This is a genomic window from Geodermatophilus sp. SYSU D01106, from assembly GCF_054049995.1.
Genome location: NZ_JBJGYM010000001.1, coordinates 111,751 through 334,656 on the forward strand (window position 1 = coordinate 111,751; position 222,906 = coordinate 334,656).

The 222,906-nt window shown below is 75.4% G+C and carries 222 protein-coding genes, 4 tRNA genes and 1 riboswitch (2 of these 227 cut by a window edge); of the genes, 87 read left to right on the plus strand and 139 right to left on the minus strand.

Features of this window, described 5'->3' with window-relative positions; all coding sequences use genetic code 11:
• From ACI78R_RS00620 to ACI78R_RS00635, 4 genes are all read right to left on the minus strand, one after another.
• Positions 1-903: the 5' portion of a geranylgeranyl reductase family protein gene (locus ACI78R_RS00620; RefSeq protein WP_457039311.1), read on the minus strand. Its footprint begins 387 nt before the window's first position; only the first 903 of its 1,290 coding nucleotides appear in the window; it begins with the start codon at positions 901-903; its stop codon lies beyond the left edge, outside the window.
• Between the two features lie 53 nt (positions 904-956).
• On the minus strand, positions 957-1,631 hold the full coding sequence (locus tag ACI78R_RS00625) for a phosphoribosyltransferase (RefSeq protein WP_457039312.1): 675 nt from the start codon (positions 1,629-1,631) through the stop codon (positions 957-959).
• Between the two features lie 13 nt (positions 1,632-1,644).
• The gene (locus ACI78R_RS00630; RefSeq protein WP_175562904.1) at positions 1,645-1,791 is read right to left on the minus strand and encodes a hypothetical protein; all 147 of its coding nucleotides are present in this window, start codon (positions 1,789-1,791) and stop codon (positions 1,645-1,647) included.
• Between the two features lie 84 nt (positions 1,792-1,875).
• A complete protein-coding gene (locus ACI78R_RS00635) occupies positions 1,876-2,595 on the minus strand; it encodes a demethylmenaquinone methyltransferase (RefSeq protein WP_073421282.1) in 720 nt (239 codons plus the stop codon).
• A 36-nt stretch (positions 2,596-2,631) separates the two neighbouring features.
• Between ACI78R_RS00635 and ACI78R_RS00640 the strand changes: the two genes are divergently transcribed.
• The 4 genes from ACI78R_RS00640 to ACI78R_RS00655 all read left to right on the plus strand — a co-directional run bounded on the left by ACI78R_RS00640 (position 2,632) and on the right by ACI78R_RS00655 (position 6,892).
• Positions 2,632-3,900 carry an isochorismate synthase gene (locus tag ACI78R_RS00640; protein WP_457039313.1) on the plus strand — a complete coding sequence of 423 codons (1,269 nt, stop codon included), beginning with the start codon at positions 2,632-2,634 and terminating at the stop codon, positions 3,898-3,900.
• On the plus strand, positions 3,900-4,520 hold the full coding sequence (locus tag ACI78R_RS00645; protein WP_073421280.1) for a class I SAM-dependent methyltransferase: 621 nt from the start codon (positions 3,900-3,902) through the stop codon (positions 4,518-4,520). The genes ACI78R_RS00640 and ACI78R_RS00645 overlap by 1 nt, the downstream gene beginning before the upstream one ends.
• A gap of 49 nt (positions 4,521-4,569) precedes the next feature.
• Positions 4,570-5,439: a DNA polymerase beta superfamily protein gene (locus ACI78R_RS00650; RefSeq protein ID WP_457039314.1), complete on the plus strand. Its 870-nt coding sequence runs from the start codon at positions 4,570-4,572 to the stop codon at positions 5,437-5,439.
• Positions 5,440-5,536: 97 nt separating this feature from the next.
• Positions 5,537-6,892: a DUF222 domain-containing protein gene (locus ACI78R_RS00655; RefSeq protein WP_457039315.1), complete on the plus strand. Its 1,356-nt coding sequence runs from the start codon at positions 5,537-5,539 to the stop codon at positions 6,890-6,892.
• Positions 6,893-6,944: 52 nt separating this feature from the next.
• On the opposite strand, the gene ACI78R_RS00660 is transcribed toward ACI78R_RS00655, so the two are convergent.
• The 3 genes from ACI78R_RS00660 to ACI78R_RS00670 all read right to left on the minus strand — a co-directional run bounded on the left by ACI78R_RS00660 (position 6,945) and on the right by ACI78R_RS00670 (position 11,256).
• On the minus strand, positions 6,945-8,171 hold the full coding sequence (locus tag ACI78R_RS00660; RefSeq protein WP_457039316.1) for a transglycosylase family protein: 1,227 nt from the start codon (positions 8,169-8,171) through the stop codon (positions 6,945-6,947).
• Positions 8,172-8,175: 4 nt separating this feature from the next.
• Positions 8,176-8,346, minus strand: a riboswitch (cyclic di-AMP (ydaO/yuaA leader).
• Between the two features lie 274 nt (positions 8,347-8,620).
• Positions 8,621-10,300: a 2-succinyl-5-enolpyruvyl-6-hydroxy-3-cyclohexene-1-carboxylic-acid synthase gene (gene menD / locus ACI78R_RS00665; protein WP_457039317.1), complete on the minus strand. Its 1,680-nt coding sequence runs from the start codon at positions 10,298-10,300 to the stop codon at positions 8,621-8,623.
• Complete coding sequence (locus tag ACI78R_RS00670) at positions 10,297-11,256, minus strand: o-succinylbenzoate synthase (RefSeq protein ID WP_457039318.1); 960 nt, start codon at positions 11,254-11,256, stop codon at positions 10,297-10,299. Before ACI78R_RS00670 ends, menD begins: the two co-directional genes overlap by 4 nt.
• 41 nt (positions 11,257-11,297) lie before the next feature.
• On the opposite strand from ACI78R_RS00670, the gene menE reads away from it, so the two are divergent.
• Positions 11,298-12,434, plus strand: a complete 1,137-nt coding sequence (menE, locus tag ACI78R_RS00675) for an o-succinylbenzoate--CoA ligase (RefSeq protein ID WP_457039319.1) — start codon at positions 11,298-11,300, stop codon at positions 12,432-12,434.
• Positions 12,434-13,306 (plus strand): 1,4-dihydroxy-2-naphthoate polyprenyltransferase, encoded by an 873-nt coding sequence (locus tag ACI78R_RS00680; RefSeq protein WP_457039320.1) that lies wholly within the window; start codon positions 12,434-12,436, stop codon positions 13,304-13,306. The genes menE and ACI78R_RS00680 overlap by 1 nt, the downstream gene beginning before the upstream one ends.
• A gap of 6 nt (positions 13,307-13,312) precedes the next feature.
• On the opposite strand, the gene ACI78R_RS00685 is transcribed toward ACI78R_RS00680, so the two are convergent.
• The 17 genes from ACI78R_RS00685 to ACI78R_RS00765 form a co-directional block, all read right to left on the minus strand.
• A complete protein-coding gene (locus ACI78R_RS00685; RefSeq protein WP_073421274.1) occupies positions 13,313-13,627 on the minus strand; it encodes a DUF4229 domain-containing protein in 315 nt (104 codons plus the stop codon).
• Entirely contained in the window at positions 13,620-14,294 is a 675-nt protein-coding gene (locus ACI78R_RS00690; protein WP_457039321.1) for an Lrp/AsnC family transcriptional regulator, read from the minus strand. The genes ACI78R_RS00685 and ACI78R_RS00690 overlap by 8 nt, the downstream gene beginning before the upstream one ends.
• A gap of 107 nt (positions 14,295-14,401) precedes the next feature.
• A complete protein-coding gene (locus ACI78R_RS00695; protein ID WP_457039322.1) occupies positions 14,402-14,899 on the minus strand; it encodes a hypothetical protein in 498 nt (165 codons plus the stop codon).
• Positions 14,900-15,016: 117 nt separating this feature from the next.
• A complete protein-coding gene (gene ccsB / locus ACI78R_RS00700; protein ID WP_457039323.1) occupies positions 15,017-15,988 on the minus strand; it encodes a c-type cytochrome biogenesis protein CcsB in 972 nt (323 codons plus the stop codon).
• Positions 15,985-17,634: a cytochrome c biogenesis protein ResB gene (resB, locus tag ACI78R_RS00705; RefSeq protein ID WP_457039324.1), complete on the minus strand. Its 1,650-nt coding sequence runs from the start codon at positions 17,632-17,634 to the stop codon at positions 15,985-15,987. The genes ccsB and resB overlap by 4 nt, the downstream gene beginning before the upstream one ends.
• Positions 17,631-18,467 carry a cytochrome c biogenesis CcdA family protein gene (locus tag ACI78R_RS00710; RefSeq protein ID WP_083628755.1) on the minus strand — a complete coding sequence of 279 codons (837 nt, stop codon included), beginning with the start codon at positions 18,465-18,467 and terminating at the stop codon, positions 17,631-17,633. The genes resB and ACI78R_RS00710 overlap by 4 nt, the downstream gene beginning before the upstream one ends.
• A gap of 1 nt (position 18,468) precedes the next feature.
• A complete protein-coding gene (locus ACI78R_RS00715) occupies positions 18,469-19,098 on the minus strand; it encodes a TlpA family protein disulfide reductase (protein WP_457039325.1) in 630 nt (209 codons plus the stop codon).
• Entirely contained in the window at positions 19,095-19,727 is a 633-nt protein-coding gene (locus ACI78R_RS00720; protein WP_457039326.1) for a histidine phosphatase family protein, read from the minus strand. The genes ACI78R_RS00715 and ACI78R_RS00720 overlap by 4 nt, the downstream gene beginning before the upstream one ends.
• Positions 19,727-21,109, minus strand: coding sequence for a glutamate-1-semialdehyde 2,1-aminomutase (hemL, locus tag ACI78R_RS00725; RefSeq protein ID WP_457039327.1), 1,383 nt, complete (start codon positions 21,107-21,109; stop codon positions 19,727-19,729). Before hemL ends, ACI78R_RS00720 begins: the two co-directional genes overlap by 1 nt.
• The gene (locus ACI78R_RS00730) at positions 21,106-21,636 is read right to left on the minus strand and encodes a hypothetical protein (protein WP_245794650.1); all 531 of its coding nucleotides are present in this window, start codon (positions 21,634-21,636) and stop codon (positions 21,106-21,108) included. The genes hemL and ACI78R_RS00730 overlap by 4 nt, the downstream gene beginning before the upstream one ends.
• A 2-nt stretch (positions 21,637-21,638) precedes the next feature.
• Positions 21,639-22,640, minus strand: coding sequence for a porphobilinogen synthase (gene hemB, locus ACI78R_RS00735; RefSeq protein WP_073421267.1), 1,002 nt, complete (start codon positions 22,638-22,640; stop codon positions 21,639-21,641).
• Positions 22,637-24,166: a uroporphyrinogen-III synthase gene (locus ACI78R_RS00740; protein WP_457039328.1), complete on the minus strand. Its 1,530-nt coding sequence runs from the start codon at positions 24,164-24,166 to the stop codon at positions 22,637-22,639. Before ACI78R_RS00740 ends, hemB begins: the two co-directional genes overlap by 4 nt.
• 79 nt (positions 24,167-24,245) lie before the next feature.
• The gene (hemC, locus tag ACI78R_RS00745) at positions 24,246-25,184 is read right to left on the minus strand and encodes a hydroxymethylbilane synthase (protein WP_073421265.1); all 939 of its coding nucleotides are present in this window, start codon (positions 25,182-25,184) and stop codon (positions 24,246-24,248) included.
• Positions 25,181-26,542: a glutamyl-tRNA reductase gene (locus ACI78R_RS00750; protein WP_457039329.1), complete on the minus strand. Its 1,362-nt coding sequence runs from the start codon at positions 26,540-26,542 to the stop codon at positions 25,181-25,183. Before ACI78R_RS00750 ends, hemC begins: the two co-directional genes overlap by 4 nt.
• A complete protein-coding gene (locus ACI78R_RS00755) occupies positions 26,539-27,222 on the minus strand; it encodes a redox-sensing transcriptional repressor Rex (RefSeq protein WP_083628895.1) in 684 nt (227 codons plus the stop codon). Before ACI78R_RS00755 ends, ACI78R_RS00750 begins: the two co-directional genes overlap by 4 nt.
• A gap of 219 nt (positions 27,223-27,441) precedes the next feature.
• The gene (locus ACI78R_RS00760; RefSeq protein WP_336028322.1) at positions 27,442-27,693 is read right to left on the minus strand and encodes a glutaredoxin family protein; all 252 of its coding nucleotides are present in this window, start codon (positions 27,691-27,693) and stop codon (positions 27,442-27,444) included.
• Positions 27,690-29,222 carry a class I adenylate-forming enzyme family protein gene (locus tag ACI78R_RS00765; protein ID WP_457039330.1) on the minus strand — a complete coding sequence of 511 codons (1,533 nt, stop codon included), beginning with the start codon at positions 29,220-29,222 and terminating at the stop codon, positions 27,690-27,692. Before ACI78R_RS00765 ends, ACI78R_RS00760 begins: the two co-directional genes overlap by 4 nt.
• 199 nt (positions 29,223-29,421) lie before the next feature.
• On the opposite strand from ACI78R_RS00765, the gene ACI78R_RS00770 reads away from it, so the two are divergent.
• The 3 genes from ACI78R_RS00770 (at position 29,422) to ACI78R_RS00780 (ending at position 32,509) form a co-directional block, all read left to right on the plus strand.
• Positions 29,422-30,210, plus strand: coding sequence for a sigma-70 family RNA polymerase sigma factor (locus tag ACI78R_RS00770; RefSeq protein WP_457039331.1), 789 nt, complete (start codon positions 29,422-29,424; stop codon positions 30,208-30,210).
• Positions 30,211-30,328: 118 nt separating this feature from the next.
• Positions 30,329-31,480, plus strand: a complete 1,152-nt coding sequence (locus tag ACI78R_RS00775) for a DUF5667 domain-containing protein (RefSeq protein ID WP_457039332.1) — start codon at positions 30,329-30,331, stop codon at positions 31,478-31,480.
• Between the two features lie 120 nt (positions 31,481-31,600).
• Complete coding sequence (locus ACI78R_RS00780) at positions 31,601-32,509, plus strand: HAD family hydrolase (RefSeq protein WP_454554383.1); 909 nt, start codon at positions 31,601-31,603, stop codon at positions 32,507-32,509.
• A gap of 397 nt (positions 32,510-32,906) precedes the next feature.
• Here ACI78R_RS00780 and ACI78R_RS00785 read toward each other — a convergent pair whose 3' ends face one another.
• The 5 genes from ACI78R_RS00785 to proC form a co-directional block, all read right to left on the minus strand.
• Positions 32,907-33,815, minus strand: a complete 909-nt coding sequence (locus tag ACI78R_RS00785; RefSeq protein ID WP_073421259.1) for a lysophospholipid acyltransferase family protein — start codon at positions 33,813-33,815, stop codon at positions 32,907-32,909.
• Positions 33,808-34,938 (minus strand): NAD-dependent epimerase/dehydratase family protein, encoded by a 1,131-nt coding sequence (locus tag ACI78R_RS00790; protein WP_073421258.1) that lies wholly within the window; start codon positions 34,936-34,938, stop codon positions 33,808-33,810. Before ACI78R_RS00790 ends, ACI78R_RS00785 begins: the two co-directional genes overlap by 8 nt.
• A gap of 10 nt (positions 34,939-34,948) precedes the next feature.
• Positions 34,949-35,047 (minus strand): 30S ribosomal protein bS22, encoded by a 99-nt coding sequence (locus ACI78R_RS00795; RefSeq protein WP_012854759.1) that lies wholly within the window; start codon positions 35,045-35,047, stop codon positions 34,949-34,951.
• A gap of 318 nt (positions 35,048-35,365) precedes the next feature.
• Positions 35,366-35,707, minus strand: a complete 342-nt coding sequence (locus ACI78R_RS00800) for a helix-turn-helix domain-containing protein (protein ID WP_245794646.1) — start codon at positions 35,705-35,707, stop codon at positions 35,366-35,368.
• Positions 35,708-35,959: 252 nt separating this feature from the next.
• Complete coding sequence (gene proC / locus ACI78R_RS00805) at positions 35,960-36,778, minus strand: pyrroline-5-carboxylate reductase (RefSeq protein ID WP_073421257.1); 819 nt, start codon at positions 36,776-36,778, stop codon at positions 35,960-35,962.
• 85 nt (positions 36,779-36,863) lie between these two features.
• On the opposite strand from proC, the gene ACI78R_RS00810 reads away from it, so the two are divergent.
• Complete coding sequence (locus ACI78R_RS00810; protein WP_073421256.1) at positions 36,864-37,430, plus strand: type 1 glutamine amidotransferase domain-containing protein; 567 nt, start codon at positions 36,864-36,866, stop codon at positions 37,428-37,430.
• Positions 37,431-37,454: 24 nt separating this feature from the next.
• Here the strand turns inward: ACI78R_RS00810 and ACI78R_RS00815 are convergent, their stop codons facing one another.
• Both ACI78R_RS00815 and ACI78R_RS00820 read right to left on the minus strand, forming a co-directional pair.
• Positions 37,455-38,249 carry a chromosomal replication initiator protein DnaA gene (locus ACI78R_RS00815; RefSeq protein WP_073421919.1) on the minus strand — a complete coding sequence of 265 codons (795 nt, stop codon included), beginning with the start codon at positions 38,247-38,249 and terminating at the stop codon, positions 37,455-37,457.
• Complete coding sequence (locus ACI78R_RS00820) at positions 38,249-39,193, minus strand: Ppx/GppA phosphatase family protein (RefSeq protein ID WP_073421255.1); 945 nt, start codon at positions 39,191-39,193, stop codon at positions 38,249-38,251. Before ACI78R_RS00820 ends, ACI78R_RS00815 begins: the two co-directional genes overlap by 1 nt.
• 75 nt (positions 39,194-39,268) lie before the next feature.
• On the opposite strand from ACI78R_RS00820, the gene ACI78R_RS00825 reads away from it, so the two are divergent.
• From ACI78R_RS00825 to ACI78R_RS00835, 3 genes are all read left to right on the plus strand, one after another.
• The gene (locus tag ACI78R_RS00825) at positions 39,269-40,099 is read left to right on the plus strand and encodes a hypothetical protein (RefSeq protein ID WP_457039333.1); all 831 of its coding nucleotides are present in this window, start codon (positions 39,269-39,271) and stop codon (positions 40,097-40,099) included.
• Between the two features lie 93 nt (positions 40,100-40,192).
• Positions 40,193-42,409, plus strand: coding sequence for a bifunctional MFS transporter/dTMP kinase (locus ACI78R_RS00830; protein WP_073421253.1), 2,217 nt, complete (start codon positions 40,193-40,195; stop codon positions 42,407-42,409).
• A gap of 5 nt (positions 42,410-42,414) precedes the next feature.
• On the plus strand, positions 42,415-43,278 hold the full coding sequence (locus ACI78R_RS00835; protein WP_245794645.1) for a class I SAM-dependent methyltransferase: 864 nt from the start codon (positions 42,415-42,417) through the stop codon (positions 43,276-43,278).
• 13 nt (positions 43,279-43,291) lie between these two features.
• Here ACI78R_RS00835 and ACI78R_RS00840 read toward each other — a convergent pair whose 3' ends face one another.
• Complete coding sequence (locus ACI78R_RS00840) at positions 43,292-44,293, minus strand: helix-turn-helix domain-containing protein (RefSeq protein WP_336028362.1); 1,002 nt, start codon at positions 44,291-44,293, stop codon at positions 43,292-43,294.
• An 81-nt stretch (positions 44,294-44,374) separates the two neighbouring features.
• Here ACI78R_RS00840 and ACI78R_RS00845 point away from each other — a divergent pair, with 81 nt between their 5' ends.
• On the plus strand, positions 44,375-44,593 hold the full coding sequence (locus ACI78R_RS00845; protein ID WP_457039334.1) for a hypothetical protein: 219 nt from the start codon (positions 44,375-44,377) through the stop codon (positions 44,591-44,593).
• A 10-nt stretch (positions 44,594-44,603) separates the two neighbouring features.
• Entirely contained in the window at positions 44,604-44,825 is a 222-nt protein-coding gene (locus tag ACI78R_RS00850) for a DUF3072 domain-containing protein (protein WP_073421249.1), read from the plus strand.
• 275 nt (positions 44,826-45,100) lie between these two features.
• Here ACI78R_RS00850 and ACI78R_RS00855 read toward each other — a convergent pair whose 3' ends face one another.
• Together ACI78R_RS00855 and ACI78R_RS00860 are read right to left on the minus strand one after the other, a co-directional pair.
• On the minus strand, positions 45,101-45,781 hold the full coding sequence (locus ACI78R_RS00855) for a response regulator transcription factor (protein WP_073421248.1): 681 nt from the start codon (positions 45,779-45,781) through the stop codon (positions 45,101-45,103).
• On the minus strand, positions 45,778-46,998 hold the full coding sequence (locus ACI78R_RS00860) for a sensor histidine kinase (protein WP_336028372.1): 1,221 nt from the start codon (positions 46,996-46,998) through the stop codon (positions 45,778-45,780). The genes ACI78R_RS00855 and ACI78R_RS00860 overlap by 4 nt, the downstream gene beginning before the upstream one ends.
• Positions 46,999-47,215: 217 nt before the next feature.
• Between ACI78R_RS00860 and phoU the strand changes: the two genes are divergently transcribed.
• A complete protein-coding gene (gene phoU / locus ACI78R_RS00865) occupies positions 47,216-47,875 on the plus strand; it encodes a phosphate signaling complex protein PhoU (protein ID WP_073421246.1) in 660 nt (219 codons plus the stop codon).
• A 57-nt stretch (positions 47,876-47,932) separates the two neighbouring features.
• Here phoU and ACI78R_RS00870 read toward each other — a convergent pair whose 3' ends face one another.
• Genes ACI78R_RS00870 through mshA form a run of 5 tightly spaced genes read right to left on the minus strand, consistent with a single transcriptional unit; the run spans position 47,933 to position 52,539 of the window.
• Positions 47,933-48,697, minus strand: coding sequence for a phosphoglyceromutase (locus tag ACI78R_RS00870; protein WP_073421918.1), 765 nt, complete (start codon positions 48,695-48,697; stop codon positions 47,933-47,935).
• A 31-nt stretch (positions 48,698-48,728) separates the two neighbouring features.
• Positions 48,729-49,031, minus strand: a complete 303-nt coding sequence (locus ACI78R_RS00875) for a hypothetical protein (protein ID WP_073421245.1) — start codon at positions 49,029-49,031, stop codon at positions 48,729-48,731.
• 9 nt (positions 49,032-49,040) lie between these two features.
• Positions 49,041-50,642 carry an MFS transporter gene (locus ACI78R_RS00880; RefSeq protein ID WP_457039335.1) on the minus strand — a complete coding sequence of 534 codons (1,602 nt, stop codon included), beginning with the start codon at positions 50,640-50,642 and terminating at the stop codon, positions 49,041-49,043.
• Positions 50,639-51,217: a YbjN domain-containing protein gene (locus tag ACI78R_RS00885; RefSeq protein WP_336028381.1), complete on the minus strand. Its 579-nt coding sequence runs from the start codon at positions 51,215-51,217 to the stop codon at positions 50,639-50,641. Before ACI78R_RS00885 ends, ACI78R_RS00880 begins: the two co-directional genes overlap by 4 nt.
• Positions 51,214-52,539, minus strand: a complete 1,326-nt coding sequence (gene mshA, locus ACI78R_RS00890) for a D-inositol-3-phosphate glycosyltransferase (RefSeq protein WP_457039336.1) — start codon at positions 52,537-52,539, stop codon at positions 51,214-51,216. The genes ACI78R_RS00885 and mshA overlap by 4 nt, the downstream gene beginning before the upstream one ends.
• A gap of 86 nt (positions 52,540-52,625) precedes the next feature.
• Between mshA and ACI78R_RS00895 the strand changes: the two genes are divergently transcribed.
• Both ACI78R_RS00895 and ACI78R_RS00900 read left to right on the plus strand, forming a co-directional pair.
• Positions 52,626-53,411, plus strand: a complete 786-nt coding sequence (locus ACI78R_RS00895; RefSeq protein ID WP_073421242.1) for an SDR family oxidoreductase — start codon at positions 52,626-52,628, stop codon at positions 53,409-53,411.
• Positions 53,412-53,413: 2 nt separating this feature from the next.
• Positions 53,414-53,908 (plus strand): GNAT family N-acetyltransferase, encoded by a 495-nt coding sequence (locus ACI78R_RS00900; protein ID WP_073421241.1) that lies wholly within the window; start codon positions 53,414-53,416, stop codon positions 53,906-53,908.
• Between the two features lie 119 nt (positions 53,909-54,027).
• On the opposite strand, the gene ACI78R_RS00905 is transcribed toward ACI78R_RS00900, so the two are convergent.
• Positions 54,028-55,029 (minus strand): UDP-N-acetylmuramate dehydrogenase, encoded by a 1,002-nt coding sequence (locus ACI78R_RS00905; protein WP_336028385.1) that lies wholly within the window; start codon positions 55,027-55,029, stop codon positions 54,028-54,030.
• A gap of 59 nt (positions 55,030-55,088) precedes the next feature.
• On the opposite strand from ACI78R_RS00905, the gene ACI78R_RS00910 reads away from it, so the two are divergent.
• From ACI78R_RS00910 to ACI78R_RS00920, 3 genes are read left to right on the plus strand one after another with little or no spacing between them, the layout of a single operon-like run.
• Complete coding sequence (locus tag ACI78R_RS00910; protein WP_457039337.1) at positions 55,089-55,946, plus strand: class I SAM-dependent methyltransferase; 858 nt, start codon at positions 55,089-55,091, stop codon at positions 55,944-55,946.
• 20 nt (positions 55,947-55,966) lie between these two features.
• Positions 55,967-56,803, plus strand: a complete 837-nt coding sequence (locus ACI78R_RS00915) for a spermidine synthase (RefSeq protein WP_457039338.1) — start codon at positions 55,967-55,969, stop codon at positions 56,801-56,803.
• Positions 56,804-56,854: 51 nt separating this feature from the next.
• Positions 56,855-57,064 carry a PspC domain-containing protein gene (locus tag ACI78R_RS00920; RefSeq protein WP_073421237.1) on the plus strand — a complete coding sequence of 70 codons (210 nt, stop codon included), beginning with the start codon at positions 56,855-56,857 and terminating at the stop codon, positions 57,062-57,064.
• 15 nt (positions 57,065-57,079) lie between these two features.
• Here the strand turns inward: ACI78R_RS00920 and ACI78R_RS00925 are convergent, their stop codons facing one another.
• From ACI78R_RS00925 to murD, 9 genes are all read right to left on the minus strand, one after another.
• Positions 57,080-57,364, minus strand: a complete 285-nt coding sequence (locus ACI78R_RS00925; RefSeq protein WP_073421236.1) for a DUF2516 family protein — start codon at positions 57,362-57,364, stop codon at positions 57,080-57,082.
• Positions 57,365-57,485: 121 nt separating this feature from the next.
• On the minus strand, positions 57,486-58,205 hold the full coding sequence (locus ACI78R_RS00930) for a hypothetical protein (protein WP_073421235.1): 720 nt from the start codon (positions 58,203-58,205) through the stop codon (positions 57,486-57,488).
• Complete coding sequence (locus ACI78R_RS00935; RefSeq protein ID WP_083628746.1) at positions 58,202-58,747, minus strand: helix-turn-helix domain-containing protein; 546 nt, start codon at positions 58,745-58,747, stop codon at positions 58,202-58,204. The genes ACI78R_RS00930 and ACI78R_RS00935 overlap by 4 nt, the downstream gene beginning before the upstream one ends.
• A gap of 100 nt (positions 58,748-58,847) precedes the next feature.
• Entirely contained in the window at positions 58,848-59,819 is a 972-nt protein-coding gene (locus ACI78R_RS00940; protein ID WP_457039490.1) for an asparaginase, read from the minus strand.
• On the minus strand, positions 59,816-60,385 hold the full coding sequence (locus ACI78R_RS00945; protein ID WP_457039339.1) for an RsiG family protein: 570 nt from the start codon (positions 60,383-60,385) through the stop codon (positions 59,816-59,818). The genes ACI78R_RS00940 and ACI78R_RS00945 overlap by 4 nt, the downstream gene beginning before the upstream one ends.
• Positions 60,382-61,488 carry a CAF17-like 4Fe-4S cluster assembly/insertion protein YgfZ gene (ygfZ, locus tag ACI78R_RS00950; protein ID WP_457039340.1) on the minus strand — a complete coding sequence of 369 codons (1,107 nt, stop codon included), beginning with the start codon at positions 61,486-61,488 and terminating at the stop codon, positions 60,382-60,384. The genes ACI78R_RS00945 and ygfZ overlap by 4 nt, the downstream gene beginning before the upstream one ends.
• Before the next feature lie 4 nt (positions 61,489-61,492).
• Positions 61,493-61,942 carry a Fur family transcriptional regulator gene (locus ACI78R_RS00955; RefSeq protein ID WP_073421231.1) on the minus strand — a complete coding sequence of 150 codons (450 nt, stop codon included), beginning with the start codon at positions 61,940-61,942 and terminating at the stop codon, positions 61,493-61,495.
• Positions 61,943-61,969: 27 nt separating this feature from the next.
• Complete coding sequence (locus ACI78R_RS00960; protein WP_073421230.1) at positions 61,970-63,298, minus strand: hypothetical protein; 1,329 nt, start codon at positions 63,296-63,298, stop codon at positions 61,970-61,972.
• Positions 63,291-64,661: a UDP-N-acetylmuramoyl-L-alanine--D-glutamate ligase gene (gene murD, locus ACI78R_RS00965; RefSeq protein ID WP_457039341.1), complete on the minus strand. Its 1,371-nt coding sequence runs from the start codon at positions 64,659-64,661 to the stop codon at positions 63,291-63,293. Before murD ends, ACI78R_RS00960 begins: the two co-directional genes overlap by 8 nt.
• Positions 64,662-64,811: 150 nt before the next feature.
• On the opposite strand from murD, the gene nhaA reads away from it, so the two are divergent.
• Positions 64,812-66,155, plus strand: a complete 1,344-nt coding sequence (nhaA, locus tag ACI78R_RS00970; protein WP_073421229.1) for a Na+/H+ antiporter NhaA — start codon at positions 64,812-64,814, stop codon at positions 66,153-66,155.
• Positions 66,156-66,474: 319 nt separating this feature from the next.
• A complete protein-coding gene (locus tag ACI78R_RS00975) occupies positions 66,475-67,173 on the plus strand; it encodes a hypothetical protein (RefSeq protein WP_073421228.1) in 699 nt (232 codons plus the stop codon).
• A 4-nt stretch (positions 67,174-67,177) separates the two neighbouring features.
• Here the strand turns inward: ACI78R_RS00975 and ACI78R_RS00980 are convergent, their stop codons facing one another.
• The gene (locus ACI78R_RS00980) at positions 67,178-68,110 is read right to left on the minus strand and encodes an NAD-dependent epimerase/dehydratase family protein (RefSeq protein WP_457039342.1); all 933 of its coding nucleotides are present in this window, start codon (positions 68,108-68,110) and stop codon (positions 67,178-67,180) included.
• A 128-nt stretch (positions 68,111-68,238) separates the two neighbouring features.
• Here ACI78R_RS00980 and ACI78R_RS00985 point away from each other — a divergent pair, with 128 nt between their 5' ends.
• On the plus strand, positions 68,239-68,940 hold the full coding sequence (locus tag ACI78R_RS00985; RefSeq protein ID WP_457039343.1) for a TetR/AcrR family transcriptional regulator: 702 nt from the start codon (positions 68,239-68,241) through the stop codon (positions 68,938-68,940).
• Here the strand turns inward: ACI78R_RS00985 and ACI78R_RS00990 are convergent.
• The 3 genes from ACI78R_RS00990 to ACI78R_RS01000 are packed head-to-tail and all read right to left on the minus strand — an operon-like array spanning position 68,937 to position 71,444.
• The gene (locus ACI78R_RS00990; protein WP_457039344.1) at positions 68,937-70,637 is read right to left on the minus strand and encodes a DUF885 domain-containing protein; all 1,701 of its coding nucleotides are present in this window, start codon (positions 70,635-70,637) and stop codon (positions 68,937-68,939) included. The two genes, ACI78R_RS00985 and ACI78R_RS00990, sit on opposite strands and share 4 nt — an antisense overlap.
• Complete coding sequence (locus ACI78R_RS00995; protein WP_457039345.1) at positions 70,634-71,170, minus strand: FABP family protein; 537 nt, start codon at positions 71,168-71,170, stop codon at positions 70,634-70,636. The genes ACI78R_RS00990 and ACI78R_RS00995 overlap by 4 nt, the downstream gene beginning before the upstream one ends.
• Before the next feature lie 37 nt (positions 71,171-71,207).
• Complete coding sequence (locus tag ACI78R_RS01000) at positions 71,208-71,444, minus strand: hypothetical protein (protein WP_457039346.1); 237 nt, start codon at positions 71,442-71,444, stop codon at positions 71,208-71,210.
• Positions 71,445-71,512: 68 nt separating this feature from the next.
• Here ACI78R_RS01000 and ACI78R_RS01005 point away from each other — a divergent pair, with 68 nt between their 5' ends.
• Both ACI78R_RS01005 and ACI78R_RS01010 read left to right on the plus strand, forming a co-directional pair.
• A complete protein-coding gene (locus ACI78R_RS01005) occupies positions 71,513-72,238 on the plus strand; it encodes a DUF4184 family protein (protein WP_457039347.1) in 726 nt (241 codons plus the stop codon).
• A gap of 93 nt (positions 72,239-72,331) precedes the next feature.
• Positions 72,332-73,570 (plus strand): PP2C family protein-serine/threonine phosphatase, encoded by a 1,239-nt coding sequence (locus ACI78R_RS01010; RefSeq protein ID WP_457039348.1) that lies wholly within the window; start codon positions 72,332-72,334, stop codon positions 73,568-73,570.
• A 57-nt stretch (positions 73,571-73,627) separates the two neighbouring features.
• Here the strand turns inward: ACI78R_RS01010 and ACI78R_RS01015 are convergent, their stop codons facing one another.
• The 6 genes from ACI78R_RS01015 to ACI78R_RS01040 all read right to left on the minus strand — a co-directional run bounded on the left by ACI78R_RS01015 (position 73,628) and on the right by ACI78R_RS01040 (position 77,401).
• On the minus strand, positions 73,628-73,921 hold the full coding sequence (locus ACI78R_RS01015; protein ID WP_073421221.1) for a DUF1416 domain-containing protein: 294 nt from the start codon (positions 73,919-73,921) through the stop codon (positions 73,628-73,630).
• Positions 73,922-73,927: 6 nt separating this feature from the next.
• A complete protein-coding gene (locus ACI78R_RS01020) occupies positions 73,928-74,755 on the minus strand; it encodes a sulfurtransferase (protein ID WP_073421220.1) in 828 nt (275 codons plus the stop codon).
• Between the two features lie 37 nt (positions 74,756-74,792).
• Positions 74,793-75,230 carry a DUF4395 domain-containing protein gene (locus tag ACI78R_RS01025; RefSeq protein WP_073421219.1) on the minus strand — a complete coding sequence of 146 codons (438 nt, stop codon included), beginning with the start codon at positions 75,228-75,230 and terminating at the stop codon, positions 74,793-74,795.
• Positions 75,231-75,377: 147 nt separating this feature from the next.
• The gene (locus tag ACI78R_RS01030; RefSeq protein ID WP_457039349.1) at positions 75,378-75,827 is read right to left on the minus strand and encodes a thioredoxin family protein; all 450 of its coding nucleotides are present in this window, start codon (positions 75,825-75,827) and stop codon (positions 75,378-75,380) included.
• Between the two features lie 37 nt (positions 75,828-75,864).
• The gene (locus tag ACI78R_RS01035) at positions 75,865-76,566 is read right to left on the minus strand and encodes an LmeA family phospholipid-binding protein (protein ID WP_457039350.1); all 702 of its coding nucleotides are present in this window, start codon (positions 76,564-76,566) and stop codon (positions 75,865-75,867) included.
• Between the two features lie 4 nt (positions 76,567-76,570).
• Positions 76,571-77,401 carry a hypothetical protein gene (locus tag ACI78R_RS01040; RefSeq protein ID WP_457039351.1) on the minus strand — a complete coding sequence of 277 codons (831 nt, stop codon included), beginning with the start codon at positions 77,399-77,401 and terminating at the stop codon, positions 76,571-76,573.
• Between the two features lie 197 nt (positions 77,402-77,598).
• Here ACI78R_RS01040 and ACI78R_RS01045 point away from each other — a divergent pair, with 197 nt between their 5' ends.
• The 6 genes from ACI78R_RS01045 to pstB all read left to right on the plus strand — a co-directional run bounded on the left by ACI78R_RS01045 (position 77,599) and on the right by pstB (position 83,620).
• Positions 77,599-78,351, plus strand: coding sequence for a winged helix-turn-helix transcriptional regulator (locus tag ACI78R_RS01045; RefSeq protein ID WP_073421216.1), 753 nt, complete (start codon positions 77,599-77,601; stop codon positions 78,349-78,351).
• Complete coding sequence (gene mshD / locus ACI78R_RS01050; RefSeq protein ID WP_457039491.1) at positions 78,348-79,292, plus strand: mycothiol synthase; 945 nt, start codon at positions 78,348-78,350, stop codon at positions 79,290-79,292. Before ACI78R_RS01045 ends, mshD begins: the two co-directional genes overlap by 4 nt.
• Positions 79,293-79,544: 252 nt before the next feature.
• On the plus strand, positions 79,545-80,669 hold the full coding sequence (pstS, locus tag ACI78R_RS01055; protein WP_073421215.1) for a phosphate ABC transporter substrate-binding protein PstS: 1,125 nt from the start codon (positions 79,545-79,547) through the stop codon (positions 80,667-80,669).
• A gap of 112 nt (positions 80,670-80,781) precedes the next feature.
• Entirely contained in the window at positions 80,782-81,735 is a 954-nt protein-coding gene (gene pstC / locus ACI78R_RS01060) for a phosphate ABC transporter permease subunit PstC (protein WP_083628740.1), read from the plus strand.
• The gene (gene pstA, locus ACI78R_RS01065; protein WP_073421214.1) at positions 81,735-82,814 is read left to right on the plus strand and encodes a phosphate ABC transporter permease PstA; all 1,080 of its coding nucleotides are present in this window, start codon (positions 81,735-81,737) and stop codon (positions 82,812-82,814) included. Before pstC ends, pstA begins: the two co-directional genes overlap by 1 nt.
• A gap of 26 nt (positions 82,815-82,840) precedes the next feature.
• Positions 82,841-83,620, plus strand: a complete 780-nt coding sequence (pstB, locus tag ACI78R_RS01070) for a phosphate ABC transporter ATP-binding protein PstB (protein ID WP_073421213.1) — start codon at positions 82,841-82,843, stop codon at positions 83,618-83,620.
• 117 nt (positions 83,621-83,737) lie between these two features.
• On the opposite strand, the gene ACI78R_RS01075 is transcribed toward pstB, so the two are convergent.
• Positions 83,738-85,897 (minus strand): LCP family glycopolymer transferase, encoded by a 2,160-nt coding sequence (locus tag ACI78R_RS01075; RefSeq protein WP_457039352.1) that lies wholly within the window; start codon positions 85,895-85,897, stop codon positions 83,738-83,740.
• A gap of 199 nt (positions 85,898-86,096) precedes the next feature.
• Here ACI78R_RS01075 and ACI78R_RS01080 point away from each other — a divergent pair, with 199 nt between their 5' ends.
• Positions 86,097-87,239: a hypothetical protein gene (locus ACI78R_RS01080; protein WP_457039353.1), complete on the plus strand. Its 1,143-nt coding sequence runs from the start codon at positions 86,097-86,099 to the stop codon at positions 87,237-87,239.
• Positions 87,240-87,275: 36 nt separating this feature from the next.
• On the opposite strand, the gene ACI78R_RS01085 is transcribed toward ACI78R_RS01080, so the two are convergent.
• Together ACI78R_RS01085 and ACI78R_RS01090 are read right to left on the minus strand one after the other, a co-directional pair.
• A complete protein-coding gene (locus ACI78R_RS01085; protein ID WP_073421910.1) occupies positions 87,276-87,698 on the minus strand; it encodes a DUF2795 domain-containing protein in 423 nt (140 codons plus the stop codon).
• 17 nt (positions 87,699-87,715) lie between these two features.
• Positions 87,716-87,925 carry a hypervirulence associated TUDOR domain-containing protein gene (locus tag ACI78R_RS01090; RefSeq protein ID WP_336028440.1) on the minus strand — a complete coding sequence of 70 codons (210 nt, stop codon included), beginning with the start codon at positions 87,923-87,925 and terminating at the stop codon, positions 87,716-87,718.
• 320 nt (positions 87,926-88,245) lie between these two features.
• On the opposite strand from ACI78R_RS01090, the gene ACI78R_RS01095 reads away from it, so the two are divergent.
• The 5 genes from ACI78R_RS01095 (at position 88,246) to cysD (ending at position 93,204) form a co-directional block, all read left to right on the plus strand.
• The gene (locus tag ACI78R_RS01095; RefSeq protein WP_457039354.1) at positions 88,246-89,022 is read left to right on the plus strand and encodes a siderophore-interacting protein; all 777 of its coding nucleotides are present in this window, start codon (positions 88,246-88,248) and stop codon (positions 89,020-89,022) included.
• Positions 89,023-89,159: 137 nt separating this feature from the next.
• Positions 89,160-89,888 carry a response regulator transcription factor gene (locus ACI78R_RS01100; RefSeq protein WP_175562903.1) on the plus strand — a complete coding sequence of 243 codons (729 nt, stop codon included), beginning with the start codon at positions 89,160-89,162 and terminating at the stop codon, positions 89,886-89,888.
• The gene (locus ACI78R_RS01105; RefSeq protein WP_457039355.1) at positions 89,885-91,465 is read left to right on the plus strand and encodes a sensor histidine kinase; all 1,581 of its coding nucleotides are present in this window, start codon (positions 89,885-89,887) and stop codon (positions 91,463-91,465) included. The genes ACI78R_RS01100 and ACI78R_RS01105 overlap by 4 nt, the downstream gene beginning before the upstream one ends.
• Positions 91,466-91,546: 81 nt before the next feature.
• Complete coding sequence (locus ACI78R_RS01110) at positions 91,547-92,281, plus strand: inositol monophosphatase family protein (RefSeq protein WP_457039356.1); 735 nt, start codon at positions 91,547-91,549, stop codon at positions 92,279-92,281.
• 14 nt (positions 92,282-92,295) lie between these two features.
• Positions 92,296-93,204: a sulfate adenylyltransferase subunit CysD gene (gene cysD, locus ACI78R_RS01115; RefSeq protein ID WP_457039357.1), complete on the plus strand. Its 909-nt coding sequence runs from the start codon at positions 92,296-92,298 to the stop codon at positions 93,202-93,204.
• Here the strand turns inward: cysD and ACI78R_RS01120 are convergent.
• Positions 93,158-93,388 (minus strand): hypothetical protein, encoded by a 231-nt coding sequence (locus ACI78R_RS01120; protein ID WP_073421202.1) that lies wholly within the window; start codon positions 93,386-93,388, stop codon positions 93,158-93,160. The two genes, cysD and ACI78R_RS01120, sit on opposite strands and share 47 nt — an antisense overlap.
• A gap of 91 nt (positions 93,389-93,479) precedes the next feature.
• On the opposite strand from ACI78R_RS01120, the gene ACI78R_RS01125 reads away from it, so the two are divergent.
• Positions 93,480-94,790 carry a sulfate adenylyltransferase subunit 1 gene (locus tag ACI78R_RS01125; RefSeq protein ID WP_457039358.1) on the plus strand — a complete coding sequence of 437 codons (1,311 nt, stop codon included), beginning with the start codon at positions 93,480-93,482 and terminating at the stop codon, positions 94,788-94,790.
• Positions 94,791-94,797: 7 nt separating this feature from the next.
• On the opposite strand, the gene ACI78R_RS01130 is transcribed toward ACI78R_RS01125, so the two are convergent.
• From ACI78R_RS01130 to ACI78R_RS01140, 3 genes are all read right to left on the minus strand, one after another.
• A complete protein-coding gene (locus ACI78R_RS01130; RefSeq protein WP_457039359.1) occupies positions 94,798-96,153 on the minus strand; it encodes a cytochrome P450 in 1,356 nt (451 codons plus the stop codon).
• 49 nt (positions 96,154-96,202) lie between these two features.
• Positions 96,203-96,376: a hypothetical protein gene (locus ACI78R_RS01135; protein WP_336028452.1), complete on the minus strand. Its 174-nt coding sequence runs from the start codon at positions 96,374-96,376 to the stop codon at positions 96,203-96,205.
• Between the two features lie 76 nt (positions 96,377-96,452).
• The gene (locus tag ACI78R_RS01140) at positions 96,453-96,845 is read right to left on the minus strand and encodes an ATP-binding protein (protein ID WP_457039360.1); all 393 of its coding nucleotides are present in this window, start codon (positions 96,843-96,845) and stop codon (positions 96,453-96,455) included.
• A gap of 203 nt (positions 96,846-97,048) precedes the next feature.
• Here ACI78R_RS01140 and ACI78R_RS01145 point away from each other — a divergent pair, with 203 nt between their 5' ends.
• The gene (locus ACI78R_RS01145) at positions 97,049-97,483 is read left to right on the plus strand and encodes a hypothetical protein (RefSeq protein ID WP_457039361.1); all 435 of its coding nucleotides are present in this window, start codon (positions 97,049-97,051) and stop codon (positions 97,481-97,483) included.
• A 13-nt stretch (positions 97,484-97,496) separates the two neighbouring features.
• Here the strand turns inward: ACI78R_RS01145 and hrpA are convergent, their stop codons facing one another.
• A complete protein-coding gene (gene hrpA, locus ACI78R_RS01150; protein WP_457039362.1) occupies positions 97,497-101,450 on the minus strand; it encodes an ATP-dependent RNA helicase HrpA in 3,954 nt (1,317 codons plus the stop codon).
• 257 nt (positions 101,451-101,707) lie between these two features.
• On the opposite strand from hrpA, the gene ACI78R_RS01155 reads away from it, so the two are divergent.
• Positions 101,708-102,211: a MarR family winged helix-turn-helix transcriptional regulator gene (locus ACI78R_RS01155; RefSeq protein ID WP_336028458.1), complete on the plus strand. Its 504-nt coding sequence runs from the start codon at positions 101,708-101,710 to the stop codon at positions 102,209-102,211.
• Complete coding sequence (locus ACI78R_RS01160; protein WP_073421191.1) at positions 102,208-103,995, plus strand: MDR family MFS transporter; 1,788 nt, start codon at positions 102,208-102,210, stop codon at positions 103,993-103,995. Before ACI78R_RS01155 ends, ACI78R_RS01160 begins: the two co-directional genes overlap by 4 nt.
• Before the next feature lie 167 nt (positions 103,996-104,162).
• Here the strand turns inward: ACI78R_RS01160 and ACI78R_RS01165 are convergent, their stop codons facing one another.
• Complete coding sequence (locus ACI78R_RS01165) at positions 104,163-105,338, minus strand: zinc-dependent alcohol dehydrogenase (protein WP_457039363.1); 1,176 nt, start codon at positions 105,336-105,338, stop codon at positions 104,163-104,165.
• Positions 105,335-105,802 carry a hypothetical protein gene (locus tag ACI78R_RS01170; RefSeq protein WP_457039364.1) on the minus strand — a complete coding sequence of 156 codons (468 nt, stop codon included), beginning with the start codon at positions 105,800-105,802 and terminating at the stop codon, positions 105,335-105,337. Before ACI78R_RS01170 ends, ACI78R_RS01165 begins: the two co-directional genes overlap by 4 nt.
• Positions 105,803-105,896: 94 nt before the next feature.
• Between ACI78R_RS01170 and ACI78R_RS01175 the strand changes: the two genes are divergently transcribed.
• Positions 105,897-107,687, plus strand: a complete 1,791-nt coding sequence (locus ACI78R_RS01175) for an acyl-CoA dehydrogenase (protein ID WP_457039365.1) — start codon at positions 105,897-105,899, stop codon at positions 107,685-107,687.
• A 78-nt stretch (positions 107,688-107,765) separates the two neighbouring features.
• On the opposite strand, the gene ACI78R_RS01180 is transcribed toward ACI78R_RS01175, so the two are convergent.
• Positions 107,766-107,936, minus strand: coding sequence for a hypothetical protein (locus ACI78R_RS01180; protein ID WP_175562901.1), 171 nt, complete (start codon positions 107,934-107,936; stop codon positions 107,766-107,768).
• A gap of 201 nt (positions 107,937-108,137) precedes the next feature.
• Between ACI78R_RS01180 and ACI78R_RS01185 the strand changes: the two genes are divergently transcribed.
• Complete coding sequence (locus tag ACI78R_RS01185; RefSeq protein WP_457039366.1) at positions 108,138-109,655, plus strand: MFS transporter; 1,518 nt, start codon at positions 108,138-108,140, stop codon at positions 109,653-109,655.
• 95 nt (positions 109,656-109,750) lie between these two features.
• A complete protein-coding gene (locus ACI78R_RS01190; RefSeq protein ID WP_073421188.1) occupies positions 109,751-110,797 on the plus strand; it encodes a YihY/virulence factor BrkB family protein in 1,047 nt (348 codons plus the stop codon).
• 118 nt (positions 110,798-110,915) lie between these two features.
• Here the strand turns inward: ACI78R_RS01190 and ACI78R_RS01195 are convergent, their stop codons facing one another.
• Complete coding sequence (locus ACI78R_RS01195; RefSeq protein WP_457039367.1) at positions 110,916-111,620, minus strand: hemerythrin domain-containing protein; 705 nt, start codon at positions 111,618-111,620, stop codon at positions 110,916-110,918.
• Positions 111,621-111,760: 140 nt separating this feature from the next.
• Between ACI78R_RS01195 and ACI78R_RS01200 the strand changes: the two genes are divergently transcribed.
• The 3 genes from ACI78R_RS01200 (at position 111,761) to phaZ (ending at position 115,591) form a co-directional block, all read left to right on the plus strand.
• Entirely contained in the window at positions 111,761-112,942 is a 1,182-nt protein-coding gene (locus tag ACI78R_RS01200; protein ID WP_073421184.1) for an acyl-CoA dehydrogenase family protein, read from the plus strand.
• A 74-nt stretch (positions 112,943-113,016) separates the two neighbouring features.
• Complete coding sequence (locus ACI78R_RS01205; protein ID WP_457039368.1) at positions 113,017-114,786, plus strand: PHA/PHB synthase family protein; 1,770 nt, start codon at positions 113,017-113,019, stop codon at positions 114,784-114,786.
• 4 nt (positions 114,787-114,790) lie between these two features.
• Positions 114,791-115,591, plus strand: coding sequence for a poly(3-hydroxyalkanoate) depolymerase (phaZ, locus tag ACI78R_RS01210; protein ID WP_457039369.1), 801 nt, complete (start codon positions 114,791-114,793; stop codon positions 115,589-115,591).
• A 7-nt stretch (positions 115,592-115,598) separates the two neighbouring features.
• Here the strand turns inward: phaZ and ACI78R_RS01215 are convergent, their stop codons facing one another.
• The 6 genes from ACI78R_RS01215 to ACI78R_RS01240 form a co-directional block, all read right to left on the minus strand.
• Complete coding sequence (locus tag ACI78R_RS01215; RefSeq protein WP_457039370.1) at positions 115,599-116,999, minus strand: neutral zinc metallopeptidase; 1,401 nt, start codon at positions 116,997-116,999, stop codon at positions 115,599-115,601.
• A 102-nt stretch (positions 117,000-117,101) separates the two neighbouring features.
• Positions 117,102-119,774, minus strand: coding sequence for a putative bifunctional diguanylate cyclase/phosphodiesterase (locus tag ACI78R_RS01220; protein ID WP_457039371.1), 2,673 nt, complete (start codon positions 119,772-119,774; stop codon positions 117,102-117,104).
• 49 nt (positions 119,775-119,823) lie between these two features.
• Positions 119,824-120,798 (minus strand): hypothetical protein, encoded by a 975-nt coding sequence (locus ACI78R_RS01225; protein WP_457039372.1) that lies wholly within the window; start codon positions 120,796-120,798, stop codon positions 119,824-119,826.
• Positions 120,795-121,076 carry a hypothetical protein gene (locus ACI78R_RS01230; RefSeq protein ID WP_336028481.1) on the minus strand — a complete coding sequence of 94 codons (282 nt, stop codon included), beginning with the start codon at positions 121,074-121,076 and terminating at the stop codon, positions 120,795-120,797. Before ACI78R_RS01230 ends, ACI78R_RS01225 begins: the two co-directional genes overlap by 4 nt.
• 267 nt (positions 121,077-121,343) lie before the next feature.
• A complete protein-coding gene (locus ACI78R_RS01235; RefSeq protein ID WP_073421168.1) occupies positions 121,344-121,574 on the minus strand; it encodes a toxin-antitoxin system YwqK family antitoxin in 231 nt (76 codons plus the stop codon).
• Positions 121,575-121,677: 103 nt separating this feature from the next.
• Positions 121,678-122,310 carry a hypothetical protein gene (locus ACI78R_RS01240; RefSeq protein WP_073421167.1) on the minus strand — a complete coding sequence of 211 codons (633 nt, stop codon included), beginning with the start codon at positions 122,308-122,310 and terminating at the stop codon, positions 121,678-121,680.
• Positions 122,311-122,682: 372 nt separating this feature from the next.
• On the opposite strand from ACI78R_RS01240, the gene ACI78R_RS01245 reads away from it, so the two are divergent.
• Positions 122,683-124,050, plus strand: coding sequence for a cytochrome P450 (locus tag ACI78R_RS01245; RefSeq protein ID WP_457039373.1), 1,368 nt, complete (start codon positions 122,683-122,685; stop codon positions 124,048-124,050).
• A gap of 26 nt (positions 124,051-124,076) precedes the next feature.
• The gene (locus ACI78R_RS01250) at positions 124,077-124,400 is read left to right on the plus strand and encodes a GNAT family N-acetyltransferase (RefSeq protein WP_457039374.1); all 324 of its coding nucleotides are present in this window, start codon (positions 124,077-124,079) and stop codon (positions 124,398-124,400) included.
• A 5-nt stretch (positions 124,401-124,405) separates the two neighbouring features.
• Here the strand turns inward: ACI78R_RS01250 and ACI78R_RS01255 are convergent, their stop codons facing one another.
• Complete coding sequence (locus ACI78R_RS01255; RefSeq protein ID WP_457039375.1) at positions 124,406-125,293, minus strand: SDR family oxidoreductase; 888 nt, start codon at positions 125,291-125,293, stop codon at positions 124,406-124,408.
• 63 nt (positions 125,294-125,356) lie between these two features.
• Between ACI78R_RS01255 and ACI78R_RS01260 the strand changes: the two genes are divergently transcribed.
• Complete coding sequence (locus ACI78R_RS01260; protein ID WP_457039376.1) at positions 125,357-125,956, plus strand: TetR family transcriptional regulator; 600 nt, start codon at positions 125,357-125,359, stop codon at positions 125,954-125,956.
• Between the two features lie 4 nt (positions 125,957-125,960).
• Here the strand turns inward: ACI78R_RS01260 and ACI78R_RS01265 are convergent, their stop codons facing one another.
• From ACI78R_RS01265 to ACI78R_RS01275, 3 genes are read right to left on the minus strand one after another with little or no spacing between them, the layout of a single operon-like run.
• Positions 125,961-127,130: an FAD-dependent monooxygenase gene (locus tag ACI78R_RS01265; RefSeq protein ID WP_457039377.1), complete on the minus strand. Its 1,170-nt coding sequence runs from the start codon at positions 127,128-127,130 to the stop codon at positions 125,961-125,963.
• Positions 127,127-127,372: a helix-turn-helix domain-containing protein gene (locus tag ACI78R_RS01270; protein WP_073421161.1), complete on the minus strand. Its 246-nt coding sequence runs from the start codon at positions 127,370-127,372 to the stop codon at positions 127,127-127,129. The genes ACI78R_RS01265 and ACI78R_RS01270 overlap by 4 nt, the downstream gene beginning before the upstream one ends.
• Complete coding sequence (locus ACI78R_RS01275) at positions 127,372-127,836, minus strand: DUF2975 domain-containing protein (RefSeq protein ID WP_457039378.1); 465 nt, start codon at positions 127,834-127,836, stop codon at positions 127,372-127,374. Before ACI78R_RS01275 ends, ACI78R_RS01270 begins: the two co-directional genes overlap by 1 nt.
• Before the next feature lie 111 nt (positions 127,837-127,947).
• Here ACI78R_RS01275 and ACI78R_RS01280 point away from each other — a divergent pair, with 111 nt between their 5' ends.
• From ACI78R_RS01280 to ACI78R_RS01305, 6 genes are all read left to right on the plus strand, one after another.
• Complete coding sequence (locus tag ACI78R_RS01280; protein WP_073421157.1) at positions 127,948-128,394, plus strand: helix-turn-helix transcriptional regulator; 447 nt, start codon at positions 127,948-127,950, stop codon at positions 128,392-128,394.
• Positions 128,395-128,399: 5 nt separating this feature from the next.
• Positions 128,400-128,825 (plus strand): VOC family protein, encoded by a 426-nt coding sequence (locus tag ACI78R_RS01285; protein ID WP_457039379.1) that lies wholly within the window; start codon positions 128,400-128,402, stop codon positions 128,823-128,825.
• Positions 128,826-128,955: 130 nt separating this feature from the next.
• Entirely contained in the window at positions 128,956-131,340 is a 2,385-nt protein-coding gene (locus tag ACI78R_RS01290) for an ATP-binding cassette domain-containing protein (protein WP_457039380.1), read from the plus strand.
• 4 nt (positions 131,341-131,344) lie between these two features.
• The gene (locus ACI78R_RS01295; protein ID WP_457039381.1) at positions 131,345-132,103 is read left to right on the plus strand and encodes a DUF2332 domain-containing protein; all 759 of its coding nucleotides are present in this window, start codon (positions 131,345-131,347) and stop codon (positions 132,101-132,103) included.
• A gap of 34 nt (positions 132,104-132,137) precedes the next feature.
• Positions 132,138-133,166, plus strand: a complete 1,029-nt coding sequence (locus tag ACI78R_RS01300) for an iron-siderophore ABC transporter substrate-binding protein (RefSeq protein ID WP_457039382.1) — start codon at positions 132,138-132,140, stop codon at positions 133,164-133,166.
• 202 nt (positions 133,167-133,368) lie between these two features.
• Positions 133,369-133,593: a hypothetical protein gene (locus tag ACI78R_RS01305; protein ID WP_457039383.1), complete on the plus strand. Its 225-nt coding sequence runs from the start codon at positions 133,369-133,371 to the stop codon at positions 133,591-133,593.
• A 418-nt stretch (positions 133,594-134,011) separates the two neighbouring features.
• On the opposite strand, the gene ACI78R_RS01310 is transcribed toward ACI78R_RS01305, so the two are convergent.
• The 5 genes from ACI78R_RS01310 to ACI78R_RS01330 are packed head-to-tail and all read right to left on the minus strand — an operon-like array spanning position 134,012 to position 141,057.
• Positions 134,012-135,454 carry a glycosyltransferase family 2 protein gene (locus ACI78R_RS01310; protein ID WP_457039492.1) on the minus strand — a complete coding sequence of 481 codons (1,443 nt, stop codon included), beginning with the start codon at positions 135,452-135,454 and terminating at the stop codon, positions 134,012-134,014.
• Entirely contained in the window at positions 135,454-136,527 is a 1,074-nt protein-coding gene (locus ACI78R_RS01315; RefSeq protein WP_457039384.1) for a HEAT repeat domain-containing protein, read from the minus strand. Before ACI78R_RS01315 ends, ACI78R_RS01310 begins: the two co-directional genes overlap by 1 nt.
• On the minus strand, positions 136,524-136,910 hold the full coding sequence (locus ACI78R_RS01320) for a response regulator transcription factor (RefSeq protein WP_457039385.1): 387 nt from the start codon (positions 136,908-136,910) through the stop codon (positions 136,524-136,526). Before ACI78R_RS01320 ends, ACI78R_RS01315 begins: the two co-directional genes overlap by 4 nt.
• Positions 136,907-138,487, minus strand: a complete 1,581-nt coding sequence (locus ACI78R_RS01325) for an ATP-binding protein (RefSeq protein WP_457039386.1) — start codon at positions 138,485-138,487, stop codon at positions 136,907-136,909. The genes ACI78R_RS01320 and ACI78R_RS01325 overlap by 4 nt, the downstream gene beginning before the upstream one ends.
• Positions 138,484-141,057 (minus strand): ATP-binding protein, encoded by a 2,574-nt coding sequence (locus ACI78R_RS01330; protein WP_457039387.1) that lies wholly within the window; start codon positions 141,055-141,057, stop codon positions 138,484-138,486. Before ACI78R_RS01330 ends, ACI78R_RS01325 begins: the two co-directional genes overlap by 4 nt.
• A 1,687-nt stretch (positions 141,058-142,744) precedes the next feature.
• On the opposite strand from ACI78R_RS01330, the gene ACI78R_RS01335 reads away from it, so the two are divergent.
• Positions 142,745-143,341 (plus strand): TetR/AcrR family transcriptional regulator, encoded by a 597-nt coding sequence (locus ACI78R_RS01335; RefSeq protein WP_457039388.1) that lies wholly within the window; start codon positions 142,745-142,747, stop codon positions 143,339-143,341.
• 1,026 nt (positions 143,342-144,367) lie between these two features.
• On the opposite strand, the gene ACI78R_RS01340 is transcribed toward ACI78R_RS01335, so the two are convergent.
• Complete coding sequence (locus ACI78R_RS01340) at positions 144,368-144,994, minus strand: hypothetical protein (RefSeq protein ID WP_457039389.1); 627 nt, start codon at positions 144,992-144,994, stop codon at positions 144,368-144,370.
• Positions 144,995-146,192: 1,198 nt separating this feature from the next.
• Positions 146,193-146,549: a DUF4352 domain-containing protein gene (locus tag ACI78R_RS01345; protein ID WP_457039390.1), complete on the minus strand. Its 357-nt coding sequence runs from the start codon at positions 146,547-146,549 to the stop codon at positions 146,193-146,195.
• Positions 146,550-147,123: 574 nt separating this feature from the next.
• On the opposite strand from ACI78R_RS01345, the gene ACI78R_RS01350 reads away from it, so the two are divergent.
• Both ACI78R_RS01350 and ACI78R_RS01355 read left to right on the plus strand, forming a co-directional pair.
• Positions 147,124-147,939 carry a site-specific integrase gene (locus tag ACI78R_RS01350; protein ID WP_457039391.1) on the plus strand — a complete coding sequence of 272 codons (816 nt, stop codon included), beginning with the start codon at positions 147,124-147,126 and terminating at the stop codon, positions 147,937-147,939.
• A 362-nt stretch (positions 147,940-148,301) separates the two neighbouring features.
• Positions 148,302-148,433 (plus strand): hypothetical protein, encoded by a 132-nt coding sequence (locus ACI78R_RS01355; RefSeq protein WP_457039392.1) that lies wholly within the window; start codon positions 148,302-148,304, stop codon positions 148,431-148,433.
• A 72-nt stretch (positions 148,434-148,505) separates the two neighbouring features.
• On the opposite strand, the gene ACI78R_RS01360 is transcribed toward ACI78R_RS01355, so the two are convergent.
• The 8 genes from ACI78R_RS01360 to ACI78R_RS01395 form a co-directional block, all read right to left on the minus strand.
• Positions 148,506-148,578, minus strand: a tRNA-Lys gene (locus tag ACI78R_RS01360).
• A 138-nt stretch (positions 148,579-148,716) separates the two neighbouring features.
• Positions 148,717-149,250 carry a hypothetical protein gene (locus tag ACI78R_RS01365; RefSeq protein WP_457039393.1) on the minus strand — a complete coding sequence of 178 codons (534 nt, stop codon included), beginning with the start codon at positions 149,248-149,250 and terminating at the stop codon, positions 148,717-148,719.
• Positions 149,247-149,768, minus strand: a complete 522-nt coding sequence (locus ACI78R_RS01370) for a hypothetical protein (RefSeq protein ID WP_457039394.1) — start codon at positions 149,766-149,768, stop codon at positions 149,247-149,249. The genes ACI78R_RS01365 and ACI78R_RS01370 overlap by 4 nt, the downstream gene beginning before the upstream one ends.
• Positions 149,744-150,613, minus strand: a complete 870-nt coding sequence (locus ACI78R_RS01375; protein ID WP_457039395.1) for a DNA-methyltransferase — start codon at positions 150,611-150,613, stop codon at positions 149,744-149,746. The genes ACI78R_RS01370 and ACI78R_RS01375 overlap by 25 nt, the downstream gene beginning before the upstream one ends.
• A 136-nt stretch (positions 150,614-150,749) precedes the next feature.
• On the minus strand, positions 150,750-151,868 hold the full coding sequence (locus tag ACI78R_RS01380) for a hypothetical protein (RefSeq protein WP_457039396.1): 1,119 nt from the start codon (positions 151,866-151,868) through the stop codon (positions 150,750-150,752).
• A gap of 143 nt (positions 151,869-152,011) precedes the next feature.
• On the minus strand, positions 152,012-153,598 hold the full coding sequence (locus tag ACI78R_RS01385) for a hypothetical protein (protein ID WP_457039397.1): 1,587 nt from the start codon (positions 153,596-153,598) through the stop codon (positions 152,012-152,014).
• Between the two features lie 140 nt (positions 153,599-153,738).
• Positions 153,739-155,223, minus strand: coding sequence for a hypothetical protein (locus ACI78R_RS01390; protein ID WP_457039398.1), 1,485 nt, complete (start codon positions 155,221-155,223; stop codon positions 153,739-153,741).
• Complete coding sequence (locus ACI78R_RS01395) at positions 155,220-156,038, minus strand: tyrosine-type recombinase/integrase (protein WP_457039399.1); 819 nt, start codon at positions 156,036-156,038, stop codon at positions 155,220-155,222. Before ACI78R_RS01395 ends, ACI78R_RS01390 begins: the two co-directional genes overlap by 4 nt.
• 361 nt (positions 156,039-156,399) lie before the next feature.
• Here ACI78R_RS01395 and ACI78R_RS01400 point away from each other — a divergent pair, with 361 nt between their 5' ends.
• Complete coding sequence (locus ACI78R_RS01400; protein ID WP_457039400.1) at positions 156,400-157,227, plus strand: PIN domain-containing protein; 828 nt, start codon at positions 156,400-156,402, stop codon at positions 157,225-157,227.
• 106 nt (positions 157,228-157,333) lie between these two features.
• Here ACI78R_RS01400 and ACI78R_RS01405 read toward each other — a convergent pair whose 3' ends face one another.
• On the minus strand, positions 157,334-157,993 hold the full coding sequence (locus ACI78R_RS01405; protein ID WP_457039401.1) for a DUF6308 family protein: 660 nt from the start codon (positions 157,991-157,993) through the stop codon (positions 157,334-157,336).
• Positions 157,994-158,656: 663 nt separating this feature from the next.
• Here ACI78R_RS01405 and ACI78R_RS01410 point away from each other — a divergent pair.
• The 4 genes from ACI78R_RS01410 to ACI78R_RS01425 all read left to right on the plus strand — a co-directional run bounded on the left by ACI78R_RS01410 (position 158,657) and on the right by ACI78R_RS01425 (position 161,820).
• Positions 158,657-159,022, plus strand: a complete 366-nt coding sequence (locus ACI78R_RS01410) for a hypothetical protein (RefSeq protein WP_457039402.1) — start codon at positions 158,657-158,659, stop codon at positions 159,020-159,022.
• Positions 159,023-159,217: 195 nt separating this feature from the next.
• Positions 159,218-159,586: a hypothetical protein gene (locus ACI78R_RS01415; protein WP_457039403.1), complete on the plus strand. Its 369-nt coding sequence runs from the start codon at positions 159,218-159,220 to the stop codon at positions 159,584-159,586.
• An 88-nt stretch (positions 159,587-159,674) separates the two neighbouring features.
• Positions 159,675-160,016: a hypothetical protein gene (locus ACI78R_RS01420; protein ID WP_457039404.1), complete on the plus strand. Its 342-nt coding sequence runs from the start codon at positions 159,675-159,677 to the stop codon at positions 160,014-160,016.
• 181 nt (positions 160,017-160,197) lie between these two features.
• Positions 160,198-161,820 (plus strand): DUF6119 family protein, encoded by a 1,623-nt coding sequence (locus ACI78R_RS01425; protein ID WP_457039405.1) that lies wholly within the window; start codon positions 160,198-160,200, stop codon positions 161,818-161,820.
• A gap of 181 nt (positions 161,821-162,001) precedes the next feature.
• Here ACI78R_RS01425 and ACI78R_RS01430 read toward each other — a convergent pair whose 3' ends face one another.
• From ACI78R_RS01430 to ACI78R_RS01445, 4 genes are all read right to left on the minus strand, one after another.
• Complete coding sequence (locus tag ACI78R_RS01430; RefSeq protein WP_457039406.1) at positions 162,002-162,433, minus strand: DUF6508 domain-containing protein; 432 nt, start codon at positions 162,431-162,433, stop codon at positions 162,002-162,004.
• Positions 162,434-162,742: 309 nt separating this feature from the next.
• A complete protein-coding gene (locus ACI78R_RS01435; RefSeq protein WP_457039407.1) occupies positions 162,743-163,591 on the minus strand; it encodes a hypothetical protein in 849 nt (282 codons plus the stop codon).
• Between the two features lie 27 nt (positions 163,592-163,618).
• Positions 163,619-164,500 carry a Rieske (2Fe-2S) protein gene (locus tag ACI78R_RS01440; RefSeq protein WP_073421119.1) on the minus strand — a complete coding sequence of 294 codons (882 nt, stop codon included), beginning with the start codon at positions 164,498-164,500 and terminating at the stop codon, positions 163,619-163,621.
• Positions 164,497-164,940, minus strand: a complete 444-nt coding sequence (locus ACI78R_RS01445) for a VanZ family protein (protein ID WP_457039408.1) — start codon at positions 164,938-164,940, stop codon at positions 164,497-164,499. The genes ACI78R_RS01440 and ACI78R_RS01445 overlap by 4 nt, the downstream gene beginning before the upstream one ends.
• Before the next feature lie 173 nt (positions 164,941-165,113).
• Between ACI78R_RS01445 and ACI78R_RS01450 the strand changes: the two genes are divergently transcribed.
• The 4 genes from ACI78R_RS01450 to ACI78R_RS01465 all read left to right on the plus strand — a co-directional run bounded on the left by ACI78R_RS01450 (position 165,114) and on the right by ACI78R_RS01465 (position 168,248).
• Positions 165,114-165,584: a GtrA family protein gene (locus ACI78R_RS01450; protein ID WP_457039409.1), complete on the plus strand. Its 471-nt coding sequence runs from the start codon at positions 165,114-165,116 to the stop codon at positions 165,582-165,584.
• A 112-nt stretch (positions 165,585-165,696) separates the two neighbouring features.
• Positions 165,697-166,299, plus strand: a complete 603-nt coding sequence (gene wrbA, locus ACI78R_RS01455) for an NAD(P)H:quinone oxidoreductase (RefSeq protein ID WP_073421115.1) — start codon at positions 165,697-165,699, stop codon at positions 166,297-166,299.
• A 68-nt stretch (positions 166,300-166,367) separates the two neighbouring features.
• Positions 166,368-167,894 carry a metallophosphoesterase family protein gene (locus ACI78R_RS01460; RefSeq protein ID WP_457039410.1) on the plus strand — a complete coding sequence of 509 codons (1,527 nt, stop codon included), beginning with the start codon at positions 166,368-166,370 and terminating at the stop codon, positions 167,892-167,894.
• Between the two features lie 24 nt (positions 167,895-167,918).
• A complete protein-coding gene (locus tag ACI78R_RS01465) occupies positions 167,919-168,248 on the plus strand; it encodes a hypothetical protein (RefSeq protein WP_073421113.1) in 330 nt (109 codons plus the stop codon).
• 2 nt (positions 168,249-168,250) lie between these two features.
• On the opposite strand, the gene ACI78R_RS01470 is transcribed toward ACI78R_RS01465, so the two are convergent.
• Positions 168,251-168,931 carry an AMIN-like domain-containing (lipo)protein gene (locus ACI78R_RS01470; protein ID WP_457039411.1) on the minus strand — a complete coding sequence of 227 codons (681 nt, stop codon included), beginning with the start codon at positions 168,929-168,931 and terminating at the stop codon, positions 168,251-168,253.
• Between the two features lie 122 nt (positions 168,932-169,053).
• On the opposite strand from ACI78R_RS01470, the gene ACI78R_RS01475 reads away from it, so the two are divergent.
• From ACI78R_RS01475 to ACI78R_RS01490, 4 genes are all read left to right on the plus strand, one after another.
• Positions 169,054-169,126, plus strand: a tRNA-Glu gene (locus ACI78R_RS01475).
• A 31-nt stretch (positions 169,127-169,157) separates the two neighbouring features.
• Positions 169,158-169,231: transfer RNA gene (locus ACI78R_RS01480), tRNA-Asp, on the plus strand.
• A 26-nt stretch (positions 169,232-169,257) separates the two neighbouring features.
• A tRNA-Phe gene (locus ACI78R_RS01485) sits at positions 169,258-169,331 on the plus strand.
• Between the two features lie 18 nt (positions 169,332-169,349).
• On the plus strand, positions 169,350-169,829 hold the full coding sequence (locus ACI78R_RS01490; RefSeq protein ID WP_457039412.1) for a GNAT family N-acetyltransferase: 480 nt from the start codon (positions 169,350-169,352) through the stop codon (positions 169,827-169,829).
• On the opposite strand, the gene ACI78R_RS01495 is transcribed toward ACI78R_RS01490, so the two are convergent.
• Together ACI78R_RS01495 and ACI78R_RS01500 are read right to left on the minus strand one after the other, a co-directional pair.
• Entirely contained in the window at positions 169,826-170,842 is a 1,017-nt protein-coding gene (locus ACI78R_RS01495) for a glycosyltransferase (protein WP_457039413.1), read from the minus strand. The genes ACI78R_RS01490 and ACI78R_RS01495 overlap by 4 nt on opposite strands.
• Positions 170,843-170,969: 127 nt before the next feature.
• A complete protein-coding gene (locus tag ACI78R_RS01500; RefSeq protein WP_454552826.1) occupies positions 170,970-171,656 on the minus strand; it encodes a phosphodiesterase in 687 nt (228 codons plus the stop codon).
• Positions 171,657-171,796: 140 nt separating this feature from the next.
• Here ACI78R_RS01500 and ACI78R_RS01505 point away from each other — a divergent pair, with 140 nt between their 5' ends.
• Positions 171,797-172,000, plus strand: coding sequence for a hypothetical protein (locus ACI78R_RS01505; RefSeq protein WP_073421110.1), 204 nt, complete (start codon positions 171,797-171,799; stop codon positions 171,998-172,000).
• Between the two features lie 58 nt (positions 172,001-172,058).
• Here the strand turns inward: ACI78R_RS01505 and ACI78R_RS01510 are convergent, their stop codons facing one another.
• The 5 genes from ACI78R_RS01510 to ACI78R_RS01530 all read right to left on the minus strand — a co-directional run bounded on the left by ACI78R_RS01510 (position 172,059) and on the right by ACI78R_RS01530 (position 178,329).
• Complete coding sequence (locus ACI78R_RS01510; RefSeq protein WP_457039414.1) at positions 172,059-173,573, minus strand: class I adenylate-forming enzyme family protein; 1,515 nt, start codon at positions 173,571-173,573, stop codon at positions 172,059-172,061.
• 1 nt (position 173,574) lies between these two features.
• Positions 173,575-174,561, minus strand: a complete 987-nt coding sequence (locus ACI78R_RS01515; protein WP_336030980.1) for a phosphotriesterase family protein — start codon at positions 174,559-174,561, stop codon at positions 173,575-173,577.
• Between the two features lie 86 nt (positions 174,562-174,647).
• The gene (mftG, locus tag ACI78R_RS01520; protein ID WP_457039415.1) at positions 174,648-176,171 is read right to left on the minus strand and encodes a mycofactocin dehydrogenase MftG; all 1,524 of its coding nucleotides are present in this window, start codon (positions 176,169-176,171) and stop codon (positions 174,648-174,650) included.
• The gene (locus tag ACI78R_RS01525) at positions 176,168-177,466 is read right to left on the minus strand and encodes a class I adenylate-forming enzyme family protein (protein WP_457039416.1); all 1,299 of its coding nucleotides are present in this window, start codon (positions 177,464-177,466) and stop codon (positions 176,168-176,170) included. Before ACI78R_RS01525 ends, mftG begins: the two co-directional genes overlap by 4 nt.
• Positions 177,463-178,329 carry an MBL fold metallo-hydrolase gene (locus ACI78R_RS01530; RefSeq protein ID WP_457039417.1) on the minus strand — a complete coding sequence of 289 codons (867 nt, stop codon included), beginning with the start codon at positions 178,327-178,329 and terminating at the stop codon, positions 177,463-177,465. Before ACI78R_RS01530 ends, ACI78R_RS01525 begins: the two co-directional genes overlap by 4 nt.
• A 59-nt stretch (positions 178,330-178,388) precedes the next feature.
• Between ACI78R_RS01530 and ACI78R_RS01535 the strand changes: the two genes are divergently transcribed.
• Positions 178,389-178,916 carry a hypothetical protein gene (locus ACI78R_RS01535; protein WP_073421100.1) on the plus strand — a complete coding sequence of 176 codons (528 nt, stop codon included), beginning with the start codon at positions 178,389-178,391 and terminating at the stop codon, positions 178,914-178,916.
• Positions 178,917-178,999: 83 nt separating this feature from the next.
• Here the strand turns inward: ACI78R_RS01535 and ACI78R_RS01540 are convergent, their stop codons facing one another.
• Positions 179,000-180,322: a M23 family metallopeptidase gene (locus tag ACI78R_RS01540; RefSeq protein ID WP_457039418.1), complete on the minus strand. Its 1,323-nt coding sequence runs from the start codon at positions 180,320-180,322 to the stop codon at positions 179,000-179,002.
• A 213-nt stretch (positions 180,323-180,535) separates the two neighbouring features.
• Here ACI78R_RS01540 and ACI78R_RS01545 point away from each other — a divergent pair, with 213 nt between their 5' ends.
• Together ACI78R_RS01545 and ACI78R_RS01550 are read left to right on the plus strand one after the other, a co-directional pair.
• Positions 180,536-181,600: a Glu/Leu/Phe/Val family dehydrogenase gene (locus ACI78R_RS01545; RefSeq protein WP_457039419.1), complete on the plus strand. Its 1,065-nt coding sequence runs from the start codon at positions 180,536-180,538 to the stop codon at positions 181,598-181,600.
• A gap of 182 nt (positions 181,601-181,782) precedes the next feature.
• Positions 181,783-182,004: a DUF3073 domain-containing protein gene (locus ACI78R_RS01550; RefSeq protein WP_073421094.1), complete on the plus strand. Its 222-nt coding sequence runs from the start codon at positions 181,783-181,785 to the stop codon at positions 182,002-182,004.
• A gap of 84 nt (positions 182,005-182,088) precedes the next feature.
• Here the strand turns inward: ACI78R_RS01550 and purM are convergent, their stop codons facing one another.
• Entirely contained in the window at positions 182,089-183,147 is a 1,059-nt protein-coding gene (purM, locus tag ACI78R_RS01555) for a phosphoribosylformylglycinamidine cyclo-ligase (protein ID WP_457039420.1), read from the minus strand.
• Positions 183,144-184,712, minus strand: coding sequence for an amidophosphoribosyltransferase (gene purF / locus ACI78R_RS01560; RefSeq protein ID WP_073421090.1), 1,569 nt, complete (start codon positions 184,710-184,712; stop codon positions 183,144-183,146). Before purF ends, purM begins: the two co-directional genes overlap by 4 nt.
• A gap of 123 nt (positions 184,713-184,835) precedes the next feature.
• Between purF and ACI78R_RS01565 the strand changes: the two genes are divergently transcribed.
• Positions 184,836-185,183, plus strand: coding sequence for a hypothetical protein (locus tag ACI78R_RS01565; RefSeq protein ID WP_457039421.1), 348 nt, complete (start codon positions 184,836-184,838; stop codon positions 185,181-185,183).
• Positions 185,184-185,221: 38 nt separating this feature from the next.
• Here ACI78R_RS01565 and ACI78R_RS01570 read toward each other — a convergent pair whose 3' ends face one another.
• Complete coding sequence (locus ACI78R_RS01570) at positions 185,222-185,830, minus strand: MBL fold metallo-hydrolase (protein WP_457039422.1); 609 nt, start codon at positions 185,828-185,830, stop codon at positions 185,222-185,224.
• Entirely contained in the window at positions 185,830-186,915 is a 1,086-nt protein-coding gene (locus tag ACI78R_RS01575) for an S-(hydroxymethyl)mycothiol dehydrogenase (protein ID WP_073421084.1), read from the minus strand. Before ACI78R_RS01575 ends, ACI78R_RS01570 begins: the two co-directional genes overlap by 1 nt.
• Positions 186,916-187,082: 167 nt before the next feature.
• Here ACI78R_RS01575 and ACI78R_RS01580 point away from each other — a divergent pair, with 167 nt between their 5' ends.
• On the plus strand, positions 187,083-188,498 hold the full coding sequence (locus ACI78R_RS01580; protein WP_073421082.1) for an L-lactate MFS transporter: 1,416 nt from the start codon (positions 187,083-187,085) through the stop codon (positions 188,496-188,498).
• On the plus strand, positions 188,495-188,653 hold the full coding sequence (locus tag ACI78R_RS01585; RefSeq protein ID WP_175562888.1) for an MFS transporter small subunit: 159 nt from the start codon (positions 188,495-188,497) through the stop codon (positions 188,651-188,653). Before ACI78R_RS01580 ends, ACI78R_RS01585 begins: the two co-directional genes overlap by 4 nt.
• Here the strand turns inward: ACI78R_RS01585 and ACI78R_RS01590 are convergent.
• The 8 genes from ACI78R_RS01590 to purB all read right to left on the minus strand — a co-directional run bounded on the left by ACI78R_RS01590 (position 188,643) and on the right by purB (position 196,552).
• The gene (locus ACI78R_RS01590) at positions 188,643-189,542 is read right to left on the minus strand and encodes an ATP-grasp domain-containing protein (protein WP_457039423.1); all 900 of its coding nucleotides are present in this window, start codon (positions 189,540-189,542) and stop codon (positions 188,643-188,645) included. The two genes, ACI78R_RS01585 and ACI78R_RS01590, sit on opposite strands and share 11 nt — an antisense overlap.
• Before the next feature lie 83 nt (positions 189,543-189,625).
• Positions 189,626-190,012 carry a sterol carrier family protein gene (locus ACI78R_RS01595; protein WP_457039424.1) on the minus strand — a complete coding sequence of 129 codons (387 nt, stop codon included), beginning with the start codon at positions 190,010-190,012 and terminating at the stop codon, positions 189,626-189,628.
• Positions 190,012-192,357 (minus strand): phosphoribosylformylglycinamidine synthase subunit PurL, encoded by a 2,346-nt coding sequence (purL, locus tag ACI78R_RS01600; RefSeq protein WP_457039425.1) that lies wholly within the window; start codon positions 192,355-192,357, stop codon positions 190,012-190,014. The genes ACI78R_RS01595 and purL overlap by 1 nt, the downstream gene beginning before the upstream one ends.
• The gene (gene purQ / locus ACI78R_RS01605) at positions 192,354-193,025 is read right to left on the minus strand and encodes a phosphoribosylformylglycinamidine synthase subunit PurQ (RefSeq protein ID WP_457039426.1); all 672 of its coding nucleotides are present in this window, start codon (positions 193,023-193,025) and stop codon (positions 192,354-192,356) included. The genes purL and purQ overlap by 4 nt, the downstream gene beginning before the upstream one ends.
• Before the next feature lie 11 nt (positions 193,026-193,036).
• Positions 193,037-193,276, minus strand: coding sequence for a phosphoribosylformylglycinamidine synthase subunit PurS (gene purS / locus ACI78R_RS01610; protein WP_457039427.1), 240 nt, complete (start codon positions 193,274-193,276; stop codon positions 193,037-193,039).
• A 114-nt stretch (positions 193,277-193,390) separates the two neighbouring features.
• Complete coding sequence (locus ACI78R_RS01615) at positions 193,391-194,263, minus strand: DUF559 domain-containing protein (protein WP_457039428.1); 873 nt, start codon at positions 194,261-194,263, stop codon at positions 193,391-193,393.
• A 121-nt stretch (positions 194,264-194,384) separates the two neighbouring features.
• On the minus strand, positions 194,385-195,248 hold the full coding sequence (locus ACI78R_RS01620) for a phosphoribosylaminoimidazolesuccinocarboxamide synthase (protein ID WP_073421070.1): 864 nt from the start codon (positions 195,246-195,248) through the stop codon (positions 194,385-194,387).
• A complete protein-coding gene (purB, locus tag ACI78R_RS01625; protein WP_457039429.1) occupies positions 195,245-196,552 on the minus strand; it encodes an adenylosuccinate lyase in 1,308 nt (435 codons plus the stop codon). The genes ACI78R_RS01620 and purB overlap by 4 nt, the downstream gene beginning before the upstream one ends.
• A gap of 102 nt (positions 196,553-196,654) precedes the next feature.
• On the opposite strand from purB, the gene ACI78R_RS01630 reads away from it, so the two are divergent.
• On the plus strand, positions 196,655-198,085 hold the full coding sequence (locus tag ACI78R_RS01630) for an AI-2E family transporter (protein ID WP_457039430.1): 1,431 nt from the start codon (positions 196,655-196,657) through the stop codon (positions 198,083-198,085).
• Here ACI78R_RS01630 and ACI78R_RS01635 read toward each other — a convergent pair.
• From ACI78R_RS01635 to rsgA, 3 genes are read right to left on the minus strand one after another with little or no spacing between them, the layout of a single operon-like run.
• On the minus strand, positions 198,082-198,489 hold the full coding sequence (locus ACI78R_RS01635; RefSeq protein WP_457039431.1) for a hypothetical protein: 408 nt from the start codon (positions 198,487-198,489) through the stop codon (positions 198,082-198,084). The genes ACI78R_RS01630 and ACI78R_RS01635 overlap by 4 nt on opposite strands.
• Positions 198,482-199,738, minus strand: a complete 1,257-nt coding sequence (gene purD, locus ACI78R_RS01640) for a phosphoribosylamine--glycine ligase (protein WP_457039432.1) — start codon at positions 199,736-199,738, stop codon at positions 198,482-198,484. The genes ACI78R_RS01635 and purD overlap by 8 nt, the downstream gene beginning before the upstream one ends.
• A gap of 22 nt (positions 199,739-199,760) precedes the next feature.
• A complete protein-coding gene (gene rsgA, locus ACI78R_RS01645; RefSeq protein WP_457039493.1) occupies positions 199,761-200,789 on the minus strand; it encodes a ribosome small subunit-dependent GTPase A in 1,029 nt (342 codons plus the stop codon).
• 108 nt (positions 200,790-200,897) lie between these two features.
• On the opposite strand from rsgA, the gene ACI78R_RS01650 reads away from it, so the two are divergent.
• Positions 200,898-201,941 carry a glycerophosphodiester phosphodiesterase family protein gene (locus ACI78R_RS01650; protein ID WP_073421061.1) on the plus strand — a complete coding sequence of 348 codons (1,044 nt, stop codon included), beginning with the start codon at positions 200,898-200,900 and terminating at the stop codon, positions 201,939-201,941.
• Positions 201,942-202,102: 161 nt separating this feature from the next.
• Here ACI78R_RS01650 and ACI78R_RS01655 read toward each other — a convergent pair whose 3' ends face one another.
• Entirely contained in the window at positions 202,103-203,392 is a 1,290-nt protein-coding gene (locus tag ACI78R_RS01655) for an adenylosuccinate synthase (RefSeq protein WP_457039433.1), read from the minus strand.
• A gap of 66 nt (positions 203,393-203,458) precedes the next feature.
• Between ACI78R_RS01655 and ACI78R_RS01660 the strand changes: the two genes are divergently transcribed.
• From ACI78R_RS01660 to ACI78R_RS01670, 3 genes are all read left to right on the plus strand, one after another.
• Entirely contained in the window at positions 203,459-204,073 is a 615-nt protein-coding gene (locus ACI78R_RS01660; RefSeq protein ID WP_457039434.1) for a hypothetical protein, read from the plus strand.
• 112 nt (positions 204,074-204,185) lie between these two features.
• Entirely contained in the window at positions 204,186-205,232 is a 1,047-nt protein-coding gene (locus ACI78R_RS01665; protein ID WP_457039435.1) for an ABC transporter permease, read from the plus strand.
• A complete protein-coding gene (locus tag ACI78R_RS01670; RefSeq protein WP_457039436.1) occupies positions 205,229-206,065 on the plus strand; it encodes an ATP-binding cassette domain-containing protein in 837 nt (278 codons plus the stop codon). Before ACI78R_RS01665 ends, ACI78R_RS01670 begins: the two co-directional genes overlap by 4 nt.
• A gap of 26 nt (positions 206,066-206,091) precedes the next feature.
• Here the strand turns inward: ACI78R_RS01670 and ppsA are convergent, their stop codons facing one another.
• The 11 genes from ppsA to clpB all read right to left on the minus strand — a co-directional run bounded on the left by ppsA (position 206,092) and on the right by clpB (position 219,764).
• A complete protein-coding gene (gene ppsA, locus ACI78R_RS01675; RefSeq protein WP_457039437.1) occupies positions 206,092-208,500 on the minus strand; it encodes a phosphoenolpyruvate synthase in 2,409 nt (802 codons plus the stop codon).
• Entirely contained in the window at positions 208,497-209,396 is a 900-nt protein-coding gene (locus ACI78R_RS01680; RefSeq protein WP_073421053.1) for a pyruvate, water dikinase regulatory protein, read from the minus strand. Before ACI78R_RS01680 ends, ppsA begins: the two co-directional genes overlap by 4 nt.
• Before the next feature lie 91 nt (positions 209,397-209,487).
• A complete protein-coding gene (locus tag ACI78R_RS01685) occupies positions 209,488-209,631 on the minus strand; it encodes a GPGG-motif small membrane protein (RefSeq protein WP_457039438.1) in 144 nt (47 codons plus the stop codon).
• 207 nt (positions 209,632-209,838) lie between these two features.
• Positions 209,839-210,243 (minus strand): DUF3151 domain-containing protein, encoded by a 405-nt coding sequence (locus tag ACI78R_RS01690; RefSeq protein WP_073421051.1) that lies wholly within the window; start codon positions 210,241-210,243, stop codon positions 209,839-209,841.
• A 3-nt stretch (positions 210,244-210,246) separates the two neighbouring features.
• Entirely contained in the window at positions 210,247-211,281 is a 1,035-nt protein-coding gene (gene fbaA, locus ACI78R_RS01695) for a class II fructose-bisphosphate aldolase (RefSeq protein WP_073421049.1), read from the minus strand.
• A 74-nt stretch (positions 211,282-211,355) separates the two neighbouring features.
• Positions 211,356-212,750 carry an FAD-binding oxidoreductase gene (locus tag ACI78R_RS01700; RefSeq protein ID WP_454553303.1) on the minus strand — a complete coding sequence of 465 codons (1,395 nt, stop codon included), beginning with the start codon at positions 212,748-212,750 and terminating at the stop codon, positions 211,356-211,358.
• Positions 212,751-212,864: 114 nt separating this feature from the next.
• Positions 212,865-213,419, minus strand: a complete 555-nt coding sequence (gene pyrE, locus ACI78R_RS01705) for an orotate phosphoribosyltransferase (RefSeq protein WP_457039439.1) — start codon at positions 213,417-213,419, stop codon at positions 212,865-212,867.
• A 138-nt stretch (positions 213,420-213,557) separates the two neighbouring features.
• Positions 213,558-214,244, minus strand: coding sequence for a fasciclin domain-containing protein (locus ACI78R_RS01710; RefSeq protein WP_073421048.1), 687 nt, complete (start codon positions 214,242-214,244; stop codon positions 213,558-213,560).
• A 174-nt stretch (positions 214,245-214,418) separates the two neighbouring features.
• Positions 214,419-216,101 carry a molybdopterin-dependent oxidoreductase gene (locus ACI78R_RS01715; RefSeq protein WP_457039440.1) on the minus strand — a complete coding sequence of 561 codons (1,683 nt, stop codon included), beginning with the start codon at positions 216,099-216,101 and terminating at the stop codon, positions 214,419-214,421.
• Positions 216,102-216,310: 209 nt separating this feature from the next.
• Positions 216,311-217,024 carry a hypothetical protein gene (locus ACI78R_RS01720; protein ID WP_457039441.1) on the minus strand — a complete coding sequence of 238 codons (714 nt, stop codon included), beginning with the start codon at positions 217,022-217,024 and terminating at the stop codon, positions 216,311-216,313.
• 145 nt (positions 217,025-217,169) lie between these two features.
• Complete coding sequence (gene clpB, locus ACI78R_RS01725) at positions 217,170-219,764, minus strand: ATP-dependent chaperone ClpB (RefSeq protein WP_457039442.1); 2,595 nt, start codon at positions 219,762-219,764, stop codon at positions 217,170-217,172.
• A gap of 189 nt (positions 219,765-219,953) precedes the next feature.
• Between clpB and ACI78R_RS01730 the strand changes: the two genes are divergently transcribed.
• Positions 219,954-220,427 carry a MarR family winged helix-turn-helix transcriptional regulator gene (locus tag ACI78R_RS01730; protein ID WP_336030907.1) on the plus strand — a complete coding sequence of 158 codons (474 nt, stop codon included), beginning with the start codon at positions 219,954-219,956 and terminating at the stop codon, positions 220,425-220,427.
• A 91-nt stretch (positions 220,428-220,518) separates the two neighbouring features.
• Positions 220,519-220,962: an OsmC family peroxiredoxin gene (locus ACI78R_RS01735; protein ID WP_073421041.1), complete on the plus strand. Its 444-nt coding sequence runs from the start codon at positions 220,519-220,521 to the stop codon at positions 220,960-220,962.
• Positions 220,963-221,028: 66 nt separating this feature from the next.
• On the opposite strand, the gene ACI78R_RS01740 is transcribed toward ACI78R_RS01735, so the two are convergent.
• A complete protein-coding gene (locus tag ACI78R_RS01740) occupies positions 221,029-222,660 on the minus strand; it encodes an MFS transporter (RefSeq protein WP_457039443.1) in 1,632 nt (543 codons plus the stop codon).
• A gap of 62 nt (positions 222,661-222,722) precedes the next feature.
• Positions 222,723-222,906, minus strand: the final stretch of a protein-coding gene (locus ACI78R_RS01745; protein ID WP_336030901.1) for a MarR family winged helix-turn-helix transcriptional regulator. Its footprint extends 293 nt past the window's final position; the window shows 184 of its 477 coding nt (coding positions 294-477); its start codon lies beyond the right edge, outside the window; its stop codon occupies positions 222,723-222,725.

A 222,906-nucleotide genomic window follows, 5' to 3' on the forward strand; every position in this document is an offset into this window, starting at 1 on the left:
GCGGGTGTAGGCGGGGCCGCGGTTGAGCGCCATGGGCAGGCCGGCGCCGCGCAGCGGGGTGACCGCGTGCTCCTCGCCCAGCTGCCACTCCGGCGGGAGCGTCGCCAGCCAGCGGCGCAGCACGGTCCGCGCGTCGGTCTCCCCGCCGCGGCGGGTGTCGAGCAGGCCGAAGCCGACGTTGGCGGTGCCGTCGCCCATGCCGAACGACCAGCCGTAGCCGGGCATGGAGTCGGCGGTCGGGCCCTCGGCGGACAGGTCGAAGGAGATGTCGAGGTAGTCGTCCTCGCCGCGCGGCGTCCGCACGTAGCGGCGGACGGCGACGCCGAGCGGGCGGTCCTCGCGGCGGGTCAGCCCGATGGCCTTGGCCAGCCGGCCCGACAGGCCCTCCGCGGACACCACCAGCGGCGCCCGCCAGGTGACCCGCTCCTTCCCGGGCCCGGCCTGCGCGTGCACGCCCGCGACCCGGCCGGCGTCGTCGAGCAGCGGGTCGGTGACGGTGACCTCCTGCTCGAGCCGGGCGCCGGCGGCCACGGCGTGCTCGGCGAGCATCGGGTCGAGGTCCCGGCGCTGCCGGATGAGGCCGTAGGACGGCCAGGAGTCCAGCGACGGCCAGTCGACCTCGACGACCTGCCCGCCGCCGAAGACCCGCAGTCCCTTGTGCCGGACCCAGCCGGCGGCCGGGGAGACGTCGACGCCCATCTCGTCGAGCGCCTTGACCGCGCGCGGCGTGAGGCCGTCGCCGCAGACCTTCTCCCGGGGGAACCGGGCCTTCTCCAGCACGACGACGTCGAGCCCGGCGGTGGCCAGCGCCCAGGCGGCCGCCGACCCCGCGGGGCCGGCACCCACCACGACGACGTCGGCACTGCCCCCGGCGGTACCGCCTCCGGCGGTCGGAGTCGTCACGCGCTGGCCCCCTCGGTGCTCGGTCGCGGCCCGGGCGGACCGACCGTCCGAGCCTAGGCGGGGCCCCGGCGGGCGGCGGAGGCGAGCGCGGCGACCACCTCGTCGTCGCCGGTCTGGCCGAAGTCGTCGTACCAGCGGCCCACCGCGCCGAACGGCCGCGGGGCGAGCAGGCAGACGACGGCGTCGGCGTCGAGGGCCACGCCGGGCGCGGCGACCGGGACCGCGACGACGACCGCCGCCGGGCCGGTGCGGCGCACGGCCGCGAGGGCGGCGCGCATGGTCGCGCCGGTGGCGAGGCCGTCGTCGACGAGGACGACGGTGCGGCCGGCCGGGTCCGGCGGCGGGCGGTCGCCGCGGTAGGCCGCGCGGCGTCGGTGCAGCTCGGCGAGCTCGGCGCGGCGGACGTCGGCGGCGGCCGCCTCGTCGAGGTCGACCCGGGCCAGCACCTCCTCGACGGCGACGCTCGCGACCGCCTCCCCCACCGCGGCGAGGGCGCCGGTTGCCAGCTCCGGCCGGCCGGGCAGGCCGAGCTTGCGGACGGCGACGACGTCGAGCTCCGCGCCCAGGGCCGCCGCGACCTCGGCGGCGACGAGCACCCCACCGCGGGGCAGGCCGAGGACCAGCGCGCCGGCGTCGAGCGGGACGGCGGGCGCGGTGGCGGGGTCGGTCAGGCGCGCGGCGAGCTGCCGACCGGCGTCGCGCCGGTCGGCGAACGGCGGCGGGCCCACCGCGGCCGCCGGGTCAGACCGGCTGCGGCCCCGCCGGCGGCGGCGCGGTCGGGTCGGTCGGGCTCGGCTGCGGCAGCGGGGCCGGCGACGGCGGGGAGATCGGGTCCACCGGGGACGGCGACGGGCCGGGCGGCTCGGGTGCCGGGAACGGATCGGTCATGGACCGACGCTAGTGGAAGGACCCCCTCGCCCCCACCACTCGCAAGCTCGCGGCGGGCCCCTGCGAAGGGGCCGACCGCCGGGCCTACGGGCGGCGGGCTCGGTGCAGCGCCACGATCCCGCCGGTGAGGTCGCGCCACTCGACGTCGGCCCAGCCCGCCGCCTGGATGCGGGTGGCGAGCGCCGGCTGGTCGGGCCAGGCCCGGATCGACTCGGCGAGGTAGACGTAGGCGTCGGGGTTGCTGCTCACCGCGGTCGCGATCCGCGGCAGCGCCCGCATCAGGTACTCGGTGTAGACGGTGCGGAACGGCGCCCACGTGGGGCTGGAGAACTCGCAGACGACGAGCGTGCCGCCGGGCCGGACGACGCGGGCGAACTCGCGCAGGGCGGCGTCGGGGTCGGCCACGTTGCGCAGGCCGAAGGAGATGACCAGCCCGTCGACGCTCGCGTCGGCCAGCGGCAGCGCCATCGCGTCGCCGGCCACCATCGGCACCGGCCGCCACGCGCCGGCACGCAGCATCCCCTGCGAGAAGTCGCAGGCCACCGCCCGGACGCCGCCCGCGGCGAGCTCGACCGTGGAGACGCCGGTGCCGGCGGCGACGTCGAGCACGACGTCCCCCGGCCGGGCGCCCAGCGCCTCGCGCGTGGCCCGCCGCCAGGACACGTCACGGCCGGCGGACAGGACGGTGTTGGTGAGGTCGTAGCGCCGCGCGACGCCGTCGAACATGGCCGCGACCTCGTGCGGCTGCTTGTCCAGACCGGCCCGCCGACCGGCGGTGTGTGCGCTGTCTCGCCGGTCCGTCACGGCGCCGACGCTACCGGCCTGCCTACGCTGGGGAGCGTGACAGCCGCGGCGGTGACCTCCCCGGACGCCGTCGCGCCCGCGGTCACCACGGTCGCGCTGCCCGACGCCCCCGACCTGCTGTCGCTGCTGCCACGCGAGGGCGCCCTGTCCTGGGTGCGCCGCGGCGAGGGGATGGTCGGCTGGGGCGAGGCCGACCGCCTCGAGGTCTCCGGCCCCGGCGCCCTGGCCGAGGCGGCCGCCTGGTGGGCCGACCGCAGCGCCGCACTCGCCGTCGACGACGCCGTCGGGGTCCCCGGCTCCGGCCCGGTCGTGTTCGCCAGCATCGCGTTCGACCCGGCCGCGGGGACGTCGGTGTTCGTGGTCCCGGAGGTCGTCGTCGGCCGGCGTGGCGGGCTGGCGTGGATGACCACCACCGGCGACGCCGACCCGCGCGACCTGCCCGCCCCCGCTCCCCTGCCGCCGTCGCCCGCCCGGCTGCGCTACGCCGACGGGGCGCTCGACCCCGCGTCCTGGTGCGGCGCGGTGTCCGCGGCGGTCGCCCGCATCGGCGACGGCGAGCTCGCCAAGGTGGTCCTCGCCCGCGACCTGCTGGTCACCGCCGACGTGCCGCTCGACGCCCGCCGGCTGCTCGACCGCCTGGCCGCCCGCTTCCCCGACTGCTGGACCTTCGCCGTCGACGGGCTGCTCGGCGCCACCCCCGAGCTGCTGCTGCGCCGCACCGGCCGGCAGCTGTCCGCGCGGGTGCTCGCCGGCACCGCCCCGCGCGGCGCGGGTGCCGACGACGAGCGGCTCGCGGCGGGCCTGCTCGCCAGCCCGAAGGACCGCGCGGAGCACGCCCTCGCCGTCGACTCCCTGGTGCGGGCGCTCGACCCCTTCTGCACCGCGCTGTCGGTGCCGGAGGAGCCCGCGCTGCTGACGCTGCCCAACGTGCGGCACCTGGCCACCGACGTCGTCGGCACGCAGCGCCGGTCCGGGGAGCGCGGGCGCGCGGGACTGCTCGACCTGGTCGACGCCGTGCACCCGACGGCGGCCGTCTGCGGCACCCCGCCCGACGTCGCCCGCGCGGTCATCGCCGAGCTCGAGGGGATGGACCGCGGCCGCTACGCGGGGCCCGTCGGCTGGCTCGACGCCCGCGGCGACGGCGAGTTCGGCCTGGCGCTGCGGTGCGCGCAGCTGTGCGACGACGACCCCGCCTCGGCCCGGCTGTTCGCCGGGTGCGGCATCGTGGCCGGCTCCGACCCGGCCGCCGAGCTCGCCGAGACGCAGTCGAAGTTCGCCGCCTTCCAGGCCGCGCTGGAGAGCTGATGCGGCTGGTCCCGGACCTGCGCTGGGACCACAACGCGCACTACCGGCACCTGTTGCTGCGCGCCGTGCCACCCGGGGCCGCGCGGGTGCTCGAGGTCGGCTGCGGTGCCGGCGACCTCGCCGCCGAGCTCGCCGGGCGGGCGGCGCGGGTGGACGCCGTGGACCGCTCGGCGGAGATGGTCGCGCTGGCCCGCGCGCGGGTGCCGGCGACCGTGCGGGTGGACCGGGCCGACGTGCTGGACCTCGCCCTGCCGGCGGGCGGGTACGACGCCGTCGTCGGCATGAGCGTCCTGCACCACCTGCCCCTGGAGGAGGCGCTGCGGGCCCTGGCCGCGGCCCTGCGCCCGGGCGGCGTGCTGGCGATGGTCGCCCTGCCGCGCACCGACCTGCCCCGCGAGCTGCCGCTGGAGCTCACCGCGGCGGTCGCGGACCGTGCCGTCGGGCTGCGGCGGGCCGTGCGCGGGCTCGCCGCCGGAGCCCCCGTGCCGGGCATGCCGATGCGCGACCCGGAGCTCACCGTGCGGGAGGTGCGGGCGCGGGCCCGGGCGGTGCTGCCGGGCGTGCGCGTCCGCCGGCTGCTGTTCTGGCGCTACCTGCTGGTGTGGCAGCGGCCGGCCTGACCGTGGGGAACGGGTCGGCAGGCGACGACGGCGCTGGTTGGCTGGCGCGGTGCGCCCCGTCCCCACCGTCGCCGGTGACCGCTCGCTGCCGCCGCCGTTCGACCACCCGCACGCCTCCGCGGAGGCCCGCGCGGTCGCCGAGCGGGGGACGGTCCTGCGCGCCCAGGTCGGGTCCGGCGTCCACGGCACCTCCGTGGCCGGCCAGGACGACCGCGACGAGATGGGCATCTGCCTCGAGCCGCCGGAGTTCGTGACCGGCACCGCGCGGGTGCCGGCGGGCCTGTCGACGACGGCGACCGTGCCGTTCGAGCAGTACCACCGGCACACCGCCTGGGACCGGCCCGGTGGGCTGGCCAACCGCTCCGGCGCCGGCGACCTCGACGTCGTCGTCTACTCGGCACGCAAGTGGGCGCGGCTCGCGCTCGGCGGCAACCCGACGGTCCTCCTCCTGCTGTTCGTGCCGGACGAGGAGGTCGTGGTCCGCACCGAGGCCGGTGCGGAGCTGGTCGCACACGCCGACCGGTTCGTCTCGCGCCTGGCTGCCGACCGCTTCCTCGGCTACCTGCGCGCCCAGCGGGCGGCGATGACCGGCGCCCGCCCCGGCCGCGCGGAGCTGGTCGATGCACACGGGTTCGACGTCAAGTTCGCGATGCACGCGCTGCGGCTCGGGGTGCAGGGCGCCGAGCTGCTCGGTACCGGCCGGATCACCCTGCCGGTGCCGGAGCCGGACCGGGCGTACCTGCGCCGGGTGCGCCGCGGCGAGGTACCGCTCGCCGAGGTGGTCGAGGCGGTCGAGGACGCCGAGGCGCGCCTGCTGGCGCTGCGCGACAGCCCGGCGGTGCCGCCGCTTCCCGACCGCGCCTGGGTGGACGGCTGGCTGCACCGTGCCCACCTCGCGTACTGGGCGTCGCTGCCCTGAGATCGCGGGGTGTCAAGACCTGTCCGGCATCTGTGGACAGGCTCCTGACCTGCGGATTCGCCTCGCGGAGCGGCGCTGGACGGGCTAGACTCCGTACATGTGTTCGAGCGAGATCGGCGGTGGGGACGTGTTGGATGACGTCGCCGCGCTGGTCGCCGAGCGCAACCGGATCGACGCCCGCCTCGCCCGCGCGGTCCGGGCGGCGGAGCTGTCCTCCGCTCCCGAACGCGACGGCTTGAAGAGCATGGCGTCGTGGTTGCGCGGGCACTGCCGGCTGTCCGGGCGCGAGGCGTCCCGGCTGGTCGGCAACGGCCGCGCGCTGGAGCACCTGCCGGTGCTGGCCGAGGCGCACGACGCCGGGCTGGTGACCGCCGCGCAGGTGGCCGTGGCCGCGGAGGTGACCACCCCGGACCGGCTCGCCGCCGCCGCGGCGCAGGGTGTGGACCTGGGCGAGATCGACTCGGTGCTCACCGCCGTGGCGATCGAGCAGGACCACGACGCCCTGGTCGTCGTGGTGAAGCGGTACTGCAACGCCCTGGATCCCGACGGCCCGGAGCCGGACCCGACCGAGGGGCGGCGCATGTCGGTGGTCCGCCACGCCGACGGCACCGTCAGCTTCCACCTGCACCTCGACCCCGTGGGCGCCGAACGCTTCGCCACCGCGGTGGAGGCGCACGTGCAGGCCGACCGGCCCGCCGGCGACGACCGCACCCGCGCCCAGCGGCTCGCCGACGGCGCCGTGCAACTCGCCGACACCGCCCTCGCTTCGGGCAGCACCCCGCGGCTGCGCGGGGTCAAGCCGCAGGTCGTGGTCAAGGTCGACGCCGAGGACCTGCACGACCCCGCCTGCCCGGCCGACCACGCCCCGACCGGCTCCGACGCCGAGACCGACGGTGACGGCGACACCACGACCGACAGCGACGCCGACTTCTCCGCGGCCGAGACAGGCGGTGCCGGCGAGGCGACCAGGAGCATCCGCCAGGCCCGCGCCGGGTCGAGCAGGACGCCCCCTCTGCCGCGGTGGCGGGGCAGCGCGACCCTCGGGTCCGGCGCCGTGGTCCCCGCGGCCACCGCCCGCTGGCTGGCCTGCGACGGCGCGATCACCCGCGTGGTGCTCGGCCCCGACGGCGTCCCGCTCGACCTGGGCCGGGAGCAGCGGCTGGCCGACCGGCACGTCCGCCGCGCCGCGGAGGTCCGCGACGGTGGCTGCGTGTTCGCCGGCTGCGGCGCCCCCACCTGGTGGTGCGACGTCCACCACCTCGTGCACTGGCTCGACGGCGGACCCACCTCGCTGCAGAACTCGGCGCTGCTGTGCGAACGCCACCACACCAAGGTCCACGCCGGCTTCCGCGTGCAACGACAACCGGACGGGCGATGGCACACCTGGCGGCCCGACGGCACCGAGATCCGCACACCCGCGGCGCTGCGGTCGCCGCCCCTCGTCCCCGCCTGAGACGACGAGGACCCCGGCCGCGGGCGGCCGGGGTCCTCGTGTCGGGCGGTGGTCAGCCGACGTAGTTCACGTGCACGTGGTCGAAGTGGTTCGCGGTGACGCCACCGCGGTCCTCCATGGCGCGCCACGCGCCGTCGGGCGAGGTGAGGATGCGCTGCTCCCAGATCACGTACTCGACACCGAGCTCGTCCCAGTGGTCCACGTGGTACTGCGCGATGGCGTCGCCGAGGCCGGCGTCGCTCATGACCATGTAGTCCAGGGCCTTGCCCGAGGGGTGCCCGTCGGGGTCGACGGCGCTGGGCCGGGTGCCGCCGAGGGTGATGTCACCGGCGCCGGGCACCGCGCTCACGACGGCGTTCGCAGCCGCCTGCACCGCGGCGTGGATCGGCCCGGAGCTGTTGGTGATGGTGGCGACGGCGGCCGGCGCGGGCGCCGCGGCGACCTCGGGGGCGGCCTCGGCGAGCGGGGCGACCTCGCCGACCGGCGCGGACTCCCCGGCGTTCGAGCCACCGGCGGGCGCCTCGGCAGGGGCTGCGGCGGGCGCGGGGGCCGGAGCCTCGGCGGGGGCCGCGGCAGGCGCGGGGGCCGGCGCCTCGGCGGGCGCGGCGGCCGGGGCCGCCCCGCTCACCGCGAACACCTGACCCGGGAAGATCAGGTTCGGGTTGCTGCCGATGACGTCGACGTTGCGCTCGTAGAGCTCCCGCCAGCTCTGGGCGTGGGCGGCGGCGATCTTGGCGACGGTGTCGCCCCAGCGGACGGTGTAGTCCTCGGCGTCGGCAGCGGTCGGCGCAGGCGCGGCCGGAGCGGCCTCGACCGGCGCGGGCGCGGCCGGGGCGGCCGGGGCGGCCTCCGGCGCGGGGGCCTCGGCGGCGGGTGCGGCCGGGGCGGGCGCCTCGGCGGCGGCCGCGGTGGTGCCCTCGGCCAGGTACTTGCCGCAGGACGGCCAGGCGCCGACGCCCTGGCCGGCGAGGACCGCCTCGGCGATCTCGACCTGCTGGGCGGGGGTGGCGAGATCGGCGCGCGGGGCGAGCTCGGTGCCGCCGAACGCGGCCCAGGTGGACTGGCTGAACTGCAGGCCGCCGTAGTAGCCGTTGCCGGTGTTGATCGACCAGTTGCCGCTCGACTCGCACTGGGCGACGCCGGACCAGTCGTGGCTGGTCGAGGCGGAGGCGGGCGAGCTGAGGACGCCGATCCCGACGACGGTGGCGCCGGCGGCGACAGGGGCCTTGGCGATGACCTTCTTGGTGCGGACGTAACGGGGTGCGCGGTGCTTGGGCATGGTGATGATCTCCCGATCACCGCCGGCGAGGTGAGCTGTCGGGTTCGGGCGATCGGTGCCCGGCCGCGGGACGCGGCTTCACCCCGGAGACGCGTTCAGGTCAGGCCCCCGTAGGCCGTCACGCGCCGGAAGTGGGTCCCCCACCCCTGCCCTTGGGAGTTGACGTGAGCGACCGGTGGGCAGGGTTTGGCGGACCGGCGCCGCGCTCCGGTGTGCTGAGCGCAGCCAAAACGTTACATATCGTCATGGCAACTGTCGTCGTGTCGCCGGTCACAAGGGGGTTGTGGTGTGCTCCAGCGGGGTATCGACGTCCCTCGGTCGAGGGCCCGGCGAACCCGCTGTCCGGACGATCCACCCTGGTCGCACCCGGTGTCGCGGAGACGGCCCCCGCCCTCCCTCGACGGCCGGGACCAGCGGCGGCCGGTGACGCAGCACACCGGCCGCGCGGGTCAGGTCAGGGCACGGGCGGCGGTCTCCCGCAGCGCGACGGCGAGGTCCGCCTCCGCGCGCTGGTCGGTGCGGACGACGACCACCCGCGGCCCGCCGAGCGCCAGCGCCGCCGGCAGCTCGTCCGCGGCGGTCACCGCGGTGGCTTCCCAGCCCAGCGTCCGGGCGACGGCGACCAGGTCGCGGCCGTGCGGCGTGCCGAACACCCGCCGGTAGTCGCGCTCGTGCGCGGGCCGACCCGGCTCGAGCTGGGCGAAGATCCCGCCGCCGTCGTTGTCCGGGACGACGACGGTGAGGTCCGGCCGGGCCTCGCCCTCGCCGGTCAGCAGCCCCTGCAGGTCGTGCAGGAACGTCAGGTCGCCCATGAGCGCGACCGCCGGGCCACCGTGCACCAGCGCGGCCCCGATCGCCGTGGAGATCGTCCCGTCGATGCCCGCGACGCCGCGGTTGGCCAGCACGTGCACGTCGCCGCGCGGCACGGCGAGCCGGTCGACGTCGCGCACGGGCGTCGAGGAGCCGAGCACCAACAGCGCGCCGGCGGGCAGCGCGGCGACGACGTCGCGGGCTAGCCGGGCGGCGGTCAGGCCGGGAGCGCCGTCGAGCAGCGCGTCCACGGCCGTGCCCACCCGCGCGGCGGCGTCGCGCCAGGCGGCCGCCCACGCCGCGTCCGCGGGCGGCCCGGACGGCGGCGCGGCGCGGGTGACCGACGTGCTGGAGCGGGCGGGGTCGGGCCAGCGCGGGCCGGACACCACCGTCTCCACCCGCACCCGGGGGTCGGCCAGCAGCGCCGAGACCGGCCGCGACAGCGTCGGCCGCCCGAGCACGACCACCCGCGCCGGCCGGTGCTCCTCCAGCCAGTCCGGCGCGCCGAGCAGCAGCGCCCCGCCGCGCACGGCGTCGCCGGTCCACGCCCCGCCGCTGGGCTCGGCGACCACGGGCCAGCCCGCGGCCGCGGCGCCCTCGGCCCAGGCCCGGCCGGCCGCCGACGGCCCGTCACCGGCGACCATCAGCGTCCGCGGGGCGTCGGGCAGCGGGTCGGCCGGGGCGAGGGTGGCCCCGCCCGCGGTCCACGCGCCGCCGTCGTCGCGCCCGGCCCACGGGCCGGTGAGCGGGCCCGGCTCCTCCTCCGGCAGCAGCGGGTCGCGCAGCGGCAGGTCGAGCTGCACCGGCCCGGGGTCGCCCGACAGCGCGCCGGTGGCGGCGAGCAGCGCGCGGGAGACCACGGAGCGCCAGTAGCGGTTCTGCGCGGCCTCGCGGCCGGCCTCGGGCACGCCGACGTCGGCCGCCCAGCGCACCGCGCCGCCGTAGAGCCCGGGCTGCTCGATGGTCTGGTTGGCGCCGGTCGAGCGCAGCTCCGGCGGCCGGTCGGCGGTCAGCGCGAGCAGCGGCACGCCGGTGACGTCGGCCTCGAGGACCGCGGCGTGCAGGTGCGCGGTCGCCGTCCCGGAGGTGGTGAGCACCGGCACCGGCCGGCCGGAGGCGCGGGCCAGGCCGAGCGCGAGGAAGGACGCCGTCCGCTCGTCGATGCGCACGTGGAGCCGCAGCGAGCCCGCGCGCTCCGCGGCGGCGAACGCGAGTGCGACGGGCGCCGAGCGCGACCCCGGGGCGACGACGGCGTCGCGGACCCCGCCGCGGACGAGCTCGTCGACCAGCACGCGGGCGAACGCGGTGGAGGGGTTCACGCGGCCAGCACCGCCGCGAGCCGCCGGCCCCACCGGTCGGTGACGTCGTCGGGCGCCGTCACCTCGGCCAGCCGGTCGGGCTCCACCGCGCGGACGGGCAGCGCGCCGTCGACCGGTAGCAGCGGGTCGGCCGTCACGTCGCCGCCGAGCAGCGCGACGGTCGCCAGGCCGCACGCGAAGGGCAGCTCCGGCAGCGCGGCGGCCAGTGCCACCCCGGCGGCGATGCCGACCGAGGACTCCAGCGCCGAGGACACCACGCAGGGCAGGCCGTGCGCCTCGGCCACCCGCAGCGCCGCGCGCACCCCGCCGAGCGGCTGCACCTTGAGGACGACGACGTCGGCGGCCTCGCGCAGGTCGACCGCGAGCGGGTCGCCGGCCCGGCGCACGCCCTCGTCGACGGCGACCCGCACGTCGACCCGGCGGCGCAGCGCGGCCAGCCCTTCCAGCGTGGCGCAGGGCTGCTCGACGTACTCCAGGCCGACCCGGTCCAGCTCCCGGACCCGGGCGACGGCCGTGTCGACGTCCCACGCGGCGTTGGCGTCGACCCGCACCGCGCCCGCGGGGCCGAGCGCGTCGCGGACGGCCTCCACGCGGGCGACGTCGTCGGCCGGCGTCTGCCCCGGTTCGGCCACCTTCACCTTCGCCGTCCGGCAGCCCGAGGCGGCCACGATCGCGTGCGCCCGCTCCGCGTCCACCGCCGGCACCGTCACGTTGACGGGAACGGAGTCGCGCACCGGCGCGGGCCAGCCCTCCAGCGCCGCCTCGGCCGCGGCGGCCCACCAGCGGCGGCTCTCCGCCACGCCGTAGTCCCAGAACGGGGAGAACTCGCCCCAGCCGGCCGGCCCGCGCACCAGCACGCCGTCGCGGACGTCGATGCCGCGGAACCGGGTGCGCATCGGCACCGACCACGCCGCCGTCGCCGTCGTCCCGGGCGGGAGCGGCACGGAGGTGATCACGGCGGCAAGCGTATGCCGGGCGGGTCGTACCCTCGGGGATCGTGCCCCGGCAGCTCACCGTCCTCCCCGCGCCGGAGGCCCCCGCAGACGTTCTGGGCTCCGTGCTGCCCGCCGTCCGCGCCGCGCTCGAGGGGTCCGCGCCGCTCGCCGTGCTGCCCGCCGGCCCCGCCGCCACGGCCGCCCGGGAGGTGCTCGCCCCGGAGGAGCCGCTCGAGGACGGCGCCGACCTCGTCGTCGTCACCTCCGGGTCCACCGGCGGCGGGCGCGGCGTGCTGCTGCCCGCGGCGGCGCTGCGCGCGTCGGCGACCGCCACCCTCGACCGGCTCGGCGGCCCGGGCACCTGGCTGCTGGCGCTGCCGGTGTCGGCGATCGCCGGGCTGCAGGTGCTCGTGCGCTCGGCGCTGGCCGGCACGCTCCCGGCCGTCCTCGCGCCCGGGGAGGGACTGGCCGCGGCCGCCGCCCGGATGCCCGGCGGCCGCCGGTACACCGCGCTGGTGCCCACGCAACTGCGCCGGTACCTGGACCGCGAGCCGGAGGTGCTGCGCACCTTCGACGCCGTCCTGGTCGGCGGCGCGGCCACCGACCCCGCGCTGCTGGCCCGCGCCCGCGCCGAGGGCGTGGCCGCGGTGACCACCTACGGGATGAGCGAGACGGCCGGCGGCTGCGTGTACGACGGGGTCCCGCTCGACGGCGTCCGCGTGCGGGTGGACGACGACGGGATCGCGATCGCCGGGCCGGTGCTCGCCCTCGGCTACCGCCGCGACCCGGGGGGCACCGCGGCCGCCTTCACCGGCGGGGAGTTCCGCACCCGCGACGCCGGGACGATCGGCGCCGACGGGCGGCTGACGGTCACCGGCCGGCTCGACGACGTCGTGGTCACCGGAGGGGTGAACGTCGCGCCGCAGGCCGTCGAGGGCGCACTGCGCGAGCACCCCGACGTCGCCGACGCCGTCGTCTTCGGCCGGCCCGACGACGAGTGGGGCCAGCGCGTGGTGGCCGCCGTCGTGCCCGCGCCCGGCGCGGCCCCCGAGCTGGCCGCGCTGCGGGCCTGGGTGAGCGGGCGGTTGGGCGGGCCGAGCGCTCCGCGGGAGCTGCACCTGCTCGACGCCGTCCCCACGCTGCACACCGGCAAGCCCGACCGCCGCGGCGTCGCGGCGACCCTGGCGGGGGCACGTTGATGGCGACGCCCGCGCAGTGGGTCGCCGGCGCCCGCCCCCGCACGCTGCCCGCCGCGCTCGCGCCCGTCCTGGTGGGCACCGGCGCGGCCGCCGCGCTCGACGGCTTCCGGCTCGTCCCGGCGCTGCTGGCGCTGCTGGTCGCCCTCGCGCTGCAGGTGGCGGTCAACTACGCCAACGACTACTCCGACGGGAAGCGCGGCACCGACGCCGACCGGGTCGGGCCGATGCGGCTCGTCGGCTCCGGCGCGGCGCCCGCCCGGCAGGTGCTCACCGCGGCGCTGCTGTCGTTCGCCGTCGCGGCGGGCGCGGGGCTCGCGCTGGCGGCGCTGTCGAGCTGGTGGCTGGTCGCCGTCGGCGCGGTGTGCATCGCCGCGGCCTGGACCTACACCGGCGGCCCGCTCCCCTACGGCTACCGGGCGCTGGGCGAGGTCTTCGTCTTCGTGTTCTTCGGCCTGGTCGCCGTCGCGGGGACGACGTTCGCCCAGACCGGCCGGGTCGAGGGCCTGGCCCTGGCCGCCGCGGTGCCGGTCGGGCTGCTGTCGGTGGCGCTGCTGGTGGTCAACAACCTGCGCGACGTCGAGGGCGACGCCCAGGTGGGCAAGCGCACGCTGGCGGTGCTGCTCGGAGCCCCGCGGACCCGGCTGTTCTACGTCGGGCTGCTGGCGGTCGCCTTCGCCGTCGTCGTCGCCATCGGGGTGGTCCGGCCCTGGGCGCTGCTCGCGCTGGCCGCCGCGCCGCTGGCCGTCCCGCCGTCGCGGGTGGTGCTCTCCGGCGGGCGCGGCCCGGCGCTGATCGCCGCGCTGCAGGCCACGGGCCTGCTCACCCTCGCCACCGGCGTGCTGCTGGCGGCGGGGCTCGCCCTCAGCGGCTGATCGCGCTCAGGCGGGCTGGTCGCCCGACAGCCGGGTGCGGAACTCCTCCTTGGCCCGGCGCTTCTCCTCCGCACGCAGGACCAGGGCGACGCTCAGCTGCTCGCGGGAGCGGCGGAGCAGGAAGTAGGCCACCGGCATCGACGCCACGAGGCCGAACAGCAGGCCGGACCAGAAGTCGAGGCCGACCATCCACAGCACGACGGTCAGCAGCGCGAAGACGGCCAGCCGGCCGACGGTGTGCATCACCAGCCAGGGCAGCACCCTCGGCCGCGGCAGCGGCTTGCCGTCGGGGCCCACCGGGGTGCGCGCCTGCTCAGTCATGTCGTCCCTCCCACTTGGTCGAGAGCACCACGGTCGTGCGGGTGCGCGCGACGCCCTCGATCCTGTTCAACGCGTTGATGGCGGCCTCCAGTGCCGGGATGTCGGTCACCCGCACCTTGAGCACGTAGCCCTCGCTGCCGGCCACCCGCCAGCAGTCCTCGACCTCGGGCATCGCCCGCAGCGCCGCCTCGACGCCGGTGTCGTCGACCGAGTCGCTCTCGATGACGCCCACCAGCGCGGTGACGTCGAGGCCGAGGGCGGCGGGGTCGACGACGGCGCGGTAGCCGGTGATCACCCCGGCGGTCTCCAGCTTGCCCACCCGCTCGTGCACGGCCGGCGCGGAGAGGCCGACCTGCCGGGCGAGCTCGGCGTAGCTGGCCCGTCCGTTGGCGCGCAGCAGGTCGACGAGCTGTCGGTCGACGGCGTCGATGGGGCACTCCGTCCGGGAGGGGGCGAGGGACCGGAGGCGGCGAGCCGCGCTCCGCCCTCCGAGTATCCCCGCGGTCGTACAGTGGCGGGGAGACGAGGAGGTGGGCCCGGTGGCTCCGTTGTTCCTGCTGGTGGTCGCCGTGGTCGTGGTCCTGCTCGTGATGCGGGCGACCGCCGCGGCCGGCCGGGGGGTGCGCCCCCAGCGCCCGGCCCGCCGTCCGCGCCCGCCGCGCGCCACGCGGCCGGTCGCGCCCGACGACGACCCGGAGTTCCTGCGCGAGCTCGGCCGCCGCGCCCGCCGCGACGACGGGTCACCCGCCTAGTCGCCAGGTGGCAGGCGGCCGCTCAGGCCGCGGTGCCGCCGAAGATCCGGCGCCAGCCGCGTCGCGTGGGCGGCTCGGCGTCGTCCCCGAGGCCGTCCGCGGGGTCGTCCCCGAGGACGTCCCGCGGGTCCGGGACGGCCGGGACGGCGTCCATGCGCGTGGTCTCCCGCAGCACGTCCTCCGCGGCCTCGACGACGGCCCGCTCGGCGTCCGCGTCGACGGCCCCGACGGTCTCGACGACCTGGGCGGGCTCGCCGGCCGGCCGGGCGTCCTGGGCCGCCGCGCGGTCGATGCCGCCGGGCCAGCCGAGGCCCCCACCGGTGGTGGTGTCCCCGGGCCAGCCCAGGCCGCTCTCCGTGCCGCCGTCCGTGCCGTTGTCCGTGCTGCTGCCGGTGCCGCCGTCGGGCGAGCCGTCGGCGGTGGCGTGCCGGGTGCCGGAGGCGGCGCCGTCCTGCGACGCGAGCGCTGCGGCGACGATCGGGTCGGTGCCTGCTCCGTCGGCGGCGGCGTGCCTACCCACGGTCAGCCCCCGTGCGTGCGGTCATGGCGACAAGTGGAGCACGCAGCGGGAGCGACGGGCGTCCGGACCCCGAACGGGAGGGGCGGGACGCGTGTGCTGGGACCCGTGGGGCGGAAGTCAGTTGACCCCGCCGTAACTGTGCAGCCCGGTGGACACCATGTTCACGTAGAGCAGGTTGAAGACCATGACCCCGAGGCCGACCACGTTGACCCACGCCGCGGGCCGGCCGCGCCAGCCGGCGGTCGTGCGGGCGTGCAGGTAGGCGGCGTAGACCACCCACGCGATGAAGGCCCAGGTCTCCTTGGGGTCCCAGCCCCAGAACCGGCCCCAGGCGCTCTCGGCCCAGATGGCGCCGGCGATGACGGCGAAGGTCCAGATCGGGAAGCCGAAGACGGCGGTGCGGTGCGCGACGCGGTCGAGCGTGGCCGCCGACGGCATCCGGGCCACCAGCCGCGAGGACGACGGGTCGCCGCCGCGGGCCTCGTACCGCGACCGGACCAGGTAGAGCACGCTCGCGATGCCGCTGACGAAGAAGACGCCGAAGCCGAGGATCGCCGTCGACACGTGCACGGCCAGCCAGCTCGAGCGCAGGGCCGCTACCAGCGGGCCGCCCTCGACGTAGAGGAACAGGCCGATCGCGACCATGCTGACCACGACCGGGGCGAGCACGAACAGGCCCAGGTGGCGCAGGCCCGGCGAGCGCAGCGCCAGCACCAGGAAGGCCACCACGGCGACGAGCACGACCGCCGTGGCGAACTCGTACATGTTGCCCCAGGGCAGCCGGTCGGTGGCCATCCCGCGGGTGACCAGCACGCCGGCGTGGGTGAGCGCCCCGACGGTGGCCAGCAGCATCGCCACCCGGCCCCAGCGGCGCACCGACGGCGCGTCCTCGGGCAGCGCGCCCGGGTCCGCCGGGGACTCGGGCGGCAGCTCCGCGGCGCCCCCGCCGGCGGTCACCAGCGCCCGCTCCCGGGCCGGGCGGCGGCCGAACGCCAGCTGCGCGCAGAACGCGACGGTGGCCAGCGAGTAGAGGCCCACGCTGGTGGAGAACAGGGTGTCCGACAGGCCGGACAGCTGGTCGGGGGTCACGCGGATGTTCCTCCGGTCGAGGATGCGCTCCCGGACGGGGCGCGGTCGGCACGGGCGGGGTCTCGGCTGACGAGGACCGCCCGCAGGTCGTCGGTGAGGGCCGCGAAGCGCGGCGCGCCGTCGCCGCTGCCGCGGGTCAGCGCACCGACGTCGAGCACCGTACCGCCGGTGGCGGGGTCGGTGTCGGCGCGGGCGAAGACCCGCTCGCGGCGCAGCAGGAGCATCCCGAGCAGGCCGGCGAGCACCGCGATCGCGGCGCCGAGCACCCACACCTGGCCGGGGTCGTGCGAGAACTGCAGGGCGGCGAACTCCGAGTACCCGTCGAAGGTCACCGTGGTGCCGTCGGGCAGGTCGAGCGACTCCCCCACCGACAGGTTGCCGCGGGCCACCTCGGTGAGCCGGCCGCGCTCGATCTGCGACTGGTCGAGGGAGTAGACCGACTGCGGCAGCCCGGAGTCCAGGCCGAGGTAGCCCTGGAAGGCCACGACCGCCACCTGCGGCGCCAGCGGCCGCGGGTCGATCGAGGTCAGGATGTCGTCCTGCACCAGCCCGGTGGGGGCGAAGAAGCCCTGCAGCGCGAGCTGGTCGTCGGAGCCGGCGCCGAGGTCGGGCAGCTTGAGGGCGCCCTCGCTGGACATCGTCGACTGCTCGACGGGCAGGAACGGCGCGGAGACGTCGGCGAAGGTGCGCCCGTCGGGCAGCGTCACGGTGAACCGCGGGCTGAAGCCGTGGCCGGTCACGTAGACGCGGTCGCCGTCGACCCGCAGCGGGTCGTTCACGCCGATCACCTCGGGGCTGCCCTCCTCGCCGGGGGCGCCGTAGGTGATGTCGGCGGTGAAGGAGGCCGCCGTCAGGTTCTCCTCGTACTCCGCGCGGAAGTCCTCGAGGCCGACGCAGACCGGCGAGAGGTCGCCGCTGTCGACCAGGGCACCTGCGGAGTAGGTGTCGTACTGCTGGAACGAGTTGCAGAACCGGTCGCCCTCGGTGACCAGGATGCTGCCCTCGTAGCCCCACAGCTTGCCGCCGGCGAGGCCCAGCAGCAGCGCCACCAGCGCGAGGTGGAAGACCAGGTTGCCGGTCTCCTTCAGCAGCCCCTTCTCCGCCGACAGCTCGGCCACGCCCCCGCGCTCGCGGCGCACGACGCGGTAGCGGCGGACCCGCAGCTCCTCCTCGACGGCGTCCAGGGCGGCGCCGGCCGGCAGCGTCGTGTCCAGCCGGGCGGAGTCGGGCAGCCGGGTCAGCCGGCGCGGGGCCGGGGGCGGCGGGGTGCGCAGGGCGCGGGCGTGCTCGAGGGCGCGCGGCAGCACGCAGCCGATCAGCGAGACGAACAGCAGCAGGTAGACCGCGGCGAACCACGGGGAGCTGAAGACGTCGAACAGGAAGAGGTCGTCGAGGACCGGCGCGAGCGTCGGGTGGTCGGCGAAGTACTGCTGGACGTTGGCCTGCGACAGCGAGCGCTGCGGCAGCAGCGAGCCGGGGATGGCGGCGAGCGCGAGCAGGAACAGCAGCACGATCGCCGTGCGCATGGCGGTCAGCCGGCGCCACTGGCGCAGCAGGAACCCGCCGAGACGGCGGACCGCGGAGGGGCGCGCGGGCGAGGACGGCGGGGGCGCGGCGGCCGGCCGGGGCGGGGCGACGGTGCTCACAGCGCCGACTCCCCCAGGCCGGTGGCGGCGAGCCAGGCGCGCAGCCAGGCCATCATCTCGGTCCACGCGCCGGTGACCAGCAGCAGACCGACCAGCACGAGCACCGCACCGCCGAACCGGGTGACCGCGCGGGCGTGCCGGCGCAGGAACGTCGTCGCCCCGACCGCCCAGCGGGCGCCGAGGGCGACCAGCACGAAGGGCACCCCGAGGCCGACGCAGTAGGCGACCGACAGCAGCGCGCCGCGACCGGCGGTGGCCTCGGTGTAGGCCAGCGAGTAGACCGCCGACAGCGTCGGGCCCAGGCACGGCGTCCAGCCCAGGCCGAACACGACGCCGAGCAGCGGCGCCCCGGCGAGGCCCGCCGCCGGGCGCACCGACAGCCGGGCGGTGCGCTGCAGCAGCGGCAGCCACCCGAGGAAGGCCAGGCCGACGACGATGACGACGACGCCCATCACGCGGGTGATCACGTCGTCGTACTGCACGAGCAGCCGGCCCAGCCCGCCGAACGCCGTGCCCACGGCGACGAAGACGGCGGTGAAGCCCAGCACGAACAGCAGCGCGCCGAGCACCATCCGCCCGCGCGGGGAGCGCTCGTCGGTGCGGACGGCGGTGGCCGTCGCCCCGGGCGCCGCGCCGTCGCCGGCGGGCGCGGGGGCCGTGCGGGCGCCGCTCGCCGCCCCGCTGCCCACGAGGCCGGTGACGTAGGAGAGGTAGCCGGGCACCAGCGGCAGGACGCAGGGTGAGGCGAAGCTGACCAGCCCGACGAGGGCGGCGACGGCGGCGGCGACCAGCAGCGGCCCGTCGGTGACCAGCGCGGCGAACTCCTGTCCCACGTCAGCCCTCCCCGAGCAGCAGGTCCAGCACGGCTCGCAGGTCGTCCTGCGACACCTCGCCGGTGTAGACGGCCGCGACCCGGCCCTCCCGGTCCAGCACGATCGTGGACGGGATCGCGTTGGCCGGGTAGTCCCGGAACGTCAGCGCGACCTCGCCCGCGGGGTCGTAGAGGGAGGGGAACTCGATGCCCTGGGTGTCGACGAACGCCTGGCCGAACTGCTCGTCGGCCTCCTTGACGTTGAGCCCGAGGAACTCCACGCCCTCGTCGCGGACCTCGGCGTAGACCTCCTGGAACTGCGGCGTCTCCACCCGGCAGGGCGCGCACCACGAGCCCCAGAAGTTCAGGACGGCGATCTGCCCGTCGAGCTCGTCGGACGTCCAGTCGCCGCCGCCGAGCAGCGTCCCGCCGAAGTCGGGGGCCGACTGGCGCTCGCCCTCCGGGATCACCTCGCCGGCGGGGGTGCCGGCGACGAAGCGGAACTGCCCGCCGTTGGTGACGTCGACCTGGTCGTCGCCGGTGGAGCAGCCGGTGAGGACGGCGAGCCCGGCCGCGGCGGCCAGCAGGGCGCGTCTCCCGGGGCCCCGGCGGGAGCGTGGAGCGCCAGCGGAGCGCTCTCGTGGGGTGGTCATGCGCCGGGGACGGCGTCGGGGTCGGTGGCCCCCGCCGGCTCGGCGTAGTCGATCCGCGCGACGGAGTCGCCCTCGTACGTCACCGAGGTGACGCTGGCCAGCCCGCACTGCCGGCGGCGCGGGTCGTGCGCGTAGCGCCTGCCCTCCAGGTGCAGCCGCAGCGTCCAGATCGGCAGCTGGTGGCTGACGCAGACGGCGGCCCCGCCGCGCGCGGCGTCGCGGGCGGCCTCGACGGCGAGCAGCATCCGGGCGGCGATCTCCACGTACGGCTCGCCCCACGAGGGCCGCACCGGGTTGCGCAGCCGCCACCAGTTGCCGGGCGAGCGGAACACGCCCCGGCCGCCGGCCACCCGCAGCCCCTCGAAGGCGTTGCCGGCCTCGATGAGCCGCTCGTCGACGGCGACGTCCAGGCCGAGCGCGTCGGAGACCGGCGCGGCGGTCTGGCGGGCGCGCTCCAGCGGGCTGGACACCAGGTGCGTGACGCCGCGGCCGGTGAGCCACTCGGCGGCCCGGCGGGCCATGTCCTCGCCGGCCTCGGACAGCCGGTAGCCGGGCAGCCGCCCGTAGAGCACGCCCTCGGGGTTGTGCACCTCCCCGTGCCGCAGCAGGTGGACGACGGTCGTCTCCATCAGGGCTGCAGCTCCTGGGCGTCCTTGGCGTCCTCGTCGGACGGCGCGTCGGCGGGGTCGGCGGCCGCGGCGGCACGGGCGGCGGCGGGCAGCGCGTCGAGCACCCGCTCCAGGGCCTCGTCGTCCAGCGCGGCGCTGACGAACCAGGCCTCGAACGCCGACGGCGGCAGGTACACGCCGCGGGCGAGCATCTCGTGGAAGAAGGCGCGGTGCGCCGCGACGTCCTGGGTGCGGGCGTCGTCGTAGTCGCGCACCTGGCGCTCGTCGGGGACGAAGAACACCGAGAACATCGAGCCGGCCTGCTGCACGCGGTGCGGGACGCCGGCGGCGAACAGCGCCGCGCTGGCCGCGCCGCGCAGGGTCACGGCGACCTCGTCGCAGCGGGCGTAGACCTCGTCGGTGCAGTGCCGCAGCGTGGTGAGCCCGGCGGCGACGGCGACCGGGTTCCCCGACAGCGTGCCGGCCTGGTAGACGGGCCCGACGGGGGCGAGCTGCTCCATGAGGTCGGCGCGGCCGCCGAACGCCGCGGCCGGCAGCCCGCCGCCCATGACCTTGCCGAAGGTGAACAGGTCGGCGTCGACGGGGTCGAGGCCGTACCAGCCCGAGCGGGACACCCGGAAGCCGGTCATCACCTCGTCGAGCAGCAGCAGCGCGCCGTGCTCGGCGGTGATCCGGCGGAGGGACGCGTTGAAGCCGTCCAGCGGCGGGACGACGCCCATGTTGCCCGGCGCCGCCTCGCTGACGACGACGGCGATGTCGGACCCGCGCTCGGCGAAGACGGCCTCGACCGCGGCGACGTCGTTGTAGGGCAGCACGATCGTGTCGGCGGCCGCGCCGGTGGTGACGCCGGGGGTGTCGGGCAGGCCGAGGGTGGCCACGCCGGAGCCGGCGGAGGCCAGCAGCGCGTCGACGTGGCCGTGGTAGTTCCCGGCGAACTTGACGACCAGCGGGCGGCCGGTGGCGCCGCGGGCCAGGCGCAGCGCGGAGAGCACCGCCTCGGTGCCGGAGTTGACCAGCCGCACCCGCTCGACCGGGGCGACGCGGTCGACGATCTCCTGCGCGAGGTCCAGCTCGCCCTCGGTGGGCGTGCCGAAGGAGAAGCCGCGGCGGGCGGCCGCGGTGACCGCCTCGACGACGGCCGGGTGGGCGTGGCCCAGGATCATCGGCCCCCACGAGGCGACGAGGTCCACGTAGCGGCGGCCGTCGGCGTCGGTCAGCCAGGGCCCCTGCGCCTGCGCCATGAAGCGCGGGGTGCCGCCCACGGCGCGGAAGGCGCGCACCGGCGAGTTGACCCCGCCGGGGGTGAGGCGCTGCCCGCGGGCGAACAGGTCGGCCGAGACGGGGGCCGCGTAGTCGTACCGGGTCGTGTCCAGCGAGGTCACGGCCCCAGTGTCCCCCTGCCGCCCGGGCGGCCGTCGGGGGTGTCGCGGTCGGCGGGGTGTGACCCTGCGCTCCCCGGCACCGCGGCGAGCAGGGCCGCGGACAGCGCCGCGGGGTCCCGCGTGGGCACGAGCACGGTGCGCCCGTCGGTCAGCCGCAGCGGCAGCCCGGTGCGCCCGCGCGGCACCGACCAGCCGCCGCCGAGCACCGGGGCACCGGCGTCGACGCCCGCCGTCCCCTCGCGGACGGCGCGCAGGTGGGCGGCGTCGACGTCGGCCAGCGGCACCCGCTCGCGGCCCACCGACAGGGCGCCGTCGGGGCCCGCGGCGTCGACCCGGACAGTCCACGCCCGCCGCCCGGCGAGGCAGCCGGAGGCGACGACGCCGAGGACGGCCACGACGGCGACCAGCCACAGCAGCGGCGGCACGTCGGGCCCGGGCAGCACCAGGTCCAGGACGCCGAGGAGCCCGAGGACCCCGGCGACCGTCCAGAACGGCCGCCAGGAGCCCCCGGGCTCGACGTGTCCCACGGTCAGCGGGTGAGCAGCCGCGCGGCCTCGACCGCCCAGTAGGTGAGCACCTGGCCGGCGCCGGCCCGCCGGATGGCGGTGAGCGTCTCGAGGATGGCCCGCTCGCGGTCGATCCAGCCGTTGGCGGCGGCCGCCTCGACCATCGCGTACTCGCCGCTCACCTGGTAGGCGCTCACCGGGACGTCGACGGCGTCGGCGACCCGGGTGACGATGTCCAGGTAGGGCAACGCGGGCTTGACCATGACGGCGTCCGCGCCCTCGGCGAGGTCCTGCGCGACCTCGCGCAGCGCCTCGTCGGCGTTGGGCGGGTCCATCTGGTAGGTCGAGCGGTCGCCGAACTGCGGCGCCCCCTCGGCGGCCTCGCGGAACGGGCCGTAGAAGCCGCTCGCGTACTTCGCCGCGTAGGCGAGGATCGGCGTCTCGGTGAAGGCGCGGGAGTCCAGCGCCCGGCGGATCGCCGCGACCTGCCCGTCCATCATCCCGCTGGGGGCGATGACGTGGGCGCCGGCCTCGGCCTGGGCGATGGCCACCGAGGCGTAGCGGTCCAGCGTCGGGTCGTTGTCGACGACGCCGGCCGGCGTGACCAGGCCGCAGTGCCCGTGCGAGGTGTACTCGCACAGGCACAGGTCGGCGATGAGGACCAGCTCGTCGCCGAGGTCGGCCCGCAGCTCGCGGAGCGCGACGTTGACGATCCCGTCGGCGGCGTCGGCCTGGGAGCCGGCCTCGTCCTTCTCGGCGGGGATGCCGAAGAGGACGAGGCCGCCGATCCCGGCCTCCGCCGCCTCGTGCGCGGCCTTCCGCAGCGAGTCGGTCGTGTGCTGGACGACGCCGGGCATCGAGCCGATCGGGACCGGCTCGGAGATGCCCTCCTTGACGAACACCGGCAGCACCAGGTCGGCCGGGGCCACCCGGGTCTGCGCGGTGAGGCGGCGCAGCGCGGGCGTCGACCGCAGCCGGCGCCCGCGCGCGAAGCCCGGGTTCGACCCGCCCTGCGCCGGGGTCACTCCCCGGCCTCCGCCCGCTTGGCCTCGGCGTACTCGGCCAGCGCGTCGACCAGCGGCGCGACGGCGGCCGTCTCCGGCTGCACGTCGACCCGCAGGCCGAACTCCTGCGCGGTCGCGGCGGTGGCGGGGCCGATCACCGCGACGACGGTCTTGGCGTGCGGCTTGCCCGCGATGCCGACCAGGTTGCGCACGGTGCTCGACGAGGTGAAGCACACCGCGTCGAAGCCGCCGCCCTTGATCGCCTCGCGGACCGGCGCCGGCGGCGGGGCCGCCCGGACGGTGCGGTAGGCGGTGACGTCGTCGATCTCCCAGCCGCGCTCCTGCAGGCCCGCGGCGAGGGTCTCGGTGGCGATGTCGGCGCGCGGCAGCAGCACCCGGTTGATCGGGTCGAGCACGTCGTCGAACTCGGGGAAGTCGGCCAGCAGGCCCTCGCTGGACTGTGCGCCCGAGGGGACGAGCTCGGGCACGATGCCGAACGAGCGCACCGCCTCGGCGGTCTGCTCGCCGACGCAGGCGACCTTCACGCCGGCGAACGCGCGGGCGTCGAGGCCGAGCTCGGCGAACTTCTCGCGCACGGCCTTCACGGCGTTGCCGGAGGTGAACACGATCCAGCCGTAGCGGCCGGTGACCAGGCCCTTGACGGCGCGGTCCATCTGGGCGGCGCTGCGCGGCGGCTCGACGGCGATCGTCGGCACCTCGACCGGCACCGCGCCGTAGGCCCGCAGCCGCTCGCTCATCTCGCCGGCCTGGTCCTTGGTGCGCGGCACGAGCACCCGCCAACCGAACAGCGGGCGGCTCTCCCACCAGGAGAGCTTGCCGCGCTTGTCGACGGCCGAGCCGACGGTGGCCACGACCGGGCCGGTGAGGCCGCCGAGGTCGGCGGTCTTCTCCGCGACGGCGGAGAGCTTCGCGGTGACGCTCCTCTGGCCGGTGCCCGAGCCGCCGGTGGTGACGACGACCGGGGTGCTGCCGGACAGGCCGCCCTCGACGAGCCGGGTGGCGGCGTCGGGGAGCTGCTCGGCACCGGCCTGCAGCACCACGGGGGCGCCGAGCGCGGCGGCCGCGGTGGCGAGCGCGGCGACGTCGGTCCCGCCGTCGCGGATGTCGGCGGTCAGCGAGGTGCCGCCGAGCGCGACGCCGGCGTAGGCGGGCACCGCGGTGGACGGGGCGACGCCGGGGACGACGTCGAAGGGCACCGACGTGCGGCACACGGCGAGCACCTCCTTGACGGCGGCCTCGGAGGTGTACGGGTCGCCGGCGACGAGCCGGACGACGACGTCGCCGTTCTTGGCGGCGGCGACGGCGCTCTTGGCCACCTCGGCCGGCTCGCCGCTGACCGTGGTCGGCTCCAGGCCGGGCCGGTCCTCGCGGACGGCGTCGGTGAGGGCGGCCGGCACGTCGGGGTCGACGAGCACGGCCGTGGCCTCGGCCAGCGCGGCCGTGGCCCGGGCGGTCAGCATCCCGGGGTCGCCGGGGCCGGCGCCGACGAAGACGACGCGGCCGGGGGTCTTGCGGAAGCGCGTCATCGCGAGCTCCTGGTCCTTCTGGGGGTCGATGCCCTGGGGAGGGCGTGTGCGGGGGTCTGGGGGTGCGGGTCCCGGCGGATCATCGGGAGGCCGCCATGAGCGCGGCGGCGCCGCGGTCGAGCAGGTCGGCGGCGAGCTCGCGGCCGAGCCGCTCCGCGTCGCCGACCGGGCCGGTGAGCGAGCCGCGGACGCCGTCGCTGCCGTCGATCGCGGTCACCGACGCGCGCAGGTACAGCTCCGGGCCGTCGTCGCCCTCGGCGAGCTCCGCGTAGGCGGCGACGGGGGCGCTGCACCCGGCCTCCAGCGCGGCGAGCGTGGTCCGCTCGGCGAGCACGGCGGCGCGGGTGTCGGGGTCGTCGAGCGCGGCGAGCAGCGCCCGCGTGCGCTCGTCGTCGGCCCGGCACTCGACGGCGAGCGCGCCCTGCGCGGGCGCGGGCAGCACCTGCAGCGGGTCGAGGGTCTCGGTGACCACCTCGAGCCGGCCGAGGCGGGCGAGCCCCGCGCGGGCGAGGACGACGGCGTCGAGGTCGCCGGGGACGACGCGGGCCATGCGGGTGTCGACGTTGCCGCGGATCGGCACGATCTCCAGCCCCAGGCCCAGCGCCCGCAGCTGCGCGACGCGGCGCGGGGCGCCGGTGCCGACGCGGGCGCCGGCCGGCAGCTCGCCGAGGGTGAGCCGGTCGCGGGCGACGAGCGCGTCACGCGGGTCCTCCCGCGGCGGGACGGCGGCCAGCACCAGGCCGGGCTCGGGCGCGGTGGGCAGGTCCTTGTAGCTGTGCACGGCGACGTCGACGGTGCCCTCGAGCAGCGCCTGGCGGATCGCGGTGACGAAGACGCCGGTGCCGCCGAGCTGCGCGATCGCCGCGGAGTTGCGGTCGCCCTCGGTGCTGATGTGCACGAGCTCGACCGGCACGCCGGCGGCCGCGCTGAGCGCGTCGGCGACGGTCTGGGACTGGGTGCGCGCCAGCTGGCTGGCGCGGGTGCCCAGCCGCAGGGTCGCGGTGGTCTGCGGGCTCATGCGGCACCGCCGGGGCGCAGGTCGTCGGGGTCGACGGCGACCGCCTGCGCCAGCCGCGGGCCGTCGGCGGGCACCTCGGCGTCGAGGCCCAGGCCGAACAGCGCGCGCAGGGCGTCGGCGTAGTCGACGCCGCCGGGCGTGCTGGCCAGCTCCTTCACCCGCACGGTCGGCTCGTGCAGCAGCTTGTCGACGACGCGGCGCACGGTGCGGGCGATCTCGCCGCGGGCGCGGGCGTCGAGGTCGGGCAGCCGGGTGGACAGGCGCAGCAGCTCGGCGTCGACCACCTCGGCGGCCTGGCTGCGCAGCGCGGAGACGGTGGGCGCCACGGCGGCGGCCTGCCGCTCGGCGCGCAGCAGCGCGGTCTCGGCCTCGATGAGGGCGTGCGCGGCGGAGACGTCGTCGGCGGCGACCGGGCCGGCGCCGTCCTCGCCGGCGGCCGAGCGCTCGCCCTGCAGCAGGGCCAGGTCGACGACGTGCACGCCGGGCAGCGCGGCCACGCCGGGGTCGACGTCGCGGGGCAGGGCCAGGTCGACGACGGCCAGCGGGCGCCCGCCGCGGTCGGCCATGGCGGCGGCGACGACGTCGGTGCCCACGACCAGGCCGGTGGCGCCGGTGCAGGTGACCACGACGTCGGCGTCGGCGATCGCCGCGCGGAGGTCGGCGAGCTCGGCGGTGCCGCCGTCGACGGCGGCGGCCAGCCGCGCGGCCGACTCCGGGGAGCGGCTGGCGACGGTGACGAGCGCGCCGCGCCGCGACAGCGTGATGGCGGCCAGCGCGCCCATCGAACCGGCGCCGACGACCAGCGTGCGGCGGCCGGCCAGCGGGCCGACGCGGTCCTCGGCGTGGTCGAGGGAGACGGTGACGAGGTTGGCGCCGGCGCGGTCGATGCCGGTCTCGGAGTGCACGCGCTTGCCGACGCGCAGGGCGTGCTGGGCGACCGGGTGCAGCGACCGGCCGACCGTGCCCTCCTCCTGGGCGAGGGCGTAGGCGGCGCGCAGTTGGCCGAGCACCTGGGTCTCGCCGACGACCATCGAGTCGAGCCCGGCGGCCACGGTGAACAGGTGCGCGACGGCCTGGTCCTCGTAGTGGACGGTCACGTACGGGGTGAGCTCCTCGACGCCGGCGCCGGACTGGCGGGCCAGCACGCGGCTGACCTCGGCGACGCCGCCGTGGAAGCGGTCGACCTCGGCGAAGACCTCGATGCGGTTGCAGGTGGCGAGGACCAGCGCCTCGCTGACGTGGTCGCTCTCGACGAGCTCGTGCAGCGCCTTGACCTTGTCGTCGGTGGTCATGGCGAACTGCTCGAGCAGCGCCACCGGCGCCGTCTGGTGGCTGATGCCGACCGACAGCAGGCTCATGCCATCCCCCCGGCGGGCGCGAGGGCGTCCAGCCGGACGCCGGGGACGGCGCCGCGCTGCTTGTCGAGGAACGCGAGGACCTGCAGCTCGACGGAGAGGTCGACCTGGCGGACGTCGACCCCCGCGGGCGCGCTCAGGGTCACCGGCGCGAAGTTCAAGATGCTCCTCACCCCGGCCGCGGCCAGCCGGTCGCAGACCGGCTGGGCCACCTCGGCCGGTGTCGCGATGACCCCGATCGTCGCCCCGGTGGCGGCCACGACGTCCTCGAGCTCGGCCACCGGGCGCACCGGGAGGCCGCCGATCTGCTGACCCACCCGGGCCGGCGAGGCGTCGAAGAGCCCGACGAACTCGAAGCCGCGGCTGCCGAAGCCGCCGTAGCCGGCGAGCGCCGCGCCGAGGTTGCCGATGCCGACGAGCACGCAGGCGTGGGCGGTCTCCATGCCGAGCACGCCGGCGATGCGGTCACGCAGGGTGGACACCTCGTAGCCGACGCCGCGGGTGCCGCAGGGACCGAGGTGGGAGAGGTCCTTGCGCAGCCCGGCCGGGTTCACGCCGGCCGCGGAGGCCAGCTCACCGGAGGAGACGGTGCGCCGACCGCCGTCGGCCAGGCCGGTGAGCACCCGCAGGTACACGGCCAGCCGGGCGACGGTGGCCTCCGGGATCCGGGGCCGCGACTGCATCACGGGCCTACTCCACAGCGGTCGCGCCCGGGCGACGGCGGGAGCCGAGGGGGGCGGACGACATCGGGGATCCGGGCGGTCGGCCGCCCGGCGTCTGCCACGGTAACCGCTTGTGAACGCAGGAACAAAGTCGCGCGGGGACCCTCGGGCCCCGGGCCTGCGCGGATGCCGCGACCTGTGTCCGACACCATACCCGCGCGGATGACGGGAGACCCGGGGTCAGCCGGTCCCGAGGTCGCGGCGCAGGCGCGGGACGTCGACGGTGAAGTAGGAGTGCTCGCGGCCGTCGAGCAGCACCACCGGCACCCGGTCGCCGTACTCGGCCTGCAGGTCGGGGTCGGCGTCGACGTCGACCTCCCGGCTGGTCACCCCGGCCTCCGCGGCGAGGCGCGCGAGCGTCTCGGCCGCGGTGACGCACAGGTGGCAGCCGGCGCGGGTGAGCAGCGTCAGCCGCGCCTCGGGGCCGGTCACGGGGCCACCTCCCCGGTCTCCGGCTCGCCGGTCTCCAGGCCGAGCTCGCGCAGCCGGGCACGGCTGACCTTGCCGGTGAGCGAGTGCGGCAGCGCCGGGCGGAACACCACGGTCGTCGGCACCTTGTAGCGGGCCAGCGACGCGGCGGCGTGCGCCCGCAGCGCGGCCGCGTCCACCTCCGCGCCGGGGACGGTCACCACCACGGCGACGACGGCGGCGCCGGTGCGCGCGTCGGGCACGCCGATGACCGCGCTCTCGGTGACGGCGGGGTGCGCGTCGAGCACCCGCTCCACCTCGGCCGGGTAGACGTTGAAGCCGCTGACCAGCACGAGGTCGCTGCGCCGGTCGACCAGGCGCAGGTCGCCGTCGGCGTCGCGGTGGGCGAGGTCCCCGGTGGCCAGCCAGCCCGCGGCGTCCGGCCCGTCGGCGCCGTCGGGCCAGAAGCCGGCGAAGAGGTTGGGGCCGCGCACCCACAGCTCCCCCGGGCCCTCACCGGCGTCCGGGTCGCCGGCGTCCGGGTCGGCGCCGGCCTCGCGCAGCGCGACCTCCACGCCGGGCAGCGGGCCGCCGATGCAGGCGGGCTTGGCCCGGCCGGTGGCCAGGGTGCTCGCCACCACCGGGCAGGCCTCGGTGAGGCCGTAGCCCTCCCACACGCGCACGCCGGCGCGGTCGCGCATCGCCGTCCAGGTCTCCTCGGGCAACGGCGCGGCGCCGGAGGAGGCCATGCGCACCGAGGCGAGGGCCGCGCGCAGCCGGGTGTCGTCGCCCTCGGCGTCGGCCACCGCGAGCCAGGCCTGGTACATCGGCGGCGCGCCGGGGACGGCCGTGACCCGCTCCCGCTCGACCACCTCGAGCGCCGCCCGCGGGTCGAAGGCCGGCAGCAGCACCGCGCAGGCGCCGGTGGCCGCGACCAGGCCGAAGCCGGCGTTGAGGCCGTAGACGTGGAACAGCGGCAGGACCAGCAGCACGCGGTCGTCGGACCGCACCGGCGGCGGGTCGAGGGCCAGGCACTGCTCCTGGTTGGCCCGCAGCGCCGCCGCCGTGAGCATCGCGCCGCGCGGGCGGCCGGTCGTGCCGCTGGTGTAGGCGAGGAAGGACAGCGCGGCGGGGTCGTCGTCGTCGGCGGGCGGGTCGCCGCCGGCGTCGGGCGGGCCGGCCAGCACCGGCACCCCGGCCACGGGCTCCCGCTCCCCCGCGGCCACGAGCAGCGACGCCCCGGAGTCGGTCAGCACGTGCGCGACCTCGGCGTCGGTGTAGGCGGTGTTCACCGGGACGACGACCAGCCCGGCGCGCAGCGCCCCGAGGACCGCGCGCAGCCAGGCGACGCCGTTGGGCAGCTGCACGGCCACCCGGTCGCCGCGGCGCAGCCCCCGCGCGGCCAGGGCGGCGGCGCTGCGGTCGACCAGCGCGTCGAGCTCGCCCCAGCTCAGCCGGGTGTCGCCGTCGACGACGGCGGGCGCGTCCGGGCGGCGGCGGGCGGCGTCCCGCACGAGCGCGGCGAGGCCCGTGGGCGCGGCGGGCGGGGTCACGCGCACCTCCTCCGGGCGGAGCGGTCCCCCGGGGGAGGTACCGCGGAGTACCGGCCGACCGCCCGGCGTGGACGGTTCGCAGTCATGTTGTCACCATGGGGCAGGACCCGCAGCAGCGCGGGACCCCGCCGAGCTGGGGAGGCCCCCGTCGGGCGAGCCGTCCGGGCTCGGCGGGCCGACGAGGAGGTCGACGTCCCGCATGCCGCAGTCGCGCCCGGTGGACGAGCGGTCGTCCGCCGTCCCGACCGGGCGGCGGCCCAGCCCGCGTCCGCGCCCGACGCCGCACCCGCGTGCCAGCGCGGAGGGTGCCCCGCCGGCGGACGCGGCCCCCGTCGAGCCCCCCGCGACCGAGCCTCCCGGGATCGGGCCGGCGCAGGACGTCGAGGACGACGGCGCGCTGGCCGAGGAGCTCGCCGCCCTCGGGGAGACGCTGCCCGGGGACCGGGTCGACGTCTGGGGGCTGGTCCACCGCGCCCAGGACGGCGACGCCGAGGCGTTCGGGCAGCTCTACGACCACTACGTGACGCTGGTGTACCGCTACGTGCTGCACCGCGTGGGCGACCGGGCGCAGGCCGAGGACTTCACCAGCGAGACCTTCGTGCGGGCGCTGCGGCGCATCGACTCGCTGTCGTTCCAGGGCCGCGACGTCGGCGCGTGGCTCGTGACCATCGCCCGCAACATCATCCGCGACCACGTGAAGAGCAGCCGCTTCCGGCTGGAGGTCACGACGGCGCACATGCGCGACGCCGACCAGGCCACCGACGGGCCCGAGGACGCCGTCGTCGCCCGGCTGACCAACGAGCAGCTGCTGGCCTGCATCCGGCAGCTGGGCAGCGAGCAGCAGGAGTGCATCTCGCTGCGGTTCCTGCAGGGGCTCTCGGTGTCGGAGACCGCCGCGGTCATGGGGAAGAAGGACGGCGCGATCAAGGCGCTGCAGCACCGGGCGGTGCGCCGGCTGGCGAGCCTGTTGCCGGAGGGGCTGCGGTGACCGCCGGGACCCCGGGCGGGGGACGCGCCGTTGTTACCGGCCGGTACCCCGTAACGGCCCCCGACCTGCGTCGTTGCTCCGGTCGATCCCGTCCCCACCGACCGACCGGAGGCCTCAGGTGAGCGCCGAGCACGACGCCGCGGGCAGGCCGCGCCGCGCGTCCGTGCAGGAGCGCGAGCTCGCCGTGGAGGAGCGGCTGCGGGCCCTGGCCACCGACCTCGACGACGGCCCGGCGCCCGACTTCCGCGCCGCCACCCGCGCCCGGCTGGTCGCGATGGCCGCCGTCCGCACCCCGGAGCCCGCGCCCCGCCGCGGCCTGGCCCGGCTCGCGCCGTCCCGGCGGCGGTCGAACCCGTGGCGCGCCCGGCTGGCGGCCACGGTCGCGGGCGTCGCGATGGCGGTCACCGCGCTCGGCACGCTGGTGGCGCTGTCGAGCGACGCGCAGCCCGGCGACGTCCTCTACGGCCTCAAGCGCGGCACCGAGCAGACGCAGCTCGCGCTGGCCGGCGACGAGCGGGGGCTGACCCTGCTCGAGTTCGCCACCACCCGGCTGCAGGAGCTCGACGCGCTGGTCGGGGCCACCGGGGGCGCGCCGCCGGCCGACCTGGTCCGCGACACCCTCGCGACGATGGACGCGCAGACCACCGAGGGCGCAGCGCTCGTGCTCACCACCGCCGTCGAGGCCGCGGACGCCGCGCCGCTGACCGTGCTCGGCGGCTGGGCGCAGCAGCAGGGCACCGGGCTGTCGGACATCCGCGCCGCGCTGCCTGCCGAGGCCGGCACGTCGATCGCGCTCGTCGAGCAGGTCGGCTCCCGCGCCGCCGCCCTGCAGACGGCGCTGACCTGCCCGTCCGGTCCGGCCACCGCCGGCCGCGACGCGCTCGGCCCGCTGCCGGGCGAGTGCGGTGCCGCGCCGGCCGCCCCTCCGGCGCCGGCTCCGCCCACCGCCCCCGCGCCGGGGACCGGCACCCCCTCCGCCGAGCCGCCGGCCGGCCAGACCCCGGCGGTCCCCCCGGCGGTCCCGGCGCCCTCCTCCGCCACGGGCGGCGCTCCCGTCCCGGCGCCGGCGCCCGCCCCGCCGGGTGGCGCGCAGCAGTCGCCGTCGGCGCCGACCGGCGGCAGCGGACCGCAGACGCCGGCCCCGACCCCGAGGCTGCCGCTGCCCCCGCTGCCGGTCCCGGGCGGCACCGGGCCGACGACGTCGTCGCCGTCCCCGGGCCCGCTGGTCGACCTCCCGCTGCCGATCTGCGTCTGGCCGCTGGTCTGCTGACGCCCGTCCGCCGCACCTGTTGCCGCACCTGCTGCCGCGACGGGTGGTGCGGCGGCGGCCGATAGGGTCGGGCGCGGGGGACCGCCGCGAGGCGGGGCCGCAGAGCCAGGGAGGGAGCCCGTGCCGGGACTGCCGTTCCGCGGCCGCCGCCGGTCCGACGCGGCGACGCCGTCGGAGGAGGAGATCCGCGCGCACGTCGCCGGTCTCGCGTCGGCCGCCGCCGCCGAGGTCGAGCCGGTCCCGGCCGTCGTCCACGACCGCACCGCGGCCGCGTTCTTCGACGTCGACAACACGATGATGATGGGCGCCTCGCTGTTCTGGTTCGCCCGCGGCCTGGCCTCCCGCAAGTACCTGACCTCGCGCGACATCGCCCGCTTCGCCTGGCAGCAGGCCAAGTTCCGCGTCGCCGGCAACGAGAGCGCCGGCGACATGCTGACGATCCGCGAGACCGCGCTGGCCTTCGTGGCCGGGCGCGAGGTGTCCGAGATCGTGGATGCGGGCGAGGAGATCTACGACGAGCTGATGGCCGACCGGATCTGGTCGGGCACCCGCAACCTCGCCCAGCAGCACCTCGACGCCGGACAGCGGGTGTGGCTGGTGACCGCGACCCCGGTGGAGCTGGCGCGGATCATCGCCCACCGGCTCGGGCTGACCGGCGCGCTCGGCACCGTGTCCGAGGTGGTCGACGGGCGCTACACCGGCCGGCTGGTCGGTGAGCTCATGCACGGCGAGGCCAAGGCGGAGGCGGTGCGGGCGCTGGCCGAGCGCGAGGACCTCGACCTCTCGCGCTGCACCGCCTACAGCGACTCCGCCAACGACCTGCCCATGCTGTCGCTGACCGGCACCGCGGTGGCGGTGAACCCCGACACCGAGCTGCGCGCCGTCGCCCGGTCCCGCGGCTGGACGATCCGCGACTTCCGCACCGGCCGGAAGGCCGCCCGCATCGGCGTCCCGACGGTGGCCGCGGCGGCGCTCACCGGGGGCGTCGTCGGGGGCGCGCTGGCCTTCCGCCGCCGCAAGACGGTCTGACCGCTCCACCGAGAGTGCAGCCAGCGGGCTCTCCGCGCCACCCCGCGCCCCCGGCAGGCGCACACTCGCGCCGCGCTTCGTGCACGCATCGCGCTCGAACGCGGCCGCACACCGCGCTGCGTGCCCATCCCGCCGCTGGCGATCGAGTGTGCGCCCGGCGGGGCCCCGGACCACCCCGTGACCCCGACAGGCGCACACTCGCCCCACGTCTTGTGCACACACCGCGCTCGAGCGCGGCCGCACACCGCGCTGCGTGCACATCCCGCGGGCGACCACCGAGCGTGGCGCTCGGCCGGGCATCCCTCCACCGCGCGCTCGCGACGGTTCGTGCACACGACGCGCCAGGACGTGGGGCCGCACCGCGCTGCGTGGACACCCGCCCGGACGCCCGGCGCGGTCAGCTGAAGACGGAGCTCCGCTGCAGGAGGAGCTGGTAGATCGACTGCTGGATGGTCTCGCGGACCTGGTCGGTCAGGTTGAACACCAGCATCGGGTCCTCGGCGGCCGCCGGGCCGTAGGACGCCGTCTCGATCGGCTCACCGAAGGCGATCAGCCACTTGGACGGCAGCGGCACGAGGCCGAGCGGGCCGAGGGCGGGGAAGGTCGGCGTCACCGGGAAGTACGGCAGCCCGAGCAGGCGAGCCAGCGTCTTCGCGTTGCCGATCATCGGGTAGATCTCCTCGGCGCCGACGATGGCGCACGGGATGATCGGCTTGCCGGTGCGCAGGGCCGCCGTGACGAAACCCCCGCGGCCGAACCGCTGCAGGGTGTACCGGTCGCGGAACGGCTTGCCGACGCCCTTGAAGCCCTCGGGGAAGACGCCGACCAGCTCGCCGCCGCACAGCAGCCGCTCGGCGTCCTCGCTGCAGGCCAGCGTGGCACCGAACTTGCGGGCCAGGGAGCCGACGACCGGCAGGTCGAACACCAGGTCGGCGCCGAGCAGCCGGAAGCGCCGCTGCGCGGGGTGGTCGTCGTGCAGCGCCACGGTGGCCATGAGCGCGTCGACCGGGACCGTGCCGGAGTGGTTGGCCACCACGAGCGCGCCGCCGTCGGTGGGCACGTTCTCGACCCCGGAGGTCTCGACGCGGAACCAGCGCGAGAACAGCGGCCGCAGCAGCGGCAGCAGCACGTGGTCGGTGAGGTCGGGGTCGAAGCCGAACTCGTCGGTCTCGTAGTCGCCGGTCAGCCGACGGCGGAGGAACTCCAGCCCGCCGGCGACCTGCTCGTCCCAGCTCGGGTCCGACGGCGGCGGGACGTGCGGCTGCTCGTCGTCGGGACGCAGCCGGATGACACGGGCCTCAGGCATCGCGCACCGCCCGCAGTCCCGGGGGCGCCGGCGCCGGCCGCAGCCGCCCGTGCACGGTGGTGCCCACGGTCGAGGCCACGGAGGAGGCGACCGACCCGGCCCGGTGGACGAGGCCCTCCGCGCGGCCCGCGAGGTCGCCGACCAGGTCGGGCGGGACGACCGGCGGCACGGTGCGCGCGTAGTCGGCCAGGGCCTCGGACGTGGTGTAGCGGGGCGTGTAGCCGAACTCGGTGCGCAGCACCGTGGTGTCGACGACGCGGCCGAAGTTGAGGAAGCGCATCTGCTCGGGTGAGTAGTCGACGTAGCCGAAGCGGCGGGTGAGCCGGCCCAGTGACCCCAGCGCCGGCGAGGGCACGGGGAGCTGGAGCCGGCCGAGACGGCGGATGACCTGCGACAGCAGCAGCGTGCCCTCTCCCCCGACGTTCACGGTGCCGGCGAACTCGCCCGTGGTGGCGCGGGTGAGCACGCCGAGGGCGTCGTCCTCGTGCAGCAGCTGCACGCGGGCGTCGTAGCCGAGCGCCGTCGGCACCACCGGCATGCGCAGGAACCCGGTGAGCACCGAGTCGATCCGCGGGCCGATGAAGTTGGTGAACCGCAGGACCGCGACCCCGACGTCGGGACGGCGGCGCGAGAACGACCGCACGTAGCCCTCGATGTCGAGGCTGTCCTTGGCGAAACCGCCCGAGGGCACCCGGCGGGCCTGCATCCGCTCGGTGAAGACGGCCGGGTCGCGCGGCGAGGCGCCGTAGACGGCGCTGGTCGACTTGAGCACGAGCCGGCGGACCGACGGGGCGCGCTGGCAGGCGGCGAGGAGCTGCATCGTCCCGATGACGTTGAGCTCCTTCATCGGCCCCCGCCCGCCGGCACCGGCGGGCGTGGAGCTGATGTTCATGTGGACGACGGTGTCGACCCCCGCGGTGGCGATGACCTTGCCGATCAGCGGGTTGCGGATGTCGGCGCGCACGAACTCGGTGCGGCCGAGGCGGCGGAGCAGCTCCGCCGACGGGGGGACGGTGTCGACCCCGATGACCCGGTCGATGGCCGGGTCGCGAGCGAGCTCGGCCGCCAGCGCGCCACCGAGCCACCGGCTCACGCCGGTGACCAGGACGACCGCGGGCGGCACGAGCGTCAGCTCACTTCTTGTTGCGACGCTGCACGCGGGTCTTCTTCAGCAGCTTGCGGTGCTTCTTCTTCGCCATCCGCTTGCGGCGCTTCTTGATGACCGAACCCATGTCCTGCTCCCGACGTGTTGGCCGCGTGGCGTGCGCCGGTGGCCGCAGGGGCGGAACCGGACGCCACGCGAGTGTGGATCAGCTCGTGTGCGACGGTTCCGGCCGGGGCCGGGGTTGTCGCTCGGCGCCCGAGCCTACCCGGCGCCCCCGCGGCGACGCTGCCGCGGGAACCGGGCCGGACGGATCCCACCCCGAGGGGTGGGGACGCCGATCGACGGTCGATCGGTGGTGCTGCGTGGTGCTCAGGTGGTGCTCAGGTGGTGCTGCCGCGGCCGGGAGCCGCGGCGACCGGGACGGGCCCGGTCAGGCGGGCACCGATCAGGCGATGTCGGTGTAGGCGTCGCGCAGGTAGTCCTGGACGGCGCGCTCCGGGACGCGGAACGACCGGCCGACGCGGACGGCGGACAGCTCGCCGGCGTGGACGAGGCGGTACACGGTCATCTTGGAGACGCGCATCATGCTGGCGACCTCGGCGACGGTCAGGAAGGTGACCGCGGCGCGCGGCTGCGGGACGGCCGGGCGGCCGACCGGCATGGCGGCGGGGTGCTGCGGGCCCACGGGGCGGGCGACGGCGGCGGCCGGGATGGGGCGGGCCATCGGGCGCGGGCCGGGGACGGCCGGGCGGACGTAGGCGGCGTTGGTGCGCTGGGGCATGGTCATGATCAGCTCTCCGGACCTAGCACGAGTCGGGCGCCGGCTTCCCCACCGGCTACGGGACACGCACGTGCTGATACAGAGAGTAGGGGGGCCCGCGTGACTGATGCGATGGAAGAAACGAACACGGGGAACGGTCCGTCCCTGGCAGAACTACACCTATGCAACTCGCTTCACAGCCGTATCGGCGCGTCCACGAGTAGATGTGTCGACACGGTGACGCAGCGTCCACCCATCCGGGCCTGAGCCGGGGTACGGTCACCGGCTCCCGTCGGCGCGGCCCAGCTCCACCGAGCGCCGAGCGGCCGCCTCGATGGCCGCGATGAGCGCCGAGCGCACCGAGTGCCGCTCCAGCTCCCGGATGCCGGCGATCGTCGTCCCGCCCGGGCTGCTCACCGCGTCCCGCAGCTGGGCCGGGTGCTCGCCGGACTCGCGCAGCATCACCGCCGAGCCCAGCGCCGTCTGCACGACCAGCTCCGTCGTCAGCGCCCGCGGCAGGCCCAGCAGCACGCCGGCGTCGACCATCGCCTCGACGAGGTAGAAGAAGTAGGCCGGGCCGCTGCCCGACAGCGCCGTCACCGCGTCCTGCTGGTACTCCGGCACCCGCGCCACGCGGCCGACGGTCGACAGCAGCGCCTCGGCCTCGTCGAGCTCGGCCTCCCCGGCCGAGGCACCGGCCGACAGGACGCTCATCCCCTCGTCGACCAGCGCCGGGGTGTTGGGCATGACCCGCACCACGGGCACGCCGGCGGGCAGGGCCGCCTCGACGGTCGCCGTCGAGATGCCCGCGGCGATGCTCACCACCAGGTGGCCCGGGCCGACCGACGGCGCGAGCCGCTCCAGCAGCGCCGGGAGGTCCTGAGGCTTCACGGCCAGCAGCAGCACCCGCGAGCGCGCCGCCGCCTCCTCGAAGCCGACGACGTCGATGCCGTAGCGCGCCGCCAGCTCCGCGCCGCGCTCCGGGTGCCGCTCGCAGACGACGACGCCGTCCGCGCCCTGCCGCCTCACCAGCCCGGCCAGCAGCGCCTCGCCCATCTTGCCGCCGCCCAGGACCGCCAGGCCCCGCCGCTCGCCCATCCGCCCGCTCCCGCCTGTCGAGGTACCGGTCGGACCGTAGTGCGCCGGGGTGTGCCGCCCGGGAGCCCCGGGTAGCCGCGCCCGCATGGCAGGAGAACTGGACGGGATGAAGGTGGCCGTGCTCGCGACCGACGGCGTCGAGCAGGTCGAGCTCGAGCGGCCGTGGCAGGCGCTCGAGGAGGCGGGGGCCGAACCGGAGCTCGTGTCGCTCGACGGCGGCTCGATCACCATGTACCAGCACATCGACAAGGGCGACACCAAGAAGGTCGACACCACCGTCGCCTCGGCCGACCCCGAGGACTACGCCGCGCTGGTCCTGCCCGGCGGCGTCATCAACGGGGACTTCGTGCGGGCCGACGCCGACGCCGTCGCGTTCGTGAAGGCCTTCTTCGAGGCGGACAAGCCGGTGGCGGCCATCTGCCACGCGCCGTGGGTGCTCGCCGAGGCCGACGTCGTGCGCGGGCGGCGGATGACGTCGTGGCCCTCGCTGCAGACCGACCTGCGCAACGCCGGCGCCAAGTGGGTGGACGAGGAGGTCGTCGTCGACGGCAACCTGGTCACCAGCCGCAACCCCGACGACCTCGACGCGTTCTCCGCCGCCATCGTGGAGCAGTTCGCGCAGGCCGACGCGGGGGACGACGAGGACGAGTGAGCCCCGGCCGGGCCGCTCGCCCCGTCAGGAGGCGGCGGCGAGCAGCCCGGCGGCCGGGGCGATGGTGAGCAGCGTCCCGGCGAAGACGAGGACGGCGACCACCTTCGGCCCCACCGGCTCCCGGCCGGTGCGGCTGCGCCAGGCGCCGACGCCGGCGACCAGGGCGGTCACCGCGAGCGGGGCGAGCACCACGGCCACCTGGGGCAGCTGCTCCCAGACGACGGTGGACAGGAAGTAGATGCCGACGCCGGCGGCGAGGGCCAGCACCAGCTCGCCGGCGAAGCGCAGCCAGGCGAGCGCGCCCTCCTTGGCGCCGAGCGGCTCGTCGAGGACGTCGGTCTCGCCGGGCCGGGTCACCGGGATCGGGCCGGTGGCGGGTGCCGGGTCGGAGGCGCCGGGGACGCCGGGCTTGCGCGAGGGCCCGCCGAGACCGGGGATGGCGGCCGTCGTCGGGCCGTCGGGTCCGCGGCCGGCCTTCGCCGGGGCGCTGCGCCCGGTGTCCCGGTCGGCGTCACGGGCCGGGCGGACGGCCTCCCGCCTCCGGCCGGTGTCGCGGCCGGTGTCGGAGACCCGCCCGGTGTCCGACACCCGGCCGGTGTCGGAGACGCGGCCCGTGTCCGAGACCCGGCCCGTGTCGCTGGCCCGACGGCCGGGGTTGGGGCGGCCGCCGTCGGTGTCGGGCTCGCGCTGGCGCTGCTTGACCGGGATGTCACCGGTGTCGCCGCGGCGGCGCCGGGCGCTGCGGGGTGCCTCGATGCCCGCCTCGCGCAGGATGTCGGCCAGCGGCCGGCCACCGGTCTCCGGACCGGGCTGTGACATCACGCGCCTCCCAGGGTGTCGAGCCGCCGGAGGATGACGCCCTCCCGCAGGGCCCACGGGCAGATCCGCACGGAGGGTAGATCCAGAGCCTGCATGGCGGCCTGCGCCACCACGGCACCGGCGGGCACCTGGTGCGCGCGGTCGGGCGACACGCCGCGCAGCTCGGCCAGCGCGCGGGACTCGATGCGGGAGACGAAGCCGATCAGCTGGCCCAGCCCGTCGGCGCTGAGCTCCCGCGGCACCCGCAGCCCCGCGGAGTAGGGCGCCGCGCCGGTGAGCCGGGCGAGCGTGCGGAACGTCTTGCTCGTCGCGGCCACCAGGTCCGGCGGCCCGGCCGCGCGCAGCTTCTTCGCCGCCGGCCGCAGCACGTCGGAGGCGTGCTCGCGCAGCGCGTTGAGGGCGGCGAGGTCGGGACGGCCGCCGGTCGCGGCCTCGGGCAGGAAGCGGCGGGTCATCCGGCCGGCACCCAGCGGCACCGACAGCGCCACGTCGGGGTCCTCGTCGGTGCCCGTCGCCAGTTCCAGCGAGCCGCCGCCGATGTCGAGGACCAGCAGCCGCCCGGCGCTCCACCCGTACCAGCGGCGGACGGCGAGGAAGGTCAGCCGCGCCTCCTCCTCCCCGCTGGTCACCTGCAGGTCGACGCCGGTGCGCGAGCGGACCCGGTCCAGCACCTCCATGCCGTTGCGCGCCTCGCGGATGGCCGAGGTGACCAGCGCGAGGACCTCGTCGCACTTCTCCTTCTCCGCCTGGTCACAGGCCTTCTGCACGGCCTTGACCAGCGCCTTCTCGCCCTCCTTGGACAGCACGTCGTCGGCGCCGACGTGCTCGGAGAGGCGCAGCAGCCAGCGGTCGTCGTGCTGCGCGGTGGGCTCCGCGCCGCGGTGGGCGTCGACCACCAGCAGGTGCACGGTGTTCGAGCCGACGTCCAGCACCCCGAGCCGCATGGGCACCAGTCTGCCGGGCGGGCCCCCCGCGGGCCCGCGGCGGGCCGACCGCGGGAGCCGACCTAGCCTGATCGGGTGCAGGACGTGCCGCCCGAGGTCGACCCCGACTTCGCCCGCGAGTGGGTGGAGTTCCCCGACCCGGCCGACCCGCGGCACCGGGTCCGCGCCGACCTGACCTGGCTGTCCTCGGCCTGGACCTGCGTGTTCGGGCGGGGCTGCGCCGGCGTCGTCCCCGGCCGGGCCGACGACGGCTGCTGCAGCCACGGCGCCTTCTTCAGCGACGAGGACGACCTCGCCCGGGTGACCGCCGCCGTCGCCGACCTCACCGACGACGACTGGCAGCTCGCCCCCGTCGGCCGCGGCGCGTGGACCGAGGAGGACGACGCCGACGACGACGCCGCCGACGGGGCCCCCGGGGAGGGCGGCGTCCGCTCCCTGCGCACCCGCCTGGTCGACGGCGCCTGCGTCTTCCTCAACCGGCCCGGCTTCGCCGGCGGCACCGGCTGCGCTCTGCACCGCATGGCCCTGCGCGAGGACCTGCACCCGCTGCTCACCAAGCCCGACGTCTGCTGGCAGCTGCCGGTGCGCCGCGAGCAGGAGGAGGTCGAGCGGGGCGACGGCAGCACCGTCCTGGTGAGCACCATCGGCGAGTTCGACCGCCGGGGCTGGGGCCCGGGCGGCGCCGACCTGCACTGGTGGTGCACCGGCTCCCCCGCCGCGCACGTCTCGCCCGAGCCGCTGGTCCTCACCTACGCCGCCGAGCTGACCGCGCTGGTCGGCCCCGACGCCTACGCCGAGCTGCGCCGGCTCACCGAGGCGCGGCTGGACCAGGGGCTCGTCGCGCCGCACCCGGCCAGCCCCGCGCCGGTGCCGCTGACGCTCCTCCCCCGGCGGCCGGGAGCCTGAGACCGCTCGCCCGTCCGGGTGCGGCGGGGCCTGACGATCACGGTCCGCCACTACCCTGCGGAGGACGACCGCGACGACCGGACGGCGAGGACTGTGAGCGACGGACATGCGGCGAGCCCGGGCACGCACGGGCCCGGGTCGTCGGCGACCGGTCGGGGCACCGACAACGCGCTGGTCGCGCTGCTGCGGATCCCGGTCTTCCGGCGCATGTGGGCGGCGATCGCCGTCTCCAGCCTCGGCGACTGGCTGGGCCTGCTCGCCACCACCGCGATGGCCCAGCAGCTCACCCGCGACGAGTCGACGGCGGTGCAGGGCGTCGCCATCTCCGGCGTCATCCTCGTCCGGCTGCTGCCCGACCTGCTCCTCGGCCCGATCGCCGGTGCCCTGGCCGACCGGCTCGACCGCCGCACCACCGTCATCGTCGGCGACCTGCTCGCCTGCGGCCTGTACCTCTCCATCGCGCTGAGCTACGAGCTGACCTGGCTGTACGTCGCGCAGTTCCTGGTCGAGGCCGTCGGCCTGTTCACCAACCCGGCCAAGCAGGCCAACTGGGTGGCCATCGTCCCGCGGGAGCGGCTGGCGACCGCGAACCAGGTGTCGCTGTTCAGCGTGTACGGGTCGGTGCCCGTCGCCGCGCTGCTGTTCGCCCTGCTGTCCACCGTCTCGCGGGTGTTCCCGGGCGGGGAGGCCGGCGACACCCGGACGGCGATCGTCGTCGCGCTGGTGTTCAACTCGCTGACCTTCGCGCTGTCGGCGGGCATCGTGCTGCTGTCGCGGGCGCTGATACCGGCCACGCAGGTCGACCGCGAGGCACCGGCGAACGTCTTCTCCCTCGTCGTCGAGGGCGTCTCCTTCCTGCGCGGGCAGCCGCTGATGCGCGCCCTCTACGTCGGCGTGATCGGGGCCTTCGGCGCGGGCGGGCTGACCGTCGGCGTCGCCCAGCTCTACGTCGTCACCCTCGACGCCGGTGCCGCGGGCTACGGCATCCTCTTCGGCGTCGTCTTCACGGGCCTGGCGATGGGCATGCTGGTCGGCCCGCGGATCCTGCCGACCATCCCCCGGCGCACCCTGTTCGCCCGCTCCATCGGCCTGGCCGGCCTGGCGCTGCTCGCGATGTCGCTGCTGCAGGAGTTCGTGCTGGCCGCGGCCGCGGCGTTCCTCGTCGGCCTCTTCGCCGGCGTCTCCTGGATCATCGGCTACACCCTGATCGGCTTCGAGGTCGAGGACCGGCTGCGCGGGCGGGTGTTCGCCTTCGTCTTCTCCTCGGTGCGCATCGAGCTGCTGCTCGCCGTCGCCGTCGGCCCCGGCCTCGCCGGGCTGCTCGGCTCGCACGAGCTGAACGTCGGCGAGCTGCGGTTCACCGTCAGCGGCCCGGGCCTGACGCTGCTGGTCGGCGCGCTGCTCGCGCTCGGGGTCAGCGCCTACGCCGTCCGGCAGGTGGCGCCGCGCGGGCGCCCCGGCACGCGGGCCCGCGACGTGTTCCGGCTGCTGTGGGGCAGCTCGGACCTGCTGTCGGCGTCCTCCAGCGGGGTGGGCCTGTTCGTCGTTGTCGAGGGCGCCGACCGCGACCTCACCCGCCGCTACACCGCCGACCTCGCCCGCGTGCTGCGCGCGGACGACCGCCCGGTGGTCACCACGCACGAGCCCAGCGACACCGCGCTCGGCCGCCAGGTGCGCGGGCTGCTGTTCCCGCCGGCCTCGCCGCCCGCCGACGGCCGCACGGCGACGGACGGCCGCACGGTCACCGACGACGAGGGCCGCCCGGTGGCGGCCTACACCGCGGCGCTGCTGGCCGCCGCCGACCGCGCCGAGCACGTGGCCACGGTCATCCGCCCGGCGCTGCAGCGGCGCGAGATCGTGGTGTGCAACCACTACGTGGACACCTCGATGGCCTTCCACGGGGCCGGCCAGGGCCTCGACGCCGACCGCATCCTGCGCACGTCGCTGTGGGCCACCCGCGGCCTGCTGCCCGACCTGACCGTGCTCGTCGACTCGCCGGTCACCGCCGGGCCCGACGGTGCCGACGCCGACGCCGTGCGCGCGGGGTTCCTCGCCCGGGCCGACGCCGCGCCCGACCGCTACGTCGTCGTCCCCGGCGAGCTGCTCGACGCCGACGCGCCGCACGACGGCGACGGGCTGGTGTCGGCCGCGGTGCGGCGCCGCCTGGGCACGCTGCTGGCCCAGCGCTACCCCGAGAGCGGTACCCCGGCCCCCGCGGACGCCTCCGACGGCGCGAGCGGCCCGGCCGACGCGCCGGTCGGCGCGGGCCGGACCGGTACCGGGACCGTGCCCGGAGGCTCCGTACGCTGACCGCCGTGGCTGCCCCGGTGACCCCTCCCCCGCCGACCTGGACGGCCGAGGACACCGAGGAGGTCGACTGCTGCCTCTGCGGCGTCCGCGGCCGGCTCGTGCACGACCTGGCGCCCTTCGGCGTCGTCCGCTGCCCGTCCTGCGGCCTGGTGTTCGTCAGCCCGCGGCTGCGCCCGGAGGCCCTGCAGCGCCTCTACGACGACGTCGGCTACTTCGAGGGCGGCGTCTACGGCGGTGCGGTCGACGGTGGGTCCGCCGACGGCGGGGCGCAGGAGACGGGGCGGTTCGACCCGGCGATGGTCCTGCAGCGCACCTGGACGGCGGGCCGGCTCGCCCTGCTCGACCGGGTGCGCGGTCGCGCCGCCGGGGGCCGGCTGCTCGAGGTCGGCGCCGGCTACGGGCTGTTCCTCGACGCCGCGCGCCGCGCCGGCTGGACGGCCAGCGGCGTGGAGCTCTCCCGCACCGGCGCGCAGCACGCGGTGGACGCGCTCGGCCTCGACGTCTTCTGCGGCCAGCTCGCCGACGCGCCGCTGACCCCGGGCTTCGATGTCGTCTGCGCCTGGGACACCGTCGAGCACGTGCCCGACCCGCTCGACTTCTGGCGGACGGCGCGCTCGCTGGTGGCCGAGGACGGCGTCGTGCTGTTCTCCACGCCCTACGTGTCGTCACTGCCGGCGCGGCTGCTGGGCACCCGCTGGTGGACGCTCAAGCCCGCCGAGCACATCTGGCACTTCACCCCGCGCACGCACGCGATGGTGCTGGCGCGCGCCGGCTTCGCCCTGACGCAGGTGGTGCGCAGCCCGCTCGCCCCGAGCAACGCTGGCCGGCTGGACAGCCTGGTGGGCGTCGCCCGGCCGATCCCGGTCTGACCCTCCCCCGGCCTCAGGCGGCCGAGCCCTCGCCGACCGGCACCAGGGCCGCGGCGCGGAAGGTCTGCCGGTAGGCCCGCGGGGAGACGCCCCGGCGGCGGCCGAACTGCTCGCGGAAGCCGGCCGCGGTGCCGAAGCCGACGAGCCGGGCGATCTCCTCGACCGGGGCGTCGCTCTCCTCGAGCAGCGTCTCGGCCGCGGCGAGGCGCTGGGCGAGCAGCCACGCGTGCGGCGTCGTCCCGGTGGTGGCCTTGAACCGGCGGGCGAAGCTGCGCGGGCTCATCAGCGCCCGCCGGGCGAGGACCTCGACGCTGATGTCCTCGGCGAGGTGCGCGCGGGCCCAGTCGAGGACGAGGCCCAGCAGGTCGTCCTCGCAGCGGGCGACGGGCTCGTCGATGTACTGGGCCTGGCCGCCGTCGCGGTGCGGCGGCACGACCATCTCGCGGGCCAGCGCGTTGGCCGCCGCCGAGCCCCACTCGCGGCGCACGAAGTGCAGCAGCGCGTCGACGCCGGCGGCCGTGCCGGCACCGGTGATCAGGGTCCCCTCGTCGACGTAGAGGACGCGCGGGTCGACGTCGACCGCCGGGTACCGGGCGGCGAGCTCGCCCGCGTAGCGCCAGTGGGTGGTGGCCCGCTTCCCGTCGAGCAGCCCGGCCGACGCGACGACGAACGCGCCCGTGCAGTGGCTGATGATCTGGCCGCCGCGGGCGTGCACGGCGCGCAGCGCCTCGAGGACCTCGTCCGGCACCGGCTTCGACAACTTCTCCCAGGCGGTGACCAGGACGACGTCGGAGACCGCGAGCCGCTCGAGGCCGTGCTCGGCGTGGACGGCGAGCCCCGTGTCGGTGCGCACCACCCCCGGCGCGGTGCTGACGATCGCGAAGTCGAAGCGCGGCAGGCCGAAGCGGGAGTGGTCGTAGCCGAAGACCTCCGCGGCGACGCCCAGGCCGAAGGCGCCCAGGACGCCGTCCCCGGCGAGGAGGCTGACGACGACGGGACGGTCGGTTCCGGTCACGCCGACATCATGGCAGGAAAGACGCGGTCCATGTCACCCCTGCCACTCGTCGGCGCAGGTCGGCCGGAGCACGCTCGTCCCATGTTGCTGATCACCTGCCCCGTGACCCGGACCGACGAGCTGGTCGCCGACCGGCGGATCCGATCGGTCACCAACCACCCGACCCACGTCGCGCTGGCCGTGGAGTGCCCCTCCTGCGGGAGCGTGCACGTCTACCGGACCGGCCGCCGCTGGGAGTCCCGCGAGGCCGCGCCGGCCGCCACGGCCGCTCGACCTGCGCCGGAGCTCGCGCGCGCCTAGGCTCGAACACATGAGCGAATCGAACGTCAACACCGGTCAGGCCGGCGACCCCACGGCGGAGAAGGACCCGTCGGACTGGGTGACCGGCGACGAGCCCGCCACGGGCGCGCAGAAGAGCTACCTGCACACGCTGGCCCGCCAGGCCGGCGAGGACGTGCCGGAGGACATCACGAAGGCCGACGCGTCGAAGAAGATCGACGAGCTCCAGGAGGAGACCGGCCGGGGCCAGTGACCCCGGTCGGTCAGCTCGGGCGGCGGGTCCGCAGGACCCACCCCCGAGCTGACGGGAGCACGCGCGACACGAGGTGAGCCCACGCGTGGTCGCGGTGCCCGCCGGTGCCTGGCCGCGGTGTCGGCCGGTAGGCCGACGACGTGATCGCCCTGCGAGGACGGCGGACCGGTCGCGGGGCCGGAGGCTCCCGACCGGGATGCCGTGGAACGGCTCAGTGCAGCGGGGGGACGCCTCCTGGCCGCGCTCGTCGGCCGGAGGCCGACGATGTCATCGCACTACTGCTCGAACTTGTAGCCCAGGCCGCGGACGGTCACCAGGTGCTTGGGGTTGGCCGGGTCGGGCTCGATCTTGGCCCGCAGGCGCTTGACGTGGACGTCGAGGGTCTTGGTGTCCCCCACGTAGTCCGAGCCCCAGACGCGGTCGATGAGCTGGCCGCGGGTGAGCACGCGCCCGGCGTTGCGCAGCAGCAGCTCGAGCAGGTCGAACTCCTTGAGCGGCAGGGCCACCTGCTCGCCGTCGACGGCGACGACGTGCCGCTCGACGTCCATGCGCACCGGGCCGGCCTCGAGCGCGCCCTCGACGGGGGCGTCGACGTCGCCGCGGCGGCGCAGCACCGCGCGGATGCGGGCGACGAGCTCGCGCGCCGAGTAGGGCTTGGTGACGTAGTCGTCGGCGCCGAGCTCGAGGCCCACGACCTTGTCGACCTCGGAGTCCTTGGCCGTGAGCATGATGATCGGGACGTTGCTGCGGGAGCGCAGCGCCCGGCAGACCTCGGTGCCGGGCAGGCCCGGGAGCATGAGGTCGAGCAGGACGATGTCCGCTCCGGCGCGGTCGAACTCGGCCAGCGCCTCGGGCCCGGTGGCGGCCACGACCGCCTCGAAGCCCTCGCGGCCGAGCATGTAGGACAGCGCGTCGGAGAAGGACTCCTCGTCCTCCACCACGAGCACTCGCGTCATTTCCGTCCTTCCTGGAGGACCCCGGCCGGGGCGTCGTCCGCCGCGCCGGGAGGTTCGGGGCGGTCGGAGGGGTCCTCGACCGCCAGGGGGATGCGCAGGGTGAACGTGGAGCCGAGGCCCTCCTCGCTCCACACGCTCACCGAGCCACCGTGGTTGCTGGCCACGTGCTTGACGATCGCCAGGCCCAGCCCGGTCCCGCCGGTGCTGGTGGCCCGCGACTGGTCGACTCGGTAGAAGCGCTCGAACACCCGCTCCCGGTCGGCCCGGGGGATGCCGATGCCGCTGTCGGTGACGGCGATCTCGGCGAACCCGCCGCGGGACCGCGCGCCGACGGCGATCTTCGTGTTCTCCGGGCTGTAGGCGACGGCGTTGGCCAGCAGGTTCGTGACCGCCGTCGTCAGCTGGTTTTCCACGCCGCGGACGGCGAGGCCGCGGCGCCCGCCGACGGCGATGGTGATGCCCTTGGCGGCGGCGGCGAGGCCGGTGCGGTCGACGGCCTCGGTGAGCACGGTGTCGACGTCGACCGGCGCGAGCTCGGGCAGCGGCTCGGCGCCCTGCAGCCGGGACAGGTCGATGAGCTCGCGCACCAGCTTGGCCAGCCGGTCGGCCTCGTGCGCCATGCGGGCGGCGAAGCGCTGCACCGTGTCCGGGTCGTCGGCCGCACCCTGCATCGCCTCGGCGAGCAGCCCCAGCGCGCCGACCGGCGTCTTGAGCTCGTGTCCGACGTTGGCGACGAAGTCGCGGCGGACCGCCTCCACGCGGCGCGCCTCGGTGACGTCCTGCAGGACGAGCGCGACGGGGCCGGGGACGACGGTGGGCGCGGCGTCCAGCGGGACGCCGTGCGCCCCGACCAGGCGGGTGCCGCCGCCGACGACCTCGCCGGGCAGGGAGACGTCGGCGCGCCGGCTGCCGGAGGTGCGCACCGTGCGGACGAGGTCCGACAGGGCCGGCACCAGCAGGCGCCGGTCACGGACCAGGCCCAGGGCGCGGGCGGCCGGGTTGGCCACGACGACGGCGTCGTCCTTGTCGAGCACCAGGACGGCGGGGTCCATGAGGTCGATGAGCCGCCGGGCCAGCGCGGCCTCGCGGGCGGCGTCGCCGGGGTCGGCGGCGGCCCGCGCGGCCGCGTCGGACGGCCGGCGGGCCAGGACGACCGCGACGGCTCCCAGCGCCGCACCGACGACGAGGCCGGCCACGACGGCGACCAGCAGGCTCACGCCGCCGATGCTAGGCGTCGCGGGGCCCGGGACATCCCCCGTGTGAGTGGTCGCGGAACCGGGTAGACCGATTGTTCATGCCCGGGTGCCCCCGCGTTCACCGGGCGGGATCTCGCGGCGTCCGGTGAGCACCTACCCTCGGTGTCCTGGGGACGGCCGCCGAGCAGAGGTGTCCGGACGGCGTGACCGGTGAGGGCCGGCCCGACGAGGAGGACCCGTGCGCGAGCACTACCGCGAAGAGCTCGAGGACATCAACAACTGCCTCGTGGAGATGTCGAACTCCGTGGGCTCGGCCATGAGCAAGGCCACCACCGCGCTGCTCGACGCCGACGTCGCCCTCGCCGACCTGGTGATCGCCGGCGACGAGCACATCGACGCGGTGCGCGAGAGCATCGAGGAGCGCTGCTTCACCCTCCTCGCCCGCCAGCAGCCGGTCGCCACCGACCTGCGCACGGTCACCACCGCGATGCGGATCGTCGGGGACCTCGAGCGCATGGGCGACCTCGCCGTGCACGTGGCCAAGCTGGCCCGGATGCGGTTCCCCGAGTCCGCCGTCCCCACCGAGGTCCGGCCGATCTTCCTCGAGGCCGGCCACGTCGCGCAGAGCCTGGTGACCCAGGTCGGCACGGTGATCGCCAAGCTCGACGTCCAGGGCGCCGCCCAGCTGGAGCGCGACGACGACCTCATGGACCAGCTGCACCGCCAGCTGTTCACCGAGCTGCTGAGCCCCGGCTGGCCGCACGGCATGGAGTCGGCCATCGACATCACGCTGCTCGGCCGCTACTACGAGCGCTTCGCCGACCACGCCGTCAGCGTTGCCCGCCGGGTGGTCTTCCTGGTCACCGGCGAGCGGGACATGGTCGCGCTCCCGAACTGAGCCGCCGTACGACGAGGGCCCCCGCACCGGACGGTGCGGGGGCCCTCGTCACATCGGCTACTTCTTGCCCTGGTTCTTCACGGCCTCGATGGCGGCCGCGGCGGCCTCGGGGTCGAGGTACTCCCCGCCCGGCTTGACCGGCTTGAGGTCGGCGTCGAGGTCGTAGCGCAGCGGGACGCCGGTGGGGATGTTGAGCCCGACGACCTCGTCCTCGCCCATGCCGTCGAGGTGCTTGACCAGCGCCCGGAGGCTGTTGCCGTGCGCGGCGACCAGCACGGTCGCGCCGGTGCGCAGGTCGGGGACGATCGAGTCGTACCAGTACGGGAGCATCCGGACGACGACGTCGGCCAGGCACTCGGTGGCCGGCCGCACCTCCGGGGGCAGGAAGCCGTAGCGCGGGTCGGCGTCCTGGGAGTACTCGCTGCCGGGGTCGATCGGCGGCGGCGGGGTGCTGTAGGAGCGGCGCCAGGTCATGAACTGCTCCTCGCCGTACTCGGCGAGGGTGGCGGCCTTGTCCTTGCCCTGCAGCGCGCCGTAGTGCCGCTCGTTGAGCCGCCACGACCGGCGCACCGGGATCCACTGCCGGTCGGCGGCGGCGAGCGCCAGCTCGGCGGTGGTGATGGCGCGCCTGAGCAGCGACGTGTGCAGCACGTCGGGCAGCAGGCCGTGCTCGGCCAGCAGCTGCCCGCCGCGCGCGGCCTCGGCGCGTCCCTTCTCCGACAGCTCGACGTCGACCCAGCCGGTGAACAGGTTGGCCCTGTTCCACTCGCTCTCGCCGTGGCGGAGCAGCACGAGGGTCCCGGGCGTGGTTCCCGCAGACATGGTCACGGGCCCATCCTGCCCGACGCCGTCCTCAGCGGGTGACCAGTGGCCAGAGCACCCAGGCCTCGTAGACCGCCGGGGGTGCCAGGCCGGCCAGCAGCCAGGGGCTGCGCACCCGCCGGGCGGCGCCCCACCGCACCGCCGCGACCAGGGCGACGCAGCAGCCCACGGCGACCGCGAGCCACAGCACGGTGGCGCCGACGTCGACGACGAACAGCTGCGCGAGCACGAGCTGCACGGCGCACAACAGCAGCGGGTAGACCAGGCCGGAGGCGGCCACCACGCCCATCAGCGCGCGGCCGAGCCGCTCCTGCTGCGCGGGTGGCTCCTGCACGCCCCCACGCTAGGCGGCGGAGGCCTCCCGCGCGCCCGGCCGGCGGCGGCCGGGCAGCCACACCAGGACGACGACGGCGGCGACCGCGGAGGCGGCGGCGGTGCCGACGGCGGTCAGGTGCATCGCCGAGACGAACGCGTCGCGGGCGGTGTCCTCGAGCGCCCCGGCGGCGGCGACGGTCTGCGCGTCCCCGGCGGCGCGGGCCTGCTCGGCCGTCGTCCGGGCCGCCTCCAGCGTGGCCGCGATCGACGTGCTCGCCTCCGCGCGGACGTCGGCGGGCAGCACGTCGACCGCGCGGCCGACGTTCGCGGCGTAGGCGGTCGCCAGCACCGACCCGAGGATGGCCACGCCGAGCGCGCCGCCGACCTGGCGGACGGTGTTGTTCACCGCGGCGCCGGCGCCGGCCTTCTCGCGCGGCACCACGGCCATGATCGACTCGGTCGCCGGCGCCATCACCGCGCCCATGCCGAGGCCCTGCACGGTCAGCGCGGTGAGCAGCAGCCAGAGCGGGGCGGCCTGGTCGAGCAGCTGGAAGCCCAGGAACGACAGCGTGATGAGCACGAAGCCGCCGGCGCAGACGGCCTTGGCGCCGAACCGCTCGGCGAGCCGCGAGCTGCGCGGGGCCATCAGCGCCATGCCCAGCGCCACCGGGATGAGCGCGGCGCCGGACTGCAGCGGGTCGTAGCCGCGGGCGCCCTGCAGGTAGTAGACGAGGTAGAACGTGGCGCCCATCAGCGCGAAGAAGTTCAGGCCCAGCGCCGCGGCGGCCGCGGAGAAGGCCGGGTTGCGGAACAGCGAGACGTCGAGCGCCGGGTGCGAGGAGCGCCGCTGCAGCCAGACGAACAGCGCCAGCAGCAGCGCGCCGCCGAGCAGCGGCACGAGCACGCCCGGCGTCGTCCAGCCCACCCCGGAGCCGCCGTGGATGATCCCGTAGACCAGGCCGGCGAGCGCCGCGATCGACAGCAGGACGCCGGGGACGTCGAGGCGGCCGGGCTCCGGGTCGCGCGACTCGGGGACGAACACCAGCGTGGCGACGACGCCGAGGACGGCGACCGGCACCCCGATCAGGAAGATCGCGCCCCACCAGTAGTGCGTGAGGACCGCGCCGCTGGCCAGCGGCCCGCCCGCGACGGCGAGCCCGGCGGTGGCCGCCCAGATGCCGATGGCGCGGCCGCGCTCGCCGGGCGGGAAGACGTTGGTGAGCACGGCGAGGGTGGTCGGCTGCACCGCCGCGCCGCCGACGCCCATGACCGCGCGCCAGGCGATGAGCTCCAGAGGACTGTCGGAGAACGCGGCGAGCACCGACCCGGCGGCGAAGACGGTGAGCCCGACGAGCAGCACCCGGCGGCGGCCGATCCGGTCGCCGATGACGCCCCAGGAGAACAGCAGCCCGGCGAACACGACGATGTAGGCGTCGACGGCCCACTGCAGCTCGCCCTGGGTGGCGCCGAGCTCGCGCTGCAGGGTCGGGATCGCGACGTTGAGCGTCGTGTTGCCCATGATCACCACGAGCAGGCAGACCGTCATGGTGGCCAGCACCCACCAGCGCCGGGCGTAGCCGGGGCGCTCCTCGGCGGGGGCGGCCAGGTCCTCCCGCCCGGGAGCGGTCATCCCCCGCCGTCCGGTGCGGGCGCTCCCCCGCCGTCCCTCCGGTCGGCTCCCCCGGCCTGCGCGAAGGCGGCGAAGGCCTCCAGGTTGCGCAGCGACTCCCCGCGCCTGACCCGCCACTCCCACTCGCGCCGGATCGAGGTGCCGAAGCCGATCTCCAGCAGCGTGTTGAACGAGTCGTCGGCGTAGCTGAGCACCGCGCCGAGCACGCGGTCGAGCTCCTCGGGCGTGACCGCGGCGTGCGGCAGCCGGCCGGTCAGGTAGATGTCGCCGACCCCGTCGATCGACCACGCGACGCCGTACATGCGGGCGTTGCGCTGCAGCAGGTGGGTCCACAGCTGCTCGCGGTTCTCGTCGGGCTGGCGGCAGACGAAGGCCTCCACGCGCAGCGCGTGCTCGCCGACGACGAGGCCGCAGACCGTCTTGAGCTTCTTCGTGCCGGGCAGGTCGACCAGCCAGCGGCCGGGCGCGGGGTGCTCGTGCACCAGCTCCGCCTCGCGCAGCGTGGCGTCGATGACGGCGTCGAGCGCCGCGACGACGTCACCCCGCGCGGTGCGGACCTCCTCCGGGCCGCTCACCAGGCCACCTGCGGGACCGTCGGGAGCCCGGCCACCGGCCGCAGCGCCGGGCGCGCGGCGGCGGCCATCTCCGCGCCCGCCGCCGCGTAGGCGTCGACCAGCGCGCCGGCCGTGCGGTCCCAGGAGAACGCCGCGGCGTGCCGGCGGGCGCCCGCGGCGAGCAACGGGCGGCGGGCGAGCACGGCGCGGATCGCCGCGGCGTAGGCGCCGGGGTCGCGGCTGCCGACGAGCACGCCGGAGACGCCGTCGCGCACGGCCGTGGGCAGGCCGCCCACCGCGGCGGCCACGACCGGCGTGCCGCACGCCTGGGCCTCCAGGGCCACCAGCCCGAAGGACTCGTTGTGGCTGGGGACGACGGCGACGTCGGCGGCGCGGTAGTGCAGGGCCAGCCGGTCGGGGCTCTGCGGCGGCAGGAAGCGCACCAGGTCACCGATGCCGAGGTGCGCGGCGAGCTCCTCGAGCTGGCGCGGCGCCTCCAGCCCGGAGCCGCTGGGCGCGCCGACCACGTGCACGCGCAGCCGGCCGCGCAGCGACGGGTCGTCGTCGAGCATCCGCGCGGCGGCGGCGAGCAGCAGGTCGGGCGCCTTGAGCGGCTGGATGCGCCCGACGAAGGTCAGCACCACGGCGTCGGCGGGGACGCCCAGCGCGCGGCGGGCGGCGGCGCGGTCGCCGGGGGTGAACCGGTCGAGGTCGACGCCGGGCGGGACGACCAGGGTGCGCCGGGGGTGGGCCCCGTAGTGCTCGACGAGCTGGCGGGCCTCCTCCTCGGTGTTGGCGACCAGCCGGTCGGCCTCGGCCACCACCTGCTCCTCACCGATCACCCGCGCCCGCGGCTCGGGCCGGTCGCCGTCGGCCAGGGCGGCGTTCTTCACCTTCGCGAGGGTGTGCGCGGTGTGGATGAGCGGCACGCTCCAGCGGTCCCGCGCCAGCCACCCCACCTGACCCGACAGCCAGTAGTGCGAGTGGACGACGTCGTAGTGCCCGGGCTCGTGCAGGGCCTCCTCGCGCAGGACGCCGGCGGTGAAGGCGCACAGCTGCCCGGGCAGCTCCTCCTTGCCGAGGCCCTCGAACGGGCCGGCGCTGACGTGCCGCACGGTGACGCCGGGGCTCATCTCGACCACCGGCGGCAGGTCGCTGGAGGTGGCGCGGGTGAACACGTCGACGGCGATGCCGCGCGCGGCCAGCCGCCGGGACACCTCGACGATGTAGACGTTCATGCCCCCGGCGTCGCCGGCACCGGGCTGGTCGAGCGGGCTGGTGTGCACCGAGATCGTCGCGACCCGGCGCAGCGCGCGGGAGCCGAGGCGTCGGCGAGCAGGCACCCGCGACCTCCCGCCTCACGCCGTCCCGGGCGCCGTCGCGGCACCCCTGTCGGCTCTCCATCCTGCAACAGGGACAGGATGGCCACATGCCCGGTGTCGCCGATCTCTCACCGTCCACCGCCCGTCCCCTGCCGGGGTCCGGGCGCACCGCCGTCGTCACCGGGGCCTCCAGCGGCATCGGCGCGGCCACCGCGGAGCGCCTGGCCGCGGAGGGCTTCGACGTCGTCCTGGGCGCCCGGCGGCTGGACCGGCTCGAGGCGCTGGCCGAGCGCACCGGCGGGCGGGCGCTGCAGCTGGACGTCACCGACCCGGCGTCGGTGGAGGCGTTCGCCGCCGCGCTGCCGCGGGTCGACGTCCTGGTCAACAACGCCGGCGGGGCCTTCGACACCAACCCGGTGGCCGACGCCGACCTCGACTCGTGGGCGCGCACCTACGACGTCAACGTGCTCGGCACCGTGCGGCTGACCAAGGCGCTGCTGCCGGCGCTGCGGGCCTCGGGCGCCGGCGACCTGCTGTTCGTGGGCTCCACGGCCGGGCTGGTCAGCTACGAGGGCGGGGCGTCGTACACGGCGGCCAAGCACGGCGTGCACACGCTGGCCGGGACGCTGCGCCTGGAGCTGGTGGCCGAGCCGGTGCGGGTCATCGAGATCGCGCCGGGGATGGTGCGCACGGAGGAGTTCTCGCTCAACCGCCTGGGCAGCCAGGAGAAGGCCGACGCCGTCTACCGCGGCGTGCGGGAGCCGCTGGTGGCCGAGGACGTCGCCGACTGCATCGCCTGGGCGCTCACCCGGCCGCACCACGTCAACGTCGACCTGCTCGTCGTCCGTCCCCGCGCCCAGGCCGCGCAGCACAAGGTCCACCGCGAGGACTGACGGTGCGCGTCCGCGAGGCCACCGACGCCGACTGGCCGCTCGTCTTCCCGTTCTTCCGCGCGGTGGTCGACGCCGGCCGCACCTACGCGTTCCCGGCCGGGTCGTCCCTGGACGAGGCCCGCGGGTGGTGGATGGAGGCGCCTCCGGGGCGCACGGTCGTGGCCGTCGAGGGGGACTCCGTCGTCGGCAGCGCGAAGATGGGTCCCAACCGTCCGGGGCGGGGGTCACACGTGGCGACGGCGAGCTTCCTCGTCGACCCGGCGGCCCAGGGCCGGGGCATCGGCCGGGCCCTGGGTGAGCACGTCGTCGCGTGGGCGCGGGACGCCGGCTACCGCGGCATCCAGTTCAACGCCGTCGTCGAGACGAACGCGCCCGCGGTCTCCCTGTGGCGGTCACTCGGCTTCGAGGTGGTGGGCACGGTGCCCGGCGCGTTCGACCACCCCGAGCACGGCTTCGTCGGCCTGCACGTGATGTACCTGGACCTCACCGGCCGCTGACGCGCTCGCCGACCTCGCGAGGAGTGGGGGCCGGAGGCTCCCGCGAGCGAGCGCCAGGAGGGCTCAGCGCAGCCGGGGAACGGCCCCTGGCCGCAGTGCCGGCCGGCAGGCCGACGGTGTCACAGCCGCTGCGGCTCGGGGACCAGCGTGACGCCGAACCGGTCGTGGACGGCGGTGACGACGCGGTCGGCGAAGGCCATCAGCTCCTCCGCCGTGGCGCCGGGCTCGGTGGTCAGCGCCAGGCTGTGCCGCGACGAGGTGCCCACCCGCCCGTCGCGGGTGCCGCGGCCGAAGCCCGCCGACTGCACCAGCCACGCGGCGCTGAGCTTCACCCGGCCGTCGGCGGCGGGCCAGCTCGGGCAGCCCGGCACCGCCTGCTCGGGCGGGACCACCGGGTTGGTGAAGAACGAGCCGGCGCTGCGGGTGTCGGGGTCCGCCGGGTCGACGACCATGCCCTTGCCGCGCCGCAGCTCCAGCACGGCCGCGCGGACGTCGGCCAGCGGCGCCCGCCCGCCCAGCTCGACGTCGAGGCGCTTCGCGAGCTCGGCGTACTGCACGGGGCGGGACAGCGGGCCCGCGTCGAGCGCGAAGGTGACGGTGAGGACGACGAACCGGCCGGGCTCGCGCTTGAGCCGGCTGTCGCGGTAGCCGAACGCGCAGTCGGCGTTCGACAGCACCCGCTCCTCGCGGGAGGTCCGGTCCCAGACGCGCACCTCGGTGACCGTCTGCGCGACCTCCTGGCCGTACGCGCCGACGTTCTGCACCGGCGTCGCGCCGGTGGAGCCGGGGATCCCCGACAGCGCCTCCATCCCGGCGAGCTCCTGCTCCACGGTGAGCGCCACGAGGTCGTCCCACGGCTCGCCGGCCTGCACCTCGACGACGTCGCCGCGCCGCTGCACGCCGCGGCTGCGCACCGCCACGACGTCGCCGGACCAGCCCGCGTCGGGGGCGACGACGTTCGAGCCGCCGCCGAGCACGAACAGCGGGCGCCCCGCGTCGTCGGCCTCGCGGACGGCGGCGACCAGGTCGGCGGCGGTGGTGACCTCGACCAGCCGGTCGACGGGCCCACCGACCCCGAGGGTCGTGAGGTCGGCGAGACGGGCGTCGGAGCGGACGAGCACCCGCCCACGGTAGCCACGGCCCGCCAGCCCGCCGGGGAGGCGGACTACCCTCGGGTCCGGTGAGCGAGGGCGACAGCGGGCACAAGCGCCGGGCGTCGCTCACCCCCCGCAGGGCCAACCCGCGCCTGGCCGCCGGCCGGGCCCGCGCGCTGGGCCTGCCCACCCGCGGCACCACGAACGCCAACCGGCTGCGCCGGGTCGACCGCTGGATCCTCGCCACCCAGCTCCCCCGCCTGCGCGACGCCGCCCGCCCGCTCGTCGTCGACCTCGGCTACGGCGCGTCGGCGGTGACCACCCTGGAACTCGTCGACCGGCTGGCCCCCGCCGTGCCCGGCCTCGAGGTCGTCGGGCTGGAGATCGACCCCGCCCGGGTGGCCGCCGTCGAGGCCGACCGCGACCCGCCGCGGGTCGACTTCCGCGTCGGCGGGTTCGAGCTCGCAGGGCTGCGCCCGGTGCTGGTGCGCGAGTTCAACGTGCTGCGCCAGTACGACGAGGCGTCCGCGGCGCGCGCCTGGGAGACCACCTGCGCGGCGCTGGGCCCCGGCGGGCTGCTGGTGGAGGGCACCTGCGACGAGTGGGGACGGCGGGCGACCTGGGTGGCCCTCGACGCCGACGGCCCGCTCACCCTGACCCTCGCCGCCCGCGTCGCCGACCTCGACCGGCCCTCCGACCTCGCCGAGCGGCTGCCCAAGGCGCTTATCCACCACAACGTGCCCGGGCAGCCCGTGCACGACCTGCTGCGCGCCCTCGACGCCGCCTGGGCCGCCGCGGCGGGGCTGACCGCGTTCGGCCCGCGCCAGCGGTGGGTCGCCGCGGTGCAGGCCCTCGCCGACGACGGCTGGCCGCTGGTGGGCTCCACGCGGCGCTGGCGGCACGGCGAGCTGACGGTGCGCTGGTCGGCCGTGGCGCCGTCGTGAGGCGCGGTGAGCGCCCCCCGGTGGTGCCGCCGGGTCCCACCGAGGTCGACGGCGGCACGGCCGAGCTGCTCGGCGACGCCGACCGCGACGGCTCGTGGGTGCTGATGGTCGAGGGGACGCCGCAGTCGCACGTCGACCTCGACGACCCCGCCCACCTGGAGTTCGAGTACGTCCGCCGGATGGGCCACGTGCTCGACCTGGCGGCGCCCGAGGGGCAGCCGGTCGATGCCGTGCACCTCGGCGGCGGCGCGCTCACGCTGGCCCGCTACCTCGCGGTGACCCGGCCCGGCTCGCGGCAGCGGGTGGTGGAGGTCGACCAGCGGCTCACCGACCTGGTCCGCGCGCACCTGCCGCTGCCCCGCGACGCGCGGGTGCGGGTGCGCGCCGCGGACGCCCGCGCCGGGCTGGTGGCGCTGCCGCCGGCGAGCGCCGACGTCGTCGTCAGCGACGTCTTCGCCGGGGCGCGGACGCCGGCGCACCTGACCACCGTCGAGTACGCCGCGGAGGCGCACCGGGTGCTGCGGCCCGGCGGCGTCCTGGCCGTCAACGTCGCCGACGGCCCGCCGTTGCGCTTCGCCCGCGGGCAGGTGGCCACGCTGCGGGCGGTCTTCGCGCACGTCTGCGTGCTCGCCGAGCCCGGCACGCTGCGCGGGCGGCGGTTCGGCAACCTCGTCGCGGTGGCCTCGGACGCGCCGCTGCCGGTGGCCGCCCTGACCCGGCGCTGCGCCGCCGACCCCATGCCCGCGCGGGTGGTCGAGGGCGAGGACCTGGCCCGGTTCGTGGGCCGCGCGCAGCCGGTGACCGACGCCGGGGCGGTCGCCTCCCCGGAGCCGCCGCCGGGCGTGTTCAGCCGCTGACCAGGGTCTTCCCCGATGCCGGGGTGCCCGGAGCGCGCCTAGGGTCGGGGCATGACCTATCCCGCACCGGCTCCGCGCCGGCTCGCCCGCGACACCCGCAACAAGATGATCGCCGGCGTCTGCTCCGGCATCGCCCGCCGCTACGGCATCTCGACCGGCGCCCTGCGGCTGGCCTTCGTGGTCTCGTGCATCCTGCCCGGACCGCAGTTCATCGCCTACCTGGTCCTGTGGGTGCTCATGCCGCGCGACGACCGGTACTGACCCGGCCGCCCGCGGTCACCAGGGGCTGTTGCCCCGCTGCACCCCGCGGACCGCGGGCCGCACGTCGACCAGGTAGACGACGGCGGCGATGACGGCGGGCAGGCCGAGGAAGGTCATCGGCCCGGACAGGTAGAGCACCACCGCGGCCAGCGCGGTGATCGCCGCCCAGGCCGGCTTGGTGAGCTTCCCGGCGGCCACGTAGTTGGGCGCCGGGCGGATGACCGCGTCGACGAGAGCCCAGACGGTCAGCGCGAGGGTGGCCCAGTACAGGGCCTCGAGCAGGACCGCGTCGAACGCCATGCCGGGCAGGGTACCCGCCGGGAGGGACCGCGGGCCCCCTCCGGAGGGAGGACACGGCCAGGGACGCGACAGGGCCCCGGAGCGCCTACGGCAGCTCCGGGGCCCTGGTCGGGTACCGAGGTCAGTCGGTGGTCTTGGCGGTGCGGGTGCGGCTCACGCGGGTCGAGGTGCCGGCGGCCTTGCCGCGCGCGGCGGTGGTGCGCTTGGCCGGCTTGCGGGCGGCCTTGGCGGTCGCCTCGTCGGCGGCCTCGGCGGTCTCCTCGATGGTGGCCTTGGCCGAGTCAGCGGCCTCCTCGACGGCCTCCTCCGCGCGGGCGGCGGCCTTGGTGGTCTTCGAGGCGGCCTTCTGGACGCGCGAGGTGATCTCGTCGGAGGCCTCGGTCACGGCCTCGGCGGCGTCCTCGATGACCTCCTCGACGGTCTCCTCGACGGTGTCGACGGCGGCCTCGGCCTTGGCGGCGAAGCGGCGGAAGCCGGGCTGGCGGCGCAGCTCCTGCAGCACGTCGGCGCCGCGCTCGGCCAGCACCTCGACGGTGCCGGCGGCCTGGGCGCGGGCCTGCTCGACCAGCGTGTTCAGGGTTCCGACGACGGCCTCGGGGCGGACGGCGCCGGCCAGGCCGCGGGCGCGGTCGGCGGCGAGCTCGGCGCGGGTGCGGGCCTCCTTGGTGGCCAGGTCGACCTGGACCTGGGCCTCCCCGGGGAGGGCCTCGGCGCGCGAGCGCAGCGTGGCGAGGACGGTGCGGGCCTGCGTGACGGCGAGGTCACCGGCGCCGACGGCGACCAGCAGCGGGGTGCGGCCGCGCTCGGCGACCTGCTCGAACAGGGAGGTGGCGGTGGTCATGCTGTCTCCTCGGAGATCGTGGGCCCGTCCGCGGGGACGCGGTGCGGGGCGGGGCTCGGGGCGGTGCTCGGGGAGGTGCCGGGTGTCCGCGGGGCGGCGGCGTGCTCGCGCACGTAGGTCTCGTACAGCTCGAGGAGCACGGCCTTGTGCCGTTCGGAGAGCTGCTCGTCGGACCGGATCGCCGCGATCGTGTCGGGGTTGCCGGGGCGCCGGTCGAGGATGCCCGCCTGCTCGTAGAGCGTCTCGGCGGAGATCTCCAGGCCCTTGGCGATGGCGGCCAGGATCTCCGCCGACGGCTTGCGCAGCCCCCGCTCCACCTGCGACAAGTAGGGGTTGCTCACCCCCGCGGTGCGGGCGAGCTCGCGCAGGGACACCCGGGCGGCGCTGCGCTGCTCCCGGATGAACTCCCCGACCTGCGAGCGCACGGTCGAGACCTGCTGGGCCTCGGCCGCGACGGTCTCCGCGACGCTGCCGGCGAGCTGGTCCACCTTCTCGCGGACCGACCTCACCTGACCGCTCACGAACTCGCCGGGGGTCTGCACGTACTCGACGGTAACCAGGGGTGCTAGCAGCTGCAAGCGCAGCTGCTAGCACCCCTCCGTGAGTCCTCTCACACCCGGCGTGTCCCCGCCCGGGCGCGGGTCAGGCGGTCAGCACCGCCGACGGCCGCACCTCACCGACGACGCCGTCGCCGCCGGTGACCGGCGGGGCCGACCAGCGGGCGAGCACGCCGGCGTCGACCCCGAGGCGGCGCAGCGCGGCGGCGAGCACCGGCGCGCGGCCGCGGTCGCCGCCGTCGTCGAGCTTGTAGGCGATCGCGCCGCGGCCGGGCAGCGCGGCGACGTGCACGCCGTCGGCCCCGCCCTTGACCAGCAGGCCGGGCACGGCCTCCATGAGCAGGGTGTCGTCGCGGCCGGTGCCGGCGACGTACCAGGGGTGGGCCCGCATGGCGTCCGCGACGGCCCGCTCGGGCGTCCCGGGGTCCGCGTCCACCAGCGAGCGCAGGCCGCGCGCCAGCCCGGCCAGAGACATGCCGTGCTGGGGTGCGCCGCAGCCGTCGACGACGACCGCGGCCACCGGCTCGCCGGCCGCGGCGGCCAGGCGGGCCTGGATCGCCTGCTGGAGCGGGTGCTGCGGGTCGAGGTAGTCCTCGGTCGGCCAGCCGGCCGCGACGCAGGCGGCGAGCATCGCGGCGTGCTTGCCCGAGCAGTTGAACGCCAGGCGCTCGGGAGCGCGCCCGCCGGTGATCCACGCGGCGCGCGTCTCCTCGTGCCCGGGCAGCGCGGCCGGGCAGCCGAGGGCGCCCGCGTCGAGGCCGGCGGAGGCGAGGATCGCCTCGGCGCGGTCGCGGTGGCCGTCCTCACCGGCGTGCGAGCCGGCGGCGATCGACAGCTCCTCGCCCGTGCGCGGCCGCCAGCCGGCGGCGAGATAGGTGGTGGCCTGCACCGGCTTGTTGGACGAGCGGGGCAGCACGGGGCGGGCGACGTCGCCGGCCGACCAGCGGACGTCCCCGTCGGGGCCGAGCACGACGACGGCGCCGCGGTGCACCGACTCGAGGAAGCCGGAGCGCCAGACCTCGACGAGGACCGGCGCGTCGGGCCAGGGCGCGCTCAGTGCCTGGCCTCGTCGGCGAGGAGGGCGGCGACGTCGGCCTCGCCGTTGCGGTAGCGGCGGGCGAGCTCACCGGCGAGGGCGTCCATCACCTGCTGCACACCGCGGCGGCGCTCGGACAGGGAGCCCTCCGCGGCGGCCAGGGCGCGGGCGGCCTGCTCGAGGTCGGCGTCGGGGAGCCCGGCGACGTCGGACAGGTCGACGCCGCGGGTCAGGCCGTTCACCCAGGACTCGTAGCGCTCGGGCGCCGCCGGCTGCACCGTCTGGTGGCGGCCCAGGCCGTGGGCGGGCCCGCGGCCCTTCTCGGCGAGGATCTCCGGCAGCAGGTCGACCAGCGAGCGGCCGTCGTGCTCGGCCCGGCGCTGCAGCTCCCGGCGCACGATGTCCAGCCGCCCCTGCAGCAGCCGCCGCGTGTAGGAGAGGTTGACCTCCTCCTGCTCGGCCCGGCGGCGCAGCCCGCGGACGTCGGCCATCGGGTGGGACTCGACGCCGGCGAGGAAGGCCGGGTCGAGCAGCTCGTCGACGGCCGCGCCGCCGGCGGGGGTCGGAGGGGTGCTCGCGGAGGTCACCGCCCGATGGTGGCAGACCGGACGGCGCGGACGCGGTCGCGGGCGGCGGCCCGGGTGTCGTCGAGCGCGGCGGGGGCGTCGTCGGGGTCGATCACGGCCCGCGAACCGCCCACCGTCAGCTCGTCGCCGGCGCCCACCGACTGCTTGACCAGGGCGAGCGCGACGACGCCGAGCTCGTGGTGGCGCACGACCGTGCCGGCGCGGCCGACCTCGCGCTCGCCGCGCAGCACCGGCGCGCCCGCGGCCGGCAGGTCCTCGCTGACGCCGTCGAGGTGCAGCAGCACCAGCCGCCGCGGCGGGCGGCCGAGGTTGTGCACGCGCGCGACGGTCTCCTGGCCGCGGTAGCAGCCCTTCTGGAGGTGGACGGCGCTGTCGAGCCACTCCAGCTCGTTGGGGATGGTGCGGTGGTCGGTGTCGGCGCCCAGCCGCGGACGGCGGGCCTCCACGCGCAGCGCCTCGTAGGCGTCCAGGCCGGCGGTCCCGGCACCCGCGGCGGCGAGCGCGTCGGCGCGGGCGGCGAGCTCGGCGCGCGGCACCAGCAGGTCGACCGCGGGGACGCCGTCGCCGAGGGCCGGCATGCGGCGCACCCAGCCGCCGCCGGGCAGGGCGGCGACGGCGTACGGGGCCTCAGGCGCGGGCAGGCCGGCGGCGGCGAGCACGTCGGACCCGCGGGGGCCGACGAGCGTCAGCATCGCCCAGTCCCCGGTCACCAGGGCGGGCTCGACGCGGAGCATGAAGACCATCCGCTGCAGGAAGGTCGCCAGCGCGGCGCCGGTGCCCGGCTCGACGTCGGCCCAGGTGGTGCCGCCGAGCTCGGCGAGCACGAGGTGGTGCTCGACGTGGCCCTGCGGCGAGAGGACCAGCGCCTGGGTGCCGGTGCCGTCGGCGAGCCGCTCGAGGTGCTGGCTGGTGAGGCTGTGCAGCCAGGAGAGCCGGTCGGGGCCGGGGATCACGAGGACGTCGCGGTCGCTGCGGTCGACGAGCCCGGCGCCCTCGGCGAGCAGGCGCTGCTCGCGCAGCGGGTCGCCGTGGTGGGCGGCGACGGTGCCGCCCTCGGCGACGACGGCGCCCGCTCGCGCGGCGAGGGGGGAGGTGGTGCTCATGCGGTCACTCCTGGGACGTCCCGGACTCTCGGCAGCGGCGGCACGTGCCCGACAGCGCCACGTGCCCCACGTCCAGGGTGAAACCCAGGTCGGCCGCCAGACGTTCCGCCGCCTGCTCGAGCACCTCCGGGTCGGCGGAGGAGATCTCCCCGCAGGAGGCGCAGACCACGTGCAGGTGCGGGTGCTCGGAGGCGTGGTAGACCGGCGCGCCCTTGGCGACGTGGGTGTGCCAGACCAGGCCGAGCCGCTCGAGCAGCTCCAGCGTGCGGTAGACCGTCGAGGTGTCCGGCGCCGCGCCGCCCGGCCCGGCCTGCTCGCGCAGCCGGGCGCCGATCGCCTCCGGGGTGGCGTGGTCGAGCTCCGCGACCGCCGCCAGCACCTGCTGGCGCTGGTGCGTCAGCCGCAGGCCCTGCGCGCGCAGCCGCTCCGCGAGGGGGGCACCGGGATCGGACACGCGCGACAGCCTAGGACCGGCCCGTGCTCACGGGACGGCGCTGCGCGAGGCCTCCAGCACCCGCCGCAGCGACTCCAGGTACCGCGCCGGGATGCCGTGCTCGCCGCGCGGCGGGAGGAACCGGGCGACGGTGGCGTCGGTGACCTGCGCGGCGTCGGCGGCCTCGGCGCCCAGCAGGCGGACCACCGGCTGCGAGCCCCACGAGCGGGACGCGGCCAGGTGCGCCATCGCGGCGGCGCTCTCGGCCCGCTCCCCCACGCAGTCGAACGGCTTCTCGGTGGCCCACAGCCGCCGGAAGCCGTCGGCCAGCGACGGGTCGGCGAGCGGGTTGCCGCCGAACATCTCCTCCGCCTCGGCCGGCGGGAGGAACACCGCGAAGCAGAGGAAGGTGAACAGGCACTTGTCGCAGTGCAGGCACCAGCGCTGCTCGGCCTGCCCGCCGATGCCCATGTGCTTCTGCGTGTACGAGCGGTTGCAGCTGAGGATGTCGCCCCGCAGCGGCAGGGCGGCCACGGCGGCGACCGTCGCCAGCTCCGAGAGCTGCCGGGTCAGGCTGAAGTACCCGGTGCCCACCTCCGCGGCGGCCGCGGTGAACAGCCGCTCGAAGGCGTACGACTTCGAGTACTGGTGGTTCACGCTGGCGCCGTCGACGGTGAGGGTCTCCTCGTCGGCGGACCGCTCGTTGGCGAAGACCACCGGGTCGAACCCGCCGAGGACGGCGACCAGGGTGGCGATGGCGGAGTTGATCGCGGTGACCGGCACGTGCCCGTTGAGTCCGCCCTGCGCGGTGCGCTCGGCCAGCAGCGGGTCGAGCCGGCGCCGCACCTCGACCAGCGGGACGCCGGCCGCGCGGGCGACGTCGCGCTGCGCGCCGGTGGGGTTGACCGCCAGCGCCGTCCCGTCGGGGATGACCACGAGCGCGAGCGCGGAGTCCTTGCCGCCGCCGACCGGCAGCAGCGCGCCGCGGCCGCCGGGCTCGACCGGCTGGCCCGGCTCGCGCACCTCGGCGTCGAACTCCACCCGGTGCGGCACCGGCAGCCGGTTGACGGCGGCGAACTCGCCGAGGCCGTCGGTGTAGGCGGCGCGCGCGACGGCGAGCTGCGCCGCGGTCACCGGCCGCTCGACGACCACCCGGCCGGGCGCGGCCAGCTTGTAATAGCTGGTGCCCATGACCAGGTGGACGAGGTCGAGGGCGGCGTCGAGCGCCGCCGGGGCCGGCCCGCTGCCGAGCAGCACCGGGTCGAGCACGAGCCGCTCGGTGAACTCGTCGTCGCCGAGGCGGTAGGAGAAGGCCGCCTCGCCGGTGGAGAGGTCGAGGGACCGTCCGGCGACGACGAACGCGCCGGTCTCAGACACCGGGGACGCGCTCGGCGCCGGAGTCGACGAGGATCTGCTCATAGGTGGCTGCCAACTCCTCGAAGTCGCGGAAGCGGTTGTAGCTGGGGGCGCCGGGTGAGAGGAGCACGACCCCGCCCGGCGGGGTGCCGGCGATCGCCGCCGACACCGCCTCGGCCAGGGACTGCGTCTCGGTGAGGCGCACCGCCGCCCCGGCGGCCTCCCGGCGGACGTCGCCGGCCAGCCGCGCCCCCGTGTCGGGGACGGTGACCAGCGCGACGGTGTCCCGCCGCTGCACCAACGTCGCGGCCAGGCCGGTGTAGTCCAGGCCCCGGTCCTGCCCGCCGGCGATGAGGGTGAGCGGGCGCCCGGCGAGCGCGTCGAGCGCGGCCAGCACGGACACCGGCGTGGTCGACAGCGTGTCGTCGACGAAGGTGACGCCGCCGAGCGTGGCCACGGGTGCGAGCCGGTGCGGCAGCGCCCGGAAGCCGGCGACGGCGGCGGCGACGGCATCGGCGGTCGCGGCGAGGTCGAGGCCCAGCAGGGCGCAGGCGGCCAATGCCACCTCGACGTTGCTGCGGTTGTGCGCGCCGGGCAGGTGCACCGGCTGGACGGCGTCGGCGAGGCCCGCGGGCAGCACCTCGGCGGGGTCGACGAGCTGCGCGGGCCGCAGGTACCGCTCGGCGACCGGGCGGGCCTGCGCGCCGACCGCCACGGAGCGGTCGGGGCAGCCGGCGAAGACGCGCAGCTTGTCGCGGAAGTAGGTGGCCTCCGAGCCGTGCCAGTCCAGGTGCTCGGGCGCCAGCGAGGTGAGCGCGCCGCGGCCGGCGAAGTCGGGCACGGCGGCGGCCTGGTAGCTCGACACCTCGACGACCAGCGTGCGGTCGCCGACGCCGTCGAGCACGGCGTCGAGCAGCGGGGTGCCGATGTTCCCGGCGTGCACGGCCGGGCGGCCGGCGGCGGTGAGGACGGCGGCGGCCAGCGCGCTGGTGGTGCTCTTGCCCTTGGTGCCGGTGACGCACAGCACCGGGACCCCGCGGGCGGCGGCCTCGGCCAGGGCGACGCCGGTGCCGGTGGTCACCACGGTGCGGTCGGCGAGCGACCGCGCCTCCTCGCGGTAGGGGCTGATCCCCGGCGACCGGAAGACGACGTCGCAGCCGGCGAGGTCGGCGACGTCGGCGGTGGCGGTCACGCCCGGCGGCAGGGCGGCGGGGTCGACCGGCCGGCTGTCGGCGACGAGGACGGCGGCCGCGCCGGCGTCCAGCGCGGCCCGGACGGCGGCGCGCCCCTCGCGGCCGTGACCCCACACGCCCACCCGGCGGCCGGCCAGCTCGGCGAGCCGGAGGGACCGCTCCCGCGGGGGAGGTGCCGGGCGGGGGTCCACGGCGACCACTCTACGGAGCGCCCCCCACTCCGGACGGCGACGACGGGCGGGTGCCGATACGGTGGACGACGGTGTGCCGGGAAGTCTGGTCGGCGAGCTGCCCCTGAGCGGGCAGGGCCGAGCCGACCCCTCTCCCGCCGGAGCCGCCCCATGAACGCCCCCCACGGGTCCACCCGCGTCTTCGCCCGCGGCTCCTGGACCGAGGCCAGCCGGATCGCCGCGGTCCTGCGCCGGGAGACCGTCGGCGGCCTGCTGCTGCTGGCCGGCACGGTCGTGGCGCTCGCCTGGGCCAACTCCCCCTGGAGCGGGGCGTACGAGGCGCTGCGCGACACCCGCGTGGGCCCGGCCTCGCTGCACCTTGACCTGACCCTGGGCACCTGGGCGGCCGACGGGCTGCTGGCGGTCTTCTTCTTCGTCGCGGGCCTGGAGCTCAAGCGCGAGTTCGTCGCAGGCGACCTGCGCGACCCGCGCCGGGCGGTGCTGCCGGTCGCGGCCGCGGTCGGCGGGATGGTCGTGCCGGCGGTGCTCTACGCGCTGGTCAACCTGGGCGGCGACGGCCTGCGCGGCTGGGCCATCCCGACGGCCACCGACATCGCCTTCGCGCTCGCCGTGCTGGCCGTCATCAGCACGCACCTGCCGAGCGCCCTGCGGACGTTCCTGCTCACGCTCGCCGTCGTCGACGACCTGCTGGCCATCACGATCATCGCGGTCTTCTACACGTCGTCCCTGGCGGCGGGGTGGCTCGCGCTGGCCCTGGTCCCGCTCGCCGTCTTCGGGTTCCTCGTGCAGCGGCGGGTCCGCTCCTGGTGGCTGCTGCTGCCGCTGGCGGTGCTCACCTGGGTGTTCGTCCACGAGTCCGGGGTGCACGCGACGGTCGCGGGCGTCCTGCTCGCCTTCACCGTCCCGGTGGTGCGCAGCGAGGCGGCCGGTGGCCCGGACGCCGGCCCGGGGCTCGCCGAGCACCTCGAGCACCGCTTCCGGCCCATCTCGGCCGGGATCGCCGTGCCGGTCTTCGCGTTCTTCGCCGCGGGCGTCACCGTGGGCGGCCTGTCCGGGCTGGTGGAGTCGCTCGGCGACCGCGTCGCGCTCGGGATCGTCGCCGGACTGGTCGTGGGCAAGGTCGTGGGGATCGTCGGCGCGACCTGGCTGGTCACCCGGTTCACCCGGGCGGAGTTCGCCGACGAGCTGGGCTGGCCCGACCTCGTCGGCATGGCGCTGCTCGGCGGCATCGGCTTCACCGTGTCGCTGCTCATCGGCGAGCTGGCGTTCGGCACCGGCAGCGAGCGCGACGACCACGTGAAGGTCGGCGTCCTGGTGGGGACGGTCGTGTCGGCGCTGCTGGCCGCCGTGGTGCTGCGGCTGCGCAACCGCCGGTACCGGCGCATCGAGGAGCTCGAGTCCGTCGACGAGGACGCCGACGGCATCCCCGACGTCTACCAGCGCGGACCGGACGCCCCGGGGACCCCCCGCCCGCGGCCGTTCACCGACGGCTGAAGAACGGCGTTGCAGACCCCCGGAACGGCGACGTACCGTCGAGGTACACGAGAGGGGAGGTGGTCCGAACAATTGAATTCTTATCGGACTCGTGAGGTGGCTGTCCGCTAGCCGCCGTCCAGATGGGCCGCCCGTTCGGAGTGGAATCCGAGCGGAGGCACTGATCGCCCGTCCGTCGCACGGCGGCGAGCGAGAACCGGACAGTCACCCAACCCCCGGGCCGCCGACACTTGTCCAGTCGGCCCGCGAGCTGCCTCCTCTCGAGGCGCCGCGGAGCAGCCCGGGGGTTGTCCGTTCTCCGGGGGAGGGAGCAGCGGCCGTGCAGACCGCTGGGCGCACCGCACAGGCCGGCCGCTGGATCGCCGACGCCGTCCGCGCCGCTCCGCCCGACACCGTGGCCGCCCTCGTGCCCGCCGTGTTCCCCGCGCACGCCCGGGTGTTCCACCCCGCCGTCCGCTACGAGGGCGACACCGACGTCTTCGTCCGCTGGGACGAGGTGGCCGCGGCCAACGGGACGACGCCGCACCGGCTTATGCAGTGGCCCGGCATCACCGGCTCGTGGGAGTACCTCGGCGAGGACGACCAGCCCGGGCTGTGGAACGACGCCCCTGCCGAGGGGCACCTCGCCGCGCACGTCGCCGGCGAGCTCGCCGCCGTCCTGGCCGCGCACACCGCCGGCCCCGGCGAGTGCTGGTTCGGCTGGGACGACGAGGGGGCGGCCGACCTGCCGCGGCTGCGCCTCCCCCGCGCCGACCTCCTGCTCGTCCGCGCCCCGGTCGACCGGGCGGCCACCAACTTCGCCCCCGAGCCGCGCGAGCAGAGCGCCACGCTGTGGTGGCCGGCCGACCGGTCCTGGTGCGTGGTCACCGACCCGGCACTGACCAGCACGTACGTGGGCGCGAGCGTCGCCGCCGTCGACGAGCTGCTGGCCAGCCGGCTGGAGGTCGCGCCGGCGCTGCCCGGCGACCCGGTCACCCCCGACAGCGACCCGGTCAACCGGGTCGACGCCCGGGGCTGACCCCTCAGACCCCCGCGCCCACCGGGGCGCCGGCGGTCGCCGCGACCACCTCGTCCCACGGGGTGGCGGCCAGGCCGAAGGTCCGCTCGGTCGCCGAGGCGTCCAGCACGTACTCCTGGTCGAACTGGTGCCGCACGTCGACCACCTCGCGCATCATCGGCGAGAACCAGCCCATCGCGGTGAGCACCGGCCAGGGCAGCCCGCTCACCGGGGCCGGCGCCCGGCCCAGCGCGCGGGACAGGTCACCGAGCGCCTGGCGCTGGGAGCGCGGGGCGCCGCTCGGCACGTGCCAGGCCCGCCCGAGCGCGCGCTCGTCGGTGCCGAGGACGGCGAGGGTCGCGGCGACGTCGGGCAGGTAGGTCCAGCTGCGCGGGGCGTCGGGGTCGCCCACCACCCAGGCGCGCCGGCCGCGACGCAGCGCCGGCAGCTGCCGCACCAGGTGCGACTGGGCGGCCGGCACCTGCGGGCCGACGAAGTCGCCGGCGCGCGCCTCGGTCATCCGGATGCGGCCGGCCTCGTGGGCGGCGAGCGCGTCGCGCCACATCGCCACCCGCACCCGGCCCTTGGTGTCGGTGGCCGCCAGCGGGCTGTCCGGGGTCATCGGCCCGGCAGGGCGGCCGTAGACGTAGAGGTTCGACATGGTCACCAGCACGGCGCCGGTGCGCTCGGCGGCGGCGAGCAGCGCGGCCGCGACCGGTGGCCAGTCGGTGGTCCAGCGGTGGTAGGCCGGGTTGACGGCGTTGTAGAGCGCGGCCGCGCCGGCGGTGGCGGCGGTGAGCGCGGCGGCGTCGGCCGCGTCCACCCGGCGGTGCTCGACGGCGCCGGTGGAGATCCCGCCGCTGCGCGACAGGACGCGTACCTGGTGCCCCCGGGCGGCCAGCAGGTCCGCCGTCGTCGTGCCCACGGGGCCCTTGCCCACGATCACGTGCAGTGCCATGAGGACTCCTCGTCCGGTCGGCGAGAGCGGTGCTCTCGTTCGAGGACGACGCTCCCACCCGTCCGGTCCGGCGTCAAGAGCAGTGCTCTCTCTTGCGTCTGCCGCTCTCATCGGCGGAGGATGCCGGGGTGTCCACCGCCCGCGAGCGCGTCCGCGCCGAGATCACCGCCGAGATCACCGCGGCCGCGCGCCGGCAGCTCGCCGAGGTGGGCGCGGCCGCGCTCTCGCTGCGGGCGGTGGCCCGCGACGTCGGGATGGTGTCGTCGGCGGTCTACCGCTACTTCCCGAGCCGCGACGACCTGCTGACCCGCCTGATCATCGACGGCTACGACGCCCTCGGGACGGCGGCCGAGACCGCCGACGACCCGGCCGCCGGGCCGGAGGAACGCTGGGCCGCGGTGTGCGGCGCGGTGCGGGACTGGGCCCGGACGCACCCGCACGAGTACGCGCTGCTCTACGGCTCGCCGGTGCCCGGTTACTCGGCGCCGCGCGACACGGTGCCGGCCGCGTCGCGGGTCGGGATCGTGCTGGGCACGATCCTGGGCGACGCAGCCCGCGCCGGCCGGCTGACCGGCGGCAGCGGGGACGGTGGGAACGGCCGGGTGCCCGGGCTGATCGGCGACGCCGCCGTCGAGGTCCTGGGGAAGGGCGCCCCGGGGGTCGACGACGCCGTCCGCGTGCGCGCCCTGCTGGCCTGGAGCTCGCTGTTCGGCAGCATCAGCTTCGAGCTGTTCGGCCACCTCGTGGGGTCGGTCGAGGACGCCGACGCCTACTTCGCCCGCGTGGTGGCCGAGCTGGGGACGCTGGTCGGGCTGGGCCCGGCCCGCTAGAGCGCCGCGAGCTCCGCCTCGAGGTCGTCGAGGCCCAGGGACCCCTGCGACAGCGCCGCCATGTGCCACGCCTTGAGGTCGAACGCGGCACCGCGGGCCCGCTGCGCCGCCGCCCGGCCGGCCAGCCACGCCCGCTCCCCCAGCTTGTAGCTGATCGCCTGCCCGGGCAGGCCCAGGTAGCGGATGAGCTCGCTGTCGAGGAAGGCCGGGTCACTGCCCAGGTGCTCGCCGGCGAACGCCCGCGCGAGCTCCGGCGTCCACGGCTCCCCGCGGTGCCCGGCGAGCACGCCCTCGGCGTCGGCGGGGACGGGCAGCCGCAGGTGCATGCCGATGTCGATGACCACCCGGATCGCGCGCAGCTGCTGGGCGTCGAGGTAGCCGAGGCGGGCGCCGGGCTCGGTGAGGTACCCGAGCTCGTCCATGAGCCGCTCGGCGTACAGCGCCCAGCCCTCGACGTTGGCGCTGACCGAGCCGAGCGACGTCTGGTAGGTGGACAGGTCGCCGGAGACGTACGCCCACTGCGCGAGCTGCAGGTGGTGGCCGGGGACGCCCTCGTGGTACCAGATCGAGACGAGGTCCCAGAGCGGGAAGCGCTCGCGGCCCAGGGTCGGCAGCCAGGTGCGGCCCGGGCGGGAGAAGTCCTGCGCCGGGCGGGTGTAGTACGGCGCGGCCGCGCTGCCGGGCGGCGCGATCATCGCCTCCACCCGGCGCACCGGCTCGGCGAGGTCGAAGTGCGTGCCGTCGAGCGCGGTGATCGCCTCGTCCATCATCGCCTGCAGGCGCTGCCGGATCGCCTCGACGCCGTCGACGGCGGGCCCGTGCTCGTCGAGCCAGGCCATCGCCTCCCTCGGCGAGGACCCCGGCCGCAGCGCCTCCGCCTCGGCCCGCTGCTCGGCCAGCAGCCGCCGGTGCTCGTCCCAGCCCCAGGCGTAGGCCTCCTCCAGGCCCTGCCCGGCGCCGAGGTCCGAGCCGTTCCACCGGCGGGCGGCGACGGCGTAGCGGTCGCGGCCGACGGCGTCCGGCGTGCCCTCGGCCCGCGGGAGGTACTCGTCGCGCAGGAAGTCGCGGACCTCGGCCACCGCGGCGTCGGCCGCGCGGGCGGCGGCGTCGAGGTCGCGGCGCACGGCGTCCGGGCCGGAGGCGGCCAGGCCGGTGAAGAACGGCCCGGACAGCCACTCGCCGAGCTGGCCGACGACGGTGGACACCTGGCGCGGCGCCACGAGCAGGCCGCGCCGGGCGCCCTCGCGCAGGGTGTCGAGGTAGCCGCGGTACGCCTCGGGCACCCGGGCCATCCGGCGGGCCACCACGCCCCAGTCGTCGTCGGTCGCGGTCGGCATGAGCAGGAACACCGAGCGGATCGAGTGCACCGGGCTGAACAGGTTCGACAGCGCGCGGAAGCCCTCGCCCGCGTCGTGGGCCAGCAGTTCCGCGCCGAGGCGCTCGCGCAGCAGCCGGGCGCAGCGGCGCTCGACCGGGTCGGCGTCCAGCGCGGGGTCGGCGGCGAGGACGGCGTCGAGCTCGGCCAGCGTGCGGCGGGTCAGCTCGGCCTCGGCCTCGATGCCCGCGGGGCTCGGGTCGGGCAGCCGGTCGTCGCCGGGCCGGGTGCCCAGCGACGTCGCGACGATCGGGTCGAGGTCGCAGACGGCGTCGACGTAGCGGTCGGCCACCTGCCGGGGTGTGGCGCCCGGGGCGGTCACCGGAGGCGCTCCAGCCGCGCCGACATGGTGGGCCGCAGGTCGGTGTCGGCGCCGGCCCGGTCGATGGCGTACATGAGCGCGCCGTCGACGATGCCGTACAGCCGTACGGCGCGCGTGGTGTCCGGCGCGTCGGGCGTGCGGGCCACGACGTCGCTGGTCAGCTCCCAGCTGGTGGTGGTCCGCGCCGTGCCGACGTAGAGCTCGATGATCCCGTCGGGGCTGGCGACCAGCAGCTCGACGTCGTCCTCGCCGCGCGGCCGCCAGAAGCCCGACTCGCGGGTGGCGGGGCCCGCCACGGCGCCGTCGTCGCCGATCAGCCAGGCGCGGGCCTCGTAGGCGAGGAAGTCGCGGCCGTCGTGGGCGAAGCGGATCCACTGGCCGAAGCGCCGGTCGCCGGCGTCCCCGCCGGCCAGCACGCCCTCGCCGTGCCACTCGCCGAGCAGCGGCAGCACCGACAGCAGCCCGTGGGCCACCTCGGGTCCCGAGCGGACGTCGACGGTGTCGGCGACGGGCAGTTCGGTCGGGCCGGTCACCGGCCGGCGTCCCGCGGAGGCATGCCCGCCACGGTAGTCAGCGGCCGCGCGCCCCGCGGCCCGGCGGGGGGACGGCGGCCCGGGCGGCAGGCCGGTCGGTGCTGCGGGCGGCGGCGCGGGCGGCGGTCCGGTCGGCGCTGCGGGCGGCGGCACGGTCGGCGGCCCGGCGCTCCCGGCGCGGGCGGCCCGCGGGCCGGGCCAGCCGCCCGACGGCGACCGCGCAGCCCAGCGCCAGCAGCGCGGCGAGCGCGACGAGGACCCACGCGGCGACCACGGCGCCACGGTAGGCGCGCCCGGCCGGGGTCGGACGGCGGACCCGCCGCGCCGGGGACGATGACGGCCGTGCCGTTCACCGGGAGCCACCCCGCCGCGGTGCTGCCGTTCCTGCGGGCCGGGTTGCCGGCCTCGGCGCTGGTGGCCGGGAGCCTGGCGCCCGACGTCCCGCTGTACCTGCCGTCGACCCTCGGCCTCCGGACGCACACCGCGCTCGCCGTCGTCACCACCGACGTGGTGCTCGGCGCGCTGCTCTGGGCGGTCTGGCACGGGCTGCTCGCCCGCCCGGCCCGGGCCTGGGCGCCCGCCGGGCTCGCGTCGCGGCTGCCCGGGTCGGCGGCGCCCGGGCTGCGGCGGCGGCTGCGCGCGCCGGTGCGGGTGCTCGCCGCGCTCGCCGTGGGCGCCGCCACGCACGTGCTGTGGGACGAGTTCACCCACCCCGGCCGCCTGGGCACCGAGCTCGTGCCCGCCCTCGGGCGCACCTGGGCCGGCGCGCCGGGTACCGCCTGGGCGCAGGACGGGAGCGGGCTGGCCGGGGCGCTGCTGCTCGCGGCCTGGACGGGCCGGTGGTGGCGGCGGACACCGCCGCGGGCGGCCCCGGGGACCACGCGGTGGTGGTGGGCGCCCTGGGCGGTCCTGGCGCTCGTCGCGGCCGCCGCGGGGGCGGCGCGGGCGGCCGGGGCGCCGGACCCGCGGTCGGCCGCGGTCGCCGCCGCCTTCGCCGGGGGCGGTGCCGCGTCGGTCGCCGCGGTGCTGCTCGCGCTGGCCTGGTCACTGTGGGCGCGCCGCGGCTGAGCCCATGGGGCAGGCTGGTGTGACACCAGCGAGACCGAGGAGGACGGCGCGATCGACAGGCGAGGACCGGCGGCCGACGGCGGGCTGTCCCGCGTGGAGGCCGAGCTGGCGCGGACGGCGGCCCGGCACGAGCGGGTGCTCGCGACCGTGGCGGACGGCATCTACGGCCTGGACCGGGCCGGCCGCGTGGAGTTCGTCAACCCGTCCGCGGAGCGGATCACCGGCCGGACGGCCGCCGAGCAGCTCGGCCACGACCAGCACGCCCTGGTGCACGCCACCCGGCCCGACGGACGGCCCTACCCGCGCCACGAGTGCCCGGTCTGGCAGGCGCTCACGACGGGGCGGACGGTGTCGGCCGACGACGAGGTCTTCTGGCGCGCCGACGGCACCGCGGTGCCGGTGGAACTGGTCGCCGTGCCGATGGTCGAGGACGGCGGGGTCAGCGGCGTCGTCGTCTCCTTCCGCGACCTCACCGACCGGCTGGCCGCCCGGCGGCAGGCCGAGGAGCTGCGCCGGCTGACCGCCCAGAACGCCGCCGACCGCATGCTGTCCGACCGGCTGCAGCGGGCGCTGCTCACCCCGCCGCCGGAGCCCGACCACCTGCACGTCGCCGTCCGGTACCGGCCGGCCGCCGTCGGCGCCCGGGTGGGCGGGGACTGGTACGACGCCTTCCTGCAGCCCGACGGCGCGACCGTGCTGGTGATCGGCGACGTCGTCGGCCACGACAGCTCCGCCGCGGCGGCGATGGGCCAGGTCCGGGGCCTGCTGCGGGCGCTGGCCTACGACGGCGACCGCTCCCCCGCGGCCACGCTGGCCCGCCTCGAGCACGTCGCGCGGGGCCTCGACGTCAGCACGCTCGCGACGGTCGTGCTGGCCCGCGTGGAGCGGCACCCCGACGTCCCCGTCGCCGGCACCCGGGTGCTGCGGTGGAGCAACGCCGGCCACCTGCCGCCGGTGCTGCTCGCCCCCGACGGCACGACGACGCTGCTGGAGACCCGCGCCGACCTCATGCTCGGTGTCGACCCCGACGCCCGCCGCGCCGAGCACACCGCCGAGCTGGCCGACGGGCACACGCTGCTGCTGGTCACCGACGGGCTGGTCGAGCGCCGCGACGCCGACCTCGACAGCGGGCTGGTCGCGCTCCGCGAGGCGCTGCGCGACCTCGGGACGACGCCGCTCGAGGAGCTGTGCGACACGCTGCTGGCGCGGATGGTGCCGGCGGCCGGCGCCGACGACGTCGCGCTGGTGGCCGTCCGCGCCTATCCGGAGGACCGGCCGCGCCCGCCGGAGGCCGGGCCGAACCGGCTGCCGCCCGAGCACCCCGCGACGTGACGGAGCCCCTCCCGGCCGCGGCCGGGAGGGGCTCCGTGGGGGCGAGGAGATCCCTCGTCAGTCGAGGACGACGGTCGTCTCGGTCAGCCCGACCTCGGCCTCGACGACGCGCTCACCGCGGCCGACGGGGGCCAGCGAGCGCAGCTTCCAGGTGCCGGGGGCGGCGAAGAACCGGAACTCGCCCTCGGGGCTGGTCACCACCTCGGCGGTGAACTCGTCGGTCGCGTCGAGCAGCCGGACGTAGGCACCGGCCACCGGGGCGCCGTCGTGCCACACCTGGCCCTGGATCACCGTCTGGGTGTCCAGGTCGATGCCGGCGAGGGCACCGCCCTGCTTCGGGGCTCCGCACATGTCAGCTCACTTCTCGATCGGCACGCCGACGAGCGAGCCGTACTCGACCCAGCTGCCGTCGTAGTTCTTGACGTCGGACTTGCCGAGCAGCTCGCGCAGCACGAACCAGGTGTGGCTCGAGCGCTCGCCGATGCGGCAGTAGGCGATGGTCGGCCGGCTGTCGTCGAAGCCCTGCTCGGCGTACAGCTCGGCGAGCTGCTCGTCGCTCTTGAACGTGCCGTCCTCGTTGGCCGCCTTGCTCCACGGGATGTTGATCGCGGTGGGCACGTGACCGGCCCGCTGCGACTGCTCCTGCGGCAGGTGGGCGGGGGCGAGGATCTTGCCGGAGAACTCGTCGGGCGAGCGCACGTCGACGAGGTTCTTCGAGCCGATGGAGGCCACGACCTCGTCGCGGAAGGCGCGGATCGACAGGTCGGGCTCGGAGGCCTGGTACTGCGTGGCCGGGCGCTCGACGGCGTCCTTGGACAGCGGGCGGCCGTCCAGCTCCCACTTCTTGCGGCCGCCGTCCATGAGCTTGACGTCGCGGTGGCCGTAGATCTTGAAGTACCAGTAGGCGTAGGCGGCGAACCAGTTGTTGTTGCCGCCGTAGAGGACGACGGTGTCGTCGTTGCCGATCCCGCGCGAGGACAGCAGGCTCTCGAACGAGGTCTTGTCCAGGTGGTCGCGGCGCAGCGGGTCCTGGAGGTCCTTCTTCCAGTCCAGCTTGACGGCGCCCTCGATGTGGCCGCCGTCGTAGGCGCTGGTGTCCTCGTCGACCTCGACGAGGACGATGCCGGGCTGGCCCAGGTGCTCCTGGACCCAGTCGACGCTGACGAGCACGTCGTTGCGGCTCATGGGGGGTGTTCCTCCCTGTGGTGGGTGTGCGGTCGGGTCAGGCGGTGCGCGCCGGGACGACCCGGCGCACGGTCAGGTACAGCTCGCAGCCGAGGCAGAAGCCCGTGGCCGCGTTGAGCAGGGCCGCCACCAGCGCGAGGCCGGTGGCGACGGCGCCGAGGACCGGCGCGCCGAGCAGGTAGCCGGCCGCGCCGACGGCGGCGAACACGAACCCGACGAGCTGGGCGAAGCGCACCGGCGCCTCGGGCTCCCGCTCGCGCACCGGGCCCAGCCGCGGGGCGAGCAGGGTGCGGTACAGCACGGCGTAGGGCGCGTACCGCAGGCCGGCGGCCGCGCCGACGGCGAACACGGCGGCCTGCGCCGCGGCCAGCCAGCCGCTCGCGGTGAGCAGGACGACGGCCAGCACGGCGCTGGTGACCCACGCGGCGGCGCGGGGCCCGCGCACGTCGACCGTGCGCGTGGAGCTCTGGGACATGGGATGGGCTCTCCGGACGGCGGTCAGGGCACGTCTGGGCGGAGCGGTACCGCCCTCAGGAGGCGCGACACAGGCAGCTGCCGACGCGGCACAGGTCCACTGTGCGGCGCGAGGTCAGCAGGGTGCCCATGCGGCGAGGGTAGCCGATCAGGCCCGGGGGCCCGTGTGGGCGTCGACCAGGGCGGTGAGCTCCTCCGGGCGCGGGGCGCCGCTGCTGCGGCCGAGCACCGCGCCCCCGCGGTCCAGGTAGAACAGCGTCGGGGTGCGCCGGACGTCGAGCTCGCGGACGGCGTCGAGGTGGCTCTCGGCGTCGACGTGGACGTAGGCCAGGCCCGGCCGGGTGGCCTGCAGGTGCTGCAGGCGGGCGCGGGTGGTGCGGCACGGCCCGCAGAACGCCGTCGAGAACTGCACGACCGTCAGGTCCGCCTCGCCGGGCCGCACGCCCAGGTCGCCGAGCACCGCCGCCGGTCCGCGCACGCCGTCCTCCTCCTGCCGGGCGGGTGCCCGCACCGCGCCGTCGCGGGCGCGCAGCCACCACGCCGCGGCCCCGGTCAGCACCAGCGCGGCGGCCAGCACGGCCAGTCCCGTCCCGCTCATCCCCGGCGGCAACCCGGCCGGGCCGGCCGGCATTCCGTCACCCGGTGGTGAACACCGCGTCGGTGGCCTCGGCGGTGACGACCACGCCGTCGTCGGCCGGGCGGACGCCGGTCAGCTGCAGGCCGAAGGGCAGCACGACCGGGTAGCGCAGGTCGAGCAGGTCCACCGCCCGGTCGACGACGAAGTCCGGCACGTCCACGCCGGCGGCCGACGCGTCGGCGACGTCGACGACGAGGTCCTGGCCGTCGAGCGACACCGTCCCGGTGGCCGTGAGCGGCAGCGTGTAGCCGAGCACCTCGACCGTGCGGGTGACCCGCAGCCCGTCGCCGGCCCGCTCGAGCACGGTGTCCGCGCCGAGCTGCGCCGACAGAAGCGCGTAGGACAGCGTCGCGGTGCCGTCCACCCGGTCGACCGGCACCTGCTGCACCGACCCCGACAGCACGTCCGACAGCGGCACGTGCACGCCCTGCAGGACGACGTCGGCGCGCGTGCCGGCGGGCTGGCCGAGGTCCTCGGCGGTCAGGGAGATGCGGACGTCGTCGTAGGTCCCCGACACCGCCTGGGTGAGGAACGGCCAGCCGGTGACGTCGACCTCCGGGGTGCCCGCGAGGCTGCCGCCGTCGCGCAGGGCCGCCGCCACCCGGTCCTCGGCGACGCCCTCCGCGAGGGGGTCGGCCACCAGCCCGACGACGAGGAGCAGCGCGGCGAGCAGCGCGAGCAGCCCGAGGAGGGTGCGCACGGGGTCAGACGACGGCGAGCGCCAGCAGGGCCGGCGCGCAGACGGCCAGCGGCAGCAGCGCCTCGACGCCGGCGGCGGCGGCCGGCACCCGGCGGCCCGCGGCGGCGGTGTCGGCCAGCGCGAACGACGAGGTCATGCCCGCGAGCGCGGCGACCAGGCCGACCACCAGCCCGGTGGTGAGGCCGGCGAGCACGTCGACGGTCTCGGCCGTGCCGGTCTCGGCCAGGGCCACGGCCACCGCCGCGGCGAGGGCGGCGAGCACGCCGAGCCCGCCGCGCGGGACGCCGTCGGCGACCGCGGGGCGGGGCAGGAGGGCGTCGGCCAGGTGGCCCGCGGCCAGGGCCGCCCCGGCGACCAGCAGCGGCGAGGCGGCCGGGGACGCCGCGTCGCCGACCACCTCGGGGAGCAGGAGCAGCGCCAGCGCGCAGACCGCGGCGACGAGCAGCGCCACGGTGCCGAGCGAGCCCACGACGTCGGCCCGCGGCGGGCGGCGCAGCATCTGGTGGACGACCGCGACGACGAGCGCGGGCCCGGCGACGACGAGCAGCACGCCCGGCCCGGGCCCCCCGGTCGGGTCGGCGGACGCGGCCAGCAGGTCGGCGGCGACGGCGGCCGCGAGGGCCAGCGCCGCGGCACCGCGGGCGCCCGCCGGGGCCACCGCGAGCACCCAGGCGGCCACGAGCGCGGCCTGCAGCACGAGCACCACGCCCAGCCGCGCGGCCTCCCCGCCCGCCTCGGGCGCCCAGGCGAGCGCGGCGGCGGCGAGCGCGACGGCGGCCGCCGCGGCGACGTGCCGCCCGCGCGTGGCGGCCGGGGTCTGCAGCGCGGTCGTCACGTCGCCTCCTGCCCGCGGACGGCGGGTGCGTCCGCCGGCGCCCGCTGGACCCCGATCGTCGCAGATCCCCGCCGGACGGCCCGCCGGCGAGCCGCGTGCGCCCGCGTGTCGGCGAGGTCACAGGGAGGTGGCCGGCCGTCGGCTATCCTGCGGTCTCGGTTCGACAGCGCCGTCGACGCCCTCCCCGAGGAGACGACATGCGACTCGTGCTCATGACCGCGGCGCGTCAGGCCACGACCGAGGTGCTGCCCGCCCTGGGCCTGCTCGGTCACCAGGTGCGCGTGGTGGCACCCGAGCTGTCGAGCCTGCTCGACGGCGACTCCGGCGACGTGGTGCTCGTCGACGCCCGCCACGACCTGATCCAGGCGCGCACGCTGTGCAGCCTGCTGTCCTCCACCGGGGTGGCCTCCGCGCTGGTCGCCGTGCTGTCGGAGGGCGGCCTGGTCGCGCTGTCGGCCGACTGGGGCGTCGACGACGTCCTGCTCGACACCGCCGGCCCCGCCGAGGTCGACGCCCGGCTCAAGTGGGCCACCGCGCGCCGGATGGCCGCCGCCACCCCCGCCGACGGCGCCGACGGCGGCGTCACCCAGGCCGGCGAGCTGGTCATCGACGAGCACAGCTACTCCGCCAAGCTCCGCGGCCGCCCGCTCGACCTCACCTACAAGGAGTTCGAGCTCCTCAAGTACCTGGCCCAGCACCCGGGCCGCGTGTTCTCCCGCGCTCAGCTGCTGCAGGAGATCTGGGGCTACGACTACTTCGGCGGCACCCGCACCGTCGACGTCCACGTCCGGCGGCTGCGCGCGAAGCTCGGCACCGAGCACGAGGCGCTGATCGGCACGGTGCGCAACGTCGGCTACAAGCTCGACCAGCAGGTCGCCGACGCCACCGCCGCCGCCGCGCGCGCCGAGGCCGAGGCCGACCCCTCGCGCAGCACGGCGCCGCTGCTCTGAGCACGCCCGCCGTCCGGGACTCCGCGCGCCTCGCGCCCGCGGAGACCGCCGCCGTCCTCGCCCTGCTCAAGGACGCGGCCGCCGCCGACGGCGTGCGCCCGCTGTCGGAGGAGGGCGAGCTGCGGCTGCAGCACGGCGGCCCGCCCGGCGGGCGCGACGTGCTCGCCACCGACGCCGACGGCGTGCCGCTGGGCTACGCCCGCCTGGAGCTCGGGGAGCCCGGGTCGGCCGAGGACGCCGAGGCCGAGCTCGTCGTCGCCCCCGCCGCCCGGGGCCGCGGCACCGGCCGCGCGCTGCTGGCCCGGCTCGAGGAGCTCGCCGGCGGGCGCCCGCTGCGGGTCTGGGCGCACGGCGACCTGCCGGCCGCGGCCGCCCTGGCCGGTGCCCGCGGCTACACCCGCGCGCGGGTGCTGCTGCAGATGCGCCGCCCGCTCACCGACGCCGACCTCGACGCCCCGACCCCGCTGCCCGAGGGCGTGCACGTCGAGGCGTTCCGGCCCGGCCGCGACGAGGAGGCGTGGCTGCGGGTGAACGCCCGCGCGTTCGCCACCCACCCCGAGCAGGGCTCGTGGACCGCGACGGACCTCGCGCTGCGCGAGGCCGAGCCGTGGTTCGACCCCGCCGGCTTCCTGCTCGCCTGGCGCGGCGACCCGGCCGGCGGCGGCACGCTGCTCGGCTCGCACTGGACGAAGGTCCACCCGCCCGGCGAGGCCGGCCCCGACCCGGCCGGCGAGGTGTACGTCCTCGGCATCGACCCCGGCGCCCAGGGGCTCGGGCTCGGCCGCGCGCTGACCGCGCTGGGGCTCGCGCACCTGCGCCGGACCGGCCTCGGGCAGGTGCTGCTCTACGTCGAGGAGGACAACGTGCCCGCGGTCGCGCTGTACGAGCGCACCGGGTTCACGCGGTTCGCCGTCGACGTCTCCTGGCGCCTCTCCCGCTGACGCGCGGAGCGCCCGACCGGGCGCAAACGCCCCTTTCTGCCGCACGCGGAGTGGCCGTCGCCACCTGACGCGCACGCGTTCACCTGCTGGACGTGACGCCGTTCTCACCCGGTCGGGAAAGGTCCCGCGGGCGTTCACCACCCGTTCACCGAGCGACCCGGGACCGGCCACCTGTGCTGCCTACCGTCCTCGCCGTTGGTCCCGCTCTGCCCGGCAACGAGGTCCGGGTCCCCCTCTCCGAAAGGCACAGAGTTGAAGCTCAGCACCAGGTCGCGCGCCGCCGTCCTCTCGACGGCACTGGCCAGCACCCTCGCGCTCGCCGCGTGTGGCGCCGCGAACGAGTCCGAGGCCTCCTCGGGCGGCAGCGACAGCGGCAGCGGCTCGAGCGCCGCCGAGCTCAGCGGTGACCTCGTGGGCGCCGGCGCCAGCAGCCAGCAGGCCGCCATGGAGGCGTGGCAGGCCGGCTTCGAGGGCGAGTACCCCGACGTCCAGTTCAGCTACGACCCGGCCGGCTCGGGCGCGGGCCGCGAGCAGTTCATCGACGGCCGCGCCGACTTCGCCGGCTCCGACGCCGCGCTCGACGAGGAGGAGCTGACCGCCGCCCAGGAGCGCTGCGGCGGCGGCGAGGTCTTCGAGCTGCCGAACTACATCTCGCCGATCGCGGTCATCTTCAACCTCGAGGGCGTCGACCAGCTCAACCTCTCGCCCGACGTGATCGCCCGGATCTTCACCGGCCAGATCACCACCTGGAACGACCCGGCGATCGCCGAGGCGAACCCGGACGCCGAGCTCCCCGACACCGCGATCACCCCCGTGCACCGCGCCGACGACTCGGGCACCACGGACAACTTCACCGACTACCTGTTCCAGGCCGCCGGTGACGTGTGGACCGCCGAGCCCGACGGCGTGTGGCCGCTGCCCGGTGGCGAGGCCGCGAACGGCACCTCCGGCGTCGTGGGCGTCGTCGAGAGCACGGCCGGCGCCGTGACCTACGCCGACGCCAGCCGCGCCGGTGAGCTCGGTGTCGCCAACGTCGGCGTCGGCTCGGAGTTCGTGGCCCCGTCGGCCGAGGCCGCCGCCGCCGTCGTCGAGAACTCCCCGGCCGTCGAGGGCCGCGGCGAGTACGACTTCGCCATCGAGGTCAACCGGCAGACCGAGGGCTCGGGCGAGTACCCGATCGTGCTGGTCAGCTACCACGTCGGTTGCGTCGAGTACGACGACCAGTCCACCGCCGACAACGTCAAGGCCTTCATGACCTACGTGGTCAGCGAGGACGGCCAGCAGGCCGCGGCCGACAACGCCGGCAACGCGCCGATCTCCGACACGCTCCGCGAGCAGGCCCAGGGCGCCGTCGACGCCATCACCGCCGCGGGCTGATCCGTCACACTCCCGGTGGCCCGGGGCGTCGACCGACGCCCCGGGCCACCACCCCGCCCGGCGACGGGCGTCCCGCACCACCCCCGCACCACCCCGACCACCCGGAGCAGCGGTGACCGCCACGAAGGCCCCCACCCCACCCCCCGTGCAGCAGCGCGTCGTGCGCCGGGCGGGTGACCGCATCTTCGCCGGCAGCGCCAAGGGCTCCGGCATCTTCATCCTGCTCGTGCTGGCCGGCGTCGCCGCCTTCCTGATCAGCGAGGCGATCCCGGCCCTCACCGCGCCCGCGGAGGACATCCCCGGCGGCGAGGGCCTCGGCTCCTACATCGCGCCGCTGGTCCTCGGGACGCTGCTCGGCGCCGTCCTCGCCCTCCTCGTCGCCACCCCGCTGGCGGTGGGCATCGCGCTGTTCGTCACCTACTACGCGCCCCGCCGCATCGCCGCCGGCCTCGGCTACGTGATCGACCTGCTGGCGGCGATCCCCAGCGTCGTCTACGGCTTCTGGGGCCTCGCGGTGCTCGCCCCGGCGCTCGTGCCCTTCCACGTGTGGGCCGCCGACAACCTGAGCTGGCTGCCGATCTTCGCCGGCCCCGCCTCCACCAGCGGCCGCACGATGCTGACCGTCGGCCTGGTGCTCGCGGTCATGATCCTGCCGATCATCTCGGCCATCGCCCGCGAGGTGTTCGGCCAGGCGCCGGCGCTGCACCGCGAGGCCGCCCTGGCCCTCGGCGCCACGCGCTGGGAGATGATCAAGATGGCCGTCCTGCCCTACGGCAAGTCCGGCGTGATCGCCGGCGCCATGCTGGGCCTGGGCCGCGCGCTCGGCGAGACGATGGCGGTCGCCATCGTGCTCTCCGGCGGCGCCGGCGCCACGCTGAACCTGATCAGCAGCTCGAACCCCTCGACGATCGCGTCGAACATCGCCCTGCGGTTCCCCGAGGCCACCGGCCTGGGCATCAACACCCTCGTCGCCAGCGGCCTGGTGCTGTTCGTCATCACCCTGGCGGTCAACATGCTCGCCCGCTGGATCGTCAACCGGCGCGCCGACTTCTCCGGAGCCAACTGATGAGCACCTCGACGCAGTCCCCCGTCCGGGTCGCCGAGGAGCCCTCCGGCCCGATCCGGCCGCAGCGCAAGCTCCCCCGCTACGCGGGCCTCGGCCTCTACGTCGCCGGCCTCGCCGCCGGCGCCCTGCTGGCGGCCCTCACCGGCTCCGGCATCGCCCTCGCCGTCGTCTACGGCGTCGTCCTCGGCACCCTGGCGGTGTACGTCGGCTCGCGCGCCGTCGAGGGCACCCGGAAGGCCACCGACCGGCTGGTCACGGCGCTGGTCACCACGGCCTTCGGGATCGCGATGATCCCGCTGGTGTCGCTGGTGTACACGGTCCTCGACAAGGGCTTGGCCCGCTTCGACGCCCAGTTCTTCTCCAACTCGATGTTCCGGGTCGTAGGCGAGGGCGGCGGTGCGTACCACGCCATCCTCGGCACCGTGATCATCACCGCGGTCACCGCGGTGATCTCGGTGCCGATCGGCCTGCTCACCGCCATCTACCTGGTGGAGTACGGCACCGGCCGGCTCAAGAAGGCGATCACCTTCTTCGTCGACGTCATGACCGGCATCCCGTCGATCGTCGCCGGCCTGTTCGCCTTCGCGCTGTTCACGCTGCTGTTCGGCAACGACGTCCGGCTCGGCCTCATGGGCGCCGCGGCGCTGTCGGTGCTGATGATCCCGGTGGTCGTGCGCTCCTGCGAGGAGGTCCTCAAGCTCGTCCCCAACGAGCTGCGCGAGGCCAGCTACGCCCTGGGCGTGCCGAAGTGGCGGACGATCGTCAAGGTCGTCCTGCCGACCGCCGTCGCCGGTCTCGGCACCGGCATCACCCTCGCCGTCGCCCGCGTCATCGGTGAGACCGCGCCGCTGCTCATCACCGTGGGCCTCATCACGGGGACGAACCTCAACCCGTTCGACGGACGGATGGCGACGCTGCCGGTGTTCGCCTACTACCAGCTGACGCAGCCGGGGACCGACACCCAGGCGTTCCTGGACCGGGCCTGGACGGCGGCGCTCGTCCTCATCATCCTGGTCATGGTCCTCAACGTCGTGGCCCGCCTGATCAGCCGTTTCTTCGCCCCCAAGACCGGTCGCTGACCGGCCCCGACCCGGAGGATCTCCCCGTGGCCAAGCGCATCGAGGTCTCCGACCTCAACATCTACTACGGCAACTTCCTGGCCGTGGAGGGCGTCAACGTCTCGATCGAGCCCCGCAGCATCACGGCGCTGATCGGCCCCTCGGGCTGTGGCAAGTCGACGTTCCTGCGGTCGCTCAACCGCATGCACGAGGTCATCCCGGGCGCGCGCGTCGAGGGCAAGGTCGTCATGGACGGCGTCGACCTCTACGGCGCCGACACCGACCCGGTCGACGTCCGCCGGCAGATCGGCATGGTCTTCCAGCGGCCCAACCCGTTCCCGACGATGTCGATCTACGACAACGTCATCGCCGGCAACCGGCTCAACAACAAGAAGATGAAGAAGGCCGAGACCGACGAGCTGGTGGAGCGCGCCCTGCGCGGCGCGAACCTCTGGAACGAGGTCAAGGACCGGCTCGACCGCCCGGGCTCGGGCCTCTCGGGCGGCCAGCAGCAGCGGCTGTGCATCGCCCGCGCGATCGCCGTCGAGCCCGACGTGCTGCTCATGGACGAGCCCTGCTCGGCGCTGGACCCGATCTCCACCCTGGCGATCGAGGACCTCATGGCCGAGCTCAAGGACCGCTTCACCATCGTGATCGTCACGCACAACATGCAGCAGGCGGCACGGGTGAGCACGTCGACCGGCTTCTTCAACCTCAACGGGGTCGGCCAGCCCGGCCGGCTCATCGAGTTCAACCCCACCGAGAAGATCTTCAGCAACCCCGACCAGAAGGCCACCGAGGACTACATCTCGGGCCGCTTCGGGTGAGCTGAGCGCTCCTCGGACCGACGGGGCCCCCGCGAGCAGCAGCTCGCGGGGGCCCCGTCGTCTGCGCGGGGGCCGCGTCGTCCGCCGGAGGGCTACCCCGCTGGGAGAGCGGGCGGGTCAGCCGCAGCTGACCGGGCCGGTCGTGGTCGCCGGGTCCGGGGCCGGGGCGGTGGTGTCCGCGGGAGCCGGGGTGTCCGCCGGGGTCTCGGCGACGACGGGCACGGGCGCGGCCACCTGCACCGGCACGACGCCGGTGTAGCCGGGGCCGAGGACCAGCTGCACCGTGTCGCCGATCGCGTCGCTGGGCTGCAGCACGGCGCCGGGCACCGCGGCGGCCACCGTGCGCGCCTGCTCGGCCACGCCGGGGCCGTGCCGGACCACGGTCTCGTTGACGACGCCGGTCTCGTTGCCGACCTGGCCGACGGTGAAGCCCTGGGCGCGCAGCAGGTCGGCGACCGTGGAGGCCAGCCCGCTGGTGGCGGTGCCGTTGAGGACGTCGACGGTCACGCCGGACGGGGCCACGGTGAGCGCCTGCGGAGCCGGGGCGGCCGCGGAGGGCTCCGGCGCCGGGGCGGCCGCGGCGGCGGGGTCGGGCGCCGCCGCGGTGGCCGCGGCGACCGCGGGGGCGGCGAGCTCGGCGGGCACGCGAGTGTCCTCGATGACGCCGTCGAACAGGGAGCGGACGCCGGTGCCGTCGAGCAGCACGTACGCCTGGTCGGTGCCGGCCGGCACGTAGCCGACCTGGGACACGGGCAGGGCGGCGCGCTGGACGGCGCCGCCCTCGAGGTCGCCGAGCGCCGAGGCCAGCGTGCGCAGGTCGCCGAGCGTCGTCTGCTCGTCGAGGGTCAGCGCGCCGGCGGCGCGGGTGAGGAAGGTGGTGAGCTCGGGGGTGTCGAGCAGGGTGCCGGCGCTCACCGCGGTGCGCAGGGTCGCCGAGAGCAGCAGCTGGGTCCGCTGGGCCGCGGCGGCACCGGTGACGTCGGACCCGGCCTCCCCCGGCGTGAGGTAGCTGCTCGCGCGCTCGCCGTCGAGCTCCGTGGTGCCGGCCGGGAGGGGCGCGGCGGAGGAGGCGTCGGCGTCGGCGGTGGGCAGGCAGACGCTCACCCCGCCGACGGCGTCGACGAGGGCGGGCAGGCGGCCGAGGTCGAGGCCGAGGTAGTGGTCGACCCGCAGGCCCGACAGCTGCTGGACGGCGCGCACCGTGCACGCGGGCCCGCCGTCGAGCAGCGAGGTGGCGAAGGCCTCCGAGACCGGCTCGCGGAACTCGCCGTCGTCGGTGCGGCAGCCCGGGGTGTCGACCAGCGCGGTCGGCGGGACGCTGACCAGCGCCGCCCGCTCCCCGTCGGACGACACGTGCACCAGCATGGTCGTGACCGACGCGGCGCCCTCGGTGCCGGGCAGGCCGGTGCCGACGACGAGGTAGGTGGTCGCGCCCTCCTGCAACTGCGCCGCGATGACCTCCGGGCCCTCGGGGGCCAGCGCGGAGACGCGGGTGATGCTCTGGTCGACGTAGGAGTACAGGCCCAGGTGGTACGCGGCGACGACGCCGACCAGCGCCCCGGCGCCGATCAGCGCCCGGCGGATCCGGCGGCGGGCGGGGCTGCGCGGCGGCCGGGGCGGCGACGGGCGCCGCGTGCTGCCGGCGCCGGACATCGCCGGCGCGTCGATGCCCGGGATGGGCGGCAGCGGCGCCGGCCGGCGGGTGGCGCCGGTGGGCGGCCCGAGCGGCGGGAACAGCGGGGTGGAGGGGCGGGCGCCCGGCGTCCCCGGCAGCGGCGGCACGGGCGCGGAACGGTGCACGGCGCCGGGCAGCGGCGGCACCGGCTGCGAGCGGTGGACGGCGCCCGGCAGCGGCGGCACGGGCGCGGACGGCTGGGCGCCCGGCAGCGGCGGGACCGGGCCGGAGCGGTGCACCGGCCCGGGCCCCTGCCCCGGGAGCGGCGGCACGGGCTGCGAGCGCTGCACGCCGCCGGGCACCGGGGGCAGGCCACGGCGTGGCGTCTCGTCGGCGGGCTGGGCAGGCGGCTGCGAGGCGGGCGGTGAGGCGGGCGGTGCGGCCGCCGGCGGCACGGGCGGGCGGGGCCCGCGGTGCGACGGCAGCGACTCCCCCGGCTCGAGCGGGATGGGGACCTCACCGGTCCGGCGCGCGGCGCGGCGGCCGGTGGCGTTGCCGGACCGGGCGATCAACTGCTCCACGGTGATCGGGCCCGGCGCGTCGGACCCGCGGCCGTCGGCCCGGTCGTCCCGCCCCCGCTCGTCGCCCACCGGTGTCGACATCCCATCGTCGTCGTTCCGTGTCCGTCGTCCGCGGTTGCTCCCCGCACACGCGGCAGCACTCGACGATACGGCCCGCGGGCCGTATCGCGGGCCGACGCGCGGGACCGGCGGGCTCCGGGATGCGTCCGGGGCTACCCGTGCGGGGGGCGGACCACTCGCCGACCGGGCGTCGCGCCGCCCCCGGACGTAGCGTCGGCGCGTGCGGCTCCCCTCGATCCCCGGCCCGTCCGACGTCTTCTCCGCCGTCGAGAGCCTGCGCGACGGCGTCGCCGAGGCCCTCGCTCTCGTGCCGCGGGTGGCGGCGGCGGTGGACCGGCTCGACGACCTGCTCGACCGGGTGGACCGGGTGGTCGGCCGGGCGGAGGGCCTGGTGGAGCACGCCGGCGGGACGATCGCCGCCGCCGACCGTGCGATCGAGGCGGTGGGCAGCACCCGCGAGCGCGCGGACGCCGCCATCGCCGACGTCGCCCGGACGCGGCAGCGGGCGGACGAGGCGATCGCGAGCGTCGAGGAGACGCAGCAGCGGGCGGACGCCGCCATCGGCAACGTCGAGGCGACCCAGCAGCGCGCCGATGCCGCCATCGGGAACGTCGAGCAGACGCAGCAGCGCGCCGATGCCGCGATCGGGGACGTCCGAGCGACGCAGCAGCGGGCAGAAGCCGCCATCTCCGCGGTCGAACAGACGCAGCAGAAGGCCGACGCCGCCATCTCGGCCGTCGAGCAGACGCAGCAGAAGGCGGACGCCGCCATCTCCGCGGTCGAGCAGACGCAGCAGAAGGCGGACGCCGCCATCTCCGCGGTCGAACAGACGCAGCAGAAGGCGGACGCCGCGATCGGGGACGTGGGGGCGACCCAGCAGAAGGCCGACGCGGCGATCTCCGCCGTCGAGCAGACCCAGCAGAAGGCCGACGACGCGATCGGTGCGGTCGGCCGGACGATCGACGGCGCGCAGGGCGCCGTGGAGCGCACCGAGGGGCTGGTCGGCCGGATCGACCCGCTGCTCGCCGGCTACGAGGAGCCGCTGACCCGGCTGACGCCGTCGGTCCGCCGGCTGGCCGAGACGCTGGACCCGCACGAGGTCGAGGCGCTGGTGCAGCTCGTCGACCGGCTGCCCTCGCTGGTCACGCACCTCGACGAGGGCGTGATCCCGGTGCTCGAGGGGCTCGGCGACGTCGGCACCGACGTGCACGACCTGCTCGACACCATGCAGGACATCCGCGAGGTGGTGAAGGGCTTCCCCGGCTCGAAGCTGTTCCGCCGCCGGGGTCGCGAGGAGATCGCCGACGAGGCCGACAACGGCTCCCCGGACGGCCAGGAGGCCCAGGAGCGCACCGGCTCCTGAGCCTCCTCGGCCGGCCCCGAGGGGCCGCGGGACCGGTCAGGTCTCGGTCGGGTACCCCAGCGCCCGGGCGACGTCGCCGATGCGTTCGTAGGTCTCGCCCTCGGGCAGCCGCTCCAGCTCGGCGACGACGGCGTCCGGGGCGCGGTGGTCCTGCGCGGCCTCGACCAGGGCGGGGCCGTCGGCCGGGAAGTCGGCCCGCACGAGCCAGCGCGCGAGCTCGGCCCGCGCGACCACGGCGTCCTCGGTCATGCCGACCGGGACGCCGCCGATCAGCGTGCTGTTCGGGCTGCCGGCGGGGTCCGGCTCGCCCTCGGCCACGGGCTCCACCTCGCGGAACTCCTCGGACCGGGTGGCGCGCCCGGACTTGAGCATCCCCTGGATCTCGTGCTCGATCTCCTCGTCGAGACGCGGGTTGTGCTTGTCGCTGCGCGACGACACCCCGGCGAATCGGTCGTCCATCTCGCTCACGGCATCTCCTACTTCTCGTCGAGCGCGGACGGCTTGTGCACCGCCGTCTTCCCGCTCTTGTCGCTCTTGACCTCGTACTGCGGCTCGTCGGAGCTGGCCTTGACCTTCCGGCCGCCGGCCTCGGTGTCCTTCGTGATCTTCTTGGTGACCTCGCCCTCGGCCTTGCTGCCGTGGCTGTTCCAGGTGACGTGGTCACCCTTCGTGAACTCGTCGGCCATGACCCCGTCCTCGGTCGTCCGTGTGGTCCTCCCCCGGTGCCCGGCCCGTCCGGGGGGCACACATGCCGCCCGGGCCGGCCGGCGAGCGACCCAGATCACCCCGGCGGCGGGGAGGTCCACCCGATCGGGCAGTGCCACGGACGCGGCGGTCACGTAGCGTTCACGTCGACGGGGGTCACCGACACGAACCCGCTGCTCCGAGTCGAGGGGCAGTGACGGAACGTGAGGTCCTCCGTCCTCGATCGCCGGCCCGGTCGACCTCATTCCCCCGGGGTCGGCCGGGTCGGCCCGCATCGGCCCCCGGTCCCTACGCTCGCTGCGTGTCCGAGCCCGGCGATCCCCGCAGCGTCGACGTCCTCACCGTCACCTCCGTCGCGGACGTGACGCCGTCGGTGCGGCGGGTGGTCCTGTCCGGCACGGCGGACGCCGTCGCCGCGGCCGGCCCGACGGTCAACCTGCTCGTGCCCCGGGTCGGCGACCCGGACCCGCGCTGGCCGTCGGTCGCCCGCGACGGGCGCGTGGTCTGGCCGGTGGGCGCGCACGGGGTGAGCCTGCGCAGCTACACGGCCCGCCGGCAGGACGTGCGGCGCGGCGAGGTGGAGATCGACTTCGTGCTGCACGGCGACGGCCCGGCGGCGTCGTGGGCGGCCGCCGCGGCCCCGGGCGCCCTGCTCGGGGTGGCCGGCAGCGGGGCCCTGGGCGACCGGCCCGCGGGCACGCTCCTGCTGGCCGGCGACGAGACGGCGCTGCCGGCGATCAGCCGGATCCTCGCCGCGGCCGCGCCGGACACCACCGGCACCGCGCTGCTGGAGGTGGCGGGCCCCGAGGAGGAGCAGTCCCTGGCCGCCCCGGCCGGCGTCGAGGTGTGCTGGCTGCACCGCGGCGGCACCCCGCCCGGGGAGGGCACGCTGCTCGCCGACGCCGTCGCCGCCCTCGACCGCCCGGCCGGGGACGACCTGTTCGCCTGGGTGGCCGCCGAGTCCGCCGCCGTCCGGGTGGTGCGGGCCGACCTGCGCGGCCGCTGGGGCCTGTCCCGCGCCCAGCACCACGCGATCGGCTACTGGCGGCGCGGCCGGGCGATGTCCCCCGCCGGCTGAGCGGCGGCGTCCGGACCGCGGGACGTCCTGACCACCGACGTCCAGGCAGCTCACAGGTACCGTCCAGTGCACCCGCAGCCGCGCCCCGCACCGTGGGTGCCATGACGACGGTAGCCAGGCGTCCGACGGGAGATGTCGTGACGGGGACCCGCAGCGCTCGCGCCACCGGACCGGAGGCCCGCCTCCTGGTGGTCGACGACGAGCCGAACATCCGCGAGCTGCTCTCGGCGAGCCTGCGCTACGCCGGCTTCGAGGTGGCGACGGCGGCCGACGGGCAGCAGGCGCTCGCGCTGGCCGCGTCCTTCCGGCCCGACCTGCTGGTGCTCGACGTGATGATGCCGGGGCTCGACGGCTTCGGCGTCGTCCGGCGGCTGCGGGAGAGCGGCCGGCACACGCCGGTGCTGTTCCTCACCGCGCGCGACGCCGCGGAGGACAAGGTCTCCGGGCTGACCCTCGGCGGCGACGACTACGTCACCAAGCCCTTCAGCCTCGACGAGGTGCTCGCCCGCATCCGGGCCGTCCTGCGCCGCAGCACCGGCCAGCAGCGCGCCGCCGAGAGCCCCCGGCTGTCGTTCGCCGACATCGAGCTCGACGAGGAGTCGCACGAGGTCGTGAAGGCCGGCGAGGTCGTCAGCCTCTCGCCGACGGAGTTCAAGCTGCTGCGCTACCTGATGGCCAACGCCGGGCGCGTGCTGTCGAAGGCGCAGATCCTCGACCACGTGTGGAACTACGACTTCAACGGCGAGGCGAACGTCGTCGAGTCCTACATCTCCTACCTGCGGCGCAAGGTCGACACCACCGAGCCCCGCCTGCTGCACACCATCCGCGGCGTCGGCTACACGCTGCGCCTGCCGCGCGGTTCGTGAGCACCTCCGCCGGGGCCCCGCCCGCGGCCCGCGGCGGCTCCCCCCTGCCGCGGGTCCCGTTGCGGATCACGCTGGTGGCGCTGCTGCTCGTGCTGGTCACCGTCGCGCTGGTCGCCACCGGCGTGGCGGCGACGTCGCTGCTCAAGCGCTACCTCGTCGACCAGCTCGACCAGCAGCTGGAGAGCACGCTGCGCCAGTCGGTGGAGCAGGAGAACTACGTCACCGCCTGCCTGTTCGGCGGGCGGCAGCGCTACGTCACCCCCGGCGACTACCAGGCCTGCCTCGTCCCCGGCGACGAGCGGCCGGTGGTGCTCTCCGGTCCGCTGTCCGACGACGACCTGCCCGCCCTCGACGACGACACGGTCGAGGAGCTGACCTCGGAGGCCGGGCGCGGCCGCCCCGGCCCCGGCGGCCACGGCGCCCACACCGTCGCCTCCGCGGACCGGGACACCTACTGGCGGGTGACCGCCGTGGAGTTGCCCGGCGGCCTGGTGCTCGTCGCCGGCGGCGACCTGGACCGCGACGACCGGGTGATCGCCCGGCTCGTGGTGATCGAGGTGGTCGTCGGGCTGGTCGTGCTCGCCGCACTCGGGGTGGCCGGGTACGCCCTGGTGCGCAGCAGCCTGCGGCCGCTGGCGGCCGTCGAGCGCACCGCGCAGGCGATCGCGGCCGGCGACCTGTCCCAGCGGGTGCCCGAGGGCGACGGCCGCACCGAGGTCGGCCGGCTGTCCCAGGCGCTCAACGGCATGCTCGCCCGCATCGAGAGCGCCTTCCGCGCCCAGCAGCGCTCCGAGGAGCAGGCGCGGGCGTCGGAGGAGCGGATGCGCCGGTTCGTCGCCGACGCGAGCCACGAGCTGCGCACCCCGCTGACGTCGATCCGCGGCTTCGCCGAGCTCTACCGGCAGGGCGCCGTCGGCAGCGCCGAGGAGACCGGGCGGCTGATGGCGCGCATCGAGAGCGAGGGCTCGCGGATGGGCGTGCTGGTCGAGGACCTGCTGCAGCTCGCCCGCCTCGACCAGCAGCGCCCGCTGTCGCTCACCCCGGTCGACCTGGCCGAGGTCGCGGGCGACGCCGTCCACGACGCGCGGGTGCTCCAGCCCGACCGGCCGGTCTCGCTGCACCTCGAGGACTCCCTCACCGAGGTGCCCGTGGTGCTCGGCGACGAGGCGCGGCTGCGCCAGGTGGTGGGCAACCTGGTCACCAACGCGGTGGTGCACACCCCGCCGACGGCGCGGGTCACCGTCTCCCTCGGCGAGGACACCAGCGACGGCGGCGACCGGGTGGTGCTGCGGGTGGCCGACGAGGGCCCGGGCATGGCCCCGGAGGACGCCGCGCGGGTGTTCGAGCGCTTCTACCGGGCCGACGCCTCCCGCAGCCGGGTGGCCGGCGGCACGGGGCTGGGCCTGGCGATCGTCTCCTCGCTGGTGGCCGCGCACGGCGGCGACGTCTCGCTGGACACCGCCCCCGGGCGGGGCGCGGTGTTCACCGTCCGCCTGCCGCGCTCCGGGCCCGACGCCGGCGGGGTCCCCGGACAGGCGCCGGCGGGCGCGGACGTACCGTCCGCGGGTGACTCGTGACGCCGAGGGCAGCCCCTCCGACCCCGCGCTGACGGCCCCGGTCGCCGACCCGGGCGACGCGCCCGTCCGCGGAGGTGCCCGGTGAGGGACGTCGAGGTGGCCGCGGCCGCCGCCCGGGCCGCCGCGGACGTGCTGGTGGAGCTGCGGGCCGGCGGGCTGACCGGGCGGGCGCTCGGCGACGCCGGGGACGCGGCCGCGCAGGAGGCCATCGCCGGGGTCCTCGCCGTGCACCGGCCCGACGACGTCGTGTTCAGCGAGGAGGCCGCCGACGACCGCAGCCGCCTGGAGGCCGGGCGGGTGTGGATCGTCGACCCGCTCGACGGCACCCGCGAGTACGGCGAGACGGACCGGTCCGACTTCGCCGTCCACGTGGCGCTGTGGGCAGCCGGGACGCTGACCGCCGCGGCCGTGGCGCTGCCCGCCGCCGGCGAGGTGCTGGTCACCGACCCGGCGCCGACCCTGCCCGCCGCCGTCGCGCGGGCGCCCCGGATCGCGGTGAGCCGCACCCGCCCGCCCGCGCAGGCGGACGCCGCGGCGGCCGCGGTCGGCGGCGAGCTCGTGCCCCTGGGGTCGGCCGGCTACAAGGTCACCGCGGTGGTGCGCGGCGAGGTCGACGCCTACGTGCACGCCGGCGGCATGTACCAGTGGGACTCCGCGGCGCCGGTCGCCGTCGCCCTGGCCGCGGGCCTGACCGCGCTGCGGCTGGACGGGTCGCCGCTGCGCTACAACGAGCCCGACCCGTCGCTGCCCGACCTGCTGGTGTGCCGGCCGGAGCTGGCCGCGGACCTCCTGGCCGCCGTCCGCGGCACGACGTGACGGACACTGGGGACGTGACGACCCCCGCCCACCGGCTCACCCAGCTGGAGACCCTCGAGGCCGAGTCGATCCACGTCATCCGCGAGGTGGCCGCCGAGCTCGAACGCCCGGTGCTGCTGTTCTCCGGCGGCAAGGACTCCATCGTCATGCTGGAGCTCGCCCGCAAGGCGTTCGCCCCGGCGCGCATCCCGTTCCCGGTGATGCACGTCGACACCGGGCTGAACTTCCCCGACGTGCTCGAGTTCCGCGACAAGCGGGTGGCCGAGCTCGGCGTGGAGCTCGTCGTCGCCTCGGTGCCCGACGCGATGGCCCGCGGGCTGGTGCGCGAGGAGCCCAACGGCTCGCGCAACCGCATCCAGACGCCGGTGCTGCTCGAGGCGGTCGAGGAGCACGGGTTCACCGCCCTCTTCGGCGGCGCCCGCCGCGACGAGGACAAGGCGCGGGCCAAGGAGCGGGTGTTCAGCTTCCGCGACGAGTTCGGCCAGTGGGACCCGAAGAACCAGCGGCCGGAGCTGTGGGACCTCTACAACGGCCGGATCCACCTCGGCGAGTCGATCCGGGTGTTCCCGCTGTCGAACTGGACCGAGCTCGACATCTGGCAGTACATCGCGCAGGAGGGCATCGCGATCCCGCCGCTGTACCTGGCGCAGGAGCGCGAGGTCGTCGAGCGGCAGGGGATGCTCTACGCCGTCAACCAGTTCGTCCGCCCGCGCGAGGGCGAGCAGGTGACCCGCGAGACCGTCCGCTACCGGACCGTCGGCGACGCCAACCTCACCGCGGCGGTCCGCTCGCGGGCGACGACGGTCGAGGAGGTCATCGCCGAGATCGCGGTGACCCGGCTGACCGAGCGCGGCGCCACCCGCGGCGACGACAAGGTCAGCGACGCCGCGATGGAGGACCGGAAGAAGGAGGGCTACTTCTAGCCCGCGCCCGCCTGCGGTACCGGCGCAGCAGGACGACGACGGTGACGGCGAGCAACAGGAGGCCCGCCGGCCACCCCACCGCCTCCGGCGCGCCCACGCCGAGCGCCTCGGCCACGACGTAGCCCACCGAGTAGCCGGCGACGACGACCAGCAGCACCGGCACCAGGAACACCAGACCGCCCACTGCGGCTCCTCCCCGCGGGCGCCCGGTGGCGCCGCTCACACCAGCGTCCCCGCTCGCGGCGCCGCGTGTCGCGGCTGGGACGATGGGGGCCATGTCCGACCTGCCCGCCGTCGACGTCCACTCCGCTGCCGCAGAGCAGGCGGCAGAGATCGCGACGGCCCGCCGGGACATCGCCCGCATCGCCACGGCCGGCTCGGTCGACGACGGCAAGAGCACGCTCATCGGCCGCCTGCTGTTCGACAGCAAGGCCGTCTTCGAGGACCAGTACGCGGCGATCGAGCGCGCCAGCCGCGGCGACTACGTCGACCTGGCGCTGCTCACCGACGGCCTGCGCGCCGAGCGGGAGCAGGGCATCACCATCGACGTCGCCTACCGGTACTTCAGCACCCCGCGGCGCACGTTCGTCCTCGCCGACACCCCGGGGCACGTGCAGTACACGCGCAACATGGTCACCGGCGCCTCGACCGCCGACCTCGCGATCGTGCTGGTCGACGCCCGCAAGGGGATCCTCGAGCAGAGCCGCCGGCACGCCTACCTCGCCGCGCTGCTGCGGGTGCCGCACCTGGTGGTCGCGGTGAACAAGATGGACCTCGTCGACTGGTCGCAGGAGGTGTTCGAGGCGATCCGCGACGAGTTCCGCGCCTTCGCCGCGCGCCTGCACGTCCCCGACCTGACCGTCGTGCCGGTCTCGGCGCTGCGCGGCGACAACGTCGTCACCCGCTCCGACGCCGCCCCCTGGTACGACGGCCCCTCGCTGCTCGAGCACCTCGAGTCGGTCGAGGTGGCCGGCGACGCCAACCTCACCGACGTCCGCTTCCCCGTGCAGTACGTCATCCGCCCGCAGTCCGACGCGTTCCACGACTACCGCGGCTACGCCGGCACGGTGGCCAGCGGCGTGCTGCGGCCCGGCGACGCGGTGGCGGTCCTGCCGTCCGGCCGGACGACGACGATCGCCGGCATCGACGGCCCGCGCGGCCCGGTCGACGTCGCCGTCCCGCCCATGTCGGTGACCATGCGCCTCGCCGACGACCTCGACGTGTCCCGCGGCGACATGCTCTGCGGCCCCGACGGCGGCCCGGAGACCACCCAGGACCTCGACGCGCTGGTCTGCTGGATGGCCGAGGAGCCGCTGCGCCCCCGGCAGCGCCTGGCGGTCAAGCACACCACCCGGTCGGTGCGCGCGATGGTCAAGGAGGTCGTGCACCGGCTCGACGTCAACACCCTCGACCACGAGGAGGAGGCCGGCGAGCTCGGCCTCAACGACATCGGCCGGGTGCGGCTGCGCACCACCCAGCCGCTGTTCGTCGACGACTACACGCACAACCGCGCCACGGGCCGGTTCATCCTCGTCGACGAGGCCACCAACGCCACCGTCGGCGCCGGGATGCTCGTCCCCCACTGACCCGGGGTCAGCGCAGGGCGACCGGCAGGGTCTCGAAGCCGCGCAGCGTCCGCAGGTCGCGGCGCACCGGCGTCCCGGCCACCCGCAGCCGCGGGAAGCGCTCGGTGAGCACCTGCAGGCCCACGGTGCCCTCCAGGCGGGCCAGCCCGGCGCCCAGGCAGTAGTGGACGCCGCCGGAGAAGGCCAGGTGGTCGCGGGCGTTGGGGCGGGTGACGTCGAACCGCGCCGGGTCGGCGAAGACGGCGGGGTCGCGGTTCGCCGCGCCGAGCAGCACGGTGACGCGGGTACCGGCCGGCAGCGGGACGCCGGCGAACTCCGCGTCCCCGGTCAGGCTGCGGCCGGTGAGCTGCACGGGGCTGTCGGCGCGCAGCACCTCCTCGACGGCGCCGTCCCAGCCGGCGGGGTCCTCCCGCAGCACGTCCCACTGGTCGCGGTGGGCGTCGAGCAGCACGACGGCGTTGCCGAGCAGGTTGACCGTCGTCTCGAAGCCGGCGCCGAGCAGCAGCATCACGGTGGCGTGCAGCTCGCGCTCGCTCAGCGCCTCGTCGCCGTCCAGCGTCACCAGGCGGCTGACCAGGTCGTCGCCGGGGTCGGCGCGCAGCCGGGCGAAGTGGCCGCGCAGGAAGGCGTGCATGGCGCGCAGCCCGCGCTCCGCGGCGAGGTAGCGGCGCGGGGACAGGCCGGCGTCGAGGGTGGCGGCGGCCGCGGCGCCCCAGCGCAGGAAGTCCTCGCGCCGGTCGGCGGGGACGGCGAGCAGGTCGGCGATGACGAGCACCGGCAACTGCGCGGCGTAGGCGCCGACGAGGTCGACGACGCCGTCGCGGCCGGCGAGGTCGTCGAGCAGCGCCTCGGCGGTGCGCCGGACCATCGGCGCGCAGGCGAGCGTGGCGCGCGGGGTGAAGGCGCGGCCGACCAGGCGGCGGAAGCGGGTGTGGTCGGGTGGGTCGGTGACCAGCATCGACGGCGGCTCGGCCACGCCCGTGGCGTCGAGCTCGTCGCCCAGCCGCAGGGCCCAGCGGATGGGTGCCGGCGCCTGCGAGCGGTCCCAGCCCACGCCGGCGGCGTCGGAGCGCAGCACGGCGGCGGCCACGGCGTGCGAGGTGGTCACCGGCCCCAGCGCACTGGAGGTGACCGGCCCGCGGTCGCGCAGCCGCTCGTGGAGGTCGTACGGGTCCTGGCGGGCGGCCGGGTCGCGCAGCAGGCGGGCGAGGGGGTCGCCGCGGCGGGCGGCCCGGGAGAGGTACACCGCCGGGAGGCCGTGCCGCACGGCGTAGCGGGCCGCGGAGCGCACCGGGCGCAGCAGCGGCGACCGCGGCGGCTCGGCGGGGACGGCCGGGGCCGGACGCGGGGACGTCGTCGCCATGGGCACCTCCCGCCCGGCGCTCGCCGGGCGGGAGGCAGTGTCGCAGGACCTACCGGTCGGTGTCGGACGGCTCGGGGGCCTGGCTCGCGTCGCCGTCCCAGTCCTTGCCCGCCTTGTAGGCGTGACCGGAGGCGCTGTCGGTCTGGTCGGCGACGGCCTCCACCATCTCCTCGTCGGACAGGCCCTCGCCGGCTGCCTCGGTGTGGCTGGTGGGCTCGCTCATCACGTCTCCTCCGTCGGACGGCATCGGTCTCCCCAGCCCTCCCCGGGGAGCCGCCGAGGCAAACGCGCGGTGCGTCTCAGCCCGCCGACCGGGAGTCCAGGACGAACCACACCCGCTTGCCGTCGCCGGCGTCCTCGACGCCCCAGTCGTCGGCGATGGCCGCGACGATCTGCATGCCGCGGCCGCGCGGCTGGTCGCCGCGCAGCTCGCCCACCACGGGGCGGACGGCGCTGCCGTCGGCGACGGCGACCCGCAGCCAGCCGTCGGAGTACTCGAGCTCCAGGGAGAGCACGGCCTCTCCCTCGACGTGGTCGACGACGTTGGCCACGAGCTCGGTGACCAGCAGCTCGACGTCGCCCGCGTCCTGCGGGGCCTGCCAGGCGCGCAGCACCTCCCGTGCGACGTGGCGTGCCACGGGCACGCTCCGGGGGGACGGTGGCAGGTCCACCCGGGCGGTGAGCGTCGACATCGGTCTCCCTGGAACGGCACCGGACCGACACGGAGCAGTCTCGGTTGTGCGCTATCGGATCGGGGACGACCCTCCCAGGTCGGCGGCCGGTGTGCAACCACCCCTTGCGTGTCACGCGTGTTGCACGCAACGCCCGTTCAACAAGGTAGTGTGCAACCGTTCCCGGTGGAGCAGACCGCCGGGGAGGACGCGGGAGGACGACCGTGGCAGGACCGCAGCAGCTTCCGGCGGAGCCGGAGCAGACCGGACCGCAGGACGACGGGCGCGAGCGGGACACCGCGCTGGCCGCGCTGCAGGACCTGGTGCGCGAGATCGACCGCTGCGCCGTCGAGCTGCAGGGCGCGCGCGAGCGCGCCGAGCTCCTGCTGGCCGAGCGCCGCACCGGGCGGGCGTGGCTCGACATCGTCAGCGCCGAGGCCCGGCCGCTGGTCGTCGAGCGGATCACCACGGTGCTGTCGGCCCTCGCGGGCGCGGGCTCCGCCTGGCGCCGCGCGCAGGCCCGCGCCCTGCAGGACGAGCAGGTGAGCATCAACCGCATCGCCGCCCTGTTCGGCGTCACCCGGCAGCGCATCTCCGCGCTGCTGCGCGAGCCGGCGCCGGACCCCGTGCCGGACCCGGACGCCGCGCCCTCGGCCTGAGCGCCGGGGCGGCCTACGCCGTGAGCGCGTCGATCGCCTTGTAGAGCCGCTGCTCCGACACCGGGCGGGGCGTGCCGATCTGCTGCGCGAACAGCCCGACGCGCAGCTCCTCGACCATCCACCGGATGCGGGTGACCGGGTCGTCGGGGGCGCCGGTGGGCGGCACCTCGCGGCGCAGCTGCTCGTACTCGGCGGTCACGGCGGCGACCTGGTCCGTCCAGAGGGCGTCGCGCACCGCGTTGGCCGGCAGCTTCTCCAGCCGGTGCGCCATGGCCTTCAGGTAGCGGACCAGGTCGGGCAGCCGCCGCCGGCCGGCATCGGCGACGAAGCCGCGGTGCAGCAGGCCGCCCATCTGCCGCCGCAGGTCGGCGACGGCCGCCTCGGGCACCCGCCGGCCGGGCGCCGCGCCGATCGCGACGGCGACCTCGCGGGCCTGGGTGAGCACCGCCTCGACCCGCCGGACGGCGTCCTGGGTGAGCGGCAGCAGCTGCTCCTTCGCCGTCGCGACCAGCGCGGCGAAGGCCGCCCCGTCGCGCGGCGGCCCGCCCGCGGCGGCGACCAGCTCGTCGGCGGCGGCGTCGACGCAGTCGTCGACCAGCGCCGGGATCTCGCCGTCGGGGTTGAACTGCAGGGCCAGCCGGCTCCTCGGTGACAGCCCCTTGACCACCTGCCGGGTGGGCGAGCCCGCCACGAGCACGAGCAGCCGGCGGGCGCCGCGCCAGGACAGGCGCGCGGCCTCGGCCTCGGTGGAGACGACCCGCACGCCGACGGTGGCGCCCTCGTCGACCAGCGCCGGGTACGCGGTGACCGCGTGCCCGCCGCGCCGCACCTCGACGGTGCGCGGCAGCTCGCCGATCGTCCAGGCCGTCAGCCCGGTGCGCTCGACGTCGGAGGCGGCCGCGGCGAGGCTCGCCCGCGCCTGCGGGGCGACCTCGCGGCGCAGCGCCTGCAGGTCCTTGCCGGTGGCCAGCGCACGCTGCCGGTCGTCGACCACGCGGAAGGTCGCGCGCAGGTGGCCGGGGACCTGCGCCGGCTGCCAGGCGTCCGGCGGGACGACGACGGCCGCCGCGCGCCGCAGCTCGCGCTCCAGGGCCGGCAGCAGCGGCTCGGTGGGGGCGATGCGCGGCAGCACCTCGCGGACCCGGTCGGGGATCGGCACGAGCGCGCGCCGGAGCTGCTTGGGCAGCGTGCGGAGCAGCGCCGTCACCAGTTCCTCCCGCAGTCCGGGGACGGTGAAGGCCAGCGACTCCCCCGACGTCTGCTCGACCACGGAGTCGAGGACGGCGAGCGGGACGTCGACGGTGACGCCGTCCTCCGGCGCCCCGGGCGCGAAGGCGTAGGACAGCGGCAGGGTCAGCCCCTGGGTGAGCGGCACCTCGTCCGGGAAGTCCTCGACGCGCACCTGCCCTGCGGCGGCCGCGTCGGTGAGCATCTCGGGCGTGAGGGTGAGCAGGTCGGGGGTGCGCTGGCGCGCGGTCTTCCACCAGCGGTCGAAGTGCCGGGTGGAGACGACGTCGGCCGGGACGCGCGCGTCGTAGAGCTCGAACAACGTCTCGTCGTCGACCCGGATGTCGCGCCGCCGGGCGCGCTCCTCCAGCTCGGCCACCCGCTCCAGCGCGCGCTGGTTGTCGGCCCAGAACCGGTGGTGCGTCGTCCACTCACCCTGGACGAGCGCGTGCCGGATGAACAGCTCACGGGAGACGACCGGGTCGATCGAGCCGTACTGCACGCGCCGGCCGACCACGAGCGGGATGCCGTACAGGGTGACCCGCTCGGTGGCGACGACGGAGCCGCGCCTGGCGTCCCACCGCGGCTCGGAGTACTCGCGGGAGACCAGGTGGCCGGCCAGCCGCTCGACGTCCTCGGGGTCGACGCGCGCGACGGTGCGCGCGAACAGCCGGCTGGTCTCGACCAGCTCCGCGGCCACCACCCAGCGCGGCGGCTTCCTCGCCAGCGGGGTGCCGGGCGCGATGACGAACCGGGCGCCGCGGGCGCCGAGGTACTCGCGGCCGCCGCGCCGCCGGTCGCCGTCCTTCCGCTTCTCCTCCAGCTGGAGGCCGACCTGGGACAGCAGCCCGGCGAGCAGCGCGGTGGAGACGCCGCGCTCGTCGGGCTCGGCGGCGAGGGCGCCGACGGTCATGCCGAGGCGGCGGGCGGTGCCGCGCAGCTGGCCGTGCAGGTCCTGCCACTCGCGGATGCGCACGTAGTGCAGGAACTCGCGCTTGACCGTCTTCCGGAACTGGCTACCGGAGAGCGCGTCCTGCTGCTCGGTGAGGTACCGCCACAGGTTGAGCAGCGCGAGGAAGTCGGAGTGCTCGTCGGCGAACCGGGCGTGCATCTGGTCGGCGGCCTGCTGGTGCTCGGCGGGACGCTCGCGCGGGTCCTGGATCGTCAGGCCCGCGGCGATGACGAGGACCTCCTCGAGCACGCCGCGGCGGTCGGCCTCGACGACCATGCGACCCAGCCGCGGGTCCAGGGGCAGCTGGGCGAGCGCCCGGCCGGTGTCGGTGAGCCGCCCGTCCTCCAGTGCCCCGAGCTCCTCGAGCAGGGCGCGGCCGTCGGTGACGGCGCGGCGGTCGGGCGGGTCGACGAACGGGAAGTCCTCCACCGCGCCGAGGTCGAGCGCGGCCATCTGCAGCAGCACCGAGGCGAGGCTGGTGCGCAGGATCTCCGGGTCGGTGTACTCCGGCCGGCCCTCGAAGTCCTCCTCGGTGTAGAGCCGGATGGCGATGCCGTCGGCGACGCGGCCGCAGCGCCCCGAGCGCTGCCGCGCGGAGGCCTGGCTGATCGGCTCGATCGGCAGCCGCTGCACCTTCGTGCGCGCGCTGTAGCGGGAGATGCGGGCGGTGCCGGGGTCGACGACGTAGCGGATACCCGGCACGGTCAGCGACGTCTCGGCGACGTTGGTGGCCAGCACGATGCGCCGGCCGGTGTGCGGCTGGAAGACCCGGTGCTGGTCGGCGGCCGACAGGCGCGAGTAGAGCGGCAGCACCTCGGTGCCGGGGAAGCGCTCGGTGAGCACGTCGGCGGCGTCGCGGATCTCCCGCTCGCCGGCGAGGAAGACGAGGACGTCGCCGGGGCCCTCGGCGGCCAGCTCCTCGACGGCGTCGCCGATGGCGGTCACCTGGTCGCGGTCGGGGTCGGCTGCCCCGTCCCCCGCCCGCCCGTCGGGGTCGACGACGGGCCGGTAGCGCACCTCGACCGGGTAGGTGCGGCCGCTGACCTCGACCACGGGCACCTCGGCGCCGTCGAGGCCGAAGTGCTTGGCGATCCGCTCGACGTCGATGGTGGCCGAGGTGATGACGACCTTGAGGTCGGGACGGCGCGGCAGCAGCTGGGCGAGGTAGCCCAGCAGGAAGTCGATGGTGAGGCTCCGCTCGTGCGCCTCGTCGACGATGATCGTGTCGTACTGGCGCAGCAGCCGGTCGTGGGCGATCTCGGCGAGCAGGACGCCGTCGGTCATGAGCTTGACCGAGGTGGCGTCGCCGACCTGGTCGGTGAAGCGCACCTTCCACCCGACCGCGCCGCCGAGCGGGGTCTCCAGCTCCTCGGCGATCCGCTCGGCCACCGTGCGGGCGGCGATCCGCCGCGGCTGCGTGTGGCCGATGCGGCCGCGCACGCCGCGGCCGAGCTCGAGGGCGATCTTGGGCAGCTGGGTGGTCTTGCCCGAGCCGGTCTCGCCGGCGACGACGACGACCTGGGACTCGCGCAGGGCGGCGGCGATGTCGTCGCGCCGGGCGCTGACGGGCAGCCCCTCGGGATAGGTGACCGCGGGCACGGCGGCGCGGCGGCGGGCGATGCGCTCCTCGGCGGCGACGACGTCGGCGGTGATCCGCTCCAGTGCCCGCTCGCGGGCCGCGGCGTCGCGGGTGCGGCGCAGCCCCTCCAGGCGGCGGCCGAGACGGTGCTCGTCCTCGAGGGTCAGCGCGGCCAGCCGGGACCGGAGGTCCGGGAGGGTCGCGGTCACGGCGGTGCTCGGCTCCATCCATCGAGAGAGGGCCCGGTGCGGGCCGGGTCTCGCCCAGGATCGCACCGGTGGGGCCCGCGCCGTCGGCGTCCGGGGCCGACGGGGTCAACGCCCGCAGGCGGGCGGCTGTTCCTCCTCCGACACCGCGGGTACCGGAGTCGCACGGCTCACAGTGCGTGCACGACACAACTGGTTGCATGTACGGCGCAACGGTTTGTACGGTACATGCACCCGTTCCTCTGTCCCGGAGTCCTCCTGTGCCCTCCCCCGCCCTGCCTCCGGCAGGCGCCCGCTCCGCCGAGGTCCGGCGGCTGTCGGAGCAGATGCCGCGCTTCATGCGGCTGGTGCACGCGTTCAAGAGCCAGCAGGCCGCCGGCGACGGCCGTGAGCGCGCCGCGCTGGTGCTGCTGTTCCCGCTGACGCGGATCGGCCCGCTCCGCCAGAGCGCGCTCGCCGAGCTCGTGCACGCCGACCCCTCCACGGTCAGCCGGCACGTCGCCTCGCTCGTCGAGCAGGGCCTCGTGCAGCGCGTCGCCGACGAGACCGACGGCCGAGCCACCCGGCTGGTCGCCACCGACGCCGGCCGCGACGCCGTCGAGCGGCTCGCGCAGGAGCGCGCCACGCAGCTCGAGGCGATGCTCGCCGGCTGGTCCGACGACGACCTCGCCGCCCTCACCGGGCTCTTCGGGCGCCTGCTCGACGACCTCACGGCAGCGCTGCCGTCCCCCTCCGCACTCCCCGTCCCGAGAGAGAAGCCATGAGCCAGACCACCGCCCGCCCCGCCGGCGGGCGCAGCGGCGCCCGCGCCGCGGCGGCAGCACCGGACTCCTCCGGCGCGTTCACCCACCGCCAGATCGTCACGATCCTCGTCGGGCTGATGGTCGCGATGTTCCTCGCGGCCCTCGACCAGACGGTCGTCTCCACCGCCATCCGCACCATCGCCGACGACCTGCAGGGCTACGACCTGCAGGCCTGGGCGACGACGGCGTTCCTCATCACCTCGACGATCGCCACGCCGCTCTACGGCAAGCTCTCCGACATCTACGGCCGGCGGCCCTTCTACCTGTTCGCCATCGCCGTGTTCGTCGTCGGCTCGGTGCTGTGCGGCATGGCGACGTCGATGTACGAGCTGGCCGCCTTCCGCGCGGTGCAGGGCATCGGTGCCGGCGGCCTGATGTCGCTCGCGCTCGCGATCATCGGCGACATCGTCCCGCCGCGGGAGCGCTCGCGGTACCAGGGCTACTTCATGGCCGTCTTCGGCACCTCGAGCGTGCTCGGCCCGGTCATCGGCGGCTTCTTCGCGGGCCAGGGCTCGCTGCTCGGCGTCGACGGCTGGCGCTGGATCTTCTACGTCAACGTGCCGCTGGGCGTGCTCGCCTTCGTCGCCGTCTTCCGCGTGCTGCACCTGCCGCACGAGCGCCGCGAGCACCGCATCGACTGGCCGGGCGCGCTCGCGCTCATCACGTTCCTCGTGCCGCTGCTCGTCGTCGCCGAGCAGGGCCGGCTCTGGGGCTGGACCTCGGGCCGCTCGCTCGCCTGCTACGCCATCGGCGCCGTCGGCTTCGTGCTGTTCATCCTGGCCGAGCGCGCCTACCGCGACGACGCCCTGCTGCCGCTGCGCCTGTTCCGCAACCGCAGCTTCTCGGTGGTCGGCGTCGGCAGCGTCGTCATGGGCGCCGGCATGTTCGGCGGGCTGCTGCTCCTGCCGCAGTACCTGCAGATCGTGCACGGCTCCAGCGCCACGGTCGCCGGCCTGCAGATGATCCCGCTGGTCGCGGGCATCATGACCGGCGCGATGAGCTCGGGCATCGCGATCTCGAAGACCGGCCGGTACAAGGTCTTCCCGCTCGTGGGCATCGCGCTGATGACCGGCGCGCTCCTGGCGATGTCGTTCGTCGTCGACGCCGACACCTCGGTGTGGACCCTGGTGCCCTTCATGGTGCTGCTGGGGCTCGGCCTCGGCTTCAACTTCCAGCCGGCGATCCTCGCGGTGCAGAACGCCGTGTCGCCGCGGGAGATGGGCGTGGCCACCTCGTCGGTGACCTTCTTCCGGCAGATGGGCGGCACGATCGGCACCGCCGTCTTCCTGTCGGTGCTGTTCAGCCGGCTGCCGCAGGACATCGGCGACGCCGTCACCTCCGCCGCCGCCTCCGACCCGCGGGTGGCCGAGGCGGTACAGGGCGGCCAGCTGCCCGCGGGCGGCGACGCGCTCTCGGACACCTCGTTCATCCAGACGCTGCCGTCGTTCCTCGCGGCGCCGTTCAAGACCGGGTTCTCGAACTCGATCGACCTGGTGTTCCTCATCGCCGCGTGCGTGGTGGCCGTCGGGTTCTTCGTGTTCCTGTTCCTGCCGCAGCTGGCGCTGTCGAACAAGTCCGGCATCCAGGCGCGGCAGGCCGGCGAGCAGACCGCCGGCGGCCACGCGGCCGACCACGACGGCGCCGAGCAGGCCGTGCAGTCGGCCGGGGCGTCCGCGCCGACGTCGACCGCCCCGCCCGTCGGCCGCCCCGGCGACGCGGAGACCACCGGCCGCTCCTCCGGCTGACCTCCACGCACCACGAGAGGCCCCTCCCCGCGAGCTGCGGGGAGGGGCCTCTCGCCGTCCCGGGGCCGTCTCAGGAGTCGATCATCGGACGCGTGCACGCCCCGGCGGCGTGTCGCACCGTGTCCCGTACACGCAGCCGATGATCAACACGGATCGCCGCCCGGGGGTCAGCCGTGCGGCAGGAACACCGCGCGCACGCAGCCGTCCTGCTTCTCCTTGAACAACTCGTAGCCGCGCGCCGCCTCCTCCAGCGGCATGACGTGCGTGGCCAGGTGCTCGGTGACCAGCTCACCGCTCTCCATCCACTCGAGCAGCCGCGGGATGTAGCGCGGGCCGTGCACCTGGGCGCCGCGCAGGGTGAGGCCCTTGTTCATCACCGCGCCGAGCGGGAACTTGTCCACCATCGCGGCGAAGACGCCGAGGGTGAACACGCTGCCGCCCTTGCGGCACGCCATGATCGCCTCGCGCACCGCCGACGTCCGGTCGGTCTGCAGCCGCAGCTGCTGCTTGACCTGGTCGTACACGCCCTGCGGGCCGGGGCTGTGCGCCTCCATGCCCACCGCCTCGATGCACACGTCCGGGCCGCGGCCACCGGTGCGCTCGCGCAGCTCCGCGGCGACGTCGGTGCTCGAGTAGTCAATCACGTCCGCGCCGGCGTGCGTGCGGGCCTGCTCGAGCCGCTCGGGCAGCCGGTCGATGACGACGACCTGCTCCGCGCCCACCAGCGCGGAGATCCGGGCGGCCATCTGACCGACGGCGCCGGCTCCCCACACCGCGACGGTGTCGCCGGGCTGCACGCCGCCCAGGTCGACGCCGGTGAAGGCGGTCGACGCGGCGTCGGAGGCGAACAGGGCGCGGTCGTCGGGGACGCCGTCGGGGACGACGAAGCTGCCGACGTCGGCGAAGGGCACCCGCATGTACTCCGCGTGGCTGCCGGCGTAGCCGCCGACGGCGTGCGAGTAGCCGAGGCAGCCGCCGATGGCCTGGCCCCACAGCCCCTCGGTGATGCCCGGGTTCGGGTTGCTGTTGTCGCACAGCGAGTAGAGCTCGTTGCGGCAGTACCAGCAGTTCCCGCAGGAGACGAAGGAGGCGACGACGACGCGGTCGCCCACCCGGCGGGAGCGCACGCCGCTGCCGACCTCGACCACCTCGCCCATGAACTCGTGGCCGATGACGTCGCCGGCGCGCATGAACGGGATGTAGCCGGAGAGCAGGTGCAGGTCCGACCCGCAGGTGGTCGTCCGGGTGATCTTCAGGATCACGTCGTGGTCGTTGAGCAGCTGTGGCTCCGGGACGTCCTCCACCGACAGCTGGTTCACCCCGGTCCAGGTCAGCGCCCTCACAGCAGGCCCTCCTTCCGCGACGCGGCCACCGCGCCGTCGAGCAGCCGGCCGCCGGGGGTGTCGGCGCGCTCACCGTGCGGGCGCGGGTCCATCCGGAGCACCTCACCCACCTCCACGAGCTGCTTGGCCTCCCGCAGCGCCTGCCGCAGCCGGCCGAGGTCGTCGTCGGTGGCCGGCCCGCGGAACCGGGCGGCGAGCTCGGTGCCCTTGTCGCCGGGCGCCGGTCGCACCCGCGTCTCGACCCGGTCCCCCAGCGCGGCCAGCGGGGAGGGCAGGCCGGCCAGCCGGTCGGGTGCGGCGAGCACCGTGACCGCGCGCCAGCGCCGCGCGGCGGTGGCCGGGTCGTCCTTGGCCGAGGCGGTGCCGACGCCGGGCAGCCGCACGGACTGCAGCCGCCCGAGCAGCGCCGCCCCCGCGCCGGTGGTCAGGCCGGTGGCCCGGCTGATGAGCTGGTCGAGGTCCATGGGAGACCTGCTACCCGGCCGCGGGCCCGGCCTATCGTGGGCCGGTCGGGCCGCGCGCCCGCCTCTCCCGCCGCCGTCGTCCGTGGAGGCCGTCGTGTCCTCGCTCATCCTGTCCCGCCGCGACCTGGAGTTCCTCCTGCACGAGTGGCTGGAGGTCGAGACGCTGACCAAGCGGCCCCGGTTCGCCGAGCACTCCCGCGAGACGTTCGACGCCGTGATGGAGCTCGCCGAGCAGATCGCCACCGAGCACTTCGCGCCGCACAACCGGAAGGCCGACGAGAACGAGCCCCGGTTCGTCGACGGCCGGGTCGAGATGATCCCCGAGGTCGGGCGGGCGCTCGAGGTCTTCCGCGACTCCGGGATCATGGCCGGGACCTTCGACGAGGAGTACGGCGGCATGCAGCTGCCGCAGACCGTCGGGCAGGCCGCGTTCGCGTGGTTCAAGGCGGCCAACGTCGGCACGTCGAGCTACCCGTTCCTGACCATGGGCAACGCCCGGCTGCTGCTGGCGCACGGCTCGCAGGAGCAGAAGGACCGCTGGGTGCGGCCGATGCTCGAGGGCCGCTGGTTCGGCACGATGGCGCTGTCCGAGCCGCAGGCCGGGTCCTCGCTCGCCGACATCACCACCCGCGCCGAGCCCCAGGACGACGGCACGTACCGGCTCACCGGCAACAAGATGTGGATCTCGGCCGGCGACCACGAGCTGACCGAGAACATCGTCCACCTGGTGCTGGCGAAGATCCCCGGCGGCCCGCCCGGTGTGAAGGGCATCTCGCTGTTCGTCGTGCCGAAGTTCCTGGTCGCCGACGACGGCTCGGTGGGCGAGCGCAACGACGTCGTCCTGGCCGGCCTCAACCACAAGATGGGCTACCGCGGGACGACGAACACGCTGCTCAACTTCGGCGAGGGCGTGCACACCCCGGGTGGCCGGGCGGGCGCCGTCGGGTACCTCGTGGGCGAGCCCCACAAGGGCCTGTCCTACATGTTCCACATGATGAACGAGGCCCGGATCGGCGTCGGGATGGGCGCCACGGTCCTCGGTTACACCGGCTACCTGCACGCGCTGGAGTACGCGCGCACCCGCACGCAGGGCCGCCCCGCGAGCAACCGCGACGCCTCCTCGCCGATGGTGCGGCTGGTCGACCACCCCGACGTCCGCCGGATGCTGCTGGCCGCCAAGAGCTACGCCCAGGGCGGGCTGGCGCTGGGCCTCTACTGCGCCCGGCTGGTCGACGAGGAGCGGACGGCGGAGTCGCAGGAGGAGCGCGAGCGCGCGCACCTCCTGCTCGACACCCTCACGCCGATCGCCAAGGCCTGGCCGTCGCAGTGGGGCCCGGTCGCCGACGACCTGGCCATCCAGGTGCACGGCGGCTACGGCTACACCCGCGACTACCCGGTCGAGCAGTTCTACCGGGACAACCGGCTCAACCCGATCCACGAGGGCACCAACGGCATCCAGGCCCTCGACCTGCTCGGCCGCAAGGTGACGATGCACGGCGGCGCCGGCCTGCGGCTGCTCGCCGAGACCATCGGGGCGACGACGGCGCGGGCGGCCGGCACCCCGTTCGCCGACCTCGCGGCCGACGTCGACACCGCGGTGCGCCGCCTGGTCGAGGTCACCGGCGCGCTGTGGGGCACCGGCGACCCGGCGCTGGCGCTGGCCAACGCGAGCGCCTACCTCGACGCCGCCGGGCACACCGTCGTCGCCTGGCTGTGGCTGGAGCAGGCGCTGGCGACCCGCGACGAGACCAGCGACTTCCACGAGGGCAAGCGCACCGCGGCGCGGTACTTCCAGCGCTGGGAGCTGCCGAAGGTGCACACCTGGCTGGACCTGTTGGAGTCGCTGGACCGCACGGTGCTCGACGCCCCCGAGGCGCACCTGTAACCACCCCGGACGCACTCGCGCCCCGCGGCTCCAATGAGGAGCGGCGGGGCGCGGGTCGTCGCGGGAGGTGCGGCGCGGTCAGGCGGCCTGTGCGACCCCCACGGCCTCGGCACCGGCGGGGGCGGGCGTGGCGGCGCGGGCCGCCCGCTGCTCCTGCTCGTACCGCGCGGTCGTCGAGGCGCCCATCACGATCACCAGGCCGGTGAGGACCAGGAAACCGACGAGGGCGACAGCGGGCCACAGAACCATCTCGAACTACCCCTTGCTCGTCTCGTCTCGCGCCGCCGGGACCGGGCCCCGCGGCTCGTCGTCTGGGAACTGTGTCCCCAGCCGATCGCCCTCTCAATCGTCGGCACGTGATGTTCACCTGACGGACTGTGATCGGAAGCACAACCGGGCCCGCGCGGAGCCCGGACGGTGCCGAGGGCGGACGCATGGTGTCATCGGGACGTGTCCGCAGGTGCGCAGGCCCGACCACCCGGCACGGCCTCCGGCACCCGCCCGACGCGTCCCGCGCTCCTCGTCCTGACCCTGTCACTGGGTGTCACGACCCTGTCGTTGCTGCAGAGCCTGGTCGTCCCGGTGCTCGGCCCGATCGGCGAGCAGCTCGGCGTCTCGACCGCCGCCGCGAGCTGGGTGCTGACGGCGAACCTGCTGGCGGCCGCGGTGCTCACGCCGGTGCTCGGCCGGCTCGGCGACATCCACGGCGAGCGTCCGGTCGTGCTCGGCATCCTCGCGGCGGTCGCCGTCGGCACGCTGCTCGCCATCGTCACCCGCTCGCTGCCGCTGCTGATCGTGGCCCGGGTGCTGCAGGGCTCCTCCTACGGCCTGTTCCCCCTGTCGATCAGCCTGCTGCGCCGCGAGCTCCCGCCCGAGCGGCTGAGCGTGGCCATGTCGATCGTCAGCAGCACGCTCGGCGTGGGCGGCGTCGTCGGGCTGGTGGCCGCCGGGCTGCTCACCGGTGACGGCGGCGACTACCACCGCCCCTTCTGGATCGGCCTCGGCGTCACCCTCGCCTCGCTGGTGCTGGCCGCCGTCGTGCTGCCGCGCCGCCCGGCGACCGCGACCGGCCGCGTCGACTGGGCCGGCGCGGTCGTCCTCGGCGCCGGCCTGGTGCTCCTGCTGCTGCCGGTCTCGCAGGGCAACGGCTGGGGCTGGACGTCGCCGCTGACGCTCGGCTGCGGCGCCGGCGCGCTCGTCGTGCTCACCGGCTGGGTGCTGCTGCAGCGCCGGCGGGCCGAGCCGCTGGTGCGCCCGGCGCTGCTCGCCGACCCGCGGATGCTCGTCCCCAACCTCGCGGGCCTGGCCACCGGCGTCGGGTTGTTCGTCTCCTTCCTCGTGGTCATGCAGTACGTGCAGACCCCGCCCGCGGCCGCCGGCTACGGCTTCGGCGCCCCGGTGCTGGAGGCCGCCGTCGTGTACCTGCTGCCCGGCGGCGTGCTGGGCATCGCCCTGGCCCCGCTCGCCGGCCGGGTCGTCGACCGGATCGGCGCCCTGCCCACGCTGCTCGTCGGCTCGGTCACCGGGCTGGCCGGCTTCCTCGTGCTCGCACTGGGCCGCGCGGAGCCGGCGTGGGTGGTGGTGGCCGGGCTGCTGTCGCAGGCCTGGGTGACGGTGGCCTACGCCGCGCTGCCCTCCCTGGTGGTCTCGGCGGTGCGCCGCAGCGAGACCGGCGTGGCCAACGCGGTGAACTCCATCGCCCGCTCCACCGGCCAGGCGGTGGGCAGCACGCTCACCGTCGCGCTGCTCGGCGCGGGCCTCGACCCGTCCACCGGCTTCCCCCGCGCCTCGGCGTTCACGGCGGTGTCGCTGCTCGGCGCGGGCGCGGCCGCCGCGGTCGTCCTGGTCAGCGTCGCCGGCATGGTGCAGGCGCGCCGGCGGGGGCCCGGCGAGCCCGACGACCTGGCCGAGGTGGAGCGGGCCTGCGCGCGGGCCGGCGAGTGGTCCCCGGTGTCGGGCATCCGCTGAGCGGACACGCCGGGTGATCACCCGGGTGCATGGAACGGGACCGTCCGGGGAATCGATCACCGGAACGCCCCCGCTCCCTGCACCGGAGGACCACGATGGCCCGACCCCACGGCTCACGCGCCGCGAGCACGGAGGCGTCGAAGCCGACGCGCTTCTCCGGCAACTCCGCGGGCGACCCCGCGCCGCACGACGACAAGGTGAACTCCACGCGCTTCGACAGCGCCCCGAAGGGCCACGAGCGCACGCCCACGACCATGGGCACGGTCAAGCGGACGCTCAAGGAGTTCAGCGAGGACAACCTCACCGACTGGGCCGCCGCGCTCACCTACTACGGCATCCAGGCGCTGTTCCCGGCGATCATCGCGCTGGTCTCCATCGTCGGGCTGCTGACGACGCCCGAGCAGCTGACGAGCGCGCTCACCACGGTCCTGCCGGGGCAGGCGGCCGACACCCTGGGCCCGGTCATCGAGCAGGTCGCCGGCAACCAGAGCGCCGCCGGCATCGGCCTCGTCATCGGTCTGCTCGGTGCGATCTGGTCGGCGTCGGGCTACGTCGGGGCCTTCACCCGGGCCGCCAACGTCGTCTACGAGACGCCCGAGGGCCGCAAGATCTGGAAGCTCAAGCCGCTCCAGCTGCTGGTCACGCTGATCGGCATCCTGTTCGCCGCCACGATCGTCCTCATGCTGGTGCTCAGCGGCCCGGTCGTCGAGGCCGTCGGCTCGGCCATCGGCCTGGGTGACACCGCGCTGACCGTGTGGAACGTCGTCAAGTGGCCCGTGATCCTGGTGATCCTGGCCCTGATGATCGCCGTCCTCTACTACTCGACCCCGAACGTGAAGCTGCGCGGCTTCAAGTGGGTCAGCCCGGGTGCCGGCGTCGCGATACTCGTCGCGGTCGTGGCCTCGGCCGCGTTCGCCTTCTACGTGGGCAACTTCGGCAGCTACAACAAGACGTACGGCACGCTGGCCGGCGTCGTCGTCTTCCTCATCTGGTTCTGGCTCATCAACCTGGCGCTGCTGTTCGGCATCGAGTTCGACGCCGAGATGGAGCGGACCAAGGAGATGAAGGAGGGCGTCCCGGCCGCCGAGAAGGAGATCCAGCTCGACGCCCGCGCCGAGCCCAAGGACCGCAACACGAACTAGAAGAACCCTCCTGCCCCCCACCACTCGCAGGCTCGTGGCGGGCCCCTGCAGGCGGGCCGTTCCAGCGCGTGACCGAGAGGCCCCCTCCCCGGCCGGGGAGGGGGCCTCTGCCGTGTGGTCAGCGGGCGGTGGGCGGCCCGTCGCCGCGGCGGGCGGGCGGGGTGCGCTCGACGACGCCGGCCACCGCGGCCAGGCCGCGGCTCACGACCCGACCCGCCGGGGCGACGGCGGGCACCCGGCGGACGACGGCGTCGACGGCGTCGCGGCTGCGGTCGAGCAGCGACAGCGGGAGGCCCGAGAGCGCGTTGCCGGGCGGACGGCGGGACACCGTGGGGTGCGGCCGGGTCGGCGAGACGCGGCGCACGACCTCCCAGCGGCGGCCCAGGCGGCGCAGCTCGGCGTCGTCGAGGCGCTCCTGCAGGCGGGGGAACATCACGTCCTCCTCGTCGCGGACGTCCTCGCGCAGCACCTGCACCAGCCGGGCGAGCCGGGCCGGGCGCTCGGGGGAGTCGGGCCCGTCCTCCTCGAGGGCGGCGACGAGCTCGTTGACCTCCTGGTGCTCGATCTCGACCCGGCGGGTGATCTCGTCGCCGTCGGGCAGCACGCGGCGGACCACCGGCCACAGCACGGTCTCCTCGGCGAAGGCGTGGCTGAACACCAGCCGGTCGATGCGGGTGAGCACCTCCTCCTGCTGCCGGCCGGTGGTGCCGTCGAGCTCGTGCAGCAGCCGGTCGAGCTCGACGTGGTCGGCGCGCTGGCGCACCAGCACGCTGCCGGGACCGCCGAGCTCGGCCTCGGTCTGGTCAGCGATGGAACGGGGCACGGGGCCCTCCTGCGGGGTGTGCGGACGGAACCGTCCGCTCCTGCCCGCCGCCGGCGTCGGCCACACCGGGTTGCCCGGGCGGACGGCGGGTAGGTCGGCCGGACGGGACGCCGCGGTCCCGCTGTCGCCAGGAGGCACCCATGGCAGACCGGCCACCCGTCACGTCGGACTTCTACGACCTCGAGGCGCTGCTCGACGAGCAGGACCGGGCGACGCTGCACCGCGTCCGCGCCTTCATGGACGAGCAGGTCGAGCCGATCATCAACGAGTACTGGACCCGGGCGCAGTTCCCCCGCCAGCTCATCCCCGGCCTGGCCGAGCTCGGCATCGCCGGCGCCCAGTACTCCGGGCACGGCTCCCCCGGCCGGTCCTCGCTGTTCGACGGCATGGTGGCGATGGAGCTCGGCCGCGGCGACCCGTCGGTGGCCACGTTCATGGGCGTCCACGGCGGCCTGGCGATGGGCACGCTGCACCTGTGCGCCTCCGAGGAGCAGAAGGAGCGCTGGCTCCCGGCCATGGCGCGCATGGAGCGGATCGGCGCGTTCGGCCTGACCGAGCCCGAGCACGGCTCCGACGTCGCCCGCGGCATCCAGACCACGGCCCGCCGCGAGGGCGACGAGTGGGTGCTCGACGGGCAGAAGAAGTGGATCGGCAACGGCAGCTTCGCCGACCTGGTCGTCATCTGGGCCCGCGACGTCGAGACCGACCGGGTGCTCGGCTTCGTCGTCGAGACGCCCACGCCGGGGTTCTCCGCCGTCGACCTCGAGGACAAGATCGCGCTGCGCGCGGTGCAGAACGCCCACATCACCCTCGAGGGGGTGCGCGTGCCGGAGGAGAACCGCCTGCAGGACGCGAACTCCTTCCGCGACACCGCGAACGTGCTGCGGGCGACGCGGGTGAGCGTGGCGTGGTCGGCGGTGGGCTGTTCGCGCGGCGCCTACGAGCACGCGCTGCGCTACGCGATGGACCGCGAGCAGTTCGGCCGGCCGATCACCTCGTTCCAGCTGGTGCAGGACCTGCTGTTCCGGATGCTCGGCAACATCACCGCCTCCGCGGCGCTGTGCGCCCGGGCCTCCCAGCTGCAGGACTGCGGGATGCTGCGCGACGAGCACGCCTCGATGGCCAAGGGCTACAGCACCATGCGGATGCGCGAGACCGTCGGCTGGGCCCGCGAGCTGATGGGCGGCAACGGGATCCTGCTGGAGAACCACGTGGGCCGGTTCGTCGCCGACGCCGAGGCGATCTACTCCTACGAGGGCACCCGCGAGGTCAACAGCCTGATCGTCGGGCGGGCGGTGACGGGCCGCAGCGCGATCGCCTGAGCGTCCGTGTGCCGGAGCGCCCCGCCTGTGCTTGGGTGAACCAGGTCACAGGCGTCGATCCCCAGGAGTCCGGGATGACCACCACCGCCGCGCGTCCCTCCCCCGACAGCCCCCGTCCCCGGCCCGCCCCGGCCGCCGCGGACGCCGGCGGCGGGACCTCCGCCGAGGAGGCGGCCTCGGAGGCCGTCACCGGCCTGGACATGGTCCTCGTCGACGCCGCCCGCGGGCCGCTGCGGCGGATGGTCCCGCCGGTCCGCACGCTCGGGGCGCTGGGCGCGGCGCTCGTCCGGAAGCCCGACGCGGTCACCGGCCGGGGCGGCGAGCTGGTCCGCGAGCTCGGGCGGATCGCGGTGGGCCGCTCGGAGGTGGCGCCCTCGCCGAAGGACCGCCGCTTCGCCGACCCGGCGTGGACCGGGAACCCGTTCCTGCGGATCCCGATGCAGGCGCACATCGCCGCCGCGCGGGCGGCCGCGGGCATCGTCGACGACGTCGACCTCGGCTGGCAGGACGACGAGCGGATCCGCTTCGCCCTGACCAACGTCGTCGACGCGCTGGCGCCGAGCAACGTGCCGTTCCTCAACCCGCTGGCGCTCAAGGCGGTCATCGACACCGGCGGGCGCAACGTCGTCACCGGGGCGCGCCGGTTCGTCTCCGACGTGCTGTCCCCGCCACGGGTGCCCTCGATGGTCGAGCCCGACGCGTTCACCGTCGGGGAGGACCTCGCCGTCACGCCGGGCGCGGTGGTGCTGCGCACCGAGGTGTTCGAGCTCATCCAGTACCGGCCGGCGACGGAGACGGTGCGCAGCGTGCCACTGGTCGTCGTCCCGCCGACGATCAACAAGTACTACGTCACCGACCTCGCGCCGGGCCGCAGCATCGTCGAGAACTACGTCGCCGCGGGCCAGCAGGTCTTCATGATCAGCTGGCGCAACCCCGACGAGCGGCACGCCGACTGGGGCCTGGACGCCTACGGGCAGGCCGTCCTCGACGCGATGGACGCCGCCGCGCGCATCACCGGCAGCGAGCGGGTGTCCCTGCAGGGCTTCTGCAGCGGCGGGATCATCCTCGCGATGGTGCTCGCGCACCTGGCCGCGACCGACCGCCTCGGCCGGGTGGCGGCCGCGAGCTTCGCCGTCACCGTCCTGGACTGGGCGAAGGCCGGCACGGTCGGCGCGCTCATGGACCCGGAGGCGGTGAAGGAGGCGACGGAGAAGTCGCGGAAGAAGGGCTACCTCGACGGCGCGATGCTCGCCGAGGTGTTCGCCTGGCTGCGGCCCAACGACCTGGTGTGGAACTACTGGGTCAACAACTACCTGCAGGGCAACCCGCCGCCGGCCTTCGACATCCTCTACTGGAACGCCGACACCACCCGGATGACCGCGGCCCTGCACCGCGACTTCATCGAGGTCGCCGTCGGCAACCGGCTGACGACGCCCGGCGCGACGACGATGCTCGGCACGCCGGTCGACCTGTCCACGGTCGACGTCGACACCTACGTCACCGCCGGGATCGCCGACCACCTCTGCCCCTGGCAGTCCTGCTACCGCACCACCCAGCTGCTCGGCGGGGACAGCCGGTTCGTGCTCTCCACGAGCGGCCACATCGCCTCGCTGGTCAACCCGCCGGGCAACCGCAAGGCGTCGTTCCGGGTGGCCCCCGAGACGCCCGCGGACCCCGAGCGGTGGCTCGCCTCCGCGCAGGAGGAGAAGGGCTCGTGGTGGCCGGACTTCGCCGCCTGGCTGGGCGAGCGGTCCGGCGAGGAGGTGCCGGCGCCGCAGGAGCTCGGCAGCGCCGAGCTGCCGGTGCTCGGGGCCGCGCCGGGGACGTATGTCTTCGACAAGTGAGGTCGTGCGCACGCTGACCGTCGGCGGGCGCACGCTGCGGGTGGCCGAGCGGCGCGGCGACGGGTCCGCGCCGCCGCTGGTGCTCATGAACGGCATCGGGGCGAGCCTGGAGGTGCTGCAGCCCTTCGTCGACGCGCTCGACCCGCGGCGCACCGTCGTCCGCTTCGACGTCCCCGGGGTGGGCGGCTCCCCCGCGCCCGTCGTGCCCTACGTGCTCGCCACGCTGACGCCGGTGGTGTCCGGGCTGCTCCGGCGGCTGGGCCACGACGGACCGGTCGACGTGCTGGGCCTGTCGTGGGGCGGCGGGCTGGCGCAGCACTTCGCCGTCCAGCACCGGCGCCGGTGCCGCCGGCTGGTGCTCGCCGCCACCGGCACCGGGTCGCTCATGGTGCCGGCGTCACCGCGGGTGCTCTCGCACATGCTCACGCCGCGGCGGCACCGCGACCCGGCCTACGCCGAGCGGATCGCCGGGACGATCTACGGCGGCTCGGTGCGCACCGACCCCGCGCGGGCGGCCCGGGCCCTGCACGCCGAGACCCGGCTGGGCCCGCAGCGCGGGTACTACTACCAGCTGGCGGCGAGCGCGGGCTGGAGCAGCCTGCCGTTCCTGTCGCTCATCCGGCAGCCGACCCTGGTGCTCTGCGGCGACGACGACCCGATCATCCCGACGGTCAACGCCCGCATCCTGGCCCGCGGCATCCCCCGGGCCCGGCTGCACCTCTACGCCGGCGGGCACCTGGCGCTGGTCACCGAGGCCGCCGAGCTCGCCCCCGTGGTGGACGCCTTCCTCGACGCCCCGGGGTGAGCACGGTTCAGAGGCCGCAGCTGCCGCCGCCGTCGACGAAGCCCTGGCGGAAGGAGTCGACGAGCTGGAAGCCCGACAGCCCGGAGTCGGGGACGACGGCGGGGTCGGTCGCGTACTGCAGCAGCACGACGGCGGCCTCGTCGACGTCGCCCGGTGAGATCGCCAGCTGTGCCGCGTCGATCTCGCCGAGGTACATCTCCCGCGCGAGCCAGCCGGTGGCGCAGACGGCGCTGGTGACGGCGTCGGTGCCGGTGACCGGCAGGCCGCGCTGCTCGCGCACCGACAGCGCGTAGGGCAGCCCGAGCAGCGTGGTGACGGCGAAGTCGCCGACCTCGTCGTAGGCCGGCTCGAGCAGGCCGGCGGCGTCGTAGCGGACCGATCCGTCCTCCGGGCAGAACTGCAGGTCCAGCTCGGCGCCTCCGCCGCCGCAGACCATGCCCTCCCCGTCGGCCGCGCGGACCTCGGGCTCGTCCAGGGCCCCGCCCAGCGCTCCGGTGCCCGGGAAGCCCGCCGTCAGCGCCTGCTGCCAGAAGGCGTCGAGGACGTCGTCGGTGGTGTCCACGATCTGCTCGTAGGGCAGGTCGCCGCTGCCGTCGGAGGGGTCGGACTCCTGCTCGGTGAACACCCGGGCCTCGTCGAAGGCGGCGCACGCCTGCGGCCCGTCGGCGTAGCCCTCCTGGAACGCCGACAGCTGGTCGAACAGGGAGCCGTGCGCGTCCTCGGCGTCGGGCGAGGTGCCCACGGCGTCGCCAAAGTACAGGTAGCCGAGCAGGTAGGGGTCGAGCTCCTTCGGCTGGACCTCGAAGTGCCGCGACCGCCCCTCGACCACCCAGCGCGTCCACCCGCCGGCGAAGCACTCGGCCTGGGTCTCGGCGACGATCGACGGGTCGTCGAGCCCGGCGTGCGCCTGCACGGCGTGCGCGATCTCGTGCGCCATGACCTCGGCGATCATGAAGGAGCCGTAGTCACCGGCCAGGTCCTCCAGCCAGGCCCGGTCGTACACGACGACGTCGTCGCCCCCGCAGTAGTAGGCGTTCTCCGCGAGCTCGGCGACGTCCTCGGCGAAGCAGTCGCCGCCGGGCAGGTCGTCGGCGTCGGTCTCATCGGGGTCGATCGACCAGAAGCCGCCCTCCACCTCGCCGAACGAACCGCCGTAGACCTGCGGGTACGTCTCCTCCCAGTAGGCGAGGACGTCGGCGATGGCGTTGCGGGCGATGCGGTCGGTCTCGCCGCCGGGCTCGGCCAGCCGCACCGGCACGTCGGCGTCGGTGGCGTCGGTGCGCAGGCCGCCGCCGGGCGGGTACGCGGTGCCGACGACGACGCCGGTGCAGCCGGTGAGCGCGACCACCGCGGCAATCAGCAGCCCGGCGGCGCGCCCGGGACCGGTGCGCCCGGGATGATCACGCACGGGGCACCTCCGCTCGGGCCGGCGGGGCGTCCGGGCCGGCGGCAGGAGGCTCCCCCGGCCGGACGGCCCCGGTCAACCCGCCGCGCGGCGTCCCGGCGGTCCTCAGGCGGGCGTGACGGGGGCCGCGACGGCGGGCGCCCGCCGCAGCAGGGCGCCGGCCTCCTCCGCCGGCAGCGGGCGGTGGAACAGGTAGCCCTGCGCGTGGTCGCAGCCCTGCTCACGGAGCCGCTCCAGCTGCGCCGGCTCCTCGACGCCCTCGGCCACCACGGTCAGCCCGAAGGTGTGCGCCGCGCGGATGACCAGGGCGACCAGCTCGCGCTGACCGGGATCCGGCGACGTGACGAAACTCCGGTCGATCTTCAGGGTGTCCGCCGGCATGTGCCGCAGCTGCCCGATCGAGGTGTAGCCGGTGCCGAAGTCGTCGATCGCGATCGAGGCGCCCAGCGCCCGCAGCTCCGCGAGGTGGGTCATCGCGACCGGGTCGTCGACGAGCAGGGTCTCGGTGACCTCGAGGACGAGCAGGTGCGCCGGCAGTCCCGACGCGGCGAGCGCGTCGGCGACGTCGGCCACGACCCGCCGGTCGGTCAGGTGCCGGCCGGACAGGTTGACCGCGATCGTCGGCTCGGGCTCCCCCGCCGGCACCGGCGACGCGGCCCGCCAGGCGGCGAGCTGCCGGGTGGCCTCGTGCAGCACCCAGCGGTCGACGTCGCAGATCAGCCGGCTGGCCTCGGCCACCGGGATGAACTCGTCCGGCGGCACCATGCGGCCGTCGCGCTCCCAGCGCACCAGCGCCTCGAACCCGTGCAGCCGCTGCCCCGCGACGTCGACCACCGGCTGGTAGTGCAGCCGCATGCCGCCGTCGGTCAGCGCCGCGGTGATCGCCGCCTCGGTCTCGGCCCGGGCGGCCAGCTGGCGGCGCAGCGCGTCGTCGAAGAGCTCCGCCCGCCCGCGGCCGTGCTGCTTGGCGCGGTGGGCGGCGGTGTCGGCCTCGGCGAACAGCACGTCGGCGTCGGCGCCGCCGTCGCGGCTGACCGCGATGCCGATGCTGGCACCGACGCGGACCGGCCCGCCCGGGACGTCGACCGGCTCGCCGACCGCGGCGATCAGCCGCTCGGCGAGGTCCACGAGGTCGCGCTCGGTGCCGGCCGGCTCGACCAGCACGACGAACTCGTCGCCGCCCAGCCGGCAGACGACGTCGCCGGGCCGCACCCGGGCCGTCATGCGCGCCGCGACCTCGCGCAGCACGGTGTCGCCGGCGGCGTGGCCGTGGCCGTCGTTGACCGCCTTGAACCCGTCGAGGTCGACGAACAGCAGCCCGGTCGTCTCGCCCGAGCGGCGGGCGCGGTGCAGCGCGGCCGTGACCAGGGTGAGGGCCTGCGCGCGGTTGGGCAGCTCGGTGAGCGGGTCGTGGGTGGCCCGGTGGGCGAGGGCGAACTGCAGCTCCTCGCTCTGCCGGACCGAGGACACGATCTGCTGGACGGAGGCGTGCACGACCTCGCCGAGCGGGCCCGGCAGCGGCCGGTGCAGCAGGGCGTCGTCGAGGTCGCCGCGGGCCACCGCGTGCGCCTGGTCCTGGATCCGGCGCAGGCCCGCGACGGCGTCCCCGAGCGCGGCGGACACGGTGCGCACCTCGCGCGGCCCGGCCACCTCGACCTCGACCAGCTCGCCCTGGCTGATCTGCGTCGCCTGCCCGGCGAGCAGGCCGAGGGAGCGGGCGACGGTGCGACCCAGCCACCAGGCGCCCAGGCCGGACAGCGCCAGCAGGCCCAGGCCGAGGGCGAGGGTGCTGCGCAGGTCCGCGGCGGCCTCGTCGCGGTCGGCCTCGGCCAGGGACAGCGCACTCGCGACGGCGGTGTCGACCAGCTCGCCGAGCAGCGCGTCCCGGTCGCCGCTGCGGAAGAAGACGTCGGTCGTGCGGGTGATGTCGGAGACCCGCACCTCCGGGCTGTCCGTCGGGGTGAGCAGCCGGTCCATCTCCACCATGAGGTCCGACCGCTGCACCTCCTGCCAGGCGGTGCGCAGCGAGGGCTGGGACAGCTCGTCCATCTGCCGCTTGGCGTCGGTGTAGGCCAGCCAGCCGGTGTCCCAGGCGAGACGGGAGCCGATCAGGGCGTTGTCGGAGGCGAACAGGGACCCGAGGTAGAGCGGCATCTGCCGGCTCGCGTCCTGGGCGAGCTGGGCGACGGTCTGCACGTCCTGCACGGCACGGACCGTCCGGGCGGGCACGCCCTCCGAGACGGCGGCCGAGGCCGCTGCCCGCTCGGCGGTCATCACCTCGTTGGAGACGTCGAGGTAGCCGAGGTAGATGGACTCGAGCCGCTCACCGCCGCTGTCGCTGCGGGCGCGCAGCCAGGCCAGCGCCTCCGTGACCCGCCCGGCGACGTCGGTGCCGATCGCCCCGTCCGGCACCGCCTGCAGCGCCGTGTCGGTGATCCTGCGGCGCGCCTCGATCGCGTCGAGGGCGGTGGTACGGACCCCGCCGAGCAGCCAGGGCTGGACGCCGAGCTGCGCTGCGGCGGCCGGGTCGTCGATGACGGTGAGTGCGAGCGCCGGGAGGATCTCCTGCTCCACGGCCGCCCGGATGGCGTCGAGCTGGGCGACGGCACGGACCGCGTCCTCGGCCCGTGCCGCGCTCTCCACCGCGTCCGTCCGCGCGCCGGCGATGAGCGTCGTCAGGACGCCCACCCCGAGGAGCGGGACGGCGACGAGGGCGGTGAGGTGGCACCAGAGGGCGATGCCACGCCGCCGCACCCGGTCCGTCGTCGTGCTCGTCATGCCGTCGAGTACGGCCGGGATCCGGCCGTTCTCGACCCGCAGGGCCCGGCTACCCCCCCGAGGGGTGGGTCCGGATGGCGGTCACCAGGTGGCAGCCGGCCTCGGCGAACTCCTCGACGACGAAGCCGAACTGCACCAGCAGGGTGCCGAGGGTGCCGTTCATCGTCCGCTGGACGGCGGTGTCCAGGGCCGCGCCGCGCACCTGCTGCAGGCTCATCCGGTCGTGCTGGCGCCAGCTGACCAGGATCCCGCCGTGCAGCGGCTCCGGGGTCAGGCACACCCCGCCCGACGGGGTCTCGCCCGTGTCGGCGCCGGAGCAGTCGTGCAGCGGCAGGCCCGCCTCCACGAGCGCGGCGGTCACCTCCACGACGAGCGTGGTGAGCGCGTCCTCGTCGGTGAGCAGCTCGTCCCAGTCCTCGGGGAGGCGGTCGAGCTGCTCGCCGAGCTCGGCGAGCCAGGCGCGGTCCTGCGCCGAGGGCCGGCGCGAGACGGTGCCGTCGGGCCGCAGCACGCCGTGGACGGTGCGGGCGTCGGCGTCGAGGCCGTTGGCCACCGCCGCCCAGTCGGCCTCGACGCGGTCGGCGAAGGGGCCGGCCAGCGCGGCCGGGGCGGACCGGTCGCCGTCGACGTCGACCAGCCACCAGGCGGTCGGCGCGCCGGGGTCGGCGAGCCGGCGGCCGGCCGGGTGGGTGGCCAGCCCGACGGCGGTGCGCGCCTGCGGGGCCACCTCCACCGCACCGGCGCCGGGCAGCGGGGCGTCGACGCGGGCGCGCAGGCCCTCGCCGCCGGAGCCGCCGGGGCCGCCGGTCTCGCCGAGGGCGGGGTCGGCCGGGGCGGCGGGGCCGGCCGCGTCGCCGCCGGCCGGGGCCGGGACGTCGGCGGGGCGCTGCTGCCCGGCGCGCGCGAGGTTGCGCTCGAACTCGTACTGGGCGGTCGAGGCACGGCCGAGGGCGACGACCAGGCCGGCCAGCCCGAGGAAGCCCAGGACCGCGACCAGCGGCCAGAGGAGGACCGGGTCGTTCACCACGCGCACCAGGAACGCTGCGGGCCGGCACCCCACGCGGCGGCGCGGCGGACCCAGCTCCGGACGAGGGCGACGGCGTCCACCGGCGCGCGGCCGGCGGGCTCGTCGGCGGGCACGTCGCCCGTCTCGTCGGCGGGCTCGCCGGCCGTCTCGTCGGAGAGGTCGGCCGGCGTCTCGAGGCCGAGCAGGCCGACGAGGTCGGCGATGCTCAGCCCGTCGTCGGCCGCGGCCGGGGAGAGCAGGGACCGGCGGGGGGCCGGCGGGGCGGGCGCGCTCACGGTGGGGTTCCTCCCGGACTGACGTCCCGGCCGGGGAAGGTGCCGGGGACGGGACGAGCATCGGGCCCGGAGCGCCCCGTGGGCCCCCGTCCGGCACGCCCCCGGCGCCGCCGTCACGTGATCGTTGTGTCCGTGCTGGTCAGGGGCGGGTCACCCGCCGCTGCGGCCGACGTCATGTCGACTCGCCGTGCGCTCCCCCGCGTGGGAGCGCCCGCCAGGCCGCCGGTCACCCCGGACGGGGCCGGGACGCGCGGCGTGTCGGCCGGATCAGCCGAACGTCGTCGTCTTGTACGGGGCGCCGGAGCGGTCGTACGTCGTCCACTCGCCGGTCTGCCGGCCGGCGTCGAAGGTGCCCGACCGCAGGAGCGTCCCGTCGAGCCGGAACCACTCCCAGTACCCGTGCGGCTGCCCGCCGGCGACGGGGCCGCGGGCGCGCAGCGACCCGTCGCGGTGGCGCTCCTCGTGGAGCCCCTCGTCGGGGAAGGCTGCCTGCGGCACGTGCGGCAGCCTGCCACGGGGCACCGACCGTCCCCGGGAACGCCACAGGGACGCCGTCGAGGTCGACGGCGTCCCTGTGAGAAGTGGAGCGGGGTGGGGTCCTTCAGTCGGCGTAGCGGACGACGTGGCCGCCGGCCTCCTCGCCGAGCGGGGTGACGTCGAGGCCGCGCAGCCAGAGGACGTCGGCCAGCGCGCGGTTCATGACCGCCTGGACGGAGATGTCGGCGACCAGGCCGTGCACCTGCTCGACGCTCATCCGGTCGTGCTGCCGCCAGCCGACGACGACGCCGTCGAGGGCGGGCTCGGCGCTCAGGCAGGCGCCGCCCAGCGCGCCGCCGGCGCCGGAGGCGTCCCACAGCGGGAGGCCGGCCTCGGTGAGCGCCGCGGCGACCTCGACGACGAGGGTGGCCAGCGGGTCCTCCTCGCCGAGCGCGGCGTCCCAGTCGTCGGGCAGCCGGTCGAGCTGGTCACCGAGGTGGGCCAGCCACGCGAGCTCCTGCGGCGACGGGCGGCGGTGCAGCCCGCCGTCGGGCCGGCGCAGGCCGTAGACCGGGCGCAGGCTGCTGCCCTCGTCCACCGCGTGCCCGGCCGCCGCCCAGGCCGCGCCGGAGCGGTCGGGGAAGGGCCCGTCCACCAGCCGGCCGGGCCCGAGCCCGTCCTCGCTCACCAACCACCAGCCCAGGCGTGCCTCGCCGTCGAGCCGGACCTCACTGCTGCGCAGAACCACCGTGTCCACCGTTCGTCCCGTCCATGGGGCCGTCGAGGGGAAGTGCGACGGCACCCGCACCGCCGTGGGGAGGCGGAGCGGATGGCAGAAAGGTAGGGCGGCGCGACGCCCGCCACACGCCGTTGCACCCCTCCGGGACGCGGCGTTCCCGGATCGTTGCGAAGCCGCCTAGCACAGCCGGTGACCCGCCTCCCCAACCGCCCACATGTCGACCGTTCCGCGCTCCCCCGGGCGTGGGGAGTTGCCGAACCCGGCCGGTCACCCCGTTTCGGCTGGAGTCCCCCCGGCGCGTCCCGCGGGACGGGTGGACGGCGCCCCGGCGGCTGCGCAGGATGGGGTACCCGGCCGTACCGGTCGCCGGGCGCGAGGGAGGCGACGGGGATGACGGCGGGCTCTGCGGCGGGGACGACGGCACGCAGCGCGGTCCGGTGGGCGGCGACGCACGGGGTGATGCGGCTGGCGATCCGGGCCCGCGCCCGGGCCGGCAACCCCGACGCCGAGGTGCTGCGCGACCCGGCCGTCCGGGAGGACCCGTTCGCGCACTACGAGCGACTGCGGACCGCCGCGCCACTGGTCGGCGGGGCGTTCTCGAAGGTGAGCGTCCACCACCACGTCTGCACCGAGGTGCTGCGCAGCGCCGACTTCGGGCAGATCGGCGGCTCCCGCACCGAGGGCCTGCCGCCGGTCCTCCGCACCGCGCTGCGCCTGGCCGGGCCGCGGGCGAGCGTCGGCCCGATCGACCCGCCGTCGATGCTCGCCGTCGACCCGCCCGAGCACACCCGCTACCGGCGGCTGGTCACCCGGGCGTTCAGCGCGCGGGCCGTCGCGCGGCTGCGCGAGCGCACCCGCGCCATCGCCGAGGAGCTGCTCGACGACCTCGAGCGCGACGCCGCCGCGTCGGGCGGGCGCACCGACCTCGTGGCGCGCTACGCCAGCCTGCTGCCGGTCACCGTCATCTCCGAGGTGCTCGGCGTCCCGGTCGCCATGCGGGAGCAGTTCCTCGCCTGGGGCGACGCCGCGAGCCCGAGCCTCGACATGGGGCTGGACTGGCGCACCCACCGCAGCGTCGAGCGCAGCCTCGGCGAGCTCGACACCTGGTTCCGCGGGCACCTGCGGGAGCTGCGCCGCTCCCCCGGCGACGACCTGCTGTCGGCCCTGGTGACCACCGCCGACGACGACGGCAGCGGGCTGACCGAGCAGGAGCTGCTGGCCACCGCCCTGCTGGTGTTCGGCGCCGGCTTCGAGACGACGGTCAACCTCATCGGCAACGGCGCGGACCGGCTGTTCGCCTCCCCGGACCAGCGGCGGCTGCTGGCGGAGGACCCCGCGCTGTGGCCCAACGCCGTCGACGAGGTGCTGCGCGTGGAGTCGCCCGTGCAGCGCACCGGCCGGCGGGCGCTGCGCGACACCACCGTCGCCGGCGTGCCGGTGCGGGCGGGCGACCTGGTGATCCTCGTGCTCGCCGCGGCGAACCGGGACCCGCGCGTCTTCGACGACCCGCACGCCTTCGACGTCACCCGCGCCAACGCCCGCGAGCACGTCGCCTTCTCCAGCGGCATCCACTACTGCCTGGGCGCCGCGCTCGCGCGGATGGAGGGCGAGGTGGCGCTGCAGGCCCTGTTCGAGCGGTTCCCCGACCTCGCCCCGGCCGGGCCCGCCCGCCGGCGCCGCACGATCATCCTGCGCGGGCACGACACGCTGCCGGTGCTGCTCGGCCCGGCGGCCGACCGGCGCACCGTCCCCGCCTGACCCTCCCCTGCGCCAGGATCACCGCCATGAGCGATGCGACGCCGCAGGTGGTGGACGTGCCGGAGGCCGGCCGCTTCGAGGTGCGGGTGGACGGCGCCGTGGCCGGCTTCGCCGAGTACCGGCGGACGGCGTCGTCGCTGGCCTTCACCCACACCGTCGTCGACCCGGCCTTCGAGGGCCGCGGGCTGGGGTCGGTGCTGGCCCGGGGTGCCCTCGACGCCGCGCGCGCCGAGGGCGTGCCGGTGCTGCCGTTCTGCCCCTTCATCCGCAGCTGGATCGAGCGGCACCCCGACTACGTCGCGCTGGTCCCGGCCGCCCGGCGCGCGCAGTTCTCGCTGCCGGAGGGCTGAGGCGCTCAGGGGGCCGCCTCCACGTGCGCGTAGGCGCCGGCCGCGAGGTCCTCGAGCAGGCCCGGGCCGGCCGGCGCCCAGCCCAGCAGCTCGCGGGTGAGCGCGGACGACGCGGGCGAGTCCGCGGCGAGGAACGGCCCGAGCCAGCCGAAGTGGTCCGGCTCGACCGGCCGCACCGGCAGGCCCATCCGGCGCCCCACCACCTCGGCGACCTCCCGGACCGGCACGCCCTCCTCGGCGACGCCGTGCAGGAGCGAGCCGGCCGGCGCACCCTCCAGTGCGAGGCGGTACAGCCGGGCGGCGTCGGAGCGGTGCACCGCCGGCCAGCGGCCGCCCTCGACCCAGCCGGAGACCCCGGTGTCGCGCGCCGTGGCGACCAGGGTGGCGAGGAAGCCGGGGTCGCCGGCCCCGTGCACGGAGGGCGCCAGGCGGACGACCGAGGACCGCACGCCCTTCTCCGCCGCGTCGAGCACCGCGCGCGTGGCGGGCGCGCGGGCGGCGCCGACGCCGTCGGGGTCGAGGTCGCGCTCGGTCGCCGTGCGGCCGGCGGCGATGCCGAGCACGCCGGCGGTGCCGACGAACGGGCGGCCGGTGCCCTCGAGCGCGCCGGTCAGCGCGGCGACCGCGCGTTGGTCGGTGCCGACCGAGGCGTCGTAGTCGGAGAAGTCGTGGACGAAGGCGAGGTGGACGACGCCGTCGACGGACGCCGCCGCGGCGGCCAGCCCGGCCGGGTCGGTGAGGTCGCCGCGCATCGCTTCGGCGCCGGCGGCCCGCAGCGCGTCGGCGCCGGCGTCGGAGCGGGTCAGCCCGACCACCTCGTGGCCGGCGACGAGCAGCTCGGGGACGAGGGCGGAGCCGATCCAGCCGGTGGCTCCGGTGACGAGGACGCGCACGGTGACCTCCTCAGGTCACGAGGGCCGACCTGATGTCAGCCGCTGCCATCACCATAGGCTCGCATGTCAGTCGCTGTCATCACTACTCTCGTCCCCGTGGTGAGGTGGCAGCCGGACGCGCGCGGGCGGCTCGAGCGCGCCGCCCTCGAGCTCTACGCCGAGCGCGGTTTCGATGCCACGACCGTCGCCGGGATCGCGGAGCGGGCAGGCCTGACGGAGCGCACGTTCTTCCGCCACTTCGCCGACAAGCGCGAGGTGCTCTTCGGCGGGTCGCCGGTGCTCCAGGAGCGGCTGGTGGCCGGACTGGCCGCCGCGCCCCCGTCGGCCGGACCGCTGGCCGCGGTGGGCACGGCGCTGGCCACCATCCCCGAGACGCTCCCCGAGGAACGGCGCGCGGGCGCGGCGCAGCGCCAGGCGGTCATCGACGCCACGCCCGAGCTGCGCGAGCGGGAGCTCGCCAAGTTCGCCGCGCTCACCGCCGCGATGGCGCAGGGCCTGCGCGAGCGCGGCGTCGGTGAGCCGACCGCCAGCCTGGCCGCGGAGGCGGGCGCCGCCGTCTTCCGGGTCGCCTTCGGCCGCTGGATCGGCGGGGACGCCCGCGACCTCGGCACCCTGCTGGCGGCCTCGCTGGCCGAGCTGCGGGGCGTCGCGGCCGACGGCTGAGCGCTCAGGCGGGCACGCCGGCCGCCGTCCGGCGCACCGGCGCCGGGTCGGGGAAGGAGCGGTCGCCGAAGAGCACGCGCCGGGCGGCGGCCCGGCCGGGCGGGGTGCGCAGCAGCGCGACGCCGGCCCCGGCGACGGCGGGCGTGCGCACCGCGGCGAGGCCGCGCCGCAGGAGCAGCCGGCCGCGGAACGACGCGCGCAGCGTGGCGCCGTCATAGGCGGCGAGCGCGTCGCGTCGGCCGGTGCGCAGCGCGTAGTCGAGGACCTCGGCGGCGTGCGCCGACAGCCGCAGGCAGGGATCGAGGCCGCCGGCGGTCAGCGGGGAGACCGCGCCGGCGGCGTCGCCGACGAGCAGCCCCTCCGGGCAGCCGATCCGGCGCAGCAGGCCGCCGACCGGGATGGGGCCGCCGCGCCGCTCGACCGCCTCCGGCCGCGGGCCGGGCAGCCCGGGCGCGGTCGCGGCGAACCGGTCGAGCGCGGCGCGCAGCCCGGACGGGAAGCGGTGCGCGTACCCGGCGACCCCGACGTGCGCGTGCCGGCCGTCGTCGACCACCCAGGCGAGGTAGCCCGGCGCCAGCGTCGGGTCGAGCACGCAGTGGAAGGTCGGCGTCCGGCCGGTGTCCGGGACGGCGTACACCTCCTCCGCGCCGGTGAGCAGCTCGGTGTTGCGGTCCAGGCCGAGGTCGCGGGCCACCCGGGAGCGGGCGCCGTCGGCGCCGACCAGGAACCGCGTCCGCACCCGCAGCGGGCCGCCGGGGCCGGTGAGGACGACGGCGCCGTCGTCGGCGCGGCCCTCGTAGCGGGTGCCGAGCGCCAGCCGCACGCCGGCCGCCACGGCGGCGCGCGCGCCCGCCTCGTACAGCGGGCCCATGTCGCCGACGCGGTACTCGTCGCGGTCGCTGTCGAGCACCACCGGGCTGCGCAGACCCGGCGGGTACAGGGCGACGCGGCGGATGGGCGGGCCGAGGTGCTCGGGCGGCAGGTCGAAGTCGTCGAGGGTCCGGCGCACGAAGATCCCGGTGGTGCGGACCGCCCCGGTCAGCCGCGGCCGCCGGTCGGCCAGCAGCACGTCGTGCCCGCCCCGGGCGAGCAGCGTGGCCGCGTGCAGCCCGGCGAGGCCCGCCCCCACCACGACGACGTCGGCGCCGTCGTGCCCCTTCCCGCCGGCGCTCACCGGCGGGCCTCCTGCACGGCGGCCGGCGCGTCCTGCTCGTCGGGCACCCACTCCAGCAGGTCGCCGGGCTGGCAGCCGAGCACCCGGCACATGGCCTCGAGCGTGCTGAACCGCACCGCCTTGGCCCGGCCGTTCTTGAGGACCGCGACGTTGGCCGGGGTGAGCCCGACGCGCTCGGCGAACTCCCCCACGCTCATCTTGCGGCGGGCGAGCTCCACGTCGATCCGGACGACGATCGCCATCAGATGACCGCCTCGAGGTCGTCGTGCAGGGTCGTGGCGTGGCGCAGCAGCGCCCGCAGGACGACGACGAGCAGCCCGACCGCCGCGCCGACCACCGCGAGCCCGAGCAGCGCGGCGGGCAGCCCCGGCGGCGCGCCGGCCGCGGCCGCGTACGCGGTGGCGGCCAGCAGCAGCACCTCCGCGGCGGCGACCAGCCGCACGACGGCGTCGACCCAGGGCCGGGACGCCGCGCTGAACACCCGGTCGCCGGCCACCAGCGCCAGCAGCCGCCAGGTGCAGACGACGACGGCCTCGGCGCAGGCGAGCACCAGTACGCCGGCGGCCAGCAGCGGGCCGCGCAGCCCGTCGTCGGGCAGCTGCCCCACCGCCCAGGGGAGGCCCGCCACCTGGGCGGCGAGGAGGGTGACGAGCACCAGGACGAGCAGGACGCGCAGCGGGCGCACCACGCGGGGTAGCGGAAGCATGCATCGACCGTCGTGCACTGGCTATCGAATGTCAATCGGTACACGCCGTCGGTCGATGGTCCGTCGCAGTCAGGGGTGTCCCCGCGGGGGCTCCGGTGGCACCATCCGCCCGTGACCAGGCCGCCGGACGACCGCGAGCACCTGCGCGACCTCGCGCGGCTGCGCCGGGTCCGCGACCGGATCGACCGGGAGTACGCCCAGCCGCTCGACGTCGAGGCGCTGGCCCGGGGCGTGCACGTGTCGGCCGGCCACCTGAGCCGCGCGTTCCGGCGGGCCTACGGCGAGTCGCCGTACTCGTACCTGATGACGCGGCGCATCGAGCGCGCGATGGCCCTGCTGCGCCGCGGCGACCTCACCGTCACCGAGGTCTGCTTCGCCGTCGGCTGCTCGTCCCTCGGCACCTTCAGCACCCGGTTCACCGAGCTCGTCGGCGTGCCGCCGAGCACCTACCGGCGGGAGGCGGCGCGCGCGGCGGACATGCCGTCGTGCGTGGTCAGGGCGGCGACGCGACCGGTCAGGAATCGAGAAGCACCGGCGGGGGCGCCGTCCCTAGCGTGACCGACATGACCTCCACCGCCACCGACCTCACCATCCACCACGCCTTCCTCCCCCACGACGACCCCGAGGCCTCGCTCGCCTTCTACCGGGACGCGCTCGGCCTCGAGGTGCGCAACGACGTCGGCTACGCCGGCATGCGCTGGATCACCGTCGGTCCCGCCGACGGGGCCGCCACCTCGCTGGTCCTGCACCCGCCGGCCGCCGACCCGGGCGTCACCGACGAGGAGCGCCGGGTGATCGCCGAGATGATGGCCAAGGGCACCTACGCCTCGCTGGTCCTCGCGACGAAGGACCTCGACGGCACGTTCGACCGGATCCAGGCCACCGGCGCCGAGGTGGTGCAGGAGCCCACCGAGCAGCCCTACGGCGTCCGCGACTGCGCCTTCCGCGACCCCGCCGGGAACATGGTCCGCATCCAGGCCGTCACCTGAGCCGTCACCTGCGCGCCTGAGCCGTCGCCCGAGCGCCCGCGGGTCAGCCGGACGGGGCGGAGGGCTCCCGTCCCGTCGTCCCCGTCCGGTAGACAGCGGCTGCGACCCCGCGACCTCGGATGGAGACCCGATGAGCACGGCCACGCCCGACGCCCGCCCGAGCTCTCCGCACGCGGCGGACAGCCACGACCTCATCCGGGTGCACGGAGCCCGGGAGAACAACCTCAAGGACGTCAGCGTCGAGCTGCCCAAGCGCCGGCTCACGGTCTTCACCGGCGTCTCCGGGTCGGGGAAGAGCTCGCTGGTGTTCGGCACGATCGCCGCGGAGTCGCAGCGGCTGATCAACGAGACCTACAGCGCCTTCGTGCAGGGCTTCATGCCCACGCTGGGCCGCCCCGACGTCGACGTCCTCGACGGCCTGACGACGGCGATCATCGTCGACCAGGAGCGGATGGGCGCCAACCCGCGCTCCACGGTGGGCACCGCCACCGACGCCAACGCGATGCTGCGCATCCTGTTCAGCCGGCTCGGGCAGCCGCACGTCGGTGGGCCGCAGGCGTTCTCCTTCAACGTCGCCTCGATCAGCGGCGCCGGCGCGGTCGCGTTCGAGAAGGGCGGGCGCGAGGTCAAGGAGCGCCGCGAGTTCAGCATCACCGGCGGCATGTGCCCGCGCTGCGAGGGCATGGGCCGGGTCAACGACATCGACCTGACCGCGATCTACGACGCGGAGAAGTCGCTGCAGGACGGCGCCCTCAAGGTGCCCGGCTACAGCATGGACGGCTGGTACGGGCGCATCTTCGCCGGCGCCGGGCTGCCCATGGACGTGCCGGTCGGGGAGTTCACCGACGAGCAGCTGCACACGCTGCTGCACGGCGAGCCGACGAAGATCAAGGTCGAGGGCGTCAACCTCACCTACGAGGGCGTCATCCCGAAGATCCAGAAGTCGATGCTGTCCAAGGACGTCGAGGCGATGCAGCCGCACGTGCGCGCCTTCGTCGAGCGGGCGGTCACCTTCACCGCCTGCCCCGAGTGCGGCGGCACCCGGCTGAGCGAGGCCGCCCGGTCGTCGAAGATCCGCGGGCTGTCCATCGCCGACGTCTGCGCGATGCAGATCAGCGACCTCGCCGCCTGGGTGGGCGAGCTCGACGAGCCGTCGGTCGCGCCGCTGCTGGCCTCGCTGCGGCACACCCTCGACTCCTTCGTCGAGATCGGGCTGGGCTACCTCTCCCTCGACCGGCCGTCGGGGACGCTGTCCGGCGGCGAGGCGCAGCGCACCAAGATGATCCGTCACCTCGGCTCCTCGCTGACCGACGTCACCTACGTCTTCGACGAGCCCACGATCGGCCTGCACCCGCACGACATCGCCCGGATGAACGAGCTGCTGCTGCAGCTGCGCGACAAGGGCAACACCGTGCTCGTCGTCGAGCACAAGCCCGAGGCCATCGCGATCGCCGACCACGTCGTCGACCTCGGCCCGCGCGCCGGCACCGCGGGCGGCGAGGTCGTCTACGAGGGCACCGTCGAGGGCCTGCGGGCCAGCGGCACCCTCACCGGCCGCCACCTCGACGACCGCGCCGCGCTCAAGCCCGCGGTGCGCACGCCCACGGGTGCGCTCGCCGTCCGCGGCGCGGCCACCCACAACCTGCAGGGCGTCGACGTCGACGTGCCGCTCGGGGTGCTCGTCGTCGTCACCGGGGTCGCGGGGTCGGGCAAGAGCTCGCTCGTCCACGGCTCGGTGTCCGGGCGCGAGGGCGTGATCACCGTCGACCAGGGCGCCATCCGGGGCTCGCGGCGCAGCAACCCGGCCACCTACACCGGCCTGCTCGACCCGATCCGCAAGGCGTTCGCCAAGGCCAACGGCGTGAAGCCCGCGCTGTTCAGCCCCAACTCCGCCGGGGCCTGCCCCACCTGCAACGGCGCGGGCGTCGTCTACACCGACCTGGCGATGATGGCCGGCGTCGCCAGCCCCTGCGAGGTGTGCGAGGGCCGCCGGTTCATGGACGAGGTGCTCGAGTACAAGTTGGGCGGGCGCGACATCAGCGAGGTCCTCACGATGTCGGTCGCCGAGGCGCTGGAGTACTTCGGCGCCGGGGAGGCGCGGACGCCGGCGGCGCACGCGCTGCTCACCCACCTGTCCGACGTGGGCCTGGGCTACCTCACCCTCGGGCAGCCGCTCACGACGCTGTCCGGCGGCGAGCGGCAGCGGCTCAAGCTGGCCACCCACATGGCCGGCAAGGGCGAGGTCTACGTGCTCGACGAGCCCACCACCGGCCTGCACCTGGCCGACGTCGAGCAGCTGCTCGGCCTGCTCGACCGGCTGGTCGACTCCGGCCGCTCGGTCATCGTCATCGAGCACCACCAGGCGGTCATGGCGCACGCCGACTGGGTCATCGACCTCGGTCCCGGCGCGGGCCACGACGGCGGCCGGGTCGTCTTCGAGGGCACCCCGGCCGACCTGGTCGCCGCCCGCTCCACCCTCACCGGGCAGCACCTGGCCGCCTACGTCGGCGCCTGACGCCGTGCCCCGGCGGGCGGTCCGCGACGAGACCGGCCGGTACGCCGTCCTGTACCCGCTGGTCGCGGAGGCGGCGCGGCGGGCCGGCGCGGACGCCGTCGGGCTGGTCGACGTCGGCCGCCCGGCCGCGCTGAACACCGCCGTCGACCGGGTGGGCGTCCGCTACGACGACGGCCCGGTGCTCGGCGACCCGGCCTCGCCGGTGCAGGTGCGCGCCGGGACCGTCGGCGGCCGGCCGGTGCCCGCGACGGCGCTCCCGCCGGTCGTCGCCCGGGTCGGCGTCGACCGGGCGCCGCTCGACGTGACCGATCCGGACGACGCGCGGTGGCTGCTGGCGTCCGTGCCGGCGGACGACGAGGAGCGGACCGCGCTGCTGGCGGCGGAGGTCGCACTGGCGGCCGCCGCCCCGCCGCGGCTCGTGCGCGGCGACCCGGTGAACGTGCTGCCGGAGGCGCTGGCGCGGGTGCCTGCGGGCGCACTCCCCGTGGTGACGACGACGTGGGCGCTGTCCCGGCTGGCGCCCGCGCGCCGCGCCGCGTTCCTGAGACGCCTCGAGGAGGCCGCGGCCGGGCGAGCGCTGGCGTGGGTGTCGGCGGAGGGCGTGGGGGTGGCGCCGTCGGTGCCGACGCTCGGCGACCGCCCCGCCTCCGGGCACAGCATCCTGGCCGTGGCGGTGTCCGACGGCGGGCGACTGCGCGTCGAGACGGTGGGTCGGTGCTGGTCACGGGGCCGTCTGGTGGCGTGGCTCCCGGACGCCCCGTGATCACCGCGCGGTTAGGGCAGGCTAACCTGCCCGGGTGTCTCCGCGTCCGGGTCTCTCGCGCCCGTCCCGTCTCGTCGTCCCCCTCGCCGTCCTGGCCCTCACCGGCGGCCTGACGGCCTGCGGCTCGGAGGACGAGCCCGCCGCCGACGCCGGCTCGTCGTCCTCGTCGTCGTCCTCGGGCGCCTTCCCCGTGTCGATCGAGAACAAGTTCGGCACCACGGAGATCCCCGAGGAGCCGCAGCGGGTGGTCACCGTCGGCTTCAACGACCAGGACTTCGTGCTGGCGCTGGGCGTCACGCCGGTCGGTGAGCGCGAGCTGCTCGGCGACTACGACGCCACGACCCGCCCGTGGGCGGAGGAGCAGCTCCCCGACGAGGAGATCCCGACCGTGGGCGGCGAGGAGATCGACGTCGAGGCCGTCGCGGCACTCGAGCCCGACCTGATCGTCGGCGTGTACTCGTTCATGGACGAGGCCGTGTACGAGCAGCTGTCGGGCATCGCGCCGACGCTCGCCCAGACCGACGAGTACGCCGACGGCGCCACCCCCTGGCAGGAGCAGACGCTGCTCATCGGCCAGGCGCTCGGCCGCGAGGACGAGGCCCAGGCGCTCGTCGACGACGTCGAGGGCCGGTTCGAGACCGCGGTCGAGGAGAACCCCGACTTCGCCGGCACGTCGATCGCCGTCGACCTGACCGGCGTCGGCTCGGGCCACTACCTGCTGGGCTCCGACGACCTGCGCACCCAGTTCTTCACCGACCTGGGCTTCACCGTCCCCGAGACCAGCACCGACGTCAGCCAGGAGCGGCTCGACCTGCTCGACGCCGACGTGCTCGCGGTGAACGGCTACGACCAGGCCGCCGCCGACGCCGACACGCTGTTCTCCGCGCTCGACGTCGTCACCTCGGGCCGCACGGTCCTGCTGGGCGCCTACTCCGGCGACGTCTCCGCGGCGCTCGGGTTCGGCAGCCCGCTGTCGCTCCCCTACCTGGTCGACGAGGTCGTCCCGGCCCTGGCCGCCGCGGCCGACGGCGACCCGGCCACCGAGGTCCCCGTCCTCGGCTGACGCCCGACTTCCGACGCGCCCCCGGCCTGCCGGCCGGGGGCGCGTCCTGCGTCCGGGGATGCGGCGCCCGCGGCCCGACTGGCTACCGTCCGGCTGTGGAGCAGCGGGAGCCGTCCTCGCGCACGCCGCTCTCTGGCCACCCGGAGGCGGGGAGTTCGTCCTGCGCACCCCCGACGGAGAGATCCTGGCCAAGGGCCGCCGGATGACCCGCCGGGACGCCCGGAGCTGGCTCAAGCGGGAGGACGTGTTGCTGGGGCGCTGGCCCTGCGGCCCGGCGGTCGAGTGGATCGCCGCTGAGGGGGACCGGTTGCGCTTCGCCGCCAAGGTCCGGCAGGGCGAGGGCAGCGACTGCAACCCCGCGGGGGACGTGCTGCTCCACCGTTTGCACAGCGGCCGCACAGCCGTCGTCCTCGAGGAGTCCTGGTGATCCTCCGGCTCGCCCGAGGACACCACGGGACGGACGGACTGTCGACGAGCCAAGCGCCCCGACGGGACGAGGAAGCCGTCACTCGGGCGGCCGATGCCGTCGGCGGTCCGCCAGCCTGGTGAGCAGCTGGTACTCGGCCACGATGACCCCACCGCGGCCTTTTGACCCCACCGTGACCAGGCCGACCAGCCGGCTCGGACGCTCGCCGCCAGGGTCGGCGCCCCGGTGAGTCGACCGGTGAGTTGCCCGAGCGGCAGGCTGCGACTTGCGTGCTCCTCGAAGCGGTGGGATCTGCCTCACGACAGTCGGACGTCGGACGACGACGCGTACGTCAGAGCCGACGGTGATCGAGCCGCCTGACGAGCACGTGATGGACGAGCCCAGGTGGTGATCGCGCGCAGGACCCAGTGGTGGCGGATCACCTCGCAGGCGTGAGCCGCTCCGCTGTGGTGAAGCCAGTTCGCGGCATCGCCGTCCACACGGGATCGCGGCGGGCGAGCGCGGCCACCAGCCCGCGGAACCGGTACCAGGAGTGGACCTGCCGGTAGCCGACGTTCTCCAGGGCGCCGGCGAGCAGCAGCGCGCGCAGGTCCCGGCCGCTCCCGTAGCGGTGGAAGGTGAACTCCTCGACGGCGACGACGGCGGTGCTCACCAACACGCCCAGCGCCAGCGCGACGCCGACCATGAGCGCGGCGGTGCCCGGGTCGAGGATCCCGAGGACGGCGGCGACGGCCACCGATGCCAGCCCGACCAGCTCCACCACCGGCCCGAGCAGCTCGAAGACCAGGAAGAACGGCAGCGCCAGCAGCCCCACGGTGCCGAAGCGAGGGTTGCCGACCATCCGGCGGTGCTTCCACAGCAGCTGGGCCAGGCCGTGCGACCAGCGCTGCCGCTGCCGGCCCAGCACCGCCCACGTCTCGGGCACCTCCGTCCAACAGACGGTCTCGGGCACGAAGACCATGCGGCACGGCCGGCCGGCCCGCTGCAGGTGCTCGCGCAGGCTGACGACGAGCTCGGCGTCCTCGGCCAAGGACCGGGCGTCGAGACCGCCGACATCGATGACGGCGTCACGGCGGAAGAGCCCGAACGCGCCGGAGATGATCAGCAGCGCGTCGGCGTCGGCCCAGGTGGTGCGACCCAGGAGGAACGATCGCAGGTATTCGACGGCCTGGATGCGCACCAGCCAGCGGCGCGACAGGCGCGGCTCGATCACCGCGCCGCGGTCGGTGACCGCGGCATTCGCAGTACGGATCACCCCGCCGGTGCCGACCACGTTCGCCGGGTCCTCGATGAAGGGCCGGGCGACCTTGAGCAGGGCGTCGGGCTCGAGCAGCGAGTCGGCGTCGACCATGCACACCAGCGGGTGACGAGCCAGGTTGAGCGCGGCGTTGAGCGCGTCGGACCGGCGCTTGACACTCGTCTTGCGAACGACGGTCAGCGGGTCGCCGGTGGTGGCCCGGTGCACCGAGAGGATCTCGCCCTCGACCGGGGTGTCCGCGCACCACCGCGGTGTCACCGGCACCAGGCCGTAGCGCTCGGCCACCAGGTCGAAGGTGCGGTCGGTGGAGCCGTCGTCGACGAGCACCACCTCCACGAGCGGATACCGCTGGGCCAGGACGGCGGCGAGGGTGTCGAGGACACCGGCTTCCTCGTCGTGTGCCGGGACCAGAACCGAGATGCCTGGGGTCAGCGGGCTGGCGAGGACGCGGTCGAGGCCCTCGGCGCCGGCCCAGCGCAAGGTGGTGGCCACCCGGCGACCGCCCACGAGGACGAGCAGCAGCATCGACGCGTCGAGGACGAGCACGTAGCCCAGCACGGTCCAGTTCAGTGCGGTGACGACGTCGGTGAGGAACGCGCGCATCACGCCGCCGTCCGGGCGCGGTACTCGCGCGGGCGGGCCCGGTTCGACAGCGCCGCGCGGGCGGCGCGCCCGACCGGCCCGCCGTGCCGGGCGTACGCGGACAGCCGGGTTCGGCCCTCCTCCCCGGCGGCGGCCAGGGCGTCGGCACAGACGGAGCGCGCGACGGGGTCGTCGGTCACGCCGGCGACCAGCGCGGCGAGCGCGGCGTCATCCCCGATGCGGCCGAGCGCCTCGGCGGCGGAGGCCCGCAGCGTCGGGTCGCCGGCCTCCGCCAGCACCGCGGCCAACGCCGGGGTGGCCGACGGCGAGCCGAGGCGGCCGAGTGCAGTGACGGCGCCGCGTCGCACCGCCACCGGCCGGGTCCGGTCGGTGGCGGGCCCGAGCAGCAGGTCGAGGGCCTGCAGGTCGCCGTGCAGCCCGAGCAGGTCGGCGGCCAGCGCCTGGGCGGCCGGTGCGGCCGAACCGGCTGCGGCCTCGCGCAGGGCGGGCAGGACAGGCGTGCCGAGGTCCAGGAGCGCCATGCCGACGACGCCGGCGGGCACCGCCCGCGACCGCGACAGCGTGCGCAGCAGGGGGCCGGCCGCGGCCGGGTCACCGGCCTTGCCGAGGGCGCGGGCGGCGGCGCACCGGACGGCGGGCGCTCGGTCGGCGAGCAGGCGGACGAGCGCCGGGGTGTGCTCGGGGTCGGCGGCGTTGCCGAGCAGCGCCGCGGCGCGGCCCCGTCGCCACGCGGCGCGGGCGGAGAGGTCTGCAGCCGCGCGCGTCACCACGCCGCGACGCGCCAGCAGCCGCGCCAGCGCGGCGCGGTCGGCACCGCGGAGCTGAGGGAGCAGGTCGAGCACGAGGTCGTCGAGCGGCGCAGGCGCTCGGTCGAGCTCCGCGGCGGCGCCCTCCTCGTCGTCCTCCTCCAGAGCGGCGTGCACCAGCGGGGTGAGCTCGGCGCGCCGGGCGGCGTCGCGGGCGGCGCGGCGGCCGCGGCGGACGTGCTCGGCCCCGAGCGCGGCCAGGAGGAGCAGGGTCGCGCCGGTGAGGACGGCCGTCGCCACGACGGCCGCCAGGGACAGCGCGCTCACGCGCCGAGCGCGCCCGGCGGCAGGGCGGCCGTGACCCGGCTGACCAGTTCCCGCGGGCTGAAGGGCTTGACCACGTAGTCGGTGGCTCCGACGACGAAGCCGCGCTCGACGTCGCTCTCCTGCGCCTTGGCGGTCAGCAGCACCACCGGCACGCCGGCGACGGCCGGGTCCGGGTCGGCGCGCAGCGCGGCACAGACCTCGAGCCCGTTCATCCGCGGCATCATCCAGTCGAGGACGACCAGGTCGGGGCGCAGCTGACGAGCCGCGGCGAGCCCGGCCTCGCCGTCGGCCTCCACCGTGACCCGGGCGCCGAGCCGGCCGAGTTTGAACGCGACGAGGCTGGCGATGGCGGGGTCGTCATCGACGACCAGGACATGGGTCACGCGGGGCTCCGGACGTGGTGAGGGGACGGGATGCGGGCGGACGCGGGCAGGCGGACCGTGAAGACGGCGCCCTGACCGGTGGACGCGGCGACGACGGTGCCGCCGTGCGCGGTGACGGTGTGCCGGACGAGGGAGAGTCCCAGCCCGGTGCCGGGGAGCGCCTGTTCTCCGGCGTAGGCGGTGCGGTGGAACCGTTCGAAGACGTACGGCAGCTCCGCCTCCGGTATGCCCGGTCCGCTGTCGGCCACGACGACCACGACACCGTCGCGCTCGGGGCTGCAGCTCAGGAGCACCGTGGTGCCCTCGGGGGACACCTTCCCGGCATTGCTCAACAGCTCTGCGATGACGCCGCGTAGCGCAGCCGCATCACCCTGCACCCAGGCGGGGCCGCTGATCGTCGGGACGAGGTGCTGGCCACGGCGCGCCAGCTGACCGCCTACCTCCGCGGCCGCAGCGGCAGCCACGACCGCCATGTCGACCTCGACGGACACCGGGGCGGGCATGCTGCCCGCCTCGATGCGCGCGGTGGTCAGGAGGTCCTCGATGAGCCGCCGCAGCCGCTGGGACTCGCGTTCGACGGTGGCGAGCATGAGTGCCTGCATGGGGGTCAGCGGCCCGGCATCGCCGTCGAGCAGCATCTCGAGATTGCCGAGGATGCTCGTCATCGGCGTCCTCAGCTCGTGCGAGACGGCCGCTACGAAGTCGCCTCGGAGGCTCTCGAGCAGGCGTAGGTGCTCGGCCGCTCGGCGTTCCCCCGCGAGCGCCTCGGTGAGCGCGCGGTGCGTGGCGAGCTCGGCGGAGGTGTCGCGCAGGACGAGCACCAGTTCCGTCCGCGTCGTCCCGTCGGGCGCCGTGGTCCGGAGCGGCTGTGAGCTGACGGCCGACACGGGGACGCGGGTCCCGTCGGTGTGCCGGAGCCAGGTGTCGGCGGTGAGGTCGGCGTGTCCGCTCAGCGTCCGCTCCACGAGTGACCTCAGCTCCGGTCCGGCTGAGGTCCCGCCCGGCGCCGTACCGGTCAGTTGTGTGCCGACCAGGCCGTCGGCGGTGGCGCCGACCAGCTGGGCCAGCGCCTCGTTGGCCTGACCGACGACGAGGTCTGCCGCCGAGACGGGCGTCACGAGCAGCGCCATGGGAGTCGGCGCGGCGTCGAAGGCTGTCCGGAAGCGGTGCTCACTCGCGACGCGGGCCGCGTCGCTCATCCGTGATCGGACGGTGTCGCGGCCGGTCCACAGCACCATCGGCGCACCGTCCGGGGCTGTCGTCGGCGCGGCCGTGATCTCCCAGACTGCGAGGCCAGCGCCGTTCCCCTGCCCGTAGTCGACGACGAACTCGGCCGAGCCCGGCCGACCGGCCAGCGCGGCGGCCAGCAGCTCACCGATGGCGCCGGCATAGGCGGGCAGGACGAGGTCGCGCACCGGACGACCGAGGATGTCGGCCTCGGTCAGCCCCCGCCGCGTCAACCACGGGCCGTGGCAGAGCACGAAGTGCAGGTCCATGTCGGCGACGCAGACGGTGAGGTCGGGGACCTGGTCAGCGAGCCCTGTCAACGGGGCCAGCCAGGCCGGGGCGGCGGTCATGTGGCGGACCCGGGAGCGGGGGCGGACACCTCGCCGGCCAGGCTGACCATTCCAGGTGCCGACCGTTGGAAGGCCTCGGACAGCTGAGCGACCAAGGGCATGAGCCCGGTCGACCCGGGCGCCTCCGCCCGCTCCTCCACTGAAGCGGCGAGGGCGGCGAGGGTACTGGCGCCGGTGACGCCAGCGCTGCCCTTGATCGCGTGCGCGGCCGCGACGACCGCTGGGTGGTCCCCGGCCGCGACGGCCTCGCCCAGCTCGGCGATCGACTCCGCCGTGCGGTCGAGGAAGGCGAGCAGGACCTGTCGGCGCACCGGCGCGGCCTCCGCCGGGTCGACGTCCTCGAACAGCTCGTCCAACCGCGCCCTGACAGCGCTCAGGTCGTCGTCGGCACTCGTGTCCGTCGCGGCGCTCGTCTCGGCACCGACCCGGGACGTGGGAACCGTGGAGCCGGGCATCACCGGGACGGCCGCACCACCGGGCACCGCCCGGCGTACCAGGTCGAGAGCCCGCTCGAGCTCCTCAGCGGTCCAGGGCTTGGGGAGGAAGCCGTCCATCCCCGCCTGCCGGTAGCGCAACTGGTCCTCGACCAGCGCGCTGGCGGTCAGTGCGATGATGGAGGTCCGCCCGCGTCCCTCCACCTCCTCGACGGCGCGGATGCGGCGGGTGGCCTCGAGGCCGTCCATGACCGGCATCCGGCAGTCCATGAACACCGCGTCGTAGCGACCGGCCAGCACGGCGGCCACCGCGGCAGCCCCGTCAGACACGACGTCGACGTGCATCCCTCGGGCCTCGAACGTCGCCCGCGCCACGAGTTGGTTGACCTCGTTGTCCTCGGCGACGAGGACGTGCGCGCCGACCAGGCTCCCCTGCGGAGCCGTCCTCGGGCACGCGGCCGCCGCGGAACCGCCCGCGACGGGCAGCGGCAGCTCCACACGGAACGTGGTGCCGACGCCCGGCGCACTGCAGGCGGTGATCCGGCCGCCCATCCGCTCCACCAGGCCGGCGGCGATCGACAGGCCGAGGCCGGTGCCGCCGAAGCGCCGCGTGGTGGAGGCGTCGGCCTGGGTGAAGGGGGCGAACAGCCGCTCGAGTTGCTCGCCGGTCATGCCGATGCCGCTGTCGGCCACGGAGAGCACCACGGTGTCCGCGTCGCCGTCGACGGCGACACTGACCGAGCCGCGCTCGGTGAACTTGACCGCGTTGGACAGCAGGTTGCCGACCACCTGGCGCAGCCGGGTGGGGTCGCCACGGCGCAGCGTCCCCACGCCGGGGACCGGCGTCACGGCCAGTGCGAGCCCGCGGTCGGCGACGGCGGTCCGCAGCGGGAGGGCGGCCTCGTCGAGCACCTCCGCGAGGTCGAACGGGACCTCCTCGAGGTCGACGGCGCCCGCCTCGATCTTGGCCGTGTCGAGGACGTCGTTGACGATTCGCAGCAGCGCCTGCCCCGACCGGTCCGCCGCGGTCGCCCAGCTGCGCTGCCGCTCGTCGAGGTCCGTGTCCAGCAGCAGCCGGGTCAGGCCGAGGACACCGTTGAGCGGCGTGCGGATCTCGTGGCTCATCGTCGCGAGGAAAGCGGACGTGGCGGCCGCCGCCTGCTCGGCGCGGCGAGTCTGCTCGTCGGCGCGGGCACGGGCTCGCTCCAGCCGGGCGATCAGCCGGGTCCGCTCGGCCCGGTGCAGGGCCAGGACCATCGCGATGACACCGGCCACGGTGACGTAGGCCTGCGCCAGGAGAGCCTGCAGCCAAGGGTCCCCGACGGCAAAGGGGCCGCGGCCGGTGAGGGTCAGCGCCACCACGAGGACGCCGGCGAGGGTGACCTGAGCGGCGGCCACGGTTGCGTCGAACCGCAGCGCAAGCCACATGCCGAACGGCAACAGCGCGAAGGCGAGGGGGACGTGGACCTCAGCGCCGAACACCACCAGGTAGGCGAGCGCCGCGAACAGGGACACGCCGGCGAGCTCAGCGGCGCGTCGACGCCCGAGGCGCTCGCGGACGACAGGGGTGACCAGGAGCAACGCCAGGGGCGTGAACACGACGATGCTGGCCGCGTTGCGCACCGTCCACGTGCCGGCGCTGGCGAACGGGTCGGCGCCGTCGAGCAGCCACAGGGCCACCGGCCCGATGCCCGCGGTCAGCGCGGCAGAGCTGACCGCGGCGACGGCGAGCGCGCCGAGGTCGGCCGGCCGGTCCATCCGCCACGGCGACGACCCCCAGGCCCGCTGCAGTCTCGACAGTGCTGCGCAGGCCACCAGCGCCTGAACAGCGTTGGCCGCCCCGAGGGCGAGCGCGACCAGCGGCTCGATCCCGGTCGCGGCGTTGACCGCGCCGGCGACCAGCGCGATCGCGACGGTGTCGGCCGCACGCCGGTGGGGCGCCCGCCACGAGGCCGCGAGCCACAAGACGCCGACGGCGGCCGCCGGCCAGACCAGCGAGAGCTGGGAGCCCTCGAGCCGGGTGGCGCGACCGACGAGGCTCGCCCCCGCATAGGCGACCGCGGCCGCAAGCGAGACCACCGGCCACGGGAAGCGGCCGAGCCGGGCCGAGAGGCTGCTGGGGCCGGTGGGACTCACGGGATGACGATCGGCATCCCCGGACCGGAACTACAGCGCCGTGTCCGTATCGGTTGCACCCAACCGGTTCAGTGTCCCCTGGCTGTCGACAAGTCCGTCCTGCCCACGCTGTCCGGAACTCGGGACCGCAGGACGCGACATGGGCGGTTCCCCTGCACGACGTCCCATCACGGTCGATGTGGTCCATACACAGAGCCGGGCGACTGGGGACTCACTGCAGCCTGACCGTGGACAGCGGCAGGGTGACAAGCCAGCCTGGCGCGACGGCCGGGAGCATCGCTGCCATCAGGACGACTGACGGAGTGAGGCGATACCAGGTGCGCTGCCGGGATCCGAGCGGCAGGCAGCACGAGACGCCGTCGACGAAGACCGCCTGCAGTCGCCCACCTACATCTGTTGCAGCCGCCGAACGGCCCGGATGAGACGCAAGGACGCCGCGGTGTCAGGCGCGTCAGGCTGCCCGGTGGTGCCGTACCGGCCGGGGGGACTGTCCGCGAGAAGACGGGTCGTCTGGCACGACGCCGAAGATGCACGGGCCGCGCGGGAGAGCGGCCGAGCCGACATCATCGGCGACGCGGTACCAGCGGCCGTCGTCGTGCAGCACCTCGACGGGCAGCGCTCAAGGTACTCCCGCCGCCAGCCGGTCACCTGCTCCACGGCGTCCACGCTAGGCAGACTCGCCGACCCCGCAGAACGAGCACGGCTGCGACACGAACCTCCGCCGCCGCGCCGGCGGCCACGCCGTCCCGGTCAGCTGCTGCACCGGCGCCCCACACAGGGCGTGCACGTCCCCGTCGATGACCGACTGACCGGGACGGATGGCGTGTGGCACCCGGACCGGCAGGGAGGTCTGGCCGCTCGGGTGGCGGACGAGGACGGAGCCCAACTCGTAGCCGGTGACGAGACCGCTGGACGTCATGGGGACAGCGTCGCGCCGCCGATCGACCGGACCGGCTGCGCTCGGCGGCGTGTCCACGGACCGATGCCGCGGGACCGCCTCAGCGGTCCCACAGGTCACGGCTGGCCCGCCGGCCCGCCCCGCCTGACGGCCACCCCGGTCGGGTGACATGTGCGGCCGACCGCCACCCGGACGAGCCGCCCCGCCGTCACGCTGCGTCCCACGCGGTACCGGGCCGCGGCAGCGGTGCCGTACGACGACTTGGAGCGTGCCACCGCCGGGCTCCGCGGCCGGCTGCGGCTGATGACCCACACCGACGGCCGCACTGCCGACTGATCCACGCTCGCTGTGGAGGGCCCGACCGTGCACGAGGTCGGCCGCGGGCAGCTGTGGTCCGAGTGCGCGGCCACCGTGGAGGCGACGCCGTTGCCCGCGCCTGTGACCGTGGCCGTGGCCGTCCACGCCCCAGGAGTCTCAGTCGTCACGCCACGGCGGGTCGCTCCCTCCGTAGCCCGTTGCTCTCGGCAACCGTGGTCCCCGACGGGGGCGCGGCGAGGGCAGGAGCCGGACGTGAGCTGGTGGCAGTGGGCACTCCTCATCTGGTGTGCGCCTGGCGTGCTGACGGGTCTGCTCCTGTTGGTTGGAGCCGTTCGCCCCGAGCGAGATGCCAGCCCTGTCGATGTTCCGCAGCTCCAGGTCGTCGCGGGACCGGTGGCCGACCTGAGTGAGCCTCGGGCGGCGCAGCCTCGTGAACCTGCCGCCGCCTGACCCGCCGAGGAGCGGACCACGATGATCCCGAGCATGCCGGCCGCGGACACGACCGAGCGAAGGCAGAAGGGCCGGCCACTCGACGAGTGGCTGACCGCGCGCCTGCTCGACGTCGTCCTCGACATGCTGGCCGACGATGGCTGGCGGGCCGTCAGCGTCGAGAGCGTCGCCCGCGAGGCCAAGTGCGGGAAGACCGCGGTCCTCCGCCGCTGGAGCAGCATCGCCACGCTCGTCACCGAGGCGCTCAGCGCTCGGCGCGACCGGCCGCCCGTTGCCGACACCGGCCACCTCGCCGGCGACCTGGAGGCCCTGCTCAACTCCTGGCGGCAGCCGTTGACGCGCACCGAGCGCGCCGTCGCCTCGTTGCTGGGCTACTGCAACACCGACGAGGAGCTGCAGCACATCGCGACCGGGTACGTCGACGGCTACCTGCGAGCTGTCGTCCAGCGGCAAGTTGACAGTGCGGCGGACCGTGACCGGCCGCTTCCTGCAAGGCGAACAGCAGTCCTGGACGGAGTGCTGCGGGCGCTGTACCTGCAGCGTCTCAGCGCACCGACGCCGCAGACCCTGCCGGCCGTCGGGCCTGCAGTCCTGAGCACGGTCCTCGCTTCCGCATGACGCCCGAGGGCCGGTGCGCCGACCTCCGTCTGAGCCAGGCTGGCTCAGTGGTGCCAGGTGAGGACCAGCAGCGGATCCCCGTCGGGCGAATCCCACCGCCCGACAGTGACGACCGGTCCGCCACGAGCCGGGCGAAGCTGGTCGACGACGACCTAGGCTCGGGCGCTCCTCCACGCGGCCCGTGCGTCTTCGGCGTCGTGCCAGACGACCCGTGTTCTCGTGGGCAGTCCACCCCGCCGCTAGGGCGCCACCGGGCAGCCTGACGCGCCTGACACCGCGGCGTCCTTGCGCCTCATCCGGGCCTCCGGCGGCTGCAGGTGAAGTCGGTGGGCGCCGGCAGTTGGCCTCCGTCGACGGCGCTCCACTGCTCCTCGGAGAGGTCCTGACGTACGGGCGCCACCGTTGCGGTCCTGAGCAGTTGCCGAATGGCGCGCAGACCTGCCCGGTGTGACCACGCTCAAGCGCCCGTCCCGCGCCCGCCGCCTCTCCGTCAACGCCCACCGGTGATGGGTCGAGGACCCCGACGCCGTCAGGACATCGCTCGAGCTCCTGCGGAGGTGCTGTCTGCCCTGCTCGGAGGATGAGTCGACGCCCCCGCCAGGCGGGTGACGAAACAGTGGCGGACCCATCCGGACTCCTGTGAACGCCTGTCGCTGGCACACAAATGCACCACAACGAGACGGCCCCGGCCGGTGCCGAGAACACCGACGGGGCCTTGGTCCCCACCCTGACCAGGAGGACGAGGACCCATGTACGACGCTACCGACCACACAAGCAAGGTCTGTGAACATGCCGCTGTCTAACGGCCGGCAGTCGATCTGCTTCGAGGACTGACGCGTCCTGGCCCTCGCGTAGGACGTCGACGAGGACACGGAACTGCGCCTGCTCATCGACATCATGCCTGCGCTGAGCTGACGGCTCGGCCAAGAAGCGACAGCGCCCCCCGGTTGAGCAACCAGCCAGGGGGCGCTGTGTCGTTTCGTCACACGCCAACGGGCGTGACGGTGCTCGGACGAAGATCGCCTCTTAGGCGATGGCGTCGTCCAACAGGTCGCAGACGTCCTGGACACCACGAGCCGTGTCGGTGAGGAACTCAGCCGACTCGATCGTCTCCGCTTCGGGATCCTCGGAGAAGATGACGCGTTCGGTGGTGTTCCCGCTCGCGTAGAAGAACAACGGCGGCAGCCCTTGCTCGGCGAATACGGCCGCCTCCACTTCGTCGAAGGCACCTACGAATGACGGCCCGTCGTAGGAGAAGGTGATCGATCGGCCGTCGGAGTCGAAGATCTCCGTACCCGGACCAGAATTGTCGACTTCGTCGAGCATCGCGCCGTCGGACTCTCGGACCACATCGGTGGTGAGGGCGCCGCGGATCTCCACCCGAATGGTGCCGTCCGGCTGATGCATCGCTTGATACTCGGTCTCGTTGACATCGCCGACACTGAGGGTCACGGTCGATCCGCACGCCTCCACAGCCAGTCCTCCGGCATAGATCTCGTCGGGCACCGGCAGCCATTCACCCCCGGTGTCGGCCGGTGGCCACTCGAACGTCTGCTCGGGCTCCAGTGCGCCGGGTTCTTCCGGTGCAGGATCGTCCGTGGCGAAGGCCGGGGCGACGGCTCCCAGGACCAGGGTGAGACTTCCAGCGACCACGCAGCAGGTTCGAACTCCTGGGGACAGGTGCATGACCAGACCTCTCGGATAGCCCGGGGGGGCCCCGTCGGTCCCCGGTGCCGCGACAGGCTGGTCGGCCTAATCGCTTGATCACCAGTAGAAGGAGCATCGCCAACACCGGCTAGACAAACTTGACGGACTGGTGCGGCATGCCCGCACCGGCAGCGACTATCCGGCTACCCGCCGATTGCGGTGCACAACGGCCCGAGCGTCGCAATCCGCGACGACTCCCGCGTACTCAGTCACCTGACTAGTGAATGGAGCCGATGCAACTATCGCTAGGCGTGGCGAAAGGGGGGCCACGACCGGCCAGTAGCAGGTCCGGCGGCACAGTCGACAGGTGCGTGCTCTCGCCGTGCTCGTGGCGGACGGAGCATTCGACCTGCCCCATCCAGCCTTGACCGTCATCACATGGCAACCACCGCGACCGGAAGCCGCGCCACCACTGGCCGTCGTACTCCACCTCGACGACGTGTGGAGGGTGAGATGGGTGTTAACGAGTACGCGGATGGTGGTGGTCACGCCATCGAAGTAACCGTGCCTCTCGTCCGTACTCGGTGCGACACAACGCGACACGGTGCCGTTTCCTACTCGTCCGGGGCGACACAGCCAAGCGGGCGCCCGTGCAGGATGGCTTCCCTTGGCGCGTCGCCGAGGTCACTCACCCGGGTTGGCAAGGGACCGCCCAGCTCGATGAGCAGATGACCGGAAAACGGTCCATGAGCTGATGGGCCTCGACCGGGACAAGTGGTTCGCCATCGGCTTGGACATCGGCGGTGGCGAGTCCGCACGCAGCCTTCGCATCGTCGCTGCCCTCCGCGACCTCCTGACGGAGGGTCGAGGCCCTCTCAAGCTTGCCGCCACCAACGGTGGGGAGATTCCCGGGACGGAGTTCCTGGTGCTCGACGCGGACCCGTACGAGGTCCTGCAGGCGAACACGCACATGCTCGAGCTGAGCGCCGGCCAGGACATCCCTATCCGGATCGAGCCCAGTCAGACGTGCCCGACATGTTCCTCAAGGGCCGCCGGAGCTCAGCGAAGCCCGGCGCGCCTACGCGTTCCACTTCCTCGCGCTTGAGCAGTGCCGTGGCGGCGAGCCGGTACGACTCGGAATCGCTGGATCGCCTCTGTCCGTAATGCAGCGGGACCGCTGACACGTGCCCTACCTCGGAGCGAACTAGCGGTTGTAGACCCACACGGCGCGATCGTCGGAGAAGAATGACGGTTCGTAGATGACGGCGTACTGCCCGGGTGCACCGGTGTCGTCGAAGCAGACGTCGCCGGTGACGGAGCCGCCGGGTGCCAGCTCCCCGGAGTTGAGTGGCGTGTCGGTGCCGTTCCAGGTGGTGCGGCGGGCTACGCCGGCGGGGTTCTGCAGCTTCCAGTCGAACAAGCCGTTGAACGAGGCTGATCCGTCGCTGTTGTTGACCATGGTGACGCTCCCGCACAGTACCGGGGTGGACCCGAGAGCGCGCCCCTCGACCAGCGGGGCGACCGTGATCGCCAGCCCGTCGAGGGTGATGGTCTGCCCCACCTCGGCGCTGACGTCTCCCGGCCGCTGACCTTGGAAAGCTGGCGCGGGTGGGGCGGCCGTGCCGCCCTCGGCCGCGGGTTCACCGCTGATCGACGACCCAGCCTCTCGGCCGACGGTGACCCCGACGTAGACGATGAGGAGGACGACTGCGACGCCGAGGACGATCAGAACCGCTGGCCAGCTCGACCCGCCCGACGGCGGCCTACCCGCGTGTGGCGGCACTCCGGGAGGTACAGAGCCAGGCGGCGGACCGAACGGACCGGGCGGAGAGCCCTGCGGTGGCTGCGGCCAGCCCTGCGGAGGCCGCTCCGGACGCCAACCGCCCGAGTATCCGTGCCCGGGTGCGCCCAAGGAGGTCCTCCGCTGTGCGACGACTGGGCGCGGACCATACCGTTGCAGTGGATCTTGTGAGTGACCCTGCCTCGTCGCCAGGCCGACCAGCCCGGCTCCAACGGGAGCAATATCGGCGCTCGTTCTAGGCCCGTCTGCTGTACCAGGACACCTTCCGGGCGAACGCCGACTCGACCCTCACCTGGCACCACGGAGGAGTGGTAGCCCAAGTAGGCAACCCTGCGTGCCCATCTCCGCCACCTCCGCAAGACGTAGTCGCGGGGGATGGGATGGCCGCGCCCTGCAAGCGCGGCGCGGACACGTCACCCGACTGCTGGTCGAAGAACTGCGAACCCGCCTGCGCGAGGGCGCCACCAACCTCATGGAGGGCCAGAACGACGAGGACTCCCACTCAGGATCCGGCGGGCAGCAAGCGGTGAGTCCTCGATCACAAGAGCACCAACGGCAGGTGGCACGGCTACGTGTCGATGGGCCCAAGGAACACGGCGAGCGGGACCGACGGCACGTGTCCGGTACGAAGCGGACCGATGTCGTGGCGAAGGTGTGCGAGCTCGCACGGAGACGGGACGCCGGCACGGCTGGAGCTGCTGGACGAGGTTCGACCGTCGCTCAATGGCTTGACCATTGGCTCGACACGATTGCGGCTCGAAAGGTGCGGCCGTCGACATCGGCGCGGTACCGACAGCTTGTTGGGAACCAGCTCGCCCCCGGCATCGGCCATCACCGGCTCGACCGTCTGCAGCCCGAGCACGTGACGAAGTTGTACGGCGGCCCGCAGGCGCGCGGATTGGCGCCGGCGTCGATCCTCCAGGCACATCGGGTGCTTCCCCGGGCTTTCGAGGTGGCCATGCAGCGGGACAAGGTGGCGCGCAACGTCTGTGCGCTGGTTGACGCCCCGAGTGTTGAGCGGGAGGAGGTTCGGCCGCTGTCCGCGCAGGACGCACGCCTGGTACTGGAAGCCGCGAGGGGGCGACGCAGTGCGGCACGGTGGTCCGTGGCACTGGCCCTGGGGTTGCGGCAGTGCGAGCGCTTGGCCTGACCTGGGACGCCGTCGACCTCGAGGCGGGCACGGTGACTGTGCGTCAGGCGCTGCAGCGGCAGCCGGGGAAGGGTTTGGTGTTCGTCCCGCCGAAGTCTCGGACGAGCCGCCGGACGATCGCTCCACCCGGCCCAATGCGGGAGGCGCTGCGGCTTCATGACCCGAGCCAGCTCGATGAGCGCATGGCGGCGGGCTCGCAGTGGCAGGACCACGACCAGGTATCCGCGCAGGAGAACGGTCGGCCGATCGACCCTCGTAGTGATCACCGCGCGTGGCGGGCGCTACTGACCGAGGCCGGCGTAGCGCCTGCACGCTTGCACGACGCCCGGCACAGCGCGGCCACGCTGCTGTAGCAGCAGGGCGTGCCCGCGCGGGTGGCGCTGGAGATGCTCGGCCATGCGCAGATCAGCCTCAGCCTCGGCACGTACTCCCACGTGGCACCAGAGCTCGCCGAGGACGCGGCCCGGCGGACGGGAGAGGCACTGTGGGGCTGAACTGGCAACCACGGTGGCACCGTCGCAAGGGCGCAGATCCGCGACCTGACGTCGTAGCGCTGGTCAGCACGGTGGGCCCCGTGGGGATCGAACCCACAACCCGCGGATTAAAAGTCCGCTGCTCTGCCAGTTGAGCTAGAGGCCCGGGGGGTCCGTGCTTTAGACGGTGTTGGCCTCGGGGTTTCCCTCGGGGTTAGTCACACCGCGACAGTGCCCGGATCCTCCGTCGAGCGTAGGCCGGACCTCCAACAGCGCCGCAACCAGGACCGTGCCCCAGCGGGCCTCACGAGCGCAGCAGAACCGCAAGGGAATCGAGCGGACGGACCTCACTGTCAGGCAACTGATGGTTCAAGACCTCCCTGCCTGCTGGTCCAGTCGGCCTGAGCGCCGTGGCGGCGATCTCATCGAGCGTGTTCCATCCAGCGACCGTCACGTCAACGTAGCGGTGCTCTTCGACGTAGCACCAGACGAGCAAGGTCGCCTTCCGCCGTAGGGCTGGCAGCTGAGTCGGCGCCACGCATCGCCCCCACTCGGGCCAGCCCGAGGCATCCCAGGTCTTGACATCGACGAGCGCCGAGCCCAGGAGAAGATCCGCCTCGCGCTCGCGACTGGGGTCGCGGAAGATGGATTCCACCACGGCGATGCCCTGCCTATGAGCCCATTCCTCGACTGCGATTTCGCCGATTTTCCCCCGCACGTGGGATCCGTACAGGTTTCGGTAGTGCCCACGATGGCGTTGCCACCGCTCGAAGGTCTTGGCGCCCATCTCCTGAGCTTCCTCGACCTGTTCCGGCGTGAGGCGGATCAACGCGGTCATGCCAGGTAGTGGGCTGCCACGACGAGGAAGTCGTCGGGAGTGCCGCCCCACTCCTTCATCCAGTCCGGGGGGTTAGCTGCGTCAACGGTCAGCCAACGCGTGTCCATGCCTGCCTGACCACCGTGCTGAGGGACAGACTTCTCCTGCGCCACCGCCTTCGGGACCAGCCACGCGGACGCCGTCTGCGGAGACAGCCCTAGCAGCAAACAGAACTCGTAGTCCTGGTCTCGGATCTGCTGCCAGGTGTACGTGCCACCCTTCCAGAGGGTGCTCATCTTGATCTCCACCTTGTGCCCGTTCACCAAGCGGTCGTGACCGCTGTTGACGGGCCGACCCACAGCGAGCCCCGAGGTGACGAGAAACTGCTCCGTCAGCTTTTCGGCGGCCGCGCCCTTCGATCGCGACGGCAAGATCATGAGCCACTCGAAGGGTGAACCGACCCAGGGGCTGACCTCCTTACTGACCATCGCATCGCGCGTCACTTCATTGGCAGCTACAAGGCAATCCCAGGCAGACAAGCGGCATCCTCGAGCGTTGGCTGGACCCCCGCCAAGCGCTCCTTCGTGATGCGGATGGCGTCGGGGCTTACGTCGCAGCCAACGTAGCGTCTGCCGAGCTTCGCAGCCGCGACCGCCGCGGTGCCGCTGCCAATGAAGAAGTCAGCGACGAGGTCGCCAGGGTTGCTGCTGGCACGAACGATGCGCTCTACCAGCTTGAGGGGCTTCTGCGTGGGGTAGCCCGTGCGCTCCTTGCCGTTGGTCGGGACGATCGTCATCCACCACACGTCCGTAGGCAGTTTCCCGAGGGCGGCCTTCTCCGGTCCGACGAGTTCCGGGGCCATGTAGGGGATGCGGTCGATGGCGTCGCGGTTGTAGGTGTGTGTCTTCCCCTTGCGGTACCAGAGGATGTTGTCGTGCTTGCGCGCCCACTTGTCCCGTGCACGGCCGCCGTAGTCGTAGCTCCAGATGATCTCATTCAGGAAGTTGTCCGGGCCGAAAATCTCATCGAGCATGAACCTCGCGTAGTGCACCACGTTCCAGTCCAAGTGCAGGTACAGCGACCCCGTAGGCTTCAGAACCCGGTGGATTTCGACGAGCCGCTCGGCGAGGAAGTCCAGGTACTCCTCGAGCGGCATGTCGTCGCGGTAGCTGTGCCGCGTGGTCACCTCGTACGAGTAGCTCCGCCCCAGGAACCCACCACGCATCTGGCTGCCCTGTCCCAGCTTGATGCGGTTCATCTTCTGGACCTTGCCGGTGTTGAACGGCGGGTCGCAGTAGGCCAGGTCAACGCAGCCAGATGGCATCCGGCGGAGCAGGTCGAGGTTGTCCTCGTGGAAGATCCCCGTCAGGTCGTTCTCGCTCACCGCACCAGCCTTCCGTATAACTCCGGACTCCTCAGCCATGACGCGCCATCCGGCTTGCCAGGCACGCCACACGAGGCACAGTGCCAGGCCCCTCCGACAACGCATTCGCCTGCCAGACGGGACGCCGACCGTCGTCTCAGGCGGCCCGGCGGAACCGCGGGGTGGCCGGCCGGGGGCCGGCCGACTTGGGCAGGTCCGTGGTCAGCAGCCGCCGGGTGCGGTGCTCCGTCTCGCCGGTGAGGGCGAGGGCGGCCTGGCGGTCGCCACGGTCCGCCGCGACCTGCGCGGCGTAGAGGCTGACGCTCTTGGCCGTGATGTCGGCCAGATGGTAGAGCCCGCCCTTGACGAGGATTCCGTCGATGACCCGCTGCGCGCTCATGGTGGCCTGCTGACCGCCGGGCTGGTGGCCACCGCCGTAGCTGACCCGGGCGGCGGGGTCGAGTTCTCCCCCGGCGGCTCGCGCGAGGACGGCGAGCTGCCGGGTGACGATCCGGCTGCCCCAGTCGTCGAGCCGACCGGTGCGCGCAGCGCGCAGCTGCCGCTGCGGGAGCTCGTCGGTGGAGTGGGCGGGGTCGTAGGGCAGCGGGATCGTGCGCGTCGAGCCGAGCAGGGCGAAGCCGCTGGGCGCCTGCCGACGGTCCAGGTCGCAGACGCGGACGCCGGTGGTCTCGCCGGGGGTGGCGCCGCCGTCGGCGAGGGCGAAGGTGGCTGCCCCTTGCAGCGACCGGGGGCGGCGGGCTGCGGCAGTAGCGACCAGGCGGCAGAGCAGCACCTCGTCGGCGGTCAACGGCCGGAAGGTGTGCATGGTGCGCCGCGCGGCCAGGATCGGCATGGTCGCCAGGAGGGCGTCGAGGTTGCCTCCGGCGGCCAGCTCAGGGCTGGCGAGGAGCGCGGCGAGCAGGTTGCGCTGGCGGTGCAGCCGGTGCATGTCCTCGCTGCCCGGGTGGCAGTCCGTGACGGTCAGGGGGTGCAGGGCCTCCCGCAACGAGCGGGTGTCCTTCTGCGTCGGCTTGTACGGGGTCAGCGGCAGCCCGGTGAGCTGCTGCAGGGCAGCGGTGGGGTCGGCGCGGACGTCGCGCAGGGTGGCGTAGCCGTGTCCGGCGAGGGACTCGGCGAGCCGCTGCAGCTCCGAGGGCAGGTCCTCGCCACCGATGGGCAGCAGCTGCTCGTTCCGCCAGGTGGCGAGGGTGAGCAGCGCGGCGTCGGCCAGGGCGAGGTCGTCGGTGTTGGGGATGTGGCGCGCAGCGGCGGGCATGTCGGTCTCCGTCCGTGAGGGAACGGAGGCGGACCGTCCGCGGAGCGGAGGCGTCGGCAATCACCGCGAAAGGCGGGTGAGCAACGCCAACGGCCGCCGCCCCGGATGGGGCGGCGGCCGTTGGGGAAGGCCTGCGGGTGGGGTCAGTACGCGCCGGCGCGGACGGCGCGCTGGTGGGTCTCGGCGTCGATCATGTGGTGGACGCAGAGCATGTCGAGGGTCTGCACCATGCCGTCGGGGCTGGAGGCGCGGCCGTGGTGCTGGGTAGTGGTCTGCGCGGTCTGGTTGACGCTCTCCGACAGGTTGCGCTGGTTGGCTGCCTTGAAGCCGGGGTCGCGGCGGGAGGGCACCCGGATGTTGTCCAGGGCCCGCTGGTGGCGGTCGCGACGCCGGGAGTCGCGCTGGGTGCGCTGCGGGTACCAGACGCTGTGGTGGTCAAAACCGCCGTGCGGGCACGGGACGTGCCAGTCGGTGTGCTGGGCGAAGCTGCCGTCGGCCAGTCGCTCGGCGGTGCTGCGCCGCGGGGTGCACCGGGCGGTCCTGATGCCGTTCTCGACCACCCACAGGGCGCCGTCATCGGCCCACAGCTCCGGCTCGCACGCGTGGTCCGCAGCGTCTGCGGTGACGGTGCCGTATGCGTAGCGCTTGCCGTTGACGGCGTCGTAGCCGGCCGTGGTGGCGTAGAGGTTGATGCCCAGCGGCAGCGGCGCGTCCTGCTCGATGAGCGTGCGCGCGGTGGTGCGCATCAGCGCCTCCAGCGTGGCCTTCTCCACGGTCAGGCCGGCCGTGGCGGCGATCTGCCCTGCCTGCCGTTCCAGGTAGTCCCGGGCCCGTTCGTGGTCGACGCTGCTGGCGGCGTTCTCCCGGTTGACGGCGCTGACGCCGTGGAGGGCCATCAGCCGGTGCCGGCGCCAGCCGGTGACCACGCGGTCGTAGTCGAGGAACCGGAACCCCTCGCCGATCCCGGCGACCAGGGCGTCGATGAAGGGCTGGGCGCCGTCGATTTCGGCACCGAGCTCGGCGACCGAGCCGAATCCGACGGTGCCGAACGGCGTCCACGTGTAGAAGCTGATGAAGTTGATCCCGTCCTTGCCCTTGTGGTCGGGGACCTTCGTCGGGTTGCGGCGCATCTGCTGGTAGCGCACGCGGTGCGGCGCGCTGGCCCGCGTGTGCTGGTAGCCCCACCGGCCGACCTGGCCGGCCGGGTCGGCGCGGATGCGGCTGTACTCGTCGATGATGGTGCCGTCACCGATGACGGTGAGGGACTCGTCGGGGTCGGTGTAGTCCCAGGGCTTGGTCGGGTCGAACGAGCCGTACAGCTTGGCCTGCGCGACGGCGACCTCCATCGTCCGGGCCTGCATCTCCTGCAGCGCGTCGGCATCGGCGGCGACCCTGCGGTAGAGCTCGTCGGCCACCTGCGCGGACGGCACCTCCACCGGCAGCCACTCGCCGAAGGTGTCGAAGTGCGCCTGGCGGGCCGCCTGCCAGCCGGCGCGGTCCGCGGCGCGCGCGGCGTTGACCGTGCCGCGGGCCAGGCGCGCGCAGACCTTCATCGCCCACAGCTGGCGATTGGGCCACTTGCGCGAGGCGCGCATGGGGTACACCTCGTCGAGGATGTCGTCGAACTCCACGATGCCCGGCCAGGCGAAGACGCCGGCCATGTGGTCGGTGAAGTCGTCGGGCCGGGCGATGTGCCCGGACAGGTGCTTGGTGCGGATGGAGCGGGGCACGGCCTTCTCCCGGTGCGTGCAGGTTCGATGACCTGTTCACGCTCGCCGAGCGACCGGGCCGTTCGCGTCGCCCGCAGACCCGATTCACCCCCTCCCCCGAACGCCCCACAAGCGTGGGCGTTCGGGGGAGGTAGGGGCGCTCAGGCCGCCCGCTTCCGCGCCAGCCGCGGGTCGGCGGCCAGCGCGGCCTGGTACGCCGTCATGGCGTTGTGCAGCAGCGCGAAGCACAGCACGTCGACCAGCTGCCGGGCGCCGCCGAGTGAGGCGGCCCGGTCGACCAGCAGGCTGCGCTTGAGCATCGAGTTCCAGCTCTCGGCGTCATTGCGCAGTCCGTAGAGCCGGGCGAAGTCCGGCTCGCCCTCGGCGATGACGCGAACGTGCCCGGCCCGGCGGTGGTCGGGGTCGCCGGGCTCGCCGTGCGGGGTGATCCAGGCGGTGAACTCCCCTGCCGGGCACGGCACCCGGTAGGCGACGTTGAAGTGGTAGCGGCCGGTGGACCGTCGGGACCGCTTGACCTGCAGGCGGTCGAGCCGGCCGAGCACCACCGGTGCGCCGGACTCGTCGAGGCCGACCTCGCTGACCGCGCCATTGACCGCGGCCACGGTGTGCCCGCAGGAGCCGCCCGTGGTGTCGTGCTCCCACACCCCGAGGGAAAACCAGCGCGGCACCTTGCCCTCCCCGGCGCGCGCCTTGTCCGCGGCGCTGCGGGGCGCGGCGGGCACCTTGTTCACCACGATCAGCCCCGTGCGGGTCATCACCTCATCGACCTGGGGGCCGACGAAGGCTCCGTCGTAGGCGACGGCCTGGATGCCGCTCCCTGCCGCGGCGTGCACCTGCTTGATCAGCTCGACGGCGGTATCGGCCTCCAGCCCGGGGCGGGGGACGCGGTCGATGGCGAGCACGACCCGCTGCTGCGGGCCGTCGCCGCGGGCGTAGAGGGCGACGAAGTTCTGGCCGAACACCGGCCCGGCGTGGCCGTGGTACTCGGCGACGTCCGGATCGAAGCGGCGGCCCGGCGCCTCGATGGGCTCGCCCGCGGGGTCCAGGTAGACCACACGGGTCTCGCCGGTCTCGGGGTCGGTCTCCCGGCGCGCCGCCGGGGGCCGGTACATCGGGCGGACCACGGTGCCGTCGCCGTAGATGGTGCGCGACCGGTCAGGGTGGCACAGCGAGCCGGGCCCGTCGGGCCGCAGCAGCCCGAAGGAGCGGGCCTGGCGCACCGCGGCGTCGATGAACCGAGCCTGCAGCTCGGTGCGGATGTCGGGGTCGGTGAGGTAGCGGTCCCGGGCGTTGCGGAACGCCTCGAAGGTCGCCGGCCGTTCCCCGGGCAGGCGCGGGACCAGCTCGTCGGGCAGCTGCGGCGCCATGCGCACCACGGTGTCGTGCACCAGCCGCCAGGTCGCCGCGTGGGCCAGCTCGGTCTGCACCCGGATCCCGGAGCGGTACAGCCGGGCGAGCACGCCGTAGGCCAGGACCACGTAGGCCGGGTTGGCCGGCGGCCGTCCCACCGGCGGTCGGGGGATCAGCTGGGCCAGCTCGTAGAGCGCCGGCGCGGAGAACACCGCCTCGATCTGCTCGGCGGTCGACAGCCGCCGCGGCGCGGGCACCGCCCGCAGCCGGCTCATCGGGCACCCTCCCGCCAGGCCAGGGCGATGTCCTCGGCGCAGGCGTCCAGCGACCGGTGTCCCAGCGCCCGGGCCACCTGTTCCAGCGGGGCCCCGGCGTCGTACAGCCGGCGGCCGGCCCAGTTGCGCAGGCTGGCCGGGCGCACGTCCGTGTCGGCGCGGAGGCCGGCCAGGTCGAGCACCGTGCGGATGGCGTTGCACGCCGCGGCCTGCGCGTTCGCTCCGCCGGGCGGCGCGGCGCCGGCGTAGGCCAGCCGCGTCGTCGCGGTGGCACCGCGGTTGATCAGGTCGGTCACGTGGCGGGTGAGGAAACGCCGAGCCCAGGGGCTGAGCTCGCCGGTGCGCGGATCGTGCCGGCGCGTGCCCGGCAGCCGCACGGTGGACGGCTTGGTCGGCTCGTCGAGGTCCGCCACGGTGAGCGTGGTGATCTCGCTGGTGACCGCGCCGGTCTCGCCCAGGGCCCACACCACCGCCCGCAGCCGGGCCACCGCCTCCCCGCGGAGCTGTGCGGTGGCCCGGCACAGCATGACCTCGTCGTCGGTGAGCGGTCGGGCCGCCAGCAGCCCCCGGGGCGGCAGCCGCAGGTCCAGCGTCGGGTCACCGACCGGCTGCCCCAGTGCGCGCAGCGTCCGGTACAGCATCCGCACCGCCGTGCGCCGCGCATGCCGCGTGGCCAGCTCCGGTTCCTCGCCGCCGCGGGTGCGGGCATGGACGAAGCCGGCCGCATCGGTCGGCGTCACCGCCGTGAACGTGGCGACCCCGGTGGCGGACAGCCGGGCGGCGAACCGGGTCGCGGTCTCCCCGACGCGCGCCACAGTCTGTTCGCCGTGCAGGCCGTCGGAGCGCCAGGAAGCGAGGACCAGGTCCAGTGCGACGTCGATGGGAAGCGGCGCCGGGGGCACCGGAGGACGAGAGGTGAGCCGCGTGACTCGGCGAGGCATCTGCAGGCCCTTCGGGCGGAGCACGGACGTCTCCGAACCCGGCGGGACCGTGCAGGCCGACTGCGCTCCTGCATTCACTGCGCGGTGGGTCCTGCACTTCGTCTGCATCTCCGCGCGCCCGGTCGAGGGCACGCCCTACGTGCCGGCCCGGCGCGGCTCCCTTGTCGCTGGCGGGCAGCACGGTGGCTGGGGAAGCAGGAGCCGTGCTGTCGGTGGCTGCCTACACACTGCGGCCGTGATCATCCCGCTCGTATGGCCTCGTGCCGGCGCATCCGGCCGTGCCCTCATCGCCGCGCTACGCGACGTCCACAACGAGGCGCAGAACGTCCCGATTGCGCCGGAGGATCCGATCACCGCGTACGTCCACTGGGCGACGCAGTCGGTCACTGCCTTGCGTCCGTGGCTCGGCGGCGACGATGTCGACCGCCTCGTCCGTACAGCAACCTACTGGGCCGCCCTGACGATGCCGACCGGCACGATGCAGGGAGCCCGCCTTGTCGGGGAGGAGATGATGGCCCGGCGGGAAGAACTGCAGCGCGTCCTGACCTCCCTGGAGCAGTTCACACGGCGGTTCGAGGATGCCCAGTCGTCCGCACTCGTCGTTCCCGACACCAACGTGCTACTCGAACACCCGCACGCCCTCGACAACACCGACTGGCATGACCTGGCCCGAGAACATGCCGCTCCGATGGACGACCTGCGGGTGGTTCTTCCACTTCTTGTCGTTGATGAACTCGACGACGCCAAGCGGAACAACAGGACCAAGTCCCGTGCACGGCAAAGCCTGAAGATGGCGTACGGCTACTTCGGTCAGAATCGGGCTTCCACCCTGCTTCGGGAACGCAGCACAGGTGGCGGACGTGTCGAGCTTGAGCTGCTCATCGAAACGCCCGGTCACGCCCGCCTTCCCCGAGCCGACGACGAGCTCGTCAGCGTTGCGACCCGACTGCAGGACTTCGTGGAACGCCCCGTCATCCTGATGACCTACGACACGGGCTGCGCCCTACGCGGCGTCTCCGGCGGCCTCTGGGTTGCACACCTCACCCATCGGGACGACAGCTGACCCGGCCCCCGAGGGACGCCCACGGAGGGCCGCGCGCCCTCCGGGAGCTTTCCGTCACAGGGGCCACCGGGGACCGGGCCAGACGGCGGCCTTGCCGGTCGCGGTGCTACGTGGACGTACAGCCGGTCTGGTGCTCCCAGATCACGATGTCGGCCGCGCGGAGCAGCGAGATGCGCCTGCCGTCGGGGGTGCGTACCGGCGCCCTGGACGCCGGCGCAACCAGTCGCTCGAGCCACTCTCGGTTGGCAGCCCAGTCGGCTTGCAGCACCGGCCACAGCGCACGAGCAGGGGCTGGGCCATTGACCGGCGCCACCCCGAAGTAGAACCCGTACACCCTGCTGTCGAAGATCGGGACGAGCGCCGGCCGCTTGCGATGCAGGATCTTGGTGATCGCGACCTCCTTGAGCCGCTTCACCCAGCCGTGCGTGCGCGCCACCGCCAGGGCGTTCTGTACCGCAGCCCAGGCGGTGTCCGGCGCGGTCAGGTCGACGGTGAGGAAGTCCGTGGTGGCGCTGTCGGGATGATCCAGAACGGCCTGCAGCGCCATCAGCAGCTCAGCACCTGGGCCGGTCGGCCGGTACAGCGGCACGACCTGCTCGTAGTTGATGCGGACGCTCAACAGCGCCGGCGCCAAGCAGTCCACCGGCGTCAGCGTGCTCGGGTCACCCAGGCGGTCGTACGTGGTGAACGCCCGCTTGCCGTGTGGATCGGTGTAGTCCGCCAGGTGCTGTTCCGCGCAGGCCTGCAGCGAAGCGATCGACGGCACGCACCCTCACTCTCGAGCATCTGGCGGACGCAGCACGCTAGCCGTCGTCCGCTCTCTACGACTGGCGCCTCGCCGCTGCACGCTGCGTCCCCGGGATGCCGAACCGGCCGCACAACAGGTCGCTGACAGCCGGGGATTGCCGAGCCCGCTCCCGGAGGAACCAGTGGCTGCACCGGCCCTCGGGCTGGTGACCGCCGGCGTCACGTCCGGACCGCCCAGCCGGGCGGGCACCTCGTGGCCTCACCCCCATCGCGGTGGGTCGCGGACAACTCCACAGCGAAGAAGGGCGACCGCAGCCCGCACGTCGACGCGGACGCATACCGCGTGCCGGGGGCAGAGAAGGAGGTGATCAGCCGCCACCGGGCGCGGCCGGGACGGACCGGTCACAGAGACGGACCGGTCACAGAAGGGAGGGATCGAGCGCCGGGCCACCCAGCCGATCGCTACGACGTGCCGGTGGCCGCGCCCGACTGCAGCGGACGCCGCGCGCCGGTGGCACCGAGGAGGTGATGAGCCGCCACCGGGCGCAGCGCACCGGGCTTGTCCTCACCCCGAGCGCCGCAAGCAGTGACGGCGAGCTCCCCAACCGACATCGGCGGGAGCTTCGCGCTACCCCCCGGCACCACCGCCGGGACTAGCGCCGAGGTCCCCGGGAGAACCGGCATGACCACGATCGACGATCTGCTCGGCGCCGGAGACGGCACCGTCGTGCAGCTGAACGAGCGGCATCCCCGCCGTCGCGTGCACCTGCAGCGGCTGTTGGATGTCCGCGCACGGCTCGCCGTCCTCGCGGCCGAGCAGCGGTCGCATGATCTGCCCGAACAGCAGGAGATCACCCGCCTGCTGTGGGCCGTCGAGGAGACCATCCACGGCGGCTGGCCGCGCACCTACTACGAGCAGTTCCCGCAGTGGTGCGCCGACGAGGAGTCGCTGCTGCACGAGCCGACGAGGTCGGCGACCGGCTGCAGCGTGTGCCGCGCCGGGTCCGCGCCCGGCAGGCAGAACCACCAGCCGCCCGGCGCGGCGTGACGGAGTGAGCCCGGGCGTCCGCGCCCGGGCTCACTCCCGCTGCCGAACCGCGGCCTGCTGGTGACCAGCGCCGGCCGCGGTCCGCAGACACCCGATCGGGTGTGTCCAGCGAATGCCACCCACCGCGGTACCTGCACTTCTGGCGATGCGACCCACTCGCCGCGGCCTCGTGCCGCCTGTCCCGGAGGTGCCCCGATGCCCCACGCCGACTCCCTCACCGCCCGCCCGCACCGGCCGCTGCACCCGGATGTCCTGTGCGAGCTGCGCGATGCGGCAGTCATGCGCCGCGCGGCGGCGCTGCTCGACATCGACATCGCCTCGCTGCCGATCGCCTTCAGCCCTCACCACCGCAGCGAGCGCCTCGCGGCCACCCGCACCGCGGCCGAACTGCTGCTCGCCCGGCTGGAGCTGCTGCTGCCCTGCCCGGATTGTGCCGGCACCAACCAGCGGCTCGAGTGCGCGCAGGAGCTCGGAACGCTGGAGGCGCGCCTCGCGAGCGCCGCGAGCCGGGCGCAGATCGCGCTGTCCCTGAAGCTGCGCAGCCCCCACCTGTACGCCGCCTGACCCACCGCCATCGCCCGACACCGGCACGGAAGCCGGCCGGGCGGCGTCACCTGGGCCCGCAGCGCCCGCCGACCTGAAGCAGGGAGCTATGAGCGCAACCGATCACACCCACAACCCCAATGCCTGGATGTACCTCGAAGGCCCGGCCCGCCGGGTCCTGCGCATGAAGCTGCTGCACCGCCGCGACCACCTGGCCGCCGCGGCGGCCGAGCACGCCGCTCACGGACAGGTCGGCGCCGAACTGCTCTGGCGGGCGGTCGACACCGCCGAAGCTCATCTGCGCGACATCTTCCCCGAGACCTGGGCCGAGGAGCACGAGGATTGGGCGGCGACCGACGCCGCACGGCTCCACACCGTCGACGCCCCCCGTCCGGCGGACTGCCGCCTCTGCGCGCTCAACCCGCCGGCCCGCTCCTCCGCGGCGGCCTGACCGAGGTGTGGCCCGCTCCGCACCCGGGAGCGGGCCACACCTCCGCAGCAGCGGAGGGTGCGACGTGACCGCCGCGAGGGCCGGACCGTGATCCAGAAACCGAGGAGCTCCATGCGACAGGATGTGTCAGCCACATCACACCGGTTGCAGAGTGCACTCCCCCGAGCACAGACTGTAGTGCGTGCCTCGCCCGCAGTCTCCGGCCGCCCGGACCACGCTCTACCGGTTCGAGCTCCTCGAGACCCTCGAGGACGGCGTCCGGGAGAAGTACCGGGAGCAGGACGACTTCGAGGGCGTCCTCACCCAGGTCGGCGGGCGCGAGGCGCTGCTATTCAGCGGCACCATCATGAAGGCCGGACCCGTGCCCTGGGTCGCGACCCTGCGGGGACTCACCGGCGCAGAGCTGGACCTGGCCAACCGGACCGCCGCGGCCGTCCTCCTGATCCGGCGCGGCGATGCCGGCGCCTGGGCGCTCACCTACGGAATGGGGTTCCAGCTCCTCGACCACGACAAGATCGACGGGGCCTTCGGACAGCGCATCGCCCTCCGGGTGGCCGACGAGGCGGCGCTGAACTCCATCACCCGCACGACCCTCGATCACCGCGGACGGACAGACCGCCTGACCAGTCCAGGTGGTGATCACCTGCGCGGCTTCGGCGTCGGCGACGTCGGCGAGCTGGTCTCCCGGCTGGTTGGTCGCGCTGCCATTCCGGACCTGACTTGCGGCGAGAAGCCCATCACGATCCGCGGCGCGGACGCCCTGAACATCCCGCTGGGACGGAAGCCCGAGCAGCTGCTCGCCGACCTGGACGTGCTCGACACGCTGCTGGAGCAGCCGGCGAGCCCCGGACTGGAGGCGCTCGAGCAGCTCGTCGCGATCAAGCACCCGGAGGATCTGATTCAGGGCCTCGAGGCGAAGCTGAACGCCGTCCTGGCCGACCCGACGTCGGACGCCCGGTTGACCACCGCCTGGCCGCACGAGCGCATCAACGACAACGGCATGCCCGACGCGTACAAGATCAAGGGGATCAAGGGGCACCTCGGCGACGGGGTCCCCACCGTCGCCACCCTCCGCGACGTCCTCGAGGACGAGCCCGACGCCACGAAGCTGGACCGCCTCCGCCGGCTGAAGGTGATGCTGTACCGAGACGCCGACGCCACGGAGGCCATGAGCCAGGACATCCCCGGGGACCGCTGGCTCGCCTTCGAGACCCATGACGGGCCGCGGCGGTACGTCTTCCACGACGGACGCTGGTTCCAGATGGACGACAGGTACGCGGACAAGCTGCGGGCCCATGCGAAGCGGATCTTCGACCGGCCATCCCCGGTGCAGCTCCCGCCCTGGCCGGAGGACATGGACGAGGCCGACTACAACAAGCACGTGGCCGAGGAGCTGGGCGGCGTCCTCATGGACAGGGACCTGATCCGGACGCCGATGCACCGGCGCGGCATCGAGGCCTGCGACGTGCTCATGCCCGACGGGATCCTGCTCCACGTCAAGGACGTCGACCGATCGTCCCCGGCCAGCCACCTGCTGGCTCAGGCGCTGGTGTCGACCGACGCGCTCCTCAACGACGAGGAGGCACGCGCGCAGTTCGAGGAACGGATCGAGCGGAAGGGCGGGTCAGCCGTCGACGTGCCGGCTCGCATCTCGACCGTGGTCCTCGGCCTGGCACGGAAGGGGAATCCTTTCACGAGCGACAACCTGTTCACCTTCACCCAGGTCACGATGGTCCGACTCGTCGACGTCCTTCAACGGCAGCGCGTGGACGTGTTCATCGAGCCGATCCAACGGGCCGCGTAGCAGATCTCGCACCTCCCCGGTCATTCCAGGAGAAGCGGACACCCATTCCATCGAGATGGGTCCGGCGTCCTAAGAACCGAGGGATGGGCCGGTCGGCCACGCCACGAAAGCCCAGGTCACATCTAAAACACGGAGCCCCCAGAGGCCCGGCACGGCCGAGTCTCCCAGACCGCGCCGACGGTCACCGGCCGTCCCGGATCCGCCGCGCCGCCGCCAGCAGCCGGCCGTCCTCCAGCGCTGCGGCGACCGTCCCCTCGGCGAACCGATCGCCCCGGACGATCGTCGTCACCAGGCGGGCGACGTCGGCCAGCGAAGCGGCAGCCACGTCGCCGGCCGTGCGGTAGCGGCGCGCGCCGTCCCAGCGCATCCAGTCGAACACCGGCACGGCGCCAGCCCGGCCCAGCGCGCCCAGCAGGGCCGACACGGGCTCCGCGTAGGCGGCCCACGGCATGGTGATCGCGCCGCCGGCCTGCCGCTCCCCGCCGCGCCACTCCACCAGCGGCCCGGACGCCTCCTCCACCGCCGCGACCGCCGCCGCCAGCTCCGCACGGGCCTCGCGGGATGCCGATGCCAACCCGGCCAGCACCGCGGCGTCGTCCGGTGCGGCGCTCACAGCACGTCGAGCACCAGCAGGACCACGATCGTCAGCACCGCCGAGATGAGCAGCGAGCCGAGGCAGCCGAACCGGTTGGAGAAGAAGAGGAACACCCGCCCGGGGTGCCCGCAGACGCTCCCGCGGAACCCCGCGTGACCGGCGTCGCCACCCGGACGGGCGGGTCCACCCGTTCAGGGGATCGTGGCCCCCGCCCTCGACTACCTACGGTCATTCCCAGTGCGGCGCCGACAACGCGCCCGCACGCCAGACCCCGGTCCGGCCGCCCCGTTCCCCCCGGGCGCGGCCGGACCGGTCCCATGTGAGGGGTCAGCAGGCGCTCCCGGTCAGCGCGAACAGCTCGTCCCGCTGCGCCTGGTCCAGCGGCAGGTCGACGGTGACCTCGTCCTCGCCGTCCACCTGCACGCCGAGCACGAACAGGTACGGCTGCTTGGTCTCGGCCAGCGCGTGGGGGTCGCAGCGCGCCGTCGTGAACTCCAGCGCCACCTCCCGCGCGTCCTCGCCCTCCCCCAGCGTCGCCGGGAGGTCCGCCGCGACGTCGTACAGCACGTTGCCGTCCAGCCGGGTCAGCGTCACCGCCCGCTCGTCGTCGCCGGCGCGGGTCAGCGCCAGCGTCCCGGTGACGGCGTCGCCGCCCATCGCCAGCCCCGTCACCGTCACCCCGGCGACGGCGAGCGCCGCTTCCGCCGCGCACGTGTCGGCGTGGATGCGGGCCAGGTCCGCCGCCGCGAGCGGCACCCGCAGCACCTCGCTGCTCCCGTCGGGCCGGACGACGGTCAGCCGCGCGGCCGCGGGCTCCGCGGCGGAGCCACAGACGGCGTCCCCGTACGGCGCCGGCAGGTCGATGACGCGGCCCGGCACGAAGGCGGCCTCCACCGGCCGGTCGGGCAGCGCCGCGAAGCCGGGCGAGTCGATCACCACCGAGGTGACGGTGAACGGCCCGGCGCCGGTGTCGGTCACCCGCACCTGCACCTGCCCGCCGACCGCCGCGTCGGTGCGCAGCTCCACCGCCTGGGCCTCGATCCCCTCGACGGCGGGCACCGCAGGCCCCGGGGAGAGGGTGGCGGACGAGGACGCCGACACCGACGACGAGGCCGCCGGGGCGCCACCGCACCCCGCGCACAGCAGCAGGACCAGCCCGGCCGCCGTCCGCCTCATGCGCGCAGGGTAGGGCGCGCGGGACCCCTACTGGTGCCGCGCGGGCAGCCGGGCCATCACGTGCCCGGCCTCCATCCGCACGTCGAGCTTCTCCTGCGGGTTGGCCGCCGGCCCGCGCCGCGGCTCGCCGTTGTCCAGGTCGAACGCCGAGTCGTGCCACGGGCAGACCAGGCACGCGTGCCCGCGGACCTCCTCGACGCTGCCCTCGTACAGCGGCCCGGCGAGGTGCGAGCAGGCGCCGACGAAGACGTCGACCCGCCCGCCCCGCCGGACGGCGGCCAGCGGCGCGGTGACACCGCTGCCGGGCGCGGTGCGCAGCGCCGGGCGGCCCTCGGGCAGGTCGTCGAGCGGGCCGAGGTCGATCCAGTCGGAGGTGAGCGCGCGGGCCGCCGTCGCGGCGTGGGAGGCGCCGGAGGACTGCGCGTAGGACATGTGCCCGCCCACCGCCGCCGAGCCGGTGGCCAGGCCCAGCCCCGTGTAGGACAGCACCCGGCCGAGCGTGCCGCGCCCCTTCGCCCGGGCCACCAGCGAGCCCACGTAGAAGCCGAGCGCGACGGTGTTGGCCACCGCGTGCAGCGCGCCGAGCCGGCGGACGCCGACCTCCTGCTCCGACCAGTCGGCCGCACCGCTCATCGCGGCGGGCACCGACACGACGACGCCGGTGCCGATGAGCACGGTCGCGGCCGGCCGCAGCGGCGGGATGGCGTCGAGCAGGCCGGCCGACGCCCAGCTGCCCACCGGCACCTGCACCAGCACCGGGTGCAGCGGGTGGCCGAGCCACGTGCCGTGGAGGGCGTCCTTGAGCGCTCCGGGCTTGAGCACGGCCTGGACCGCCGAGCGGGCCGGCTCGATGACCTTGTCGAAGGTGCTCACGTCCGCGAGGCGGTCGAGGAAACCCATCAGGCTCATGGGCGGCTCCCTACCCCCGTCGGCCGGTCGGCAAGCCGGTCGGCGGCGGCCGTCAGGCCGGCGACCAGCAGGCCCGCGACGACGGCGCCCGTGGCGTTGAGCAGCGCGTCGACCGGCGACACGACCCGGCCGAGCGGCAGCGCCCACTGCAGCGTCTCGATCGCCGCGCCCGTGGTGAGCGCGGCGGCGACGAGCACCGCGGGCGAGCGCAGGACCGGCCACCGCAGGACGGCCACCACCGCGAGCGGCGCGAGCAGCAGCAGGTTGCCGAGCAGCTGCACCACGGTGGCGCGGGAGTCCAGGCCGGTCACGTACCAGCGCAGCTCGGCGGTGGGCGCGCCCCACTCCCAGCCCCCGCTGCCCGCGGGCAGCAGCGTCAGGGCGGCCACCGCGGCCAGCGCGACGACGGTGCCGGTGGTCAGGGCGGGTCGGGCGTCCATGCCACCCACGGTGACCGGCCTCCCTGGGAGGAGCCTGGACGCGCCCGGGGTGACGCGATCCACACCGTCACGGGGGAATGCCAGGGTCTAATCCGCTGGCTCCCAGGGAACTGTCAGGGGGAACCTGTGCACTACCCCTGCCACCCCGAGAGATCCCGGACCGAGGAGACGTCGTGACCTGCCCGTCGCTGCTGCACCGCCCCGTGGCGGTCGCCGACCTCGTCGGTGACGTCGCGGCCGGCGTGCGCTCCGACCGGTGGTTCGGCCAGTTCTCCCGGTTCGTCCTCGTCGGCGGGCTCTCCAGCGCCGTCTACGCGCTGCTCTACGTGCTGCTCAACGGCCTGGGCGACGTGCCCGCCAACGTCATCGGCTCGGCCATCTCGTCGGTCATGGCCAACGAGATGCACCGGCGGATCAGCTTCCACGCCGGTGAGCGCGTGGGCTTCCTGACCGCTCAGTGGGAGGGCGGCGCGCTCGCCGTCGCCGGGATGATCGCCACCAGCCTCGCGCTGAGCTGGTTCAACTCGGTCACCACCGACCCGTCGGTCGTCACCGAGTTCCTGGTCATCGCCCTGGTCACGGCCACCATCGGCACCCTGCGCTTCCTCGCGCTGCGCTGGGTGTTCCGCCCCCGTCCCGCCTGACGGCACCGGTTCGTCCCCGACCCGGCGTTTGACGCGCCGGCATCTGGGGGCACACTCGGAGACGGTGGTTGAACACGCAACCACCGTTCGAGACACGAGAGCCGAGGGAACCGTGGCGAAGATCGCCGTCATCTACTACTCGTCCACCGGGAACGTGCACCAGCTCGCCGCCGCGCTCGCCCAGGGCGCGGAGGAGGCCGGCGCCGAGGTCCGCCTGCGCCGCGTGCCGGAGCTCGCCCCCGAGGAGGCCATCAGCTCCAACCCGCTGTGGCGTGCCCACGTCGACGCCACCGCCGACCAGGTGGAGGAGGCCACGCCGGCCGACATGGAGTGGGCCGACGGCTACGCGCTGGGCAGCCCCACCCGCTTCGGCACGCCCGCCGCGCAGATGAAGCAGTTCATCGACCAGCTCGGTGGCCTGTGGTTCACCGGCAAGCTGGCGAACAAGGGCGCCACGGCGTTCACCAGCGCGCAGAACGTCCACGGCGGCAACGAGTCGACGATCCTGACGTTCTTCAACATCTTCTCGCACTTCGGCGCCGTCATCGTGCCGCCCGGCTACACCGACCCGCTGCTGTTCGAGGCCGGGGGCAACCCCTACGGCGTCTCGACGGCGTCCGGCGGCCAGTCGGCCACCGCGTCCGAGGCCGAGCTCACCGCCGCCCGCTACCAGGGCCGCCGCCTCGCCGAGATCACGGCGAAGCTCGTCGCCTGACCGCCCAGCCGTCCCGGTCCGCCCCCGCCGCGGGGCGGGCCGGGACGCCGCGCCTCTAGCCTCGACGGATGGACGAGCCGACGACGAGCCCGCCGCGGCCCTGGCGCCGCCGCGGACGCACCGCCGGCCGCTGGCTGCTGCGCGTCGCCGTGGCCACCGCCGGGGCGCTGCTCGGCATCCTGCTTCTGGGCCGCATCGACGCGCCGATCGGCCCCTTCGACGCCAGCCTCGCCCTCACGCCCACCGGCGGCGGCGCCACGGTCGAGGTGCCACCGCTGGGCAGCCTCGAGGTGGACGCCTACGACGGGCCGCTGGGCCTGGACGTGCAGCTGCGCCGCGTCGACGAGACCCGCATCCAGGCGCTGGTCAGCGACCCGGCGCGGGTCGACGGCCTGGTCGACCGCGTCAGCGCCGACCTGCAGGACGCCGTCACCCGGCTGGCCTGGACCACCGCGCTGGCCGGCGTCGGCGGGGCGGCGCTCGGCTCGCTCGTCGTCTACCGGCGGTGGCGGGAGCCGCTGGTCGCGGCCGGCGCCTCGGTGGTCCTGCTGGCCGGCACCGCCGGCCTGGGCGCGGCCACCTGGCGGCCCGAGGCCCTCTCCCAGCCCACCTACACCGGCCTGCTGGTCAACGCGACCAGCCTGATCGGCAGCGCCGAGGACATCGTCGCCCGCTTCAACGCCTACCGGGCCTCCCTCGAGGACCTGGTCACCAACGTCGGCACCCTCTACTCGACGCTGTCCGCACTGCCCGCGCCCGGCGGGCCCACCGACACCGTCGCCCTGCTGCACGTCTCCGACATCCACCTCAACCCGGCGGGGTTCGACCTGGTCGCGCAGGTGGCCGAGCAGTTCGACGTCGACGCCGTCCTCGACACCGGCGACATCACCGACTGGGGCAGCGAGCCGGAGAACCAGGCGATCGGCTCCATCGGCTCCCTCGGCGTGCCCTACGTCTACATCCGCGGCAACCACGACTCCGCGATCACCGCCGCGCTGGTCGCCTCGCAGCCGAACGCCACCGTGCTCGACGACTCCGCGACGACGGTCGCCGGGCTCACCGTCGTCGGCGCCCGCGACCCCCGCTTCACCCCCGACAAGGACGCAACCGGCGACACCGAGTCCCTCGAGCAGACCGGCGAGGACCTCGCCGAGCTCTCCGCGGAGCAGGACCCGCCGCCCGCCATCGCGATGGTGCACGACCCGGAGCAGGCCCCGCCGCTGGACGGCGTCGTCCCGGTGGTGCTCGCCGGGCACACCCACGAGCGGGAGGTCGAGACGCTCGACGAGGGGACGCTGCTCATGGTGCAGGGCTCCACGGGCGGCGCGGGCCTGCGCGGCCTGCAGGGCGAGAGCCCGACGCCGCTGACCTGCACGGTCCTCTACCTCGACCCCGACAGCGGGGCGCTGGTCGCCTACGACGACATCACCCTCGGCGGCCTCGGCGAGACCGAGGCGACCATCGCGCGCACCGTCGTCCCCGAGCCCGAGGAGCCGGCCCCGGAGGACGCCGACACGGACGGCGACACGGACGGCGGGGCCGACGGCGACACGGGCGACGGCACCGACGGCGCACCGGCCTCCCCGACCGGCTGACCGTCCCGCCCTACGCTCGCCGCCATGTCGACGACGTCGCGCACCCGCCTGTCCGCCGGCCTCCTCGCCGGGGCGATCGCCCTCGTCCCGCTGGCCGGCTGCTCGTTCACCTCCAACGGCTTCTCCTGCTCCGGCACCTCGTGCACGGTCACCCTGAACGGCGAGGGCAGCGAGGTGGACGTCCTCGGCACCACGGTGACCCTCGGCGGCGTGCAGGACGGCCGGGCCTCGATCACCGTCGGCGGCGCGAGCGTCTCCTGCGGGGCGGGTGAGTCCGTCGCCGCCGGGCCGCTGCAGCTGGAGTGCACCAGCGTGACCGGCGACGCCGTCGAGCTGCGCGCCAGCCTGAACTGAGCTCAGGCCGCGTCGGCGACCTCGACCACGACCCGCACCGGGTCCTGCAGCAGGTAGACGCGGAACGGCGCCTCCGCGCGGGCGCCGACGAACGCGACCGTCGTCCCCTCGTAGGTCGCGTCGAACACCACCTCGGTGACGTTGCCCGTCCCCTGCCCGGCCACCGGGCCGCCCGCGTACTCGTCGACCCCGGTGTCGTACGGGTAACCGGCGCCGGTCACGGTCACCTGGAGCACCGCACCGCCGGCCACCGCGACCGGTGCGCCGCTGCCCTGCGAGCTCGCGGCGTCCACCCACCGGACGTCCCACCCCGGCGTCCCGGCGCCGCCGGCCTCGAGGACGACCCGGTCGAAGCCGTCGTGCCGGCCGGTCCGGACGTCGGTGACGGTCACCTGCGCGCCCGCGGACGCCGCCGCGGTGTCGGGCGAGGCGTCCCCGGGGAACGCGGCGCCGCCGTCCCCACCGCCCCCGTCGCCGTCGTCCTCCGGCTCCTCCGCCGAGGGGGTCGCCGCCGGGGCCTGGCCGTCGCCCGCCGCCGGGGAGGTCGCGGGCGAGGGCGCGGGGGAGGACGCCGCCGACGACGTCGAGGGGGCGGCGGCCGGTTCCGCGCCGCCTCCGCAGCCGGCGACGAGGAGGGCCGCCGACAGGGCGGCGCACACGGGCAGGAGGGGACGACGGGTCACCCGGGGAGCGTCGCAGCGGAGGACCGGCTCCCCGCGCACCGGCGCGCCGACACCCCCGGACCGGGGTGGTGTCCGGGCCCCCGCGGGGGCCATGTATCGTTCTCCCTGCCCCCGGCGAACGAGCCCCCATCGTCTAGCGGTCCAGGACGCCGCCCTTTCAAGGCGGTAGCACGGGTTCGAACCCCGTTGGGGGCACGCACCACCGCAGTACCAGCACCACCAGCAAGGCCCTGTAGCGCAGTTGGTTAGCGCGCCGCCCTGTCACGGCGGAGGTCGCGGGTTCGAGTCCCGTCAGGGTCGCTTCCCCGGTGGAACGTCACCGGGAGGGGCAGGTAGCTCAGTCGGTACGAGCGCTCGCCTGAAAAGCGAGAGGTCGGCGGTTCGACCCCGCCCCTGCCCACACACACTCCCCCGGACGGTGCCGGTGGTCGTCGAGCGATCCGACCCGGCCGCCGATCCCCGCCTCGCCGTCCGCCTGCTCGAGGTGCAGCACGCCGCCTACGGCGTCGAGGCGCGGCTCCTCGGCGACGACCGCATCCCCGCCCTGCACGAGGACCTGCCCGCCCTGGTGGGCGCCGGGCTCGACTGGCTCGTCGCCCGCGACGGCGGCACCGTCCTCGGCGCACTGGGCCTGCGCGCCACCGGCGGGGAGGTCGACGTCGACCGGCTCGTCGTCGACCCCGCGCACGCGCGGCGCGGCACCGGGCGGGCCCTCGTGGCGGCCGTGCTGGCCGGCGCGGGCGGACGGCGGGTCACCGTCTCCACCGGCCGGGACAACACCCCGGCCCGGCGGCTCTACGCGCAGGCCGGCTTCCGGGAGACCGGCGAGCGCGAGGTGCTGCCGGGCCTGTGGGTGGTCGACGCGGAGTGGGTGGCCGGCGCGGCGCGGGAGCCCTAGACGCCGACGGCGCGGTCGGCGAGCACCTGCTCGTAGACCTGCTCGTGCACGGCGCGCACCGCCGCCAGCTGCCCTTCGCGCCACGCGCGGTCGGCCGGCCGGGGCATCGGCCGGGTCAGTGCCGCGCCGACCGCCGCGTTCAGCGACACCGGGTCGAAGCCGTGCTCCTCGTCGTTGCCGTAGACGACGACGTCGGACCACTGGTCGGCGAACCAGCCGCAGCTCGGGGCGACGACGCGGGTGCCGACGTCGCGGCAGACCTCCAGGTCCCGCGAGTGCGTGCCGCAGCGCTCGGGCAGGACGGCGACGTGCAGCTCCTGCAGCTGCCGCGCCCAGCGCGCCGGGTCGCGGACCACCACCTCGAGGCCCTCGGCGCGGGCGAGGTCCGCGGCGCCGGGCAGCTCCTGGCCCGGCTCGAGGAACACCCGCAGCCGCCCGCCGCCGGACACCGCGCCCGACAGCGCCGCGCGGACCATCGCCGCCGGGTCGGGCACGGCGGTGCCCGGGGTGCCCAGCGCGAGCCCGACCAGGCCGCGCTCCGCGCCGGTGTCGGGGTCCGCCGCGGCCACCGACGGGTGCGCGACGACGATCGCCGTCCGGCCGAAGCGGTCGGCGATCTCGTCGGCCGCGCCGGGGGTCAGCGTGAACACGACCTCCGCCGTCGCCAGCAGCGCGGCCAGGTGGGCGTCGTGCCGGTGCCGGGTGGGCTGCGCCGGGTCGCGCAGCTGGTGCACCGTGACGACCAGTGGCACCCCGGTGCGCCGCAGCGCCTCGGTCCAGCTCACGACCTCGTCCTCGGGCAGGTGCCCGTAGCCGGTGTGCACGTGCACGACGTCGACCCGGTGGGACCAGGCGGTCAGGTACGCCGGGTCCAGCCAGGGGCTGGGGTCGTGGTCGGGCCCCACCGGGACGGCCGTGTCCGGCAGCACCGCGGCGACGTAGGCGTCGCGGTGCGGCACCGTCGCGACGCGGACCCGCGCGCGCGAGGCGGACGGCGGCAGAGCGGGGATCACTCGGGCGGCACTCCTCCTGCGGTCGAGCACTGCGACGGCAGGGGCGGTGCTCCTCGATGAACTCCGTCGGTTCCGATACCCAGGATGGTGCCGCACAACCGTGTGCGACCTCACCCGGTGGGCCGCGTCACTCGTCAGGAGGACCGGTGCGCGCCTCCTGGGCGGCGGCGTACGCGGGCGCCCGGAAGCGGGCCATCGGCCCGTCGGCCAGCATGCCCGGCGGCGGGTTCCGGACGGCGTCGAAGCGCAGGTCCGGATCGACCTCGCCCACGGGCGCGGTGACCAGCAGCCGGCCGAAGGGCACCCAGTCCCCGCCGCCCCGCGCGGCCAGCAGCCGGAACGCCGTCCCCGGCGCCGCGGCGGCCACCGGCCCCGGGTCGGACGGCAGCGCGGCCGGGCCGTCCGGGACGGCGGCCAGCCGCACGGTGCCGGCGGCGCAGCGGTAGCCCATGAGCGAGGTGTAGGCGGCCGCGGCGTCGGCGCGCAGCACCGGCAGGTAGCGGGTCCGCCGGCCGCGGCCGGTGGTCGACAGCAGCAGGTCCACCGGCCGGTCGCCGTCGGGCAGCCGGACGGCGAGGCCCAGCAGGTCTGGTAGCGGGGCGGGCAGCCCGGCGCCGCGGGAGAACCGGACGACGGCGGGCTCGCGGGCCGGGCCGGCCAGCCAGGGCACGCCCCAGTCCGGGCCGCCGGACCGCTCCAGGACGGCGTCGAGCACGGCGCCGCGCGGGTGCATCGGCTTGCCGTGCCGCCGGCGCGCGAGCGCAGCCAGCGGCACCGCCACGAGCCGTCCGGCGAGGGCCAGTGCGTCTGCCACGGCGGCTCCCTACCCGGGCCCGCCGCGACGGAACGACACCGACCGCCGCGTCCCGGTGGGCAGGACCTGCCGGTGTCGGGCGGGATGTCCGTCGTTCCTTGCCCTGTGGTGCGGACCGGTCCGCTGCCTACCGTCGGGAGGTGCTCTCGACGCTCCTGGTCATCGGCGGGGTCCTCCTCGGGCTGGTCGCCCTGCTCGCCCTGATCGTCGGCCTGAGCGCCCGCCCCGCCCCCCGCACCGACCGCCGGCCCGCCGGCTGGGTCGCCGACGCGGGGCGCCCGCACCCCGACGCGTGGTCGCCGCTGACCAGCACGACCACCTCGGAGATCCCGCCGGTCCGCTGACCGGTCCCCCGACCCGGCGTCCCGGCGGCTGCGGCCAGCGCGCCGCCGGGACGACCCGTCACCCCCGCCGGCCGACCGGCTCCCACTCCGCCTCGGCGCGCAGCACCGGCTTGAGCACCTTGCCGCCGGGGTTGCGCGGCAGCACCGCCGAGCGCACGGACACGAACTGCGGCACCTTGAAGTCGGCCAGGTGCGCGCGGGCGTGGCCCAGGAAGGCCTCGACGTCGAACGCGGTGCCCGGGACCGGGACCACCACCGCGCCGACCTTCTCCCCCATCACCGGGTCGGGCACCCCGACGACGGCGACCTCGAAGACACCCGGCGCGGCCGCCAGCGCGTTCTCCACCTCCACGCAGTACACGTTCTCGCCGCCGCGGTTGATCATGTCCTTGGCGCGGTCGACGACGTAGGTGAAGCCGTCGTCGTCGATGCGGGCGAGGTCGCCGGAGTGCAGCCAGCCCTCGGTGAACGCCTCGGCGGTGGCCTCGGGCTTGTTCCAGTAGCCCTGCACCACGTTGGCTCCGCGGATGAGCAGCTCGCCGACACCGGTGGCGGGGTCGACACCCTCCAGCCGCAGGTCGACCACCGGCGCGGGGAAGCCCACCGAGTCCGCGTGGGTGCCGGCGTGCTCGTGCGGCAGGAACGTCGAGATCGACGAGGTCTCCGACAGCCCGAACCCGTTGCCCACCTGCGCCGAGGGGAACGCCTCCTTGATGCGGGCTACCAGCTCCGGGGCGATCGGCGCCCCGCCGTAGGTGGCGAACCGCACCCCGCTGACGTCGGTGTCCGCGAAGGCCGGCTGGTTGACCGCCAGCCAGAACACCGCGGGCACCGAGGTGACGACGGCGATCCGCTCCTCCGGGATGACCCGCAGGAACCGGCCCACCTCGAAGGCCGGCATCACCACCGCGGCCGCGCCGCTCTGCAGCGCCGGCAGCAGCTGGCTGTTGCAGCCGGTGACGTGGAACAGCGGCACGCTGACGAGGTTGCGCAGCGACGGGTCGTCGCGGCCGAGGCCCACCACCCGGCGGGCGTTCTCCGTGTTGGTCAGGAAGTTCTCGTGACTGGTCATCGCGCCCTTGGGGAAGCCGGTGGTCCCCGAGGTGTAGAAGATCGCCGCGAGGTCGGAGAGCGCCGACCCCTCCTCGGCGTACGGCTCGCCGTCGGGCAGCGGGGTGCCCGGCTCGAGCACCACGCGCGCGCCGCTGTCGTCGACGACGTACCGCGCCTCGGCGTCGGTGAAGCGGGTGTTCACCGGCACCGCCACGCCGCCGGCGAGGAGCGTGCCGACGAAGCCGAGCACCCAGTCCGCGCCGTTGCCCAGCCGGATGGCCACGCGGTCGCCCCGGCCGACGCCGGCCGCGCGCAGTCCTCCGGCCACCCGTGCCGCGCCGTCCCACAGCTCCCGGAAGGTGAGCCGCGGCCCGTCCACCTCGACGACGGCCTCGCCGCCGGGGTCCCGGTCGACCGAGGCCCGCAGCATCGCCACCACGGAGTCGGGCAGGTCGGTGTAGTGCTTGGTGCCGCCGGCGTCGCGCTCGACCCCCGACTCGTCGAAGGGGTGCAGTGTCATCTCAGTACGCCCCCACGTTCTCGAAGTACCGGCGCGGGACGTCGACCAGCATCGTGGTGATCTGCTCCTCGGTCACCCCGTGCTCGCGCAGGTAGGGGAGCACGTCCTCGTGGATGTGCGTGTAGTGCCACTGCGGCAGCAGGTCCATGACGCCGGGGGCCAGCCAGTCGATGTAGCAGGAGGCGTCCTGCGAGAGGACCATCTGGCCGGCGAAGCCGCGGCGGCACATCTCCACGACGATGTCGGCGCGCGCCTCGAACGTCGTGTCCAGGTTGATCCCGAAGCGGTCCATGCCGAGGACGAAGCCGGCCTCGGCCAGCTCGGTCAGGTGGTCGGCGTCGGTGGTGTCGCCGCTGTGGCCGAGCACCACCCTGCGCGGGTCCACGCCCTCGTCGTCGAACACCCGCTGGACCGCCAGGCCCTGCCGGCTCCCCGGGTGCGTGTGCACGGTGATCGGGGCGCCGGTGGCGCGGTGCGCCCCGGCCACGGCGCGCATGACCCGCTCCACCCCCGGGGTCAGGCCCTGGTGGTCGATGGCGCACTTGAGGAAGGCCGCCCGCACCCCCGTGCCCGCGATCCCGTCGCGGATGTCGCCGACGAACATGTCGACCATCGGGTCGGGCACCTTCGCGCCGACCGCCGCGTCGAGCGCCGGGCCGCGGTAGTGGAAGAAGAACGGGACGTCGTCGTAGGTGTAGCAGCCGGTGGCGACGACGATGTTGAGGTCCACCTGCTCGGCGATCCGCTGGATGCGCGGGATGTAGCGGCCGAGGCCGATCACGGTCGGGTCGACGATGGTGCGCACGCCGGTCCCGGCCAGCTTCCCCAGCTTCTGCACCGCGTCGGCGACGCGGTCGTCCTCGCTGCCCCACTCCTCGGGGTAGTTCTGCTGCACGTCGGCGTTCAGCACGAACACGTGCTCGTGCATGAGCGTCGGGCCGAGCTCGGCGGTGTCGACGGGGCCCTTGACGGTCTGGACCTGGGGCACGGGTGCTCCTCGCGCGATGGCGCCCGGCACCGGCGCCGGGCGAGCACCGGGACGTTAGCGGCGGTGTGACCCCGGTCGCACCGGGGTCAGGCCTGCCCCGTCAGGAGCTCGGCGGCCCGCTCGCCGACCATGACGGCGCTGGCGGCCGGCCCGCGGGTGGGCACCTCCGGGAGCACCGAGGTGTCCGCGACCCGCAGCCCCTCGACGCCGCGCACCCGCAGGTGCTGGTCGACGACGGCGCCGGGGTCGCCGTCCGGGCCCATCCGCGCGCCGCCGGTCAGGTGCACCGCGGTCGCCAGCGCGGCGCGGACCCAGCCGTCGAGGGCGTCGTCGTCGGCCAGGACGGCGTCGTCCGGGCCGGGGCGGGCCTCCACCAGCGGGGCGAGGGCCCGGCTGCGCAGCAGGGCGCCGGCCAGCCGCACCGCCTCGCGCAGCCGCCGCCGGTCGGCGGCCGTGGCGAGGTAGCGGTGCTCGATCCGCGGCGCGGCCGCCGGGTCGGCCGAGGCGAGCGCGAGCCGGCCGCGGCTCTCACCGCGGTAGAGGCCGGCGGCCAGCGACAGCGTGACGTCGTCCCCGCCGCCCCCGGGCACGACCCGGCCCCACGGCCGCAGCCAGGGCAGCACCTCCAGGTCGCCGGGCACCGGGGAGTCCGACGACGTCGCGTGCAGCACCGAGTGCAGGGGCAGCGGCCAGTCCTCCTCGGGCAGGCCGGCCACCGGCACCCAGGGCAGGTAGACGAGCGGGTGGTCGGACAGGCCGGCCCCCACGCCGGGCGCGTCGACGGCGACGCCGACCCCGGCGGCCCGCAGGTCCGCCGCCGGGCCGATGCCCGATCGCAGGAGCAGGTGCGGCGTGCCGACGGCGCCGGCCGCCAGCACCACCTCCGCGGCGCGGACCGCCCCGGCGTCGGTGTCGACGCCGACCGCGCGGCCCCGCTCGAGCAGCACCCGCCGCACCCGCACGCCGCCGCGCACGGTCAGCAGCGGCGACCCGCGGCGCGGCGAGAGGTAGGCCATGGCCGTGTTGACCCGCACGCCGCCGTCGACGGTGAAGGGCACCGGGCCGTACCCGGGCGGGCCACCGGCGTTCTTGTCCGGCTCCGACGGCACGCCGAGCTCGGCCGCCGCGGCGGCGAGGGCGTCGGCGAGCGGGCCGCCGCCGGCCGGCCGGGTGACCGGAAGCGGCCCGCCGGAGCCGTGCCCGGGCCGGTCGCCGTACTGCCGGTCGTCCTCCAGGCGGCACCAGGCCGGCAGGCAGGCCGCCAGGCTCCACAGGTCGTTGCCCGCGGCGGCCCAGCCGGCGTGGTCGGCGGGGGTGGCGCGGACGAAGTAGCCGCCGTTGACGGCGCTGGACCCGCCCACCCCGCGCCCGCGCGGCAGCGGCGCCCGCCTGCCCGGCACGAGCTCGGTCGTGAACGACCAGTTGGCCGGGTGCCCCGGCACCGTGGCGCCGAGGGTGGCGGCGTCGCGCAGCTCGGGCGGGAAGTCGGCCGGGCGCGGGTGGTCGGCGCCGGCCTCCAGCAGCAGCACCCGGCGGCCGGCGTCGGCCAGGCGGGCGGCCAGGGCGCAGCCGGAGGAGCCCGCGCCCACCACCACGACGTCCCAGCTCACAGGCCGAGGGCCTCCGGCAGGTCCAGCCGGCGCACCTTCCCGGTGGACGTGCGCGGCAGCTCGCCCACCGGGTGCAGGCTCTTGGGCCGCTTGGCCGGCGCCAGCCGCTCGCGGGCCCACGCGCCGAGCTCGGCGGGGTCGGCGGTGCCCACGTAGGCGGCGACCACCCGCTGGCCCCAGTCCTCGTCGGGGACGCCGACCACGGCGCTCTCGACGACGTCCGGGTGGGCGTCGAGGACAGCCTCGACCTCCGCCGGGTAGACGTTGACGCCGCCGGAGATGACCAGGTCCTCGCGGCGGCCGTCGAGCCAGACGGTGCCGTCGGCGTCGACCCGGCCGAGGTCGCCGACGGTCACCCGGTCGCCGCGCCAGGCGGCGGCGGTCTTGTCCGGCGCCCGCCAGTACTCGAAGCGGGCCCACCGCGGCACCGCGCACCACAGCTGGCCGCGCTCGTCGGTCTCCAGGCGCCGGCCCGGCCGGGCCCGCCCGACGCTGCCGGGGTGCGCCAGCCAGTCCCCGGGCGCGCACACGGTGAACTGGGCCTCGGTGGAGCCGTAGAACTCCCAGACGCTGCCCGCCGGCAGCGCGTCGAGGACCGCCCGCTTGAGCGGCTCCGGGCAGGGGGCGCCGGCGTGCACGAGCCGGCGGAAGGAGGACCAGTCGACGTCGTCGCGCGCCACGAGCCGGCGCAGGTGCGTGGGGACGCAGAAGGTCGTCGTCGGGGCGAGCGCGGTGATCGCCGCGGCGGCCCGGGCGGCGTCGAACGGGCCGGGCAGCAGCACCTCGCCGCCGGCCAGCAGGGTGTGCACCGCGAAGCGCAGCGGCGCGGAGTGGTGCAGCGGGGAGAGCACCAGGTGGCGGTCGCCGGCGGTGAAGCCCCAGAGGTCGATCTCCTCGGCGGCCAGGGCACGGGCGTCGTCCTCGGCGAGGACGCCGGACCACACGCCCTTGCGCCGGCCGGTGGTGCCCGACGTGTAGTGCATGGGCCGGGCGAGGGGCACGTCGGCGAGGTCGGCCTCGTCGTCGCCGAGCAGCCGCTCCGGCGCGCCGGCCACGTCGAGCGCGCAGTCGGCGTCGGCGGCCAGCGCCGCGCGCTCGGCGGCGGGCAGCGCCGGGTCGAGCACCACGGGCACGACCCCGCTGCGCAGGGCCCCGAGGACGACGGCGAGCAGCGCCGGGGAGGCCGCCGCGGACACCAGCAGCCGGTCGCCGGGGCGCAGGCCGGCCGAGCGCAGCGCCGCCGCGGCCCGGCGCTGGTCGCGCTCGCCGTCGGCGGCCCGCACGACGGCGGTCACGGCAGGCGCACCCGGTCGCCGTCGACGACCACGTGCCCCTCGGCGTCGAGCTTGGCCAGCGTCGCCCGGGTCGACTGCGCGGCCGCCGGCCACAGCGCCCGCGGCACCTCGGCGTAGACGTCGGCCACCAGCGCGTCGACCGTCCCGGCGCCGCGGACCAGCGCGGCGAGCAGCTGCGACTCGCGGAAGGCGCGGTGGGCCAGGTAGAAGTCCAGGACGGCGCCCGGGTCCTCGGTGAGCTCCGGGCCGTGCCCGCAGTACAGCGCGCTGGGGCCCAGGTCGTGCACCCGGCGCAGCGACTCCAGGTAGGCGACGACGTCGCCCTCGGGGTGGGTGACCACCGACGTGCCGCGGCCGAGCACGTGGTCGCCGACCAGCACCGCGCCGGACTCCAGCCGGAACGCCAGGTGGTCGGCGGTGTGCCCCGGGGTGCCGACGACGCCGATCGCGGTGCCGGCCAGCGCCAGGCGCTCCCCCGGCTCGAGGACCCGGCCGCGCGGGCCGGCCACCGCGGCGTCGGCGGCGGCCACCTGCGCGCCGAACCGGTCGCCCCACGGCAGCGCGGCCTCGGCGTGGTCGCCGTGGTGGTGGGTGACCAGGACGGCGACGCAGCGGGCGTCGCGGGCGGCCAGCGCCTCCTCGACGGCGGCCAGGTGCGCCGGGTCGTCCGGGCCCGGGTCGACCAGCACCGCCTGCCCGCTGCCCGGCGCGCCCACGACGTAGGTGTTCGTGCCGTCGAGGGTCATGCCCGACGCGTTGGGCGCCAGCACGCGGGTGACCAGCGGCTCGAGGTCGGCCGTCCGCGGCATGGCGCCGGGGGCGGGGAGGTCCCATGTGACACGGGGGTCTGCCGGGGCGCGCACGCCCGGCACGCTAGCCGCAGCGCCCGCGACGGGCGCCGCCCGGCGGCTAGCCTCCGCACATGCGTTCCCTGACCCTCCTGTCCCGCTCCGCCCTGGCGGTCGCCGCCGCGGCCGTCCTGACCGCCTGCGGTGGGTCGGACGAGGGCTCCTCCGACTCCGCGTCGTCGTCGAGCAGCAGCACCAGCTCGTCGTCGTCGGCCTCGCAGACCAGCAGCGCGGCCCCGAGCTCCACGAGCGACGACCCCGCCGTCGCCGCCTTCTGCACCCAGGTCGCCCAGTTCACCGAGCTGGGCAACCAGCTCTCCGCCGCCTCCCCCGAGCAGCTGCCGGGCCTGCTGCAGCAGGCCGCCGCGGCGTTCGACAGCGTCCAGCCGCCGGCGGAGATCGCCTCCTCCTGGCAGGTCCTGGGTGACGGCGTGCAGCGGTTCGCCGACACCGCCAACGGCGTCGACCTCGCCACCCCCGAGGGTCAGAGCCAGCTGCAGACCGCCGCCCAGGACTTCCTCGGCGTCGCCAGCGGCCCCGACGGCACCGCGGTGCAGGAGTTCGGCACCGCCAACTGCGGCGAGGCGGCTCCCACCACCTGACGGAGGACCACCCCTCTCCCCCGAACGCGACGACGGCCCGTCCCCTCCTGCAGGGGGCGGGCCGTCGTCGTACGCGCGGTGGCTCAGCAGCCGCTGATGCTCACGCCGCGGGCGCGCAGCCACGGGACCGGGTCCACCTGGCCGGCGTGCAGCCGGCCCGAGGGGTGCACCTCGAAGTGCAGGTGCGGGCCGGTGGACTGGCCGCGGTTGCCCACCTCGGCGATCAGCTCGCCGGCGCGCACCCGCTCGCCGGGCCGGACGAACTCGGCGTTGACGTGGCCGTAGACGGTGACCGCGCCGTCGTCGCCGGTGATGTAGATGGCCAGGCCGAAGCCGGTGGCCGGGCCGGTGCGGGTGACGGTGCCCGAGGTGGCGGCGTAGACCGGCGTGCCGATGGGTGCGGCGATGTCGACGCCGCCGTGCAGGGTGCCCCAGCGCCAGCCGAAGCAGCTCGACGTCCGCCCGGAGGTCGGCTTGACGTAGCCGGACCCGCTGACGGCGCCGGCCGTCCCGGAGGAGGCGCTCCGGGCGGCGGCGGCCGCGGCGGCGGCCTCCTGCGCGGCCCGGGCGGCGGCCGCGGCGGCGGCGGCCTCCTCGGCGGCCTTCTGCCGCTGCCACTCGGCGTAGGCGTCGCGGGCGCCCTGCAGCTGCAGCAGCTGGATCTGCGCCGCCTGCAGCTGCTGGTCGAGCGCCGCCTTGTCGGCCTGGGCCGTGGCGACGGCGCCCCGCTGGGCGGCCACCTGCGCGTCCGCGGCGGCCTTGGCCGACGCCGCCTGCTCCTCCGCCTCGGCCATCTGGTCGCGGGTCACCCGGGCCGAGGACTCGGCGTTGGCCTGCCGGACGCGGGCGACCTCGAGCTCCTCGAGGACGTCGACCTGCGTGTCGGCGACGTACTCCAGCATCGCGGCGCGCTGCACGAGCTCGCCCGGGCCCGCGGAGTCCAGCAGCGCGGCGGCGGTGGTCAGGGTGGCGCCGTTGACGTAGCTGTCGCGCGCGAAGCCGCCGATGCGCCCGATCGCGGCCTCCACGGCCTCGGCGGCGGCCCGCAGGTCCGCGGCCGCCTGGTCGGCGGCGGCCTGGGCCAGCGCGAGCGCCTCCTCGGCCGCCTCGTAGGCGACGCCGGCGGCCTCCGCCTGCACCGCGAGGCGGTCGAGTTCGGTCTGGGCGAGGGCGACCTCGGCCTGCAGCCGGCCGACCTCCGCGGCCGCGGCCTCCTGGGTGGCCCGGGCGTCGGCGAGCTGCCCGTCGGTGGGGTTGGGCGGGGGCGCGGGCACGGCCAGCGCCGGACCCGCACCGCCGACGAGGACGGCGCCGGTCAGCAGGCCGGCCAGCGCGACCCGCAGGCCCCGCCGCCGCGCGCGGGCAGCGCGACCGGGGGGCCGCCGGCCGGAACGGCACTGCAGCATCGAGCACTCCCTGGGGAAGAGGGACGGAGGAACGGCAGAAGCGTCGCGCCGTCACCGTGCGTCACACGAACAACACGCGGCACGGGTGCCACATCGTGACGAGGGGGTGCGGTCACCACCCCTCCTCCCGCCGCTTGTCGACACCCGCACCGCCGCTCCCCCGGTGCCGGACGGCCCCGTTCCGCCGCGTCCCGCGCGTCTAGGCTCGCCGCCGTGGACGTCCTCGCCTCCGGCGCTGAACAGGTGGTCTTCTGCTCCGACCCGGGCTCCGGCCTGCGGGCGGTGATCGCCATCGCCTCGACCGCGCTGGGCCCCGCGCTCGGCGGCACGCGGTTCCACCCGTACGCCTCCGAGGACGAGGCGGTGGCCGACGCACTGCGGCTCGCGAGCGCGATGGCCTACAAGAACAGCCTGGCCGGGCTCGACCTCGGCGGCGGCAAGGCCGTCATCATCGGCGACCCGCGCACCGACAAGACCGAGGCGCTGCTGCGCGCCTACGGCCGCTTCGTCGAGTCGCTGGGCGGGCGCTACCTGACCGCCTGCGACGTGGGCACCACGAACGCCGACCTCGACACGGTGGCCCGCGAGACGCGCTTCGCCCACGGCCGCTCCGAGGTGTACGGCGGCTGCGGCGACTCCTCGGTGCTCACCGCGTTCGGCGTCTTCCAGGGCATGCGCGCGGCCGCCCAGCACCGCTGGGGCACGCCCACGCTCGCCGGGCGCACCGTCGCCGTGGCCGGCGTCGGCAAGGTCGGCAGCTGGCTGGTGGACCGGCTCGTGGCCGACGGCGCCGACGTCGTCGTCACCGACGTCGACCCCGACGCCGTCGCGCGCGTCCGCGCCCGCCACCCCGGCGTCCAGGTGGCCGCCGACACCGCCGCCCTGGTGCGCACCCCGGCCGACGTCTACGCGCCGTGCGCCCTCGGCGGCGCGCTCGACGACGAGACGGTGGCCGTGCTCGGCGCCGAGATCGTCTGCGGCGGGGCGAACAACCAGCTCGCCCACGACGGCATCGCCGCGCAGCTGGTCGAGCGGGGCGTCCTGTACGCCCCCGACTACCTGGTCAACGCCGGCGGCGTCATCCAGGTCGAGGACGAGCGGCACGGCTTCTCCTTCGCCCGCGCCGAGGCGAAGGCGGCGGGGATCTTCGACGTCGCCCTGCGGGTGTTCGCGGCCGCCGAGGCCGAGGGCGTCTCCCCCGCCGTGGCGGCCGACCGGCTCGCCGAGGAGCGGATCGCCGCGGTCGGCCGGCTGGCCACCATCCGCCTGCCGCGCTGACCCCGGGCGGACGTGTCCACTACCACGGCCCCGGTCGGGGGACGGAGGAGGGAGGACCCGTGCCCGAGTCCCGTCCGTGTCGTAGTCTTGCTCGGGACACAGTTCACTCAGTCGGGGTCGCCACGCGGGCCGTCCAGCCCGTGAGCTGGGCTCCCGTTCTCCGTTATGAGGGGGTCGAGCCGATGGGGCGCGGCCGAGCGAAGGCCAAGCAGACGCGCGTGGCCCGTGAGCTCAAGTACAGCTCACCCAACACCGACCTCTCCGCGCTCCAGCGCGAGCTGGCCGGTTCTCCGTCGACCTACACCGCTCCGGCGGCGAAGGACGACGACGATGACGACGACGACGAGTTCGTCGACCGATGGGCGGACGACGACGCCGACGACGACTGGGCGGCCAGTCGCTGACGGTCGGCGTCCCGCCGGTTCGCTGAGCACGCTGCACCGCCGTCCCGCGAGGGACGGCGGTGCGCGCTGCGCCCGGGGACCGGGTCAGCGGTAGGAGCCCTCCAGCCGCGCGCCGGTCCCCCCGGCGCCGACGGTGCCGGCCACCCACGCGGGGACGCCGCGCGCGGTGAGCAGGGCGACCGCGCGGTCGGCGGCCTCGGCGGCGACGGCGGCGACCATGCCGACGCCGCAGTTGAAGGCCCGCTCGGACTCCGCGCGGGGCACCCCGTGCTCCTCGAGCAGGGTCACGGCCGCCGGCAGCGCCCAGGTGCCGCGGTCGAGCACGGCCTCCAGCCCGTCGGGGACCACCCGCGCGGTGTTGCCGGCCAGCCCGCCGCCGGTGATGTGCGCGAACGCGTGCACGCCGTCGGCGCCGAGCTCGTCCACGAGCGCCAGGCAGTCGAGCGCGTAGATCCGCGTGGGCTCCAGCAGCACGTCGCCCAGCGGGCGGTCGAGGCCGGCGGGGGTGGCGGCGAGGTCGAGCCCGGCGGCCGACACCACCCGGCGGACCAGCGAGTAGCCGTTGGAGTGGAACCCGCTGGAGGCCATCGCGACGACGACGTCGCCGTCGCGCACCCGCTCGGGCCCGAGCACGCCGTCGGCCTCGACGACGCCCACCGCGGTGGCGGCGAGGTCGTACTCGTCGGCGTCCATGAGGTCGCCGTGCTCGGCGGTCTCCCCGCCCACCAGCGACGCGCCGGCGAGCTCGCAGCCGGCGGCGATGCCGGTGACGATCGCGGCGATGCGCTCGGGGACGACCTTCCCGCAGGCCACGTAGTCCTGGAGGAACAGCGGCTCGGCGCCGCAGGCCACCAGGTCGTCGACGACCATCGCGACCAGGTCGATGCCCACGGTGTCGTGCCGGTCCAGCTGCCGGGCCAGGGCGATCTTCGTGCCGACGCCGTCGGTGGAGGAGGCCAGCAGCGGCCGGCGGTAGCGGGTGGTGTCGAGGGCGAAGAGCCCGGCGAACCCGCCGAGGCCGCCGACCACCTCGGGGCGGCGGGTCCGCTCGACCGCCGTGCGCATCAGGGTGACGGCGCGCTCGCCGGCGTCGATGTCGACGCCGGAGGCGGCGTAGGTGAAGCCCCCGGGGCCTGCGCTCACGGGCGGCGGAGGGCGTCGTCGGCGCCGCCGGACACCGCCGGGCTGCCGGCCTGCTGGCCGGTCCAGCCGCTGACGGAGCGCCCGGGCTCGTCGACGCGCGGCATCGGCGTGCGGCCGATCCCCTCGAGCACGTGCTTGCCGAGCACCCCCGGCTCCCCCAGCGGGATCGGGTAGGTGCCGGTGAAGCAGGCGGTGCACAGCCGGTTGGCCGGCTGCTCGGTGGCCGCGATCAGGCCCTGCTCGGAGACGTAGCCCAGCGAGTCGGCGTTGATCGAGGCGCGGACGCCGTCGACGTCGAGCCCGTTGGCGACCAGCTCGGCGCGGCTGGCGAAGTCGATGCCGTAGAAGCACGGCCACTTCACCGGCGGGCTGGAGATGCGCACGTGCACCTCGATGGCGCCGGCCTCGCGCAGCATGCGGATCAGCGCGCGCTGGGTGTTGCCGCGCACGATGGAGTCGTCGACGACGACCAGCCGCTTGCCGCGGATGACGTCGCGCAGCGGGTTGAGCTTGAGCCGGATGCCGAGCTGCCGGATGGTCTGCGACGGCTGGATGAAGGTGCGGCCGACGTAGGAGTTCTTGACCAGGCCCAGGCCGTAGGGGATGCCGCTGGCCTCGGCGTACCCGACGGCGGCCGGCGTGCCGGACTCCGGCACCGGGATGACCAGGTCGGCGTCGGCCGGGTGCTCCTTCGCCAGCCGCCGGCCGATCTCGACGCGGGCGGCGTGCACGCCGCGGCCGCTGATCGTGGTGTCGGGGCGGGCGAGGTAGACGTACTCGAAGACGCAGCCCTTGGGCTCGGCCGGGGCGAAGTGCTGGCTGCGCAGGCCGTTCCCGTCGATGGCGATCAGCTCGCCGGGCTCCACCTCGCGGACCACGGAGGCGCCGACGATGTCGAGGGCGGCGGTCTCGCTGGCCACGACCCAGCCGCGCTCGAGGCGGCCGAGGACCAGCGGGCGCACGCCCTGCGGGTCGCGGGCGGCGTAGAGCGTGTCCTCGTCCATGAAGGTGAGGCTGAAGGCGCCGCGCAGCTGCGGGAGCACCTCCATGGCCGCGGCCTCGACGCTCATGTCGGGGCGGGCGGCGATCAGGGAGGTGACGAGGTCGGAGTCGGTGCTGGCGGCGAAGGCGCCGGGGACGCCGGCGTCGGCGGCCCGGCCGGCCAGCTCCTCGGTGTTCACCAGGTTGCCGTTGTGGCACAGGGCGAGGCCCGTGCCGGCGTCGGTGGTCCGGAACGTCGGCTGGGCGTTCTCCCAGGTGGACGCGCCGGTGGTCGAGTACCGGGTGTGGCCGACGGCGAGGTGGCCGCGCAGGCTGCCCAGGGTCGACTCGTCGAAGACCTGGCTGACCAGCCCGAGGTCCTTGTAGACGACGACCGAGGCGCCGTCGGAGACGGCGATGCCCGCTGCCTCCTGACCGCGGTGCTGGAGGGCGTACAGGCCGAAGTAGGTCAGCTTGGCGACCTCCTCCCCCGGCGCCCAGACACCGAAGACGCCACAGGCGTCCTGGGGGCCGGGGGCATGGGGGTCGAGGGCGTGCGTCAGCCGTCCGTCACCGCGAGGCACACAGCCCAGCCTACCGGCAGCGGCCCCTCCCGCCGGGTGGGGCGCGCCACCCGGCGGTCCGGCGCGGACGGAACTGCGGCGGGGGTGCGGGGCGTTGTCGGGGGCACGACCCGAGGAGGCGTCATGGCCAGTGACCGGCCCGACCCGCAGGAGTTCCTGGAGATGGCCCAGCGGATGCTCCGCGGGCTGTTCGACCAGCCGCGCGCGGACGACCCGCGCGACGACGACCCGTGGGGCCGCGCGACCCGCGAGCGCCGCCGGGAGCCCAGCCCCGAGGAGCGCCGCGAGAACCTGACCTTCGCGCTCGCCACCCGCGCCGTCGAGGCGCTGGAGGACCTCGCGCTCAACGTCGCCGCCATCCGGCAGCGCCTCGAGCGCACGGCTCCCGCGGAGCAGGCACCCAGGCCGGCGGAGGAGCCCACCGTGCGACCGCCGTCCGCGGAGGGCGACGGCGGGACCGGCCGGGGCTGAACCCCGGCCGGTCCGGCCGACCCAGGAGACCGTGCCGGTCAGGAGACCGTGCTGATCTCCGCGGAGATCCGGGTGTCCTCGCCGTGCCCGGTGTGCACGACCGTGTCGCCGTGCAGGGTGAGCAGCTTGGCGCGGATGGACCGCACGATCGTCGGGTGGTCGCTGAAGCTGCGGCCCGTGGCGCCGGGCCCGCCGGAGAACAGCGTGTCGCCGCTGAAGACGGCGGCCAGGTCCGGGGCGTGCAGGCAGGTGCTGCCCGGCGAGTGACCCGGGGTGTGCAGCGCGCTCAGCGTCGTGCCGGCCACCCGGAAGCGGGTGCCCTCCCCCAGCGCCTCGTCCGGGCGCGCCCCGGGGTGGACCACGTCCCACAGCATCGTGTCGGCGGGGTGGAACCAGATCGGCGCGCCGGTGGCCTCGCGCAGGTCGACGGCGGCGGTGATGTGGTCGTTGTGCCCGTGGGTGAGCACGATCGCGGTCACCTTCCGCCCGCCGACGGCCTCGACGATCGGCTCGGCGCGGTGCGGGGCGTCGATGACCAGCACCTCGTCGTCGTCACCGACGAGCCAGACGTTGTTGTCGACGTCGAAGTCCTGGCCGTCGAGGCTGAAGACGCCGGAGACGACGGCCTTCTCGATGCGGGCGCCCATCAGAGGACGACGACCGAGCGCAGGACCTCGCCGCGGTGCATCTTCTCGAAGGCCGCCTCGACGTCGTCGAGGCCGACGGTCTCGGTGACGAAGTCGGCCAGCGGGAAGCGGCCCTGCCGGTACAGGTCGGCGAGCATCGGAAAGTCGCGGCTGGGCAGGCAGTCGCCGTACCAGCTGGACTTGAGCGCCCCGCCGCGGCCGAACAGCTCGATCATCGGCAGTGTCAGCTGCATGTCCGGGGTGGGGACCCCCACCAGGACGACGCGGCCGGCGAGGTCGCGGGCGTAGAAGGCCTGCTCGAAGACCTCGGGGCGGCCGACGGCGTCGATGGCGACGTCGACGCCGAACCCGTTCGTGAACCCCTTGATCGCCTCGACGGCGTCGGTGGACCGGGAGTTGACGGTGTGCGTGGCGCCGAACTGCCGCGCCCACTCGAGCTTCCGGTCGTCGACGTCGACGGCGACGATCGTCGTCGCCCCGGCCAGCTTCGCCCCGGCGATCGCGGCGTCGCCGACGCCGCCGCAGCCGAAGACCGCGACGGACTCCCCGCGCTGCACCCCACCGGTGTTGATGGCCGCGCCCACGCCGGCCATGACGCCGCAGCCGAGCAGGCCCGCGGCGGTGGCCGGGGTCTCCGGGTCGACCTTCGTGCACTGGCCGGAGTGGACGAGCGTCTTCTCCACGAACGCGCCGATGCCCAGCGCCGGGGACAGCTCGGTGCCGTCGGCCAGCGTCATCTTCTGCGCGGCGTTGTGGGTGTCGAAGCAGTAGTGCGGCTGGCCCTTGAGGCAGGCGCGGCACTGCCCGCACACGGCGCGCCAGTTGAGGACGACGAAGTCGCCGACGGCCACGTTGGTGACGCCCTCACCGACGGCCGCCACGGTCCCGGCGGCCTCGTGGCCGAGCAGGAACGGGAACTCGTCGTTGATGCCGCCCTCGCGGTAGTGCAGGTCGGTGTGGCAGACCCCGCAGGCCTGCACGTCGACGACGGCCTCGCCCGGGCCCGGGTCGGGCACCAGGACCGTCTCGACGCTGACCGGTGCTCCCTTGCTGCGGGCGACGACGCCCCTCACCTCGTAGGCCATGCGCCGAGCCTAGAGGCGGCGCCCCGGCCGTCGTCCGGTCGCGCGGGACGGGATGCCGCGCAACGGTCCGGTCACGCTCGACGCGCGGGTTCCCGGAGGGGGACGTAGCGTTCGTCACTGTTTTCCTGCCAACAGGGCCGCCCGGCCCCGCCGAGCGGAGGTCCCCCGTGGCGCTACCCGGCTTCCTGCGGCGCGAGCGCATCGTCGCCCGCCCCGGATTCAACCGGTGGCTCATCCCGCCCGCGGCGCTGGCGGTGCACCTGTGCATCGGCCAGGCGTACGCCACCAGCGTCTACAAGAACGCCCTGGTCGACCACTTCGCGGTCTCGCAGACGGCGATCGGCATCGTCTTCTCGATCGCCATCGTGATGCTCGGCCTGTCGGCCGCGCTGTTCGGCACGTGGGTGGACAGGAACGGCCCCCGCGCCGCGATGTTCACCTCGGCGTGCTTCTGGGTGTCCGGCTTCCTGGTCGGCGGCCTGGGCATCGAGACCGGCCAGCTGTGGCTGCTGTACCTCGGTTACGGCGTGCTGGGCGGCATCGGCCTGGGCATCGGCTACATCTCGCCGGTGTCCACGCTGATCAAGTGGTTCCCCGACCGGCCGGGCCTGGCCACCGGCATGGCGATCATGGGCTTCGGCGGTGGCGCGCTCATCGCCTCGCCGCTGTCCCGCCAACTCATGAGCTGGTACGACCCCAGCTACGACGGCACGGCCGGCACGGTGCCCAACGGCGAGGCCGTCGCGGCGCTCTTCTTCACCTTCGCCGCGCTCTACCTGGTCTTCATGATGTTCGGCGCCTTCATCGTGCGGGTGCCGGCCGAGGGCTGGAAGCCCGACGGCTTCGACCCCTCGACGGTCAAGCAGAAGGCGCTCGTCACCACCGAGAGCGTCTCGGCGCGCAACGCCGTCAAGACCCCGCAGTTCTGGCTGCTGTGGACCGTGCTGTTCTGCAACGTCACCGCGGGCATCGGGATCCTCGAGCAGGCCAGCCCGATGATCCAGGACTTCTTCCGCGACGGGGACACCTCCACGGTCGCCGCCACCGCGGCCGCGGGCTTCGTCGGCGTCCTGTCGCTGTTCAACATGGCCGGCCGGTTCGTCTGGTCCTCGACGTCGGACTACATCGGCCGCAAGCCGATCTACATGGTCTACCTGGGCGTCGGCCTGGTGCTGTACATCGCCCTGGCGACCATCGGCAGCAGCGCCACCTGGCTGTTCGTGCTGCTCGCCGCGGTGATCATCTCGTTCTACGGCGGCGGGTTCGCCACCATCCCGGCCTACCTGCGCGACCTGTTCGGCACCTACCAGGTGGGCGCCATCCACGGCCGGCTGCTCACCGCGTGGGCGGCGGCCGGTGTGGCCGGGCCGCTGATCGTCAACAGCGTCCTCGACACCCAGGGTGAGCCGGGCAGCCTGGTCGCGGCCAACTACCGGCCGGCGCTGTTCATCATGGTCGGCCTGCTCGCCGTCGGGTTCGTGGCGAACCTGCTGGTGCGGCCGGTCGACAGCAAGTGGCACGAGCCGCACCGCGACGCCTCCGGCGCCGCCACCCCGACCCCGGAACGGAGCGCCGTCCGATGAGCACGTCGATCTCGAAGGAGCAGTCGGCCGACGGGCAGCGGCCGGTGCACACCCCGACCGGGCTGATCGCCTTCGCGTGGACGCTGGTCGGCGTGCCGCTGGCCTACGGCCTGTACCAGACGGTCAAGACGGCGCTCACCCTCTTCACCGGCTGAGCCGCTCCCCCCTCCCCGCGCGCAGCCGGCCGAGCACGTGCTCGGCCAGCTGCGCGCGGGCGTGTGGGGCCGCCGACGCGAGGAACAGGAAGCAGTCGGTGACCTCGAGCTCGAGCAGGACGGGGCCGGCGTCCCCCGGGATGACGTCGACGCGCGCGTAGGACAGCGCGCCGCGGCCGCCGGGCACCGCACCGAGGGCGGCCCGGGCGACCGTCAGCTGGGCGGCGTCGGGCTCGACCGGCCGCACCGTGCCGAGGACGTCGGCGACCACGACCGGGCGGCGCACCCCCGCGCCGGCGAGCAGCGGCTCCCGGCGGACGGCGTGGGAGAACTCGCCGGCCAGGAACACCATGCTCGTCTCACCGGCGGTGTCGATGCCGGGCAGGTAGGGCTGCACCATCACCGTCCGGCCCTGCGCGTGCAGCGCCGCGACGAGGGCCGTCGCCTCCGGGTCGGCCAGGCTGCCGAAGCGCCCGGTGTCGGCGGCGCTGCCACTGACGGCGGGCTTCACGACGACGTCCCCGGCGCCCGCGGGGCCCGCCGACGTCTCCCCCGGTTCCAGGAAGACCGTGGGGACGGTCGGCACCCCGGCGCCCGCCAGGTCGCGCAGGTAGCGCTTGTCGGTGTTCCAGGCCAGCACCCCGGCCGGGTTGACCGTCGGCGGGCAGGTGCGGGCCCAGGACACGAAGGCGTCCCGGCGGAGCGGGTAGTCCCAGGTGCTGCGCACCAGCACCCCGTCGAACGCCGCCCAGTCGACGCCTGGGTCGTCCCACACGGCGGGGACGGCGTCGGCCCCCGCGGCGTCCAGGGCGGCCAGGAGCAGCGGCCCGTCCTCGTCGAGCTGCGGCGCCGTCCGGCACGTCGCCACCGCCACCCGCATCCGCGCCATGCCGTCCTCCCGGGACTCGACCGGACGGGAGGCTACGGGCGGGGTCCGACAGGCCGGCCCGGCCCCGGAGGGCCTTTGTAGCGCTATTGGCCCCTCAGGGGCCGCAGGGGCAGGTGCTCGGAGAGGTCGGCGCGGTTGCCGCTCGCGCTGACCGACCCGGCGGCCACCGCCTCGGCCCAGCTCAGCTCGCCGGTCGCCAGCCGCAGCCACGTGGCGGCGTCGGTCTCCACGACGTTCGGCGGCGTCCCCCGGGTGTGCCGCGGCCCCAGGACCAGCTGGACGGCGACGTGCGGCGGCACCCGCAGCTCCACCGAGCGTCCGGGCACCTGCTGGGCCAGCCAGCGGGTGCTCGTCTTCACCGCCGCGCCGAGCACCGACCGCGCCGGCTGCCCGGCCTCCCCCGCCAGCCACGGGCGCACCGCGTCGACGGCGGCCCGCAGCTCGTCGGCGGGGATCGGCTGCGCGGGCATCAGCTCGTCGGGACGGTCCCCGCCGGGACGCTGCCCACGGTCGCCTCGGGGGTGCCGAACAGGGCCGGGAGGGTCGCCGTCCAGGCCGCGCGCAGCTCGTCCAGCGGCAGCGCGGCGATCCCCTCGACGGCGAGCGTGTCGCCGCCGGTGGTGCCGAGCTCGGTGACGGGGACGCCGGCCCACTCCGCCGTGGTCCGGACGGCCTCGGGGTCGGTCGTGGTGACCACGGCGCGGGCGCCGGACTCGCTGAACAGCGCGGTGAACGGATCGTCCCCGAGCTGCAGCGTCGCGCCGGTGCCGTACCGGAGCGCCGACTCGGCCAGCGCCTGGGCGAGGCCGCCGTCGGCGAGGTCGTGCGCGGAGGTGACCAGGCCCTCGCGGCCCAGGGCCCCGAGCACCTCGCCGAGGGAGCGCTCGGCCTCGAGGTCGACGGCCGGCGGGCGGCCGCCGAGGTGGCCGTGGACGACCGACGCCCACGCCGAGCCGCCGAACTCTGGCCGGGTCTCGCCGAGCAGCAGCACGGTCTCGCCGGCGGCGCGCCAGCCGGTGGGCACGCGGGTGCGGACGTCGTCGTGCACGCCCAGCACGCCGATGACCGGCGTCGGGTTGATGGCGACGTCGCCGGTCTGGTTGTAGAGGCTCACGTTGCCGCCGGTGACCGGCAGGCCGAGGGTGCGGCAGGCGTCGGCGAGACCGCGGACGGCCTCGGCGAACTGCCACATGACCTCGGGCTCCTCCGGGGAGCCGAAGTTCAGGCAGTTGGTGACCGCCAGCGGGCGGGCGCCGCTGACGGCGACGTTGCGGTAGGCCTCGGCCAGGTTGAGCTGCGCGCCGGCGTAGGGGTCGAGGCGGGCGAAGCGGGCGTTGCCGTCGAGGGCCAGCGCGATCCCGCGGGAGCTCTCCTCGTCGATGCGGACCACGCCGGCGTCGTCGGGCTGGGCGAGCACGGTGTTGCCGCGCACGTAGCGGTCGTACTGCTCGGTGACCCAGGTCTTGTCGGCGCCGTCGGGGCTGGCGACGACGGCCAGCCAGTGCGCGGTCAGCTCCTCCGCCGTGGCCGGACGGGGCAGCGCGGCGGCGTCGTCGGCGTGCAGGGCGTCGAGCTCGGCGGGGCGCCGCATCGGCCGCTCGTACACCGGGCCCTCGTGGGCGACGGTGCGCGGCGGGACGTCGACGATGCGCTCGCCGTGCCAGTCGACGGTGAGCCGGTCGCCGGCGGTGACCTCACCGATGACGGTGGCCAGCACGTCCCACTTCCGGCAGACGGCGAGGAAGGCGTCGACCTTGTCCGGCTCGACGATGGCGCACATCCGCTCCTGCGACTCGCTCATGAGGATCTCGGCGGGCGTCAGGGTGCTGTCTCGCAGCGGGACGCGGTCGAGGTCGACGTGCATGCCGCCGGTGCCGGCGCTCGCCAGCTCCGAGGTGGCGCAGGACAGCCCGGCGCCGCCGAGGTCCTGGATCCCGGTGACCAGGTCCTGGGCGAAGATCTCCAGGCAGGCCTCGATGAGCAGCTTCTCGGTGAACGGGTCGCCGACCTGGACGCTCGGCCGCTTGGCCGGGCCCTCGGCGTCGAAGGTCTCCGACGCCAGCACCGAGACCCCGCCGATGCCGTCGCCGCCGGTGCGGGCGCCGAACAGGACGACCTTGTTGCCCACGCCCTCGGCCTTGGCCAGCCGCACGTCCTCGTGCTTCATGACGCCGACGCACAGGGCGTTGACCAGCGGGTTGCCCGCGTAGCAGTCGTCGAAGAGCAGCTCGCCGCCGATGTTGGGCAGGCCCAGGCAGTTGCCGTAGCCGCCGACGCCGGCGACGACGCCGGGCAGCACGCGCGCGGTGTCGGGGGCGTCGGCGCGGCCGAACCGCAGCGAGTCCATGACGGCGACGGGGCGGGCGCCCATGGTGAGGATGTCGCGGACGATGCCGCCGACGCCGGTGGCCGCGCCCTGGTAGGGCTCGACGTAGCTCGGGTGGTTGTGCGACTCGACCTTGAAGGTGACCGCGTAGCCGTCGCCGACGTCGACGACGCCGGCGTTCTCGCCGATGCCGACGAGCAGGTGCTCACTGGGCGGCAGGTCGCCGAACTGCCGCAGGTGCACCTTGGAGCTCTTGTAGGAGCAGTGCTCGCTCCACATGACCGAGTACATGGCCAGCTCGGCGGTGGTCGGCCGGCGGCCGAGGATGTCGCGGATGCGGGCGTACTCGTCCGCCTCGAGCCCGAGCTCGGCGAAGGGCTGCTCGACGTCGGACGTGCCCTCCGCGAGCGGGACGGTGTCGAGCTGGTGCGACAGCGGGCCGGGCCCGGTGTCGAGGTCGGAGAGACCGGCGGTGGCCGACTCGGTCATGCGCTGACGACCGCCTTCAGGACGCTGGTGAAGAAGCCCAGGCCGTCGGTCGAGGGGCCGGTGAGGTCCTCGACGGCGTGCTCCGGGTGGGGCATGAGGCCGACGACGCGGCCGTCCTCGCTGGCGACGCCGGCGATGTCGCGCAGGCTGCCGTTGGGGTTGCCGCCGACGTAGCGCACCGCCACCCGGCCCTCGCCCTCGAGCCGCTCGAGCTCGGCCGGGGCGGCGACGTAGCGGCCCTCCCCGTTCTTGACCGGCACGACGATCGTCTGGCCCTCGCCGTAGCTGCTGGTCCAGGCGGTGTCGGCGCGCTCGATGCGCAGCTGCTGGTCGCGGTTGCGGAAGTGCAGGTGGCTGTTGCGGGTGAGGGCGCCGGGCAGCAGGCCCGCCTCGCACAGCACCTGGAAGCCGTTGCAGATGCCGAGGACCGGCATGCCCTTGCGCGCCCGGTCGACGACGTCCTGCATCAGGGGTGCGCGGGCGGCGATGGCACCGGCGCGCAGGTAGTCGCCGTAGGAGAAGCCGCCGGGCAGGACGACGGCGTCGACGTCCCGGAGGTCGTGGTCGGCGTGCCACAGCGCGATCGGCTCGGCGCCGGCCAGGCGCACCGCGCGGGCGGCGTCGACGTCGTCCAGGGAGCCCGGGAAGGTGATGACACCGATGCGCACGGGGGTCCTTCTCAGTCGGTGGGGAGGTGCAGCTCGACGTCCTCGATGACCGGGTTGGCCAGCAGCGTCTCGGCGATCTGCTCGAGGTCGGCGCGGCTGAGGGAGCCCTCGACGTCGAGGACGAAGTGCTTGCCCTGGCGCACGCCGGTCACCTGGGAGTGGCCCAGCCGGCCGAGTGCGCCGAGCACCGCCTGCCCCTGGGGGTCGGAGATCTCCGGCTTGAGGACGACGTCGACGACCACCTGGGGCACGGCTCCCGAGCCTACCGGTCGCCCGGCGGCACCTTCCCGGCCCCGCGGCGGCCCGCGAGATCTGCACACTCGGGGCTTTCCGGCACCCGGGAGTCCCGAGTGTGCAGATCTCGGTCACCGCAGGGCGACGCGGATGGCGGCCACGACCGCATCGGGGCGGCCGAGCACGTCCGCGGAGGTGAACCGCAGGATCGTCCAGCCGGCCATGACCAGCCTGTTCTGGCGACGGACGTCCTCCACGAACACGCGACGGTCCCGGTGTCCGTCACCGTCGAACTCAACGAGGACGCGCCGGTCGGGCCACGCCAGGTCCACCCGGCCGGCGAAACCCTGCGCATCGTGGATCTCGTACTGCAGCACTGGCGCGGGCAGCCGGGCCACGTGCACCAGCCAGCGCAGCACCGACTCCATCGGGGAGCCGGCACGACGGTCGGCCAGGGGCAGCACCTCCCGGGCCCGCGCCGCGCCGCGACCCGACGGCCGCAGATCAAGCTGTCGGCGGAGGTCGTCGGGCGTGCAATGCTCGACGACCAGCTGGTCGGCCACCGCGAGCAACGCGGCCTCGGGCAGCACCGCAGCCAGGTCCCGCCAGGTCCGGGCCGCCGTGGTGACGGGCAGCCCCCGCCGTACCGTCACCTCTCCGGGGGTGAGCGGACTGCGGTGGATGCTGCGGTCGGCACGCGCTCGGACGGCCGAGCCGGTGGCGACGGTGATGTGGACCCGGACGTCGTCGGGCTGCACGGGTATGGCGACGCCCCAGAGGTCTGCCGCGGTCGCATGACTGAGGACGGCCCCGGGCGGTGCGGTCAGCAGGACCGCACCGATGCGAGCCCCGGTGTCGCCGGCGATGGCCTTCGGCAGGTAGGTGTCCCTCGACAGCCGGACGACGTCGCGGCGCCGCAGTGCCTCGTCGCCGATGCCGGCCGCGCGGGCCATCGCGCGGGTCGCCGGACCCGTCAGGCGGGTGGGGATGCGTCTCCGTGGCACCGGCGGAGCCTCGCCCAGATCGTCGCCATGGCCCGGCCGTCATCCACAGGCCCGTGCGAGATCTGCACACTCGGGGCTACTGAGTCGCGGAAAGCCCCGAGTGTGCAGATCTCGCGGTCCGTCAGGCGAACCGGCGGCCGGTCAGCTGCTCGTAGGCGGCGACGTAGCGCTCGCGGGTGGCGGCCACGACGTCGTCGGGCAGCTCCGGAGGCGGGGAGACGCGGTCCCACCCCGACGACGTGAGCCAGTCGCGGACGTACTGCTTGTCGAACGAGGGCTGGGGCGCGCCCGGCGCCCACGACGACGCCGGCCAGAACCGCGACGAGTCGGGCGTGAGCACCTCGTCGCCGAGCACCAGGCCGCCGTCGGCCCCCAGCCCGAACTCGAACTTGGTGTCGGCCAGCACGATCCCCGCCGCCGCGGCGATCTCAGCGCCCCGGCGGTAGAGCGCCAGGGTCAGCTCGCGCAGCTCGGCGGCCCGGCCGGCGCCCACCAGCGCCTCCACGCGGGCGAAGTCGATCGCCTCGTCGTGCTCGCCCACCTCGGCCTTGGTCGACGGCGTGAACACCGGCTCCGGCAGCCGCGAGCCCTCGACCAGCCCGGGCGGCAGGGCGACGTCGACGATCGCGCCGGTGCGCTCGTACTCCTTCGTCCCCGAGCCGGACAGGTGGCCGCGGGCCACGCACTCCACCGGGAGCATGTCCAGTCGCCGCACGAGCATCGCCCGTCCGGCCACCGACGCCGGCACGTCGTCGGCCGACACCAGGTGGTGCGACGCACCGAACGAGGTCAGCACCGGCGCCAGCTGCTCGAACCACCACACCGACAGCGCGGTGAGCACCCGCCCCTTGTCGGGGATCGGCGTCGGCAGCACGGAGTCGTAGGCCGAGATCCGGTCCGACGCCACGAGCAGCAGCCGGCCGTCCCCGGCGTCGTAGACCTCGCGCACCTTGCCGCGCGCGACGAGGGGCAGGTCGACCGTCACGACAGCGCGGCCAGCCGGTCGAACAGCGGGCCGAGGTTGCGCACGTAGCCCTCGGGGCGGCAGATCTCGTCCAGCCGCGCCTCGTCGAGGGTCACGCCCGAGGCCTCCGCGCGGGAGCGGAGCGTGGACCGGAACGGCGTCCCGGAGTTCCACGTCTCCATCGCCGCGCCCTGCACCAGCGCGTAGGCGTCCTCGCGGGACAGCCCGGTCTCCACCAGCTCGAGCAGCACCGCGGAGGTGTAGATGAGCCCGCCGGTGAGGTCGAGGTTGGCGCGCATCCGGTCGACGTCGACGACCAGGTCCTCCACCAGGCGGGCGGTGAGGTCCAGCAGGTAGTCGGTGGTGATCGCCGCGTCGGGGAGGAACACCCGCTCGGTGGAGGAGTGCGAGATGTCCCGCTCGTGCCACAGCGGGATGCCCTCCATCACCGGGACGACGGCGGCGCGCACCACCCGCGCCAGCCCGGCGATGCGCTCCGAGCGGATCGGGTTCTTCTTGTGCGGCATCGCGCTCGAGCCCTTCTGGCCGGAGCCGAAGGCCTCCGAGAGCTCGCGCACCTCGGTGCGCTGGCCGTGCCGCACCTCGAGCGCGACCGCCTCGCAGACGGTCGCGATGACCGCCAGCGCCGACACCCACTCGCTGATCGAGTCGCGGAGGACGACCTGCGTGGAGGCGTCGGCCGGCCGCAGGTCCAGCGCCTGCGCGACGGCGACCTCCACCGACGGGTCGATGAGGGAGTACGTGCCGACGGCGCCGGAGATGGCGACGACGCCGACGCGCTCGCGGGCCGCGCGCAGCCGGTCGCGGGAGCGGGCCGCGGCGAAGGCGAGGTCGGCGACCCGGTGCCCCCACACGACCGGCTCGGCGTGCACGCCGTGCGTGCGCCCGACCTTGAGCGTCTCCTGGTGCGCCAGGCCGTGGTCACGCAGCGCGGCCACCAGCCGGTCGGCCTTGGCGAGCAGCACGTCGGTGGCCTCGGTGAGCTGCACGGCGAGCGCGGTGTCGAGCAGGTCCGACGACGTCATGCCGTGGTGCACGTACGCGGCGGCCGAGCGCGGCTCGGTGTTGTCGGCCCACGCGGTGAGGAAGGCGATGACGTCGTGCTGCGTCGTCTCCTCGATCTCCGCGACGCGGGCGGCGGTCGGCGGCGGGGCGTTGCGCACCGGCTCCACGACGTCGGCCGGCACCCGCCCCGCGGCGGCGTGCGCCTCGAGGACGAGGGTCTCCACCCGGCACCAGAGCTCGTACTTGTGCTCGTCGCTCCAGACCCGGCCCATGTCGGGGAGCGTGTAGCGGTCGATCACGCGGGTACCGCCCGCACCCGGTCAGCTCGTCGAGTCACGGGGCCATCCTCCCGCAGGGCTAGCGTGATCGAACACGCCCCCACGGACCCGGGAGGACCGGCGATGCTGCGACAGGCCAACCAGCTGGTCGCCCGGGCACGGGAGCGCATCCGGGCCGCCGGGGAGCGCGACCCGCACGGCTGGCCGGAGCGCGACGACGACCGGGCCATCCTCGTGCGCGACGACGACCCGTACGACGCCGACACGGAGTCCTCCACCTCCTCCCCGGCGGCCGACGGCGAGCCCCCGCTGGGCAGCCCGGAGCACGGCGCACCCGACCTCGACGGACCCCTCGCCCCCGGCGGCATCAGCGGCCCGCCCGACGGCGGCCGGCCGCACCGCGCCGCCGAGCGCGGCCGGCGGCTGCTCGGGCCGGGCCGGGAGACGCCGCACGGCGACGCCGCGGTGCCCAGCGGACTGCGCACGGCGGCCGCCTGGTCGTGGCGGCTGATCGCCGTCCTGGCCGGCGCCTACGTGCTGCTCTACGCCGCGGCGTACGTGGCGGTGGTCATCGTGCCGGTGATGGTGGCGCTGCTGCTCGCGGCGCTGCTGCAGCCGGGCGCCGCTGGGCTCGTCAAGCGCGGGTGGCCGCGCTCGCTGGCCGCCCTGGCGATGCTGCTGGTCGGGCTGGCCGTGGTCGCCGGGATCATCACGCTGGTCGTCGAGCGGTTCAGCGCCGGCTTCTCCGACCTCGCCGACCAGGTGAGCCAGGGCCTCGACCAGATCCGCGACTTCGTCGTGGAGACCTTCCCGGTCACCCAGCGGCAGATCGACGACGCCGTCACCACCGCGCAGGACGCGATCGTGTCCAACCAGGAGACGCTGGCCACCGGCGCGCTGACCACCGCGGCGACGGTCGGCGAGGTGTTCACCGGCATCGTCCTGGCGCTGTTCACGCTGTTCTTCTTCCTCAAGGACGGCCGGTCCATCTGGCTGTGGCTGGTCGGGCTGTTCCCCCGTGACTCGCGCGCCTACCTCGACGAGGCCGCCCGCCGGTCCTGGCGCACGCTGATCGCCTACGTGCGCGCGACCGTCGCGGTCGCCCTGGTCGACGCCGTCGGCATCGGCATCGGGCTGGCGATCCTCGGCGTGCCGCTGGTGATCCCGCTGGCCGCGCTGGTGTTCCTCGGCGCCTTCATCCCGATCATCGGGTCGTTCCTCGCCGGGTCGATCGCGGTGCTGGTGGCGCTGGTCGCCGTCGGCCCGATCAAGGCGCTGATCGCGCTGGCGATCGTCGTGCTGGTCATGCAGCTCGAGGGGCACGTGCTGCAGCCGCTGCTGCTCGGCAAGGCTGTCCACGTGCACCCGCTGGCGGTGGTGCTGGCGATCGCGGCCGGCCTGCTCGTCGCCGGGATCTTCGGCGCGCTGATCGCGGTGCCCGTGGTGGCCTGCGCGAACGTGGCGGGCACCTACCTCGCCCGGAGGCACGACGGCCCGCGCCCGCCCGAGCCCCGGCCCGAGCGGGCGAAGCCGGCGGTCGGCGTCCGCGGCTAGGGCGCGTCCCCGACCGGCGCGTAGGCCTCCGGGTGCGCGGCGAGGTGGGCACGGAACGCCTGCTCGATCGTCGCGTCCCACTCGGGCAGCGCGGCGTCGTAGCGCCGGCCGGCCTCGACCTCGAGCCGCTCGGCCGCGTCGAGGTCGTCCTCCCGCAGCACGGCGGCCTGCCGGGCGACGTCCTCCACCGCGTCGGCGGCCGCCTCCAGCCCGAGCAGCCGGAAGCCGGCGACGGCGGCGGCCCGTTGCCCCGGCTCGAGGCCCTCGACCGCGTGCAGCAGGCCGCCGTTCATCGCCATCCCGTGGCACAGCAGCACCGCGGCCAGGGCGGCGTCACCGGGGAGGGGAGCCGGTGTGTCCGGGTCGCACGCGCGGTCCCAGACGAGGTCGGCGGGATCAGTCAACGGTGATGCGCCCCTCGACGGCGGCCAGGGCGATGTCGCTGCGCCAGTGCGCGCCGGCCAGCCGGACCGCGGCCACCCGCTCGTAGGCCGCCTGGCGCGCGGCGGCGAGGTCGGCGCCGGTCGCGGTCACCGCGAGCACCCGACCGCCGGCCGAGCGCACCGTCCCCTCGGCGTCCACGGTGGTGCCGGCGTGCAGCACGCCCTCACCGTCGGCGCCGGTGACCGGGTCACCGGTGCGCGGCGCCTCGGGGTAGCCGGCCGCCGCGACGACCACGGTGACGGCCGCCCCGTCGCGCCAGCGCAGCGGCGGGTGCTCGGCGAGGGTGCCGGTGGCGGCGGCGTGCAGCAGCCCGGCCAGCGGCGTCTCCAGCAGCGGCAGCACCACCTGGGTCTCGGGGTCGCCGAAGCGGGCGTTGAACTCGACCACCCGCACGCCGCGCGAGGTGAGCGCCAGCCCGGCGTAGAGCAGCCCGCTGAACGGCTCGCCGCGGCGGCGCATCTCGTCGACCGTCGGCTGCAGGACGGTGGCCAGCACCTCCTCCACCAGCCCGGCCGGCGCCCACGGCAGCGGCGCGTAGGCGCCCATCCCGCCGGTGTTGGGGCCGGCGTCGCCGTCGTCGCGGCGCTTGTGGTCCTGGGCGGGCACGAGCGGCAGCACCGTCGTGCCGTCGGTGACGGCGAACAGCGACACCTCCGGGCCGTCGAGGTACTCCTCGACCAGCACCGCTCCCCCGGCGTCGAGCACCCGGTGCCCGTGCGCCACGGCGGCGGCCCGGTCGGTCGTGACGACGACGCCCTTGCCGGCGGCGAGCCCGTCGTGCTTCACCACGTACGGCGCGCCGGCCTCGTCCAGGACCGTCTCCAGCTCCGCCGTGCCGCCGACCGGCCACGAGCGGGCGGTGGGCACGCCGGCGGCGGCCATCACGTGCTTGGCGAAGGACTTGCTGCCCTCGATCTGCGCGGCCTGCTCGGACGGGCCGAAGCAGGCGATGCCGGCGTCGCGCACCGCGTCGGCGGCGCCGGCGACCAGCGGCACCTCCGGGCCGACGACGACCAGGTCGGCGCCCCAGCCGGTGGCCAGCGCCGCGACCGCCACCGGGTCGGCGACGTCGACGGGCGCGGCCTCCGCGATCGCCCGCGTGCCGGCGTTGCCCGGCGCGCAGGCCAGCGCGGTCACCGCGGGGTCGGACGACAGAGCGACGCACAGGGCGTGCTCCCGGGCTCCGGAGCCGATCACGAGCACGCGCACGGACGGCGACCCTACCGACGCCTCACCGCACCCGGTTCGGCTGCGCCCGCATCGCCCGGTGCAGCGCCTTCACGCGCTGGTGCTCGGCCGCCCGGGCGCGCGCGTCGGCCCGCAGCGCCTGCCGGTGCGCCTCGGCCTGCAGCTTGCGCCAGCCGAGCAGCCGGGCCGGGTCGAGCCGGCCGTCGTCGATGGCGGCGGCGACGGCGCAGCCGGGCTCGGTGCGGTGCGCGCAGTCGCGGAACCGGCAGTGCGCGGCGAACCCCGCGACGTCGGCGTACGCGGTGTCGACGCCCTCGTCGTCGTAGAGGCCGAGCTCGCGCATGCCGGGGGTGTCGACGAGCAGGCCGCCGCCGGGCAGCAGGTGCAGCTCGCGGGAGGTCGTGGTGTGCCGGCCGCGCCCGTCGGCCTCGCGGACCTCCCGCGTGGGTGCCACCTCGTGCCCGGCCAGCGCGTTGGCGAGCGAGGACTTCCCCACGCCCGAGGGCCCCACCATGGCGCCGGTCACGCCGGGGGCGAGCAGCGCCCGGACGGCGTCGAGCCCCTCGCCGGTGTGCGCGCTGACGGCCAGCACGTCGGCGCCCACGGCGTCCTCGGCGACGGCCGCGACCGCCGCCGCGACGTCGTCGCACAGGTCGGCCTTGGTGAGCACGACGACCGGGGTGGCGCCGCTGCCCCACGCGACGGCGAGGTAGCGCTCCACGCGGCGGGCGCGGGTGGGCCCGGCGAGGGCGTCGACGACGAGGACCAGGTCGAGGTTGGCCGCCACCACCTGGGCCGCCGACGTCCGGCCGGCGACGGTGCGGGTGAACGCCGAGCGCCGCGGGAGCAGGGCCACGGCGAGCTCGCCGCGCAGCGCCACCCAGTCGCCGACCGCCGGGCTGTCGACGCCGTCGGGGTCGTACAGCGCGGCGGCCGGGTGCACCCGCCGCTCGCCGTCGGCGGTGAGGACCGTGAGCCGGCCGCGGTCGACCCGCGTCACCCGTCCGGGTGACGTCCCCTCCGGGAGCTGCTCGAGGCGCTCGGGCGACCAGCCGATGTCTGAGAGATGCATCACCCGCCGGATGGTGGACCGCAGGTCAGCGTGCCGTCCTCCCATTTCTCAGCGACGCGCCAGCCGGCGTTCGCCATCCCGACACCTCGGTCGGGTGTTCTAGACGGCATGCACGCGACCGAGTCGCTCGCGACTCACGCACGGGTCCGCACCTCGGGCCCCTTCGTCGTCGGTCACCGCGGTGCCTGTGCGTACCGCCCGGAGCACACCATCGCCAGCTACGAGCTGGCCATCGACATGGGCGCGGACCTCATCGAGCCCGACATCGTCGTCACCCGGGACGGCGCGCTCGTCGCACGGCACGAGAACGAGCTCTCCCGCACCACCGACGTCGCCTCCCGGCCCGAGTTCGCCGACCGGCGCACCACCCGCCGCGTGGGCCGCAAGAAGCGCACCGGCTGGTTCGCCGAGGACTTCACGCTCGAGGAGCTGCGCACCCTGCGCGCCGTCGAGCGCAAGCCGGGGCTGCGCCCGCTCAACACCGCCTACGACGGGCAGTTCGGCATCCTCACCCTCGAGGAGGTCGTCGACCTGGCCCGCCGCCGGTCCACCCCGCAGCGGCAGGTCCGCGTGCTGGCCGAGCTGAAGAAGCCCAGCTGGTCGGCCGAGCGCGGCCAGCCGATGACCGAGCTGGTCGCCGCGGAGCTGCGCCGCCTGGACGCCACCTCCCCCGACGGGCCGGTGGTGCTGCAGTCCTTCGACGCCGCGGCGCTGCGCCGGCTGCGCGCCGACCTCGGCGACGACGGCCCGCAGATGTTCCAGCTCGTCGACATCGCCTCCTCCGACGACCACCTGCTCACCAACGCCGGACTGCGCGCGGTGTCCACCTACGCCCAGGGCATCGCGCCCTGCGTCGACCGGATCCTGCTGCGCGACGCGGACGACACCATGACCGGCGTCTCCGACCTCGTCGCCCGCGCGCACGCCGCCGGGCTGCTGGTCGTGCCGTGGACGCTGGCCGCGGAGAACACCTACCTGCCGCGCCACCTGCGCAGCAGTGACGACCCGGCCGCCGCCGGTGACGCCCGCGGCGCCGCCCGGCTGCTGCTCGCGCTCGGCGTCGACGGGATCATCACGGACAACCCCGACGTCGTCGTCGCCGCCCGCGCCGAGATGGCGACGGCCCAGCCGGTCCGCCAGGCGGCCGCGTGACACTCTGCGGTCCTACCGGACCGCACGCCTCACGTGAGTCGCCCTGCGAGGCGCCGTGAGGAGTGGGGGCCGGAGGCCTCCGCGACCGAGCGGCGGGAAGGGCTCCACGACACAGGGGACGGCACCTGGCCGCGGTGTCGGCCGGTAGGCCGACGACGTGATCAGTCGAGAAGGTCGTGGACGACGACGTTCTCGTCGCGGCCCGGGCCGACGCCGATCACGCTGATCCGCGCGCCCGAGAGCTCCTCGAGCCGGCGCACGTAGGCCTGCGCGTTGGCCGGCAGCTCGTCGAAGGACCGGCAGCCCCGGATGTCCTCGAACCAGCCCGGCATCTCCTCGTACACCGGCTTCGCGTGGTGGAAGCCGGTCTGGGTCATCGGCATCTCGTCGTGCCGCACGCCGTCGACGTCGTAGGCGACGCAGATCGGCACCGTCTCCAGGCCCGAGAGCACGTCGAGCTTGGTGAGGAAGTAGTCGGTGATCCCGTTGACCCGGCTGGCGTAGCGGGCGACGACGGCGTCGAACCAGCCGCAGCGGCGGTCGCGGCCGGTGGTCACGCCGACCTCGCCGCCCTGCTTGCGCAGGTACTCGCCGTTGGCGTCGAACAGCTCCGTCGGGAACGGGCCCGAGCCCACGCGGGTCGTGTAGGCCTTGAGGATGCCGACCACCCGCGAGATGCGGGTGGGGCCGATGCCGCTGCCGGTGGCCGCGCCGCCGGCGGTCGGGTTCGACGACGTGACGAACGGATAGGTGCCGTGGTCGACGTCGAGCAGCGTGCCCTGCGAGCCCTCCAGCAGCACCCACTCGCCGGCGTCGAGCGCGTTCGCGAGCATCAGCCGGGTGTCGGCGATCCGGTCGCGGAGCTGCTCGGCGTAGCCGGCGTACTCCTCGACGACCTCGTCGACGTCGATGGCCTTGCGGTTGTAGACCTTGACCAGCACCTGGTTCTTCTCCACCAGGGTGCCCTCGAGCTTCTGCCGCAGGATCGACAGGTCGAGCAGGTCCGCCACCCGGATGCCGGTGCGGGCCACCTTGTCGCCGTAGGCGGGGCCGATGCCGCGGCCGGTCGTGCCGATCTTGCGCTTGCCGAGGAACCGCTCGGTGACCCGGTCCAGCGCCCGGTGGTGCGGCATGATCAGGTGCGCGTCGGCCGAGATGACCAGCTTCGAGGTGTCGACGCCGCGCTCCTCGAGCCCGGCGAGCTCGCCGATGAGCACCTGCGGGTCGACGACGACGCCGTTGCCGATCACCGGCGTGCAGCCCGGCGTGAGGATCCCCGACGGGATCAGGTGCAGGGCGTACCGCTCGCCGTCGGGCGTGATCACGGTGTGCCCGGCGTTGTTGCCGCCCTGGTAGCGGACCACGTACGGGACCCGGCCGCCGAGGAGGTCGGTGGCCTTGCCCTTGCCCTCGTCGCCCCACTGGGCACCGATCAGCACGACTGCCGGCATCGGGTGACGCACCCCTTCGTCGTCGACACCGGCAGCGACCGGTCTGTCAGGTGGCAGGGTATCGGCATGTCCCTCGTCGAGTTCGACCTGCGCGGTCTCGGGCCCGGGGAGGCACCCGAGCGCGCCGCCGTCGCCGCGGCCGCCGACGCCGGTGCGCTGCTCGTGCGCGGCCCGGTGGCGGCGCTGTCGGCGGTGCTGGCCGCGCTCGTCCGCGCCGGGCGGACCGCCGAGGTCCCGGTGTCGTGGGAGCCCGCCGACGACACCTCCTCGCGCGGGCTGGCCCGCGACCTGGGCATCGGGACCGGCGCCGAGCGCGAGCTGTCCCTGGTGCGCGACGACCACGGCGGCGTGCTGCTGCAGCACGGGCGCTACGAGGCCGCCGAGAAGGGCCGGCTGCCGCTGGCCGCGCGCCTGGGCGTGCAGGCCCACCACGACGACCAGCGGGTGGCCGACGGGACCGTCGCCCGGATCGAGGTCCGCCCCGACTGGACCGCCGTCGACACCCTCCGCGTCGTCGTCTCCCCCCAGCTCATGCGGCCGCCGCGGCGCAGCACCGGCCGGGCGCTGCAGCTGGCCAGTGACCCGGCGCAGGTCACCCGCGACGGCGTCGTCTTCCCCCGGCCGGTCACCCGCTGGACCTGGTACGCCGACGACCGGGTGCGCTGGCGGCTGCGGCCCTGAGACGGCCCTGAGACGGCCCTGAGCTGCGGGGACGCGGGAGGGGGCGCGGTCGTGGACACTGGGGAGGCCCCAGCCCCGAGGAGGCCCCGCTGCGCCCGTGTCCGGTGACCCGGTGACCGTCGACCGCCTGCCCTTCGCGCGGGTGTCCCCGCCGCGCCGCCGGGTCCTCGACCGAGTGCTGGCCCGCCCGAGCCTGGCCGCCGTGGTGGGCCTCGCCGTCGTCGTCCTGGTGTTCGGGGTGCGGGTGCCGGAGCTGCTCACCCCCGAGGGCCTGGCCGGCGTCCTGGACCAGGCGGCGCTGCTCGGCATCGGCGGGGTGGCCGTGGGGCTGCTGCTGGTGGGCGGCCACTTCGACCTGTCCATCGGCACGGTGGCCGTGGCCAGCTCGGTCCTCACCGGCGTCCTCGTCGGGCAGCAGGGCTGGGGCGTCTGGCCGGCGCTGCTGCTGTCCCTGGCCTGCGCGCTGGCGGTCGGGACGGTCAACGGCTGGCTGGTCGTGCGCACCGGACTGCCGAGCTTCCTGGTCACCCTCGCCACCGCGCTGGTGCTGCAGGGGACGACGCTGTCGACGCTGCCGCTGGTCGCCGGGGCGCCGCGGATCAGCGGGCTGGACGTCGCGCCCGGCTGGTCGTCGGCGTCGGCGCTGTTCGGGTCGACGGCGGAGGTCGGCGGCGGCGTCTTCCCGGTCTCGCTGCTGTGGTGGCTGGCGGCCACCGCCGGCGCGGGGTGGCTGCTGTGGCGCACCCGCTTCGGCAACGAGGTGCTGGCGATGGGCGGGTCCCGCCGGGCGGCCGCGGAGCTCGGCGTCCCGGTGCCGCGGACGACGTTCGTGCTGTACGCGCTCACCGCGACCGCGGGCTGGCTGCTCGGCACGCTCGCCCTGGTCCCCGCCGCGAGCGTCGCCGCCACCCCCTCGCTGACCACCGCGATCGACCTCGTCGTCGTCGCCGTCCTCGGCGGGTGCCTGCTGACCGGCGGGTACGGCTCGATGGCCGGCGCCGCGGTCGGCGCGCTGCTCTACGCCGTCGCGCGCAGCGGGTTCGAGCTGTCGGGCTGGGACCCGCGGTGGTCGCAAGTGCTGCTCGGCGTGCTGCTGCTGGTGGCGCTCGCCTTCGGCACGGTGGTGCGGGGGCGGCTGCGCGCCGCGCCGCGCTCGTGAGCACCGCCGCCGGCAGCACCGCCGGCCGGTCCGACGGCGCCCCGCCGGTCCTGGAGCTGCGCGGGGTGACCGTGCGCCACGGCGGCGTGCCCGCCCTCGACCGGGTGGGCATGGCGCTCGAGGGCGGGCGGATCACCTGCCTGCTGGGCGAGAACGGCTCGGGGAAGTCGACGCTCGTGGCGCTGCTGTCGGGGCTGCAGCGGCCCGACGAGGGCGAGCTGCTCCTCGACGGCCGGCCGGTGCGGCTGCGCAGCCCCCGCGCGGCGCGGGCGGCGGGCATCGCGACCGTCTGGCAGGACCTCGCCGTCGCGCCGCTGCTGTCGGTGTGGCGCAACCTGTGCCTGGGTGCCGAGCCCACCCGCGGGCCGTGGCCGCTGCGGCGGCTCGACGTCGACGCCGCCCGCGAGACCGCCGTGCGCGCGCTCGCCGGGATCGGCGTCACCGGCGTCGACCCCGACCAGCCGGTCAGCACGCTGCAGGCCGGCGCCCGGCAGAGCCTGGCCATCGCCCGGGCCGTGCACTACGGCGCCCGCGCGCTGGTCCTCGACGAGCCGACCGAGCCGATGACGATCGCCCAGCACACCCTCGTCGGGCAGGCGGTGCTCGGCGCCCGGGCGCGCGGCCTCGCCGTCGTCCTGGTCACGCACAACCCGCGCTACGCCCACCTCGTGGGCGACCGGTTCCTGTTGCTGGCGCGCGGCCAGGTGGCCGGTGACCTCACCCGAGCCGACGTCGACTCCGACGACCTCACCCGGCTCATGGCCGGCGGCGAGGAGCTCACCGCGCTGACCACCCGCCTGCGGGAGCTGCACCCCGAGCTCGGCGACCGCTGAGCGGCCGCCGGGCCCGGGGGCCCGGGTCAGCCGGCGTCCGGGCCGGCCTTGGCCAGGTGCAGCCAGGTGTCGACGACGGTGTCCGGGTTGAGGGACATCGACTCGATGCCCTGCTCGAGCAGCCACAGCGCGAGGTCGGGGTGGTCGCTGGGGCCCTGGCCGCAGATGCCGACGTACTTGCCGCGCGCCCGGCACGCCTGGATGGCCATCTCCAGCACCCGCAGCACCGCCGGGTCGCGCTCGTCGAACCGGTCGGCGACCAGCGCCGAGTCGCGGTCGAGGCCGAGCACGAGCTGGGTCATGTCGTTGGAGCCGATGGAGAAGCCGTCGACGTGGTCGAGGAAGGCGTCGGCGAGCAGCGCGTTGGAGGGCAGCTCGCACATCATCACGACCGACAGGTCGTTCTCCCCGCGGCGCAGGCCGTGCGAGGCCAGCAGCTCCACCACGCCCTCGATCTCGGCGACCGTGCGGACGAACGGGATCATCACCTTCACGTTCGTCAGGCCCATCTCGTCGCGCACGTGGCGCAGGGCCTCGCACTCCATCGCGAAGCAGTCGGCGAAGTCCTCCGACAGGTACCGGGAGGCGCCCCGGTACCCGATCATCGGGTTCTCCTCCTCGGGCTCGTAGCGCTCGCCGCCGAGCAGGTTGGCGTACTCGTTGGACTTGAAGTCGCTCATCCGCACGATCACCGGCTCGGGGGCGAAGGCCGCGGCGATCATGGCCACGCCCTCGGCGACCCGCTGGACGAAGAAGTCCCGCGGCGAGGGGTAGGCCGCGATCCGGTCGGCGACCTCCTCGCGCAGCCGGCCGGGGAGCTCGTCGAACTCCAGCAGCGCCTTCGGGTGGATGCCGATCTGCCGGTTGATGACGAACTCCAGCCGGGCCAGCCCGACGCCGGCGTTGGGCAGCCGGGAGAAGGCGAACGCCTGCTCCGGCGTCCCGACGTTCATCATGATCTTGGTGGGGACCGGGGGCATGGCGTCGAGGCGGGTCTCCTCCACCTCGAAGTCGACGGCGCCCTCGTAGACGTGGCCGGTGTCCCCCTCGGCGCAGGAGACGGTGACCTCCTGGCCGTCGGCGAGCGAGCGGGTGGCCGACCCGGTGCCGACGACGGCGGGGATGCCGAGCTCGCGGGCGATGATCGCCGCGTGGCAGGTGCGCCCGCCGCGGTTGGTCACGATCGCCGACGCGCGCTTCATGATCGGCTCCCAGTCGGGGTCGGTCATGTCCGCGACCAGGACGTCGCCGGGGCGGAAGTCGCCCATCTCCTCGAGGTCGCGCAGCACCCGGACCGCGCCCGCGCCGATCTTCTGCCCGATCGCCCGGCCCTCGACCAGCACGGTGCCCGAGCCGGTCAGCCGGAAGCGCTCGGTGCCGCTGCCCGTGCGCGACTGGACGGTCTCCGGGCGCGCCTGCAGCACGTACAGGCCGCCGTCGACCCCGTCCTTGCCCCACTCGACGTCCATCGGGCGGCCGTAGTGCTCCTCGATGACCAGCGCGTACCGGGCCAGCTCGGTAACCTCGTCGTCGGTCAGGGACAGCACCCGGCGGTCGGCGGGGTCGACGTCGACGAACTCGGTGGTGCGGCCGACCTCGGTGGAGTCGGTGTAGACCATCTTGGTGGCCTTGTCGCCCACGCCCCGCTTGAGGATCGCGGGGCGCCCGGCGCGCAGCGCGGGCTTGTAGACGTAGAACTCGTCGGGGTTGACCGCCCCCTGCACCACGCCCTCGCCCAGGCCGTAGGCGGCGGTGACGAAGACGGCGTCGGGGAAGCCGGACTCGGTGTCGACGGTGAACAGCACCCCGGAGGCCCCGACGTCGGAGCGCACCATCCGCTGCACGCCGGCCGACAGCGCGACGGTGTCGTGCTCGAAGCCGTGGTGCACGCGGTAGGCGATCGCCCGGTCGTTGTAGAGGGAGGCGTAGACCTCGCGGACGGCCTGCAGCACCGCGTCGATGCCGCGGACGTTGAGGAAGGTCTCCTGCTGGCCGGCGAACGAGGCGTCGGGCAGGTCCTCGGCGGTGGCGCTGGAGCGGACGGCGAACGACAGCGCGTCGTCGTCGCCCACGAGCTGCTCGTAGGCGGTGCGGATGTCGGCCTCGAGCCGCTCGGGGAAGGGCTGGCCGACGACCCAGCCGCGGATCTCCCGGCCCGCGGCGGCCAGTTCGCGGACGTCGTCGGTGTCCAGGTCGCGCAGCCGCTCGGAGATGCGCTCCGCGAGGCCGGTGTCGCCCAGGAAGTGCCGGTAGGCGGTGGCGGTGGTGGCGAAGCCGTCGGGCACGCGCACGCCGGCGTCGGCGAGGTGGGAGATCATCTCGCCGAGCGAGGCGTTCTTGCCGCCGACCTCCTCGAGGTCGCCCATCCCCAGGTCGGCGAACCAGCGGACGTTCTCGGTGCCGGCGTTCGTGCTCGCGGGGCGTTCGGTGCTCACGCGGTCCCTCCCGGGGTTCTGCCCCGCCCGGCGGACCGGCGGTCGCCACCGCGGCGCCGTCCCCGGGCGAGGGTCTGGATGACGACGGCGGCGATCTCCTCGACCGAGGCCGCGGAGGTGTCCACCGTGGGCAGGCGGTGCGCGTCGTACATGGCCGCGGCCTTGCGCAGCTCGGCACGGCACTGCGCCTCGGAGGCGTAGCGGGAGTCCGGGCGGCGCTCCTGGCGGACGCGGGACAGCCGGGTGACCGTGGTGGTCAGCCCGAAGCAGCGGTCGGCCAGCGCGCGCACCGGGCGCGGCAGGTCGGTGGTCTCGAGGTCCTCGTCGACCAGCGGGTAGTTGGCGACGAACAGGCCGTGCTGCAGCGCGAGGTACATCGCCGTCGGCGTCTTGCCGCAGCGCGAGGGGGCCAGCAGGACGACGTCGGCCCGCTCCAGCGCCCGCGAGCTCTGCCCGTCGTCGTGCTCGATGGCGAACTCGACGGCGGCCATCCGGTCGTTGTAGCGGCGGACGTCACCGACGCCGTGCAGCCGGCGGGCCTCGCGCAGGCCGCGGGCGCCGAGCACCTGCTCGACCCGGTCCATGTGCATGCCGAAGAAGTCGATCACCGGGACGCGGCAGCGCAGCAGCTCCTGGCGCACCTCGTCGACGGCGGCGGTCGTGAACACCAGCGGCGTCACCGGGCCGTCGGCGAGCTCGTCGATCTGCGCGACCACCTCGCGGGCCTGCTCGACGGTGGAGATGAACGGCACGAGCGTGCGGTCGAAGTGCAGCTCGGGGAACTGGATGAGCAGCGCGTTGCCCATCGTCTCGGCGCTGATGCCGGTGCTGTCGGACAGGAAGAAGACCGGTACGGCGGGGACCTCGTCACCCGGGCTCGCTGCGTCGCGGTCCATGCCGCGGGATCGTGCCACGGCCGGGCTGCGCGTGCGGAGCGGCTCCCGCGCGCGGTCCGGGGCGGGCGTTCCCCGCCCCGGACCGCGCCGGTCAGGTGAAGACGCTGACACCACCGGGGCCCACGAGGAGCCCCACGACGATCAGCACGATCCCCCACAGCAGCTGCTTGCGGAGGATCGCGAAGATGCCGGCGACCACGAGGACGACGGCCAGGATCCAGAGCGGTGTCGCCACGGACACCACCTCCCTGCACGGGCGCCCGGCGGGCGCGTGTTCACGGAGTGTGCTCCGGCAGCGCGCGTCCTGCCTGGTGAGCGGGCCGGGACCGGTCCCGGTCCACCCGACCCGGTGACGCGGGGTGACCGGCCACCCGCGCACGACGGCCGCCGTCCCCCGGGGAGGGACGGCGGCCGCGGTGGGGTCGTGCCGGCCAGGCGGGGGTCAGGGCGCCAGCGTCGGGTCGCAGTCGCGCAGCAGCTGGGTGCAGCGCTCCTGCTCGTCGACCTCGCCGATCGCCTCGGCGGCCCGGGCGAGCACGGTGACGCAGCGCAGGAAGCCCCGGTTGGGCTCGTGCGACCACGGCACCGGGCCGTAGCCCTTCCACCCGTTCTTGCGCAGCGCGTCGAGGCCGCGGTGGTAGCCGGTGCGGGCGTAGGCGTAGGCCTCGATGGTGCGGCCGCCCTCGAGCGCGGCCTCGGCCAGGGCCGCCCAGGCGGCGCTGGCGCGGGGGTGGGCGGCGGCCACCTCGGCGGGGTCGGTGCCGGCGGCCAGCGCGGCCTCGGCCTCCGGGTCGCCGGGCAGCAGGGTGGCGGGCGGCTCGCCGAGCAGGTTGTGCGAGTGCGTCATGGCTCAGGCGCTCGGGCTCTGGCCGGCCGACAGGAGGTCCTCGCACGCCTGCTGGACGCGCGCGGCCATCCCGGTCTCGGCGAGCTTCATGTAGGGCCGCGGGTCGTAGGCCTTCTTGTTGCCGACCTCGCCGTCGACCTTCAGCACGCCGTCGTAGTTGCTGAACATGTGGCCGGCGATCGGCCGGGTGAAGGCGTACTGGGTGTCGGTGTCGACGTTCATCTTCACCACGCCGTAGGACAGCGCCTCGCGGATCTCCGACTGCAGCGAGCCCGAGCCGCCGTGGAAGACGAAGTTGAACGGCTTGCTGCCCTCGGGCAGGCCGAGCTCCTGCGTGACGACCTCCTGGCCCTCCTTGAGGATCTCCGGCCGCAGCTTCACGTTGCCCGGCTTGTAGACGCCGTGGACGTTGCCGAAGGTGGCCGCGAGCAGGTAGACGCCGCGCTCGCCGAGGCCGAGGGCCTTCGCCGTGGACACGAAGTCGCCGGGGGCGGTGTAGAGCTTGTCGTTGATGTCGTGCGCGACGCCGTCCTCCTCGCCGCCGACGACGCCGATCTCGAGCTCGAGCACGATCTTGGCGGCCGCGCACTTGTCGATGAGCTCCTCGGCGATCTGGAGGTTCTCCTCCAGGTCGATCGCCGAGCCGTCCCACATGTGCGACTGGAACAGCGGTGCCTGGCCGGCGTCGACGCGGTCCTTGGACAGCGCGATGAGCGGGCGGACGTAGCTGTCGAGCTTGTCCTTCGGGCAGTGGTCGGTGTGCAGCGCGACGTTGACCGGGTACCTCTCGGCGACGACGTGCGCGAACTCGGCCAGCGCCACCGCGCCGGTGACCATGTCCTTCACCCGGGTGCCCGAGCCGAACTCGGCGCCGCCGGTGGAGAACTGGATGATGCCGTCGCTGCCCGCGTCGGCGAAGCCGCGCAGCGCCGCGTTGATCGTCTCGGACGAGGTGCAGTTGATCGCCGGGTAGGCGAAGCCGCCCTCCTTCGCCCGGCTGATCATGTCGGCGTAGACCTCGGGGGTCGCGATGGGCATCCGGGAACTCCTGTCGATCGACGCTGGGCGGCGTCAGTATCTCCCGGGCGCCGGACCCCCGACAGGCCCCCGTCTCAGGCCCGGCGGCGGAGCACCTTGCCGGGGTTGAGGAGGCCGGCCGGGTCGAGCGCGTCCTTGATCCGGCGGTGCACGTCGAGGGAGACCTCGCCGACCTCGCGTTCGAGCCACTCGACCTTGAGCGAGCCGATGCCGTGCTCGCCGGTCACCGTGCCGCCGAGCGACAGCCCGAGCGCGAGGATGTCGTCGAACGCGGCGAACGCCCGGGCGCGCTGGCCGTCGTCGGCGGGGTCGAAGCAGATGGTCGGGTGCATGTTGCCGTCGCCGGCGTGCCCGACGACGCCGATCGTCAGCCCGCGGCGGACGGCGATCCCGTCGCAGCCGTCGAGGAACGCGGCGATCCGCGAGCGCGGCACGGCGACGTCGTCGATGAGGGTGGTGCCCAGCTGCTCCAGCGCGGGCAGCGCCATCCGGCGGGCGGCGAGCAGCAGGTCGCCCTCGGCCGGGTCGTCGGTGGAGTGCACCAGCTGCGCGCCGGCCTCCCGGCACAGCTGCGCCAGGGCCTCGATCTCGGCGGCCGCCGCCGCTCCCCCGCTGTCGGACTGCGCCACCAGCAGGGCGTGCGCGTCGCGGTCGAGGTCGGCGTGCAGCAGGTCGTCGACGGCGCAGATGCAGGTGTTGTCCATGACCTCGAGCAGGCTCGGCACCAGGCCGGAGGTGACCACCCGCTCCACCACCTGGCCGGTCTGCGCCGTGGTGGCGAAGGTGGCCACCAGCGTGACCGGCCGCTGCGGCGCCGGGCGCAGGGCGAGCGTGGCCTCGGTGATCACGCCGAGCGTCCCCTCGGAGCCGACGAACAGCCGCGCCAGGTCGTAGCCCGCCACGCCCTTGACCGTGCGCCGGCCGGTGCGCAGCACCCGCCCGTCGGCGAGCACGACCTCCAGACCCAGCACGTAGTCGGTCGTGACGCCGTACTTCACGCAGCACAGGCCGCCGGAGTTGGTGGAGAGGTTGCCCCCGATCGTGCACCAGTCGTAGCTGCTCGGGTCGGGCGGATAGAACAGCCCCGAGCCGGCGACGGCGTCGCGCAGCGCCTTGTTGACCACGCCGGGCTGCACGACGGCGAGCCGGTCGGCCGGGGACACCTCGAGGACGGCGTCCATCCGCGTCATCACGAGGGTGATCGCGCCGTCGACGGCGTTGCTCGCGCCGGCCAGGCCCGAGCCCGCGCCGCGCGGGACGACGGGGACACCGTGCCGCGCGGCGACCCGCAGAACGGCGGCGACCTCGTCGGTGCTGCGCGGGAACACGACCGCGGCCGGGGTGCCGGCCTCGGCGAGCATCGCCTGGTCGCGGGCGTAGGAGGCGGTGACGTCGGGGTCGGTGCGCACGCCGTCGGACCCGAGCGCGGCGGTGAGCTCGTCGACCCACGCGGTGGCGAGTGTGGTCACCGCCACACCGTACGGCGGGGCGGCGCATGATCAGGTGACCTGATCGTGCTGCGTCCTGGCTCACGGTGGACGGTGAGCCAGGACGCGTGGGGGTGAGCCAGGACGGCGATGCGGCTAGTCGAGGCCGAGGTCGGCGAGGGTGAAGGCGGCGCGGTACTCCAGGCCCGCGGCCTCGACGGCGGCCCGCCCGCCGCGGTCGACGATCACGGCGACGGCGATGACCTCCGCGCCCGCCTCCTGCAGCGCCTCGACGGCGGCCAGCGGGCTGCTGCCGGTGGTGGAGACGTCCTCGACGACGAGCACCGACCGCCCCTCGATGTCGGGGCCCTCGATGCGGCGCTGCAGCCCGTGCGCCTTGCCCGCCTTGCGCACGACACAGGCGTCGAGGAACCCCTCGCCGTCGGCCGCGGCGTGCAGCATCGCCGTCGCCACCGGGTCCGCGCCCAGGGTGAGCCCGCCGACGACGTCGTAGCGCAGGTCGCCGGTGAGCTGGCGCATCACCCGGCCGACCAGCGGGGCGCCCTCGTGGTGGAGCGTGAGCCGGCGCATGTCGATGTACCAGTCGGCCTCCCGGCCGGAGGACAGCGTGACCCGCCCGTGCACGACGGCGAGGTCGACGATCAGCTCGAGCAGGCGGTCGCGGTCGGGCAGGACGGCCGGTGCGGTCATGCAGGCGACCCTAGGCAGCGGCCACGAGCCGTGCCCGGCCGTGCCTGGCCCGGCACACGGCGAGGGCCGCCGCCCGACCGGGGGGAGTGGTCGGACGGCGGCCCGTCGGGGACCCCGTCACGCGGACGGGGAGCGGGGTCAGCCGGCGGCGGGGGCCAGCACCTGGTCGACGATGTAGACGGTGGCGTTCGCCGTCTGCACGTTGCCGCAGATGACCGAGGCGGGGGTGCCGGTCACGGTCTGGGCCACGGTGAAGTTCTCGCCCGAGCCCTCGATGGTCACCTCGTCGCCGGCCACGGTGGTGTGGGTGCCGGCGAGCTGGTCCGGGGAGAGCCGGCCCGGGATGACGTGGTGGGTGAGGATCTGCGTCAGGACGGCGTTGTCGGCCAGGACCGCCTGCAGCTGGTCCTGCGGGATCGCCTCGAAGGCCGGGTTGGCCGGGGCGATGACGGTGATGTCCGGCGTGGTGTTCAGGGTGTCGACCAGGTTGGCCTGGGTGACGGCCTGCACCAGCGTGGACAGCACGGGGTTGTTGCTGGCGGCGGTGGCGACCGGGTCGTCGGTCATGCCGGTGAAGCTGCCCTCGCCGTCGGCGGGGACGGCGCTGCAGCCGGCGCCGAAGGGCTCGTCGGACATCATGTCGGAGCCGCTGGTGCTCTCCATGCCCTCCTCGGAGCCCGACGAGGTCTCGCTGCTGCTGTCGCTGCTGGGCGAGGCCGAGCCCTCGCTGGCGGTGCCGCTGTCGTCCGAGCCGCAGGCGCTCAGGGTGACGGCCAGCGTGGAGGCGGTGGCCAGCAGGACGCCGCGGGTCAGGGTGCTCTTCACGTCGGGTGTGCTCCTCGTGTCGTCGTGCTCGTCCGTTCGGGGACCGGGTGGTCCCCGCGGTGGTCCCTCCCGGCCCGTGCGAGGGGTCGGGAGAGGCGTCTGCGGCGCGGGTGGCCGAGACGGTCTGTGGGGGATGTGTGCCCTGCCGGCCGGCTGCCGGCGGGGCGGGGACCGCTACCTCGCGATCACCCGGATGGAGTGCAGGCCGCTCGCCCCGTTCGGGAAGGGCGTGGCCCGCTGGTCGGTCTGCACCTCGCCGTCGGCCGCGGTGGCCCGGACGGTGAGCTGGTACGAGCCGGGCGCGAAGTCGTACGGGAGGACCCACTGGCGCCACAGGTCGGCGTCGGCCTGCGGGGCGAGCTCGGCCTCCTGCCACTCCCCCTCGTCGACCCGCACCTCGACCCGGGCGATACCGCGGGTCTGCGCCCAGGCGACGCCGGCGATCGGGCGGCGCCCGGCGTCGAAGGCGCGCAGCGGGGCGGGGGTGTCGATCCGCGAGGCGAGCTTGATGGGCGCCTGCACGGCCCAGTCGCGCTCGACCCAGTAGGCGTCGAAGGCGTCGAAGGTGGTGGCCTGGATGCCGGTCATCCACTTGCAGGCCGACACGTAGCCGTAGAGGCCGGGGATCAGCATCCGCACGGGGAAGCCGTGCTCCACGGGCAGCGGCTCGCCGTTCATCCCGAAGGCGATCATCGCGTCCTCGACGTCGAGGGCCGCACGGGTCGGGGCGCCGATCGTCATGCCGTCCACCGACCGGCACAGCAGCTGGTCGGAGTCGCCGGAGACGCCGTGCTCGCGGAGGAACGCGCCGAGCGGGATGCCGATCCAGCGGGCGGTGCCGGCGAGCCCGCCGCCGACCTCGTTGGAGACGCAGGTCAGCGTGATGTCGCGCTCGATGACGTCGTCGCGCTCGAACAGGTCGGCCAGCGTGTGGGTGCGCGGGGAGTCGAACATGCCGGTCAGCTCGAGCCGGTAGTCGGCCGGGCGGACCTGCGGCACGGTGATCGCGGTGTCGACCCGGTAGAAGTCGCGGTTGGCGGTGAACAGCGGCGTCACGCCCTCGACGCGCTCGGCGAGGTCGGCGCCCCGGGGCAGGGCCGCGGCCCGCGACGACGGCGTCGGCAGGGTGAGCTCGCCGCGGGCGTTGCCGACGTCGAAGCGCCGCTGCAGCAGCCGGCCGCCGCCCCCGGTGACCGCGGCGGCGCCGAGCGCGACCCCGCCGGTGAGGAAGAACCGGCGGCGGTCCATGCCGGTGCCCTTGCGGTCGGCCATCGACAGGGCGCCGCGCAGGCGCTCCATCACGTCGTCGTCGTCCCGCGCGGCCGGCGCCGGGGCCGGCGCGGAGGCCGGGGCCGTGGTGGGCAGCGTGAGGGGGGCGAGCAGCGCGAGCAGGGCGACGGCGCCGGTGACGGCGCCGGCCACCGAGGGCAGCGCGTCGAGGACGCCACCGGCGGGGCGGCTGACGGCGGCCGCGGCGCCCAGGAGCCCGAAGAGCGCGATCCCGGCGACGCCGGCCCGGCGGGACCGCAGCGAGACCAGGCCGACGACCAGCGCGTACAGCGCCACGACCACCAGCGTGCCGACGACCAGGGCGATCTTGTCGTTCTCGCCGAAGGTGCGGATGGCGAACTGCTTCACCGGCTCGGGCACGAGGGTGATGACCGTGTCGCCGACGGCGACGACCGGCGAGGACGCCGGCCCGACCAGCCCGGCGACGAGCTCGGCGACGCCGAGGGCCACGGCGGCGGCCAGCAGGCCGGCCAGCGCGGCGAGCAGCCGGCGCGGGCCGCGACGGGCGGGGGTCGGGTCCCCGTCCGGTCCGGTGGCCGGCGCGGGGGCCTGCTCGGTAGTCGTCATGCCCTGGGTTCGGGACGACCCGGCGAGCGGTTCACCGGTCCCGGTCACGATGGGGTAACGGAGTCGAGCCGCACGGTCACGTCGTCCCCTCCTCCGTCGCGCGCCATCGGATGTCGCACCACACATCCCCTCGGTGGAGTCACTCAAACCAGCGGGCCCGCCCGTTCCCCCGTACGGGGAGCGGGCGGGCCCGGAGGACACCGCGCGGGTCAGCGGCCGCGGGCGCGCTCCCAGCCGCGGTAGCGGTACCACTCGTTCGACGGCTTCAGGGCCAACGCGACGATGCCGGCCAGGGCCAGGAGGGTCTGCAGCCAGCCGAGCGTGGTGATCAGCCCGCCGAAGGACGGACCGGCCAGCGAGACGAGGCTGCTGACGACGAGCAGGCCGCCGAAGACCCAGAGCACGATCCGGGCCCAGTTGCGCCCCTGCCAGGCGAAGTAGATGAACAGCAACTGCAGGCCGATGACGATCAACCCGAAGACGACACCCACCGTGACCGCGGTCGCCTGGGCGACGTCGGTGGCGCCGCTGTAGTCGGCCGGGTCAAGCCCCTGGTCGATGAGGGTCTGGTCGACGATCTCGTCGAACTGGACGAACGTGACGATCGAGCTGAGCAGGCCGAGGACCACGCTCGCGAGGAACGCACCGATGCCAAGCCTCACCGTCTGCGGACGCGCGACGGGCGTCGGGGCGCCCCACGCGTCCGGCGCCTGCGGCGCGGAGCCGTAGCCCCCGTACTGCTGCCCGTACTGCTGGCCGGGGGGCTGCTGCCCGTACGGCTGCCCGTACTGCTGGCCGTACGGCTGCTGCTGGCCGTACGGCGGCTGCTGCTGCCCCCACGGCGGCTGCTGGCCGTAGGGCGACTGCTGGCCCGGGCCGGGACCCCAGCCCTCCTGCCCGGGCGGGCCCTGTCCTGCGGTCATGTCTCGCCTCCTGTGCGGGGCCCCGGGCCGGCCTGTCCCGGCCGGGGTCCGCGGCGATGATCGCCGACCCCGGGCGGCGGGACCAGCCCCCGCGCAGACGCGGGCCCGCCGCCTCCCCCGGAGGGGAGACGGCGGGCCCGGGAGCTCACTGCGCGCGGGAGACGGTCAGCCCGCTGTCGGCGTCGACGACGTCGGCCGGCCAGTCGACGACGACGCCGTCGCCGTCGCGGATGTCACCGGCGAGCAGCGCCCGGGCGAGCGGGTCACCGATCGCCGACTGCACCAGCCGGCGCAGCGGCCGGGCGCCGTACACGGGGTCGAACCCGTTGAGCGCCAGCCACTCGCGGGCGGCGTCGGTGACCTGCAGGGTCAGCCGGCGGGCGGCCAGCCGGCGGGCGAGCACGCCCACCTGGATGTCCACGATGCCGGCCAGCTCGTCGCTGCCGAGGGCCCGGAACACCACGACGTCGTCGAGCCGGTTGAGGAACTCCGGCTTGAAGTGCGACCGGACGACGTCCATGACGGCGGCGCGGCGCGCCTCCTCGGGCAGCGACTGGTCGGCGATGACCTGCGACCCGAGGTTCGACGTCAGGATCAGGATCGTGTTGCGGAAGTCCACGGTGCGGCCCTGGCCGTCGGTGAGCCGGCCGTCGTCGAGGACCTGCAGCAGCACGTCGAAGACGTCGGGGTGCGCCTTCTCCACCTCGTCGAGCAGCACGACCGTGTAGGGCCGCCGCCGCACCGCCTCGGTGAGCTGGCCGCCGGCCTCGTAGCCGACGTAGCCGGGGGGTGCTCCGACGAGGCGCGCCACCGAGTGCTTCTCGGAGTACTCGCTCATGTCGATGCGGACCATCGCCCGCTCGTCGTCGAAGAGGAACTCCGCGAGCGCCTTGGCCAGCTCGGTCTTGCCGACGCCGGTGGGCCCGAGGAAGAGGAACGAGCCCGTGGGCCGGTCGGGGTCGGCGATGCCCGACCGCGCGCGGCGGACGGCGTCGGAGACGGCGCGGACGGCGTCGGGCTGGCCGACCACCCGGCGGCCGAGCTCGTCCTCCATCCGCAGCAGCTTCTGCGTCTCGCCCTCGAGCAGCCGGCCGGCGGGGATGCCGGTCCAGGCCTGCACGACCTCGGCGATGTCGTCGGGGCCGACCTCCTCCTTGAGCATCGAGGCCTGCGCGGCGACGTCGTCCTCCGCGGTGGCGAGCCGCGTCTTCAGCTCCGGGATCCGGCCGTAGCGGAGCTCGGCGACGCGGGCGAGGTCGCCCTCGCGCTCGGCGCGCTCGGACTCCAGGCGCAGCCGCTCGAGCTCCTCCTTCACCTGCTGGATCCGGACGATCGCACCCTTGTCCTGCTGCCAGCGGGCGGTCAGCTCGGCGAGCTCCTGCCGCCGGTCGGCCAGGTCGCCGCGCAGCACCGCGAGACGGTCGAGGGAGGCGGGGTCGTCCTCCTTCGCCAGCGCCATCTCCTCGATCTCCATGCGGCGCACGGCGCGCTCGACCTCGTCGACCTCGACCGGACGGCTGTCGATCTCCATGCGCAGCCGGCTGGCGGCCTCGTCGACCAGGTCGATCGCCTTGTCGGGGAGGAAGCGGGCCGTGACGTACCGGTCCGACAGCGTGGCGGCCGCGACGATCGCGGCGTCGGTGATCCGGACGCCGTGGTGGACCTCGTAGCGCTCCTTGAGCCCGCGCAGGATGCCGATCGTGTCCTCGACGGAGGGCTCACCGACGAAGACCTGCTGGAAGCGGCGCTCGAGCGCCGGGTCCTTCTCGATGTGCTCGCGGTACTCGTCGAGCGTGGTCGCGCCGACCATCCGCAGCTCGCCGCGGGCCAGCATCGGCTTGATCATGTTGCCGGCGTCCATGGCGGAGTCGCCGGTGGCGCCGGCCCCGACGATGGTGTGCAGCTCGTCGATGAAGGTGACCACCTGACCCTCGGCCTCGGTGATCTCCTGCAGCACGGCCTTGAGCCGCTCCTCGAACTCACCGCGGTACTTCGCGCCGGCCACCATCGCGCCGAGGTCGAGCGCCATCAGCCGCTTGCCCTTGAGGCTCTCGGGGACGTCGCCGGCGACGATGCGCTGGGCCAGGCCCTCGACGATCGCCGTCTTGCCGACGCCGGGCTCGCCGATGAGGACCGGGTTGTTCTTGGTGCGGCGGGACAGCACCTGCACGACGCGGCGGATCTCGGCGTCGCGGCCGATCACCGGGTCGATGCGGCCCTCGCGGGCGCGCTCGGTGAGGTCGACGGCGAACTTCTCGAGCGCCTGGAAGGTGCTCTCCGGGTCGGCGGTGGTGACCTTCCGGTTGCCGCGCACGGTGCGGAACGCGGCGAGCAGCGTGTCGCGGGTGGCGCCGGCGCTGGTGAGCACGGCGGCCGCCTCGCCCTCGGACCCGGCGAGCCCGACCAGGAAGTGCTCGGTGGAGACGTACTCGTCCCCCAGCGCGCTCGCCTGCTCGCCGGCGGCGTTGACCACGCGCAGCAGCTCGCGGGAGGCGGACGGGGCCTGGACGGTGGCGCCGCTGACGCTGGGCAGGCGGCGCAGCGCGGCCTCGGCCTTGGCCCGGACGTCGGCCGGGTCCGCGCCGACGGCGGTGAGCAGGGGGGCGGCGATGCCGTCGGTCTGCTGCAGCAGGGCGACGAGCAGGTGCAGGGGCTCCAGGGCGGCCTGCCCCCGGTCGACCGCCAGCCGCTGGGCGGCCGCGAACGCCTCCTGCGAACGGGTGGTCAGCTTGTGCTCCATGGTGGGTGCGGATCGTCCTCTCGTCGGCGGCGCCGGGGTCACTGTCCCGGCGGACGGCGTGTCGACGGGTCCAACGGAGCAGGAGTTGAGTCTGTTCCGCTCAACCTCCGCGGACGCCGGCGACCCGAAAGGGGTGGGCGCCGACACAACTGCATGCCGCGCGACACGGTTGTCCCTACACTCGAACGCATGACGCAGACCGGCGAGGAAGCCGCCCTCCCCGCTCCCAGCGTGGCGCTGGACGACCAGCTGTGCTTCGCGCTGTACGCCGCCTCGCGGGCGATGACCGCCCGCTACCGGCCGATGCTCGAGGAACTGGGTCTGACCTATCCCCAGTACCTGGTCATGATGCTGCTCTGGGAGGAGGACCAGCAGACGGTCGGCCAGCTCGGCCACCGGCTGGCCCTCGACAGCGGCACGCTGTCCCCGCTGCTCAAGCGGCTGACGGCCGCCGGCCTGGTCACCCGCCACCGCCGCGTCGAGGACGAGCGCTCGGTCGCCATCGCCCTCACCGACTCCGGCCGGGCGCTGCGCGAGCGGGCCTACGCCATCTCGCAGGACATGATCTGCGCGCTCAGCATGGGCGTCGAGGAGTTCTCCGACCTCAAGCAGACCCTCAACGTGCTCACCCACCGGGTGAACGAGGCGCCCCGCACGGTCTGACGGCCCGGTGGGTTGCCCGCAACCCACCGGGGTAGGGCGCGGGGGTCCGACGCCGGTCAGCAGTGCCGGCCCCTCCGTCCGGAAGGCAGCCATGCCCACCCGTACCGCACGCACCGCCTGGAACGGCACGCTCGAGCAGGGCTCGGGCCAGGTCGAGCTCTCCAGCTCGAAGGCCGGCACGTTCGAGGTGAACTTCCCCAAGCGTGCCGCCGACGAGGCCGGTGGCACGACCAGCCCCGAGGAGCTGGTGGCCGCGGCCCACTCCGCGTGCTTCGCCATGCAGCTGTCGGCCAACATCGCCCAGGCCGGCGGCACGCCGCAGGCCCTCGAGGTCAGCGCCGACGTCTCGCTCGGCCCGGACCAGGCGAACGGCGGCTTCAGGCTGACGGGCATCACGCTCACCGTCCGGGGCGAGGTCGACGGCCTCGACGCGGCCGGCTTCGAGAAGGCCGCACAGGAGGCCAAGGCCGGCTGCCCGGTCAGCAAGGCGCTCGCGGGCGTGGAGATCACGCTGGACGCCGCGCTCGACTCCTGACCCCCCGCACGACGAGAGGGCCCGCTCCCCCACCGGGGAGCGGGCCCTCTCGTGTGTCGCGCGGCCTCAGCGGGCGGTGCCCACCGCCGGGTCGTCGGCGAGCGCGGGCTCGGACTCGCGGCGCAGCCGCTCCTCGCCCGTCTCCGTGCGCAGCGCGACCTCGCGGATCAGCAGGATCGCCGCCACGGCGGCCACCGCGATGACGGCGGACACCAGGAAGATCCGCCCGGTCGCGTCGCCGTAGGAGACCTCGATGAGCCGGCGGATCGGCTCCGGCGCGTCGGCGAGGTCGGCCAGGCCCACGGAGCCCGAGCCCGAACCGGCGGCGGCCAGCTCCGGCGGCAGGCCGGCGGTGATGAGGGTGGAGACCCGGCTGCTCAGCACGGCGCCGAGGACCGAGACGCCGATCGTACCGCCGAGGCTGCGGAAGAAGGCGACGGCGGAGCTGGCCGCACCCAGGTCGGAGGCGGCCACGGTGTTCTGCACGGCCAGCACCAGGTTCTGCATCGTCATGCCGATGCCGACACCCAGTACGAACAGGAAGACGCCGAGCAGGACCATGTCGGTCTCGTGGTCGATGGTGGCCAGCAGGCCGAAGCCGGCGACGACCAGGATCGACCCGGCCACGAGGAACCGCTTCCACCGGCCGGTGCGGGTGATGAGGATGCCCGACACGGTCGAGGAGACGAGCAGGCCGCCGACCATCGGGATGGTGAGCAGGCCGGCCGCCGTCGGCGAGTAGCCGCGGGAGATCTGCAGGTACTGGCCGAGGAAGACCGTGGAGCCGAACATCGCCACACCGATGGCGACGCTGGCGACGATCGCGAGCGTCGTCGTCCGGTCGCGGAACAGGCGCAGCGGGACGATGGGCTCGGCCGCGCGCAGCTCGGTGACGAGGAAGGCGACGATCGCGAGCACGCTGCCGCCGAGGAACAGGGCGGTCTCCAGGGAGGCCCAGGCGAACTGGTTCCCGGCGAGGGTGACCCAGATGAGCAGCCCGGAGACACCGGCGGTCAGGAAGGCCGCGCCGAGGTAGTCGATGCGCACCCGCCGCTTGGTGACCGGCAGGTTCAGCGTGCGCTGCAGCAGCACCAGGGCGACGACGGCGAACGGGACGCCGACGTAGAAGCACCAGCGCCAGCCGAGCCAGCTGGTGTCGACGAGCAGGCCGCCGAGCAGCGGGCCGCCGACGGTGGCCACCGCCATGACGCCGCCGAGCAGGCCGGAGTACCGCCCGCGCTCGCGGGGGCTGATCATCGCGGCCATCGCGATCTGCACGAGCGCCTGCAGGCCGCCGAGCCCGAGGCCCTGCAGCACGCGCCAGCCGATCAGCGTGCCGACCGACTGCGACAGGCCCGCCAGCATCGAGCCGACGATGAAGACGACGATCGACAGCTGGATGAGCAGCTTCTTGCTGAACAGGTCGGAGAGCTTGCCCCAGATCGGCGTGGACGCCGTCGACGCGAGCAGGGTGGCGGTGACCACCCACGTGTACTGGCTCTGACTGCCGCGCAGGTCGGTGATGATCGTGGGCAGGGCGTTCGAGACGACGGTCGAGGACAGGAACGCCACGAACATCGCCAGCAACATCCCCGAGAGGGCCTCGAGGATCTGGCGGTGGGTCATGCGGCCCTGTTGCTCGGCGGGCGCCTCGGTGGGAGATCCCGGCCCGGTGGCGGGCTCGCGGGTGGTGGTCACGGTGGTGCTCCTGGTCGGTTCGGGACGGGGTGCGGCGGACTGCGCGGGGGTGGGGCGCCCGGTCACGCCGGAGCCCCCGCGTGCGGACGGGGGACGGCGGCGCGGTCGAGGTCGGCGGCGAGCCGCTCGAGCAGGTCGCCGAGGCGGGCGGCCTCCTCCTCGGTCCAGCCGGCGAGGGCCTCGGCGGCCCACTCCGACCGGACGGCGCGCGTCTGGGCGATCGCGGCGGACCCGGCGGGGGTGAGC

Coding starts and splice junctions, on each gene's coding strand:
- ACI78R_RS01325 (WP_457039386.1), bottom strand. CDS start 138,487: ATGACCGCCGCCCCGGCCTGGCTGGCCCCGTTGACAGGGCTCGCTGAC.
- ACI78R_RS01565 (WP_457039421.1), top strand. CDS start 184,836: ATGGCCAGTGACCGGCCCGACCCGCAGGAGTTCCTGGAGATGGCCCAG.
- ACI78R_RS01310 (WP_457039492.1), bottom strand. CDS start 135,454: ATGCGCGCGTTCCTCACCGACGTCGTCACCGCACTGAACTGGACCGTG.
- ACI78R_RS01290 (WP_457039380.1), top strand. CDS start 128,956: ATGAGCACGGCCACGCCCGACGCCCGCCCGAGCTCTCCGCACGCGGCG.
- ACI78R_RS01180 (WP_175562901.1), bottom strand. CDS start 107,936: ATGGTTCTGTGGCCCGCTGTCGCCCTCGTCGGTTTCCTGGTCCTCACC.
- ACI78R_RS01275 (WP_457039378.1), bottom strand. CDS start 127,836: ATGCTTCCGCTACCCCGCGTGGTGCGCCCGCTGCGCGTCCTGCTCGTC.
- ACI78R_RS00810 (WP_073421256.1), top strand. CDS start 36,864: ATGGCAGGAGAACTGGACGGGATGAAGGTGGCCGTGCTCGCGACCGAC.
- ACI78R_RS01015 (WP_073421221.1), bottom strand. CDS start 73,921: ATGTGCGGAGCCCCGAAGCAGGGCGGTGCCCTCGCCGGCATCGACCTG.
- ACI78R_RS00870 (WP_073421918.1), bottom strand. CDS start 48,697: ATGTCTGCGGGAACCACGCCCGGGACCCTCGTGCTGCTCCGCCACGGC.
- ACI78R_RS01715 (WP_457039440.1), bottom strand. CDS start 216,101: ATGACGACTACCGAGCAGGCCCCCGCGCCGGCCACCGGACCGGACGGG.
- ACI78R_RS01245 (WP_457039373.1), top strand. CDS start 122,683: ATGACGGCGGGCTCTGCGGCGGGGACGACGGCACGCAGCGCGGTCCGG.
- ACI78R_RS01460 (WP_457039410.1), top strand. CDS start 166,368: ATGGACGAGCCGACGACGAGCCCGCCGCGGCCCTGGCGCCGCCGCGGA.
- ACI78R_RS01285 (WP_457039379.1), top strand. CDS start 128,400: ATGACCTCCACCGCCACCGACCTCACCATCCACCACGCCTTCCTCCCC.
- ACI78R_RS00855 (WP_073421248.1), bottom strand. CDS start 45,781: ATGACGCGAGTGCTCGTGGTGGAGGACGAGGAGTCCTTCTCCGACGCG.
- ACI78R_RS01200 (WP_073421184.1), top strand. CDS start 111,761: ATGGCAGACCGGCCACCCGTCACGTCGGACTTCTACGACCTCGAGGCG.
- ACI78R_RS00685 (WP_073421274.1), bottom strand. CDS start 13,627: ATGACTGAGCAGGCGCGCACCCCGGTGGGCCCCGACGGCAAGCCGCTG.
- ACI78R_RS01585 (WP_175562888.1), top strand. CDS start 188,495: ATGAGCACGTCGATCTCGAAGGAGCAGTCGGCCGACGGGCAGCGGCCG.
- ACI78R_RS00925 (WP_073421236.1), bottom strand. CDS start 57,364: ATGGCGTTCGACGCGGTCCTGCTCGAGGCCCTGTACTGGGCCACCCTC.
- ACI78R_RS00785 (WP_073421259.1), bottom strand. CDS start 33,815: ATGCCTGAGGCCCGTGTCATCCGGCTGCGTCCCGACGACGAGCAGCCG.
- ACI78R_RS01205 (WP_457039368.1), top strand. CDS start 113,017: ATGACCACCACCGCCGCGCGTCCCTCCCCCGACAGCCCCCGTCCCCGG.
- ACI78R_RS00845 (WP_457039334.1), top strand. CDS start 44,375: ATGTTGCTGATCACCTGCCCCGTGACCCGGACCGACGAGCTGGTCGCC.
- ACI78R_RS00800 (WP_245794646.1), bottom strand. CDS start 35,707: ATGACCATGCCCCAGCGCACCAACGCCGCCTACGTCCGCCCGGCCGTC.
- ACI78R_RS01575 (WP_073421084.1), bottom strand. CDS start 186,915: ATGGCCTACGAGGTGAGGGGCGTCGTCGCCCGCAGCAAGGGAGCACCG.
- ACI78R_RS01085 (WP_073421910.1), bottom strand. CDS start 87,698: ATGGACGACCGATTCGCCGGGGTGTCGTCGCGCAGCGACAAGCACAAC.
- purL (WP_457039425.1), bottom strand. CDS start 192,357: ATGACCGAGTCGGCCACCGCCGGTCTCTCCGACCTCGACACCGGGCCC.
- ACI78R_RS01465 (WP_073421113.1), top strand. CDS start 167,919: ATGTCGACGACGTCGCGCACCCGCCTGTCCGCCGGCCTCCTCGCCGGG.
- ACI78R_RS01220 (WP_457039371.1), bottom strand. CDS start 119,774: ATGACGAGCACGACGACGGACCGGGTGCGGCGGCGTGGCATCGCCCTC.
- ACI78R_RS01270 (WP_073421161.1), bottom strand. CDS start 127,372: ATGGCGATCGTCGTCCGGATCGACGTGGAGCTCGCCCGCCGCAAGATG.
- ACI78R_RS00920 (WP_073421237.1), top strand. CDS start 56,855: ATGACCTATCCCGCACCGGCTCCGCGCCGGCTCGCCCGCGACACCCGC.
- ACI78R_RS01335 (WP_457039388.1), top strand. CDS start 142,745: ATGATCCCGAGCATGCCGGCCGCGGACACGACCGAGCGAAGGCAGAAG.
- ACI78R_RS00850 (WP_073421249.1), top strand. CDS start 44,604: ATGAGCGAATCGAACGTCAACACCGGTCAGGCCGGCGACCCCACGGCG.
- ACI78R_RS01630 (WP_457039430.1), top strand. CDS start 196,655: ATGCTGCGACAGGCCAACCAGCTGGTCGCCCGGGCACGGGAGCGCATC.
- ACI78R_RS01025 (WP_073421219.1), bottom strand. CDS start 75,230: ATGTCCCAGAGCTCCACGCGCACGGTCGACGTGCGCGGGCCCCGCGCC.
- ACI78R_RS01440 (WP_073421119.1), bottom strand. CDS start 164,500: ATGAGCCTGATGGGTTTCCTCGACCGCCTCGCGGACGTGAGCACCTTC.
- ACI78R_RS01260 (WP_457039376.1), top strand. CDS start 125,357: ATGTCAGTCGCTGTCATCACTACTCTCGTCCCCGTGGTGAGGTGGCAG.
- ACI78R_RS00755 (WP_083628895.1), bottom strand. CDS start 27,222: ATGCAGTCGCGGCCCCGGATCCCGGAGGCCACCGTCGCCCGGCTGGCC.
- ACI78R_RS00660 (WP_457039316.1), bottom strand. CDS start 8,171: ATGCCCAAGCACCGCGCACCCCGTTACGTCCGCACCAAGAAGGTCATC.
- pyrE (WP_457039439.1), bottom strand. CDS start 213,419: ATGACCGCACCGGCCGTCCTGCCCGACCGCGACCGCCTGCTCGAGCTG.
- rsgA (WP_457039493.1), bottom strand. CDS start 200,789: ATGCATCTCTCAGACATCGGCTGGTCGCCCGAGCGCCTCGAGCAGCTC.
- ACI78R_RS01125 (WP_457039358.1), top strand. CDS start 93,480: ATGTCCGACCTGCCCGCCGTCGACGTCCACTCCGCTGCCGCAGAGCAG.
- clpB (WP_457039442.1), bottom strand. CDS start 219,764: ATGGAGCACAAGCTGACCACCCGTTCGCAGGAGGCGTTCGCGGCCGCC.
- ACI78R_RS01135 (WP_336028452.1), bottom strand. CDS start 96,376: ATGAGCGAGCCCACCAGCCACACCGAGGCAGCCGGCGAGGGCCTGTCC.
- ACI78R_RS01550 (WP_073421094.1), top strand. CDS start 181,783: ATGGGGCGCGGCCGAGCGAAGGCCAAGCAGACGCGCGTGGCCCGTGAG.
- ACI78R_RS00880 (WP_457039335.1), bottom strand. CDS start 50,642: ATGACCGCTCCCGGGCGGGAGGACCTGGCCGCCCCCGCCGAGGAGCGC.
- ACI78R_RS01435 (WP_457039407.1), bottom strand. CDS start 163,591: ATGAGGCGGACGGCGGCCGGGCTGGTCCTGCTGCTGTGCGCGGGGTGC.
- ACI78R_RS01420 (WP_457039404.1), top strand. CDS start 159,675: ATGAGCGCAACCGATCACACCCACAACCCCAATGCCTGGATGTACCTC.
- ACI78R_RS01365 (WP_457039393.1), bottom strand. CDS start 149,250: ATGACCGCGTTGATCCGCCTCACGCCGGAACAGGTCGAGGAAGCTCAG.
- nhaA (WP_073421229.1), top strand. CDS start 64,812: ATGAACGCCCCCCACGGGTCCACCCGCGTCTTCGCCCGCGGCTCCTGG.
- ACI78R_RS01680 (WP_073421053.1), bottom strand. CDS start 209,396: ATGGACCGCGACGCAGCGAGCCCGGGTGACGAGGTCCCCGCCGTACCG.
- ACI78R_RS00815 (WP_073421919.1), bottom strand. CDS start 38,249: ATGTCACAGCCCGGTCCGGAGACCGGTGGCCGGCCGCTGGCCGACATC.
- ACI78R_RS01655 (WP_457039433.1), bottom strand. CDS start 203,392: ATGCCGGCAGTCGTGCTGATCGGTGCCCAGTGGGGCGACGAGGGCAAG.
- ACI78R_RS01410 (WP_457039402.1), top strand. CDS start 158,657: ATGACCACGATCGACGATCTGCTCGGCGCCGGAGACGGCACCGTCGTG.
- ACI78R_RS01190 (WP_073421188.1), top strand. CDS start 109,751: ATGGCCCGACCCCACGGCTCACGCGCCGCGAGCACGGAGGCGTCGAAG.
- ACI78R_RS01650 (WP_073421061.1), top strand. CDS start 200,898: ATGCACGCGACCGAGTCGCTCGCGACTCACGCACGGGTCCGCACCTCG.
- ACI78R_RS01020 (WP_073421220.1), bottom strand. CDS start 74,755: ATGAGCCGCAACGACGTGCTCGTCAGCGTCGACTGGGTCCAGGAGCAC.
- ygfZ (WP_457039340.1), bottom strand. CDS start 61,488: ATGAGCACCACCTCCCCCCTCGCCGCGCGAGCGGGCGCCGTCGTCGCC.
- ACI78R_RS01690 (WP_073421051.1), bottom strand. CDS start 210,243: ATGACGCACTCGCACAACCTGCTCGGCGAGCCGCCCGCCACCCTGCTG.
- ACI78R_RS00980 (WP_457039342.1), bottom strand. CDS start 68,110: ATGGCACTGCACGTGATCGTGGGCAAGGGCCCCGTGGGCACGACGACG.
- ACI78R_RS01160 (WP_073421191.1), top strand. CDS start 102,208: ATGAGCCAGACCACCGCCCGCCCCGCCGGCGGGCGCAGCGGCGCCCGC.
- ACI78R_RS01720 (WP_457039441.1), bottom strand. CDS start 217,024: ATGACCGCAGGACAGGGCCCGCCCGGGCAGGAGGGCTGGGGTCCCGGC.
- ACI78R_RS00750 (WP_457039329.1), bottom strand. CDS start 26,542: ATGAGCCTGCTGTCGGTCGGCATCAGCCACCAGACGGCGCCGGTGGCG.
- ACI78R_RS01390 (WP_457039398.1), bottom strand. CDS start 155,223: ATGAGCCGGCTGCGGGCGGTGCCCGCGCCGCGGCGGCTGTCGACCGCC.
- ACI78R_RS00655 (WP_457039315.1), top strand. CDS start 5,537: ATGTGTTCGAGCGAGATCGGCGGTGGGGACGTGTTGGATGACGTCGCC.
- ACI78R_RS00720 (WP_457039326.1), bottom strand. CDS start 19,727: ATGGAGACGACCGTCGTCCACCTGCTGCGGCACGGGGAGGTGCACAAC.
- ACI78R_RS01570 (WP_457039422.1), bottom strand. CDS start 185,830: ATGGGCGCCCGCATCGAGAAGGCCGTCGTCTCCGGCGTCTTCAGCCTC.
- ACI78R_RS00645 (WP_073421280.1), top strand. CDS start 3,900: ATGCGGCTGGTCCCGGACCTGCGCTGGGACCACAACGCGCACTACCGG.
- ACI78R_RS01030 (WP_457039349.1), bottom strand. CDS start 75,827: ATGAGCGGGACGGGACTGGCCGTGCTGGCCGCCGCGCTGGTGCTGACC.
- ACI78R_RS01140 (WP_457039360.1), bottom strand. CDS start 96,845: ATGTCGACGCTCACCGCCCGGGTGGACCTGCCACCGTCCCCCCGGAGC.
- ACI78R_RS01380 (WP_457039396.1), bottom strand. CDS start 151,868: ATGCCCGCCGCTGCGCGCCACATCCCCAACACCGACGACCTCGCCCTG.
- ACI78R_RS00795 (WP_012854759.1), bottom strand. CDS start 35,047: ATGGGTTCGGTCATCAAGAAGCGCCGCAAGCGGATGGCGAAGAAGAAG.
- ACI78R_RS01130 (WP_457039359.1), bottom strand. CDS start 96,153: ATGGCGACGACGTCCCCGCGTCCGGCCCCGGCCGTCCCCGCCGAGCCG.
- ACI78R_RS00740 (WP_457039328.1), bottom strand. CDS start 24,166: ATGACGCGCTTCCGCAAGACCCCCGGCCGCGTCGTCTTCGTCGGCGCC.
- ACI78R_RS01510 (WP_457039414.1), bottom strand. CDS start 173,573: ATGACACTGCACCCCTTCGACGAGTCGGGGGTCGAGCGCGACGCCGGC.
- ACI78R_RS01540 (WP_457039418.1), bottom strand. CDS start 180,322: ATGCTGCAGTGCCGTTCCGGCCGGCGGCCCCCCGGTCGCGCTGCCCGC.
- fbaA (WP_073421049.1), bottom strand. CDS start 211,281: ATGCCCATCGCGACCCCCGAGGTCTACGCCGACATGATCAGCCGGGCG.
- ACI78R_RS01415 (WP_457039403.1), top strand. CDS start 159,218: ATGCCCCACGCCGACTCCCTCACCGCCCGCCCGCACCGGCCGCTGCAC.
- ACI78R_RS01445 (WP_457039408.1), bottom strand. CDS start 164,940: ATGGACGCCCGACCCGCCCTGACCACCGGCACCGTCGTCGCGCTGGCC.
- ACI78R_RS01735 (WP_073421041.1), top strand. CDS start 220,519: ATGCCCACCCGTACCGCACGCACCGCCTGGAACGGCACGCTCGAGCAG.
- ACI78R_RS01045 (WP_073421216.1), top strand. CDS start 77,599: ATGCGACTCGTGCTCATGACCGCGGCGCGTCAGGCCACGACCGAGGTG.
- ACI78R_RS01595 (WP_457039424.1), bottom strand. CDS start 190,012: ATGCCCGCGCAGCCGATCCCCGCCGACGAGCTGCGGGCCGCCGTCGAC.
- ACI78R_RS01075 (WP_457039352.1), bottom strand. CDS start 85,897: ATGTCGACACCGGTGGGCGACGAGCGGGGGCGGGACGACCGGGCCGAC.
- ACI78R_RS01090 (WP_336028440.1), bottom strand. CDS start 87,925: ATGGCCGACGAGTTCACGAAGGGTGACCACGTCACCTGGAACAGCCAC.
- ACI78R_RS00680 (WP_457039320.1), top strand. CDS start 12,434: ATGGCGACGCCCGCGCAGTGGGTCGCCGGCGCCCGCCCCCGCACGCTG.
- hemC (WP_073421265.1), bottom strand. CDS start 25,184: ATGAGCCCGCAGACCACCGCGACCCTGCGGCTGGGCACCCGCGCCAGC.
- ACI78R_RS00770 (WP_457039331.1), top strand. CDS start 29,422: ATGCCGCAGTCGCGCCCGGTGGACGAGCGGTCGTCCGCCGTCCCGACC.
- ACI78R_RS01535 (WP_073421100.1), top strand. CDS start 178,389: ATGCGTTCCCTGACCCTCCTGTCCCGCTCCGCCCTGGCGGTCGCCGCC.
- ACI78R_RS01250 (WP_457039374.1), top strand. CDS start 124,077: ATGAGCGATGCGACGCCGCAGGTGGTGGACGTGCCGGAGGCCGGCCGC.
- ACI78R_RS00930 (WP_073421235.1), bottom strand. CDS start 58,205: ATGACCACCGCCACCTCCCTGTTCGAGCAGGTCGCCGAGCGCGGCCGC.
- ACI78R_RS00715 (WP_457039325.1), bottom strand. CDS start 19,098: ATGACCACCCCACGAGAGCGCTCCGCTGGCGCTCCACGCTCCCGCCGG.
- ACI78R_RS00895 (WP_073421242.1), top strand. CDS start 52,626: ATGCCCGGTGTCGCCGATCTCTCACCGTCCACCGCCCGTCCCCTGCCG.
- pstA (WP_073421214.1), top strand. CDS start 81,735: ATGAGCACCTCGACGCAGTCCCCCGTCCGGGTCGCCGAGGAGCCCTCC.
- ACI78R_RS00630 (WP_175562904.1), bottom strand. CDS start 1,791: ATGACCGATCCGTTCCCGGCACCCGAGCCGCCCGGCCCGTCGCCGTCC.
- ACI78R_RS01660 (WP_457039434.1), top strand. CDS start 203,459: ATGTCCCTCGTCGAGTTCGACCTGCGCGGTCTCGGGCCCGGGGAGGCA.
- ACI78R_RS01590 (WP_457039423.1), bottom strand. CDS start 189,542: ATGGCGCGGATGCGGGTGGCGGTGGCGACGTGCCGGACGGCGCCGCAG.
- ACI78R_RS01170 (WP_457039364.1), bottom strand. CDS start 105,802: ATGGACCTCGACCAGCTCATCAGCCGGGCCACCGGCCTGACCACCGGC.
- ACI78R_RS01730 (WP_336030907.1), top strand. CDS start 219,954: ATGACGCAGACCGGCGAGGAAGCCGCCCTCCCCGCTCCCAGCGTGGCG.
- proC (WP_073421257.1), bottom strand. CDS start 36,778: ATGGGCGAGCGGCGGGGCCTGGCGGTCCTGGGCGGCGGCAAGATGGGC.
- ACI78R_RS00820 (WP_073421255.1), bottom strand. CDS start 39,193: ATGCGGCTCGGGGTGCTGGACGTCGGCTCGAACACCGTGCACCTGCTG.
- ACI78R_RS01305 (WP_457039383.1), top strand. CDS start 133,369: ATGACCCGCCGGGACGCCCGGAGCTGGCTCAAGCGGGAGGACGTGTTG.